The organism is Priestia sp. LL-8, assembly GCF_036227845.1.
GTDB classification, from domain to species: Bacteria; Bacillota; Bacilli; order Bacillales; family Bacillaceae_H; genus Priestia; species Priestia zanthoxyli.
Genome location: NZ_JAZAQH010000001.1, coordinates 3,797,120 through 4,027,805, shown reverse-complemented (window position 1 = coordinate 4,027,805; position 230,686 = coordinate 3,797,120). Strand labels below are relative to the sequence as shown.

227 protein-coding genes, 1 pseudogene and 2 riboswitches (2 of these 230 cut by a window edge) are annotated in these 230,686 nt (G+C 38.9%); of the genes and pseudogenes, 204 read left to right on the top strand and 24 right to left on the bottom strand.

The annotated features are described in order from the left end of the window. The 121 genes and pseudogenes from plsX to spoVK all read left to right on the top strand — a co-directional run. Positions 1 to 593, top strand: partial view of a phosphate acyltransferase PlsX gene (gene plsX / locus U9R83_RS21045; protein ID WP_208732908.1) — the 3' portion only. Its footprint begins 412 nt before the window's first position; the window shows 593 of its 1,005 coding nt (coding positions 413–1,005); the start codon falls outside the window, past its left edge; its stop codon occupies positions 591 to 593. A gap of 3 nt (positions 594 to 596) precedes the next feature. Continuing rightward, positions 597 to 1,541: an ACP S-malonyltransferase gene (gene fabD / locus U9R83_RS21040; RefSeq protein ID WP_328575411.1), complete on the top strand. Its 945-nt coding sequence runs from the start codon at positions 597 to 599 to the stop codon at positions 1,539 to 1,541. Position 1,542: 1 nt separating this feature from the next. Beyond that, entirely contained in the window at positions 1,543 to 2,283 is a 741-nt protein-coding gene (fabG, locus tag U9R83_RS21035; protein WP_013058906.1) for a 3-oxoacyl-[acyl-carrier-protein] reductase, read from the top strand. Between the two features lie 138 nt (positions 2,284 to 2,421). Continuing rightward, the gene (acpP, locus tag U9R83_RS21030; RefSeq protein ID WP_013058905.1) at positions 2,422 to 2,655 is read left to right on the top strand and encodes an acyl carrier protein; all 234 of its coding nucleotides are present in this window, start codon (positions 2,422 to 2,424) and stop codon (positions 2,653 to 2,655) included. Between the two features lie 181 nt (positions 2,656 to 2,836). Next, positions 2,837 to 3,583: a ribonuclease III gene (gene rnc, locus U9R83_RS21025; protein ID WP_014458413.1), complete on the top strand. Its 747-nt coding sequence runs from the start codon at positions 2,837 to 2,839 to the stop codon at positions 3,581 to 3,583. A gap of 77 nt (positions 3,584 to 3,660) precedes the next feature. Further along, complete coding sequence (smc, locus tag U9R83_RS21020; protein WP_328575410.1) at positions 3,661 to 7,221, top strand: chromosome segregation protein SMC; 3,561 nt, start codon at positions 3,661 to 3,663, stop codon at positions 7,219 to 7,221. A gap of 25 nt (positions 7,222 to 7,246) precedes the next feature. Then, complete coding sequence (ftsY, locus tag U9R83_RS21015) at positions 7,247 to 8,245, top strand: signal recognition particle-docking protein FtsY (RefSeq protein ID WP_013058902.1); 999 nt, start codon at positions 7,247 to 7,249, stop codon at positions 8,243 to 8,245. A 273-nt stretch (positions 8,246 to 8,518) separates the two neighbouring features. Further along, positions 8,519 to 8,851, top strand: a complete 333-nt coding sequence (locus tag U9R83_RS21010; RefSeq protein ID WP_013058901.1) for a putative DNA-binding protein — start codon at positions 8,519 to 8,521, stop codon at positions 8,849 to 8,851. A gap of 12 nt (positions 8,852 to 8,863) precedes the next feature. After that, a complete protein-coding gene (gene ffh / locus U9R83_RS21005; protein WP_013058900.1) occupies positions 8,864 to 10,207 on the top strand; it encodes a signal recognition particle protein in 1,344 nt (447 codons plus the stop codon). Positions 10,208 to 10,343: 136 nt separating this feature from the next. Further along, positions 10,344 to 10,616, top strand: coding sequence for a 30S ribosomal protein S16 (gene rpsP / locus U9R83_RS21000; protein WP_013058899.1), 273 nt, complete (start codon positions 10,344 to 10,346; stop codon positions 10,614 to 10,616). A gap of 11 nt (positions 10,617 to 10,627) precedes the next feature. Further along, positions 10,628 to 10,858, top strand: a complete 231-nt coding sequence (locus U9R83_RS20995) for a KH domain-containing protein (protein WP_226701613.1) — start codon at positions 10,628 to 10,630, stop codon at positions 10,856 to 10,858. Between the two features lie 151 nt (positions 10,859 to 11,009). Beyond that, positions 11,010 to 11,393: a YlqD family protein gene (locus U9R83_RS20990; RefSeq protein ID WP_014458417.1), complete on the top strand. Its 384-nt coding sequence runs from the start codon at positions 11,010 to 11,012 to the stop codon at positions 11,391 to 11,393. A 12-nt stretch (positions 11,394 to 11,405) separates the two neighbouring features. Beyond that, on the top strand, positions 11,406 to 11,918 hold the full coding sequence (gene rimM / locus U9R83_RS20985) for a ribosome maturation factor RimM (protein ID WP_014458418.1): 513 nt from the start codon (positions 11,406 to 11,408) through the stop codon (positions 11,916 to 11,918). Next, the gene (gene trmD / locus U9R83_RS20980; RefSeq protein ID WP_014458419.1) at positions 11,918 to 12,658 is read left to right on the top strand and encodes a tRNA (guanosine(37)-N1)-methyltransferase TrmD; all 741 of its coding nucleotides are present in this window, start codon (positions 11,918 to 11,920) and stop codon (positions 12,656 to 12,658) included. The genes rimM and trmD overlap by 1 nt, the downstream gene beginning before the upstream one ends. Before the next feature lie 161 nt (positions 12,659 to 12,819). Further along, positions 12,820 to 13,164: a 50S ribosomal protein L19 gene (rplS, locus tag U9R83_RS20975; protein ID WP_013084808.1), complete on the top strand. Its 345-nt coding sequence runs from the start codon at positions 12,820 to 12,822 to the stop codon at positions 13,162 to 13,164. A 179-nt stretch (positions 13,165 to 13,343) separates the two neighbouring features. After that, positions 13,344 to 13,895, top strand: coding sequence for a signal peptidase I (gene lepB, locus U9R83_RS20970; RefSeq protein ID WP_014458421.1), 552 nt, complete (start codon positions 13,344 to 13,346; stop codon positions 13,893 to 13,895). A gap of 21 nt (positions 13,896 to 13,916) precedes the next feature. Beyond that, on the top strand, positions 13,917 to 14,783 hold the full coding sequence (gene ylqF, locus U9R83_RS20965) for a ribosome biogenesis GTPase YlqF (protein ID WP_014458422.1): 867 nt from the start codon (positions 13,917 to 13,919) through the stop codon (positions 14,781 to 14,783). Between the two features lie 107 nt (positions 14,784 to 14,890). Beyond that, the gene (locus tag U9R83_RS20960) at positions 14,891 to 15,658 is read left to right on the top strand and encodes a ribonuclease HII (RefSeq protein WP_014458423.1); all 768 of its coding nucleotides are present in this window, start codon (positions 14,891 to 14,893) and stop codon (positions 15,656 to 15,658) included. A 369-nt stretch (positions 15,659 to 16,027) separates the two neighbouring features. Beyond that, on the top strand, positions 16,028 to 17,188 hold the full coding sequence (sucC, locus tag U9R83_RS20955; RefSeq protein WP_013058890.1) for an ADP-forming succinate--CoA ligase subunit beta: 1,161 nt from the start codon (positions 16,028 to 16,030) through the stop codon (positions 17,186 to 17,188). Between the two features lie 18 nt (positions 17,189 to 17,206). After that, positions 17,207 to 18,109: a succinate--CoA ligase subunit alpha gene (gene sucD, locus U9R83_RS20950; protein WP_013058889.1), complete on the top strand. Its 903-nt coding sequence runs from the start codon at positions 17,207 to 17,209 to the stop codon at positions 18,107 to 18,109. Between the two features lie 63 nt (positions 18,110 to 18,172). Then, positions 18,173 to 19,054: a DNA-processing protein DprA gene (gene dprA, locus U9R83_RS20945; RefSeq protein WP_014458425.1), complete on the top strand. Its 882-nt coding sequence runs from the start codon at positions 18,173 to 18,175 to the stop codon at positions 19,052 to 19,054. A gap of 154 nt (positions 19,055 to 19,208) precedes the next feature. Beyond that, on the top strand, positions 19,209 to 21,284 hold the full coding sequence (topA, locus tag U9R83_RS20940) for a type I DNA topoisomerase (protein ID WP_328575409.1): 2,076 nt from the start codon (positions 19,209 to 19,211) through the stop codon (positions 21,282 to 21,284). 206 nt (positions 21,285 to 21,490) lie between these two features. Continuing rightward, positions 21,491 to 22,795: an FADH(2)-oxidizing methylenetetrahydrofolate--tRNA-(uracil(54)-C(5))-methyltransferase TrmFO gene (gene trmFO / locus U9R83_RS20935; protein WP_014458426.1), complete on the top strand. Its 1,305-nt coding sequence runs from the start codon at positions 21,491 to 21,493 to the stop codon at positions 22,793 to 22,795. A 65-nt stretch (positions 22,796 to 22,860) separates the two neighbouring features. After that, entirely contained in the window at positions 22,861 to 23,763 is a 903-nt protein-coding gene (gene xerC / locus U9R83_RS20930; RefSeq protein WP_014458427.1) for a tyrosine recombinase XerC, read from the top strand. Positions 23,764 to 23,777: 14 nt separating this feature from the next. Beyond that, positions 23,778 to 24,320 carry an ATP-dependent protease subunit HslV gene (hslV, locus tag U9R83_RS20925; protein ID WP_328575408.1) on the top strand — a complete coding sequence of 181 codons (543 nt, stop codon included), beginning with the start codon at positions 23,778 to 23,780 and terminating at the stop codon, positions 24,318 to 24,320. Positions 24,321 to 24,336: 16 nt separating this feature from the next. Then, complete coding sequence (gene hslU, locus U9R83_RS20920; protein ID WP_013084801.1) at positions 24,337 to 25,737, top strand: HslU--HslV peptidase ATPase subunit; 1,401 nt, start codon at positions 24,337 to 24,339, stop codon at positions 25,735 to 25,737. Positions 25,738 to 25,765: 28 nt separating this feature from the next. Continuing rightward, complete coding sequence (gene codY, locus U9R83_RS20915; protein WP_013058882.1) at positions 25,766 to 26,545, top strand: GTP-sensing pleiotropic transcriptional regulator CodY; 780 nt, start codon at positions 25,766 to 25,768, stop codon at positions 26,543 to 26,545. 432 nt (positions 26,546 to 26,977) lie between these two features. Then, positions 26,978 to 27,367 (top strand): flagellar basal body rod protein FlgB, encoded by a 390-nt coding sequence (gene flgB, locus U9R83_RS20910; protein WP_014458430.1) that lies wholly within the window; start codon positions 26,978 to 26,980, stop codon positions 27,365 to 27,367. Between the two features lie 2 nt (positions 27,368 to 27,369). Continuing rightward, entirely contained in the window at positions 27,370 to 27,819 is a 450-nt protein-coding gene (flgC, locus tag U9R83_RS20905; RefSeq protein ID WP_014458431.1) for a flagellar basal body rod protein FlgC, read from the top strand. Positions 27,820 to 27,831: 12 nt separating this feature from the next. Beyond that, positions 27,832 to 28,122, top strand: coding sequence for a flagellar hook-basal body complex protein FliE (gene fliE / locus U9R83_RS20900; protein WP_328575407.1), 291 nt, complete (start codon positions 27,832 to 27,834; stop codon positions 28,120 to 28,122). Positions 28,123 to 28,171: 49 nt separating this feature from the next. Then, the gene (gene fliF / locus U9R83_RS20895) at positions 28,172 to 29,764 is read left to right on the top strand and encodes a flagellar basal-body MS-ring/collar protein FliF (protein ID WP_115654832.1); all 1,593 of its coding nucleotides are present in this window, start codon (positions 28,172 to 28,174) and stop codon (positions 29,762 to 29,764) included. An 11-nt stretch (positions 29,765 to 29,775) separates the two neighbouring features. Next, positions 29,776 to 30,795 (top strand): flagellar motor switch protein FliG, encoded by a 1,020-nt coding sequence (fliG, locus tag U9R83_RS20890; RefSeq protein WP_057273955.1) that lies wholly within the window; start codon positions 29,776 to 29,778, stop codon positions 30,793 to 30,795. Beyond that, positions 30,788 to 31,576 carry a flagellar assembly protein FliH gene (fliH, locus tag U9R83_RS20885; protein ID WP_115654831.1) on the top strand — a complete coding sequence of 263 codons (789 nt, stop codon included), beginning with the start codon at positions 30,788 to 30,790 and terminating at the stop codon, positions 31,574 to 31,576. The genes fliG and fliH overlap by 8 nt, the downstream gene beginning before the upstream one ends. Then, positions 31,551 to 32,864, top strand: coding sequence for a flagellar protein export ATPase FliI (gene fliI / locus U9R83_RS20880; RefSeq protein ID WP_014458436.1), 1,314 nt, complete (start codon positions 31,551 to 31,553; stop codon positions 32,862 to 32,864). The genes fliH and fliI overlap by 26 nt, the downstream gene beginning before the upstream one ends. Positions 32,865 to 32,866: 2 nt before the next feature. Further along, positions 32,867 to 33,310, top strand: coding sequence for a flagellar export protein FliJ (fliJ, locus tag U9R83_RS20875; RefSeq protein WP_013058874.1), 444 nt, complete (start codon positions 32,867 to 32,869; stop codon positions 33,308 to 33,310). 9 nt (positions 33,311 to 33,319) lie between these two features. Continuing rightward, on the top strand, positions 33,320 to 33,952 hold the full coding sequence (locus tag U9R83_RS20870) for a MotE family protein (protein WP_115654829.1): 633 nt from the start codon (positions 33,320 to 33,322) through the stop codon (positions 33,950 to 33,952). A gap of 17 nt (positions 33,953 to 33,969) precedes the next feature. Continuing rightward, on the top strand, positions 33,970 to 36,588 hold the full coding sequence (locus tag U9R83_RS20865; protein WP_328575406.1) for a flagellar hook-length control protein FliK: 2,619 nt from the start codon (positions 33,970 to 33,972) through the stop codon (positions 36,586 to 36,588). A 9-nt stretch (positions 36,589 to 36,597) separates the two neighbouring features. Then, positions 36,598 to 37,026 (top strand): flagellar hook assembly protein FlgD, encoded by a 429-nt coding sequence (gene flgD / locus U9R83_RS20860; protein WP_115654827.1) that lies wholly within the window; start codon positions 36,598 to 36,600, stop codon positions 37,024 to 37,026. A 25-nt stretch (positions 37,027 to 37,051) separates the two neighbouring features. Further along, positions 37,052 to 37,876: a flagellar basal body rod protein FlgG gene (flgG, locus tag U9R83_RS20855; RefSeq protein ID WP_014458441.1), complete on the top strand. Its 825-nt coding sequence runs from the start codon at positions 37,052 to 37,054 to the stop codon at positions 37,874 to 37,876. 35 nt (positions 37,877 to 37,911) lie between these two features. Further along, positions 37,912 to 38,121 carry a flagellar FlbD family protein gene (locus tag U9R83_RS20850; protein WP_025750317.1) on the top strand — a complete coding sequence of 70 codons (210 nt, stop codon included), beginning with the start codon at positions 37,912 to 37,914 and terminating at the stop codon, positions 38,119 to 38,121. A 3-nt stretch (positions 38,122 to 38,124) separates the two neighbouring features. Then, a complete protein-coding gene (fliL, locus tag U9R83_RS20845; RefSeq protein ID WP_033579784.1) occupies positions 38,125 to 38,556 on the top strand; it encodes a flagellar basal body-associated protein FliL in 432 nt (143 codons plus the stop codon). A gap of 20 nt (positions 38,557 to 38,576) precedes the next feature. Beyond that, complete coding sequence (gene fliM, locus U9R83_RS20840) at positions 38,577 to 39,578, top strand: flagellar motor switch protein FliM (RefSeq protein WP_328575405.1); 1,002 nt, start codon at positions 38,577 to 38,579, stop codon at positions 39,576 to 39,578. Next, on the top strand, positions 39,568 to 40,698 hold the full coding sequence (gene fliY, locus U9R83_RS20835; protein ID WP_328575404.1) for a flagellar motor switch phosphatase FliY: 1,131 nt from the start codon (positions 39,568 to 39,570) through the stop codon (positions 40,696 to 40,698). Before fliM ends, fliY begins: the two co-directional genes overlap by 11 nt. A 21-nt stretch (positions 40,699 to 40,719) precedes the next feature. Continuing rightward, positions 40,720 to 41,082 carry a response regulator gene (locus tag U9R83_RS20830; RefSeq protein WP_033579786.1) on the top strand — a complete coding sequence of 121 codons (363 nt, stop codon included), beginning with the start codon at positions 40,720 to 40,722 and terminating at the stop codon, positions 41,080 to 41,082. 63 nt (positions 41,083 to 41,145) lie between these two features. Next, a complete protein-coding gene (locus U9R83_RS20825) occupies positions 41,146 to 41,787 on the top strand; it encodes a flagellar biosynthetic protein FliO (protein WP_243556046.1) in 642 nt (213 codons plus the stop codon). Next, the gene (gene fliP, locus U9R83_RS20820; protein ID WP_014458448.1) at positions 41,780 to 42,448 is read left to right on the top strand and encodes a flagellar type III secretion system pore protein FliP; all 669 of its coding nucleotides are present in this window, start codon (positions 41,780 to 41,782) and stop codon (positions 42,446 to 42,448) included. The genes U9R83_RS20825 and fliP overlap by 8 nt, the downstream gene beginning before the upstream one ends. Positions 42,449 to 42,458: 10 nt before the next feature. After that, a complete protein-coding gene (gene fliQ, locus U9R83_RS20815; RefSeq protein WP_014458449.1) occupies positions 42,459 to 42,728 on the top strand; it encodes a flagellar biosynthesis protein FliQ in 270 nt (89 codons plus the stop codon). 2 nt (positions 42,729 to 42,730) lie between these two features. After that, positions 42,731 to 43,507 (top strand): flagellar biosynthetic protein FliR, encoded by a 777-nt coding sequence (gene fliR, locus U9R83_RS20810; RefSeq protein WP_014458450.1) that lies wholly within the window; start codon positions 42,731 to 42,733, stop codon positions 43,505 to 43,507. 2 nt (positions 43,508 to 43,509) lie between these two features. Continuing rightward, positions 43,510 to 44,592, top strand: coding sequence for a flagellar biosynthesis protein FlhB (gene flhB / locus U9R83_RS20805; protein ID WP_014458451.1), 1,083 nt, complete (start codon positions 43,510 to 43,512; stop codon positions 44,590 to 44,592). Between the two features lie 30 nt (positions 44,593 to 44,622). Next, a complete protein-coding gene (gene flhA / locus U9R83_RS20800; protein WP_328575403.1) occupies positions 44,623 to 46,659 on the top strand; it encodes a flagellar biosynthesis protein FlhA in 2,037 nt (678 codons plus the stop codon). Beyond that, on the top strand, positions 46,659 to 47,756 hold the full coding sequence (gene flhF, locus U9R83_RS20795) for a flagellar biosynthesis protein FlhF (protein ID WP_328575402.1): 1,098 nt from the start codon (positions 46,659 to 46,661) through the stop codon (positions 47,754 to 47,756). The genes flhA and flhF overlap by 1 nt, the downstream gene beginning before the upstream one ends. Next, positions 47,749 to 48,618, top strand: a complete 870-nt coding sequence (locus U9R83_RS20790; RefSeq protein WP_328575401.1) for a MinD/ParA family protein — start codon at positions 47,749 to 47,751, stop codon at positions 48,616 to 48,618. The genes flhF and U9R83_RS20790 overlap by 8 nt, the downstream gene beginning before the upstream one ends. A gap of 9 nt (positions 48,619 to 48,627) precedes the next feature. After that, positions 48,628 to 49,671 carry a protein-glutamate methylesterase/protein-glutamine glutaminase gene (locus U9R83_RS20785; RefSeq protein WP_014458455.1) on the top strand — a complete coding sequence of 348 codons (1,044 nt, stop codon included), beginning with the start codon at positions 48,628 to 48,630 and terminating at the stop codon, positions 49,669 to 49,671. Positions 49,672 to 49,685: 14 nt separating this feature from the next. Continuing rightward, positions 49,686 to 51,665 carry a chemotaxis protein CheA gene (locus U9R83_RS20780; protein WP_115654822.1) on the top strand — a complete coding sequence of 660 codons (1,980 nt, stop codon included), beginning with the start codon at positions 49,686 to 49,688 and terminating at the stop codon, positions 51,663 to 51,665. Positions 51,666 to 51,695: 30 nt separating this feature from the next. Then, complete coding sequence (locus tag U9R83_RS20775) at positions 51,696 to 52,124, top strand: chemotaxis protein CheW (RefSeq protein ID WP_014458457.1); 429 nt, start codon at positions 51,696 to 51,698, stop codon at positions 52,122 to 52,124. A gap of 50 nt (positions 52,125 to 52,174) precedes the next feature. Continuing rightward, the gene (locus tag U9R83_RS20770) at positions 52,175 to 52,669 is read left to right on the top strand and encodes a chemotaxis protein CheD (RefSeq protein ID WP_042991924.1); all 495 of its coding nucleotides are present in this window, start codon (positions 52,175 to 52,177) and stop codon (positions 52,667 to 52,669) included. Positions 52,670 to 52,724: 55 nt separating this feature from the next. Continuing rightward, positions 52,725 to 53,486, top strand: coding sequence for a FliA/WhiG family RNA polymerase sigma factor (locus tag U9R83_RS20765; protein ID WP_014458459.1), 762 nt, complete (start codon positions 52,725 to 52,727; stop codon positions 53,484 to 53,486). Between the two features lie 15 nt (positions 53,487 to 53,501). Beyond that, positions 53,502 to 54,029, top strand: coding sequence for a hypothetical protein (locus U9R83_RS20760; RefSeq protein WP_014458460.1), 528 nt, complete (start codon positions 53,502 to 53,504; stop codon positions 54,027 to 54,029). 158 nt (positions 54,030 to 54,187) lie between these two features. Further along, a complete protein-coding gene (gene rpsB / locus U9R83_RS20755; protein WP_013058850.1) occupies positions 54,188 to 54,907 on the top strand; it encodes a 30S ribosomal protein S2 in 720 nt (239 codons plus the stop codon). A gap of 107 nt (positions 54,908 to 55,014) precedes the next feature. Further along, on the top strand, positions 55,015 to 55,896 hold the full coding sequence (tsf, locus tag U9R83_RS20750) for a translation elongation factor Ts (RefSeq protein WP_013058849.1): 882 nt from the start codon (positions 55,015 to 55,017) through the stop codon (positions 55,894 to 55,896). A 76-nt stretch (positions 55,897 to 55,972) separates the two neighbouring features. Next, positions 55,973 to 56,695, top strand: coding sequence for a UMP kinase (pyrH, locus tag U9R83_RS20745; protein WP_013058848.1), 723 nt, complete (start codon positions 55,973 to 55,975; stop codon positions 56,693 to 56,695). Between the two features lie 2 nt (positions 56,696 to 56,697). Then, complete coding sequence (gene frr / locus U9R83_RS20740) at positions 56,698 to 57,255, top strand: ribosome recycling factor (protein ID WP_013058847.1); 558 nt, start codon at positions 56,698 to 56,700, stop codon at positions 57,253 to 57,255. 134 nt (positions 57,256 to 57,389) lie between these two features. Further along, positions 57,390 to 58,172, top strand: a complete 783-nt coding sequence (locus U9R83_RS20735; RefSeq protein ID WP_014458462.1) for an isoprenyl transferase — start codon at positions 57,390 to 57,392, stop codon at positions 58,170 to 58,172. Between the two features lie 18 nt (positions 58,173 to 58,190). Beyond that, positions 58,191 to 58,982: a phosphatidate cytidylyltransferase gene (locus U9R83_RS20730; RefSeq protein WP_014458463.1), complete on the top strand. Its 792-nt coding sequence runs from the start codon at positions 58,191 to 58,193 to the stop codon at positions 58,980 to 58,982. Between the two features lie 35 nt (positions 58,983 to 59,017). After that, on the top strand, positions 59,018 to 60,166 hold the full coding sequence (gene dxr, locus U9R83_RS20725) for a 1-deoxy-D-xylulose-5-phosphate reductoisomerase (protein ID WP_014458464.1): 1,149 nt from the start codon (positions 59,018 to 59,020) through the stop codon (positions 60,164 to 60,166). 78 nt (positions 60,167 to 60,244) lie between these two features. Then, positions 60,245 to 61,504 (top strand): RIP metalloprotease RseP, encoded by a 1,260-nt coding sequence (gene rseP, locus U9R83_RS20720; RefSeq protein WP_115654821.1) that lies wholly within the window; start codon positions 60,245 to 60,247, stop codon positions 61,502 to 61,504. 105 nt (positions 61,505 to 61,609) lie between these two features. Next, a complete protein-coding gene (locus tag U9R83_RS20715) occupies positions 61,610 to 63,307 on the top strand; it encodes a proline--tRNA ligase (RefSeq protein WP_014458466.1) in 1,698 nt (565 codons plus the stop codon). Between the two features lie 118 nt (positions 63,308 to 63,425). Continuing rightward, positions 63,426 to 67,736: a PolC-type DNA polymerase III gene (locus U9R83_RS20710; RefSeq protein ID WP_328575400.1), complete on the top strand. Its 4,311-nt coding sequence runs from the start codon at positions 63,426 to 63,428 to the stop codon at positions 67,734 to 67,736. 364 nt (positions 67,737 to 68,100) lie between these two features. Beyond that, positions 68,101 to 68,571 carry a ribosome maturation factor RimP gene (gene rimP, locus U9R83_RS20705; protein WP_013084764.1) on the top strand — a complete coding sequence of 157 codons (471 nt, stop codon included), beginning with the start codon at positions 68,101 to 68,103 and terminating at the stop codon, positions 68,569 to 68,571. A gap of 37 nt (positions 68,572 to 68,608) precedes the next feature. After that, the gene (gene nusA / locus U9R83_RS20700) at positions 68,609 to 69,721 is read left to right on the top strand and encodes a transcription termination factor NusA (RefSeq protein WP_013058839.1); all 1,113 of its coding nucleotides are present in this window, start codon (positions 68,609 to 68,611) and stop codon (positions 69,719 to 69,721) included. 13 nt (positions 69,722 to 69,734) lie between these two features. Continuing rightward, positions 69,735 to 70,016 carry an RNase P modulator RnpM gene (rnpM, locus tag U9R83_RS20695; protein ID WP_013058838.1) on the top strand — a complete coding sequence of 94 codons (282 nt, stop codon included), beginning with the start codon at positions 69,735 to 69,737 and terminating at the stop codon, positions 70,014 to 70,016. Beyond that, entirely contained in the window at positions 70,016 to 70,315 is a 300-nt protein-coding gene (locus U9R83_RS20690; protein WP_115654820.1) for a YlxQ family RNA-binding protein, read from the top strand. The genes rnpM and U9R83_RS20690 overlap by 1 nt, the downstream gene beginning before the upstream one ends. 22 nt (positions 70,316 to 70,337) lie before the next feature. Beyond that, a pseudogene (gene infB, locus U9R83_RS20685) lies at positions 70,338 to 72,206 on the top strand (translation initiation factor IF-2); the annotation flags it as partial. Next, positions 72,203 to 72,481: a DUF503 domain-containing protein gene (locus tag U9R83_RS20680; RefSeq protein ID WP_013058835.1), complete on the top strand. Its 279-nt coding sequence runs from the start codon at positions 72,203 to 72,205 to the stop codon at positions 72,479 to 72,481. The pseudogene infB and the gene U9R83_RS20680, both read left to right, overlap by 4 nt. Positions 72,482 to 72,495: 14 nt before the next feature. Then, the gene (rbfA, locus tag U9R83_RS20675; RefSeq protein WP_013058834.1) at positions 72,496 to 72,861 is read left to right on the top strand and encodes a 30S ribosome-binding factor RbfA; all 366 of its coding nucleotides are present in this window, start codon (positions 72,496 to 72,498) and stop codon (positions 72,859 to 72,861) included. Between the two features lie 92 nt (positions 72,862 to 72,953). Then, positions 72,954 to 73,871, top strand: coding sequence for a tRNA pseudouridine(55) synthase TruB (truB, locus tag U9R83_RS20670; protein WP_243549895.1), 918 nt, complete (start codon positions 72,954 to 72,956; stop codon positions 73,869 to 73,871). A 28-nt stretch (positions 73,872 to 73,899) separates the two neighbouring features. After that, a complete protein-coding gene (ribF, locus tag U9R83_RS20665; protein WP_042991925.1) occupies positions 73,900 to 74,856 on the top strand; it encodes a bifunctional riboflavin kinase/FAD synthetase in 957 nt (318 codons plus the stop codon). Positions 74,857 to 75,005: 149 nt separating this feature from the next. Beyond that, the gene (gene rpsO / locus U9R83_RS20660; RefSeq protein WP_013058831.1) at positions 75,006 to 75,275 is read left to right on the top strand and encodes a 30S ribosomal protein S15; all 270 of its coding nucleotides are present in this window, start codon (positions 75,006 to 75,008) and stop codon (positions 75,273 to 75,275) included. Positions 75,276 to 75,443: 168 nt separating this feature from the next. Beyond that, positions 75,444 to 77,570: a polyribonucleotide nucleotidyltransferase gene (gene pnp / locus U9R83_RS20655; RefSeq protein WP_014458473.1), complete on the top strand. Its 2,127-nt coding sequence runs from the start codon at positions 75,444 to 75,446 to the stop codon at positions 77,568 to 77,570. Between the two features lie 142 nt (positions 77,571 to 77,712). Beyond that, positions 77,713 to 78,693: a polysaccharide deacetylase family protein gene (locus tag U9R83_RS20650; RefSeq protein ID WP_013058829.1), complete on the top strand. Its 981-nt coding sequence runs from the start codon at positions 77,713 to 77,715 to the stop codon at positions 78,691 to 78,693. A gap of 28 nt (positions 78,694 to 78,721) precedes the next feature. After that, the gene (locus tag U9R83_RS20645) at positions 78,722 to 79,966 is read left to right on the top strand and encodes a M16 family metallopeptidase (protein WP_028411394.1); all 1,245 of its coding nucleotides are present in this window, start codon (positions 78,722 to 78,724) and stop codon (positions 79,964 to 79,966) included. Positions 79,967 to 80,064: 98 nt separating this feature from the next. After that, entirely contained in the window at positions 80,065 to 80,331 is a 267-nt protein-coding gene (locus U9R83_RS20640) for a YlmC/YmxH family sporulation protein (RefSeq protein WP_013058827.1), read from the top strand. Positions 80,332 to 80,519: 188 nt separating this feature from the next. Then, positions 80,520 to 81,419 (top strand): dipicolinic acid synthetase subunit A, encoded by a 900-nt coding sequence (gene dpaA / locus U9R83_RS20635; protein ID WP_013058826.1) that lies wholly within the window; start codon positions 80,520 to 80,522, stop codon positions 81,417 to 81,419. Further along, positions 81,419 to 82,024 (top strand): dipicolinate synthase subunit B, encoded by a 606-nt coding sequence (locus tag U9R83_RS20630; protein ID WP_013058825.1) that lies wholly within the window; start codon positions 81,419 to 81,421, stop codon positions 82,022 to 82,024. Before dpaA ends, U9R83_RS20630 begins: the two co-directional genes overlap by 1 nt. Positions 82,025 to 82,204: 180 nt before the next feature. Further along, positions 82,205 to 83,248 (top strand): aspartate-semialdehyde dehydrogenase, encoded by a 1,044-nt coding sequence (gene asd / locus U9R83_RS20625; protein WP_014458475.1) that lies wholly within the window; start codon positions 82,205 to 82,207, stop codon positions 83,246 to 83,248. Between the two features lie 39 nt (positions 83,249 to 83,287). Next, positions 83,288 to 84,520, top strand: coding sequence for an aspartate kinase (dapG, locus tag U9R83_RS20620; protein WP_014458476.1), 1,233 nt, complete (start codon positions 83,288 to 83,290; stop codon positions 84,518 to 84,520). Between the two features lie 75 nt (positions 84,521 to 84,595). Next, positions 84,596 to 85,468: a 4-hydroxy-tetrahydrodipicolinate synthase gene (gene dapA, locus U9R83_RS20615; RefSeq protein WP_014458477.1), complete on the top strand. Its 873-nt coding sequence runs from the start codon at positions 84,596 to 84,598 to the stop codon at positions 85,466 to 85,468. A 194-nt stretch (positions 85,469 to 85,662) separates the two neighbouring features. Beyond that, positions 85,663 to 87,330 carry a ribonuclease J gene (locus U9R83_RS20610; protein ID WP_014458478.1) on the top strand — a complete coding sequence of 556 codons (1,668 nt, stop codon included), beginning with the start codon at positions 85,663 to 85,665 and terminating at the stop codon, positions 87,328 to 87,330. 105 nt (positions 87,331 to 87,435) lie between these two features. After that, positions 87,436 to 88,188 carry a ClpP family protease gene (locus tag U9R83_RS20605; RefSeq protein ID WP_014458479.1) on the top strand — a complete coding sequence of 251 codons (753 nt, stop codon included), beginning with the start codon at positions 87,436 to 87,438 and terminating at the stop codon, positions 88,186 to 88,188. Beyond that, positions 88,185 to 88,394 (top strand): YlzJ-like family protein, encoded by a 210-nt coding sequence (locus U9R83_RS20600; protein ID WP_013058819.1) that lies wholly within the window; start codon positions 88,185 to 88,187, stop codon positions 88,392 to 88,394. Before U9R83_RS20605 ends, U9R83_RS20600 begins: the two co-directional genes overlap by 4 nt. Positions 88,395 to 88,532: 138 nt before the next feature. Continuing rightward, positions 88,533 to 90,890 (top strand): FtsK/SpoIIIE family DNA translocase, encoded by a 2,358-nt coding sequence (locus tag U9R83_RS20595; RefSeq protein WP_182420400.1) that lies wholly within the window; start codon positions 88,533 to 88,535, stop codon positions 90,888 to 90,890. 635 nt (positions 90,891 to 91,525) lie between these two features. Further along, complete coding sequence (locus U9R83_RS20590) at positions 91,526 to 92,251, top strand: GntR family transcriptional regulator (RefSeq protein WP_042991928.1); 726 nt, start codon at positions 91,526 to 91,528, stop codon at positions 92,249 to 92,251. 133 nt (positions 92,252 to 92,384) lie between these two features. Continuing rightward, the gene (locus U9R83_RS20585; RefSeq protein ID WP_013058816.1) at positions 92,385 to 93,473 is read left to right on the top strand and encodes a BMP family lipoprotein; all 1,089 of its coding nucleotides are present in this window, start codon (positions 92,385 to 92,387) and stop codon (positions 93,471 to 93,473) included. Positions 93,474 to 93,592: 119 nt separating this feature from the next. Beyond that, positions 93,593 to 95,122: an ABC transporter ATP-binding protein gene (locus tag U9R83_RS20580; protein WP_042991929.1), complete on the top strand. Its 1,530-nt coding sequence runs from the start codon at positions 93,593 to 93,595 to the stop codon at positions 95,120 to 95,122. After that, complete coding sequence (locus tag U9R83_RS20575) at positions 95,119 to 96,180, top strand: ABC transporter permease (RefSeq protein ID WP_014458483.1); 1,062 nt, start codon at positions 95,119 to 95,121, stop codon at positions 96,178 to 96,180. The genes U9R83_RS20580 and U9R83_RS20575 overlap by 4 nt, the downstream gene beginning before the upstream one ends. Beyond that, positions 96,177 to 97,136: an ABC transporter permease gene (locus U9R83_RS20570; RefSeq protein ID WP_042991931.1), complete on the top strand. Its 960-nt coding sequence runs from the start codon at positions 96,177 to 96,179 to the stop codon at positions 97,134 to 97,136. The genes U9R83_RS20575 and U9R83_RS20570 overlap by 4 nt, the downstream gene beginning before the upstream one ends. Positions 97,137 to 97,393: 257 nt before the next feature. Continuing rightward, positions 97,394 to 98,689, top strand: coding sequence for an EF-P 5-aminopentanol modification-associated protein YfmF (gene yfmF / locus U9R83_RS20565; protein ID WP_115654816.1), 1,296 nt, complete (start codon positions 97,394 to 97,396; stop codon positions 98,687 to 98,689). Next, positions 98,676 to 99,959, top strand: a complete 1,284-nt coding sequence (gene yfmH / locus U9R83_RS20560) for an EF-P 5-aminopentanol modification-associated protein YfmH (protein ID WP_014458484.1) — start codon at positions 98,676 to 98,678, stop codon at positions 99,957 to 99,959. The genes yfmF and yfmH overlap by 14 nt, the downstream gene beginning before the upstream one ends. Positions 99,960 to 100,022: 63 nt before the next feature. Next, positions 100,023 to 100,748, top strand: a complete 726-nt coding sequence (gene ymfI, locus U9R83_RS20555; RefSeq protein ID WP_014458485.1) for an elongation factor P 5-aminopentanone reductase — start codon at positions 100,023 to 100,025, stop codon at positions 100,746 to 100,748. A gap of 65 nt (positions 100,749 to 100,813) precedes the next feature. Next, complete coding sequence (locus U9R83_RS20550) at positions 100,814 to 101,074, top strand: DUF3243 domain-containing protein (protein ID WP_013058809.1); 261 nt, start codon at positions 100,814 to 100,816, stop codon at positions 101,072 to 101,074. Positions 101,075 to 101,287: 213 nt separating this feature from the next. Beyond that, on the top strand, positions 101,288 to 102,079 hold the full coding sequence (locus U9R83_RS20545) for a DUF3388 domain-containing protein (protein WP_013058808.1): 792 nt from the start codon (positions 101,288 to 101,290) through the stop codon (positions 102,077 to 102,079). A gap of 12 nt (positions 102,080 to 102,091) precedes the next feature. After that, a complete protein-coding gene (locus tag U9R83_RS20540) occupies positions 102,092 to 103,075 on the top strand; it encodes a helix-turn-helix domain-containing protein (RefSeq protein WP_226554946.1) in 984 nt (327 codons plus the stop codon). A gap of 144 nt (positions 103,076 to 103,219) precedes the next feature. Then, complete coding sequence (gene pgsA, locus U9R83_RS20535; RefSeq protein ID WP_013058806.1) at positions 103,220 to 103,804, top strand: CDP-diacylglycerol--glycerol-3-phosphate 3-phosphatidyltransferase; 585 nt, start codon at positions 103,220 to 103,222, stop codon at positions 103,802 to 103,804. Between the two features lie 16 nt (positions 103,805 to 103,820). Beyond that, positions 103,821 to 105,062, top strand: a complete 1,242-nt coding sequence (locus tag U9R83_RS20530; RefSeq protein ID WP_014458489.1) for a competence/damage-inducible protein A — start codon at positions 103,821 to 103,823, stop codon at positions 105,060 to 105,062. A 200-nt stretch (positions 105,063 to 105,262) separates the two neighbouring features. Further along, complete coding sequence (gene recA, locus U9R83_RS20525) at positions 105,263 to 106,300, top strand: recombinase RecA (RefSeq protein WP_013058804.1); 1,038 nt, start codon at positions 105,263 to 105,265, stop codon at positions 106,298 to 106,300. Between the two features lie 280 nt (positions 106,301 to 106,580). After that, on the top strand, positions 106,581 to 108,140 hold the full coding sequence (gene rny, locus U9R83_RS20520; protein ID WP_013058803.1) for a ribonuclease Y: 1,560 nt from the start codon (positions 106,581 to 106,583) through the stop codon (positions 108,138 to 108,140). An 81-nt stretch (positions 108,141 to 108,221) separates the two neighbouring features. Next, positions 108,222 to 109,019, top strand: coding sequence for a TIGR00282 family metallophosphoesterase (locus U9R83_RS20515; protein ID WP_042991933.1), 798 nt, complete (start codon positions 108,222 to 108,224; stop codon positions 109,017 to 109,019). 223 nt (positions 109,020 to 109,242) lie between these two features. Further along, positions 109,243 to 109,503, top strand: a complete 261-nt coding sequence (spoVS, locus tag U9R83_RS20510) for a stage V sporulation protein SpoVS (protein WP_003181955.1) — start codon at positions 109,243 to 109,245, stop codon at positions 109,501 to 109,503. 75 nt (positions 109,504 to 109,578) lie between these two features. Further along, positions 109,579 to 110,496 (top strand): dipeptidase, encoded by a 918-nt coding sequence (locus U9R83_RS20505; RefSeq protein WP_042991934.1) that lies wholly within the window; start codon positions 109,579 to 109,581, stop codon positions 110,494 to 110,496. 185 nt (positions 110,497 to 110,681) lie between these two features. Beyond that, the gene (locus U9R83_RS20500; protein ID WP_014458494.1) at positions 110,682 to 110,858 is read left to right on the top strand and encodes a hypothetical protein; all 177 of its coding nucleotides are present in this window, start codon (positions 110,682 to 110,684) and stop codon (positions 110,856 to 110,858) included. A 17-nt stretch (positions 110,859 to 110,875) separates the two neighbouring features. Beyond that, positions 110,876 to 112,633, top strand: coding sequence for a 2-oxoacid:acceptor oxidoreductase subunit alpha (locus tag U9R83_RS20495; RefSeq protein WP_013058800.1), 1,758 nt, complete (start codon positions 110,876 to 110,878; stop codon positions 112,631 to 112,633). Beyond that, entirely contained in the window at positions 112,620 to 113,486 is an 867-nt protein-coding gene (locus U9R83_RS20490; protein ID WP_013058799.1) for a 2-oxoacid:ferredoxin oxidoreductase subunit beta, read from the top strand. Before U9R83_RS20495 ends, U9R83_RS20490 begins: the two co-directional genes overlap by 14 nt. 497 nt (positions 113,487 to 113,983) lie before the next feature. Beyond that, positions 113,984 to 115,513: a tRNA (N6-isopentenyl adenosine(37)-C2)-methylthiotransferase MiaB gene (miaB, locus tag U9R83_RS20485; protein WP_025601388.1), complete on the top strand. Its 1,530-nt coding sequence runs from the start codon at positions 113,984 to 113,986 to the stop codon at positions 115,511 to 115,513. Position 115,514: 1 nt separating this feature from the next. Beyond that, entirely contained in the window at positions 115,515 to 115,946 is a 432-nt protein-coding gene (locus U9R83_RS20480; RefSeq protein WP_014458495.1) for a RicAFT regulatory complex protein RicA family protein, read from the top strand. Positions 115,947 to 116,171: 225 nt separating this feature from the next. Continuing rightward, positions 116,172 to 116,717, top strand: coding sequence for an outer spore coat protein CotE (locus U9R83_RS20475; protein WP_013058796.1), 546 nt, complete (start codon positions 116,172 to 116,174; stop codon positions 116,715 to 116,717). A gap of 176 nt (positions 116,718 to 116,893) precedes the next feature. Next, entirely contained in the window at positions 116,894 to 118,291 is a 1,398-nt protein-coding gene (locus U9R83_RS20470) for an amino acid permease (RefSeq protein WP_014458496.1), read from the top strand. Positions 118,292 to 118,454: 163 nt separating this feature from the next. Continuing rightward, positions 118,455 to 121,112, top strand: a complete 2,658-nt coding sequence (gene mutS / locus U9R83_RS20465; RefSeq protein WP_115654813.1) for a DNA mismatch repair protein MutS — start codon at positions 118,455 to 118,457, stop codon at positions 121,110 to 121,112. Between the two features lie 18 nt (positions 121,113 to 121,130). Beyond that, on the top strand, positions 121,131 to 123,008 hold the full coding sequence (gene mutL, locus U9R83_RS20460; RefSeq protein WP_115654812.1) for a DNA mismatch repair endonuclease MutL: 1,878 nt from the start codon (positions 121,131 to 121,133) through the stop codon (positions 123,006 to 123,008). Positions 123,009 to 123,108: 100 nt separating this feature from the next. Then, positions 123,109 to 124,059 carry a tRNA (adenosine(37)-N6)-dimethylallyltransferase MiaA gene (gene miaA / locus U9R83_RS20455; protein ID WP_014458499.1) on the top strand — a complete coding sequence of 317 codons (951 nt, stop codon included), beginning with the start codon at positions 123,109 to 123,111 and terminating at the stop codon, positions 124,057 to 124,059. Between the two features lie 32 nt (positions 124,060 to 124,091). Further along, positions 124,092 to 124,316, top strand: coding sequence for an RNA chaperone Hfq (gene hfq, locus U9R83_RS20450; protein ID WP_013058791.1), 225 nt, complete (start codon positions 124,092 to 124,094; stop codon positions 124,314 to 124,316). A gap of 188 nt (positions 124,317 to 124,504) precedes the next feature. Next, entirely contained in the window at positions 124,505 to 125,461 is a 957-nt protein-coding gene (gene spoVK, locus U9R83_RS20445; protein WP_016765353.1) for a stage V sporulation protein K, read from the top strand. Between the two features lie 31 nt (positions 125,462 to 125,492). On the opposite strand, the gene U9R83_RS20440 is transcribed toward spoVK, so the two are convergent. Further along, positions 125,493 to 126,104, bottom strand: coding sequence for a trimeric intracellular cation channel family protein (locus U9R83_RS20440; RefSeq protein ID WP_014458501.1), 612 nt, complete (start codon positions 126,102 to 126,104; stop codon positions 125,493 to 125,495). 289 nt (positions 126,105 to 126,393) lie between these two features. Here U9R83_RS20440 and hflX point away from each other — a divergent pair, with 289 nt between their 5' ends. The 7 genes from hflX to U9R83_RS20405 all read left to right on the top strand — a co-directional run bounded on the left by hflX (position 126,394) and on the right by U9R83_RS20405 (position 136,312). Continuing rightward, on the top strand, positions 126,394 to 127,644 hold the full coding sequence (hflX, locus tag U9R83_RS20435) for a GTPase HflX (protein ID WP_042992422.1): 1,251 nt from the start codon (positions 126,394 to 126,396) through the stop codon (positions 127,642 to 127,644). Positions 127,645 to 127,658: 14 nt separating this feature from the next. Continuing rightward, positions 127,659 to 128,921 (top strand): methionine gamma-lyase family protein, encoded by a 1,263-nt coding sequence (locus tag U9R83_RS20430; RefSeq protein ID WP_115655187.1) that lies wholly within the window; start codon positions 127,659 to 127,661, stop codon positions 128,919 to 128,921. 182 nt (positions 128,922 to 129,103) lie between these two features. Continuing rightward, positions 129,104 to 129,511, top strand: coding sequence for a MerR family transcriptional regulator (locus U9R83_RS20425; RefSeq protein ID WP_014458504.1), 408 nt, complete (start codon positions 129,104 to 129,106; stop codon positions 129,509 to 129,511). Positions 129,512 to 129,594: 83 nt separating this feature from the next. Then, positions 129,595 to 130,929: a type I glutamate--ammonia ligase gene (gene glnA, locus U9R83_RS20420; protein ID WP_013084732.1), complete on the top strand. Its 1,335-nt coding sequence runs from the start codon at positions 129,595 to 129,597 to the stop codon at positions 130,927 to 130,929. 933 nt (positions 130,930 to 131,862) lie between these two features. After that, the gene (locus U9R83_RS20415) at positions 131,863 to 132,903 is read left to right on the top strand and encodes an N-acetylmuramoyl-L-alanine amidase (protein WP_182420395.1); all 1,041 of its coding nucleotides are present in this window, start codon (positions 131,863 to 131,865) and stop codon (positions 132,901 to 132,903) included. 191 nt (positions 132,904 to 133,094) lie between these two features. After that, positions 133,095 to 133,236: riboswitch (cyclic di-AMP (ydaO/yuaA leader) on the top strand. 162 nt (positions 133,237 to 133,398) lie between these two features. Then, positions 133,399 to 135,225: an APC family permease gene (locus tag U9R83_RS20410; RefSeq protein ID WP_115654811.1), complete on the top strand. Its 1,827-nt coding sequence runs from the start codon at positions 133,399 to 133,401 to the stop codon at positions 135,223 to 135,225. Between the two features lie 109 nt (positions 135,226 to 135,334). Beyond that, positions 135,335 to 136,312: a cation diffusion facilitator family transporter gene (locus U9R83_RS20405; protein ID WP_014458508.1), complete on the top strand. Its 978-nt coding sequence runs from the start codon at positions 135,335 to 135,337 to the stop codon at positions 136,310 to 136,312. Between the two features lie 38 nt (positions 136,313 to 136,350). Here the strand turns inward: U9R83_RS20405 and U9R83_RS20400 are convergent, their stop codons facing one another. From U9R83_RS20400 to lexA, 5 genes are all read right to left on the bottom strand, one after another. Next, positions 136,351 to 137,328: a glycosyltransferase family 2 protein gene (locus tag U9R83_RS20400; protein ID WP_013084727.1), complete on the bottom strand. Its 978-nt coding sequence runs from the start codon at positions 137,326 to 137,328 to the stop codon at positions 136,351 to 136,353. Further along, positions 137,325 to 137,717 (bottom strand): GtrA family protein, encoded by a 393-nt coding sequence (locus U9R83_RS20395; protein ID WP_226554947.1) that lies wholly within the window; start codon positions 137,715 to 137,717, stop codon positions 137,325 to 137,327. Before U9R83_RS20395 ends, U9R83_RS20400 begins: the two co-directional genes overlap by 4 nt. A 20-nt stretch (positions 137,718 to 137,737) precedes the next feature. Continuing rightward, positions 137,738 to 139,243 (bottom strand): ArnT family glycosyltransferase, encoded by a 1,506-nt coding sequence (locus U9R83_RS20390; RefSeq protein ID WP_243549893.1) that lies wholly within the window; start codon positions 139,241 to 139,243, stop codon positions 137,738 to 137,740. Positions 139,244 to 139,753: 510 nt separating this feature from the next. Continuing rightward, on the bottom strand, positions 139,754 to 141,199 hold the full coding sequence (locus tag U9R83_RS20385) for a hypothetical protein (RefSeq protein ID WP_014458513.1): 1,446 nt from the start codon (positions 141,197 to 141,199) through the stop codon (positions 139,754 to 139,756). A gap of 211 nt (positions 141,200 to 141,410) precedes the next feature. Beyond that, positions 141,411 to 142,028, bottom strand: coding sequence for a transcriptional repressor LexA (lexA, locus tag U9R83_RS20380; RefSeq protein ID WP_013058778.1), 618 nt, complete (start codon positions 142,026 to 142,028; stop codon positions 141,411 to 141,413). Positions 142,029 to 142,174: 146 nt separating this feature from the next. Between lexA and yneA the strand changes: the two genes are divergently transcribed. The 8 genes from yneA to U9R83_RS20340 all read left to right on the top strand — a co-directional run bounded on the left by yneA (position 142,175) and on the right by U9R83_RS20340 (position 150,242). Then, complete coding sequence (gene yneA, locus U9R83_RS20375) at positions 142,175 to 142,504, top strand: cell division suppressor protein YneA (RefSeq protein WP_014458514.1); 330 nt, start codon at positions 142,175 to 142,177, stop codon at positions 142,502 to 142,504. Between the two features lie 53 nt (positions 142,505 to 142,557). Then, a complete protein-coding gene (locus U9R83_RS20370) occupies positions 142,558 to 143,226 on the top strand; it encodes a YneB family resolvase-like protein (protein WP_042991935.1) in 669 nt (222 codons plus the stop codon). A gap of 69 nt (positions 143,227 to 143,295) precedes the next feature. Then, a complete protein-coding gene (locus U9R83_RS20365) occupies positions 143,296 to 143,526 on the top strand; it encodes a DUF896 domain-containing protein (RefSeq protein WP_013058775.1) in 231 nt (76 codons plus the stop codon). Positions 143,527 to 143,693: 167 nt separating this feature from the next. Then, on the top strand, positions 143,694 to 145,700 hold the full coding sequence (gene tkt, locus U9R83_RS20360; protein ID WP_013058774.1) for a transketolase: 2,007 nt from the start codon (positions 143,694 to 143,696) through the stop codon (positions 145,698 to 145,700). A 149-nt stretch (positions 145,701 to 145,849) separates the two neighbouring features. Beyond that, positions 145,850 to 146,290 (top strand): sporulation inhibitor of replication protein SirA, encoded by a 441-nt coding sequence (gene sirA, locus U9R83_RS20355; RefSeq protein WP_013084721.1) that lies wholly within the window; start codon positions 145,850 to 145,852, stop codon positions 146,288 to 146,290. 90 nt (positions 146,291 to 146,380) lie between these two features. Then, positions 146,381 to 146,593 (top strand): YneF family protein, encoded by a 213-nt coding sequence (locus tag U9R83_RS20350; protein WP_013058772.1) that lies wholly within the window; start codon positions 146,381 to 146,383, stop codon positions 146,591 to 146,593. 90 nt (positions 146,594 to 146,683) lie between these two features. Continuing rightward, positions 146,684 to 148,447, top strand: a complete 1,764-nt coding sequence (locus tag U9R83_RS20345; RefSeq protein WP_243549891.1) for an ABC transporter transmembrane domain-containing protein — start codon at positions 146,684 to 146,686, stop codon at positions 148,445 to 148,447. Further along, a complete protein-coding gene (locus U9R83_RS20340; RefSeq protein WP_014458519.1) occupies positions 148,437 to 150,242 on the top strand; it encodes an ABC transporter ATP-binding protein in 1,806 nt (601 codons plus the stop codon). The genes U9R83_RS20345 and U9R83_RS20340 overlap by 11 nt, the downstream gene beginning before the upstream one ends. 22 nt (positions 150,243 to 150,264) lie before the next feature. Here U9R83_RS20340 and U9R83_RS20335 read toward each other — a convergent pair whose 3' ends face one another. Then, the gene (locus U9R83_RS20335; protein ID WP_014458520.1) at positions 150,265 to 150,441 is read right to left on the bottom strand and encodes an aspartyl-phosphate phosphatase Spo0E family protein; all 177 of its coding nucleotides are present in this window, start codon (positions 150,439 to 150,441) and stop codon (positions 150,265 to 150,267) included. A gap of 139 nt (positions 150,442 to 150,580) precedes the next feature. On the opposite strand from U9R83_RS20335, the gene U9R83_RS20330 reads away from it, so the two are divergent. From U9R83_RS20330 to U9R83_RS20320, 3 genes are all read left to right on the top strand, one after another. Further along, a complete protein-coding gene (locus U9R83_RS20330; protein ID WP_028410875.1) occupies positions 150,581 to 151,288 on the top strand; it encodes a cytochrome c biogenesis CcdA family protein in 708 nt (235 codons plus the stop codon). Positions 151,289 to 151,499: 211 nt separating this feature from the next. After that, positions 151,500 to 152,057, top strand: coding sequence for a DUF2179 domain-containing protein (locus U9R83_RS20325; RefSeq protein WP_013058767.1), 558 nt, complete (start codon positions 151,500 to 151,502; stop codon positions 152,055 to 152,057). Between the two features lie 104 nt (positions 152,058 to 152,161). Further along, the gene (locus tag U9R83_RS20320; protein WP_013058766.1) at positions 152,162 to 152,653 is read left to right on the top strand and encodes a CcdC family protein; all 492 of its coding nucleotides are present in this window, start codon (positions 152,162 to 152,164) and stop codon (positions 152,651 to 152,653) included. Between the two features lie 31 nt (positions 152,654 to 152,684). Here U9R83_RS20320 and U9R83_RS20315 read toward each other — a convergent pair whose 3' ends face one another. Continuing rightward, entirely contained in the window at positions 152,685 to 153,110 is a 426-nt protein-coding gene (locus U9R83_RS20315; protein ID WP_013058765.1) for a DUF2621 domain-containing protein, read from the bottom strand. 276 nt (positions 153,111 to 153,386) lie between these two features. On the opposite strand from U9R83_RS20315, the gene gabT reads away from it, so the two are divergent. From gabT to U9R83_RS20295, 4 genes are all read left to right on the top strand, one after another. After that, positions 153,387 to 154,742 (top strand): 4-aminobutyrate--2-oxoglutarate transaminase, encoded by a 1,356-nt coding sequence (gene gabT / locus U9R83_RS20310; protein ID WP_014458523.1) that lies wholly within the window; start codon positions 153,387 to 153,389, stop codon positions 154,740 to 154,742. A 151-nt stretch (positions 154,743 to 154,893) separates the two neighbouring features. Continuing rightward, the gene (locus tag U9R83_RS20305) at positions 154,894 to 155,073 is read left to right on the top strand and encodes a hypothetical protein (protein ID WP_014458524.1); all 180 of its coding nucleotides are present in this window, start codon (positions 154,894 to 154,896) and stop codon (positions 155,071 to 155,073) included. A 139-nt stretch (positions 155,074 to 155,212) separates the two neighbouring features. Then, positions 155,213 to 156,583, top strand: coding sequence for a sigma-54 interaction domain-containing protein (locus U9R83_RS20300; protein WP_028410876.1), 1,371 nt, complete (start codon positions 155,213 to 155,215; stop codon positions 156,581 to 156,583). A 31-nt stretch (positions 156,584 to 156,614) separates the two neighbouring features. Next, positions 156,615 to 158,039, top strand: coding sequence for an NAD-dependent succinate-semialdehyde dehydrogenase (locus U9R83_RS20295; protein WP_115654806.1), 1,425 nt, complete (start codon positions 156,615 to 156,617; stop codon positions 158,037 to 158,039). A gap of 36 nt (positions 158,040 to 158,075) precedes the next feature. Here U9R83_RS20295 and U9R83_RS20290 read toward each other — a convergent pair whose 3' ends face one another. Beyond that, positions 158,076 to 158,318: a hypothetical protein gene (locus U9R83_RS20290; RefSeq protein WP_243549889.1), complete on the bottom strand. Its 243-nt coding sequence runs from the start codon at positions 158,316 to 158,318 to the stop codon at positions 158,076 to 158,078. Positions 158,319 to 158,441: 123 nt separating this feature from the next. Here U9R83_RS20290 and U9R83_RS20285 point away from each other — a divergent pair, with 123 nt between their 5' ends. Both U9R83_RS20285 and U9R83_RS20280 read left to right on the top strand, forming a co-directional pair. After that, on the top strand, positions 158,442 to 158,609 hold the full coding sequence (locus U9R83_RS20285) for a hypothetical protein (RefSeq protein ID WP_014458527.1): 168 nt from the start codon (positions 158,442 to 158,444) through the stop codon (positions 158,607 to 158,609). A gap of 116 nt (positions 158,610 to 158,725) precedes the next feature. Continuing rightward, a complete protein-coding gene (locus tag U9R83_RS20280; protein WP_014458528.1) occupies positions 158,726 to 159,211 on the top strand; it encodes a metal-dependent hydrolase in 486 nt (161 codons plus the stop codon). Between the two features lie 36 nt (positions 159,212 to 159,247). Here U9R83_RS20280 and U9R83_RS20275 read toward each other — a convergent pair whose 3' ends face one another. Together U9R83_RS20275 and U9R83_RS20270 are read right to left on the bottom strand one after the other, a co-directional pair. After that, entirely contained in the window at positions 159,248 to 160,453 is a 1,206-nt protein-coding gene (locus U9R83_RS20275) for an ATP-binding protein (RefSeq protein ID WP_116739540.1), read from the bottom strand. A 239-nt stretch (positions 160,454 to 160,692) separates the two neighbouring features. Beyond that, entirely contained in the window at positions 160,693 to 162,120 is a 1,428-nt protein-coding gene (locus U9R83_RS20270; protein WP_243549887.1) for a cryptochrome/photolyase family protein, read from the bottom strand. A 165-nt stretch (positions 162,121 to 162,285) separates the two neighbouring features. Here U9R83_RS20270 and U9R83_RS20265 point away from each other — a divergent pair, with 165 nt between their 5' ends. The 12 genes from U9R83_RS20265 (at position 162,286) to U9R83_RS20210 (ending at position 176,513) form a co-directional block, all read left to right on the top strand. Next, positions 162,286 to 163,149 carry a hypothetical protein gene (locus U9R83_RS20265; protein WP_243549885.1) on the top strand — a complete coding sequence of 288 codons (864 nt, stop codon included), beginning with the start codon at positions 162,286 to 162,288 and terminating at the stop codon, positions 163,147 to 163,149. Positions 163,150 to 163,400: 251 nt separating this feature from the next. Further along, entirely contained in the window at positions 163,401 to 164,093 is a 693-nt protein-coding gene (locus U9R83_RS20260) for a copper homeostasis protein CutC (RefSeq protein WP_014458532.1), read from the top strand. A 262-nt stretch (positions 164,094 to 164,355) separates the two neighbouring features. After that, positions 164,356 to 165,720, top strand: a complete 1,365-nt coding sequence (locus U9R83_RS20255) for an aspartate aminotransferase family protein (protein WP_115654801.1) — start codon at positions 164,356 to 164,358, stop codon at positions 165,718 to 165,720. Position 165,721: 1 nt separating this feature from the next. Further along, complete coding sequence (locus U9R83_RS20250; protein ID WP_042991938.1) at positions 165,722 to 167,242, top strand: pyridoxal phosphate-dependent decarboxylase family protein; 1,521 nt, start codon at positions 165,722 to 165,724, stop codon at positions 167,240 to 167,242. Then, positions 167,220 to 168,974: an IucA/IucC family protein gene (locus U9R83_RS20245; RefSeq protein ID WP_243549883.1), complete on the top strand. Its 1,755-nt coding sequence runs from the start codon at positions 167,220 to 167,222 to the stop codon at positions 168,972 to 168,974. Before U9R83_RS20250 ends, U9R83_RS20245 begins: the two co-directional genes overlap by 23 nt. Continuing rightward, complete coding sequence (locus U9R83_RS20240) at positions 168,971 to 169,564, top strand: GNAT family N-acetyltransferase (protein WP_042991941.1); 594 nt, start codon at positions 168,971 to 168,973, stop codon at positions 169,562 to 169,564. The genes U9R83_RS20245 and U9R83_RS20240 overlap by 4 nt, the downstream gene beginning before the upstream one ends. After that, complete coding sequence (locus tag U9R83_RS20235; RefSeq protein ID WP_042991942.1) at positions 169,543 to 170,832, top strand: lysine N(6)-hydroxylase/L-ornithine N(5)-oxygenase family protein; 1,290 nt, start codon at positions 169,543 to 169,545, stop codon at positions 170,830 to 170,832. Before U9R83_RS20240 ends, U9R83_RS20235 begins: the two co-directional genes overlap by 22 nt. A gap of 3 nt (positions 170,833 to 170,835) precedes the next feature. Next, positions 170,836 to 171,990 carry an MFS transporter gene (locus tag U9R83_RS20230; protein ID WP_115654799.1) on the top strand — a complete coding sequence of 385 codons (1,155 nt, stop codon included), beginning with the start codon at positions 170,836 to 170,838 and terminating at the stop codon, positions 171,988 to 171,990. Continuing rightward, entirely contained in the window at positions 171,987 to 173,792 is a 1,806-nt protein-coding gene (locus U9R83_RS20225) for an IucA/IucC family protein (protein ID WP_226701602.1), read from the top strand. Before U9R83_RS20230 ends, U9R83_RS20225 begins: the two co-directional genes overlap by 4 nt. Before the next feature lie 285 nt (positions 173,793 to 174,077). Then, positions 174,078 to 174,980 carry a formyltetrahydrofolate deformylase gene (gene purU, locus U9R83_RS20220; protein ID WP_042991947.1) on the top strand — a complete coding sequence of 301 codons (903 nt, stop codon included), beginning with the start codon at positions 174,078 to 174,080 and terminating at the stop codon, positions 174,978 to 174,980. Positions 174,981 to 175,236: 256 nt separating this feature from the next. After that, positions 175,237 to 176,031 (top strand): thymidylate synthase, encoded by a 795-nt coding sequence (locus U9R83_RS20215; RefSeq protein WP_013058746.1) that lies wholly within the window; start codon positions 175,237 to 175,239, stop codon positions 176,029 to 176,031. Further along, positions 176,028 to 176,513 carry a dihydrofolate reductase gene (locus tag U9R83_RS20210; protein ID WP_014458535.1) on the top strand — a complete coding sequence of 162 codons (486 nt, stop codon included), beginning with the start codon at positions 176,028 to 176,030 and terminating at the stop codon, positions 176,511 to 176,513. Before U9R83_RS20215 ends, U9R83_RS20210 begins: the two co-directional genes overlap by 4 nt. Positions 176,514 to 176,660: 147 nt before the next feature. Here the strand turns inward: U9R83_RS20210 and U9R83_RS20205 are convergent, their stop codons facing one another. Then, a complete protein-coding gene (locus tag U9R83_RS20205) occupies positions 176,661 to 176,897 on the bottom strand; it encodes a hypothetical protein (RefSeq protein WP_014458536.1) in 237 nt (78 codons plus the stop codon). Positions 176,898 to 177,128: 231 nt separating this feature from the next. Here U9R83_RS20205 and ilvA point away from each other — a divergent pair, with 231 nt between their 5' ends. The 7 genes from ilvA to U9R83_RS20170 all read left to right on the top strand — a co-directional run bounded on the left by ilvA (position 177,129) and on the right by U9R83_RS20170 (position 183,901). Further along, positions 177,129 to 178,400, top strand: a complete 1,272-nt coding sequence (ilvA, locus tag U9R83_RS20200) for a threonine ammonia-lyase IlvA (RefSeq protein WP_013084697.1) — start codon at positions 177,129 to 177,131, stop codon at positions 178,398 to 178,400. Between the two features lie 161 nt (positions 178,401 to 178,561). Continuing rightward, a complete protein-coding gene (locus U9R83_RS20195) occupies positions 178,562 to 178,813 on the top strand; it encodes a YpmP family protein (RefSeq protein WP_013058743.1) in 252 nt (83 codons plus the stop codon). Positions 178,814 to 178,982: 169 nt separating this feature from the next. Then, positions 178,983 to 179,825 carry a DegV family protein gene (locus tag U9R83_RS20190; RefSeq protein WP_014458538.1) on the top strand — a complete coding sequence of 281 codons (843 nt, stop codon included), beginning with the start codon at positions 178,983 to 178,985 and terminating at the stop codon, positions 179,823 to 179,825. A gap of 150 nt (positions 179,826 to 179,975) precedes the next feature. After that, the gene (locus U9R83_RS20185; RefSeq protein ID WP_014458539.1) at positions 179,976 to 181,592 is read left to right on the top strand and encodes an ATP-binding protein; all 1,617 of its coding nucleotides are present in this window, start codon (positions 179,976 to 179,978) and stop codon (positions 181,590 to 181,592) included. A 24-nt stretch (positions 181,593 to 181,616) separates the two neighbouring features. Beyond that, a complete protein-coding gene (locus U9R83_RS20180) occupies positions 181,617 to 182,195 on the top strand; it encodes an SCO family protein (RefSeq protein WP_140451028.1) in 579 nt (192 codons plus the stop codon). A gap of 236 nt (positions 182,196 to 182,431) precedes the next feature. After that, complete coding sequence (locus tag U9R83_RS20175; protein ID WP_014458541.1) at positions 182,432 to 183,316, top strand: SGNH/GDSL hydrolase family protein; 885 nt, start codon at positions 182,432 to 182,434, stop codon at positions 183,314 to 183,316. 12 nt (positions 183,317 to 183,328) lie between these two features. Then, entirely contained in the window at positions 183,329 to 183,901 is a 573-nt protein-coding gene (locus U9R83_RS20170) for a YpmS family protein (RefSeq protein WP_013058738.1), read from the top strand. Positions 183,902 to 183,931: 30 nt separating this feature from the next. Here U9R83_RS20170 and U9R83_RS20165 read toward each other — a convergent pair whose 3' ends face one another. Beyond that, entirely contained in the window at positions 183,932 to 184,687 is a 756-nt protein-coding gene (locus U9R83_RS20165; protein WP_014458542.1) for a DUF4397 domain-containing protein, read from the bottom strand. 214 nt (positions 184,688 to 184,901) lie between these two features. On the opposite strand from U9R83_RS20165, the gene U9R83_RS20160 reads away from it, so the two are divergent. The 13 genes from U9R83_RS20160 to U9R83_RS20100 all read left to right on the top strand — a co-directional run bounded on the left by U9R83_RS20160 (position 184,902) and on the right by U9R83_RS20100 (position 197,888). Next, entirely contained in the window at positions 184,902 to 185,063 is a 162-nt protein-coding gene (locus tag U9R83_RS20160; protein WP_014458543.1) for a hypothetical protein, read from the top strand. Then, entirely contained in the window at positions 185,053 to 185,478 is a 426-nt protein-coding gene (locus tag U9R83_RS20155) for a hypothetical protein (protein WP_226554957.1), read from the top strand. Before U9R83_RS20160 ends, U9R83_RS20155 begins: the two co-directional genes overlap by 11 nt. Before the next feature lie 86 nt (positions 185,479 to 185,564). Next, entirely contained in the window at positions 185,565 to 185,738 is a 174-nt protein-coding gene (locus tag U9R83_RS20150) for a YjcZ family sporulation protein (protein ID WP_080518349.1), read from the top strand. 153 nt (positions 185,739 to 185,891) lie between these two features. After that, on the top strand, positions 185,892 to 187,292 hold the full coding sequence (locus tag U9R83_RS20145) for an ATP-binding protein (RefSeq protein ID WP_014458545.1): 1,401 nt from the start codon (positions 185,892 to 185,894) through the stop codon (positions 187,290 to 187,292). 216 nt (positions 187,293 to 187,508) lie between these two features. Next, positions 187,509 to 188,978: an NAD(P)/FAD-dependent oxidoreductase gene (locus U9R83_RS20140; RefSeq protein ID WP_013084690.1), complete on the top strand. Its 1,470-nt coding sequence runs from the start codon at positions 187,509 to 187,511 to the stop codon at positions 188,976 to 188,978. Positions 188,979 to 189,583: 605 nt separating this feature from the next. Then, positions 189,584 to 189,738, top strand: a riboswitch (cyclic di-AMP (ydaO/yuaA leader). A 180-nt stretch (positions 189,739 to 189,918) separates the two neighbouring features. Then, positions 189,919 to 191,154, top strand: a complete 1,236-nt coding sequence (locus U9R83_RS20135; RefSeq protein ID WP_014458546.1) for a dicarboxylate/amino acid:cation symporter — start codon at positions 189,919 to 189,921, stop codon at positions 191,152 to 191,154. Between the two features lie 108 nt (positions 191,155 to 191,262). Continuing rightward, positions 191,263 to 192,612, top strand: a complete 1,350-nt coding sequence (locus U9R83_RS20130; protein WP_226701599.1) for an aspartate aminotransferase family protein — start codon at positions 191,263 to 191,265, stop codon at positions 192,610 to 192,612. Next, on the top strand, positions 192,613 to 193,314 hold the full coding sequence (locus U9R83_RS20125) for a CoA transferase subunit A (RefSeq protein ID WP_014458548.1): 702 nt from the start codon (positions 192,613 to 192,615) through the stop codon (positions 193,312 to 193,314). After that, positions 193,299 to 193,961, top strand: a complete 663-nt coding sequence (locus U9R83_RS20120; protein ID WP_016765314.1) for a 3-oxoacid CoA-transferase subunit B — start codon at positions 193,299 to 193,301, stop codon at positions 193,959 to 193,961. Before U9R83_RS20125 ends, U9R83_RS20120 begins: the two co-directional genes overlap by 16 nt. 13 nt (positions 193,962 to 193,974) lie before the next feature. Continuing rightward, on the top strand, positions 193,975 to 195,240 hold the full coding sequence (locus U9R83_RS20115; protein ID WP_182421328.1) for a peptidase: 1,266 nt from the start codon (positions 193,975 to 193,977) through the stop codon (positions 195,238 to 195,240). A gap of 26 nt (positions 195,241 to 195,266) precedes the next feature. Next, positions 195,267 to 196,115, top strand: a complete 849-nt coding sequence (gene ablB / locus U9R83_RS20110) for a putative beta-lysine N-acetyltransferase (RefSeq protein ID WP_014458549.1) — start codon at positions 195,267 to 195,269, stop codon at positions 196,113 to 196,115. Positions 196,116 to 196,182: 67 nt separating this feature from the next. After that, positions 196,183 to 197,595, top strand: a complete 1,413-nt coding sequence (gene ablA, locus U9R83_RS20105) for a lysine 2,3-aminomutase (RefSeq protein WP_116739499.1) — start codon at positions 196,183 to 196,185, stop codon at positions 197,593 to 197,595. A 14-nt stretch (positions 197,596 to 197,609) separates the two neighbouring features. Further along, the gene (locus tag U9R83_RS20100; protein WP_014458551.1) at positions 197,610 to 197,888 is read left to right on the top strand and encodes a YokU family protein; all 279 of its coding nucleotides are present in this window, start codon (positions 197,610 to 197,612) and stop codon (positions 197,886 to 197,888) included. 35 nt (positions 197,889 to 197,923) lie between these two features. Here U9R83_RS20100 and dat read toward each other — a convergent pair whose 3' ends face one another. Beyond that, on the bottom strand, positions 197,924 to 198,769 hold the full coding sequence (dat, locus tag U9R83_RS20095; protein WP_115654792.1) for a D-amino-acid transaminase: 846 nt from the start codon (positions 198,767 to 198,769) through the stop codon (positions 197,924 to 197,926). A 121-nt stretch (positions 198,770 to 198,890) separates the two neighbouring features. Beyond that, positions 198,891 to 199,928, bottom strand: a complete 1,038-nt coding sequence (locus U9R83_RS20090; RefSeq protein ID WP_013058723.1) for an acyltransferase family protein — start codon at positions 199,926 to 199,928, stop codon at positions 198,891 to 198,893. 408 nt (positions 199,929 to 200,336) lie between these two features. Here U9R83_RS20090 and U9R83_RS20085 point away from each other — a divergent pair, with 408 nt between their 5' ends. From U9R83_RS20085 to U9R83_RS20075, 3 genes are all read left to right on the top strand, one after another. Then, positions 200,337 to 200,552, top strand: a complete 216-nt coding sequence (locus U9R83_RS20085; RefSeq protein WP_013058722.1) for a YozE family protein — start codon at positions 200,337 to 200,339, stop codon at positions 200,550 to 200,552. A gap of 202 nt (positions 200,553 to 200,754) precedes the next feature. Next, positions 200,755 to 201,441, top strand: a complete 687-nt coding sequence (locus U9R83_RS20080) for a hypothetical protein (protein ID WP_013058721.1) — start codon at positions 200,755 to 200,757, stop codon at positions 201,439 to 201,441. Between the two features lie 265 nt (positions 201,442 to 201,706). Then, the gene (locus U9R83_RS20075; protein WP_013058720.1) at positions 201,707 to 201,877 is read left to right on the top strand and encodes a YozD family protein; all 171 of its coding nucleotides are present in this window, start codon (positions 201,707 to 201,709) and stop codon (positions 201,875 to 201,877) included. 58 nt (positions 201,878 to 201,935) lie between these two features. Here the strand turns inward: U9R83_RS20075 and U9R83_RS20070 are convergent, their stop codons facing one another. Continuing rightward, positions 201,936 to 202,997, bottom strand: a complete 1,062-nt coding sequence (locus U9R83_RS20070; protein WP_115654790.1) for a DUF2515 family protein — start codon at positions 202,995 to 202,997, stop codon at positions 201,936 to 201,938. A 117-nt stretch (positions 202,998 to 203,114) separates the two neighbouring features. Here U9R83_RS20070 and U9R83_RS20065 point away from each other — a divergent pair, with 117 nt between their 5' ends. The 5 genes from U9R83_RS20065 (at position 203,115) to U9R83_RS20045 (ending at position 206,398) form a co-directional block, all read left to right on the top strand. Next, positions 203,115 to 203,369, top strand: a complete 255-nt coding sequence (locus U9R83_RS20065; RefSeq protein ID WP_243549879.1) for a hypothetical protein — start codon at positions 203,115 to 203,117, stop codon at positions 203,367 to 203,369. A gap of 3 nt (positions 203,370 to 203,372) precedes the next feature. Further along, positions 203,373 to 204,209 carry a serine/threonine protein kinase gene (locus U9R83_RS20060; RefSeq protein WP_014458556.1) on the top strand — a complete coding sequence of 279 codons (837 nt, stop codon included), beginning with the start codon at positions 203,373 to 203,375 and terminating at the stop codon, positions 204,207 to 204,209. Further along, positions 204,196 to 204,966 (top strand): sporulation protein, encoded by a 771-nt coding sequence (locus U9R83_RS20055; protein ID WP_014458557.1) that lies wholly within the window; start codon positions 204,196 to 204,198, stop codon positions 204,964 to 204,966. The genes U9R83_RS20060 and U9R83_RS20055 overlap by 14 nt, the downstream gene beginning before the upstream one ends. 235 nt (positions 204,967 to 205,201) lie before the next feature. Continuing rightward, positions 205,202 to 205,828 (top strand): phosphatase PAP2 family protein, encoded by a 627-nt coding sequence (locus U9R83_RS20050; RefSeq protein ID WP_243549877.1) that lies wholly within the window; start codon positions 205,202 to 205,204, stop codon positions 205,826 to 205,828. A gap of 246 nt (positions 205,829 to 206,074) precedes the next feature. Further along, positions 206,075 to 206,398 (top strand): hypothetical protein, encoded by a 324-nt coding sequence (locus U9R83_RS20045; RefSeq protein ID WP_013058713.1) that lies wholly within the window; start codon positions 206,075 to 206,077, stop codon positions 206,396 to 206,398. Positions 206,399 to 206,449: 51 nt separating this feature from the next. Here U9R83_RS20045 and U9R83_RS20040 read toward each other — a convergent pair whose 3' ends face one another. Further along, complete coding sequence (locus U9R83_RS20040; RefSeq protein ID WP_182421327.1) at positions 206,450 to 206,602, bottom strand: hypothetical protein; 153 nt, start codon at positions 206,600 to 206,602, stop codon at positions 206,450 to 206,452. A gap of 194 nt (positions 206,603 to 206,796) precedes the next feature. On the opposite strand from U9R83_RS20040, the gene deoD reads away from it, so the two are divergent. Together deoD and U9R83_RS20030 are read left to right on the top strand one after the other, a co-directional pair. Then, positions 206,797 to 207,501, top strand: coding sequence for a purine-nucleoside phosphorylase (gene deoD / locus U9R83_RS20035; RefSeq protein WP_013058711.1), 705 nt, complete (start codon positions 206,797 to 206,799; stop codon positions 207,499 to 207,501). 218 nt (positions 207,502 to 207,719) lie between these two features. Further along, positions 207,720 to 209,168, top strand: coding sequence for a SulP family inorganic anion transporter (locus U9R83_RS20030; protein WP_014458559.1), 1,449 nt, complete (start codon positions 207,720 to 207,722; stop codon positions 209,166 to 209,168). Between the two features lie 244 nt (positions 209,169 to 209,412). Here U9R83_RS20030 and U9R83_RS20025 read toward each other — a convergent pair whose 3' ends face one another. After that, positions 209,413 to 210,579, bottom strand: a complete 1,167-nt coding sequence (locus U9R83_RS20025; protein WP_014458560.1) for an FtsW/RodA/SpoVE family cell cycle protein — start codon at positions 210,577 to 210,579, stop codon at positions 209,413 to 209,415. A 688-nt stretch (positions 210,580 to 211,267) separates the two neighbouring features. On the opposite strand from U9R83_RS20025, the gene U9R83_RS20020 reads away from it, so the two are divergent. The 11 genes from U9R83_RS20020 (at position 211,268) to U9R83_RS19970 (ending at position 221,584) form a co-directional block, all read left to right on the top strand. Next, entirely contained in the window at positions 211,268 to 211,813 is a 546-nt protein-coding gene (locus U9R83_RS20020) for a hypothetical protein (RefSeq protein ID WP_014458561.1), read from the top strand. A gap of 194 nt (positions 211,814 to 212,007) precedes the next feature. Further along, positions 212,008 to 212,568: a transporter gene (locus U9R83_RS20015; protein ID WP_442956757.1), complete on the top strand. Its 561-nt coding sequence runs from the start codon at positions 212,008 to 212,010 to the stop codon at positions 212,566 to 212,568. 140 nt (positions 212,569 to 212,708) lie between these two features. Further along, entirely contained in the window at positions 212,709 to 213,335 is a 627-nt protein-coding gene (locus U9R83_RS20010; RefSeq protein WP_014458563.1) for an FMN-dependent NADH-azoreductase, read from the top strand. Positions 213,336 to 213,589: 254 nt separating this feature from the next. Beyond that, the gene (locus U9R83_RS20005; protein WP_013084668.1) at positions 213,590 to 214,087 is read left to right on the top strand and encodes a PTS sugar transporter subunit IIA; all 498 of its coding nucleotides are present in this window, start codon (positions 213,590 to 213,592) and stop codon (positions 214,085 to 214,087) included. A gap of 37 nt (positions 214,088 to 214,124) precedes the next feature. After that, entirely contained in the window at positions 214,125 to 214,952 is an 828-nt protein-coding gene (locus tag U9R83_RS20000; RefSeq protein ID WP_116739481.1) for a PRD domain-containing protein, read from the top strand. Positions 214,953 to 215,130: 178 nt separating this feature from the next. Beyond that, positions 215,131 to 216,510 carry a sucrose-specific PTS transporter subunit IIBC gene (locus tag U9R83_RS19995; RefSeq protein ID WP_028415103.1) on the top strand — a complete coding sequence of 460 codons (1,380 nt, stop codon included), beginning with the start codon at positions 215,131 to 215,133 and terminating at the stop codon, positions 216,508 to 216,510. Positions 216,511 to 217,015: 505 nt separating this feature from the next. Next, the gene (yidC, locus tag U9R83_RS19990) at positions 217,016 to 217,834 is read left to right on the top strand and encodes a membrane protein insertase YidC (RefSeq protein ID WP_014458568.1); all 819 of its coding nucleotides are present in this window, start codon (positions 217,016 to 217,018) and stop codon (positions 217,832 to 217,834) included. A 349-nt stretch (positions 217,835 to 218,183) separates the two neighbouring features. Then, the gene (locus tag U9R83_RS19985) at positions 218,184 to 219,389 is read left to right on the top strand and encodes a TolB family protein (RefSeq protein ID WP_208732930.1); all 1,206 of its coding nucleotides are present in this window, start codon (positions 218,184 to 218,186) and stop codon (positions 219,387 to 219,389) included. Positions 219,390 to 219,424: 35 nt separating this feature from the next. Further along, entirely contained in the window at positions 219,425 to 219,934 is a 510-nt protein-coding gene (locus U9R83_RS19980; RefSeq protein ID WP_014458570.1) for a GNAT family N-acetyltransferase, read from the top strand. 119 nt (positions 219,935 to 220,053) lie between these two features. Continuing rightward, positions 220,054 to 220,896, top strand: coding sequence for an ATP-binding cassette domain-containing protein (locus U9R83_RS19975; RefSeq protein WP_115654787.1), 843 nt, complete (start codon positions 220,054 to 220,056; stop codon positions 220,894 to 220,896). Between the two features lies 1 nt (position 220,897). Further along, positions 220,898 to 221,584: a hypothetical protein gene (locus U9R83_RS19970; RefSeq protein ID WP_014458572.1), complete on the top strand. Its 687-nt coding sequence runs from the start codon at positions 220,898 to 220,900 to the stop codon at positions 221,582 to 221,584. 27 nt (positions 221,585 to 221,611) lie between these two features. Here the strand turns inward: U9R83_RS19970 and U9R83_RS19965 are convergent, their stop codons facing one another. From U9R83_RS19965 to U9R83_RS19955, 3 genes are all read right to left on the bottom strand, one after another. Beyond that, positions 221,612 to 222,430, bottom strand: a complete 819-nt coding sequence (locus U9R83_RS19965; RefSeq protein WP_014458573.1) for a glycerophosphodiester phosphodiesterase family protein — start codon at positions 222,428 to 222,430, stop codon at positions 221,612 to 221,614. A gap of 128 nt (positions 222,431 to 222,558) precedes the next feature. Next, positions 222,559 to 223,182, bottom strand: coding sequence for a class F sortase (locus U9R83_RS19960; RefSeq protein WP_140451033.1), 624 nt, complete (start codon positions 223,180 to 223,182; stop codon positions 222,559 to 222,561). Next, positions 223,179 to 223,988, bottom strand: a complete 810-nt coding sequence (locus U9R83_RS19955) for a DUF4397 domain-containing protein (RefSeq protein WP_014458575.1) — start codon at positions 223,986 to 223,988, stop codon at positions 223,179 to 223,181. Before U9R83_RS19955 ends, U9R83_RS19960 begins: the two co-directional genes overlap by 4 nt. 259 nt (positions 223,989 to 224,247) lie before the next feature. On the opposite strand from U9R83_RS19955, the gene U9R83_RS19950 reads away from it, so the two are divergent. The 5 genes from U9R83_RS19950 to U9R83_RS19930 all read left to right on the top strand — a co-directional run bounded on the left by U9R83_RS19950 (position 224,248) and on the right by U9R83_RS19930 (position 228,153). Beyond that, on the top strand, positions 224,248 to 225,138 hold the full coding sequence (locus U9R83_RS19950) for a YitT family protein (RefSeq protein WP_189645030.1): 891 nt from the start codon (positions 224,248 to 224,250) through the stop codon (positions 225,136 to 225,138). A gap of 224 nt (positions 225,139 to 225,362) precedes the next feature. Beyond that, the gene (locus tag U9R83_RS19945) at positions 225,363 to 226,118 is read left to right on the top strand and encodes an alpha/beta family hydrolase (RefSeq protein ID WP_208732933.1); all 756 of its coding nucleotides are present in this window, start codon (positions 225,363 to 225,365) and stop codon (positions 226,116 to 226,118) included. A gap of 105 nt (positions 226,119 to 226,223) precedes the next feature. After that, positions 226,224 to 226,592 (top strand): GntR family transcriptional regulator, encoded by a 369-nt coding sequence (locus U9R83_RS19940; RefSeq protein ID WP_013058691.1) that lies wholly within the window; start codon positions 226,224 to 226,226, stop codon positions 226,590 to 226,592. Next, positions 226,589 to 227,458, top strand: coding sequence for an ABC transporter ATP-binding protein (locus tag U9R83_RS19935; RefSeq protein ID WP_208732934.1), 870 nt, complete (start codon positions 226,589 to 226,591; stop codon positions 227,456 to 227,458). The genes U9R83_RS19940 and U9R83_RS19935 overlap by 4 nt, the downstream gene beginning before the upstream one ends. Then, positions 227,458 to 228,153: a hypothetical protein gene (locus U9R83_RS19930; RefSeq protein WP_014458580.1), complete on the top strand. Its 696-nt coding sequence runs from the start codon at positions 227,458 to 227,460 to the stop codon at positions 228,151 to 228,153. The genes U9R83_RS19935 and U9R83_RS19930 overlap by 1 nt, the downstream gene beginning before the upstream one ends. A gap of 38 nt (positions 228,154 to 228,191) precedes the next feature. Here U9R83_RS19930 and U9R83_RS19925 read toward each other — a convergent pair whose 3' ends face one another. Then, positions 228,192 to 228,794, bottom strand: coding sequence for a DUF3885 domain-containing protein (locus tag U9R83_RS19925; protein ID WP_013058688.1), 603 nt, complete (start codon positions 228,792 to 228,794; stop codon positions 228,192 to 228,194). Positions 228,795 to 229,024: 230 nt separating this feature from the next. Here U9R83_RS19925 and U9R83_RS19920 point away from each other — a divergent pair, with 230 nt between their 5' ends. Further along, positions 229,025 to 229,393, top strand: coding sequence for a hypothetical protein (locus tag U9R83_RS19920; protein WP_115654784.1), 369 nt, complete (start codon positions 229,025 to 229,027; stop codon positions 229,391 to 229,393). A gap of 6 nt (positions 229,394 to 229,399) precedes the next feature. Here U9R83_RS19920 and U9R83_RS19915 read toward each other — a convergent pair whose 3' ends face one another. Together U9R83_RS19915 and U9R83_RS19910 are read right to left on the bottom strand one after the other, a co-directional pair. Beyond that, positions 229,400 to 230,527 (bottom strand): Ger(x)C family spore germination protein, encoded by a 1,128-nt coding sequence (locus tag U9R83_RS19915; protein WP_208732935.1) that lies wholly within the window; start codon positions 230,525 to 230,527, stop codon positions 229,400 to 229,402. Further along, positions 230,524 to 230,686 carry the 3' end of a GerAB/ArcD/ProY family transporter gene (locus U9R83_RS19910; RefSeq protein WP_014458583.1) on the bottom strand. The gene runs 941 nt beyond the window's last position, so 163 of the gene's 1,104 nt are visible here — the last part of the coding sequence; its start codon lies beyond the right edge, outside the window; its stop codon occupies positions 230,524 to 230,526. The genes U9R83_RS19915 and U9R83_RS19910 overlap by 4 nt, the downstream gene beginning before the upstream one ends.

The window sequence follows — 230,686 nt, the reverse complement described above, 5'->3', positions numbered from 1 at the left end:
ACGTTGGTGCAAACGTTGATGCCAAGCCTGAACATTTGCTCCAGTACGCTGTAATGGGGTCTGTGTATGCCGAAAAAGTACGCGGCATTCAAGCTCCTAGAGTGGGACTGCTGAACATTGGAACTGAGGATAAAAAAGGAAATGACTTAACAAAGCAAGCCTTTCAGCTACTAAAGAATGCTGATCTTAATTTTGTAGGCAACGTGGAATCCCGTGATTTGCTAAACGGCGTAGCAGATGTGGTTGTAACAGATGGTTTTACAGGGAATATGACTCTTAAGAGCATTGAAGGAACGGCGCTTTCCTTGTTTTCTATGATTAAACAAGAATTAATGAGCACGTTAAAAAGCAAGTTAGCCGCAGCGGTGTTAAAGCCTCAGCTGCAGGGGTTAAAAGCGAAAATGGATTACAGTGAATATGGAGGCGCAGGGCTGTTTGGATTGCATGCGCCTGTTATCAAAGCGCACGGTTCGTCGGATGCGAATGCAGTATTTAGCGCGATTAAGCAAGCTGTGAATATGGTGGAAAACAATGTGTGTTCCACTATTCAAAAAGCAATCGAACAAACTGCTAATGAAGAAAAGGAGAGATAAGAAATGGGGAAAATTGCTTTTATCTTTCCAGGCCAAGGGTCACAAACTGTTGGTATGGGAAAAGATTTATATGATGGAACAGAGGAAGCGAAAAAGCTGATTCATACGGCTGACGAAGCTCTAGGGTTCAGTCTTTCAAATATTATTTTTGAAGGGTCTCAAGAAGAATTGACTTTAACTTATCACGCTCAACCTGCTCTTTTAACAACGAGTACAATGCTGCTTGAAGCATTTAAAACGAGCGGAATTACACCCGATTTTGTTGCGGGTCACAGTCTAGGAGAATACAGTGCGCTTGTAGCTGCTGAAGTTTTATCGTTTAAAGATGCCGTTGTTGCTGTTCACAAAAGAGGTCGCTATATGGACGAAGCTGTACCAGCAGGTCAAGGTACAATGGCAGCAGTGCTTGGCATGTCAGCGGAAGATCTAGAAGCTGTTACCGCTCAAATTACAAGTGAAGGCGATGCTGTTCAGCTTGCAAATATTAACTGTCCGGGTCAAATTGTTATTTCAGGTACGGTAAATGGCGTAGAAAAAGCAGGAGCTCTTGCTAAAGAAAAAGGCGCAAAACGAGTGATTCCTCTAGTGGTAAGCGGTCCGTTCCACTCTAGTTTAATGAAGCCAGCTGCTGAAAAATTACGTGATACGCTAGAAACAGTGGGCTTTAACGATGCGAAAGTTCCAGTCATAGCAAATGTAACAGCAAAGCCGGTTACTGACAGTCAAGATATTCAAAACAAGCTAGTGGAACAACTGTATTCTCCGGTGAGATGGGAAGAAACAGTTGAGACACTTCTTGCAGAAGGTGTAGATACATTTGTTGAAATTGGACCAGGAAAAGTATTATCAGGTCTTGTGAAAAAAGTAAATCGCCGTGCGGCTGTTTATGCTGTTAATGATCTTACATCATTAAAATCAACGATTGACGCACTAAAAGGGGGAGAATAACATGTTACAAGGGAAAGTTGCGGTTGTAACAGGCGCTTCTCGCGGAATTGGTCGTGCCGTTGCAATTGAGCTGGGAAAGCTTGGTGCTAAAGTAGTTGTAAACTATTCTGGCAGCGAAGCGAAAGCTCTTGAAGTTGTGGATGAAATTAAAGGATTAGGAACGGATGCAATTGCTGTACAAGCAAATGTGGCGGAAAGTGATTCTGTACAAGCAATGATAAAAGAAGCGATTTCTACATTTGGTTCAGTAGATATTTTAGTAAACAACGCGGGCATCACACGTGATAATCTTCTTATGCGTATGAAAGAAGACGAATGGGATGATGTTATTAATACAAACTTAAAAGGCGTATTTTTGTGTACAAAAGCGGTTACTCGTCAAATGATGAAGCAGCGCGCAGGACGCATCATTAATATTTCATCAATTGTCGGCGTCAGCGGTAATGCTGGACAAGCAAATTATGTAGCAGCAAAATCAGGCGTGATTGGTTTAACAAAAACAACTGCCAAAGAATTAGCAAGCCGCAATATTACAGTGAATGCAGTTGCTCCTGGTTTCATTGCAACAGACATGACGGATAAATTAAATGAAGAAGTGCAGGCGGAAATGTTAAAGCAAATTCCTCTTGCAAGCTTCGGCCAGCCTGAGGATGTTGCGAACGCCGTTGCGTTTTTAGCATCAGATGCAAGCCGCTATATTACGGGTCAAACGATTCACGTTGACGGCGGAATGGTGATGTAAAAAAGGCACTTTACGAAAAGTGTAATTTGGTGATAAAGTACAAAGGGACGTTTACTAGGCGACCGATAAACTTTATTATTCAACCATAGTATTTTAGATGGAAATCATCTATAATGACTTGAGGGGAGGTGAAGAACAATGGCAGAGGTACTAGAACGCGTAACAACAATCATTGTTGATCGTCTTGGTGTAGACAAAAGTGAAGTGAAACTAGAATCTAGTTTCAAAGAAGACTTAGGTGCTGACTCTCTAGACGTAGTTGAATTTGTAATGGAGCTTGAAGAGGAATTCGATATCGAAATTTCTGACGAAGAAGCTGAAAAAATTTCAACTGTAGGAGATGCAGTTAATTACATACAGAGCCAAATTTAATCTGTAGTATATGTATGAAAAGCCCCGTTAAACAGCGGGGCTTTCTCTTCTTTTTAAGAATTTCAAAAAAAGACCTCTTTTTTTTGAAAAGGTAGTGTATCTTTTAGGATACCTCGTTTTATAATGAGAGATGTTAGGGAAAAACTACGAAACAATTGAAGCAGGTAAGCGGAGGTATTTTATGCCTAAACAATATTCAAATCGAGATCGAAAGATAAACGTGAAATTCAAGCAAAATTTTGCAGAGTTTCAAAAGGAAATTGGTATTCAGTTTACAAATGAAGCGCTTCTTTTTCAAGCATTTACACATTCATCCTATGTGAATGAGCATCGCAGAAGACCGTATGAAGACAACGAGCGTCTTGAGTTTTTAGGAGATGCCGTATTAGAACTAACCGTATCGCAATTTTTATTTAAAAAATATCCAACGATGAGTGAAGGTGAGTTAACGAAGCTTCGTGCAGCAGTTGTGTGCGAACCGTCGCTTGTTACTTTTGCAAATGAAATGGATTTTGGTAAACTAGTGTTACTTGGAAAAGGTGAAGAGATGACAGGCGGCCGATCTAGACCGGCTTTACTGGCCGATGTGTTTGAAGCATTTATCGGAGCTCTTTATTTAGACCAAGGGCTTGATACGGTAGTAACGATTCTAAAAAAAGTTGTCTTTCCAAAAATTAATGAAGGTGCTTTTTCTCATGTGATGGATTTCAAAAGCCAGCTTCAAGAAGTGATTCAACGTGATGGAGTTGGACAATTAGAATACAAAGTTTTGCAAGAAAAAGGTCCAGCGCATAATCGCGAGTTCTTATCTCGCGTATCGTTAAATGGTGAAGAGCTCGGCGTTGGTGTAGGGCGTTCGAAAAAAGAAGCAGAGCAAAAAGCAGCTCAAGTAGCTATTACGAAAATTAGAGCAAGTCAAACGAAATAAAATGATCCCCCTCTTAACGTATTCGTTATAAAGGGGGATTTGCTATGAAAAGATTACATGTGTGAGGGGGGATTTCTATGTTCCTCAAACGATTAGATATTGCAGGGTTCAAATCGTTTGCAGAAAAAGTATCAATAGATTTTGTGCCAGGTGTAACGGCGGTAGTAGGACCGAATGGAAGCGGAAAAAGCAACATTACGGATGCCATACGCTGGGTGCTTGGAGAACAGTCAGCCAAATCGCTTCGTGGAGGGAAAATGGAGGACATTATTTTCGCAGGAAGCGAATCGCGCCGTGCGGTAAATGTTGCTGACGTAACGCTTACGTTGGAAAATGATGACCAGTTTCTCCCGCTTGACTATCATGAAGTTAGTATTACAAGGCGCGTGTATCGCTCAGGAGACAGTGAGTTTTTTATTAACAACCAGTCGTGCCGCTTGAAAGATATTGTTGATTTATTTATGGATTCAGGACTTGGAAGAGAAGCTTTTTCGATTATTAGTCAAGGAAAAGTAGAAGAAGTGCTAAGCAGTAAATCTGACGAGCGCCGTAAAATTTTTGAAGAAGCAGCAGGTGTATTAAAATACAAAACGCGTAAACGAAAAGCGGAGCTTCGACTTCTCGAAACGCAAGAAAATTTAAATCGAGTGGTAGATATTCTTCATGAAATTGAAGGTCAGTTAGAGCCTTTACAGATTCAATCGTCTATTGCAAAAGATTATTTGCAGAAAAAAGAAGAATTAGAGCACATTGATGTGGCTGTTACGGTATTTGAAGTTGAAGATCTTCATCAGAAATGGGAAAAATTAAAAGCTGAAATGGCTCAGCACGAGCAGCTTGAAGAATCTCTCGCGACGAATATTCGCACGCGTGAAGGAGAAATCCAGACCCTTCGTTTGCACATTCAGCAAATAGATGAACAACTAGACTCTTTACATAAAAAACTACTATATGTGAGTGAAGAAGTAGAAAAGCTAGAAGGCAAAAAAGAAGTATTAAAAGAGCGTAAGAAAAATGCCTTTCAAAATAAGGAGCAGCTGGAACGTTTAGTAAAAGAGTATACTCATAAGCATCAAGAGCTAAGTAAAGCAAAAGACAGGGAAGGAAAAGATCTTGAGCAATCTCAAAAAGAAGTACAGGAGATACGTCTGAAGCTTACTGAGCAGGAACAGCTGTTCAGGCAGTACAGCGAGAATCTAGAAGAAAAACTTGAACAGATGAAAAGCGAGTATTTTGAATTAGCGAACGCTCAAACATCCGCTCGAAATGAAATTTCATTTTTAGAGCAGCAAAAAATGCAAACGTTTGAAAAAGAGCAGCGTTTAACAAAATCCAACGAGCAATACGTAGAACAGCGCCGTGAATTAACGCAGCGAAAAGAAGCGGCGATCAAAAGGCTTGCTCAGTTTCGTCAAGAGCTTCAGCAGGCTGTAAAAGTGTATAAGCAGCAAGGAGAGAAGCTTGAGTCATTAAGGCAAGCCTATCGTAAACAAGAGTCTACGCTTTATCAAGCTTATCAGTACGTGCAGCAGACAAAATCACGAAAAGAAATGCTTGAAGAGATGCAAGAAGACTATGAAGGTTATTTTCACGGTGTAAAAGAAGTATTAAAAGCGCGTGATGTGAAGCTTGCAGGTATTAAAGGTGCCATTGCTGAGCTAATCAATGTCCCAAAAGAGTATGAAACAGCGCTTGAAATTGCGCTTGGAGGAGCAGCTCAGCATATTGTCGTTCAAGACGAACAAAGTGCACGTCAGGCAATTGGCTTTTTGAAACAAAACGGTTACGGAAGAGCTACATTTTTACCACTGACGTCTGTAAAAGACCGTTATGTTCCGGCTCAAACTATTTCTATGCTAGAGAGTCACGAAGCGTATGTGGGAATCGCTTCGTCTCTTGTTAAATACGAAGCTACCTACGACCGAGTTATTAAAAATTTGCTTGGAACCGTTATTGTTGTCAATGATTTAAAAGATGCAAATGAACTTGCCCGTCTTGTGCAGCATCGCTATCGTTTTGTGACCGTTAAAGGAGATGTCGTCAACCCTGGTGGTTCGATGACAGGCGGTTCAATGAAGCAAAAGTCCAACTCTTTGTTAGGTCGTCAGCGTGAAGTGGAAGCCATTACGGCAAAAATAGAAGAGATGGAACAAAAGACGCTGGTGCTCGAGCAAGATGTGAAAGATAAAAAGTCACAGATTGAAGAGCTTCAACAGGAAATTAATAAACAGCAGGCGTTTGTGGAACGCTTGAAAGACAAAGAGCAGGAATCTGACCGAGAAGTAAAGCAAATTGACATCGAAGAAAAAGCAGTGAATGACCGCTTAACCATGTACGATCATGATATTGCTAGCTTTAGACAAGATCAAACAAGCTTGTCCGCTCGAATTGATGAGCTGCATACGAGTTTGCAAGGAAATCAGCAGCAGGCAAATGTATTAGAGAAAAACATTGAAGAGTTAGCTGCACGCAAGCATACACAGCAAACGTCTAAAGAAACGGTTCAACATGAGCTTACAGAAGTAAAAGTGCTTCTTGCGAAAAAAGAACAGTTCCTCACAAATCAGCAAGAAAAATATGAAAGAGTGTGCTTTGAGCTTGATCAAACTATTCAGCGTTTGTCTGAAGCTACAGATGATCTTTCTCTTTTAACGAGTGAAATCACGAGCAATGACTCGGGTGAACTTCAGCTTGAAGAAGCGGCGCATGAGCGGATAAAAGAAAAGACAGAAACGTTACAATTAATGGATGACTGCAGATCAGAGCGGTTGAAAGCCCAGAATAAACTTGAAGACGAAGAGAGGATTGTAAAAGAGCTGCAGCGTCAGTACAAACAAATTACGGATGCTTTAAAAGATGAAGAAGTCAAAATCAATCGAATTGACGTAGAGCTAGACAGCCGTCTGCAGCAGCTGACAGAAGAGTACGAAATTAGCTTTGAAGCAGCAAAAGAAAAATATCCTTTAACATTAGATATTCAAGAAGCGAGGAAAAAAATCAAGCTCATTAAGCTGGCAATTGATGAATTAGGAACCGTAAACTTAGGTTCGATTGAACAATACGAACGCATTTCAGAGCGCTATGAATTTTTAAATACGCAGCGAGCGGACCTTGACGAAGCGAAAAATATCCTGTATCAAGTGATTGAAGAAATGGACGAGGAAATGAAGAAACGTTTTTCTGATACGTTCTCTCGTATCCGCAATGAATTTGGTACAGTGTTCTCTTCCCTATTCGGAGGAGGAAAGGCGGATTTGAAATTAACAGACCCGAAAGATTTATTAAATACAGGGGTAGAAATTGTTGCCCAGCCTCCTGGGAAAAAACTGCAGAATCTAGGGTTGCTGTCAGGCGGCGAGCGTTCGTTAACAGCCATTGCCCTCCTGTTTTCTATTTTGAAAGTACGTCCGGTGCCGTTTTGTGTGCTAGATGAAGTGGAAGCGGCGCTTGATGAAGCAAACGTTCATCGCTTTGCTACGTATTTACGCAAATTTAGTAATCAAACACAGTTCATTGTTATTACTCACCGAAAAGGTACAATGGAAGAAGCTGATGTACTGTACGGTGTGACAATGCAAGAATCTGGCGTATCGAAATTAGTCTCTGTTCGTTTAGAGGAATCAAAGCAATATGTTTAACTCATAGAATGAAAGGATGGTACGAATGAGCTTTTTTAAGAAACTAAAAGAAAAAATTACAATGCAAACCGATTCTGTTACACAAAAATTTAAAGATGGACTATCAAAAACGCGCAATTCTTTTTCAGAACGCGTGAATGATCTAGTGTCTCGCTATCGTCAAGTAGACGAAGAGTTTTTTGAGGAATTAGAAGAAATTTTAATTAGTGCTGATGTCGGTGTGGCTACCGTGTTGGATTTAATTGATGACTTAAAATCGGAAGTGAAACGCCGTAATATTAAGGACCCTCAAGATGTACAGGCTGTCATCTCTGAGAAATTAATTGATATTTATGAATCTGGTGAAGAGCAGATTGGTGAACTGAATATGCAGCAAAATGATTTAACAGTGATTTTGTTTGTAGGGGTAAACGGCGTTGGGAAAACAACAACAATTGGGAAAATTGCGCATAAATTCAAACAAGAAGGCAAAAAAGTCGTAATGGCAGCAGGAGATACGTTCCGTGCCGGTGCGATTGAGCAGTTAGAAGTATGGGGAGAACGCGTTGGTGTTGATGTTATTAAGCAATCTGCAGGTTCTGACCCTGCCGCTGTCATGTATGACGCTGTTCAGTCAGCCAAGGCTCGAAAAGCAGATGTTTTATTATGTGATACAGCAGGGCGCCTTCAAAACAAAGTGAATTTAATGAAAGAATTAGAGAAAGTAAAGCGTGTTATTGAGCGAGAAATTCCTGGTGCTCCTCATGAAGTACTCCTTGTGCTTGATGCGACGACCGGTCAAAACGCTTTGAGTCAGGCTAAAACATTCTCAGAAGCAACGAACGTGACGGGAATTGTGTTAACAAAACTAGATGGTACCGCTAAAGGCGGAATTGTTCTTGCCATTCGAAACGAACTGAAGCTTCCTGTTAAATTCGTTGGACTTGGAGAAAAAGTAGACGATCTTCAGCCGTTTGACACGGAGCAATATATCTATGGGTTATTTGCCAATGCTGTAGAAGAAGAAACAGAAAAAGAGGCGTAATCTAAAAAGAAGCTGGGATATAAGTATCTTAGTTGAAGGAAGATCTGAACGATCAATCGTTCGGATTTTTTTATTAGTAGGGTGGACGCAGGTTTCATATTTAATCGTCTTTAAATTGAAGTAATTTAGTTATGTCTCCATCTCTTTTAAGTGGGAAAATGTGAGGTGTTAAGGAAAAAACTTGACATTCAAACCTAGCCTAGTTAAACTAATAACATGTAAAGGCTTTTCACTTAACAAGGGGGCGGTCAGATGGTTGAAAAGAGCGTGCATATGCTCGAAAAAACAACAAGAATGAATTACTTATTTGACTTCTATCAGGCGCTGCTGACGCCCAAACAAAGAAGTTATATGTCACTTTATTACTTGGATGATTATTCCCTCGGTGAAATAGCGGAAGAATTTGATGTGAGTCGTCAAGCAGTTTATGATAATATAAAACGTACAGAGCAAATGCTTGAACAATATGAGGAAAAGCTATTGTTATTTCAACGGTTTCAAGAGCGTCAATCAATTGTTCAACAACTGAAAGATGAACTTGCAGCCGACTTAAACAAGAATAGTAAGCTTTCTTCTCTTCTTGATTCGCTCGAGAAATTAGATTAGGGGGCGGCGTATATGGCATTTGAAGGATTAGCCGACCGTTTGCAAAGCACACTGCAAAAGTTAAAAGGAAAAGGAAAAGTTAACGAAGCTGATGTTAAAGAAATGATGCGTGAAGTTAGACTTGCCCTTTTAGAAGCCGATGTAAACTTTAAAGTAGTAAAAGACTTTGTTAAGCGCGTAAGCGAACGTGCTGTAGGTCAAGACGTTCTTAAGAGCTTAACGCCTGGACAACAAGTTATTAAGGTTGTACAAGAAGAATTAACTGCACTTATGGGCGGAGAGCAAAGCAAGATTGCAGTAGCTCCAAAAGCTCCAACTGTAATTATGATGGTTGGACTTCAAGGTGCAGGTAAAACAACAACAACCGGTAAACTTGCCAATTTATTACGTAAAAAATATAACCGTAATCCATTGCTTGTAGCAGCAGATATTTATCGTCCGGCAGCTATTAAACAGCTTGAAACACTAGGGAAACAGCTTAGCATGTCTGTTTTTTCATTAGGTGATCAAGTAAGTCCTGTGGAGATTGCGAAACAAGCTATTGCTCATGCGAAAGAAGAGCATCACGATTATGTATTAATTGATACAGCGGGACGTTTGCATGTTGATGAAAATCTAATGGAGGAGTTAGAACAGATCAAAGAGCTTTCTAACCCCGACGAAATTTTCCTTGTTGTCGATGCGATGACGGGTCAAGATGCAGTAAACGTTGCGGATAGCTTTAATAAGCAATTAGGATTAACTGGAGTTGTATTAACGAAACTAGACGGCGATACGCGCGGTGGTGCAGCGCTTTCTATTCGTGCAGTAACCGATACACCAATTAAGTTTGTCGGTCTTGGAGAAAAAATGGATGCTATTGAAGCATTCCATCCAGAGCGTATGGCTTCCCGTATCTTAGGTATGGGTGATGTGCTGACGCTTATCGAAAAGGCCCAGGCAAATGTAGATGCTGAAAAAGCAAAAGAGCTTGAAGCTAAGCTGCGCACGCAGTCATTTACATTTGATGACTTTTTGGATCAACTTGCTCAGGTGCGTCAAATGGGACCGCTTGATGAGCTAATTGGTATGCTTCCTGGCGCCAATAAAGTAAAGGGGCTCAAAAACCTGCAGGTTGATGAAAAGCAAATTAATCATGTAGAAGCAATTATTCGTTCTATGACGAAAGCGGAAAAAACAAACCCTGAAATCATTAATGCAAGTCGAAGAAAGCGTATTGCAAAAGGAAGCGGACGTTCTGTACAAGAAGTCAACCGTTTGCTTAAACAATTTGAAGACATGAAAAAAATGATGAAACAAATGACAAATATGTCAAAAGGCAAGAAAAAGGGTATGAAACTTCCATTCTTTTCATGATAAAACGCTTGATTTGGACTGAAAAACCAAAGAAAATAAAATATTTTTCTAGTGTTAAGAAAAAAACCTTTACAAACATTTTACCTATTTGATATTATATTATCTTGTTGAAACATATTCGGAGGTGCTTTATAAAATGGCAGTAAAAATTCGTTTAAAACGTATGGGAGCTAAAAAATCTCCTTTCTATCGTATCGTAGCAGCAGACTCTCGTTCACCACGTGATGGACGTTACATCGAAGTAGTTGGAACTTACAATCCTGTAGTTCAACCAGCTGAAGTTAAAATCGATGAAGAGCTAGCTCTTAAATGGTTACAAAATGGTGCTAAACCATCTGATACAGTTCGTAACCTTTTCTCTAACGAAGGCATCATGGAAAAATTCCATAATGCTAAATTAGGAAAATAATTTCACTCGAGATGACATCACTAATCGAAACAATTGTAAAGTCGCTTGTTGATTACCCAGCTGATGTTAAAGTGGAGGAACAAGAAGATGAACGTCAAGTGACGTACATCCTTACTGTTCACCAAGAAGATGTCGGCAAAGTAATCGGCAAACAAGGCCGCGTTGCAAAAGCGATTCGAACTGTTGTGAATGCAGCAGCATCACAGCAAGGTAAAAAAGTGTATGTGAAAATTCAAGAGTAATCAAAAAGGGAGAGGGATAACCTCGCCCTTTTTTTATGTTATGATAAGATGAACGTTTTGATCACAGTAAGTCTTTTGCGAGCAAGAAGCAGCTATTTCAATATGCATGTAAAAAGCACAAGGACACTATCTTGAGGGCGGAGGGAACGTTTTGAACATTATTCAAAAAGTGGTTGTGAAACAAGTGTTAACTGAAGCAAGCAAACAAGATCTTGAAAATCGTTTTGTAAACCGCAAGCAGGCGCTTGAAAAAGAAATGGAACAGCTGAAATTTCAGTTAAAGCACATGGAAAAAGCCAATAAAGGTTCTTCTTTATTACATAGTCAATTTGAAAAAGAAAAATCCGCTCGCCTTGAAAAAATTGAAGTGTTGAACTTTCAGCTGACGCAATTAGAAAAGCTTCCTTTAGGGAGCGAACTCGTTGAAACGGAACTGGATGCCTTAGTAGAGGTAAAAATCGGCGATGATTGGGAAAAGATAAAAGAAAGTAAAACAATTATTATAAAAGATAGCAAAGTTGTTGAGATTAGATAGAGGTGAAGAAGCATGAAATGGTTTAAGGTTGGAAAAATTGTGAATACCCATGGTGTAAAAGGAGAAGTTCGTATTGTATCAACTACGGATTTTGCTGATGAGCGCTATGAAAAAGGAAATAAACTTTATATCTTCAAAGAAAAGCAAAGCGAGCCGGTGGAAGTAACGGTAGCAAGCCATCGCAAGCATAAAAATTTTGATCTGCTTACATTCGAAGGCTATCAAAACGTAAATGATGTCGAGCAGTACAAAAACTGCGAAGTGAAAATTCCTGAGGAGCAGCTAACGGATTTAGAAGACGGTGAATTCTATTTCCACGAAATTATTGGCTGTACAGTAAAAACAGAAGACGGAGTAGAGGTAGGAACGGTCAAAGAAATTTTAACGCCGGGAGCTAATGATGTGTGGGTCGTTAAAAAAGGCGGAAAAGAAGTTCTTATTCCTTACATCGACGACGTTGTACAATCTATTGATATAGAGGAAAAAGAGATTGTTATTACAGTAATGGAAGGGTTATTGGACTAATGAAAATTGATGTACTATCGCTATTTCCTTCTATGTTTGACGGTGTTTTTGGCGAATCAATTTTGAAAAAAGCACAGGAAAAAAATGCGGTTGAACTGAATGTGGTTAATTTCCGAGAATATTCTACGAACAAACATCAAAATGTGGACGATTATCCTTACGGCGGAGGTGCTGGAATGGTATTGACGCCGCAGCCTATTTTTGACGCCGTAGAAAAGCTGACTGAAACAGCTAAGAAGCCTCGGGTAGTTTTGCTTTGTCCGCAGGGCGAACGCTATACACAGGCAAAAGCAGAAGAGCTAGCAGCAGAAGAGCATTTAATTTTTATTTGCGGTCATTACGAAGGGTATGATGAACGAATTCGTGAGCAGCTGGTAACTGATGAAATTTCAATTGGTGACTATGTATTAACTGGAGGAGAGCTTGGTGCAATGGTTGTGATCGATAGCGTTGTTCGCCTGCTTCCCGATGTGCTTGGCAATAATCATTCAGCTGTACAAGACTCACACAGCACCGGTTTACTAGAGCACCCCCACTATACGCGTCCTGCTGATTTTAGAGGCTTAACGGTTCCTGAAGTACTTATGTCAGGAAATCATAAAAAAATTGAACAGTGGCGCCAAAAAGAGTCTTTAAAGCGCACGCTGCTTCGAAGACCGGATATGCTTGAAAAGATGGAGCTAACGGAAGAGCAAAAGAAACTAGTAGCTCAATTAAAAGAGGAAAACAACCTTTCATAAATCCATAAAATTTATGCATAAACTCTGTTGCATACGGTATAAGAGTGTGCTAAGATAGATTTTGTGGCTTGGGCAGATGTCTGGTCACCTATAACGATGTTCCGCTGCAATGATTGAAAAGCATTGGTATGAGCGTCTGTTGGAAGGAGTTGAAACACGCGATGCAAAAATTAATCGAAGAGATTACAAAAGAACAATTAAAAACAGATCTTCCTACGTTCCGTCCTGGTGATACTGTACGTGTACACGTAAATATCGTTGAGGGTACTCGTGAACGTGTTCAGGTATTTGAAGGTGTTGTTATTAAGCGTCGTGGCGGTGGTATCAGCGAAACATTTACAGTACGTAAGATTTCTTACGGTGTAGGTGTAGAGCGTACATTCCCACTTCATACGCCAAAAATTGCAAAAATCGAAGTAATGCGCCGCGGTAAAGTACGCCGTGCGAAACTTTATTACCTACGTGAATTACGTGGTAAAGCTGCGCGTATTAAAGAAATTCGATAATAGTAAAGGGGAGCTTGTTTATACAAGCTCCTTTTTTCAAATGTTTTTTTAGAACGATTCGTTCTCTGACAGTAAAAAATAGACGTACAAGTCATCATTTTTTATTCTATTTATTTATTAGGCGTTTCAAACATTATCGTTTAAAATAAAGGTATGACATAAGAGTTGGAGGACTGAAGATGGCTCGAAAGAAAAATGAACTGTGGGAATGGATAAAAGCAATCGCCATTGCTGTACTGTTAGCTGTTGTAATTCGCTATTTTTTGTTTGCACCGATTGTAGTAGATGGACTTTCTATGATGCCTACGCTGCATGACCAAAATCGAATGATTGTAAATAAGTTCTCCTATAAGATTGGTGATCCTGATCGCTTTGATATTATTGTTTTTCATGCTACGGAGGAAAAAGATTACATAAAACGTATTATCGGACTGCCGGGGGATCATATTGAGTATCGAAATGATACGCTGTATGTAAATGGAAAAGCTTATAAAGAGCCCTATTTAGATCAGTATAAAAAAGAAGTGATTGACGGTAATTTAACCGAAGACTTTAAACTAGAAGACGTAACGGGTAAAAAGACTGTGCCAGAAGGCTATTTGTTCGTGATGGGAGACAATCGACGCTACAGTAAAGACAGCCGTCAGATTGGCTTTGTAAGCATGGACAAGGTGCTTGGTAAAACGAGCGCCGTATACTGGCCGATTAAAGAAGCACGTTTTGCAAAGTAAAATATAAAAGGTGAGTAAAATATGACAATTCAATGGTTTCCTGGCCATATGGCCAAGGCCAGAAGACAAGTAACTGAAAAGCTAAAATTGATTGATATTGTATACGAACTGGTTGATGCACGCATTCCGCAATCATCGCGAAATCCGATGATTGACGAGATTATCGTGAACAAACCGAGAATCGTATTGCTGAATAAAGTGGACAAAGCGGATCCGCGCGTTACTCAGCAGTGGTTAGATTATTATAAAGAACAAGGTATTTATGCCTTAGCTATTGATGCACAAGCAGGTAAAGGAATGAAACAAATTGTTTCGTCTTCCAAAGAACTTCTTCAAGAGAAGTTTGACCGCATGCGCGCAAAAGGAGTTAAAAAACCCCGCGCTATCCGTGCGATGATTGTAGGGATTCCTAACGTCGGTAAATCAACGCTGATTAATCGCCTTGCCAGCAAAAAAATCGCCAAGACCGGAGATCGTCCAGGTGTGACGCAGGCACAGCAGTGGATTAAGGTAGGAAATGAGCTAGAGCTGCTTGATACGCCAGGTATTTTGTGGCCTAAGTTTGAAGATGAAACAGTTGGATATAAGCTTGCGACAACGGGTGCTATCAAAGATACCATTTTAAATATGCAAGATGTCGCTGTTTATGCTCTGCGTTTCTTATCTAGCCATTATCCGGAACAGTTAAAGCAGCGTTACGATTTAAGTGAAATCCCTGAAGATATTGTGGAACTGTTTGATGCAATTGGAGCGCGCCGCGGCTGTTTAATGGGTGGCGGCATGGTGGATTATGATAAAACAGCTGAGCTTGTTCTTCGAGAAATTCGAACGGATAAAATTGGCACCTTTACATTTGATGATCCAAATGAAGCTGAACAACAGCTGTAAGCAACACATTGCGAACTGAAACAAAAAACGCCTCTGCCTTTTCAGCATGAGGCGTTTTTTATGTGAAGATGCCGTGTGAAAAAGTTGATATAAAGAAGGTGGAGCTAATGAAAAAGAGTATTAAGGAAATAAAAGAGGAACTAAAGCAAGTGAGAAGCCCGGAAGATGCTTTATTTAAGGCATATGCGCAAGATGAGCGTAAAGGTGTGCAGCAAGTTATTATTCAAAAACAAAGGCAATTTGAAGCTGCTGAGCGCTTGAAGCAACAGTTTGACGAAATGATGACATATGAAAATGAATTATACAGTCAAGGAGCAACTTATATTGCCGGAGTAGACGAAGTAGGAAGAGGACCGTTAGCAGGACCGGTAGTAGCGGCTGCTGTTATTCTGCCTCCTGATTTTTTTCTCCCTGGTCTGACGGATTCAAAGAAGCTATCAGAAGCAAAGCGAGAAGCGTTTTATGAAGAAATTTGTAAAAGCGCTGTTGCTATCGGTATAGGGATTATAGGCGCAGAGGTCATTGATTCTATTAATATTTATGAAGCAACAAAAAAGGCAATGACTGAAGCCATTGAACTGCTAGCTGTTCAGCCTGATGAACTGCTTATTGATGCAATGAAGCTGCCGGTGCCTATTTCGCAGCAGTCAATCATTAAAGGCGATGCTACAAGCATTTCGATTGCTGCAAGTTCTGTTATTGCAAAAGTGACGCGAGATCGAATGATGAAAGAACTTGGTGAACGCTATCCTGCATACGGATTCGAAAAACATATGGGATATGGAACAAAACAACATTTAGAAGCAATTGAACAATATGGAATTTTGCCAGAACATCGCCGATCTTTTGCACCGATAAAAAACCAAGTAAACTAGAACATGATACCCGAGCATATCTCTGCTTTTTAGCGCATGTTTCACATGCGGGATTTTAGGTTCGAAAAGAATATAGCCTATTTAAGTGGAGATATTGCTGCGGGGAAAGTTCGTAAATTATTTCCCTCTCTGTTCGCTTCAGCTATGAAGGTTGATTTACATAATTAACTACACATTTAACTTCCGCAAAGCCTCATCGACTTCATAAGGTATGGTTAAGTACTATCTCCATAAAAATATCAATTTTCTTATTATTTCAATATTTTTCACTAGAATAGTAGACAATTAGACAATTATTTTTATACAATGAAAGCGCAGTCTATTTTGTGCAGTATAGTTTTGTGGTTGATTATGTTAGGAGGATGGGAAATGAATATCCATGAGTATCAAGGAAAAGAACTACTCAGAAAATATGGGGTTGCAGTACCAAACGGTCGAGTAGCTTTTACTGTTGAAGAAGCGGTTGAAGCAGCAAAGGAATTAGGTTCACAAGTATCAGTGGTGAAAGCACAAATCCATGCTGGTGGACGCGGTAAAGCGGGCGGTGTCAAAGTAGCAAAAAACTTAGATGAAGTTCGTACATATGCACAAGATATTTTAGGAAAGACCCTCGTAACACACCAAACAGGCCCTGAAGGAAAAGAAGTTAAGCGCTTGTTAGTTGAAGAGGGATGCGATATTAAGAAAGAATACTATATCGGTTTAGTTCTTGATCGTGCAACGTCTCAAGTTGTATTGATGGGTTCTGAAGAAGGTGGAACTGAAATTGAAGAAGTGGCGGAAAAAACGCCTGAAAAAATCTTTAAAGAATATGTAGATCCTGCGATTGGTTTACAAGCATTCCAAGCTCGCAGACTTGCATTTAATATTAATATTCCAAAAGAATTAGTTGGAAAAGCAGTTAAATTCATGACAGGTTTATATACAGTATTTGTTGAAAAAGACTGCTCAATCGCAGAGATTAATCCTCTAGTTGTAACAGGTGACGGGGACGTTATGGCATTGGATGCGAAGTTAAACTTTGATTCAAATGCGCTGTATCGTCAAAAAGATATTCTTGAATATCGTGACCTTGAAGAGGAAGATGCTAAAGAAATTGAAGCATCTAAATACGACTTAAGCTATATTTCACTAGACGGTAATATCGGTTGTATGGTAAACGGTGCAGGTTTAGCAATGGCAACGATGGATATTATTAAGCATTACGGAGGCGACCCTGCTAACTTCCTGGATGTTGGGGGCGGCGCAACTGCTGAAAAAGTAACAGAAGCATTCAAAATTATTTTATCTGACCAAAATGTAAAAGGTATTTTTGTTAATATTTTCGGTGGGATTATGAAATGTGATGTTATTGCAACAGGTGTTGTTGAAGCAACGAAACAAGTTGGATTAAGCCTTCCATTAGTTGTTCGCTTAGAAGGAACAAACGTTGAACTTGGAAAAGAAATTTTACAAAAATCAGGCTTAAATATCACAGCTGCTGAATCTATGGCAGACGGTGCACAAAAAATCGTTTCACTAGTGAAATAGAAAGGCTGGGGGATAGGAATGAGCGTATTTATTAATCAAGATACAAAAGTAATTGTACAAGGAATTACAGGCGGAGTTGGCCTTTTTCATACACAGCAAATGTTAGAATATGGAACAAAAATTGTTGGTGGCGTAACGCCAGGTAAAGGCGGCTTAGAAGTAGAAGGTGTTCCGGTATTTAATACGGTTGCCGAGGCAAAAGAAAAAACAGGCGCAACGGCTTCTGTTGTATATGTTCCGCCAGCATTCGCAGCTGACTCCATTATTGAAGCAGTTGACGCAGATTTAGATTTAGTTATTTGTATTACGGAAGGTATTCCAGTATTAGACATGGTAAAAGTAAAGCGTTATATGGAAGGAAAACGTACGCGCCTTGTAGGACCTAACTGCCCAGGTGTTATTACACCGGAAGAATGTAAAATTGGAATTATGCCAGGTTACATTCACAAAAAAGGTCACGTAGGTGTAGTTTCACGTTCTGGTACATTAACATATGAAGCTGTTCATCAACTTTCTGAAGCTGGCATTGGCCAATCGACAGCTGTTGGTATCGGTGGTGACCCAGTGAACGGCACGAACTTTATCGACGTATTAAAAGCGTTTAATGAAGATGAAGATACGTATGCAGTAATTATGATTGGTGAAATCGGCGGTACGGCAGAAGAAGAAGCGGCAGAATGGGTAAAAGCAAATATGACAAAACCTGTTGTCGGCTTCATTGGCGGTCAAACAGCACCTCCAGGAAAACGTATGGGCCATGCTGGTGCGATTATTTCAGGTGGTAAAGGGACAGCGTCTGAAAAAATTAAAACAATGAATGAGTGCGGTATCCAAGTAGCGGAAACACCATCTGTTATGGGAGAAACACTTATTAAAGTGTTAAAAGAACAAGGCATTTACGAGCAGTGTAAGACTCATTAATAGAAGACATATAGCCTCCTTTGACCGGGGGCTATTTTGTCCATTTAAAAAGGAGATTGTAGAATGTCTGATTTACGGGAAAAATTAATTCATTTAGCACATTGTCCATCTGTTAATTGGAAACAAATTTTTACGCTACTTCAACAGAATTCTTCATTACAAAATCTCTACGAGTACTCTCCATCACAGCTTCAAAAACTATTGACTCTCTCGATTGAACGTGCTAATCAAATAAAAAAAGATTTGCAAACTATTCCAATACGAGATATTCTAGATAAATATGACGCTGAGAATATTCAATGTGTCACCATCCTAGACGATGAATATCCTGAACTTTTGCGCCATATTTATGATCCGCCTTGGGTATTATTTGCACGAGGAAAGGTTTCTCTTCTACACGCTCCGGCAAGCTTAAGCGTTGTAGGAACAAGGAATCCCACTTCATATGGAACTGCAGCTCTGAATCATATTGTTAAGCCGATGCTGCATGAAGAATTTGTCGTTGTAAGTGGACTGGCCTTAGGGATTGACCAGGCTGCTCATGAACTGGCTATCGCTGAAAAAGCTAAAACGATTGCAGTTTTAGGCGGAGGGTTTTATAATATTTACCCAAGAGGAAACCAAAATTTAGCAAGAGAAATTGCGCAGCATCATTTGCTGCTTTCTGAATATGCCCCGTTTATGAAGCCGACGAAATGGTTTTTCCCTCGCAGAAACAGAATCATTAGCGGATTAACAGGAGGCACGTTGGTGGTGCAAGCAAAAGAAAGAAGTGGATCTTTTATTACCGCCGACCAGGCGCTTCAGCAAGGAAGAGAAGTATTTGCCATACCGGGTTCTATTTTTGAAGAAACATCATGTGGAACGAATAAGTTAATCCAATTAGGGGCAAAACTTGTGCAAAGCGCTGCTGATATTACAGATGAAATGATGTATATAAGATGAATGTTTCAAAGTAGTCATATTCTTGCATGGTATGAAATACTAGTGAGATACGTAGTAAAATCGTATGACTTATCTTTTTGACATTTGACAAACAAGAACCAAATATTTAATAATAATGAAGATTTTATTCTACCTCTTGAGGAGGAACAAATAGATGTCTGACTACCTAGTAATTGTAGAATCGCCTGCAAAGGCTAAAACAATTGAACGTTATTTAGGAAAGAAATATAAAGTAAAAGCATCGATGGGACATGTTCGCGATTTACCTAAAAGTCAAATGGGAATCGATATTGAACAGGATTACAATCCGAAATATATTACAATTCGCGGGAAAGGCCCGGTTTTAAAAGAACTAAAAACAGCGGCTAAAAAAGCAAAAAAGATTTACCTAGCAGCCGATCCAGACCGTGAAGGAGAAGCGATTGCATGGCACTTGGCGCACAGTTTGGATGTAGACATTGCATCGGACTGTCGTGTAGTATTTAACGAGATTACAAAAGAAGCGATTAAAGAATCTTTTAAACATCCACGAGCAATTAATATGGATTTAGTAGATGCTCAACAAGCACGCCGTATTCTTGACAGGCTGGTTGGCTACAACATCAGTCCATTGCTGTGGAAAAAAGTGAAAAAAGGATTAAGTGCCGGAAGGGTTCAATCAATTGCAGTGCGGTTAATTATTGATCGTGAAAAAGAAATTGCAAAGTTTATCCCAGAAGAATACTGGACGGTAAAAGCAACTTTTCAAAAAGGGAACGACCAATTTGAAGGCCAGTTAATCGAATATCAAGGGAAAAAAGTAGAGCTATCGAATAAAAATGATGTAACCAACATTGTTAAACAATTAGATGGAAATGAATTTTCAATTTCTAAAGTAACAAAGCGTGAGCGAAAGCGTAATGCGGCTCCTTCTTTTACCACGTCTTCATTGCAGCAAGAGGCAGCGCGGAAATTGAACTTCCGAGCGAAAAAAACAATGATGATTGCGCAGCAATTATATGAAGGAATTGATTTAGGAAAAGAAGGTACAGTAGGTCTTATCACGTATATGCGTACCGATTCTACTCGTATTTCAGAAACAGCTCAAACAGAAGCTAGAGATTACATTACGAATGCATACGGAAATCAGTTTGTGGCAACGGAAAAGCGTAAAGAAAAGAAAAATTCGAACGCACAAGATGCCCACGAAGCGATTCGTCCAACTTCAGCTCTTCGTAAGCCAGGAGAGGTAAAAGAGTTCTTATCGCGTGATCAGTATCGACTGTATAAGTTAGTATGGGAGCGCTTCGTTGCTAGTCAAATGGCACCTGCAATTATGGATACAATGGCTGTAGATTTGAAAAATGGAGACGTAACATTTAGAGCAAACGGTTCTAAAGTTAAATTTCCAGGCTTTATGAAAGTGTATGTTGAAGGCAATGATGACCAAGTGGAGGAAAAAGAAAATCTTCTTCCAGACTTAGAAGAAGGAGAAGTAGCTTATTCTAAAGACATCGATGAAAAGCAGCACTTCACACAGCCACCGCCAAGATACACTGAAGCTCGTTTAGTCAAGACATTAGAAGAGCTAGGCATTGGCCGACCGTCTACATATGCTCCAACACTTGACACGATTCAAAAGCGCGGGTACGTAGCGCTCGATAACAAGCGTTTTGTTCCAACAGAACTTGGAGAAATTGTACTAGAGCTTGTATTGGAGTTTTTCCCGGAAATTTTAGATGTAGAGTTTACAGCTAAAATGGAAAACGATTTGGATGAAGTGGAAGATGGTAATGTTCAATGGGTGCGTGTTATTGACGAATTTTACAGTGATTTTGAAAAACGCTTAGAACATGCTGAAAAAGAAATGCGCGAAGTGGAAATTAAAGATGAACCTGCCGGAGAAGATTGTGAAGAATGCGGTTCACCTATGGTATACAAGATGGGACGCTACGGAAAATTTATGGCATGCTCTAATTTCCCTGACTGCCGTAACACAAAGCCAATTGTAAAAGAGATTGGCGTAAAGTGTCCGAAATGTGAAGAAGGAAATATCGTTGAGCGAAAATCGAAGAAAAAGCGTACATTTTATGGCTGCGACCGATTCCCGGGCTGTGACTTCGTATCTTGGGATAAGCCGATTGCAAGAAAGTGTCCGAAATGTGAAAATCTGCTTGTGGAGAAGAAACAGAAAAAAGGAACTCAAGTCGTCTGTACAAGTTGTGATTATAAAGAGGAAGCTCAGCAGTAAAAGAGAATGGGATGAATTCCCACGCTTTAAATTTAAAAATAGCAGTTATATAAGATGCGGCGACATTGCTTCATGTGCTAAAATGGAAACGTTATTAGCGACATTGAGTAATGTCGCATTTTCTTTGTCCCTTTAAAAAAGGGAAAGACAAGTGAATGAATAAGGAAAATGATAGAAAAGATAGAAATGAAGTTGGAGGATTTACAATGAATGAACAAGTAATTAATGTTATCGGAGCAGGTCTTGCTGGAAGTGAAGCAGCTTGGCAAATCGCAAAGCGCGGTTTGAAAGTCCGTCTTTATGAGATGAGACCAGTAAAGCAAACACCTGCTCATCATACGGACAAATTTGCTGAATTAGTATGTAGTAATTCACTGCGTGCGAATACATTAACAAATGCAGTTGGTGTTTTAAAAGAAGAAATGCGATTATTAGACTCTGTCATTATTCGTTCAGCGGACGAGTGTGCGGTTCCAGCAGGTGGAGCACTGGCTGTTGACCGTCACGAATTTGCCGCTCGTGTGACGGAAAGCGTTAAAAACCATCCGAACGTAACGGTTGTTAATGAAGAGATTACGGAAATTCCACAGGGACCAACTGTTATTGCAACAGGTCCGTTAACGTCAAAAGATTTATCAGAAAAACTGCGCGCGTTAACAAGTGAAGATTATTTATATTTTTACGATGCGGCTGCACCTATTATTGAAAAAGACAGCATTGATATGGATAAAGTATATCTTAAATCTCGCTATGACAAAGGGGAAGCTGCCTATTTAAACTGTCCGATGACAAAAGAAGAATTCCAACGTTTTCATGAAGCATTAATCAATGCAGAGACGGTTCCTTTAAAAGAATTTGAAAAAGAAATTTATTTTGAAGGATGTATGCCAATTGAAGTAATGGCTTCACGCGGAGAAAAAACAATGCTCTTTGGACCAATGAAACCAGTTGGGTTAGAAGATCCGAAAACAGGAAAGCGACCTTATGCAGTTGTTCAGCTTCGTCAAGATGATGCAGCAGGTACACTATATAATATCGTAGGTTTCCAAACACATTTAAAATGGGGAGCACAAAAAGAAGTCTTAAGCTTAATTCCAGGTTTAGAAAATGCAGAAGTAGTGCGCTACGGAGTTATGCATAGAAATACGTTTATTAATTCTCCTAAATTGTTAAAGCCTACGTATCAATATCGTGAGCGTGATGACTTATTCTTTGCTGGACAAATGACGGGAGTAGAAGGATATGTAGAATCAGCGGCGAGCGGACTAATGGCAGGAATGAACGCGGCTCGACTTGTACTTGGTGAAGAATTGGTTGTATTGCCGCAGGAAACAGCGATTGGCAGTATGGCTCACTATATCACACATACAAACGCTAAAAACTTCCAGCCGATGAATGCCAACTTTGGCTTATTCAAAGAATTGGAAGTGCGCATTAAAAACAAACAAGAACGAAATGAAACGCTTGCTAAACGAGCATTAGAAACTATTCAGAATTTTACAACAAAATAATCAAAATTGTTTGCAAGGGCTACTTAATTGTGATAATATTTAGTAGCCCTTGTGAGGTGATAACATTGGAATTTGTTAAAGATGTATTAAATTCCTTTCTAGAATATTTACAAATTGAGAAAAACTATTCAAAATATACAGTTGACTGCTATGAAAAAGACATAGGTATCTTCATGTCTTTTATGCAGGAAGAGCAAATACAAAACCTACAAAGTGTTACATATGCTGATGCAAGGCTGTTTTTAACACGCCTATATGAAAAGCAGTATTCAAAAAGATCGATGTCACGCAAAATTTCTTGTTTGAGAACGTTTTATCGTTACTTAAATAGAGAAGAATTAGTAGAAGATAATCCATTTGCGCTCGTTACCCTTCCTAAAAAGGAAGAGAGAAATCCTCGCTTCCTTTATGAAGAGGAGATTGTGAAATTATTTCAAATGAATGACTTAACAACTCCGTTAGGGCAGCGTAATCAGTCTCTATTAGAATTGCTGTATGCCACCGGAATACGAGTAAGTGAATGTGCATCTATTAAGCTTAGCGATATAGATTTTTCACTTCAAACTTTGCTCGTATATGGCAAAGGGAAAAAACAACGGTACGTGCCATTTGGCTGTTATGCCAAGGACGCCCTTAGAGTATATATAGATAATGGAAGAAAGCTGCTTTTAAAAAAGGCTCCTTCTGATACTCATTCACTCTTTTTAAATTATAAGGGGACACCGTTGACAGACCGAGGCATACGCTTAGTCATTGATCAGTTAGTAAAGAAGACCGCTGAGAATATACATATTAGTCCACACGTTTTGCGGCATACCTTTGCGACTCATATGTTAAATGAAGGGGCAGATTTACGTACAGTTCAAGAAATGCTAGGTCATGAACATTTATCAACCACTCAAATATACACACATGTGACGAAGGATCGTTTAAAGGCAGTTTATATGAATCACCATCCTCGCGCATAAAAGGAGGAGTTAATTTGTCTACTTTCCATGCTACTACGATTTTTGCGGTTCAGCACAACGGTCAATGTGCCATGTCTGGGGACGGACAAGTAACGTTTGGTAATGCTGTTGTGATGAAACATACTGCTCGAAAAGTAAGACGTCTATTTCAAGGGCAAGTTCTTGCCGGCTTTGCAGGTTCAGTAGCTGATGCATTCACTCTTTTTGAATTATTTGAAACGAAGCTTGAAGAGTATAACGGAAATCTTCAGCGTGCAGCCGTTGAGCTTGCTAAACAGTGGAGAAGTGACAAAGTATTGCGAAAGTTAGAAGCAATGCTTATTGTTATGAACAAAGATAACTTACTGTTAGTGTCAGGAACGGGTGAAGTTATTGAACCGGACGACGGCATTTTAGCAATTGGATCAGGCGGAAATTATGCTTTATCAGCGGGACGTGCATTAAAACAACATGCAGGCGAATATTTAACAGCTAAAGAAATTGCAAAAGCAGCTTTAGATGTAGCAAGTGAGATATGTGTTTATACAAATGATCATATTATTGTAGAAGAACTGTAGGAAAGGGGATTTTTTTATGAATTCTCATTTAACACCTCGACAAATTGTAGAAAAGCTCGATCAGTATATTATTGGTCAAACGAAGGCAAAGAAAGCGGTCGCTGTTGCGCTGAGAAATCGCTATCGACGCGGTCTGCTAGACGAATCTTTACGTGATGAAGTTGTGCCGAAAAACATTTTAATGATTGGTCCTACAGGTGTGGGTAAAACAGAGATTGCACGCCGCTTAGCTAAGCTTGTCGGTGCACCTTTTATTAAGGTTGAGGCAACAAAATTTACGGAAGTTGGATATGTAGGACGCGATGTAGAATCAATGGTTCGTGATTTAGTGGAAACGTCAGTTCGACTTGTGAAAGAAGAAAAAATGAACGGCGTGCGTGATCGCGCAGAAGAAAATGCAAACAAGCGGATAGTGGAGCTTCTTGTTCCAAGCAAAAAGAAGCAGCAATCGTTTAAAAATCCGTTTGAAATGATTTTTTCAAACGGTACACAGTCAAGTGATGCGGATCCTGATCAAGATGAGGAAACGAATATTGCAACGAAGCGCAAGCAGATTGCTCATCAGCTTGCTTTAGGAGAGCTTGAAAATCATTATGTCACAATTGAAGTAGAAGAGCAACAGCCTTCTATGTTTGATATGTTACAAGGTTCGGGTATGGAACAAATGGGCATGAACATGCAGGATGCCTTAAGTAATTTTATGCCTAAAAAACAAAAAAAGCGCAAACTTACTGTTAAAGATGCACGAAAAGTATTAACAAATGAAGAAGCGCAAAAATTGATTGATATGGATGAAGTGACGCAAGAAGCTGTGAATCGTGCAGAACAATACGGAATTATTTTCATTGACGAAATTGATAAAATTGCTCAGAAAAGTGGTAATTCATCTTCCGCTGATGTTTCACGTGAAGGCGTGCAGCGAGATATTTTACCAATTGTAGAAGGGTCAACGATTGTTACCAAATATGGCGCAGTCAAAACTGATCATGTTTTATTTGTAGCAGCCGGTGCTTTCCATGTATCAAAACCGTCGGATTTAATTCCAGAATTGCAAGGTCGATTCCCAATTCGAGTTGAATTAACGAAGCTAACCGTTGAAGATTTTATAAACATTTTAGTAGAGCCAGATAATGCGTTATTAAAGCAATATGCGGCATTATTGGAAACTGAAGGTATACAAATTGAATTTTCTGACGATGCTATACGTAAGATTGCAGAAATTGCATATCAGGTAAATCAAGATACAGACAATATTGGTGCAAGAAGGCTTCATACGATTTTAGAACGTTTGCTAGAGGATTTATCGTTTGAAGCACCAGAGGTAACATTAGAGAAAATCGTGATTACTCCGCAGTACGTGGAAGAAAAATTAGAAAAAATCGCTAAAAACAAAGATTTGAGTCAATTTATTTTATAGAACTGAAATCGCAGGAGGAAGAGTACTAATGGATTTATTAGGGAAAACTAGAAAGATTAATGCAATGCTACAAAAAGCAGCTGGTAAACCAGTAAACTTTAAAGAAATGGCTGAAACACTTTGCGAAGTGATCGAATCAAACGTATTCGTAGTAAGCCGTCGCGGTAAATTATTAGGAATCGCTGTTAAACAGCAAATTGAGAATGCGCGTATGAAAGATATGTTAGAAGCACGCCAGTTCCCAGAAGAATATACTCAAAGCCTATTTAACATTCAAGAAACATCTTCTAACTTAAACATTGAAAGTCAATATACAGCTTTCCCAGTTGAAAATAAAGACTTATTTGATGCAGGACTAACAACAATCGTTCCAATTATCGGAGGCGGAGAGCGTCTAGGTACGCTTGTACTATCTCGTTTAGACCGTCAGTTCGAAGACGATGATTTAATCCTTGCTGAATACGGTGCAACGGTAGTAGGTATGGAAATTCTTCGTGAAAAAGCAGAAGAGATTGAAGAAGAAGCACGTAGCAAAGCTGTTGTACAAATGGCAATTAGCTCACTATCATACAGTGAGTTAGAAGCTATTGAGCACATCTTTGAAGAGTTAAATGGAAACGAAGGACTATTAGTAGCAAGTAAAATTGCTGACCGCGTTGGAATTACACGTTCAGTAATCGTAAATGCGCTGCGTAAATTAGAAAGTGCTGGCGTTATCGAATCACGTTCTCTAGGAATGAAAGGAACTTACATTAAAGTTCTTAACAACAAATTCTTAGTAGAGCTTGAAAAATTAAAATCTAACTAAGTTTATGAACCAAAAAGCACACGGGCAGAGCCCGTGTGCTTTTTTTGTATGCTCTCAGTACAAAAAGATTAAGGCGATTCGTTCACTATTTTTATAAATCCTTAACAAACTTCATATAAAAATCTAAAAATTATATTATAGAATTTTTAAATAGTAAAAAGATACTAGTTGATTACAAATCGTTACTTTTATTACATATTGTTCAGGACTTATGGTATATATTTTGATTTTAAATTTAAAAAATAGAGCTAAAGTATAGCATTGATGTTAAAATATGCTTGGAAAACGAATGAAAATTTTGGTTTATAGTCCAAAAGTTCTTAAAAAAGGATAGACATTGCATGAAGTTTTTCTTACAATAAGTTCTATGGTACTAAAGTCGAAATTTGTCTCATTTTTGAGGAAAATAGAATAGATAAGCAGGTGTAAGAATTGAGTTTGTTTTCAACTACTTTTCAAACAATTGAAAATGGAATTAGCTACGCGTCACAAAAGCAGCAGACGATTGCACAAAATATCGCAAACGTTGATACGCCAAATTACAAATCGAAAACAGTATCGCGTACGAGTGAATTTCGAGATTTATTACATAACGAGTTAGAAGCATATCAGACTGATTCAAAACATATCCCATTTTCCGGTTCATCCCATCGAGTGATTACCCAGCAAGAAAACACTTCCTATCAAGCAAACGGAAACAATGTGGATATGGATAAAGAGATGGCGGATATGGCTGAAAATCAAATTTACTATGAGGCGCTAGTAGATCGTTTAAATGGAAAATTCAATTCTCTTCAAACAGTCATTAGAGGAGGTAAATAAGTTTGACTATTTTTCAAAATATGAATATTACATCTTCAGCTTTAACTGCCAATCGTTTAAGGATGGACGTTGTTTCATCTAATATGGCGAATGCTGAAACGACAAGAGGGACGTACGTTAATGGTGAGTGGCAGCCTTATAAAAGAAAAATGGTTGTCATGCAGTCTGATCGTTCGCCTTCTTTTTCGTCCCTCTTACACTCCGAAATAAATAAAAGTCAAAACAATGGTGTAAAAGTCACAGATATCGTAGAAGATAATACTCCTTTTAATTTAGTATATAATCCGACGCATCCAGATGCGAATGACCAAGGGTACGTGCAGATGCCGAACGTAGATCCGTTAAAGGAAATGACGGATTTAATTAGTGCTACTCGATCCTATGAAGCAAATGTGACGGTCTTTAATACAAACAAAAGTATATTAACAAAGGCGTTAGAAATTGGGAAATAAAGGAGCAATAAAATGATTAATGGTATCAGCAATCAAATAGCACTAGCAAAAACAGCAGCTTCTACTAGCACTGGACAAACAACTCAACAGTTTTCAACGTTTTTAAAAGACTCAATCAATGAGTTAAACAATACTCAACGCGCTTCGGATATAGCGACTGAAAAGCTTGCTAAAGGAGAAAACGTCGAACTCCAAGATATAATGATTACTGCTCAAAAAGCAAGTATTACGATGCAAACGGCTCTTGAAATACGCAATAAAGCTGTTGAAGCCTATCAGGAAATGATGAGAATGCAAATGTAATTGAGCGGTTATTAAAGAAAATGAAAATAGTAATAACCGGAGGAATACCATGAATGAAAGAATAGCTCTTTATCGAGATAAGATGAAAGTCTTTTGGAATAACCGCAAAAAAGGGCAGAAAATAGCCCTTATCGCTACTCCTCTTGCGGCTATTCTAGTCATTAGTTTAGCATCTGTTTTTTTAAACAAGGATAAATTTGTCCCTCTTTATAGCAATCTATCGGCTCAGGAAACAGGACAAATCAAAGCAGAGCTTGATGCTAGAAGCGTTCCTTCAGAAATCTCTGATAACGGAACAACCATTTCGGTACCTGAACAAAGCGTTGACTCGCTAAAAGTTGATTTAGCTGCACAAGGAATTCCTGATAGCGGAAGTATCGACTATTCGTTTTTTGGGAAAAATGCGAGCTTTGGTATGACAGATAATGAATTTGATGTGTTAAAACTCGATGCGATGCAAACTGAATTGGCTAACTTAATGAAAAACATTCAAGGAGTCAACGATGCAAAAGTGATGATTACCCTTCCCAATGAAAGCGTATGGGCGAATGAAAAGCAGGGAGAAGCATCAGCATCGATTGTGCTTAATACAAAGGCTGGTTATAAATTTGATGATCAGCAAATTAAATCTCTTTATCATTTAGTATCCAAAAGTGTACCAAACCTTCCTACAGATAATATCGTCATCATGAACCAATATTTTGAGTACTTTGATTTAAAAGGTAACGAAACGAATTCAGCCTCTAGCTCATTTGCTTCGCAGAACGAAGCGAAAAAAGAAGTTGAGCGAGATATTCAGCGTCAAGTACAGCAAATGCTAGGAAGACTGGTCGGTCAAGACAAAGTAATGGTCTCTGTTACAGCAGATCTTGATTTTACACAGGAAAACCGCGAAGAAAAGCTAGTAGAGCCTGTTGATAAAGATAATATGCAAGGAATTGCCGTTAGCGCTGAAAAAATTAATGAAACATTTTCTGGTAAAAATGCTCAAGATGGTGGCGTTGCTGGAACAGGAGAAGAAGATACAACAAATTACTCATCTAGTACAGCAAGTGGAGACGGAGACTACGAAAAAAATGAAGAACGAATTAATTATGAAGTGAATCGAATTCATAAAGAAATCGTCGAAAGTCCATACAAAATCCAAGACCTTGGCATTCAAGTAATGATAGATCCGTCCAATGCAAAAGGGAAATCACAAGTTTCCGATACGCTGGAGTCAGACGTTCAAAAAATGTTAGGTACAATTGTACGTACTTCTATTTCAAAAGATGCAAATACGAAAGCTCTCTCGGATAACGCGGTCAGCGATAAGATTACCGTTTCCGTTCAGCCGTTTAATGGACAAGAAACAGCTGACAGCACAGCAAGTTCGATTCCATTGTGGATGTATATAGTCGGAGGAGCACTGCTACTTATTATTGTTGTTCTTATTGTGCTGTTGGTTAGGAAAAGGCGTCAAGACTTAGATGAAGAGGAATATGATGAAGAGTATGATAAAACTTTTGAAGCATATGAAGCGGCACAAAAAGCCCCTGTTTTAAGTGCTGAACAGCAAACAAAAAGCAATCTTGAAACGTTAGCGAAGCAAGACCCGGAAGAGTTTGCAAAGTTGCTGCGAACATGGATTAGTGAGGATTAGGAGGAAAGCTAATGGTAAAGGCTATGCAAAAAAATGAGTTAACTGGAAAGCAAAAAGCAGCAATTTTGTTGATTTCTCTTGGTCCGGATGTATCAGCTTCTATCTATAAACATCTCAGTGAAGATGAAATTGAGCAACTAACGCTTGAAATTTCTTCAGTGAGAAAAATAGAGCCTTCTCTAAAAGAAGCTGTGCTTCATGAGTTTGAACAAATAACGCTTGCTCAAAACTACCTTGAAAAAGGAGGAGTAAGCTATGCGAAACAGGTGTTAGAAAAAGCACTTGGACCAGAGCAGGCTATGATGATTATCAATCGATTAACTTCTTCTTTGCAAGTTCGTCCGTTTGACTTTGCCAGAAAAGCTGATCCTATGCAGCTGTTAAATTTTATTCAGCATGAGCATCCTCAGACGATTGCCCTTATTTTATCTTACTTAGAGCCGCCGCAGGCAGGACAAATCTTATCATCACTGCCTCAGGAAAGGCAAGCGGATATTGCAAGACGGATTGCAACGATGGGAAGTACGTCTCCGGAAGTCATTAATGAAGTGGAGCAAATTTTAGAGAGAAAGCTTTCTGCTACTGTTACCCAAGACTATACCCAAACAGGTGGTTTAGAAGCAGTAGTTGAAGTATTAAATGGAGTAGACCGAGCGACTGAAAAAATTATTATTGATACGCTTGAAATTCAAGATCCGGCATTAGCAGAAGAAATCAAACAGCGAATGTTTGTATTTGAGGATATCGTAACGCTCGATAACCGTTCTATTCAGCGTGTGATACGAGATGTAGAAAATGATGATTTATTGTTGAGCTTAAAAGTAGCAAGTGAAGAAGTGAAATCTATTATTTTTAAAAATATGTCTAGCCGTATGGTGGAAACGTTTAAAGAAGAAATGGAATTTATGGGTCCTGTGCGTTTGAAAGATGTAGAGGAAGCTCAGTCACGTATCGTTGCTGCAATTAGACGCTTAGAAGATGCTGGTGAAATTGTACTAGCTCGAGGTGGAGGAGACGATATTATTGTCTAATATCATTAAATCAACTTATACGAACAAACTTTCAGACGAAAATGCTAAGCACATTCAAGTCATTCCATTTGGTTTTCCGATACAAGATGAGCCCGCAGAAGAACATCTTCAGCAAGAAAACGCACAGCACGTTATTGAACAAGCGCACAGTGAAGCTGAAATAATAAAGGCCAAGGCAGACGCTTACCGCAAACAAGCTCAAAACGAAGTTGAACGTTTGAAAAAGCAGTGGGAAGAAGAGAAGGTGCTGCTGTTTCAACAAGAACAAAAGCGAGGCTATGAAGAAGGATACGAAGAGGGGCTGCTTCAAGGAAAACAAGAGTATGAGCATGTATTAGCCATGTCGCGAAACATTGTTGACGAAACAAAGAATCAGTACTACGAATATATAAATCAATCTGAAGAAGTCATCTTTGAATTAGGTTTCACCCTAGCTGAAACGATTTTAAATGAGCAGCTTCAAAGAGATGAATCATTTTTATCACTTGTTGCAAGGTCTTTAAAAGAAGTTAGAGAACATAAAGAAATCCAGCTTTTTGTTTCTCCGAAAAAATATGCATATGTATGTGAACATAAACGAGAACTGTTCGATTTATTGAATGGAGAAACCGGGTTATTTATTTATGCAGATGAAAACCTCCAGGAAATGGATTGTGTCATTGACTCCTCTTATGGACGCCTTGTTGCTTCTTTTGATAGTCAGTTAACAGAATTGAAGAAAAAATTAAAAGAACGTTTGTTAGAGGAGAGTAAACATGAAAGTCGCACAACTCATTTATGAAATCCCGCGCACATCTTCTTTTAAACGGTACGGGAAAGTCAGCCGAGTAGTAGGAATGATGATTGAATCTAAAGGACCTAGAACGTCAATAGGAGATGTTTGCTTTATTCATCTTAGTGAACGAGGAGATAAAATTCGTGCAGAAGTCGTTGGTTTTAACGGTGAGCACGTCGTTTTAATGCCTTATACGTCTGTTCGATATATCGGACCTGGCTGCCTAGTGGAAACGACAGAAAAACCTCTGCAGGTAAGCGTGGGAAAAGAGTTAATAGGTCAAGTGCTTGATTCGTTAGGGAACCCTTTAGATGGGTCTGAACTTTCTCATTATTTGCCTTTTGTTTTAACCGATCAAGACCCCCCTAATCCCTTAGAGCGTCCGCCTATTGAACAGCCAATTGAAGTAGGGGTACGAACGATTGATAGCTTGTTAACAGTAGGTCAAGGGCAGCGCATAGGTATTTTTGCGGGAAGCGGTGTTGGGAAAAGTACGCTGCTCGGGATGATTGCACGCAATACAAAAGCAGATATCAATGTCATTGCCCTTGTAGGTGAGAGAGGAAGAGAAGTTAGAGAGTTTATTGAACGAGATCTTGGAGATGAAGGGTTAAAGCGCTCCGTTGTAGTAGTTGCTACCTCGGATCAGCCTGCTCTACTTCGAATGAAAGCAGCATATACAGCTACTTCTATTGCTGAATTCTTTCGAGATGAGGGGCTGAGCGTCATGATGATGATGGATTCTGTTACCCGTGTAGCAATGGCTCAAAGAGAAATTGGATTAGCCGTAGGGGAACCTCCGACTACCAAAGGTTATACACCATCTGTTTTTGCTAGCTTGCCAAGGCTGCTTGAACGTACAGGAACTAATCAACATGGATCTATTACTGCTTTTTACACTGTATTAGTAGACGGTGATGATATGAACGAACCTATTTCGGATACGGTGCGAGGCATTATAGACGGACATATTGTACTAGACCGGGAGCTGGCCAATAAAGGTCAATATCCGGCCATCAATGTCTTAAAAAGCGTTAGTCGCGTGATGAACCATATCGTAAATGAACGGCATAAAGAAGCAGCTGAAAAACTGCGTTCATTAATGGCTACCTACGCTAATTCTGAAGACTTAATTAACATAGGTGCCTACAAAAGAGGATCTTCTGCTTACATTGATGAGGCCATCCACTATCATCCTGTCATTGATGAATTTTTAAAGCAAAAAACGAACGAACATCCATCATTTGAAACAAGTGTAACAAAGCTCTGTGAACTGTTTGTGAAAGGTGAGTAAATATGGCATATGAATTTAGGTTATCTAAAATAATGGCAATCAAGTCAAATGAAAAAGATGAACTGCTATCTCAATATAATCAATCCTTGCAGCAGTTTGAAACAGCGGGTGAAAAGCTTTATAAAAAGTTAAAAGAAAAAGAAACGCTGATTGAACAGCATACGGGCAAAATGAAGCAAGGGCTCTCTATTTTAGAAATTACGTCATTTCAGCAATTTTTAACAAGTGCCGAACGAGTGATTGAGAGGTTGCAACAAGAAGTCATGTTTGCAAGACAGCAAATGAACTTAAAGAAACTGAAGCTAGAAGAAAAAAATATAGAAGTAAAGAAGTATGAAAAATTAAAAAAGAGAGACTACGATTCTTATATAACCGCGGAAAAACAGTTAGAAGCGAAGCAAATGGATGAGCTGTCTTTACAGCAGTACATGCTGCATAGAAATTAGGTGAAAAACATGGCTAAACGAAAAGAATTAAGAGAAGAGTACGAAGAAGAAAACTATGAAGATGGGAAATCTTACAGTAAAAGCCAGGTGTTTTTATTTTTAATCTTTATTCCAGCGGTGTTCCTCATCTTGGCAGCTTACATTGTCCTGACACTTTTCGGCGTCAATATAAATGATAAGGTTTCTGCTGTTACACACGCCATTCCATTTGTATCAAGTGAGCAGTCACAAAAAAATGAAAATATTCAAGAAAGCAATGAAGAAATACAAAAGCAGGTTGAGAGCCTTCAAAAGAAGCTGAGCACGAAAGAAAAGCAAATTTCAGCTTATGAGAAAACGATCAGTACAAAAGATCGTCAAATGGATGAACTCAAAATTGAAATGCGCGATATGGAAGAAAAAGTCGATGACGAAGCGAAAAAACAAAAGAACAATCAGCTGGCGAAAAAAGATGTCATTGCTACCTATGAAAACATGTCTCCTAAAAATGCAGCGCTCATTTTTGCCGAATTAAAAGAAGACAAAGCGGTCGCGATGCTTAAGCAGTTCAAAGCAAGTACAAGAACGGCAATCTTAGAAAAAATGGATCCGAAAGTAGCTGCACGCTATACGACATTGTTAACAGATCAGATTGATGAATAAAAGCAGAGGTGAAAACAGTGGAAATTTCACTACGTCCAGCAGCTGCATCAAAGGTAAACTGCGATGAAAAAGCGGCTGTTATTCAGACTCAGGGTTTTTTTGAAGAAATCGTTCAACAGCTTCAGCAGCTAAATGCGCAACCTTTAGCGAACGGGGAGAAATTATCGGATGAACAAGCGATAGATCAAGACGTCTTCAAGGCGGTTGGATTAATTGCGATTCATTTAAGCGAAGCAGAAGATAAAGAGATTGAACCGTCTGTCTTATACGAGCATCTAGCTGAGATGATGAATAAGATTCCAAGTAGTCTAGATTTGGAACAGCCGCTTCTAAAGCTGCAGCACGTGTTAACAGAAATGCAGCGGGCACCTGTTTCATCTGAAACAGACAGTCAAGAACAATATTTGTCCTCTATTTCTATCTTGTTGACCATTTGTAAAAATACATCATCTGCGTTTCAAACAGAGTTCGCTCAGCTGATGGAAGAACTACAAAAACCGCAGCTGCAGTCAGTGAAGCTTTCAGATTCGCAGCTTCAAGGCTTGCGGAAAGCTGCTGTTGAAAAAATAGAGAAAATTCATAAACAACCACGTGTATTAACCGATACCTTACATGAAAAGCGCTCAGCTGGTTTTTTCGCCGTTGTTCATTCAACTTCAAAAAATTCTCTAAAAGATATGAGCGCTGTTCGTAAAGAAGAAAAAGGGCCGCTAGTTAATCAGCTTCCATGGAAAAAAGATGTGGTTTTAGGTAACCCAAGTATAGATAGTGAAAGTTCTTTCACTGCTAAAACAGCCGGGTTGACGTTAAAAAATAACCCATCAGCTTTTGGAGCTGGAGAAATGCTTAAGATCCAAGAGTTTTCTATTGATCTAGGGCAAGCAAACTCTGATCATCAACAGTCTGACGATCTGGTAAATGAGCTGCAAAAAATATGGAGTAAAGCTTCGATCAGTACTGAAGAAGGAGCATCCAAGCTTTCCATTAAATTGTTTCCAGAGCAGCTAGGGACGATTTCAATTGAAGTGCTTCAACAAGACAATGAAACAATTGCGCAGGTTGTGGTAACGTCAGCGAAAACAAAAGAGCTGTTAGATGCCAACCTTTTCAGTTTACGACAAGCTCTTGCGTCTCAACGCGTAGCGGTTGATCAAGTGGATGCGGCGGGCGTTCAAGCAGCTCCAGAAAGTTCTGTAACAGAGAGGAATGCTTTTGGTAAAGAAGAAAAAGAGCCGCAGTTTTCTATTGATTTAAGCCAAGCAAAATCAGACTATCAGCAGTCTAGCAATTTGGTAAACGAGCTGCAAAAGGTATGGAGTAAAGCTTCGATCAGTACTGAAGAAGGAGCATCCAAGCTTTCCATTCAGCTATTTCCAAATCAGCTAGGGACGATTTCAATTGAAGTGTTTCAACAAGACAATGAAACGGTTGCACAAGTAGCTGTATCGTCAGCGAAAACAAAAGAGCTGTTAAATGCCAATCTTTTCAGTTTACGGCAAGCTCTTGCGTCTCAGCACGTATCGGTTGATCAAGTGGATGCGGACGCTGTTCATACAGCTCCAGAAAGTTCTGTAACAGAGATGAACGCTTTTGGTAAAGAAGAAAAAGAGCCGCAGTTTTCTATTGATTTAAGCCAAGCAAAATCAGACTATCAGCAGTCTAGCAATTTGGTAAACGAGCTGCAAAAAATATGGAGTAAAGCTTCAGTTGGATCTGAAGAGGGGGCATCCAAGCTTTCCATTCAGCTATTTCCAAATCAGCTAGGGACAATATCAATTGAAGTGCTTCAACAAGACGATGAAACGATTGCGCAGGTTGTGGTAACGTCGGCAAAAACAAAAGAGCTGTTAAATGCCAACCTTTTCAGTTTACGGCAGGCTCTCGGGTCTCAGCACGTATTGGTTGATCAAGTGGATATGGACGCTGTTCATACAGCTTCAGAAAGTTCTGTGAAAAATATGACTGCTTTTCCTAAAGAAGAAAAAGTACCGTTTTTTAATCAGCTTCCATGGAAAAAAGATGTGGTTGTACCCAGCGGAAGTATAGATACCAATAGCTTTTTGGAAAATAGCGAAAGTCCGGCAGGTACACACACAACCGGGGCCCCAGTAGAGAATCAGGCATCATCCTTTGGAAGTGGAGAAATGCCTAAGCTTCAGCAGTTCTCTATTTATCTAGGGCAAGCAAAATCAGACTATCAGCAGTCTAGCAATTTGGTAAACGAGCTGCAAAAAATATGGAGTAAAGCTTCGTTTAGTACCGAAGAGGGAACATCCAAGCTTCTCATTAAGTTATTTCCCAAACAGCTAGGTGCGATTTCAATTGAAATGCTTCAGAAAGACAGTGAAACGTTTGCGCGAATTGTTGTATCGTCAGCAAAAACAAAAGAGTTATTAGACTCCAACCTTTCAACTTTGCGGCACGGTCTCGCGTCTCAGCAAGTATCAATTGATAAAATCGATGTGCTGCTGTCAGAACAAGCGATGTCGTATAACAATGAAAACGATCAGCAAAAAGAAAGACAGGAAAAAGAGCTGTTTAGAAACGAAGAGGAAGATCAAGATTCACAACACTTGGAAGAAGGGGCTTCATTTTTGTCTTCTTTTGAAGCAGCGCTTATTAACTACAACGTATAGGTGATAACAATGACAAATGAAATTACGTCTGACTTGTATTTAAGTAATAGGGAAACACAAGTGAAGCAAACGGGAAACAGCTCGCTTGGCAAAGATGACTTTTTGAAGCTTTTGATTGCACAGCTTCAAAATCAAGATCCAATGAATCCAATGGAAGACAAAGACTTTATTGCTCAAATGGCTCAGTTTTCATCTCTTGAACAAATGACAAATATGAGCACATCGCTCAATACATTTGTAACGCACTCTCAGGCTTCTCCTATTTTAAAAGGCAGCGAATTAATTGGTAAAACCGCTGCATGGTTAGATGAAGAAGGAAATAAAAAGCAAGGAGTCATTTCAACAGCATCCGTCAAAAACAATGAGGTATCGTTTACGATCAACGATGAAAATCATACGGTACTTTCGCTAAACGATATCTTAGAAGTAAGCAGTTAACCAACCAAATTTAAGGAGTGATTTTATGTTACGTTCGATGTATTCAGGAATCAGCGGCATGAAAAATTTTCAAACTAAATTAGATGTCCTAGGAAATAACATTGCCAATGTTAATACATACGGCTATAAAAAAGGACGTACAACGTTTCAAGATTTAGTAAGTCAGCAGGTAGCAGGAGCGACGGCACCGGGAGCTAACCGTGGAGGTGTTAACGCTAAACAAGTTGGGTTAGGTTCACAAATTGGCACGGTTGATACAGTTCAAACGGCAGGGAGTATTCAGTCAACGGGACGGCCGCTTGATTTAGCTATTTCTGGGGATGGGTATTTTATTGTCGGAAATAGTGGTACACAAAACAATGGAACGGTCACAAACCCCATGTATACGAGGGCGGGAAACTTTTATTTAGATAGAAATGGAGCCTTGGTAACAGGGAGTGGCCTTTATTTGCAAAGTTCGACCAATCAGAAAATCGTTATTCCTCCAAATAGTCAAAGCTATGGAATTGGCTCGGATGGCTCAGTGAATTATATAGACAATACTGGTGTATCGAGAGTTGCAGGTACTATTAAACTTGCGAAGTTTGCTAACAATGAAGGACTTCAAAAAGTAGGAGGAAACTTGTTTGCAGACACTCCAAATGCGGGGCTAGTTACAACTCCTGCAAACATTACTCCTGGAAATAGCGGTACAGGAACGCTCGTCTCAAGCGCCCTTGAAATGTCCAACGTGGATTTATCGGAGGAATTCACGGACATGATTGTTGCTCAGCGCGGATTTCAAGCGAACACAAGAATTATTACAACATCCGATGAAATACTGCAAGAATTAGTGAATCTAAAACGATAGGCGGGAGAAAGGAGTAGGTATTACTCCGGTTGATTATGATCACTTTAACAAGGCTAAACGGCAAAACATTTACGTTAAATGCTCTTTACATCGAGCAGGTTGAGGCATTTCCCGATACAACTATTACGCTAACAAATAACAAAAAGCTAGTGGTAAAGGATTCGGTTGAAGAAGTGAATGAGAAAGTGACGAGTTATTATCAGCGAATTAACGTATTAGGGTTGCAGCAAACGACGGAGGAATAAAGTGTGTTCAAAAATAAGCTAATTAGTAAGATGATTATTATCCTGCTTTCTCTTACTTTAATAGGAAGCATTGCGGTTATTGTGACGTTAAAGTATACGGAGCAGGCAGGTACTGAAAAAGGTCCATCTATCGACGATGTGATTAAAGCTTCTGTAGATGTAACGGATATCAAAACCAATTTAAAAAGCAATAACTACATCAGCATCTCCTTTAAAATTCAAATGGATAGCAAAAAAGCGGCAGCAGAGCTTCAAAAAAGAGACTTTCAAGTAAGAGATATTATTATCAAAAGGCTTTCAGATATGAGTGCTCAAGATTTTGAAGGAACGCAAGGGCTCAGCACGCTAGAAACAGATATTGCAAAGCAAATTGATCAATTAATGGAAAACGGGCATGTTGTTAAAATTTATACAACGTCTAAAGTGTTGCAGTAAAGAAAAAGGGAGGGAAGCTAGTGGCTGGGGATGTATTATCACAAAATGAAATTGATGCCCTATTATCCGCGTTATCAACCGGAGAGATGGATGCGGATGAGCTAAAAAAGGAAAATAAAAAACAGCGCATTCGTACATATGATTTTAAACGCGCGCTGCGTTTTTCAAAAGATCAGATTCGCAGTTTGACGCGAATTCATGAAAATTATGCGCGCATGCTCATCAACGTCTTTTCGGCACAGCTTCGTAACGTTGTACAAGTGTCCGTTGTATCAGTGGATCAAATTCCGTATGAGGAGTTCATTCGCTCTGTTCCGAAAGTAACCATCTTAAATGTGATAGCTGTCCCTCCTTTAGAAGGGCATATCATTATGGAAGTCAATCCGAACATTGCCTATGCGATGCTTGACCGCTTGCTCGGGGGACAAGGCGAGAGCGGTGGGAAAATTAGTAACTTAACGGAAATTGAAACGAGCTTGGTTCGAAACTTGTTAGAGAAAACGTTAGACAGTATGAGAGAAGCTTGGAGTTCTGTTGCGGAAATTGAACCTGAAACATCAGAGTTTGAAGTGAATCCTCAGTTTTTGCAGGTAATTTCACCAAATGAAATTGTCATCGTCATTTCATTAAACGTACAAATTGGAGATGAAACGGGCATGATCAATCTATGTATTCCGCACGTGACGCTTGAGCCGATTGTGTCCAAACTGTCCGTTCATTACTGGATGCAATCTTCGAAAAAAGAACCTAACGTACAAGAGGTTGAGCAGCTAAAGGAACAAATTAATGATGCGGAATTGCAGGTTGTAGCCGAGCTAGGAAAAGCGGATATTTCCATTGAAGATTTCCTAGCATTAGATGCGGGAGATGTTATTCGACTGCAAACAAGCGTTCATAATCCGTTAACTATTTACGTCGGAGAACAACCTAAATTTATTGCACAGCCTGGAAAAGTCAGTCGGAAAGTCGCTGTGCAAATTCTAGATGATGTTAAGAGGAGGAACGAAAGGAATGAACGATGACATGCTTTCGCAAGATGAAATTGATGCGTTGTTAAAAGGAACTTCTTCACTTGACGAGTTTTCAGAGCCGAATAAGTCAAGTCAAGTAGACGATTACTTTACGGAAATGGAAAAAGACGCGCTTGGCGAAATTGGAAATATTTCGTTTGGCAGTTCAGCAACAGCGCTGTCGGCTTTATTGAATCAAAAAGTCGATATTACCACACCGTTTGTATCGCTCGTATATAAAGAAGAGCTGACGGATGAATTTCCAAATCCTCATGTCGCTGTGCAAGTTCAGTATACAGAAGGTTTTTCTGGTACGAATTTGTTAGTTATTAAACATGAAGATGCAGCTGTTATTTCAGATTTGATGCTTGGTGGAACGGGTGAGAATCCAACGGAAATCATGGATGAAATTAAGCTGAGTGCAGTGCAGGAAGCGATGAATCAAATGATGGGTTCTGCAGCGACGTCTATGTCTACGGTATTTCAAAAGAAAATTGATATCTCTCCGCCGAGCTTAGATATTTTAAATATTCAAAAAGGAGAAGGTACAGAGCTGATTCCCCAAGATGACGTCTTTGTAAAAGTCTCTTTTAATTTGAAGGTAGGCACATTAATCGATTCGAATATTATGCAGCTGTTATCGATATCTTTTGCCAAAAGTTTGGTGGAAGAGCTCTTAGTTCCAAGCGCAGAAGGTACGGCAGCTTCTATTGAAAAAGAATCAGGTCTTAATGAAAAGCAAACAGAACAGCCAGCAGCTGAATACATACAGCATGAAGAAACACAGCAGGCAGAACCTGTTCATGTACCAGTTGATGTTCAGCCCGCATCGTTTTCAGAGTTCGAGCACGTGTCTTCTCCTCAAGGGGATTCACGAAATTTAGACATGCTGCTTGATATCCCGCTTCAAGTTACCGTGGAGCTTGGAAGGACTAAGCGAACGGTTCAAGAGATTTTAGCATTATCTTCTGGTGCAATCATTGAACTTGATAAACTAGCAGGCGAACCGGTAGATATCTTGATTAATAGCAAATTAATTGCAAAAGGTGAAGTGGTCGTCATTGACGAGAATTTTGGCGTTCGCGTAACTGATATTATTAGTCAAAGAGACCGTATTAACAAACTAAAGTAATGATTTTTAGGAGGAGTAGAGATGGGAAACCGAATTTTAATTGTAGATGATGCTGCATTCATGCGCATGATGATTAAAGATATTTTAACGAAAAATGGATATGAAGTAGTAGCGGAAGCGGCAGATGGCCAGCAGGCTGTGGAGTTATTTAAAGAGCATGCACCAGATCTTGTCACAATGGATATTACGATGCCTGAAATGGATGGAATTACGGCCTTAAAAGAAATTAAAAACATAAAAAGTGATGCCAAGGTGATCATGTGTTCAGCGATGGGACAGCAGGCAATGGTGATTGATGCCATTCAAGCAGGGGCAAAAGATTTTATCGTTAAGCCGTTTCAAGCAGATCGTGTATTAGAGGCAATTTCAAAAGCAATTGGATAAACAACAGATTGGCGGGGCTTTCCCGCTAATCTTACACTATGTTGAAGTAAGAGGTGGCAGACATTGCTGCGAAAGTTCGTAATTGCTGCGCTGTTAATAAGCGTATTAGCAGGATCAAATCAAATCGTCTATGCAGAAAGTGGATCTGCATCGGTAAAAGAGTGTTTGGAAAAAACGGAGAAGTGTTCAGAGAGTGAGAGTACTGATTCAAAAGAAAAAACTGAACTCCAGGAGACGCCTACGCTTTCAGCTGGAGATATCGTGAAGATGATATTCGCGTTTTTACTTGTAATTGGGCTGCTTTTTGCGCTCTTAAAATTTGTAAATAAAAAAGGAAGGCTGCTGCAAAAAAATAAGGTCGTACAAAACTTGGGCGGTACAAATGTTGGAAGCAGCAAGTCTGTACAAGTAGTCAAAGTTGGAAATCAGCTTTTTGTTATTGGAGTCGGTGACAATGTGCAGCTGCTTTCAGAAATTACAGGTCAGGAGAAACAGCAGCTGCTCACGCAGTATGAAGAACAGCAGAAAAACGAGGGCGAATATAAAGTGGTATTACCGTCGTTTTTAGAAAAATTGACTTCTAAAAAAGAAGAGAAATCTAGTCATTCCTTTCAGCAGATTTTTCAGCGAGAGATGAATGAAATGAAAATAAAAAGGCAAAACGTACTGAAAGAGTTAGAAAGGAACAAAAAGAACGATGAATGAAGTGATGAATCTTTTTAACTCGAGCAGTCCTACAAATATTTCAACGTCTGTCCAGCTTTTATTGCTACTGACGGTGTTTTCGGTGGCTCCCGGAATTTTAATCATGATGACCTGCTTTACACGAATTGTCATTGTGCTTTCATTTGTACGTACATCGCTCGGGACACAGCAAATGCCTCCTAATCAAGTATTAGTTGGTCTATCGCTGTTTTTAACGTTTTTTATTATGGCTCCAACTTTTTCACAGGTGAATGAACAGGCGCTTCAGCCGCTTTTAAAAGAAAAGATCACGCTGAATCAAGCCTATGAAAAAGCAGCTGAACCGATGAAAGAATTTATGAGTGCTCATACAAGACAAAAAGACTTAGCTCTTTTTTTAGAATATGCGGATATAGATAAGCCATCATCTGTTCAAGATATTCCTTTAACTGCGCTCGTTCCAGCCTATGCAATCAGTGAGCTAAAGACGGCATTTCAAATTGGATTTATGATTTTTATTCCTTTTCTCATTATCGATATGATTATAGCAAGCGTGCTGATGTCTATGGGAATGATGATGCTTCCTCCCGTTATGATTTCGCTCCCGTTTAAGATTTTACTGTTTGTACTGGTTGACGGCTGGAATTTAGTTATTAAATCATTATTAATAAGTTTTCAATAGGTGATAGACAATGAATGGAGAATTTGTCATTTCGTTAGCAGAAAAAGGTGTGTATACAATCTTAATTGTATCCGGTCCTTTATTGCTTCTCGCCCTTGTAGTTGGGCTCGTTATTAGTATTTTTCAAGCAACTACCCAAATCCAAGAGCAAACTCTTGCTTTTGTTCCTAAGATTGTAGCGGTCTTAGTAGGGATTGTATTTTTTGGCCCGTGGATGTTATCAAAAATGATTTCATTTACATATGAAATTTTTTCAAATCTGTATCGGTACGTAGGATAGCTATGAGTCAGTTAATTTTATCCTATCCCGCGTTTTTACTAGTGCTAGTGCGGGTAACGTCTTTTTTTATCACGGTTCCGTTATTTTCATATAAAACGATTCCTGCAGTTCATAAGGTAGGTTTGTCTGCCGCGCTATCCGTCATCATTGCGACAACGATTGATTTGCCCGTCGTTTCGTTAGACGCACAGTTTGTACTTTTAGTAGTAAAAGAATGCGCTGTTGGCTTGTTTATTGGTTTGACTGCGTATGTATTTATTATGGCTATTCAAATTGCCGGAGGTCTTATCGATTTTCAAATTGGATTTGCGATTGCCAACGTAATAGATCCGCAGACAGGTGCGCAAAGCCCGATACTAGGTCAATATTTATATGTATTTGCTCTTCTACTTTTATTATCGACCAATGGACATCATTTATTAATAGACGGCATTTATAATAGTTATTTAATTATTCCGTTAGACAAAGTAGCTTTCCCCGTGGGAAGCCAAGCATTTGCTACACACATCATGACTGTTTTTTCATCGATGTTTTTAGTAGCTGTTCAAATGTCTCTGCCTTTGGTTGGCTCACTATTTTTAGTAGATATCGCGCTTGGAATCGTCGCGAGAACGGTTCCGCAGTTAAATATTTTCGTAGTGGGATTTCCGGTGAAAATCATCGTTGCCTTTATTTTACTCATTGTAGTGATGGGAAGCATGTTTTATATGATGCAAATCATATTTGAACAAATGATAGAAGCGATGCGGGCGATGATCCGCATATTAGGAGGGGTGTAGCTTTGTTTTTAGTAAAAGTTGATTTGCAATTTTTTGCAGGAGAAAAAACGGAAAAAGCTACACCTAAAAAAAAGCAAGACTCTCGAAAAAAAGGACAGGTAGCTAAAAGTCAAGACGTTACCACTGCGCTCATTCTTTTAATGGTTTTTCTTTATTTTTTGTTTGGAGCCAAACAGTTTTTACAGCAAATGATGAAGTTGCTAAGAGAGGCTTTTCAAACGTATATGCTTGAGGAAGTGACGGCAGAGCGCGTATTGGCGATGTTTACACATCTTCTTCCTTCAATGGCCCTGGCAGCGGGTCCTGTCATGCTCGCAGCTTTTGTTGCTGCGCTCGGAGCAAATTATATGCAAGTTGGCATTCTTTTTTCCACGGAGTCCCTTCAACCTAAGTTAGAAAAGATTAACCCTATTAGCGGAGCCAAACGAATTTTTGCCATGAGAGCGCTGGTAGAACTAATCAAGTCAACGCTAAAAATTATGTGTATCGGAGCCGTCACGTTTTTTATCTTATGGATTCACATAGAAGATGTATTAAATTTATCTCAAAAAAGTATAGGGGACTCGCTGGTTGTTCTTTCTAAGCTTGTTTTTCAAATGGGACTTGCAGCCTCGCTTATGCTTTTATTTTTATCGCTGCTTGATTATTTGTACCAAAAATTTGATTTCGAGAAAAATATTCGAATGTCAAAGCAAGACATCAAAGATGAGCATAAAAACATTGAAGGAGATCCTCTAATTAAATCAAAAATAAAGCAAAAGCAGCGGGAAATGGCAATGTCTCGCATGATGCAGGAAGTTCCAAAAGCAGATGTCGTCATTACAAACCCTACTCATTATGCCATTGCTTTAAAATATGATGAAGAAAAAATGGATGCTCCCTATGTTGTAGCCAGCGGTGTAGACTTTATTGCTCAGAAGATTAAAGGAATTGCCAAAAGTCATGAAATTATCATGGTAGAGAACCGCCCGCTGGCCAGAGCGCTTTTTGATCAAACCAAAGTAGGAGATGCGGTTCCAGAAGAATTTTTTAAAGCGGTGGCTGAAATATTAGCTTATGTATACCGCATTCAAAACAAAATGTAACGTTACGCTATTGTAAGGAGAGAAAAATTAATGTCTGCAAGAGAACTGCCAGTTGTTATAGGTGTTGTACTCATTATCGTCATGCTTGTGATCCCGTTGCCTTCATGGTTATTAAGTATTTTAATCATGATTAACATTTCTCTTGCACTGCTTGTACTGCTCGTTTCCATGAATATGAAAGAACCTTTAGAGCTATCGGTGTTTCCGTCTTTGCTGCTGGTTCTTACGCTGTTTCGATTAGGCTTGAACGTATCGACGACACGTTCAATTTTAGGAACAGGAGAAGCTGGAGGAGTGGTTGAAACATTTGGACACTTCGTTATTGGAGGAAACCCGTTAGTGGGCTTTGTTGTCTTCATTATTTTAATTATCATTCAGTTTATCGTTATCACAAAAGGAGCAGAGCGTGTCTCTGAAGTAGCCGCACGTTTTACCTTGGATGCGATGCCTGGTAAACAAATGAGCATTGATGCAGATTTAAATGCAGGTATGATTTCAGAAAAACAAGCGATTGACCGCCGTGAAAAAATTCAGCGTGAAGCAGATTTTTATGGAGCAATGGATGGAGCTAGTAAATTCGTTAAAGGTGATGCCATTGCAGGGATTGTCATTACTCTTATTAATATCTTGTTTGGAATTATTATCGGCATGCTGCAAATGGGAATGTCCATCACAGAAGCATCTCAGACCTTTACTCTGTTAACGGTAGGAGATGGGTTAGTGAGTCAAATTCCAGCCCTCATGATTTCAACAGCGACAGGAATTATCGTCACCAGAGCTGCTTCAACAGGCAATTTGAGCGAAGATATTACACGGCAGCTGTTTGCTTTTCCCGTTATGCTTTATGTCACTGGAGGAACGATTGCGGCTCTTGGTTTGATTACGCCAATTAATGATGTCATTACAATGCCTATTGCCATTTTATTAGGAGTGGGAGGCTATTATTTGTCCCGGTCTAAGAATCAGGCAGTTCGTGAGGAAATGGCGCCTACTGAAGAAGAACTGGAAGACAATGAAATGAAAAGTCCAGAGAGTGTTGTCAATTTATTAAGCGTTGATCCGATTGAATTTGAATTTGGTTATGCATTAATTCCGCTTGCTGATACAAATCAAGGAGGCGATTTGCTAGATCGAATTGTCATGATTAGGCGCCAGCTTGCACTTGAGCTAGGATTAGTCATTCCAGTTGTTCGCATCAGGGACAACATCCAGCTTCAGCCAAACGAATACTGTCTTAAAATAAAGGGCAATGAAGTGGCAAGAGGAGAGCTGCTGCTTGATCATTATTTAGCAATCAGTCCGGGAATGGATGATGATTTGATTGAAGGAATTGACACGTTAGAACCAGCTTTTAAAATGCCTGCAAAATGGATTAGCGAGTCGGTGAAGGAGCAGGCTGAGATGTTCGGATATACCGTTGTTGACCCACCGTCGGTTGTGTCTACTCACATAACAGAAGTTATAAAATCGTATGCGCATGAGCTGATTGGAAGACAGGAGACAAAACAGCTAATCGATCACACAAAAGAAACGTATCCTATTTTAATTGAAGAAGTAACGCTTAATCCGCTTTCTGTTGGAGACATTCAACGAGTGCTGGCAAAACTTTTAAAAGAAAGCGTCTCAATTCGAAATTTACCTATTATTTTTGAGGTGCTGGCCGACTACGGAAAAATGACGTCAGACACTGATTTGTTGACTGAATATGTCCGGCAAGGTCTCGCAAGACAAATTACCAGTCAATACACGGTCCAAGAAGGTCTGCTTCGAGTTCTTACCCTTTCAGGAAAAGTTGAAAAAACGATGGCGGAAGCTGTTCAACAAACGGAGCATGGGAATTATTTATCACTAGACCCTAACGTTTCACAAGCTATCGTAGAAAGTATAGCCAAGCAAACAGAAACACTTTCTTTTCAAGAACAGTCTCCAATTGTGTTATGTTCTCCTGCGGTGAGGATGTACGTGCGTCAAATCACTGAGCGGTATTTTCCCCATATGGCGGTTTTATCATATAACGAGCTAGAAACAAATGTTGAAGTTCAAAGTGTTGGAGTGGTGGATATCTGATGAAAGTAAAAAAATACGTAGTAGCATCTATGCCGCAAGCTATGAAAGCCATTCGTTCAGATTTAGGTGAGGAAGCGGTTATTTTACATTCAAAACAAATTCGAACAGGAGGATTTCTGGGCTTATTTACTAAGGCAAAAATAGAAGTATTGGCAGCTGTCGATTCCGTAGAAAAGCTGAGCGTAAAGAAGAACTCATCGCCGCCAGAACCCGGTATGGAAGATAATCAATCTTTTATGAAGCAGCAGCTCAGTGAGTTAAGTACTCTTGTCTCACAAATGAATCAAATGCCAAAGGTTTCCTCAAGTTCATATCCAAAAGCAGTGGAGGGTGTGCTTGCCTATTTGCGTTTGCAAGAAATAGACGAAGCTATTTTAAAAAGCGTAGAGGCTCCTATGCTAGAGTACTACTACTTACATCGCCCTAACTCAAACCAACTGATGGAGTGGACGAAGAGCTGGTTTGTCAATCAGTTTAAAGCAAACGAATGGAGCGGTCCTTTCAAAAAATATGTAAGTGTAGTAGGACCAACAGGTGTCGGTAAAACAACAACTCTCGCTAAATTGGCCGCAAAGTGTGTCCTGGAACACAATCAAAAAATAGCATTTATCACAACTGACACGTATAGAATTTCAGCGATCGAGCAGCTCAAGACGTACGCTTCGATCTTGAATGCTCCTTTAACGATTTGTTATAACGGAGAAGATTTTAAAAAAGCTTTGCTAGAAACAGAAGCGTACGATGTGATTTTTATTGACACAGCAGGCCGTAACTTTTTGGCACAGCAATATGTACATGATTTAAAGAAAATTATTACGTTTCAAGAAAATTTGCAAACGTTTCTTGTGTTAGCACTAACGTCAAAAGTATCAGATATGAAAGCTGTATATGAACGTTTTGCTAGTCTGCCTATTGATCACTTGATTTTTACGAAGCGAGATGAAACAACGCGGAAAGGATCGCTTTTAAATATGCTGTATCATTACGGCCAGAAGGCTGCTTTTACAACAAATGGGCAGGATGTACCGGAAGATATTTCGCCTTTTACAATAGAAATGTTTATTGACGATGTGTTTGGAGATTGGAAAGATGAATGATCAAGCAGCAGTTTTAAGAGAAAAAGTGTTAAAGAAGCATCAAAACTCTTTCAGGAATTGTAAAACACTAGCCGTGTTAAGCGGAAAAGGAGGAGTTGGAAAGTCGAATCTATCATTAAACTTATCTCTTGCACTAACGAAGCAAAAGCAAAGAGTTCTTCTTTTTGACATGGATATAGGGATGGGAAATATTGATATTCTGATTGGTCAAACTGCTTCATATACGATGGTTGATTTGCTGAAAAAAAAGCTTTCCATCCAGCAAATTATTAAAAAAGGCCCTCAAAACTTAGCTTATGTGGCTGGTGGAACAGGAATTTCCTCTGTATTTGAATGGTGTCCATCAGACCTTGCTCATTTAATAAAAGAATTGAATTCGTTAACAAATCAGTATGATTATATGATTTTTGATATGGGAGCAGGCATGTCAGAAAGTGTCCTTAGGTTTTTAAAAGCTGTAGACGAAATGATTGTGGTCACAACACCAGAACCTACAGCTATAACAGATGCCTACGCTGCTATTAAACTAGCAGCTTCCTACTCTGTATCCGCACCGATTCATCTTATTATCAATAAAACGCTTTCCGAAAAAGAAGGAAATCAGACGTATGAACGATTTAATCGAGCTGTTCAGCAGTTTTTGAACGTATCTATTTCTCTATTAGGTATTGTCCCAGATGATCAAGCTGTCCAAAAGGCAGTTAATCGTCAAATCCCTTTTTTGCTTCAAGACCCAAAATCTAAAGCTAGTACATCACTGGTGGATATGGTAAATATTCTTGTTCCACAAGACGATAGGACAGCCACTAACACACAAGGAATGTTTATTCGGCGCCTTAAACGATTTTTTCTTGAAAGGTAGGAAAGTAGAGTGAATGAAATAAAGGTGCTTATTGTAGATGATTCTGCATTTATGCGAAAGCTGATTGGCGATTTTTTAGCAGGCGACAATCGGTTTCACGTTGTGGGTACAGCACGCAACGGTGAAGAAGGATTAAAAAAAGCAATCGAGCTATCCCCAGACATTGTGACACTTGATATTGAAATGCCCAAAATGAATGGCTTAGATATGTTAAAACAGCTCATGCGCGTGAAGCCCCTTCCTGTTGTCATGTTATCGAGTACAACAATAGAAGGTGCTGAAAATACGCTGACCGCTATGCAGTACGGCGCAGTTGATTTTGTTGCTAAACCTTCGGGAGCTATTTCGCTGGACTTACATAAAGTGAAAGATGAGCTTATCTCTAAACTATTGCTTGCTAGTAAAGCCAACATATCTTCAAGCAGTCATCAGCACGCGCAAAACAGCAGTGTATATAACCTCCCAATGGGGACGAAAGTGAACAAAATGATTTGTATTGGCACTTCTACTGGAGGACCGCGTGCACTGCAAGAAGTATTATCAACTGTTTCAAAAGACATAAACGCACCTATTTTTATTGTGCAGCATATGCCGCCAAATTTTACAAAATCATTAGCAGCTAGATTAAATCAGCTGTCTGATATTGAAGTGAAAGAAGCAAAAGACAATGAAATCGTTCGCTCAGGATGTGCGTATATTGCGCCTGGAGGTTTTCATATGACGGTTGTAGAGAAAAAAGGACAGCTCAGCATTTGTTTAGATACTTCTTCACCTGTAAAGGGACATCGCCCCTCAGTGGATCGCTTGTTTCAGTCGATTAGTAAAATTTCAGGTTATCAAAAACTTGCTATTGTATTGACGGGAATGGGAGCGGATGGAACGGAAGGGGTTATTGATTTAAAGAAAAATAAAGACGCGCTTATATTAGCTGAATCTGAGGAAACTGCTGTCATTTATGGGATGCCCAAATCAGTTGTTTCTACAAAACTTGTTGATTATATTGAACCACTGCGAAACGTTGGAAGCTTTATTTCTCGCTACGCACAGAAATAGGAGGGAAACTTATAATGGATATGAATCAATATCTAGAAGTGTTTATTGAGGAAAGCAAAGAACATCTACAAAACGTTAATGATCAGCTAATGCTTTTTGAAAAAAATACCGATGATCTTGGCTATGTAAATGAAATTTTTCGATCTGCTCATACGTTAAAAGGTATGTCTGCAACGATGGGATTTGATGATTTAGCACAATTAACTCACAAAATGGAAAACGTGTTAGATGCCGTTCGAAATCACCAACTCGACGTTCATACGGAAGTTCTTGATGCTTTGTTTGAATCAGTCGATGCGCTAGAAATAATGGTTCAATCTATTTCTGAAGGCGGTGATGGTCGGCTTGATGTCAAATTACTTGTTCAAAAGCTGCAGCGTATTGTAGCAGAGGAACCCGTAGCACAGCATGCAGCTTCTTCCATTGAGTACGATGAATTAGTACAAACGCTGCTCAGCCAAACAGCAGACCAAGGGTTTAATGCGTTTGAAATAACCGTACAGCTTGAACGCACCTGTCTGTTAAAAGCTGCGCGTGCGTATATGATATTTGATGTGTTAGAGCAAGCAGGAGACGTCATTAAGTCAGCGCCAACTGTTCAAGATATCGAACAAGAAAAATTTGAATCATCTTTTATCGTTATATTAGTAACAAACGAGTCGCAAGAAAAGCTGCAGGCGAGCATTATGGAAGTTTCTGAAGTAGAAAGTGTGAAAATTGCTGCGGTCCCCGTAAAAAAGGAAACAAAAATGGAGGAGCTTGTTTTACCAGAAGTAGCAGCAGCCATACAGGAAGTTACTGTGTTAGAACCTTCTAAATCGCCTGTTGAAGAGAAAAGACAGCCCTCAAATAACAAGACGATTCGAGTCAATATTGACCGTTTGGACAGTCTCATGAACTTGTTTGAAGAACTAGTTATTGATAGAGGCAGGTTAGAACAAATATCAAAAGAATTGAATAATAGCGAATTAGACGAAACGGTAGAGCGGATGTCCCGTATTTCTGGAGATTTGCAAACGATTATTTTAAATATGCGTATGGTGCCTGTAGAAACCGTTTTTAATCGTTTTCCCCGTATGGTGAGACAGCTTTCAAAAGATTTAGGGAAACAAATTGAACTTCAAATTGTCGGAGCTGATACAGAGCTGGACCGCACTGTCATTGATGAAATTGGAGATCCGCTTGTTCACTTATTAAGAAATGCCGTTGACCACGGAATTGAAATGCCTCAAGCACGCTTAGAGAGCGGAAAGAATGAAAAGGGAACGATTCGCCTTAAAGCTTATCATAGCGGAAATCATGTCTTTATTGATTTAGAAGATGACGGGGCGGGCATCAATCGTGAAAAGGTACTGCAAAAAGCGTTAGATCGAGGAATTATTGATGAGAAAACAGCCGAAACGCTGACGGATAAACAAGTGTACGAGCTCATTTTCGCTTCGGGCTTTTCGACCGCTGAGCAAATTTCAGATGTTTCCGGACGAGGAGTAGGTTTAGATGTCGTGAAAAACACGATTGAATCGCTAGGGGGTTCTGTAACAATTGATTCTAACGAAGGATACGGTTCGCGTTTTTCTATTCAACTGCCGCTCACTCTGTCTATCATTTCTGCTTTACTCGTGCAAATGAGTGAAGAGCGCTATGCCTTGCCGCTTTCTTCAATTATTGAAACAGCTATTGTTCAGCCGAAAGAGGTCATGCATGTACACGGTCAAAAGGTTATTGATTTTCGAGGAGCCATTATTCCTCTTATTGATTTAAAAGAGCTATTCACTGTGCCTAACTCAGTACAAGGCGATCATTATTCAGTAGTCATCGTGAAAAAAGGAGAAAAAACCGCCGGGCTAATTGTTGATTCTTTTATCGGTCAGCAGGAAATTGTTTTAAAATCTTTAGGGCATTATCTGCCGGGTATATTTGCTATTTCAGGAGCCACAATTTTAGGCGATGGACAAGTAGCACTTATCATTGATTGCAACGCTTTGATTAAATAACAAATGCTGTAAAAAGAAAGGGAGAAAGGCATGAAAATTATTGTGTTTCAATTAGGAGACGAGGAGTACGGAATCTCAGTAGAAGAAGTGCAGTCAATTGAAAAGATTCAGCACATAACACGCGTTCCTGGAGTAAAAGAATATGTAAAAGGTGTTATTAATCTTCGCGGTGTTATTACACCGATTATTGATTTGCGCACTCGTTTTAACTTGCAAGAACAGCTTAACCATGAGCTGACACGTATTATTATGGTTCGTCTTAATGATGTAGAAGCAGGTTTGATTGTCGATGCGGCAAATGATGTAGTGGATATTGATGAAAAAACGATTGCTTCAGTGCCTGAAACCGTTGAAGGAACAGCTGTAGAATACTTAAACGGAGTCGTTAAAGTAGATAGCCGTTTAATTGTCCTTCTAAATTTACCTAAAGTTCTCTCTTTAGAAGACCACCTCCAGTGAGCCAAACGAATAATGGATATCACGCTGAAGGTTCTAGGAGTTGAAGAATCGTGAGAGATGATAAACAAGTGATTAAGGTAGGAATTGCCGAGATGAATGTTACACATGCACCCGCAGTGCTTCGAACAGCGGGATTAGGATCATGTGTAGGAGTTGTCGTTTATGACTCTGTTCACTCGGTAGCTGGGCTCGCTCATGTAATGCTTCCGGATTCAAGCGGGGCCAAATGTCCTTTTAATAGAGCTAAATATGCAGATACAGCCATTTTTGATTTGATAAATATGTTGATTAAACAAGGCGCACATAGAAAATTGTTGAAAGCAAAAATAGCAGGAGGCGCGCAGATGTTTCAATTTGAACCAAGAAATGATGTCATGCGAATTGGCCTTCGAAATGTTCAAGCAGTAGAGAAAGAGCTGCATAGAAACAGTGTAGAAATTGCAGCAAAAGCTATAGGAGGACACAACGGACGCACAATTGAATTTGATCCTCAAACGGCTATTTTAAAGGTTCGCACGATTAACGAAGGGATAAAAACGATATAAAGCGTGCCCTGACCGTTACCGTTTAATAGCGCTATAAAAAGGAGTTGAAAGACCCTTGAAAAGTATACAAGAAGTTGAAGAACATAAAATTTGGCAGGAATGGATAGAGACGAGAGACTCACATGCGGGAAACATGCTTGTGAAAAAGTATATGCCGCTTGTTAACTATCATGTTCAGCGGATTAGTGTAGGGCTGCCTAAAAATATTCATAAAGAAGAGCTTCGTAGTTTAGGGTTAGTCGGCCTTTACGATGCGTTGGAAAAGTTTGATTACGGTAGAGACTTGAAGTTTGATACATATGCGTCTTTTCGAATTCGAGGGGCGATAATAGATGGACTTCGTAAAGAAGATTGGTTATCAAGAAGCGCAAGGGAAAAGACGAAAAGAATTGAGCAAGCAACGGAAGCACTTGAACAAAGATACTTGCGCAGAGTTGCACCAAGTGAAGTTGCAAAAGAAGTAGGCATGACAGAAGCAGATGTCGTTCATACGATGAATGAAGGCTTCTTAGCTAACGTTTTGTCAATGGAAGAACAGCCAAAAGAGTATGAAGATGGAGAACAAAAATATACGATTAAAGATGAAAAAATGCTCTCTCCTGAAGAGGAGCTAATTAACGATGAACGATATCAAGAGCTTGCTGAAGTTATCGAGCAGCTAAATGAGAAAGAACAGCTCGTTGTTTCATTATTCTATAAAGAAGAGCTGACTTTCACAGAGATCGCACAGCTGTTAGGGCTATCTACTTCACGTATTTCTCAAATTCATTCGAAAGCGCTGTTTAAAATGCGTACGAGTTTAAGTAAAATAATTTAGCAAAGAGGTAAAAGAATGGGGTTTTTACTCACAGTTAGTTTTTTAATTCATGGTCTATCACTGTTTTGCATTATTCTTTTATATATGCAAGTGACCAAAGTGAAAAGAATTGAACGCTTGCACCAGCAAAATATCAATAAAATGGAAGCTGCGATGAGCTCCTATCTCGCTGAATTTCAGGAACAAAACGAGCAGTTTTTAAGTCAGCTTCGAGAGCGTTCCACTTCGCTTTCTTCGGAAGTAGAAAAAAGCAGCGTAAAATCACCTTTGGTAGATGAAGAAGACATGCTTGTTCAAAGGGTAGATCTAAAAAGTGAGCCTTCCCAGTCCCTGCATGAACTTCTTTCTATAGAAGAAAATCAGAAACATATACGCACACCTTTTGATGAATTAACTACAGACCAAATTCAAGATTTGTCAGGTGAAGAGATAAAAGAATTTTCCGTTTATTTAAAAAGAAAAGGTTTAACAATTGAAGAAATTGCAAAACATTTACACAGAGGGAAAACTGAAATCGAATTATTATTGAAATTTCATCAATAAACTTAATGAAACGCTTGCTTGTGAAAAAGGAGTGTGCTATATTTGTTTTTGGTGTTATTACACACGCTTGTTGATTCGGTTGATGGTGCTACTTTTTGTAGTTTCGGCTGAAGATGAAATAAGCGGAGGAGACTTAAAACCATTAGGAGGAAAAACACATGTCAGTAATTTCAATGAAACAATTACTAGAAGCTGGTGTACATTTCGGTCACCAAACTCGCCGTTGGAACCCAAAGATGAAGAAATACATCTTCACTGAGCGTAACGGCATCTACATTATCGATCTTCAAAAAACAGTTAAGAAAGTAGAAGAAGCGTACAAATTCGTTAAAGAATTAGCTGCAGACGGCGGTACTGTTTTATTCGTAGGTACGAAAAAACAAGCTCAAGATTCTGTTAAAGAAGAAGCAGCTCGCGCTGGTATGTACTTTGTTAACCAACGTTGGTTAGGTGGTACATTAACTAACTTCTCAACTATCCAAAAACGTATCAAACGTTTAAAAGATATCGAAAAAATGCAAGAAGACGGTACTTTTGAAGTACTACCTAAGAAAGAAGTAGTTCAACTTAAAAAAGAGTTAGAGCGTCTTGAAAAATTCTTAGGCGGCATTAAAGATATGAAACAACTTCCAGATGCATTATTCATCATTGACCCTCGTAAAGAGCGTATTGCAGTAGCGGAAGCTAAAAAATTACACATTCCAATCGTTGGTATCGTAGACACTAACTGTGATCCAGACGAAATTGATTATGTAATCCCTGCAAACGATGATGCAATTCGTGCTGTTAAACTTTTAACTTCTAAAGTTGCTGATGCTATTCTAGAAGCTAAACAAGGTGAAGAAACAGCAGTTGAAACTGAAACAACTACTGCTTAATTCCGTGAAAGGTGATAAGAGGGAATAGCCTTTTATCACCTTTTTTTGAAAAGATTTAACCCATTTATATACATTAATTACATACCCAAACAAGGAGGCTACACATTATGGCAATTACTGCTCAAATGGTAAAAGAATTACGTGAAAAAACTGGCGCTGGTATGATGGATTGTAAAAAAGCGTTAACTGAAACTAACGGTGATATGGAGCAAGCAATCGATTTCTTACGTGAAAAAGGTATTGCAAAAGCTGCTAAAAAATCAGACCGTATTGCTGCTGAAGGTCTAACTTACATCGAAACTCAAGGTAACGAAGCTGTTATCTTAGAAGTTAACTCTGAAACTGATTTCGTTGCGAAAAACGAAGGTTTCCAAAAGTTAACAAAAGAATTAGCTGCTCACATCTTAGCTAACAAACCAGCTGACGCTGCTGAAGCTGCTACTCAAAAAATGGAAAACGGTGCAACTGTTGAAGAACACATCAACTCTGCAATCGCTACAATCGGAGAAAAATTATCTCTACGTCGTTTCGCTGTAGCAACAAAAACTGATGCTGATGCATTCGGTGCTTACCTACATGCTGGCGGACGTATCGGTGTGTTAACAGTATTATCTGGTACAACTGAAGAAGCTGTTGCAAAAGACGTTGCTATGCACATTGCTGCAATCAACCCTAAATACATCTCTCGTGATCAAGTTTCTGCTGAAGAAACTGAGCGCGAGCGCGAAGTATTAACTCAACAAGCATTAAACGAAGGCAAACCAGAAAAAATCGTTGCAAAAATGGTTGAAGGTCGCCTTGGCAAATTCTTCGAAGATATTTGCTTACTAGATCAAACATTTGTTAAAAATCCTGATCAAAAAGTACGTCAGTTCGTTGAGAGCAAAGGCGCTACTGTTGAAAGCTTCGTTCGTTTTGAAGTAGGAGAAGGTATTGAGAAACGTCAAGACAACTTCGCTGAAGAAGTAATGAACCAAGTTAAAAAGTAAGGGTTTGACCGTATAGGGAACACTGTGTGTTCCCTTTTTTACAAAAGAGATCTCACCGTTAACGATGGAGGTAAGCATGAGTCAAGCAAAATATAATCGTATCGTATTAAAGTTAAGTGGAGAAGCATTAGCTGGTGAAGAGGGTTTTGGTATTAACCCATCCATCATCAAATCTGTTGCTGAACAAGTAAAAGCCGTTTATGAATTAGGTGTGGAAATTGCTGTAGTCGTTGGTGGTGGAAACATTTGGCGTGGTAAAATTGGCAGTGAAATGGGTATGGATCGTGCCGCTGCTGATTATATGGGAATGCTAGCAACAGTAATGAACTCTTTGGCTCTTCAAGATAGCTTAGAGAACATTGGTGTGCAAACACGAGTTCAGACTTCTATCGAGATGAGACAAGTAGCAGAGCCTTATATTAGAAGAAAAGCTGTTCGTCATCTTGAGAAAAAACGCGTTGTTATTTTCGCCGCGGGTACAGGAAACCCTTATTTCTCTACAGATACGACAGCAGCTTTGCGTGCAGCTGAAATCGAAGCTGACGTTATCTTAATGGCTAAAAACAACGTAGATGGCGTTTATAATGCAGATCCTAAGCTTGTACCTGATGCTGTAAAATACGAAACATTAACGTATATTGATGTTTTAAAAGATGGACTAGCTGTTATGGATTCTACAGCTTCTTCATTATGTATGGACAATGATATTCCGCTAATTGTTTTTTCAATTACGGAAGAAGGCAATATTAAACGTGCCGTTACAGGCGAAAACATTGGAACAATTGTAAAGGGGAAATAAACATGCCAAAACAAGTGTTGCAAAACGCAAAAGAAAGAATGGAAAAAGCAATTCAATCATTTAGCCGCGAACTAGCATCAATTCGTGCTGGACGTGCAAGCGCGTCACTTCTTGACCGCGTAACGGTAGAATACTACGGTGCACCAACACCAATTAACCAATTGGCGCAAGTAAGCGTGCCTGAAGCTCGTATGCTTGTTATTCAGCCTTATGACAAATCACAAATTGGTGAAGTTGAAAAAGCTATTTTAAAATCTGACTTAGGGTTAACACCTACAAGCGATGGAACTATTATCCGTTTATCGATTCCTGCTTTAACGGAAGAACGTCGTCGTGAGTTAGTGAAAATGGTGAAAAAATATGCTGAAGAAGCAAAAGTTGCGGTTCGTAACGTACGCCGTGATGCAAATGATGATTTCAAAAAGTTAGAGAAAAAAGGTGAAATTACTGAAGACGATTTACGCGGCTACAGTGATGACATTCAAAAACTAACGGATGATCATATCGTAAAAGTGGATAAAGTGGCGAAAGATAAAGAAGAAGAAATTATGGCAGTTTAAGTCATTTCAAGGTAAAATATATTGTAAAAGACCCTCTATTGTTTACAGGGGGTTTTTTTGTTAATAATGTGTAGTAAGAAAAAACTCACATAAGCCACACGTTTATGTGAGAGCGTACAACGGGGGACCTTTGCATGTTAAGAAAATTTCAAGCATGGAAGAAAAGTCAAGATTTAAATACACTGTCTTTGTCAGAACGAAAAGATCAAGTGAAACAGCACCCTGTTCCTGAACATATTGCAATTATTATGGATGGGAACGGTCGTTGGGCGCAAAAACGAGCTCTTCCTCGCATGATGGGCCATCATGAAGGAATGAAGGTAGTGCGTCATGTGACCAGATTGGCCAATGAATTAGGTGTTAAAGTATTAACTTTATATGCATTTTCCACTGAAAATTGGAAGCGCCCCAAAACTGAAGTCGAGTTTTTAATGAAACTGCCAGAGGAATTTTTAACAACCTTTCTGCCTGAGCTAATTGAAAAAAATGTGCAAGTTCGTATTATGGGGGATAAAAGTGAGCTCCCTGCCCATACGATTCGAGCCGTGGATAACGCAATTGAAAAAACAAAGGATAACACAGGGCTGATTTTAAACTTCGCGCTTAATTACGGTAGCCGTCACGAAATCATGGGCGCTATTCAGTCATTGGTAGAAGATGTAGAACAGGGAAAAGTAGCTTCCTCTTCTATTTCAGAAAATTTATTTTCTTCCTATTTAATGAGCAAAAGCCTTCCAGATCCGGATTTGCTTATTCGTACAAGCGGTGAGCTTCGCTTAAGTAATTTTATGCTTTGGCAGCTAGCTTACACAGAGTTTTGGTTTACAGAAGTATTATGGCCAGATTTTAAAGAAAATCATTTAATCGAAGCAGTCGAGGCGTTTCAAAAGCGCGGACGCCGCTTTGGTGGTGTATAAGAAGGTGTGGAAAACAAGATGAAACAGCGCATTATCACCGCGATTGTAGCACTTGCGGTATTTGTGCCGATTGTTTTAATTGGAGGGTTACCTTTTACCCTTATTATGTATGTAATCGGAACAGTTGGTGTAATTGAGCTTTTAAAAATGAAACATTTGAAAGCAATGTCTTTTCCAAGTATCATTAGTTTATTGCTAACTTGGGTGTTTTTACTACCAAATGGAAGAGATGTTGCATTTCAATTCTTAAGTGAACATAAGATAGAAGTAGCGCTTGCTGCTGTCCTTCTTTTATTAATGTACACGGTTGTAGTTAAAAATAAATTTACCTTCGATGACGTTGGGTTTATTTTATTAACGACAGTATATGTTGGCTTTGGCTTTCATTATTTTATCGAGGTTCGTCAAGAGTTCGGGTTAGCTTATTTGTTCTTTGCTTTTCTTATTATTTGGGCGACGGATTCCGGAGCTTATTTTATTGGACGAGCAATGGGGAAACGAAAGCTATGGCCGGAAATCAGTCCCAATAAAACAATTGAAGGTTTTGTTGGTGGCGTCGTATGCGCTATTGTAGTAGCCATTGTATTTAAGCTGTTAGCAAATATTGATCAAACTATGATTGAACTACTTGTAATTGGTATTATCGTATCGTTATTTGGCCAGATGGGTGATCTTGTACAATCAGCGTTCAAACGTCACTATGGCGTAAAAGATTCAGGGAAGATTTTACCCGGTCATGGTGGGATTTTAGACCGTTTTGACAGTTTGATGTTCATCATGCCAATTTTAGCTTTTTTATTATCTCTATAAAAAAGATGTCTTTGTTTTAATAGGAGTGAATATACTTGAAGAAAATTTCCTTGTTAGGAGCTACAGGTTCAATCGGTACTCAAACCGTTGATATTGTTCGAGCGCATCCTGAGTATTTTGAGCTCTCAGCAATCTCTGTAGGTCGAAATATTAATGAAGCAAGAAAGATTATTCAGCAGTGTAAGCCAACCCTTGTTTCTGTGATGAAGAAAGAAGATTGTCTGTCACTGCAAGCAGAATTCCCTTCTATTCGATTTGTTTATGGAGAAGAAGGACTTGTGGAAGTGGCAACTCATCCATCCACAGAAGTTTTAGTAAATGCTGTTCTTGGGAGTGTAGGGTTGACTCCTACGCTAGAAGCAATCAAAATGAGAAAAACGATTGCTATTGCAAATAAGGAGACACTTGTTACTGCTGGTCACCTTGTTATGGAAGCAGCCAAGGAATATGGCGCTGATATTTTACCGGTAGACAGTGAGCACTCAGCTATTTTTCAAAGTTTGCAAGGGCAAGATCAAAAAGCAATAGACCGTTTAATTTTAACGGCTTCTGGAGGGAGCTTTCGAGATAAAACGAGAGCAGAACTACAGGGAGTAACGGTTGAAGATGCATTAAATCATCCAAACTGGTCGATGGGAGCTAAAATTACAATTGATTCGGCAACGATGATGAATAAGGGACTAGAAGTGATTGAAGCACATTGGCTTTTTGATCTTCCCTATGAGAAAATTGATGTATTGTTACATAAGGAAAGCATCATTCATTCTATGGTAGAGTATTCGGATACAAGCGTTATTGCTCAGCTTGGAACGCCTGATATGCGCGTGCCAATTCAATACGCATTAACGTATCCAAAACGCATGTCTTTGCCTAACACCAAGCGTTTAAGCTTGGCGGATATTGGCCAGCTTCACTTCGCTAAAATGGATGAAGAGCGTTTTCGCTGTTTAGCTTTTGCATTTGAGGCTGGCAAAGCGGGTGGAACACTTCCGACTGTTTTAAATGCAGCTAATGAAGAAGCTGTTCAAGCCTTTTTAGATGGTCACATTACATTTTTACAAATTGAAGATGTGATTGAAAAAGCAATGAATGAACATACTGTAATACAGAAACCTTGTTTATCTACTATTAAAGAAGTAGATTTAGAAGCAAGAGAGTTTGTTAGATCCGCCATCTCTCGATAATGTGCGTGCGAGAGAAGCCACTCACTTATTTCTGGTGGGTGGAGATTTGACTCTATTACATGAAGGGGGTAATACCCATTGAACACAGTCATTGCGTTTGTCGTCATTTTTGGAGCTCTTGTATTCTTTCATGAGCTTGGTCATTTAGTTTTTGCAAAGCGTGCAGGCATCTTATGCCGTGAGTTTGCCATTGGGTTTGGTCCCAAAATCTTTTCATTTAAACGAGATGAAACAGTTTATACCATTCGCTTGCTGCCTCTAGGTGGATTTGTTCGAATGGCTGGAGAAGACCCAGAAATGATCGAAGTAAAGCCTGGTCAAATGGTGGGCCTCACGTTCGATAAGGAAGGTAAAGTAAATAAAGTCATTATTAATAACAAGGAACAGCATCCCAATGCAAAAGTTATTGAGGTAGAGCAAGCAGACTTAGAGCATAATCTATTTATTTCAGGTTATGAAGAAGGTGAAGATGAACGTCTGCAAAAATTCGAGGTAGCAGAAGAATCTTACTTCGTTATGGATGGAGAAGAAATTCAAATTGCACCTTATAGCCGTCAGTTTGCCTCTAAAACTCTTGGTCAGCGTGCGCTAGCCATTTTCGCTGGTCCACTAATGAACTTTATATTAGCCTTTGTTATTTTTATCGTTCTTGGGATTTCTCAAGGATATGTTGTTGACAAACCCGTGATGGGCAAATTAACATCAGATGGAGTAGCCGTTGATGCGGGACTCAAACAAGGAGATAAAGTTCAAGCAATTGATGGACAAAGTGTTTCAACGTGGGATGATGTCGTAAAAGTAATTCAAAAACATCCTGAACAGCAAATTACATTCACGGTTCAGCGCGGCGGCAAAACGCTAGATATTCCGATTACACCTGAAAGTCGCAAAGTTGGGGAACAGACAATTGGATTAATTGGCGTATATGCACCGGTTGAAAAGTCATTCATTGGTTCGATCACGCACGGAGCTACTGAAACATATACGTGGATGAAAGAAATCTTGACCGGTCTAGGGAAGCTTGTGACAGGACAGTTCAAACTGGATATGCTTTCTGGTCCTGTAGGTATTTACGCAGCAACCGATCAAGTAGCACAGTCAGGCATTTATTATCTAATGAAATGGGCAGCCGTTTTAAGTATTAACTTAGGGATTGTCAATTTGCTTCCACTTCCTGCTTTAGATGGAGGGCGACTATTGTTCTTCGCTGTAGAAGGAATTCGCGGTAAGCCAATTGATCGTCAAAAAGAAGGCATTGTTCATTTTATCGGTTTTGCTTTATTAATGCTGCTGATGCTCGTTGTAACGTGGAACGATATTCAAAAGTTCTTTTTATAAGACATACGCTCAGCGAGGGATATTCCCTCGCTGATTATATGAAAATTGCGGCATGGTCCGCCTTAAAAAAATAAGATAGAGAAGTAAGCAAAGAGGTGCGAGGTTATGAGACAAAGTTCTACATTGATTCCTACATTAAGAGAAGTGCCAGCTGATGCGGATATAAAAAGCCATCAGCTTCTATTGCGCGCGGGTTTCATGCGCCAAAATGCAAGCGGCGTATACAGCTTTTTACCGCTTGGTAAGCGCGTATTGCAAAAAGTTGAACAAATTGTTCGTGAAGAGATGGACCGTGCAGGTTCTGTCGAATTATTGATGCCAGCTTTACAACAAGCTGAATTGTGGCAAGAGTCTGGCCGCTGGTACTCATATGGACCTGAGTTAATGCGTATGAAAGATCGTCACGGCCGTGAATTTGCTTTGGGAGCAACACACGAAGAAGTTATTACAAGCTTGCTTCGTGACGAAGTGAAGTCATACAAACGTTTACCGCTAAATTTATATCAAATTCAAACGAAGTTCCGCGATGAAAAACGTCCACGCTTTGGCTTATTACGCGGTCGTGAATTTATTATGAAAGATGCATATTCGTTTCATGCTTCTCAAGAAAGTTTAGATGAAGTATATGATAAAATGTTTGCTGCCTACAGCCGCATTTTTGAGCGCTGCGGATTAAATTTCCGTGCGGTTATCGCTGATTCAGGTGCAATGGGCGGAAAAGATACGCATGAATTTATGGTTCTTTCTGAAATTGGGGAAGATACAATTGCTTATTCAGATACATCTTCTTATGCAGCAAATGTTGAAATGGCACCGGTTGTAAATACGTATGAAAAATCAGGTGAAGCTGAAAAAGAATTAACAAAAGTGGAAACACCAAATCAGCATAGCATTGAAGACGTAGCTGCTTTCTTAAATGTTGAAGCGACTTCTTGTATCAAGTCCCTTTTATTTAAAGTAGATGATCGTTTTGTGCTTGTGCTTGTTCGCGGGGATCACGAAGTAAACGATATTAAAGTGAAAAACTATTTTGAAGCTTCCGTTGTTGAACTGGCAACTCCAGAAGAAACAAAAGAAGTATTAAAATGCGCAGTTGGTTCAGTAGGACCGATTGGCGTAAGTGATTCAGTAGAAGTGGTAGCTGATCATGCGGTAAAAGCAATTGTTAACGGTGTATGCGGAGCAAATGAAGAAGGTTATCACTACACAAATGTGAATGAACGTAACTTTAATGCAACTTACGAAGATTTCCGCTTCATCCAAGAAGGGGATCAGTCACCCGATGGACAAGGCTTTATTAAGTTCGCTAAAGGTATTGAAGTCGGACACGTCTTTAAACTAGGAACTCGCTACAGTGAAGCAATGGGAGCAACGTATCTAGATGAGAACGGACGCAGCCAGCCAATGATTATGGGCTGCTATGGTATCGGTGTTTCTCGTACAGTAGCTGCGATTGCAGAACAATTTAATGATGAAAACGGTCTTCTATGGCCAGAAGCTGTTACGCCTTATCAAGTACACGTTATTCCAGTTAACGTAAAAAATGATGAACAGCGTGAACTAGGTGAGAAATTATATAATGAGTTATTAGATAATCGCTTTGAAGTGCTGTTAGATGACCGCCAAGAGCGTGCAGGAGTAAAATTTGCAGATTCAGATTTAATTGGTCTTCCTGTTCGAGTAACAGTTGGTAAACGTGCATCTGAAGGAATTGTAGAAGTAAAAGTACGCAAAACTGGGGAGTCATTAGAAGTGTCAGTTGACAATCTTGTTTCAACAGTGAAAGAACTGCTAGCGAAGTAATGAAGCAGCGGGGATTTGTATCCCTGCTGTTTTTATGTTTATAAACAGAACATATGACAGAATAGAAGTCATTTATGTTAAAATAGATTGCACTCATTTATAAAAGGAGGCAGAAAACTTGGAAGCACAAACGCTAGGAAAAAAAGAGCGTTTTAAGTTGCTGCTGCAGCAGTTAGAGCTGACGAGTGATCAAATTGTTCCTTATTTTGAAAACGCAGCGATTGAAAAGCTCGTCATTCAGAAAGAACAAAAAAAATGGCATTTCCATTTTTCTTTAGAAGGGTTACTACCCTTTGAGATCTATGAGTTATTCCATGCTCGCATGTCTTCAGCTTTTTCTCATATTGCGAGTGTTTCTTTTTCTATTCAAACCGTTAATAAAGAATGTACGGAAGAGCATGTACAGTCATATTGGAAGCATTGTATTGGAGAAATGCAGGGCATATCTCCGCTTTTACAGTCGCTTTTACAAGATCAAATGCCGAGATTGAACGGTGCCAAATTGATTGTAAATGCACGACATGATGCAGAAGGAACGGCTTTACGTAAAAAGTATAGTCAGTTAATTGCTGATCAGTATGCGTCCTATGGGTTTCCGAACCTTCAGCTAATGACGGAAGTTGTGCATTCAGAAGAAGCATTTCAGCAGTTTGTAGAGCAACGAAAACAAGAAGATACAGAAAAAGTATTACAAGCCATCACCGAAATGCAAAATAAAGAAAATGAAAAAAGTGATGGACCAGACCTACCAAAAGGTCCGCTTACAATTGGATATACGATTAAAGACGAGGCGGTTCGCCTGGACTCCATTGTGGATGAAGAAAAGCGAATTGCCGTTGAAGGATACGTATTTGATGCAGAAACTAGGGAATTACGAAGCGGGCGTACGCTTCTTATTTTTAAAGTGACAGACTATACAAATTCTATTATGGTTAAGATGTTTTCACGTGACAAAGAAGATATTCCTTTACTTCAAGCAATTAAAAAAGGAATGTGGGTAAAGGTTCGCGGAAGTGTACAAAACGATACATTTGTCCGTGATCTAGTTATGATTGGAAATGATGTTAACGAGATTACCGGTCCTGCTAGACAAGATACAGCGCCTGAAGATGAAAAACGTGTGGAACTTCACTTGCATACGCCAATGAGTCAAATGGATGCCGTTTCATCTGTTGGAGCTTTAGTCGGACAAGCCAAAAAATGGGGACATCCAGCTGTAGCCATAACCGATCATGCGGTTGCACAGTCGTTTCCTGAAGCGTATGGAGCCGGCAAAAAGAACGGCATTAAAATACTGTACGGAGTGGAAGTCAATTTAGTAGACGACGGTGTGCCGATTGCCTATAATCCGCAGCATGTGGATTTGACAGAAGCAACTTACGTAGTATTTGACGTCGAAACAACCGGTTTGTCAGCCGTATACGATACCATTATTGAACTTGCTGCCGTGAAGATGAAAGAAGGCGAAATCATCGATCGATTTGAACGGTTTGCAAATCCTCATCATCCTCTGTCTGCAACAACAATTGAACTGACGGGTATTACAGATGATATGGTCCAAAATGCGCCTGAAATCTCAGAAGTACTTCGTGATTTTCACGAGTGGATGGGCGACAGTATTTTAGTCGCTCATAATGCAAGCTTTGATATGGGATTTTTAAATATGGGACTGCAAAAAATCGGATTAGAAAAAGCGGCTAACGGCGTTATCGATACGCTTGAACTCGGAAGATTTTTGTATCCGCATATGAAAAACCATCGTTTAAATACTCTTGCTAAAAAGTTTGATATTGAACTTGTGCAGCATCACCGCGCAATTTATGATGCGGAAACAACCGGCTATTTGTTAAATAAAATGCTGAAAGATGCATTTGAACGCGAAATTACGATGCACGATCGCTTAAATGATTATATGGGAGAAGGGAATGCCTATCAGCGGGCCCGTCCGTATCATGCGACGCTTTTAGCACAAAACGACGTAGGTTTAAAAAATCTATTTAAACTCGTTTCGATTTCTCATTTAAATTACTTTTATCGAGTTCCGCGAATTCCAAGATCTCAGCTCGACAAATATCGAGAAGGCATCTTGATTGGAACCGCATGTGACCGGGGCGAAGTATTCGAAGGCATGATGCAAAAAGGAATCGATGAAGTAGAAGGAGCAGCTGAATTTTATGATTATATCGAAGTACAGCCTCCTGACAACTACAAGCACTTAATTGAACTAGATTTAGTGCGAGATGAGAAAGCCTTAAAAGATATTATCAGCAATATTGTGAAGCTAGGTGAAAAGCTTGGAAAGCCGGTTGTAGCAACAGGGAATGTTCACTATCTCAATCCGGAAGACAAAATTTACCGAAAAATATTAATTGGTTCACAAGGCGGGGCTAACCCGTTAAACCGTCACCAGCTGCCGGATGTTCATTTTAGATCAACGGATGAGATGCTGAATTGTTTTTCATTTCTAGATGGAGACAAAGCAAAAGAAATTGTTGTTCATAATACGCAAAAAATAGCGGATATGATTGACGATATTAAACCAATTAAAGATGATTTATATACGCCAAAAATTGAAGGCGCAGACGAAGAAATGCGTGAAATGAGCTATGCGATGGCACGCAGCATCTATGGTGAAGAGCTGCCTGAAGTAGTAGAAGCTCGTCTAGAGAAAGAGTTGAAAAGTATTATCGGCCACGGGTTTGCCGTTATTTACTTGATCTCGCATAAACTTGTTAAAAAATCCTTGAATGATGGTTACTTAGTTGGTTCACGTGGTTCCGTAGGGTCTTCATTCGTTGCGACGATGACGGAAATTACAGAAGTAAACCCACTTCCGCCGCATTATGTTTGTCCAAAATGTAAGAAATCCGAGTTTTTTAATGACGGTTCCGTTGGTTCAGGATTCGACTTGCCCGACAAAAGCTGCGACGATTGTGGCGTACCATTTATTAAAGACGGACACGATATTCCGTTTGAAACGTTCTTAGGATTCAAAGGAGACAAAGTTCCCGATATCGATTTGAACTTCTCCGGAGAGTATCAGCCGCGAGCTCATAACTATACAAAAGTACTGTTTGGAGAAGATAATGTATACCGCGCGGGAACAATCGGTACAGTAGCCGAAAAAACAGCTTATGGCTATGTAAAAGGCTATGCCGGTGACCGTGATTTACATTTACGAAACGCAGAAGTGGATCGTTTAGTAGCAGGATGTACGGGCGTAAAACGTACAACTGGTCAGCATCCAGGGGGGATTATCGTTGTGCCGGACTATATGGATATCTTCGATTTTTCACCGATCCAGTTTCCAGCTGACGACCGTAATTCCGAATGGAGAACAACTCATTTTGACTTCCATTCGATTCATGATAATTTATTAAAACTTGATATACTCGGACACGATGATCCGACCGTGATTCGCATGCTTCAAGATTTAAGTGGAATTGATCCAAAAACGATTCCGACGGATGATCCTGAAGTGATGAAAATTTTTAGCGGAACGGAATCACTTGGCGTAACAGAAGAGCAAATTATGTGTAAAACAGGAACGCTTGGTATACCTGAATTTGGAACGCGCTTTGTGCGTCAAATGTTAGAAGATACGAAGCCAACGACGTTTTCAGAGCTTGTTCAAATTTCGGGACTGTCACATGGGACGGACGTATGGCTTGGTAACGCGCAGGAGTTAATTCGCAATGACATTTGTAACTTAAGCGAAGTAATTGGCTGTCGTGATGATATTATGGTTTATTTAATTTATCAAGGTCTTGAACCGTCACTTGCCTTTAAAATTATGGAGTCTGTGCGTAAAGGGAAAGGGCTAACACCTGAATTTGAAGAAGAAATGATCAAAAATGGTGTACCGGACTGGTATATTGATTCCTGTAAAAAGATCAAGTACATGTTCCCTAAAGCCCATGCCGCCGCTTATGTATTGATGGCCGTGCGTATTGCTTACTTTAAAGTGCATCACGCGCTTCTTTATTACGCAGCGTACTTTACGGTTCGTGCAGATGACTTTGATATTGATACGATGATTAAAGGCTCAACTGCCATTCGAGCGAAGATGGAAGAAATCAACGCTAAAGGTTTAGATGCATCTCCTAAAGAGAAAAACTTATTAACAGTGCTTGAGCTTTCTTTAGAAATGTGCGAACGAGGCTATTCGTTTAAAAAAGTAGATTTATATAAATCAAGCGCAGATGAATTTTTAATTGACGGCACGTCTTTAGTGCCACCGTTTAATGCCATTCCCGGTCTGGGTACAAATGCAGCGCTGAATATTGTAAAAGCTCGTGAAACAGGAGAGTTTTTATCGAAAGAAGACTTGCAGCAGCGAGGCAAAGTATCAAAGACGATTTTAGAGTATCTAGACAACCATGGATGCCTTGAATCATTACCTGATCAGAACCAGCTTTCTCTTTTCTAACATTTGCATAAAATAAGCGGTTATGATATAGTAATTGTGGAAATGCTAAGGATACGGACGAGAAAGAGTGGGGAAACCCGCTCTTTCTTATTGATATGAACTTACTGACATAGTAAGTAGTATGGAGAACGAATCGGCTTCTAGCATGATTCGTTTTTTCTGTAGATTTTCAATCACCATGATTGATTTATTATGTGACGTTTAAAATCCTGCAACATAAATGACAACATTTCCACTCTAGTAGGTTAGACCTCTTATAGAGTGCAAAATAAAAATAGCAAATAAACCACTCTTTTTTGATATAAGAGACATAAAAAACGCGTAACCTAAACATACCATGCAATGTCTCGAAGGGAGGATTAGAATGAGTAAAAATGTAAAACAAACAGTAGAAGAAATGGTTTCCCCTATCTTAGAGGAAATGAATTTAGAGCTTGTTGAAATTGAATACGTAAAAGAAGGAAAAGATTGGTTTTTACGTGTGTTTATCGACTCTGATACCGGCGTGGATATTGAAGACTGCGGAGCAGTAAGTGAAAAATTGAGTGAGAAAATGGATGCAGTAGATCCAATCCCTCATAACTATTTTTTAGAAGTATCATCGCCTGGTGCGGAACGCCCATTAAAAAAAGATAAAGATTTTGAACGTGCAATTGGTAAGCATGTATACATAAAAACATATGAACCAATTGAAGGTGCAAAAGAATTTGAAGGCGAATTACAATCATTTGACGGAGAAACTGTCACGTTATCTATTCGTATCAAAACACGCACAAAAACGGTGGTTTTACCATATGACAAAGTCGCTTTTGCTCGATTAGCGATTGTATTTTAATGTGTAGGGGCCAATATTAAAGGGGGATTATCCAACGATGAGCAGTGAGTTATTTGATGCCTTAGTCATTCTTGAAAAAGAGAAAGGCATTAGCAAAGATGTAATTATTGAAGCAATTGAAGCAGCGCTAATTTCTGCTTACAAACGCAACTTTAACCAAGCGCAAAACGTACGCGTTGATTTAAATTTAGAAAGAGGTTCAATGCGTGTGTTTGCTCGCAAAGATGTGGTTGATGAAGTATATGATCCACGTCTGGAAATTTCGGTTGAAGAAGCACAAACAATCAACCCTAACTTTCAGCTAGACGATGTGGTTGAAATCGAAGTAACGCCAAAAGACTTTGGACGCATCGCGGCTCAAACGGCAAAACAAGTTGTTACACAGCGTGTTCGTGAGGCGGAACGCGGCGTTATCTATTCAGAGTTCAGCGATCGCGAAGAAGATATTATGACAGGTATTGTTCAGCGTCAAGATTCTCGCTTCATCTATGTGAGCCTTGGCAAAATTGAAGCATTGCTTCCTCAAAGCGAGCAAATGCCAAATGAACAGTATAAACCTCATGATCGTATTAAAGTGTATATTACGAAAGTAGAAAAAACAACAAAAGGCCCACAAATCTATGTTTCACGTACGCATCCAGGTCTTTTAAAACGTCTTTTCGAAAAAGAAGTACCGGAAATCTATGACGGTACAGTTGAATTAAAATCAGTAGCTCGCGAAGCTGGAGACCGTTCAAAAATCTCTGTTCATTCTGAGTATGCTGAAGTAGATCCGGTCGGTTCTTGTGTTGGGCCAAAAGGTCAGCGCGTACAGGCTGTTGTGAATGAACTAAAAGGTGAAAAAATTGACATCGTTCGCTGGTCAAATGACCCAGTTGAATTTGTTGCCAATGCCCTAAGTCCATCTAAGGTAGTAGATGTGATTGTAGATGAAAATGAAAAAGCAACAACTGTTATCGTTCCTGACTATCAGCTGTCACTTGCAATTGGTAAACGTGGACAAAATGCACGTCTAGCCGCTAAGCTGACAGGCTGGAAAATTGATATCAAAAGTCAATCAGAAGCTGAACAAGAAGGTATGGTTGTAAAAAACAGCGATGATATGCTAGTAAGTCAACATGCATTTGATTCAGATGAAGATATGGAATAAGAGGTGAGCCAAGGTGAACAATCGTAAAAAAGTCCCGATGCGAAAATGTGTGGCCACTGGAGAAATGAAGCCTAAAAAAGAGCTAGTACGCGTTGTACGCTCAAAAGAAGGCGACGTTTCAGTTGATGTAACGGGTAAAAAGTCCGGGCGCGGAGCTTATGTAAGCAAGGATAAAGAAGCAATTTTATTGGCAAAAAAGAAAAATGTGCTTTCGACACATTTAGGCGCGTCAATAGATGAAGCGGTTTATGAAGAGTTGCTAGCGCTTGTAGAAAAGGAGAAACAGTCACGCTAATGAATGAACAATGGATCTCCTTTTTAGGGCTTGCAAACCGTGCACGCAAATTGATTTCTGGAGAAGAACTTGTGGTTAGAGAAGTTCGGAAACAAAAAGCAAAGTTAGTACTTTTAGCAAACGATGCGTCTGAAAACACAAAGAAGAAAGTAACGGATAAATGTTCTTACTACAACGTTTCGGTTAGAATCGTTCCCGATCGCTACACGCTAGGTCAAGCGATTGGTAAAGATGCTCGAGTTGTGGTGGCCGTTATGGACGAGGGATTTGCTAAAAAGCTAGCAACGATGCTCGGTTAATTTTATGGGGGTGAAAGTATTGAATAAAAATACAAAATCAACAGCTAACAAAGGAAACAATAAAGGTAACAAAAAGCCACAGGCACAAAAGTCACAGGCACCAAAAGGTAGACCAGCTCCAGCAGCTGCAAAAGAGTTACCGGAAAAAGTAACGTTTGTCGGAAGCTTAACGGTTTCTGAGTTAGCAAAAGAATTAGGCAAAGAGCCTTCTGAAATTATTAAAAAACTATTTATGCTTGGTGTAATGGCAACAATTAACCAAGAGTTAGATAAAGATTCTATCGAACTAATTGCCGGAGAATACGGTGTAGAAGTTGAAGAAGAAGTAGTGGTAGATGATACTGCTTTTGAATCATTAGAAATCATCGATGACGAAAAAGACCTTCAAGTGCGTCCTCCAGTTGTTACAATCATGGGTCACGTTGACCACGGTAAAACGACGCTTCTTGACTCTATCCGTAACACAAAAGTAACGGCTGCAGAAGCAGGCGGTATCACGCAGCATATCGGTGCTTATCAAGTTGTGGTTGACGAAAAGAAAATTACATTCCTTGATACACCAGGGCATGCTGCATTTACAACGATGCGTGCTCGCGGTGCGCAAGTAACGGATATTACAATCCTTGTTGTTGCAGCAGATGATGGTGTAATGCCTCAAACAATTGAAGCGATTAACCATGCAAAAGCGGCAGAAGTGCCAATTATTGTTGCGGTTAACAAAATGGATAAAGAAGCAGCAAATCCAGATCGCGTTATGCAAGAACTAATGGAGCACGGACTTGTAGCTGAAGAGTGGGGCGGAGAAACAATCTTCTGTAAGCTTTCAGCTATTTCAGGTGAAGGGATCGATCAGTTGCTTGAAATGATTTTACTTGTAAGTGAAGTAGAAGAGTTAAAAGCAAATCCTAACCGTCGTGCAGCAGGTACAGTTGTAGAAGCACAGCTAGATAAAGGCCGTGGGTCTGTAGCAACGCTTCTTGTTCAAACTGGTACACTACGCGTAGGTGATCCAATTGTAGTCGGAAATACGTTTGGCCGCGTTCGCGCAATGGTAAATGATATCGGCCGCCGTGTGAAGGAAGTAGGACCATCTACTCCGGTTGAGATTACTGGCCTAAACGAAGTTCCGTTAGCTGGAGATCGTTTCTTAGTGTTTGAAGATGAGAAAACAGCTCGTCAAATCGGAGAAGCTCGTGCTCAAAAGCAGCTTGAACAACAGCGCGGTGAAAAATCTCGCGTAAGTTTAGATGATTTATTTGAAAAAATTAAACAAGGTGAAATGAAAGACTTAAACCTTATCGTAAAAGCAGACGTACAAGGTTCTGTAGAAGCATTGGCTGCTGCTCTTCAAAAGATTGATGTAGAGGGTGTAAATGTTCGTATTATCCATACGGGTGTAGGTGCGATTACAGAATCTGATATCATTCTTGCAACTGCTTCTAACGCAATCGTTATCGGCTTTAACGTGCGTCCAGATGCTGGAGCAAAACGTACAGCTGACGTAGAAAACGTAGATATTCGTCTTCACCGCATTATTTATAAAGTAATTGAAGAAATTGAATCTGCGATGAAAGGAATGCTTGATCCTGAGTTTGCTGAAAAAATCATCGGTCAAGTGGAAGTACGTCAAACATTCAAAGTATCAAAAGTTGGTACAATCGCAGGAAGTTACGTAACAGACGGTAAAATTACGCGTAATAGTGGAATTCGTTTAATCCGTGACGGAATTGTTATCTTTGAAGGTGAAGTAGATGTGCTAAAACGCTTTAAAGACGATGCAAAAGAAGTTGCTCAAGGATATGAGTGTGGTATTACAATTAAAAACTTCAATGATATTAAAGAAGGAGATATTATTGAAGCATATGTAATGGAGCAAATTGATCCTAAATGATTGGACTAGTGGAGTGTGAATGCTTAATTTACGATGCTGCTTCTCTTAAAGAAAAACGTGCCGTGCTACAGCGCATCTTGATGCGCTTGAAGCAGCGGTTTAACGTATCAGTTTCAGAAACTGATTTTCAAGATGTGTGGCAACGAACAAAAATTAGCATTGTCGCAGTCTCATCTAGCCGTGTCACAACGGAACAAGAACTGCAAAAAGCGCTAAGCTTGATTGATTCTTTTCCAGAGATTGAACGTACCATTACAACTTTTGATTGGTTATAAAAGGGGTGACACAGATGAACATAAGAGCAACTAGAGTCGGAGAACAAATGAAAAAAGAGATGGGCGAGATTTTAAATCGTAAAATCAAGGATCCGCGCATCGGTTTTGTGACTGTAACAGATGTTCAAGTATCAGGCGATTTACAGCAAGCGAAAGTTTATATCTCTGTTTTAGGAGATGCTGAACAGCGTGAGAATACGTTAAAAGGCCTTGCGAAAGCAAAAGGATTTATCCGCTCAGAAATTGGTCAGCGCATTCGCTTACGTAAAACACCTGAAATTACGTTTGAGTTTGATGAATCAATTGATTATGGTAATCGAATTGAATCATTGCTTCATGAAATTAAAAAAGAAAGCGATGACCATCAAGAGAACGAATAAGATCAGTGAATGTAGAAACAAAAAAGGGTGTCTCAAAAGTGGTTTTTGCTTCTGAGACACCCTTTTTTAAATGAAAAGGAGATGAAGAATGAGTGGACGGTGTTTTAGTTTTACATAAACCAGCTGGCCTGACTTCGCACGACTGTGTGTTTAAAGTCCGAAAGCTGCTTCGCACTAAAAAAGTAGGGCATACAGGCACATTAGACCCAGACGTTACAGGGGTATTGCCTATTTGTATCGGTAGAGCTACCAAAATTGTAGAGTATCTAACAGGAGCTACTAAAACCTATGAAGGAGAAGTGACACTGGGATTTTCTACAACAACAGAAGATTCTTCCGGAGAGGTTGTAGAAGAAAAGAAAGTAGCGGATTCTTTTTCACGTGCTCAAATTGAAGAAGTGCTGTCTTCGATGACGGGAGAACTTCAGCAAGTGCCTCCAATGTACTCCGCGGTAAAAGTCAAAGGTAAAAAGCTATATGAATATGCAAGGCAAGGAATCGAAGTAGAGCGCCCTGTGAGAACCATTCATATTTATAACTTTGAACTGCTGGATGATCGCGCTACATTTGAGGGAGAACAAATTTCTTTCAAATTCCGCGTAACGTGCAGCAAAGGTACATATGTGCGAACGCTTGCTGTGATGATTGGAGAAGCTCTGGGCTATCCGTCTCATATGTCTTATTTGCAGCGAACGGGTTCCGGGCAGTTTTCACTGGAAGATTGTGTGACATTTGAAGATATTGAACGGGCAGTAGAAGAAGAAACGATCAATGAGAAACTGCATTCCATCGAAGAAGCTCTTAATCATTTGCCGAAACTTCAAATTAGTGATACATTAGCAGAGAAAGTGAAAAACGGTGCGGTATTGCCGTGTACGGAAGATGAAGAGTTAAAAAAAGAACCATTCTTTTTAATGATAAATTCTGCAGGCAAGTGCTTAGCGATTTATGCTCAGCACCCAGCAAAAAAACATTTAATGAAGCCGGTTAAAGTGTTGGCAATCGACTAGACCGGTTAGGGAAAAGGTGAACTGTGTTTTGGAAACGATTGAAATTCGACATCCACACCACTTTCAACGAGAAGCTGTTCAACAATCAGTGTTAGCGCTGGGTTATTTTGATGGTGTGCATTTAGGGCATCAGCAAGTGATAAATTCAGCGAAACAGTTAGCGGATGAAAAAGGCATAGCTAGTGCTGTTATGACGTTTACTCCTCACCCTTCTGTGGTGCTCGGGCGCAATGTACAGCACATTGATATGATCACACCACTTGAAGAAAAAAAGAAACTCATTGAGGAAATGGGAATTGACTTTTTATATATCGTTCATTTTGATAAACAGTTTGCAGCACTATTGCCTCAAGAGTTTGTTGATCAGTATATTATTGGCCTGAATGTGCAGCATGTGGTAGCTGGATTTGACTATACGTATGGAAAGTTAGGTAAAGGAACAATGGAAATACTACCATTTCATTCTCGATCAAAATTCACGCAAACAACAATTGATAAGTTAACAAATGGCGAAGAAAAAATTAGTTCAACGCTTATTCGCGAAAGTTTAGCAAATGGAGATATGCATCGAGTAAAAGAGCTGCTCGGCCGCTATTATGAAGTGTCAGGTACAGTAACTCATGGAGAAAAGCGAGGCAGGCAAATAGGTTTTCCTACTGCTAACATCGCTTTAGACGACGAGTATTTACTTCCGCGCATCGGCGTGTATGCTGTTGAGCTTCAGCTCCACGGCAAGTGGTATGCAGGAGTATGCAACGTGGGCTATAAGCCGACTTTTCACGATAATTTAGAAAAGCCAACAATCGAAGTCCACTTATTGTCATTTGATGAGCAAATCTACGATCAGCACGTAACGGTGAAATGGCACCGAATGATTCGGTCAGAAAAAAAGTTCAGCGGCATCGAAGAGCTTGTTGGTCAGATCTCAAAGGATAAGGAAGAAGCCCTTTCCTATTTTGAAGGAATTCAAAAGCATAAGAAATAAAAAAATATATATAAATAGTTGCTACGACTTGCTTTTTGCTTCAATAAGTAGTAACATAACACTTGTATGTAAAACAACCATTGCTTGGCATTACGATTCACCAACGTTTTGCTCGGTAACTGGGGTTTAATAATAAGGAGGTGAATAGGATGGCTATCACACAAGAGCGTAAAAATGAAATCATTAGTGAGTACAAAACTCATGCGAACGACACTGGTTCTCCAGAAGTTCAAATCGCTGTCCTAACAGAGCAAATTAACAATCTAAACGGTCACTTACGTACTCATAAAAAGGATCACCATTCACGTCGTGGTCTTTTAAAAATGGTAGGTCGACGTCGTAACTTACTTAACTACCTACGTAACAAAGACGTTACTCGTTATCGTGAGTTAATCAACAAACTTGGTTTACGTCGATAATAAGAAGAAAGCGGGAGCATTCCCGCTTTTTTAGTATGTACATTTAAGAAACATTAAAGATGCTACATAATGTGAAAAAAGCTATTGTTTTTGGATATTTCGTTTATAATAAAACTATCACATTTGATTACATACATATTTTATATGTAGAGAGGGGTACTCGTCGATATGGAACAAGAAAAACGAGTGTTCTCCGTAGATCTAGCTGGACGAAAGCTAGAAGTTGAAGTTGGCCAGTTGGCAAAACAAGCAAATGGCGCAGCATTAATCCGCTATGGAGACACAGTTGTATTAAGTACAGCAACGGCTTCAAAAGAGCCTAAAAATGTAGATTTCTTCCCGTTAACAGTAAACTATGAAGAGCGTTTATATGCAGTCGGTAAAATCCCAGGTGGATTCATTAAGCGTGAAGGCAGACCAAGTGAAAAGGCAATCTTGGCCAGCCGTTTAATCGACCGTCCGATTCGTCCTTTATTTGCAGATGGTTTCCGAAACGAAGTTCAAGTTGTCAGCGTTGTAATGAGCGTAGATCAAAACTGTTCTTCAGAAATCGCGGCAATGTTCGGTTCTTCATTAGCATTATCAGTATCTGATATTCCATTTGAAGGTCCTATTGCAGGCGTAATCGTAGGCCGTGTAGACAATGAATTTGTGGTAAACCCAACGGTAGATGAGCTTGAAAAAAGCGATATTCATCTGACGGTTGCTGGTACAAAAGACGCGATCAACATGGTTGAAGCAGGCGCTGATGAAGTACCGGAAGAAGTAATGTTAGAAGCAATTATGTTTGGACACGAGCAAATTAAAAAATTAATTGCGTTCCAAGAAGAAATTGTAGCAGCAGTAGGCAAAGAGAAAGTAGAAGTTGAGCTTTATACTGTTGATGCGGACCTTGAGCGTCAAGTTCGCGAAATTGCAGAAGGTGACATGAACCGTGCTGTTCAAGTTCAAGAAAAGCATGCGCGCGAAAATGCCATTAAAGAAGTAAAAAGCGCAGTAGCTGCAAAATTTGAAGAGCAAGATGTAGAAGAAGAAGTACTAAACCAAGTGAATGAAATTTTATCGAAGCTTGTAAAAAGTGAAGTGCGTCGCTTGATCACAGAAGAAAAAGTGCGTCCTGATGGCCGTAGTATTGACGAAATTCGTCCGCTTTCTTCTGAAACAAACTTGCTTCCTCGTACACACGGATCTGGACTATTTACGCGTGGACAAACTCAAGCGCTTAGCATTTGTACATTAGGTGCACTTGGCGATGTGCAAATTTTAGATGGTTTAAGTGTAGAAGAATCTAAACGCTTCATGCATCACTATAACTTCCCTTCATTTAGTGTTGGTGAAACTAGACCGATGCGCGGACCGGGTCGTCGTGAAATTGGACATGGTGCGCTAGGTGAACGTGCACTTGAGCCTGTTATTCCAAATGAAAAAGATTTCCCTTATACAATTCGTCTTGTATCTGAAGTATTAGAGTCAAACGGTTCTACTTCACAAGCAAGTATTTGTGCAAGCACGCTTGCAATGATGGATGCTGGGGTTCCAATTAAAGCACCTGTAGCAGGGATTGCCATGGGTCTGATCAAATCAGGTGAACACTACTCGATTCTAACGGACATTCAAGGAATGGAAGATCACCTAGGAGACATGGACTTTAAAGTAGCAGGTACGGAAAATGGCGTAACTGCGCTTCAAATGGATATTAAAATTGACGGGTTATCTCGTGAAATTTTAGACGAAGCCCTTCAACAAGCAAAAAAAGGCCGTATGCAAATCTTAAATCATATGATGTCAACGATTGCTACGCCTCGTCAAGAGCTTTCTCAATATGCGCCTAAGATCCTTACAATGGCTATTAACCCTGATAAAATTCGTGATGTTATTGGACCAAGCGGCAAGCAAATCAATAAAATCATCGAAGAAACAGGCGTTAAAATTGATATCGAACAAGATGGTACAATCTTCATTTCTTCTATTGATCAGCCGATGAATGAAAAAGCGAAGAAAATTATTGAAGATCTTGTACGCGAAGTTGAAGTCGGCCAAATGTACTTAGGAAAAGTAAAACGAATTGAAAAATTCGGTGCGTTTGTAGAAATCTTCAGCGGAAAAGATGGACTTGTTCACATTTCAGAGCTTGCAGAAGAGCGTATTGGAAAAGTAGAAGACGTTGTAGCGATTGGTGACGAGCTTTTAGTTAAAGTCATGGAAATTGATAAACAAGGCCGCGTTAACTTATCTCGTAAAGCAATTTTAAAAGAACAAAAAGAAAAAGAAGAAAAAGCAAAAGAAACAAAATAATCTTCTTTTACTACTATATAGATATTGTGAAATCGTCCATACATGAAGAAAATCCATGTGTAGGGCGATTTTATCGTTTGTAGATGTTTGTTCTACCTTGTCCTCTTTATACATATTTTAAATGGTAAAGGGGGAAGGATAAGTGAAGAGAACCATTGTGCAATTTACAGCATTTCTATTTTTACTGGCAATTACATATAAATCTATTTATAATCCTTTTGCTGAAGCATATATAGAAGCACTTAAATCCGATGTACAACTTGTATCAGCTCAGCATGATGCGTTATATCAAAAGATTGAAGAAAAAGCAAAAGATTATGAAAAGCCAGCAGCGAATGCACGAATCGATCCCGTTTGGAAACGGGTTCCTGGCTATAACGGCATAAAAGTTGATCTTGCTGCTTCTTATAAAAATATGAAACCTGCGGGTAAATTTGATGAAAAAAAACTAGTGTACAAACAGGTTAGACCAAAGGTTCACTTGAGTGATTTACCACAGGAACCTATCTACCGTGGACACGATGAAAAGCCTATGGTATCGTTTACAGTGAACGTAGCATGGGGGAACGAGTATTTGCCTAAAATGTTAGAAGTGCTAAAAAAGCACCATGCTAAAGCAACCTTCTTTTTAGAAGGAAAGTGGGTTAAAAATAATCCAGATATGGCAAAAATGATTGTAGACGCAGGCCATGAAGTAGGAAACCACTCTTATTCTCATCCTGATATGGCCACTTTATCGGCTAGTCAAATCAATCAGCAGCTTAAAAAAACGAATGATATTATTACATCTACTACGGGACAAAAAGTAAAATGGTTTGCTCCGCCGAGCGGCAGTTTTCGCCCCGAAGTAGTAACGCTTGCTTCTCAGTTAAAAATGAGTACCATCATGTGGACAGTTGATACAATCGATTGGCAAAAACCAAGTTCAGAAGTGTTAATTAATCGAGTAATGAAAAAGATTCACCCAGGGGCTATTGTACTGATGCACCCGACTGAATCAACGGCCGAATCACTTGACCAATTGTTAACCGATATTGAACGCAAAGGCCTGAAAGTTAGCGATGTGTCAACAATGCTAGATGAAGAAAGAATGATGAAAATACCTTCTTCTACTAAGAAGTAAGTGAGATAAGCAAAAGGGAGGCACTAGCTTGATAAAACGATATACGTGCAAAAATGGTGTAAGAATTGTATTGGAAAATATCCCAACTGTTCGATCTGTGGCCATTGGGGTGTGGATCGGAACGGGTTCTCGAAGTGAACACCCTGAAATTAATGGTGTATCACATTTTCTTGAACATATGTTTTTTAAAGGAACAAAAACAAGATCTGCTCGTGAAATTGCAGAAAGCTTCGACCGCATTGGGGGACAAGTAAATGCATTCACTTCTAAAGAATACACGTGCTACTATGCAAAAGTATTAGACGAACACGCAGATCAAGCGCTAGATGTGCTGGCGGATATGTTCTTTAATTCTTCATTTGATGAAGAGGAATTAGCTCGTGAAAAAAATGTTGTATATGAAGAAATTAAAATGTATGAAGATACACCTGATGATATTGTCCACGATTTATTAGGAAAAGCCGTATATGGCAATCATCCATTAGGCTATCCAATTTTAGGAACGGAAGATACGTTAAAAACATTTAATGGTGATTCGCTTCGTCAGTATATGGAGCAAATGTATATTCCCGAAAACATTGTTATTTCAGTAGCTGGAAACATTGATGAAAGCTTTATTCAACAGGTGGAAAACTATTTTGGTACATATACGTCAAGTCATTCCGCTCATCAATATGTTCAGCCAGAGTTCCATACAAATCATATTGCGCGCAAAAAGGAAACAGAACAAGCTCATCTTTGCCTTGGCTTTAAAGGTTTGCCAATCGGCGGAGAAGATGTATATAGCTTAATTGTATTAAATAACGTGCTTGGCGGAAGTATGAGCAGTCGTTTGTTCCAAGAAGTCCGCGAACAGCGCGGCTTGGCTTACTCTGTTTTCTCTTATCATTCTTCTTATCGAGACAGCGGTCTTGTAACGATTTATGGGGGAACGGGAAGCCATCAGCTCGACGTATTATATGATACGGTTCAAGAAACGCTTTATGATTTGAAAGACAAAGGTATTACGGATAAAGAACTTGCTAACAGCAAAGAGCAGTTGAAAGGAAACTTAATGCTGAGTCTTGAAAGTACAAATAGCCGTATGAGCAGAAACGGAAAAAATGAGTTAATGCTGGGCTATCACCGCTCATTAGATGAGATTTTAGACCTTGTTAATGCCGTGACTAAAGATAGTGTAAATGGTCTTGCGCGAGATATTTTCAAAGATGAATTTGCTCTTTCATTAATAAGCCCGAGTGGAGATTTACCTAAAGGTTTTAAAGGAAATTAAACAGTAACAGTAAGGTTGGCTAAAATAATTGAGCCAGCCTTATTTTTTTGTCATTTTTTGTATGGTTGTTCAATAAATTAGATGAAAGGAGGGATTTTATGAGATTAAGCGAACTGAGTGGAAAAGAAATTGTAGATGTTAAGCGAGCGGAGCGTTTGGGTATTTTAGGGCAAACAGATCTTGAAATTAATGAGCATACGGGACAAATTAATGCGCTTATTATTCCATCTGTGAAGTGGTTTGGGTTTCGAAAGCAAGGAGATGAAGTGCGAGTGCCCTGGGGGAATATCGAAAAAATTGGTACAGATATGGTGATTGTAAATGTCCATCAGCTAGAAGACATAAACAATGAGTCAACAAAATAAGAAACGAGATGCTTACTGCATCTCGTTTCTTTTATTTTCAGGGATAAAGATTCACCGATTCCTGTGTGTTTACATAGTATGTTGGAGAAAAGCAATAGGCATTCTAGGGCGTAATGATAGCACTTTACATCTCGATGGTTTAAGCGAAAGATACATCTATTTAATGTTAAAGAAGGTGAAAATGAAACATGTTAACGGATTTGCACATAGCTGTAATTGGCGGTGATGCTAGGCAGCTTGAAGTCATTCGAAAATTAATTCAATTAGATGCAAAAACCTCTCTTATTGGTTTTGATCAGCTAGATCATGGTTTTACAGGTGCGACGAAATATCAGATAGAGGAGCTGGATTTTTCAGATGTTGACGCCATCATCCTTCCAGTGCCTGGAACAAATCACGAAGGGCAAGTAGATACTATTTTTTCAAATGAAAAAGTAGTGCTGACTGAAGAAATACTTAAAAAAACGCCTGAGCACTGCATTATTTATTCTGGTATTAGCAATGGGTATTTAAACGAATTAGTCAAAACGACAAACCGTAAACTCGTTCAGCTATTTGAGCGTGATGATGTAGCAATTTATAACTCTATTCCTACTGTTGAAGGTACCATCATGCTTGTTATTCAACATACAGATTTTACTATTCACGGTTCAAATATTTCTGTACTAGGTTTAGGAAGAGTAGGAATGAGCGTGGCGAGGTCCTTTGCTGCACTTGGTGCCAATGTAAAAGTAGGAGCTAGAAAATCTGAACATTTAGCACGTATTGCTGAAATGGGTTTGCAACCTTTTTATCTTTCTGAACTCGATAAAGAAATTGCTGATAGTGATATATGTATTAACACCATTCCATACCCCATCTTAACGGCTAAGACATTATCTAATGTCCCGACCCATGCGCTCATTATTGATTTAGCTTCAAAGCCTGGAGGAACTGATTTCCGCTATGCAGAAAAACGGGGAATTAAAGCTATTTTAGCACCTGGTCTTCCAGGAATTGTGGCTCCAAAAACAGCAGGTCAGATTGTCGCTAATGTATTAGTGAATTTATTAAAAGACGCTGCGGATGCGAGAGAGGAGAAAAAATAATGTCATTAAAAGGTAAAAGAATAGGGTTTGGCTTGACCGGATCTCACTGTACGTATGATGCGGTTATGCCAGAAATTGAAAAGCTTGTTAATTTGGGAGCAGAAGTGTTACCGGTTGTTTCTTACACTGTACAATCCACCAACACTCGTTTTGGAGATGGAGAAGACTGGGTGAAAAAAATTGAGGAATTAACAGGTCACGCCGTCATCAATACAATTGTAAAAGCAGAGCCTTTAGGACCAAAAATTCCGCTTGATTGTATGGTGGTTGCCCCGATCACTGGGAATACGATGAGTAAGTTTGCAAATGCAATGACTGAATCTCCGGTACTCATGGCAGCTAAAGCAACGCTTCGTAATAATAAGCCGGTGGTACTGGGAATTTCGACTAATGACGCACTAGGGCTAAATGGTGTAAACTTAATGAGGCTAATGGCGACTAAAAATATTTATTTTATTCCATTTGGTCAAGATGACCCGGTGCTTAAGCCAAATTCAATGGTAGCGCGTATGACGATGTTATCAGACACGGTTTATGCAGCCCTTGAAGATAAACAGATTCAGCCTGTTATTGTCGAAAGGTTCCGCGACGGTCAAGAGTCATAGGACGTATTGTTGCATGAATCAATCCAATACTGCGGCTGTAAGAGAACTCTCAATCTCAAAGAAGAGAAGATTTTAAAAATCTTCTCTTCTTTGACGCAATGAAGCATAATAATATGTTAAAATAGTCAGTATATGCAGATAAATGTTGAGTAGTTGAAAATTGTTGGAGGCGGTATTAAAATGACAAGAGAATTACATGTAGCAGTAGTAGGAGCAACAGGTGCAGTAGGACAACAAATGATTAAAACCCTACAGGAGCGTAATTTTCCAGTTGGTAAATTAACGTTATTATCTTCAGCTCGTTCAGCTGGTAAAAAAGTGTTGTTTAACGGGACAGAAGTTGTTGTGCAAGAAGCAACTCCTGATAGCTTTGAAGGCGTAGATATTGCTTTATTCAGTGCAGGAGGCAGCATTTCAAAAGCACTTGCACCAGAGGCAGTAAAACGCGGAGCAATCGTTGTAGACAACACAAGCGCTTATCGAATGGATGAAAATGTTCCGTTAGTTGTGCCGGAAGTGAATGAAGACGCATTACACGGACATAACGGAATTATTGCTAATCCAAACTGCTCTACAATTCAAATGGTAGCAGCATTACAGCCATTACGCGAAACATACGGTTTATCTAAAGTGCTAGTATCAACGTATCAAGCCGTTTCTGGAGCAGGCGCTGCTGCAATTAATGAATTAAAAGAACAAGCTAAAGCAATTTTAGAAGAAAAAGAGTTTACACCGGAAATTTTACCGGTTGGTGGAGATAAAAAACATTATCAAATTGCTTTTAACGCCATTCCGCAAATTGATAAATTTCAAGATAACGGTTTTACATTTGAAGAAATGAAAATGATTAATGAAACGAAGAAAATTATGAGCATGCCTGAATTGCCAGTAGCTGCTACTTGTGTTCGTCTACCGGTTGTAACAGGTCATTCAGAGTCAGTGTACATTGAAATTGAAAAAGACGGTGTAACGGTAGCTGATGTGAAAAATTTATTGGCTGATGCACCTGGTATCGTATTGCAAGATGATCCAGAAAATCAAGTATATCCAATGCCAGCAGATTGTGTAGGTAAACGAGATGTGTTTGTCGGCCGTATTCGTAAAGATTTAGATCGCGATAACGGTTTCCATATGTGGATCGTTTCTGATAACTTGTTAAAAGGTGCAGCTTGGAATTCTGTACAAATTGCAGAATCACTTATTAAGCTTAGCTTAGTAAAATAAGCGCAACCAGAGTGTCTCGGAACATGATGAGGTGTAAGTATGAAAATAATCGTCCAAAAATTTGGAGGAACTTCCGTTCGTAACGAAGAAGGAAGAGCAAGAGCAATCTATCATTTAAACAATGCATTAAGTGAGGGTTACAAAGTAGTCGTTGTTGTATCGGCAATGGGACGAAAAGGTGAACCGTATGCAACGGATACATTGCTTTCACTTGTTGATGGAAATAAAGCGTCTCTTAATAAACGTGAGCTCGATATGCTTATGGCATGCGGAGAATTAATTTCATCGGTTGTGTTTACGAATTTGTTAAACGAAAATGGTATTAAAGCTACGGCATTAAACGGTGCACAGGCTGGATTTGTAACGAATAATGACTTTACCAATGCTAAGATACTAGAAATGAAATGCGACCGTTTGTTAAAAGAATTAGAAGAATATGATGTCGTTGTTGTAACAGGCTTTCAAGGGGCAACCACTGAAGGCGATACAACGACGCTTGGACGCGGAGGTAGCGATACATCTGCCTCGGCTTTAGGTGCGGCGCTTATGGCTGATTACATTGACATTTTCACGGATGTGGAAGGTGTAATGACGGCTGATCCGCGTATTGTAGAAGATGCAAGACCGCTATCGGTTGTCACATATAACGAAATATGCAACATGGCTTATCAAGGTGCAAAAGTAGTTCATCCACGTGCCGTAGAGATTGCCATGCAAGCAAAAGTACCGATGCGCGTCCGTTCCACATATGCTGATTCAGAAGGTACGCTCGTTACATCTCAAGGTGAAGCACAGCAGCGTGGAAGTGATGTACAAGAACGCCTTGTAACAGGGATCGCGCACGTATCAAACGTGACTCAAATTAAAGTGTTTAGTAAAGAAGGCCATTATGATACGCAAGCAGAAGTATTCAAAGCAATGGCGCAAGAAAAAATCAGCGTGGATTTTATCAATATTTCACCAAAGGGCGTTGTATATACAGTAACAGATGAAGCAACTGACAAAGCAATTGATGTGCTTCATGCGCTAGGATATGAGCCGGCTATTATTCGCAACTGCGCCAAAGTGTCAACGGTTGGGGCAGGAATTGCAGGGGTGCCTGGTGTTACATCTAAAATTGTTACAGCCCTTTCTGGCGAAGGTATTCAGATTTTACAATCCGCTGACAGCCATACGACGATTTGGGTGCTTGTAAAAGAAGAAGATTTAAAGAGAGCTGTTAATGCTCTTCATGGTGCCTTTGACTTGTCAAAAGCACCGCAAAAAAGATAAACTACATGTTCCGTTAGCTATAAGCTAACGGTTCATTACATGAATAGGGATAATGCAATTTCAAGGAGTGAAAACATGATTGATTTTGGGAAAGTCGCAACAGCGATGGTAACGCCTTTTGATCATAAAGGAAATATCGATTTTGAAAAAACAACGCAGCTTATTAATTATTTAATCAGCAACGGTTCGGATGCATTGGTTATTGCAGGAACAACGGGTGAATCTCCTACGCTTTCAACAGAAGAAAAGCTGGCGCTGTTCCGCCACTCGGTAAAAGTAGTAGATGGCCGTGTACCAGTTATTGCAGGTACAGGAAGCAACAATACGTATGCATCAATTGAGTTAACAAAAAAAGCAGAAGAAATCGGCGTAGATGCGATTATGATTGTAGCACCTTATTACAACAAGCCAAATCAGGAAGGTCTGTACCAGCACTTTAAAACAATTGCTGAAAGTACAGAGCTTCCTGTCATGTTATACAATATTCCAGGGCGATCTGTGATCAATATGTCTGTTGAGACAATTGTACGCCTAGCTGAACTGCCGAACGTTGTAGCGTTAAAAGATGCAAGCGGAGACCTTGACGCAATGACGGCAATTATCGCACAAACAAGCGATGATTTTGCTTTATACAGCGGTGACGATGGTTTAACACTGCCGGTATTAGCAATTGGAGGAACTGGTATTATTTCTGTTGCCTCTCATGTTATTGGAAATGAAATGCAAGAGATGGTTAAGTTGTATGAGTCAGGAAATCCAAAAGAAGCAGCAAAAATTCATCAGCGTATTGTACCTGTTATGAAATCTCTTTTTGCGGCTCCAAGCCCAACGCCTGTTAAAACAGCTTTACAGCTAAAAGGGTTAGACGTAGGATCCGTGCGATTACCTTTAGTTCCGTTAACGGAAGAAGAACGTCAAACATTAGTCAGCACATTAAATACGCTATAAGCTATAAGTATGTTTTTTAAACGTCTCTTCATTGACCGTATATACGAGTCGATGAAGAGACGTTTTTTTCTTATAAGATAATAGAAGAGCAGATGACGGAAATAGACGAATGAAATTTCTTGTATTCCAATTCTTACTTCAGTTATAATGTAAGCAAATGAAATTGTACGGGTGAAAGTAAGTAGGAGGAACTTATGGTACTAGAAAAGACAGAAAATATTAAAATTTCAGCCTTGGGTGGAGTCGGAGAACTTGGAAAAAACATGTATGTGGTGGAAATCAATGAAAACATATATGTGTTAGATGCAGGGTCAAAGTTTCCGGGAGGGGAAATGTTGGGAATTGATATTGTCATTCCTGACATTACATATTTAGTAGAAAATCAGCACAACGTAAAAGGCATATTTGTTACTCATGGACACGAAGAGCAAATTGGGGCTATTCCTTTTATACTTCAAAAATTGGACGTGCCGGTATATGGTACAGAATTAACGCTAGCACTTATCAAAGAAAAGTTAAAAGAGTATGGAATTAAAAAATATGAAGCTTTACATCCTATCACTTCGTCAACGGTTTTATCGTTTGAAGGAGTGGATATTTCATTTTTTAGAACGCAGCACAGCATACAAGATTCAGTCGGCATTTGTTTACAAACAAACCAAGGTGCGATTGTATATACAGGTGATTTTAAATTTGATCAAAATTCAGTCAGCATTCAAAGCGCTGATATTGGAAAAATGGCTGCCATTGGGGAAAAAGGCGTCCTGTGTTTGCTTTCAGACAGTACAAATGCGGATAAGCCAGGCTATACAGTTTCCGAAGCCGTTATCGGACAAAATATTACCGACGCTTTTTATAAAAGCAAAGGTCGAATCATTGTTGCTGCATACAGTTCCAATCTGCACCGCATTCAGCAAATCATTCATGCCGCATATCAGCACGGCCGTAACCTGATCGTTATGGAAAAAAGTATGCTGAAAATCATTGATATTGCAGCAAAACTTGGACATTTGCAGCTGCCAGAGGATTTAATTGTTCCTGTGCAGAAGCTAAAAGATCTGCCAGAACAAAACACGGTTATTTTAACAACAGGCCATCACGGAGAACCAATTTCAGGTCTTACTCGAATGGCTAAACAGTCCCATAAATTTATTCAAATCAAACAGGACGATACGGTCCTGCTGGCTGCTACACCTGTGGCGGGGCACGAAACGACCTTTTCAAAAACAATTGACGTTATCTATCGTTTGGGAGCAAGCGTAGTGTTTGCACAGAAAAAAGTGCAGGCTTCCGGACACGGAAGTCAAGAAGAATTAAAATTTATGATTAACTTAACAAAGCCGAAATATGTTATGCCTGTGAATGGAGAGTATCGAAAACAAAAAGCTTATGCAAAGCTGGCCGGTCAATTAGGAATATCAGAAGATCATATTTGTTTGCTTGAAAAAGGTGAGCGAATTGAATTTAAAGATGCTCGCATGTACCCTAGCGGTTCTATTCAAGCGGGAAATACGCTCATTGATGGGCTAGGTGTCGGTGATATTGGAAATATCGTTCTGAGAGATCGCAGGCTGCTGTCACAGGACGGAATCTTAACGGTAGTAGTTACGATTAATAAACGCCAAAAAACGGTAGTAGCGGGGCCAGAAATCATCTCTCGCGGATTCGTCTATGTAAGAGAATCAGAAAAGCTTTTAGAAGAAGCAACGAAGATTGTTCAGCAAATTTTAGAAAAGTGTATGGAAGACAAAGTGATCGAGTGGTCTTCATTAAAATTAAAAATGAGAGAAAGTTTAAATCAATTTTTATATGAAAAAACCCGTCGTAAACCGATGATTTTACCGATTATCATGGAAATCTAATGTGAAGCCTTCCCCTTGGGAAGGCTTTTTATTTGCAGGTGATGCGGATGTAATAACTATGAGAAGTTCATACTACTACTATCAATAAGTGAAAGGAGCTAGAATATGTTTGAAAATAACGAAAGATTACATTCTGATGAAGCGCCTCAGCAGCCTAATAAAAATGAAGAAGGCAAGGGCGGAATATTAGATAAAATTCAACAATTAGGACAGACCAATGTGGCTCAGCTTCCTCAGGATTCTAATATTCACTGTTTAACGATTGTAGGACAAATCGAAGGGCACATGCAGCTGCCTCCTCAAAACAAAACGACAAAATATGAGCATGTCATCCCGCAAATTGTGGCGATCGAACAAAATCCAAAAATTGAAGGGTTGCTTATTATCTTGAATACAGTAGGTGGAGATGTAGAAGCGGGTCTTGCAATTGCTGAAATGATTGCTTCATTATCCAAGCCTTCTGTGTCCATTGTGTTAGGAGGCGGACATTCAATCGGTGTTCCAATTGCGGTTTCAACTGATTATTCGTATATTGCCGGTACAGCGACCATGACCATTCATCCTATTCGCTTAACAGGTCTTGTTATTGGTGTACCGCAAACATTTGAATACTTAGATAAAATGCAAGAGCGCGTGATTAACTTTGTGAGAGAACACTCTCATATTTCAGAAGAAAAGTTTAAAGAGCTTATGTTTTCAAAAGGAAACTTAACGCGTGATATCGGGACAAATGTAGTTGGCGGAGATGCTGTTTCATACGGGTTAATTAACGAAGTAGGCGGAGTTGCTCAAGCGATCAAAAAATTGAATGAACTGATTGAGCAAGGACGTCAGAACGAGGAGCAGCTGCTGCAATGATTTTGTATACAATGATGCCTCAAGAACTGATCTTTCAGCAGTCTTATCATCAAGAACAATCTCAGCCAAAGCTTATTAACCATAATGGAATCCCGGTTATTGTTGAAGAAAATGAACAAAAGCAACAGCAAATTGTGAGGATTTTAAGCACGAATCCTCAAGATTATTTGAACGAAAATTATTATCCTGGTCAAATTTTGTCGTAAGGATTTCAGTATAATTATGGTGAATATGGTATAATGAATATGACGAAGAAGGCAGCCGCTGTATTGGCTGCTTTTTTATTCAACTGATAAAAGAAACAAAATCAACATAGGGTGTTGGACGTTGATTGGAGTGGAAAAATGGCAAAGAAAAAACGAAGAGGTCAAATAAAAAAGGATGAATGGAAACGCATATTGCGCTTTGAGCTTATTGGCTTATTTTTATTAGCGTTAACGTTAATTGCCATGGCAGGACTCGGTGCTGTAGGACAGGCTCTTGTACTAGTGGTCCGCTTATTTATTGGCGAATGGTATATGCTGTGTTTAATTGGAATGGTTATTTTATCTGTTTATATTATTTGGAAAAGAGAAATGCCTCCTTTAGTGACGCGGCAGCTTATCGGTACATATCTCATTATTTTATCTATTTTACTGTTTAGTCACGTGACGTTATTTGAAAATTTATCGAAAAACGGAACGTTTACAGATCCATCTGTCATTATGAATACGTGGGATTTGTATATGCTCGAAGCAACGGGCCAATCGAATCACAGTGATTTAGGTGGAGGGATGATAGGAGCTATTATGTTTGCCATGTTCTACTATCTGTTTGATAGCTTAGGAACAGAACTTATCGCTGCCTTGCTTATTGTGATTGGGGTATTGCTTATTACCGGACGTTCGCTTCACGAAACGGTATTAAAACTTCTATCACCTCTAGTGAATTTTTTAACAACGGAGTTAAAAGAAGGCTGGCAAGATATTCAGACGTGGAAACATAAGAAGAAAAAAGCTCCTAAAACAACAAAAAAGAGACGTCAAGAAAAATCTGTGCAAGAACCTGAAGAAAGCATGGACATAGAAGTAGAAGCACCTTCGCCTCCAATTATTGAACACTTTGACTACGGAGAGGAAGAGTCTAGTCAATCTCCTGCTGCTCCTATAGCTCCGGTGCAGCCGGTTATGGAATCGAAGCCTGTAGCTGCTGCACCGCAACAGCCAAGGCCGCAAAAGGAACAGGAAGAAGAAAAAGCTCCTATGATTACATTTACTGAAACAGAAAATAAAGAGTATGAGCTTCCTCCTATCAAGCTATTAACGATGCCAAAGAAAAGCAACCAGGCAAAAGAGCATAAAAACATTTATAAAAATGCCGAAAAACTTGAAAAAACGTTTCAAAGTTTCGGCGTAAAAGCAAAAGTGGCAAAAGTTCACCTTGGACCAGCTGTTACAAAATATGAAGTATATCCTGATGTAGGAGTAAAAGTAAGTAAGATTGTTAATTTAAGTGATGATCTAGCACTTGCATTAGCTGCCAAAGATATTCGGATTGAAGCTCCAATTCCCGGGAAATCAGCGGTAGGAATTGAAGTGCCGAACGAAGAAGTAGCGATGGTTTCACTTAGAGAAGTACTTGAAGCAACTGAAAATAACCGACCGGATAAAAAGCTATTAGTTGGTTTAGGAAGAGATATTTCAGGCGAAGCTGTGCTAGCAGAGCTTAATAAAATGCCTCATATGCTTGTAGCAGGGGCAACAGGAAGCGGAAAAAGTGTGTGTATCAACGGTATTATTATCAGTATTTTAATGAGAACCAAGCCTCATGAAGTAAAATTAATGATGATTGACCCTAAAATGGTCGAGCTGAATATGTACAATGGCATTCCGCATTTATTAGCTCCTGTTGTAACGGATCCGAAAAAAGCTTCTCAAGCATTAAAGAAAGTTGTAAGTGAAATGGAGCGACGTTACGAGCTGTTTTCACACAGCGGAACGAGAAACATTGAAGGATATAACGATTTAGTAAAACGTATGAATGATGATGGAGACGCCGATGCAAAACAGCCGACTCTTCCTTATATTGTGGTGATTGTCGATGAGTTGGCTGACTTGATGATGGTTGCGTCATCTGACGTCGAAGATTCGATCACACGTCTTGCTCAAATGGCTCGTGCTGCCGGCATTCATTTGATTATTGCTACACAGCGACCATCCGTAGATGTCATTACCGGGGTTATTAAAGCAAACATTCCTTCCCGAATCGCTTTTAGTGTATCTTCACAAACTGACTCTCGGACGATCTTAGATATGGGAGGAGCTGAGAAGCTTCTAGGAAGAGGAGATATGCTGTTCATGCCTGTTGGAGCTTCAAAACCTGTGCGTGTGCAAGGTGCCTTTTTATCAGATGAAGAAGTAGAAGAGATTGTTGATTTTGTAATTGCACAGCAAAAAGCGCAGTATCAAGAAGAAATGATTCCAACCGATGCTCCTGAACAAGTTGATGATTTTGCAGATGAGCTATATGACGAAGCTGTACAGCTTGTAGCAGAAATGCAAACAGCTTCTGTTTCTATGCTGCAGCGACGCTTTCGAATTGGCTATAACCGGGCTGCACGCTTAATCGATGCGATGGAAGAGCGTGGAGTGGTGGGACCTTATGAAGGAAGTAAGCCGCGTTCGGTGCTGATTTCTCAGCAAAACGAGGATGTTGGATCTTAATAATGTTACTAGAAAAAATGAGGCTAGGACAAAAATATTGTAGCCCAAGTGAAAAACGAACCATTAATCAAAATGTTTGATTAATGGTTCGTTTTTTTTTGTTATGGTGAACATAGGTTTCATCTGTGTCGTTCCTTCTAGCAGTGGATTGAAGGGCAAGGCGAAGACTCCTGCGGGAAAAGCGCAAGCGACGAGGAGGCTCATCGCCCGCCGAAACCGGAGTCTTGCACGGAAATCAACTGCGGTGTCACAACCTGTTCAGTTCATGTATGCCAGTTGTTCATCTTTAGATTGATTCATTTCGTTATGTCTCAATCTCATTTTTTATGGAAGAAGGGACGGTAAGAATAGTATTATACAAAAATATGTCATGCTAAATAAATGAAATAAAAACGAATATTAAAAAATTTAATGACTAAAATGTTTGGTTTTTATCTAATATTAGAAGAAAAGCAGGTTGTTAGGTATGCTGACATTAAAAAATAACAAAAATTCATTTTTTTAAAAAAATATTAAAAATTTTAACAAAAAATTAATATAACCTATTTATTTATCTGTCGAAAAATGATATATTATTTTCGATTAAGTAGTCGAACATCAGAGGTCTGATGACTTTTTAATATGGAGGAAGAGTGATGTCTATACGTGCGGATAATCGGCACTTGTATTTACAAGTGATCGATGAAATTAAACAAAATATCGAAAAAGGAATTTTTAAAGAAAAGGAAAGACTCCCTTCAGAGTTTGATTTATCAAAGCAGTTAGGGGTTAGCCGCGCAACGTTACGTGAGGCACTTCGCATATTAGAAGAAGAGAATATTATTGTTCGCAGACACGGTGTGGGAACATTTGTCAACACGAAGCCTACTTTTTTATCAGGGATTGAGCAATTAAATAGTATAACACATATGATTGAACAAGCAGGTATGAAGGCAGGAACAATCTTTTTATCTTCTCAAATACAAGAGTTGTCTGAAAATGATTTAACACGTTTTGCTTGCGGGGAAAACGAACAGATTTTATTTGTTGAACGGGTAAGAACAGCAAACGGAGAGCCGGTTGTATATTGCATGGACAAGGTTCCTCAAAAAATATTGCCTGAAAATTTTGAATATAAACAAGAGTCACTGCTAGAAATTCTTGAAAAGCAAGCAGGGAAGCATATTTCATATGCTGTAGCAAACATTGAGCCTCTAGGCTATCATGAAAAAGTTTCTCCTATTTTACAATGCGAGCCTGAAACTGCTTTGCTTGTACTAAAACAAATGCATTATGACCAGTATGATGAACCTATTTTATATTCCATCAATTATTTTAAGGCTGATCAATTTAGTTTCCAAGTACTGCGTAAACGCGTCTAGTTTTTTTGTGGTTAAATGTCAGAAAATTTACAACTGTTTAACATTGTCCTTTTAAGGAGGTGTCAAATGTAGGTCACAAGGACGAAATAGAAAATTGGCTTTATACTTTTAAAACTATTCAGGGGGTTAAAACATGTTAAAACGTAAAACGGGACTTGCATTATCACTAGTATTAGCGGCAGGAACACTTTTAAGCGCGTGTGGCTCAGATGACGCAGGTAAGAGCGGTGGAGATAAAAAAGCGGCGGATTTTAAAGTGGGAATGGTAACAGATACGGGCGGGGTAGATGATAAATCGTTTAACCAATCAGCTTGGGAAGGTCTGACAAAGTTTGGGAAAGACAACGGACTTGATGAAGGGACTGGATATAAGTATTTGCAGTCTACAAAAGCGTCTGAATACGAGAGCAATCTTTCTAAATTTGCTGAGAGTGGCTACAACTTGACGTATGGAATTGGCTTTTTGTTAAAAGAAGATATTAAAAAAGCAGCAAAGCAGTATCCAGATGCTAACTTTGCATTAGTAGACGATACGCTAAAGTCAGAGAACTTAGATAACGTGGCAAGCATTCTATTTAAAGAAGAGCAAGGCTCTTTCTTAGTAGGTGTAGTGGCAGCTAAACAAACGAAAACGAACAAAATCGGCTTTATCGGAGGCGTTGAATCTCCATTAATCAAGAAGTTTGAAAACGGATTTAAAGCAGGTGTTAAATCTGTAAACCCAGATGCTGAAGTTATCTCTCAATACGCAGAAAGTTTTAACTCTCCAGAAAAAGGTTCAGCTATTGCTTCTACCATTTACAGCAAAGGCGCCGATATTATTTATCAAGCGGCAGGCGGTACTGGAAACGGCGTATTTACAGAAGCTAAGAACCGTTCAAAAGGCGGTAAGGACAAAAAGGTTTGGGTAATTGGAGTTGACCGCGATCAGCATGAAGAAGGTATGCCTGAAAACGTAACGTTAACTTCGATGGTTAAACGCGTTGACTTGGCTGTAGAAGATGTTGCAAAAAAAGCAATGGACGACAAATTCCCAGGTGGTAAAGAAGTTGTGTTTGGCTTAAAAGAAGACGGAGTAGGAATTGCTCCATCACAAGATAATGTAAGCAAAGATGCGTTAAAAGCAGTTGATGAGTATAAGCAAAAAATTCTAGACGGTGACATTACAGTGCCTCAAACGGATAAAGAATTTAAAGAATTTGAAAAAACGCTAAAAAAATAAGCTGATATCTGTTAAGCAATGATTATATGAGTATAAAAGGCTAGTGAAAACTAGCCTTTTTCATAGCCAAAAAACGGAAGACAGAATCCTGTAGCAGGCAGGAATAGGGAGTGAAAGCAGTGGAATATGTTATTGAAATGCTAGATATTCGCAAAGAGTTTCCCGGTATTGTCGCTAATGACAATATTACACTCCAAGTGAAAAAGGGAGAAATTCATGCTTTGTTAGGAGAAAATGGTGCAGGTAAGTCAACGCTGATGAACGTTTTATTTGGACTTTATCAGCCTGAAAAAGGGCAGATTCGTGTAAACGGCCAAGAAGTTAAAATCACAGACCCTAATGTAGCGAACGAATTAGGGATTGGGATGGTTCATCAGCATTTTATGCTCGTTCAAAACTTTACAGTAACAGAAAATATTATTCTTGGGAACGAACCGACGCGAACGGGGAAAATTAATATTAAAAAAGCCGCTCAAGATATTCAAGAACTTTCGAATCAATATGGATTATCGGTAGATCCATCTGCAAAGATTCAAGATATCTCGGTTGGCATGCAGCAGCGAGTGGAAATTTTAAAGACGCTTTACAGAGGAGCCGACATTCTTATCTTTGATGAACCTACTGCTGCTTTAACACCTCAGGAAATTACGGAATTAATTCAAATTATGAAAAAGTTAATTCAAGAAGGAAAGTCGATTATTTTAATTACGCATAAATTAAAAGAAATTATGTCAGTGTGCGACCGCTGCACAATTATTCGAAAAGGTGTGGGGGTTGGCACGGTAAATGTAAAAGAGACGAACCCGGATGAACTTGCTGCTTTAATGGTAGGAAGAGAAGTTCACTTTAAAACTGAAAAGAAAACAGCGACTCCAAAAGAAGCTGTGTTAACAATAAAAGAATTAGTAGTAGAAGACAGCCGAGGAGTAGGGGCTGTAAGTTCACTTAATCTAAGCGTTCGAGCTGGCGAAATTGTAGGCATCGCGGGTGTAGATGGAAATGGTCAAACAGAGCTGATTGAGGCAATTACGGGTCTGAGAAAAATAAAGTCGGGCTCGATCACATTAAAAAATCAAGAATTGTCTACGTTATCCACTCGTAAAATTACGGAGTCTGGAGTAGGACATATTCCGCAGGATCGCCATAAGCACGGACTTGTATTAGATTATACAATTGGTGAAAATATCGGTCTTCAAACGTATTATCAAAAGCCGATGTCTAAATCAGGTATTTTGAATTATAAAGAGCTGTATAAAAAAGCAAAAGAACTAATTGCAGAATATGATGTGCGAACGCCTAGTGAATATACGCAAGCGCGATCGCTATCGGGCGGAAATCAGCAAAAAGCCATTATTGCCCGTGAAGTAGACCGCAGTCCAGAACTATTAATTGCAGCTCAGCCAACGAGGGGGCTGGACGTAGGAGCCATTGAATTTATTCATAAGAAACTGATCGAAGAACGAGATAAAGGACGGGCAGTGCTGCTCGTTTCGCTAGAACTAGATGAAGTGATGAATCTAAGCGATCGCATTGCGGTTATTTATGAAGGGAAAATAGTCGACGTTGTAGATCCAAAAGAAACCAATGAACAAGAGTTAGGATTATTAATGGCAGGCGGTACGCGTGAGAAAGCGGGTGGAACAGCATGAATAAACTTGTAAAAAATGAACGTGTAATGATGATTTTGATCCCTGTTGTATCGGCCATATTAGGACTCATTGCCGGAGCGGTTATTATGCTACTAGGCGGCTATGATCCAATGCTTGGCTATCAATCTCTTTTTGACGGGATGTTTGGAACGCCAAAAGCCATTGGAGAAACGATTCGTGCCATGACGCCTCTTGCTCTGGCCGGTATCGCGGTTGCGTTTGCTTATAAAACCGGTCTCTTTAATATCGGAGTAGAAGGACAGCTTTTAGTTGGCTGGTTGGCGTCAGTATGGGTTGGGTATGCGTTTGATTTACCAGCAGTCATTCATATTCCTTTAGCTGTATTAGCAGCAGCAGCAGCTGGAGCAGTTTGGGCGTTTATTCCAGGATTTTTAAAAGCTAAATTTCATGTTCATGAAGTAATTGTTTCCATTATGATGAACTATATTGCTCTTTATACAACGAGCAGCTTAATCCGTACGTATTTATATGCGGGTAATGAAAAATCGTATGACATTAAAGAATCGGCATCTTTAGCATCCAGCTTTTTAGCACAGTTAACCAATAACTCTCGCCTTCATTACGGCATTCTTATTACCATCGCTGCAGCCGTCGTGATGTGGTTTATTTTGAATAAAACAGCTAAGGGCTTCGAGCTAAGAGCTGTTGGTTTTAATCAACATGCTTCACAGTATGCAGGAATGAATGTAGGGCGAAACATTGTGTTATCCATGGCGATTTCAGGCGCTTTTGCTGGGCTTGCGGGGGCGATGGAAGGGCTTGGAACATTTCAGTATATGGGCACATTCACTGCGTTTACAGGTACGGGGTTTGACGGTATCGCCGTAGCCCTTTTAGGAGCTAACAGCGCAATTGGAATTTTATTAGCATCATTCTTTTTCGGAGGACTGCAAACTGCGGCTCCTCAAATGAACTTTATGACAGGCGTACCGTCTGAATTAATTCAAATTGTCATTGCGCTTATTATCTTTTTTGTTGCATCTAGTTATTTAATTCGCTGGGTGCTTGGCCGTGCAGGCAAGGGGGGAGCAAAATGAACTTCTTAGAGGTGTTAGCCATTATTATTCCAGCGGCGCTTTATTCAGCTGCACCGCTTATCTTTACCGCGCTCGGAGGGATATTTAGTGAACGTTCCGGGGTCGTGAACATCGGATTAGAAGGGCTGATGATGTTTGGCGCGTTCACAGGTATTGTTTCAACCCTTTTACTTCAGGATTCATTAGGTGCTTGGGCCCCGTGGGTGGCAATAGTAATAGCGGCTTTTGTTTGCGCTGTTTTCTCGCTCATTCATGCTGTTGCAAGTATTACATTAAAAGCAGATCAAACGGTAAGTGGTGTAGCGCTGAATTTTCTAGCTGCGGGTCTTTCAATCTTTTTAATCAAAAAGATTTTTGGGAAAGGACAAACAGATTTTATTCAATTCCGTATCGATAAAGTAAGTATTCCAGGTCTATCAGACATTCCAGTAATCGGTAAAATTCTGTTTTCGAATGTACCTATTACGTCTTATATTGCCATTGCGCTAGCTTTTGCTGTATGGTACATCATTTATAAAACACCGTTTGGTCTTCGTCTTCGTTCAGTTGGTGAACACCCAATGGCAGCAGACACGATGGGGATCAAAGTTGTGAGAATGCGTTACGTTGGCGTTATGATTTCCGGCATGTTCGCTGGAATCGGCGGAGCGGTGTATGCTACGTCTATCGCTACAAACTTTGCAGCGGGAACAATTGCTGGACAAGGGTTCCTTGCTATTGCAGCCATGATTTTCGGGAAGTGGCATCCTATTGGTGCTTTAGGTGCAGCCATGTTTTTCGGATTAGCACAGTCTTTGAGTATCACGGGGGCTCAGATTCCAGTTATTCAAGATATTCCATCCGTCCTTTTAACCATTGCACCGTACGTATTAACAATCTTAGCACTTACTGGTTTTGTAGGACGTGCTGAGGCTCCTAAAGCGCTAGGCGTTCCTTATGAAAAAGGCCGCCGCTAATAAATCCTCTATACGAGGTCTAACAATGACTAAAGTTGGATAAATATAGAAGGTGGAGACAAAGAAATCATATTCTTTTCTCCGCCTTTTTTCATTGATAGAAAGAATATGAAAAGAAATGAGGAAGCGCGCGGCAAGTTACTTGAAAATGTTTCCTTGAATTCGATATAGTGGTTATAAGACTAAAATTAGCGTTAAAGATTCAAAATAGAAGTATTGTCTAGTTAATACATCAAAATTTAAAAGGAGGTTTATATATGAAATTATTGACTGAACAAAAACATGAACTAGAAGGATTGACTGTTCATACCATTCAAACAGCTAAGTACAAAACAAACACGTTCATTTTAAAACTAAATGCCCCTTTAGATAAAAAAACGGTGACAATGCGTGCCCTTTTACCTTATGTGCTTCAAAGTGCTACCGAGTCGCTGCCGTCTACGACAAAGCTTCGTACATATTTAGATGAGCTTTATGGTGCTACTTTACAAGTAGACTTAACAAAAAAAGGTGATAACCACGATATTACGATTCGCATTGATATAGCGAATGAAAAATATTTGAAAGATTCAACTCCGCTTTTGCAAAAAGCGTTAGCGCTTCTTGGCGATATTTTATTAAAGCCAGCAGTTGAAGGGGACTCTTTTTTAAAGGATATTATGACAAAAGAAAAGCGTTCGCTTCGTCAGCGAATTCAAGCCGTATTTGATGACAAAATGCGCTATGCTAATTTAAGACTAGTCGAAGAAATGTGTAAGGAAGAACCTTACTCTTTACATGTAAACGGTCAAATTGACGACGTGGAAGAAATTACAGGTGAAAGTTTGTACGCCTATTATCAGCAGGTGTTAAAAGAAGATGCCATTCACCTTTATGCTATTGGAGATTTGCAAGTCGAAGAGGTTTTACAAACAGTAAAAGAAACATTTACTTTACCAAAGCGCGAGCAAAAAGACATTGAAGATTCTATTACGTCTAAAGATATCTCAAAAGTAAATGAAGTAGTGGAAAAACAAGAAGTAAAACAAGGGAAATTAAATATTGGCTACCGCACAAATGTTGTATACGGAGATAGACAGTATTTTGCTCTGCAAGTATTTAACGGTATATTCGGAGGTTTCTCACATTCTAAGCTATTTATCAATGTGCGTGAAAAAGCCAGCTTAGCCTATTATGCCGCTTCAAGGGTAGAAAGTCATAAGGGGTTACTAATGGTCATGTCGGGTATTGATGCTAAAAATTACGACCAAGCCGTTACCATTATTAAAGAACAAATGCAGGAGATGAAGCAAGGGTCGTTTACAGACGGGGAAATCGCTCAAACAAAAGCAGTCATTCACAATCAGCTCCTTGAAACGGTGGATACTCCACGAGGACTAGTAGAGGTTATGTATCATAATGAATTAACAGGCAAAGACATTTCAATTGACGAATACTTAAAGCGTATTGATGCGGTATCTAAGCAGGAAATTATTAAAGTGGCTGAGAAAATTGAAATGGATACAATTTATTTCTTAACAGGAACGGGCGGTGAAGAAAATGGAGAAAATTGAATTTTCGCAGCTTCAAGAACAGCTGTATCATGAAAAAATGGATAACGGGCTGCAGGTATATATTTTGCCAAAGCCGGAGTTTAACAAAACGTTCGCTACCTTTACAACGAACTACGGATCGATTGACAATCAATTCGTACCACTAAATGAAAAGGAAATGACAAAAGTTCCGGACGGAATCGCACATTTTTTAGAGCATAAATTATTTGAAAAAGAAGACGGGGATGTCTTTCAGCAGTTTAGTAAACAAGGTGCTTCGGCCAATGCATTTACTTCTTTTACCCGCACAGCTTACTTATTCAGCTGTACGTCAAATTTTGAAGAAAACCTTGAAACATTAGTGGATTTTGTACAAGAGCCGTACTTCTCAGAAAAAACGGTAGAAAAAGAAAAAGGCATTATTGGTCAAGAAATTACAATGTATGACGACAATCCGGACTGGCGCTTGTATTTTGGTACCATTCAAAATATGTACAAAAACCATCCTGTGAAGATTGACATTGCCGGCACAATCGAATCGATTTCACATATTAATAAAGATTTGCTGTATACATGCTATGAAACGTTCTATCACCCGAGCAACATGCTGTTATTTATTGTAGGTCCTGTTGATGCTGAAAAAGTAATGAAGCAAGTTCGAGATAATCAGCAGAAAAAAGATTATAAAGAAATCTCTGATATACAGCGTCATTTTGACGAAGAGCCTGAAACGGTGGATCAAGAAAAGCAAGTGTTAAAAATGCCGGTGCAGTCTTCGAAATGTATGGTAGGATTAAAAGCAAAAAATCCGCAGCGTTCAGGTGGAGAAATGCTTAAATACGAGTTAGCAATGAATATTATTTTAGATTACGCGTTTGGAAAAAGCTCTTCGTATTATGAGGAGTTATATGCAGACGGGCTCATTGATGAAACATTTGCTTATGATTATACGGAGGAAAGAGGATTTGGTTTTGCTCTTATCGGAGGAGATACGGACCAACCGGAACAGCTGTATGATCGAGTTAAACAAATTTTACTTGAAATGAAAACAAAATCACTAACAGAAGAGGAACTTGAGCGTATTCGTAAAAAGAAAATCGGCGGATTTTTACGTTCATTAAACTCACCTGAGTTTATCGCTAATCAGTTTACACGCTATGCGTTTAATGATATGAATTTATTTGATATTGTTGAAACGCTGGAAAAACTGAAGGTGAACGAAATAAAAGATGTGCTAAACGAGATTATTGATGAAAAGAACTTTACGGTTTGTGAAGTAGTACCTAAATAAAGATGATTGTTGCCAAAAAAGCTGATATTCATCAGCTTTTTTGCATGTAAAGGAGAGAAGGTTATGGAGAAATTTGCCCTTGTGACAGGTGCAAGCGGAGGAATCGGCACAGCGATTGCTAAAAAATTGGCTGAGGATGGATATTCGCTTATCTTGCATTACCATCAGCGAAGAGACAAAATAGAGGCGCTTGCACATGAGCTGGCTGAAAAGGTAAAAACCGTGTTTACGGTACAAGCGGATTTATCATGTAAAGAGGGAGTGGAGAAGTTTTTAAAGGAAATTATTGTTCCGGTAGAAGTTATTATTCATAACAGTGGACGAAGCGTTAGCGGGTTAATGACAGATACTCCGGCAAATGAAACCGAAGAAATGATCTATCTTCACATCACGGCTCCCTTTGTTATTACAAAAGCTTTATTGCCTAAAATGATTAGTGCTAAAAGCGGACAAATCCTCATGATTTCTTCTATTTGGGGACTTACAGGAGCTTCGTTTGAAGTCCTTTATTCAATGGTAAAAGGTGCACAAAATACGTTTGTAAAAGCTTTGGCAAAAGAGGTTGCATTAAGTGGAATTCGAGTCAATGGAGTTGCGCCCGGAGCGATTGAAACGGATATGATGGCCAGTTATTCAAAAGAAGAGGTCAAAGAGCTGGCTGAAGAGATCCCTTTAGGAAGAATAGGATATCCAAAAGAAGTGGCAGATGCCGTTTCATATTTAATATCTTCACGAGCTTCCTACATAACGGGACAAATATTATCGGTTAATGGCGGTTGGTACATATAAAGTGTGCATAAAATCAAAAACAAGGTACAAACTATGATATGAATAAACCTTAAGGAGGGCTACTCATGTCAGTATTAGAAAATTGGGATAGCTGGAAAGATTTTTTAGGCGACCGTTTACATCATGCGCAAAACGAAGGAATGCAAGAAGAAGTTATTCATGATCTTGCTTATCAAATTGGTGGATATTTAGCAAACCAAGTTGATGCAAAAAATGATCAAGAGCGAATTTTAGCAGACCTTTGGAGCGTTGCTTCTAAAGAAGAGCAGCATGCGATTGCGAGCAGCATGGTGAAATTAGTTCAAAATAACGGATCAGTAAAATAAGTTATCGTTTCTAAAAAGGAGCTAATTCACCGCGTGTGAGAGCTCCTTTTTTCTTAGAAATAAATAGTACAAATAAATAAGCGCTTACATACATAACAAATGTAGAACTACTTGTCTTTAGGGTTTATAATATAATGGAAATCATTTATAGTTAAACTAGGTGAAAAAAAGGGGGCACCTCTCGAAGGCCAGCCAAGAAATGGGAGGGGTTTGATGGAGAAAATTGAGTGGTATTTAGAATATCAAATACAAAAAAATCGTCCGGGTCTTTTAGGTGATATTTCATCGCTTCTTGGAATGTTGTCAATTAATATTGTCACAATTAATGGAGTGGATGATATTCGCCGTGGATTATTGCTGCGCTGTGATTCACATGAGCAAATAGACAGGCTTGAATCTATTTTGAAAACAATGGATAATATCATTGTGACAAAAATGAGACCGCCTAAATTGCGTGATAAGTTAGCAGTGCGTCACGGTCGCTATATTCAGCGGGACGCAGATGATAAAAAGACGTTCCGTTTCGTAAGAGATGAATTAGGTTTGCTCGTAGATTTTATGGCGGAACTGTTTAAACAAGACGGTCATAAGCTTATCGGCATTCGGGGTATGCCGCGAGTAGGCAAAACCGAATCCATTGTAGCAGCTAGCGTATGTGCCAACAAAAGGTGGCTTTTTGTGTCTTCTACACTCTTAAAACAAACGATTCGCAGTCAGCTTATTGCTGACGAATACAACGCTGATAATATTTTTATTATTGACGGGATTGTATCGACAAAACGAGCGAATGAAAAGCACTGGCAGCTTGTTCGAGAAGTAATGAATGTACCCGCGACAAAAATTGTGGAGCATCCGGATGTATTTGTACAAAATACCGAGTATTCGTTAGATGATTTTGCCTACATTATTGAAATAAGAAACGACCCCAATGAGAAAATTACATATGAAATAATGGAAGGTCCTCAAATGTTTCAAGACGGTGGATTATCGATGTTTGATTTTTAGCATAATTGGTAGGTGTTAGCATTGACAGAGTTAGGACAAAGGTTAAGACAAGAACGAGAAAGCAAAGGATTGTCGTTAGAGGATTTACAAAAACTAACGAAAATTCAAAAACGCTATTTACTTGGCATTGAAGAAGGCAATTATGAGGTTATGCCGGGGAAATTTTACGTACGAGCGTTTATTAAGCAATACTGCGAAGCAATTGGGTTGGACACAGATGCTATTTTTGAAGAATACAAATCAGACATTCCTTCAACTCAAACAGAAGACATGCCGCAGCAGCTTTCGCGCGTTCGCAGCCGCAAAGAAATTCCTCAGCATACAAAAGGAGTTACAAAAGCATATGACTACCTTCCAACTGTGCTAGTGGTGGCGGGAGTTGTAGTTGTTGGGATTATTATTTGGGTAATCGCTCAAAATATCGTTTCGGATAAAAACAAGGAGCAGGCTAACCAAGAAGCTCCAAACAGCGAAGTTCAGCAGTCTAACACGCAGGAAGAAACGAATGAAACTACTGCAAAAAATGACAATAGCAAGTCAGAAGATGAACAAAGTGCTGCTGATAAGAAAGAACAAGAAAAAGAAAAAGCTGAAAAAGAAAAAGCCGCAAAAGAAAAAGCTGAAAAAGAAAAAGCTGAAAAAGAAAAGAAAGACAGCGGTAAACAAGAATACAAGGAAGTTCAAAAAACAGGCAGAAGTGCTACGTATGCTCTTTCCGGTACAGATGCATTTAATCTAGAAGTAACATCCACTCAAGCAGATACTTGGTTAGATGTGAAAAATGGAAAAGGAAATGCCTTCTTTAGCTCTATTCTAAAAAAAGGTGAAACAAAAGAATTTGATTTGACGAAAGAAACTGAAGCTCGTGTCAACATCGGTTATTCACCTGGAGTAGAGTTAAAAATAAATGGAAAAGCGGTTGACTTGCCGTTTGATTCATCCAAGCAAGTTCGACAAGTTGTAACGATTCAGCATCAGCCGGCAGAAGCACAGTAAACACCCTGTTTTAAAAAGTGATCAGGGTGTAAATAAAGATAATATGTGAATTAATCATTCATTCACGCTATAATAAAACCAAAGCCGTGCAAACAACTTCGTTTGCACGCTTTCAGTTTGTAACAGTAATTGGAGGCAGAAGAAGTGAATTTACCAAACAAGATTACCATTTCGCGGATTTTTCTAATTCCCGTATTCCTCATTTTTATGATGGTGCCGCTACCATTTGGCACAGTGGAGGCGGCAGGAAAAGAGATTCCGATCGCTCACCTATTAGGGGCAGCATTATTTATTATTGCATCTACAACAGACTGGATAGACGGATACTATGCTCGAAAGTACGATTTAGTCACGAACTTGGGCAAATTTTTAGATCCACTAGCAGACAAGCTGTTGGTTTCAGCTGCGCTTGTAGCTATTGTTGACTTAGATTTAATTGCAGGTGCAGGATGGGCTGCTATTATCATTATTAGCCGTGAATTTGCTATCACTGGTTTAAGACTTGTACTAGCAGGGGAAGGGGAAGTTGTAGCAGCAAATATGTTAGGGAAAATTAAAACATGGACTCAAATTTTAGCTATTTCAGCTATTCTGCTGTATAACTTGCCTTTTGAATGGGTTTCCATTCCATTTGCTAGCGTAATGCTTTGGATCTCAGTAATTTTTACGGTTATTTCAGGCTGGGACTACTTTGCTAAAAACAAACAGGCTTTTGTTAACTCAAAATAAGTAAGATGGAGATGATATGATGAACGCTGAAATTATTGGAGTCGGCTCTGAGCTGCTGCTTGGACAAATTGCCAATACAAACGCTCAGTATTTATCGAAAAAATTAGCCGAACTTGGAATTAATGTTTACTATCATACGGTAGTAGGAGATAATGCACAGCGCTTAAAAGAAGTGATTGCTACAGCTCAGACGCGTGCGGAGTTAATTATTTTCACAGGCGGGCTTGGTCCTACAAAAGATGATTTAACAAAAGAAACAATTGCGAGTGTGCTAGGAGTAGAGCTGACAACAAATGCAGAAGCACTTGAAAGCATTGAAGCCTATTTCAAACAGTCAAATCGTGTCATGACACCTAACAATAAAAAACAGGCAATTGTGCTAGAAGGTTCAGCAGTGCTCCCTAACGATTACGGAATGGCTCCAGGTATGGGGCTTACGGTAGATGGAAAACACTATATGCTATTTCCCGGGCCACCAAAAGAGCTTTATCCAATGTATGAATCGTACGGTCAAGAATTTTTAGCTCAAAAGCTTGAATTAAAAGAAAGTATTGAATCACGCGTTCTTCGCTTTTTCGGAATAGGAGAATCACAGCTTGAGACGGAAATTGAAGATTTGCTTGATGCGCAAACCAACCCGACGATTGCGCCGCTAGCGGGAGATGGAGAAGTGACGCTTCGCTTAACTGCTAAGCACACTGATACTGCTGAAGCACAGCGCATGTTAGACGAAGTGGAAAAAACCATTTCAGAGCGCGTAGGCGAGTATTTGTATGGATACGAAGCAACTTCTTTACATAATGAATTGGTAAAAGAATTAACGGCACAAGGATTAACGATTGCTTCAGCTGAGAGTTTAACCGGCGGTTTATTTAGCGAACGCTTAACAACTGTTTCAGGTGCTGGAGAAGTTGTAAAAGGCAGCCTGGTCGCCTATCATTATGAAATCAAGCAAAGTATTCTCGGAGTGAGCGAACACACGCTGAATCAGTACGGAGCCGTTAGCGAGCAGTGCGCGGCTGAAATGGCTCAGCGTATTCAACAGTTATGCAAAACGGATATTGGCATCGGGTTTACAGGTGTAGCTGGACCCTCCAAACAAGAAGGACATCCTGTAGGAACAGTATATATAGGAGTAGCCTATAAAGGTCAAGCTCCTCAAGTTTACAGCCTGCAGCTATCTGGAAGTCGCCAGGGGATTCGTTCACGAACAGTTAATTATGGCTGTCATTACGTATTAAAGATGATAAAAAAATAAAGAAAAAAAGGCTGTTTAGTTTTTCCAAAACAGCCTTTTTTTTATAAAATAATAAACGAACATTTATTCGCTTTTTGCTTGTCAAACGACTCAAAAACTAGTATAGTAAGTTATAGAAAGTTGTTAATTCGACATTGCTACTACATCGTAGTAAGTTTGCAGTTTATAGATGATTTCAAAGAGATAGAGGAGGAAATTGAGTGAACGATCGTCAAGCAGCCCTTGATATGGCTTTAAAACAAATTGAAAAGCAATTTGGTAAAGGTTCAATTATGAAATTAGGTGAACAAACGGAAAAAAGAATTTCTACAATTCCAAGTGGTTCATTAGCGTTAGATATAGCTTTAGGTGTAGGTGGATATCCACGTGGACGTGTAGTTGAAGTATATGGTCCAGAAAGCTCAGGTAAAACAACAGTTGCTCTTCATGCGATTGCAGAAGTTCAACAGCAGGGGGGACAAGCTGCATTTATCGATGCGGAGCACGCGTTAGATCCTGTATATGCTCAAAAATTAGGTGTGAATATTGATGAGCTATTATTATCTCAGCCTGATACGGGAGAACAAGCTTTAGAAATTGCTGAAGCCTTAGTTCGAAGCGGCGCAGTAGATATTATCGTTGTCGACTCAGTAGCAGCGTTAGTGCCAAAAGCGGAAATTGAAGGAGAAATGGGAGACTCTCACGTGGGTCTACAAGCTCGTTTAATGTCTCAAGCATTGCGTAAACTATCTGGAGCTATCAACAAGTCTAAAACAATCGCTATCTTTATTAACCAAATTCGTGAAAAAGTCGGCGTCATGTTTGGTAACCCTGAAACAACTCCTGGTGGACGTGCGCTTAAATTCTATTCTTCAGTGCGTCTAGAAGTGCGTCGTGCAGAGCAGTTAAAGCAAGGAAACGATATTGTTGGTAACAAAACAAGAATTAAAGTTGTCAAAAACAAAGTAGCTCCGCCTTTCCGTGCTGCTGAAGTAGATATTATGTACGGAGAAGGTATTTCAAAAGAGGGTGAAATTTTGGATATCGCTTCTGAACTAGATATTGTTCAAAAAAGTGGATCATGGTATTCGTATAATGATGAGCGTCTAGGTCAAGGCCGTGAAAATGCAAAACAATTCTTAAAAGAAAATACTGATATTCGTCAGGAAATTGCGGGACAAGTGCGTGAACATCATGGTTTAGACCAAGATGGAGAGCCAGCTCCTGAGGATGACGATCAAGGCGATTTAAATATTTAACTTGCTGCGAGATAAAAAAAGACTCCTCTATTTCAAAGAAGGGGTCTTTTTTTTGTAAAAATTGTTAATGCTAGAAAAGTAACATACGAAATTTCAATATATACTGTAGAGGCAGGCTTGACAATAAAAATGCACAGATTTACAATTAAGATGTATATTTTCCCTTTTTAAAACATTTTAGCGTTTAAAAGCCTTTGTGTGTATATTGAAAGGTGAATACGATGTACATGCCGACATGAAATTTAAAACTTACAAGTTTATAGCAAGGGGAGGTGAAATGATGGATACTAATACAATCATCTTCGCTTTGCTTGGCCTAATCGTCGGTGCAGTTGTTGGCTTTTTTGTTTGTAAATCGATTGCTGAAGCTAAAATTGCGGGAGCAAAGTCTAGTGCAGAACAAATTATTGATGAAGGAACCCGCGAGGCGGAAGCTTTGAAAAAAGAAGCTTTACTAGAAGCGAAGGATGAAATCCATCAGCTTCGTACAGAGGCAGAACAAGATATTCGTGATCGTCGAGCAGAACTTCAAAAACAAGAAAATCGATTAATGCAAAAAGAGGAAAATCTTGATCGTAAAGACGAATCACTTGATAAACGTGAAGCGTTACTTGAAAAGAAAGATGATTCTCTTACTGTTAAACAACAGCATATTGAAGAGATGGAAAGCAAAGTTGAAGAAGTAGTACGTGCACAGCAAACAGAGCTAGAGCGCATTTCAAGCTTAACAAGAGAAGATGCAAGAGCGATTATTTTAGATCGTGTTGAAAATGAACTTTCCCACGACATTGCAATAATGGTAAAAGAAACAGAAAACCGTGCAAAAGAAGATGCCGATAAAAAGGCGAAAGAAATTCTTTCACTTGCTATTCAGCGTTGCGCAGCAGATCATGTTGCTGAAACGACTGTCTCAGTTGTTAACTTGCCAAATGACGAAATGAAAGGCCGAATTATCGGTCGAGAAGGTCGAAACATCCGTACGCTTGAAACTTTGACAGGAATTGATCTTATTATTGATGATACGCCAGAAGCAGTTATTTTATCAGGATTTGACCCAATTCGTCGTGAGACAGCAAGAATTGCACTTGATAAACTCGTTCAAGATGGTCGTATCCATCCCGCACGTATTGAAGAAATGGTTGAAAAATCTCGCCGTGAAGTGGACGAATATATTCGTGAAGTTGGTGAACAAACGACGTTTGAAGTCGGTGTTCACGGGTTGCACCCAGACTTGATGAAAATTCTTGGTCGCTTAAAATTCAGAACAAGCTATGGTCAAAATGTGCTGAAACATTCAATGGAAGTAGCTCATTTATCAGGACTTATGGCTGCTGAATTAGGTGAAGATGAAACGTTAGCCAAACGAGCAGGATTGTTACATGATATTGGTAAAGCAATTGATCATGAGGTAGAAGGAAGTCACGTAGAAATCGGTGTTGAATTAGCTACCAAGTATAAAGAACATCCGGTTGTTATTAACGCGATTGCTTCTCACCATGGAGATACAGAACCAACATCAATCATTGCTGTACTAGTTGCAGCAGCGGATGCATTATCTGCTGCAAGACCAGGTGCTCGCAGTGAGACGTTAGAAAACTACATTCGTCGTCTTGAAAAGTTAGAAGAAATTTCAGAGTCTTATGAAGGCGTTGAAAAATCATTTGCGATTCAAGCAGGGCGTGAAGTTCGTATTATGGTGAAACCAGATACGATTGGTGATCTAGAAGCGCATCGACTTGCTCGAGATATCCGAAAACGAATTGAAGATGAGCTGGATTATCCTGGCCACATCAAAGTAACCGTTATTCGTGAAACAAGAGCAGTAGAGTATGCAAAATAAAAATGAAGTGGCGTTTCGCCACTTTATTTTTTTTCGTAGAGATGAAGTTGCAGATTAAGAATGAAGTATAGGAGCTTTTACATGAGAATTTTATTTATTGGAGACGTAGTTGGTTCTCCGGGCCGTGAAATGGTTGAAGAATATTTACCAAGATTAAAAAGAAAATATTCTCCGGGACTTACAATTGTGAATGGAGAAAATGCTGCTTCAGGAAAAGGCATTACCGAAAAGATTTATCGTCAGTTCTTACAAGCAGGGGCTAACATTATTACCCTTGGTAACCACGCGTGGGACAAACGTGAAATTTTTGATTTTATTGACGATGCAAAAAATCTTGTTCGTCCAGCTAATTTTCCTGAAGGTACACCGGGCAAGGGAATTACGTATTTTACGTACAATCAGCTTGAGGTAGCCGTGATTAATTTACAAGGGCGCACGTTTATGGCTCCGCTTGATTGTCCATTTCAAAAAGCAGATGAACTGATTGAAGAAGCACGTCAGCGCACTCCGCTTATTTTTATTGATTTTCATGCTGAAACAACAAGTGAAAAGCAAGCGATTAGCTGGTATGTGGACGGTCGTGTCAGCGCTGTTGTCGGCACTCATACGCACGTTCAAACAGCTGACAATCGTATATTGCCAAAAGGAACAGCCTACATCTCTGACGTAGGAATGACGGGACCTTATGACGGTATTTTAGGAATGGAGCGCGAAGCTGTTATTAAGCGTTTTTTAACGTCTCTTCCTGTTCGATTTGAAGTGCCAAAAGAAGGAAGAACGCAGCTTAGTGGAATCATTATTGATATTGATCAAAAGACGGGGAAAGCAACAAAAACAGAGCGAATTTTAATCAACGAAGACCATCCGTTTTTTGAATAAAGGGAAAAAGTCAATGTGTCGAAAGACGATACGTTGGCTTTTTTATTTTGTCAAAAACGTAAAAAGAAAAAAGAAAGGTGTAGAAATATAAGTTTTTGAATATTTAGGAAAAACAAGCAGGAATACGTTTGACATATCGTGAATATAGTAACATTGAAATCAATTAAGTCATTGGTCTAATGATCTCTCATCATACATTGTAAAGAATAAGGAGGAGCTAGATATGGAAATATTAAAAGTTTCAGCAAAGTCTAATCCAAATTCAGTTGCTGGTGCCTTAGCAGGCGTGCTGCGCGAACGCGGCGCAGCAGAAATTCAAGCCATTGGGGCCGGGGCGCTTAATCAAGCAGTAAAAGCTGTAGCAATCGCAAGAGGGTTCGTTGCACCAAGTGGGGTTGATTTAATCTGCATCCCAGCTTTTACAGATATTCAAATTGATGGAGAAGAGCGAACAGCCATTAAATTAATTGTAGAGCCGCGATAATTATAAAAACCACGGACCTGTAAAGCATAGAAGCCAAACAGGTCCTTTTTGTATAGAGCTAAAGGGGTGTGGGTTGTGATATTTGATGCTCATTGTGATGTATTGATGAAGCTCTGGTTAAATAAACGTTTATCTTTTACATATGATTTAGCGCTGCATGTGACGTTAGAAGGAATAAAAAAAGCAAAAGGGAAAGTTCAGCTATTCGCTATTTATATTCCAGAAGCGGTTCCGGCAGCTCAGCGCTTTGATGTTGCGTTAGAAATGATCCAGCTGTTTCAGAGTCATATTTTATCGCTTCCCGGTGTGAAATGGGTTCGTTCAAAGCACGATATAGATAGCTTAAAAAAAGGGGAAATAGGAGCAATGCTGACGCTTGAAGGGTGCGATGCCATTGATACCAGTTTAGTTCGTTTAAAGACACTTTTTTCACTGGGTGTACGTTCAGTAGGTTTGACATGGAATTACAGCAATGCTGTGTGTGACGGTATTTTAGAACCTCGAGGCGCGGGGTTATCTTCTTTTGGAAGAGAAGTTGTTGAATTGAATAATGAACATAAAGTGTGGACGGATGTCTCTCATTTATCGGTAAGAGGTTTTTGGGATGTGATTGAGCTAGCGCAATATGTAGTGGCTACTCATTCCAATTCACACGTATTGTGTTCTCATCCCCGGAATTTAAGAGACGATCAAATTCATGCTTTAATAAAGCGAAACGGCGTGATTGGCATTACGTTTGTCCCTGAATTTTTAACGAGCTCTGCCAAAGCGCAAATAGCGGATGTGATCCGTCACCTTGATTACATGTGTGAAAGAGGAGGCGAATACTCCGTTGGTTTTGGCTCTGACTTTGACGGCATTGACAAAACGGTTCATCGTCTCGGAAGATATGAACAGTATACGAATTTAATCGAAGAACTCCTTAAGCATTACACTGAGGAGCAGGTAAAACGTTTTCTGTTTCAAAACTTTGCTGATCGTGTATGCAGCTAATAAAAAAAGAGCTTTTTCTTCTTGGAAAAGCTCTTTTTTTATGGAAGATATTTATATACTAATGCCTCATTTGAAGACAGAAAAGATCATTAAAAAACTTCATCTTATTCATTAAATATAAATATAATTAAAACGATTGAGAATTCAATGGAAAGGGTTGCATTTTTCTGGCAATCGGAATAAAATTGAAAACGGATTATGGAGCTGCTCAAGCAGAAACGTATCCTGTACAGCGACAAGGTGCTGTGGGAGTTTTGCGAATGATTTTGGTTCGTGAAATGCAGAAGCAAATGAAATCGTTTGCTAATTTACTTTTTTCAGTTTTTATCAATAAAATAGATTTCTATATTAAGAGCAATTAAAGGAGTGGCGTTGATTTATGGTACAGCAACTTTCATGGAAAGTTGGCGGACAGCAGGGTGAGGGAATCGAAAGTACGGGAGAAATCTTTTCAACCGCTTTAAATCGATTAGGTTATTACTTATACGGCTATCGTCATTTTTCTTCTCGTATCAAAGGTGGACATACAAATAATAAGATCCGAGTGAGTACAACTCAGGTTCGATCTGTGTCAGATGATTTGGATATTTTAGTTGCGTTCGATCAGGAAACAATCGATGTAAACGTCCATGAGCTGCGCGTAGGAGGCGTTGTAATTGCAGATGCGAAATTCAACCCAAGTCTGCCCGAAACATGTACAACTGCTACGCTATATGCTGTTCCGTTTACGGAAATTGCAACGGAATTAGGAACGTCGCTAATGAAGAACATGGTTGCTGTGGGCGCTTCAAGTGCTGTGCTTCATATTGACACAGAAGTATTTGAAGAAGTAGTGCTTGAAATCTTCGGCAAAAAAGGCCAAAAAGTTGTACAAAAAAACATGGAGGCTATTAAAAAAGGTGCAGATTACATTCGTGAACAGCTAGGCGAACAATTAGAAACAATGAAACTAGATCCAGCGGATGGTAAAAAACGTATGTTTATGATTGGAAACGATGCAATTGCGTTAGGTGCTTTAGCCGGTGGCGCTCGTTTTATGCCAGCATATCCAATTACTCCTGCTTCAGAAATTATGGAATACTTAATTAAAAAGCTTCCTCAATTTGGTGGAACCGTTATTCAAACAGAAGATGAAATCGCAGCATGTACGATGGCTATCGGAGCTAACTATGCAGGCGTACGTGCGCTGACTGCATCAGCTGGACCTGGTCTATCCTTAATGATGGAGTCGATTGGATTAGCGGGCATCACTGAGCAGCCTGTTGTTATTATAGATACGCAGCGCGGCGGTCCAAGTACAGGGCTTCCAACTAAGCAAGAACAGTCCGATTTAATGGCCATGATTTACGGTACGCACGGTGAAATTCCAAAGATCGTCATGGCGCCAAGTACGGTTGAAGAAGCATTCTACGATACGATTGAAGCGTTTAACTTAGCAGAAGAATATCAGTGTCCAGTTATTATGCTAACGGATTTACAGCTTTCACTTGGGAAGCAATCAGTAGAGCCGCTTGACTATAACCGCGTTGAAATCCGCCGCGGTAAGCTTCAGCAAGGAGAACTAGAAGAGCTAGAAGAAAAACAATACTACAAGCGCTACCGCGTAACAGAAGACGGCGTATCACCACGCGTCATTCCAGGAATGAAGCATGGTATTCATCACGTAACGGGAGTAGAACATGATGAGACAGGAAAGCCATCTGAATCTCCAGTGAACCGCGATGATCAAATGAATAAGCGTCTTCGTAAAACAAAAGGAATTCGTTTTAATACGCCAATTCATGTCCATTCCCATGAAAAAGAGTCTGATATTTTATTTGTTGGATTTAATTCGACGCGAGGAGTCATTGAAGAGGCAATGGAACGTTTGGAACAGGATGGTATAAAAGTCAACCATGCTCACATTCGTTTGATTCATCCTTTCCCAGCTGACGAACTGCTTCCTTACGTGCAAGGAGCTAAAAAAGTAGTCGTCGTTGAAAACAATGCTACTGGACAGCTTGCTAATATTTTAAAAATGAATATTGCAAGTCATGATAAAATTCAAAGCGTATTGAAGTATGATGGAAATCCATTTCTTCCGCAAGAAGTATACGCAAAAAGTAAGGAGATGTTTGTGTTAAATGGCAACGTTTAAAGATTTTCGTAACAGTGTAAAACCTAACTGGTGTCCGGGGTGTGGAGATTTCTCCGTACAAGCAGCCATTCAACGCGCATCTGCTAACGTAGGTTTAGAACCTCATGAGCTTGCTGTTATTTCAGGTATTGGATGTTCTGGACGTATCTCTGGTTATATTAATTCATATGGTTTTCACGGTATTCACGGACGTGCGCTTCCAATCGCTCAAGGTGTAAAAATGGCTAATCGTGACTTAACCGTTATCGCATCTGGTGGTGATGGAGATGGGTTTGCTATCGGTATGGGACACACGGTACATGCGATTCGCCGAAACATCGATGTAACGTATATCGTAATGGATAACCAAATCTATGGTTTAACAAAAGGACAAACATCTCCTCGCAGTGAAGTAGGATTCAAGACAAAAAGTACGCCTGAAGGATCAATCGAGTCGTCTTTATCTGTTATGGAGCTTGCGTTAACTTCTGGGGCAACGTTTGTGGCTCAAAGCTTTTCAACGAATTTAAAAGAGTTAACAAGCTTAATTGAACAAGGTATCCAGCATAAAGGTTTTTCTTTAATTAACGTATTTAGCCCGTGCGTAACGTATAACAAAGTGAACACGTATGATTGGTTTAAAGAAAACCTAACTAGTCTTAGCACAATTGAAGGTTATGATGCAAACAATCGTATGCAAGCTATGCAGACGTTAATGGAGCATAACGGTTTAGTAACAGGGCTTATTTATCAAAATGCGCATCAGCCGTCGTATCAGCAGCTTGTTCACGGTTATAGTGAAGAGCCGCTGTCAAAAGCGGACTTAGGCATGACTGAGGAAAAATTTGATGAGCTAGTAGCTGAATTTATGTAAAAGAGGCTGCAACAAAAGCAGTTTCGTAGAGGGGAAATCCGAACGATGAATTGCGATTCTTAATGGAGAATCCAACTCGTTCGGATTTTTTCATAGTGATAGCGAACGTAGGTTTCATGTACGCAGCTGCTTCTACCTGTTGAGTGGAGAGTAAGGTGGGGGCTCATCGGCCGCTTGCGGAAAGCGAAGTCTTGCACGGAAATCAACAGAGGTGGAATAAGCGATTTACATGAACTCTGTTATCTCATTTGTTCGTCTCTAAAATAGATTAATTTAGTTATATATCAATCTCTTTTTGTAATTTAATAAATGTTTCGAAAGTCGAACGAATTTTTAACGAAACAGGTATAGAAAACAGGTATATGATTGTGTTCGCTACTTGAAAGTTATATACTATGTTAATGTGATGAGTTTTATGCATAAGCATAAGGCTGTCACATTTTTTTGCGATTTACAGGTGCAACGTGACAATTGTCATGGCGAAAGGAGATTTTTTTATGAACGAAAAACAACGTTTAGAAAGCAACCAAGTTAATCCAGCGGACAAAAAATCCGAAAAGGATTACAGCAAATATTTTCAAACAGTATACATGCCGCCTTCTTTAAAAGATGCGAAAAAACGAGGAAAAGAAGAAGTTTCCTATCACAATGATTTTGCAATCGATGAACAGTTTCATGGGATGGGACAGGGACGTAAGTTTTATATTCGTACGTACGGCTGTCAAATGAATGAGCACGATACAGAAGTAATGGCTGGTATTTTTCTAGGCCTTGGCTACGAGCCAACTGACTCTGTTGAAGATGCTCATGTTATTTTATTGAATACGTGTGCGATCCGTGAAAATGCGGAAAATAAAGTGTTTGGTGAATTAGGACACTTGAAGGCCTTAAAGCGAGAGCGCCCTGAATTATTAATCGGCGTCTGCGGATGTATGTCTCAAGAAGAGTCAGTTGTAAATAAAATTTTACAAAAACATCAGCACGTGGATATGATTTTTGGTACACATAACATTCACCGTTTGCCTCACATTTTAAACGAAGCATACTTAGCAAAAGAAATGGTGATTGAAGTATGGTCTAAGGAAGGGGATGTTATTGAAAACCTTCCAAGAGCACGTAAAGGCAGCGTTAAAGCATGGGTTAACATCATGTACGGCTGTGACAAGTTCTGTACGTACTGTATCGTCCCATATACGCGAGGGAAAGAACGAAGCCGTCGTCCAGAAGACATTATCCAAGAAGTCCGTCATTTAGCTGCTCAAGGCTATAAAGAAATTACGCTTTTAGGCCAAAACGTTAATGCATACGGAAAAGATTTTGAAGACATGACGTACGGCTTAGGGGATTTAATGGATGAAATCCGCAAAATTGACGTTGCGCGTATTCGTTTTACAACAAGTCACCCTCGTGACTTTGATGACCGTTTAATTGAAGTTCTTGCTAAAGGCGGAAATCTTGTCGACCACATTCACTTACCTGTTCAATCAGGAAGCAGCGACATCTTAAAAATTATGGCACGAAAATATTCTCGTGAACATTATTTAGAGCTTGTTCGTAAAATTAAAGAAGCTATTCCAACAGCATCATTAACAACTGATATTATTGTTGGTTTCCCAAATGAAACGGATGAGCAGTTTGAAGAAACGATGTCATTATATCGTGAGGTTGAATTTGATAGTGCGTACACGTTTATTTACTCACCTCGTGAAGGTACTCCGGCTGCTAAGATGCAAGACAATGTACCAATGGAAGTGAAAAAAGAGCGTCTTCAGCGCTTAAATGCTCTTGTAAATGAAATTTCTGCAAAGAAATTGAAGGAATATGAAGGTAAAGTTGTCGAAGTATTAGTAGAAGGTGAAAGTAAAAATAACCCTGAAGTACTAGCAGGCTATACTGAAAAAAGTAAGCTTGTAAACTTCAAAGCACCTAAGTCAGTGATTGGTCAACTTGTAAAAGTAAAAGTTACAAAAGCCAAAACATGGACATTAAATGGGGAAATGGTAGAAGAAACAGCAGAGGTGAAGTAATATGGCGCAGTATAATAAGAGTGACGTAATTGAACGTGCTCAAGAGCTGGCAAAAATGATTGCTGAAACGGAAGAAGTAGATTTCTTCAAGCGTGCCGAAGCTCAGCTTAACGAAAACCAAAAAGTGCGTGAAACCATTGCAAGCATTAAAAGCTTGCAAAAACAAGCTGTCAATTTCCAACACTACGGTAAAGCAGAAGCGTTAAAACAAGTCGAGGCGAAAATCGATCGCTTGCAGCAAGAGCTCGATGAACTGCCGATTATTCAGCAGTTTCAAGAGTCTCAAATGAACGTGAATGATTTGCTTCAACTTGTTGCTAACACTATTTCAACCACAGTAACCGATGAGATTATTGTGTCAACAGATGGTGATTTACTGCGCGGTGAAACGGGTTCACAGGTGCGAAACAGCCCTGGGTCTAGCTGCTCATAAAGAAAAAATGCCTCAGCAATTTGCTGAGGCATTTTTTTGTGCATCACGCGGCATGAAAATTGGGCAGATTTTCTCTCTAATAATTGTCACGTTTTTCTATATCCTTGCATACAATGGAACATAGGTTTTTTATGCCTTAAACCTAGTTTCTTAAAAATAATGTGCAAACAAGTGAATGAGCCTGCATAGGATGAAATGAAGATAGTTTGAGGAGGGTATGCTCACATGTCACAACACTATAGAGAAATTATTACAAAAGCAGTCGTAGGTAAAGGTCGCAAGTTTACACAATCGTCTCATACGCTTGCACCGAAAAATCGACCAACAAGCATCTTGGGGTGCTGGGTGATTAACCATGAGTACAAAGCAAAAAAAAGCGGCAGCAATGTAGAAGTTGACGGCAGATATGATATTAACATCTGGTATTCGTACAATAATAATACAAAAACCGAAGTTTGGACGGAAACCGTATCATACAAAGATAATATTAAGCTGCGCTATAAAGATGAAGATTCGATTGGAGACGATTATGAAGTAATTGTTCGAGTGCTGCAACAGCCAAATTGCTTAGAGTGCACAATTTCACCAAATGGTAATAAAACAATTGTTCAAGTAGAGAGAGAATTATTGGCAGAAGTGATTGGCGAAACTAAGGTTTGCGTTGCGGTGAACCCGAAAGGCTGCGATGATGAAGACGAGTTTGATTTAGACGTAGATGACGACGAATTTGAAGATTTAGATCCTGATTTTATATTAGGAGACGATGAGTAACTAGGAAGAAGTTCTTCCTAGTTTTTTTATTTTTACTATTTTAAGAAAATTCTATAAAAACAAAAAAATATATTGCTTTTTGTCGAATGGGCAGTGTATAGTAAATCTAAAGAAAATAATGCATTAATTTTCAGAAAATTTAGTTATATCAGATAAGTATTTTTTGGGGGTTTACTATGAGCTTATTTCGTAAAAAATCAATTCAAACGTTAATTAGTGAAACCAACTCTAAAGGTGTTAAATTAAAAAAGGATTTAGGTGCTTTTGATTTAACGATGTTAGGAATTGGAGCCATTATCGGAACGGGGATTTTTGTATTAACAGGCGTAGCAGCAGCTGAACATGCCGGTCCAGCTTTAGTTATTTCCTTTATTATGTCAGGACTTGCGTGTGTGTTTGCAGCTCTTTGTTATGCAGAGTTTGCTTCAACAGTCCCCGTTTCAGGAAGTGCATACACTTACAGTTATGCAACATTCGGTGAATTAATCGCTTGGATTTTAGGGTGGGACCTGATCTTGGAATACGGTCTTGCTTCATCAGCTGTAGCCAGCGGATGGTCGGGTTATTTTCAAGGATTGTTAGCAGGATTTGGCATACATTTTCCAAAAGCTTTAACAAGTGCATACAATCCTGCAAACGGCACATATATTGATGTTCCAGCAATTATGATTGTTTTCTTAATCACATTACTTTTAACGCAAGGTGTAAAAAAATCTTCACGTTTTAATGCTATCATGGTTATTATAAAACTGGCTGTCGTGCTTCTATTTATCGTAGTAGGAGTCAGCTATGTTAAACCAGAAAACTGGACGCCGTTTATGCCGTTTGGTTTCTCAGGAGTAGCAACAGGAGCAGCAACTGTATTCTTCGCCTATATTGGGTTTGATGCTGTAGCAACAGCGGCCGAGGAAGTACGCAAGCCTCAGCGAGATATGCCGATCGGAATCATTGCATCTCTTGCGATTTGTACAGTCCTTTATATCGTCGTATCGCTTATCTTAACAGGGATCGTACCTTATACAGAATTAAATGTCAAAAACCCTGTAGCATTTGCTTTAAGCTACATTAACCAAGACTGGGTAGCAGGATTCATTTCATTAGGAGCAATTGTTGGTATTACAACGGTGTTACTCGTTATGATGTATGGACAAACTCGTTTATTCTATGCAATCAGTCGAGATGGTCTATTGCCAAAGCCTTTTTCAAAAATCAGTGAGAAAAAACAAACGCCGGTAGTAAATACGTGGATTACATGTTTACTAGTATCTATCTTCTCTGGTTTAGTACCATTAGGAAGATTGGCAGAGTTAACAAACATCGGTACTCTTTTTGCTTTCATGACCGTATCAATTGGAATTTTATATTTACGTAAATCAAAACAGACTTCAGAATCGACTGGTTTCCGCGTACCGTTTGTGCCGGTGATTCCAATTTTAGCTTTTGTGTTCTGTTTATACTTAGCACTTCAGCTTCCAAAGTTAACATGGATTAGTTTCGCAATTTGGCTTGTACTAGGGCTAGCGGTTTACTTCTTATACGGACGTAAGCACAGTCATTTAAACAGCAGTAAATAATGAAAAGCTTCGGACAAGCTTCTTCCTTTGTCCGAAGCTTTTTTATTTATGTGATGAAAAGAAATTGAAGATTGTTCTATTTGAATAAATTAAGTTTAAGAAAGACTTATGTTATAATACGTGTAGCAAAAACGCACAACTAGATGTGGTATGGAGGAATAGTATGGCAGCGTATACGCCAATGATACAGCAATATTTGAGAATTAAGGCAGAGTATCAAGATGCCTTTTTATTTTTTAGATTAGGTGATTTTTATGAAATGTTCTTTGAAGATGCTACGACAGCTTCTCAAGAACTTGAAATAACATTAACAAGTCGAGACGGAGGAGGACAAGAGAGAATTCCGATGTGCGGGGTTCCGTATCACTCTGCTCCTACGTATATCGAGCGTTTAATTGAAAAGGGATTTAAAGTAGCTATTTGTGAGCAAGTAGAAGACCCTAAGCATGCAAAAGGGGTTGTAAAGCGAGAAGTGGTGCAGGTGATTTCACCCGGAACACTGATGAACGAACGCGGACTGCATGAAAAGGAAAATAACTATATTTGTTCTGTTACTGCGTTCGAGGATCAAACGTTTGGTCTTGCTCTTTCTGATTTGTCTACGGGAGAAAACAGCGTAACGCTTGTTAGTTCGTTTCACGATATCGTCTCAGAGATTTATGCAAAAGAAGCAAAAGAAGTCGTTGTAAGCTCTGAGTTTCCTGCTGACTTATTACAAACACTAAAAGAGCGCATGACGATTACAATTTCTTATGAGAATAGTACAGAGCAAGTAGAAGGGCTAGATTATTTAGTAGAGTCGCTTCAGCAGCAAAAGCTTATTACAACGTTTGCGCGTATTCTTCAGTATTTAACTCGCACGCAGAAGCGTTCGCTTGAACATTTACAGCCCGTGCAGTTTTATCAAATCAATGAATATATGAAAATTGATTTGTTCTCTAAGCGAAACTTAGAGTTAACCGAAACAATTCGTTCAAAAGGAAAGAAAGGCTCGCTTCTATGGTTATTAGATCAGACCGTTACGGCAATGGGCGGCCGTTTATTAAAAAATTGGATTGACCGTCCACTTTTAAAACAAGCGGATATTGATAATCGTTTGAATATGGTAGATGTCTTAATGAAACAGTTTTTTGAACGAGAAGAACTGCGTGAGTTGTTAAAAGACGTATATGATTTAGAACGCTTAGCTGGTCGAGTAGCTTTTGGTAATGTAAATGCTCGTGATTTAATTCAATTAAAAAAATCATTGCAAAATGTGCCTCATATTCAAGAGGTTGTGAATCGTTTGAATCATCCTTATGCCACAAAGCTTGTTGAAGACATTGATCCTTGTGAGCGATTAGCTAATCTTCTTGAAAGAGGATTAAAAGAGCACCCTCCTTTGTCAATTAAAGAAGGAGACATTATTAATGACGGCTATCATGAACAGCTTGATCAATACCGAGATGCAAGCCGAAACGGAAAAACGTGGATTGCGTCACTTGAACAGCAAGAGCGTGAGAAAACTGGGATTCGCTCACTGAAAATTGGTTATAATCGCGTGTTCGGCTATTATATAGAAGTAACACGGGCAAATCTGCATCTTTTGCCTGAAGGAATGTATGAACGAAAACAGACGTTAACCAATGCAGAGCGTTTTATTACGCCTGAGCTGAAAGAAAAAGAAGCGCTGATTTTAGAAGCGGAAGAGAAAATTGTAGAGCTGGAATATGAATTGTTTTTACAAATTCGTGAAGAAGTAAAAGCATATATTCCAAGGCTGCAAGAACTCGCTAAAAAAGTAAGTGAGCTTGACGTACTGCAGTGCTTTGCAAAAATCAGTGAAGAACGTCATTACACGAAGCCTATTTTTTCAAGTGAAGATATTTCGATTCAAAATGGACGCCATCCAGTGGTAGAAAAAGTAATGAATTCGCAGGAATATGTGCCAAACGACTGTCAAATGACGGATGATAGTTCAATTTTACTGATTACAGGACCCAATATGTCTGGTAAAAGTACGTACATGCGTCAGGTCGCTTTAACGGCGATATTAGCTCAAATTGGCTGTTTTGTGCCAGCAGACGAAGCGGTTCTGCCGATTTTTGATCAAGTGTTTACACGTATCGGAGCAGCCGATGACTTAATTTCAGGTCAAAGTACGTTTATGGTCGAGATGCTAGAAACGAAAAATGCAGTGACAAATGCCACTCAGTCGAGTCTAATTCTGTTAGATGAAATTGGACGCGGCACGTCTACGTATGACGGAATGGCTCTTGCTCAAGCAATTATTGAATACGTTCATGAACATATTGGCTGTAAGACACTATTTTCTACTCATTATCATGAATTAACCGTACTCGATGAGTCGCTTCCTGCGCTTAAAAATGTTCATGTAAGCGCGGTTGAAAAAAATGGGAAAGTCGTCTTTTTACACAAAATCAAAGATGGTGCCGCAGATAAAAGTTATGGTATTCACGTAGCGGAACTAGCGGAACTTCCAGATCCGCTTCTAGAGCGAGCTCGCGTCATCTTACACGATTTAGAACAATCTTCTGAGCGTGAACCTGTACATCAGGCTCCAAAAAGAGAAGAGATGACACAACAAGTTCCACAAGAAGGTGCTTCTTTGGTTCAAGAAGAACGTGCAGATAATAAAAAAGCAGATGAAGCCAATCAGCTTTCGTTCTTTGAAATAGAAGAGAAAAAAGAAAAGCCTGCGCTTTCGAAACGGGAAAAAGCAATTATAGATCGTTTAAAAGAGCTGGATATTTTAGAAATGACGCCTTTAGACGCAATGAATGCGATGTATGAACTGCAAAAATCATTAAAGAAGAAATAGATTGAGAGGAGTGAGTCTGTGGGTAAAATTGTGCAGCTTTCAGACGAACTTTCAAATAAAATTGCTGCCGGAGAGGTTGTTGAACGACCTGCTTCGGTGGTGAAAGAACTAGTCGAAAATGCTATTGATGCAAACAGTACAGTTATTGAAATTGAGCTAGAAGAAGCTGGACTTTCAAAAATTCGGATATTGGATAATGGAGACGGCATTGCTTCGGAAGACTGCTTGACCGCTTTTAAAAGACATGCGACAAGTAAAATCAAAACAGAACAAGATTTATTTCGAATTCGAACGTTAGGATTTCGCGGTGAAGCTTTGCCAAGTATTGCTTCGGTTTCAATGCTTGAACTTAAAACGAGTACGGGAGAAGAAGCCGGCACTCATCTTAAACTCAGAGGCGGAGAAATCGTTCATCACGAATTAACGTCAAGCCGAAAAGGTACCGAACTTGTTATTGAAAACTTATTTTTCAACACACCTGCACGTTTAAAATATATGAAGACGGTAAACACGGAGCTTGGTAACGTAACGGATGTCGTCAATCGTCTTGCGATGTCTCATCCTGAAGTTTCAATTAGGTTGATGCATCAAGGAAGACAGCTTCTGTATACAAACGGGAGCGGAGATGTGCGCCAAGTGCTTGCCGCTATTTATGGAATGGCAGTAGCCAAAAAAATGATTCCGATTAATGTTCAGTCACTTGATTATGAAGTGAATGGTTACGTTGCTCTTCCTGAAATTACAAGAGCTTCTCGTAACTATATGTCCACCATTATTAACGGTCGGTTTGTTAAAAACTACGGGCTGTTAAAAGCGGTACAGCAGGGCTATCATACCCTTTTACCAATCGGCCGTTTTCCAATCGTGTTTTTAACCATTACAATGGACCCTTTATTAGTGGACGTGAATGTTCATCCAGCGAAACTAGAAGTGCGTTTAAGTAAAGAAGCGGAGCTGTTTGAGCTTATTGAACAAGGAGTGAAAGCTGCTTTTAAAAAGCAGCAGTTAATTCCGGATGCTGTAGTGCCAACTAAGTCAAAATCAGCTGTTCAGCCAACTGAGCAGCAGATCTTTACATTTGATCATCAGTCTAAACCATCTGGCTATCAGCCGTCTGATACGGTTCGCGAGCCTAGCTTTAAGGAGGCTCCTGCTCGTGTAGACGAGATCATGCCGCCTGTTAAAACAGAGGTCATACGCCAAGATGAAGAACTTGAACCAACGTTTCGAGAAATAGAACACTATGAAGAATCAGTGGAAGAAAATGTCCCTATTCTAGAACCAACCCGTTCAGCCAAAGAGCAGCCAGAACCGCGTGTTCCTGCGATGTACCCAATTGGCCAAATGCACGGAACGTATATTTTGGCACAAAATGAAAAAGGATTATTTATTATTGATCAGCACGCGGCGCAGGAGAGAATTAAGTACGAATATTTTAAGCGAAAGCTTGGAGAAGTAGATTCAGAAGTTCAAGAACTGCTTATGCCGCTTACGCTAGAGTTCTCGGGAAATGAAGCCTTGATTTTAGAAGAATACAAAGACATGCTTGCTGAAGTAGGAGTCTTTTTAGAACCGTTTGGACAAAACTCCTATATAGTTCGTTCACATCCGCAGTGGTTTCCAAAAGGAGAGGAACAGGAAACCATTGAAGAAATGATTCAGCAAATCTTTACGATGAAAAGAGTCAATATCGAAAAGTTACGAGAAGAAGCGGCTATTATGATGAGCTGTAAAGGATCGATTAAAGCGAATCATCATTTGCGAAACGATGAGATTTTTGCTTTACTTGAAACGTTGAGAAAAACAACAGATCCATTTACGTGTCCGCACGGACGACCAATTATTATTCATCACTCGACGTATGAAATGGAAAAAATGTTTAAGCGAGTGATGTAGGCAATGCGGCTAGCTGCAGCTAGCCGTTTTGTTGAATAAATCATGGCCATTTGGATAAAATGGAATGATGTGAATGCCTATAGATGAAAGTAGTGTTGTTATGACGGGAGAGAAACCAAAACTTATTGTCATTATTGGACCAACTGCGGTTGGTAAAACAAAATTGAGCATTGAACTTGCCAAACAGTTAGACGGAGAAATTATTTCAGGTGATTCCATGCAAATTTATAAAGGGATGGATATCGGAACAGCAAAGGTGTCAGAAGAAGAGATGCAGGGTGTTCCCCATTACCTGATCGATATTAAGGAACCAGATGAATCGTTTTCTGTGGCAGAATTTCAAGAGATTGTAAGAAAACAAATCGATGATATTCACGCTAGAGGAAAAATGCCGATGATTGTTGGAGGGACGGGTCTTTATATTCAATCCGTTATTTATGATTATCAGTTCACAGAAACTCCTAGTGATGAAAAAGTTCGTGAACGAATGGAAGTATTCATTAAAGCTCATGGCATTGACCCCCTGTATGAAAAGCTAAAAGAGATTGACCCAGACAGTGCAGCTGCTATCCATAAAAACAATCATCGCCGTGTAATCAGAGCCCTTGAAGTTTATGAAGTAACCGGCAAGAAATTCAGTGACTATACAAAAGAACAGTCGCAAGAGTTATTATATGACGTAAGCATTATTGGACTTACAATGGATAGAGACGTATTATATGAGAGAATTAATCACCGAGTCGATATGATGATGCAGGCTGGACTGCTTGAGGAAGTCAAATCATTGTACGAAAGTGGTCTTCATGATGTACAATCAATTCAAGCTATCGGCTACAAAGAGCTCTATGCTTATTTTGAGGGACGCTGTACGCTCGAAGAAGCCGTTGAACAGTTGAAACAAAATTCACGCAGATATGCAAAGCGTCAGTTAACGTGGTTTCGAAATAAAATGCCTGTAAAATGGATAGAGATGGAAGTTGACAAATTTCCCGAAAAGTTTGCTGAAATTTTTACATATATTGCAGGAAAGCTGAAGAAAGAAGCGAATTAAGTAAACAGATAGAGAAACGAGGAGGCCGAATAATGAAACAATCAGTTAATATTCAAGACCAATTTTTAAATCAATTACGTAAAGAAAATATCTATGTGACGGTATTTCTTTTAAATGGTTTTCAGTTAAGAGGACTAATTAAAGGATTTGATAATTTTACTGTGCTAATTGAATCTGAAGGAAAACAACAGCTGATTTATAAACATGCTATTTCGACATTTGTACCAAATAAAAATATTACAGTAGAACTTGAATAGAGATTAAAGAGAAGCATCCGCATATTCGGATGCTTTTTTTTATGCAAATAAAGGCTTAGAAAAGTTTCTTAACATTGTTTTTACTCATTGAACATAAACCTTATAATAGACGATTATTTCTTCGGTAATAAGAGATCATTGTCTTCGTATCGTTCATCGCATGCAGCTATGCGATACAGAGAAGTGGGATGAAACGAGAGGTGAACATGGTGGAACAGCCGATAACTCTTAAAAATAATGGGCAAATTAATATCATTTTAAATAATGAAACAAAAAAGGAAAAATCGTATACGACATCAATTCCGCGTCCTGCCAAAAAAGCTGTGATAAATCATGAGCCGCTTCGGGAAATTGAACGAGAAATGAGCGGACTGGTTGGAATGGAAGAATTGAAAAAAATGATAAAAGAAATATATGCGTGGTTATATATTAACAAAAAAAGAGAGGAACAGGGCTTAAAAGCGGGAAAGCAGGCGCTGCATATGATGTTTAAAGGAAATCCAGGAACAGGGAAAACGACGGTAGCCCGCCTGCTAGGTAAATTATTTTTGAATATGAACATCTTGTCTAAAGGACATTTAATTGAAGCAGAGCGGGCAGATTTAGTTGGAGAATACATTGGTCATACCGCTCAGAAAACGAGAGATCTTGTAAAAAAAGCGCTTGGAGGTATTCTATTTATCGATGAGGCTTATTCTCTTGCAAGAGGGGGAGAAAAAGATTTTGGAAAAGAAGCGATTGATACATTGGTCAAACATATGGAAGATTCAAATGATAAGTTTGTATTGATTTTAGCTGGTTATCCAAGAGAAATGGAAAATTTCTTAAGTCTTAATCCAGGGCTGCGCTCTAGGTTTCCGTTTATTTTTGATTTTCCGGATTATGATGTCAATGAACTGATGGACATTGCGGGTCACATGATGAATGACAGGCAGTATCAGTTTAGTACAGAGGCCTATAAAAAGCTAAAAGATCATTTCATGGACGTAAAGTATAATCAGACGCCTAGGGATTTTAGTAACGGTAGATATGTGCGAAACATTATTGAACGTTCCATACGCACTCAATCCATGAGGCTTTTAGAAGAAGAAAGCTTTGAGCGCAACGAGCTTCTAACTTTAACGTCAAGTGATATTCAGCTGTGAAAAAAAGCCTTTCGTCATGAAAGGCTTTTTTCTATATATTTGGTTGTCGAATCGTTTTAATCGGCAGGCGCCATTTGTAAATATATGAACACATCCGAAGACCTACAAGTAAGATAAATAGCGTATAAAGTTCTACAGGCGTGTTTGTAATATGCAGCCCTACGCTAAATCCTGCGATAATCGCCCATACCGCATAAATTTCATCTTTAAGAACAGTAGGCTTTCGGCGTGCTAATAAATCTCGGATAATCCCCCCGCCGCTTCCTGTTAAGACCGCAGCTACAATAACCGCGCTAAGCGGATGGTTCATATGAGTGGCATAAAGCGCTCCTTGAATCGCGAATGCTGCAAGGCCAATGGCGTCCGAAAAGTTTCCCCATCGTTTCCAATGTTTTAAGATATTGTTTGGAAATAAAAAAGTGGCAGTGATAGATAATAAAGCAATCTGAAAAAAGAGTCCTTGTTCCCAAAGGGCAGACACCGGTACACCGATAAGCAGGTTTCGAATGGCTCCTCCGCCAAAAGCCGTTACGATTCCCAGTATGTAAACGCCTAAAATATCATACTCCTCTTCCATGGCGATGAAAGCTCCGCTGATTGCAAAGGCAATCGTTCCAATAATGCTAAGTACGTCCCAAGTCATGATGCTATCCCCTTTATTCTGTTTTCACCAAGTAGCGACTATTATTTTAAAATCAGGCAGCCTGATTCAAATTTCGATAAGTAAACCAATTCAAATTGTATACAGAATTTCGTGATATTTCAATGTTTTTTTAATCATCGTTTTATAGATTTTAAAAAGGGTGTTAAACTAGTAAAAGACAATGTATTCTGTCTCTTTTGCAAAGATGGAGAAATGGACATTTTTTTGATATGATATGAATGATTTGTCAATTTAATAGTAAGGGAAGGAAAAATCTTTGACAGCAGAAATGAATACTGAACTTGAACGCGTAATTTTAGTCGGATGTCAGCTTCATGACGATGACGAACGTTTTGAATATTCAATGGATGAGCTAGCATCTTTAACTGAGACTGCAAAAGGCGAAGTGCTGGTAAGGTTAACGCAAAAGCGCGATCGCATTCATCCAGCTACTTATATTGGAAAAGGGAAAGTAGAAGAACTTGTGGCTCTTGAAGAAGAGTTAGAGCCTGATTTAATTGTATTTAATGATGAATTGTCACCGAGTCAAATCCGCAATTTGTCAGCAGGGTTATCTGCGCGTGTTATTGACCGCACGCAGCTGATTTTGGATATCTTCGCACAGCGTGCTCAAACGCGAGAAGGAAAAATGCAGGTGGAACTTGCTCAATTAAATTATCTGCTGCCTAGGTTAGTAGGACAAGGTACCGCTTTGTCGCGTCTTGGAGGCGGAATTGGAACAAGAGGTCCTGGTGAAACGAAACTTGAAAGTGACCGCAGACATATTCGCCGTAAAATTGATGAAATTAAGCGTCAGTTAAAGACAGTGGTAAGTCACCGCGAACGTTATCGAGAAAGACGTAAGCGTAATCATGTCTATCAAATTGCAATTGTGGGCTATACGAACGCTGGTAAATCGACGATCTTTAACCGCTTAACAGAAGCTGGTATTTTTGAAGAAAATCAGCTGTTTGCAACTCTTGATCCAACGACAAGACAGTATACGCTTCCGTCAGGATTAACGGCTCTGTTAACGGATACGGTTGGATTTATTCAAGATCTTCCAACAACGTTAGTAGCCGCGTTCCGTTCAACACTTGAAGAAGTAACCGAAGCTGACCTTGTTCTGCACGTGGTAGATTCATCTAATCCAGATTACAACAACCACGAAAAAACAGTGCATCGCTTACTAGAAGAGCTGAACGTAACGGACATTCCGATGCTGACAGTTTATAATAAAGAAGATATGCAACATGAACTATTTGTCCCATCCGCTTCAACATCGTTATCAATGAGCGCTTTTAAAGCCGCTGATTTAGTGAAGCTTGGGGAAAGAATTCAAGAAGAAATGAAAAAAGAAATGGCGTTTTTTCATGTGCTGTTGCCGGCTTATGAAGGGAAAATGCTCGCTGAACTCAAAACAGTCTCTATTGTTGAGTCGTTAAAATTCAATGAAGAAACTGAGAAGTATCAGTGCAAAGGGTATATTGCAAAAGAACACCCCCTTTACAAAAAGCTACAAACGCTTGAAGAAAGTTGAGGAACAAAGAAATGATGTTTGATCAGTTAAAAAACGGGGCACGCATTCGAGAACTTGCTGAAAAAGTAGAAAAGCAGATTAAGCCCGTGCATGAGAAAATTGACGAGCGTATTGAAGCAAATCAGTTTCGGGTGCTGCAAAGCTTTCAGCAAAATCGAGTGAGTGATTCACATTTTAATCCGACAACGGGGTATGGATACGACGATCTAGGCCGCGATACGTTGGAGAAAGTATACGCGGACGTTTTTGGAACAGAAGCTTGCCTGGTGCGTCCGCAAATTATTTCAGGTACGCACGCAATTGGCATATCGCTGTTTGGTGTACTGCGTCCTGGAGATGAACTATTATATATAACGGGAAAGCCTTATGACACCCTTGAAGAAATTGTTGGTATACGAGGAAGCGGCGTAGGCTCTTTAAAAGAATATAATATTAGCTATAAATCAGTAGATTTAACAGCGCAAGGTCAAGTGGATTTTGAAGAAGTGAAAGCGTCTATTCATGAGCATACAAAGATGATAGGTATTCAGCGTTCAAAAGGTTACGGCATTCGTCCTTCTTTTACAGTCGCGCAAATAAAAGAAATGATTTCGTTTGTAAAGAGCATTAAGCCTGACGTTGTTGTATTTGTTGACAACTGCTACGGTGAATTTGTAGAAACAATCGAGCCAACGCATGTAGGAGCAGATTTGATGGCGGGGTCGCTTATTAAGAACCCTGGCGGAGGTCTTGCTAAAATCGGTGGCTATATTGCAGGACGAAAAGACCTAGTGGAAGCTTGTTCATACCGAATGACAACTCCTGGAATCGGTGCAGAAGCTGGAGCGACGCTGTATAGCTTGCAAGAAATGTATCAAGGGTTCTTCTTGGCGCCGCACGTAGTAGGTCAAGCATTAAAAGGAGCGGTTTTCTCATCCGCTATGTTTGAAGAGCTTGGTATGCAAAGTGAACCGAAGTGGGACAGTGAACGAACAGATTTAATTCAATCCGTTCAGTTTGATGACCGCGATAAAATGGTTGCTTTTTGTCAGGCAATTCAATTCGCTTCGCCAATTAATTCACACGTAACGGCGTATCCTGCTTATATGCCAGGGTATGAAGATGATGTGATTATGGCAGCTGGAACGTTTATACAAGGAGCAAGCCTCGAGCTTACGGCAGATGGTCCTATCAGGCCGCCTTATGTCGCTTACGTGCAGGGCGGGTTAACGTATGCTCACGTAAAAGTAGCAATATGCATGGCGGTAGATCAATTGCTGACAAAAGAACTTTTATAAGATAGAAAGATTATTTCTCCCCGTTAAGAAGGAAAAAAATAAGCTATAAAAATAAACGAAGTGCTATTTATTTGTATAGAAAAAATGTTCAGAAAAATTTATGTTAGAATTACTAACATTCGGTTGACAGGTGAACTAACATAGCATACAATGTAAATAGTTAATCCAAAGGAGGAACTGAAATGAGTGACAACATTCGAAGAAATACGCCACTTTTCCCGATTGGAATTGTGATGCAGTTAACTGAGTTGTCTGCTCGCCAAATTCGCTACTATGAAGAACATGAATTAGTTGCACCGGTAAGAACAGAGGGAAATCGACGACTATTCTCATTTAACGATGTTGATAAGCTGCTTGAAATCCGCGATCTAATCGAACAAGGTGTAAACTTAGCAGGTGTAAAACAGCTGTTTCATCTTCAAAAGGAGCAAAAAGGGCATAAGCAAGAAGAAAAAGTTGTGGCAGAAACAGCAAAGCCAGAATTAACGGACGATGAGTTGCGAAAAATGCTTCGTGCAGAACTTATGCAAGCAGGCCGTTTTAATCGAGCAACTTTAAATCAAGGAGATATGTCCAGGTTCTTTCATTAATAAAGTTATCAATATTTATGCCGTTCGTATATGAGGGGTATAGATTATAAATATTATATAGAGATTTAGGGGAGGATCACACGATGGCAAAGTACACAAAAGAAGATATTTTCCGCAAAGTTCAAGAAGAGAATGTAAAATATATTCGTCTTCAGTTCACTGACATTTTAGGAACAATTAAAAACGTTGAAATTCCAGTAAGTCAATTAGAAAAAGCGTTAGACAACAAAATGATGTTTGACGGTTCTTCTATTGAAGGGTTTGTACGTATTGAAGAATCAGATATGTACCTATTCCCGGATATTGATACATTTGTTATTTTCCCTTGGACATCTGAAAAAGGTAAAGTAGCACGTTTTATTTGTGACATCTACAATGCAGATAGAACTCCGTTTGATGGCGATCCACGTAATAACTTAAAACGTGTGTTAAAAGAGATGGAAGAGTTAGGATTTACTGATTTTAACCTTGGACCTGAGCCAGAGTTCTTCTTATTCAAATTAGACGAAAAAGGCGAACCTACATTAGAATTAAATGATAAAGGTGGCTACTTCGACTTAGCGCCAACTGACCTTGGTGAAAACTGCCGTCGTGACATCGTATTAGAGCTTGAAGAAATGGGCTTTGAAATTGAAGCATCTCACCATGAGGTAGCTCCTGGACAACACGAGATCGACTTCAAATATGCTGCTGCATTAAAAGCTTGTGATGATATCCAAACGTTCAAACTTGTTGTAAAAACAATTGCACGTAAACATGGCTTACATGCTACATTTATGCCAAAACCATTATTTGGTGTGAATGGTTCAGGTATGCACTGTAACGTTTCATTATTTAAAGATGGTCAAAACGCATTTTATGATGAAAACGGTAATCTAGAGCTAAGTGATACTGCTCGTCAATTTATCGCAGGTATCATCAAGCACGCACACAGCTTTACAGCAGTAACAAATCCTACTGTAAACTCTTATAAGCGTCTAGTGCCTGGATATGAGGCTCCTTGTTATGTTGCTTGGTCTGCTCGCAACCGTAGCCCATTAATCCGTATCCCAGCTTCTCGCGGCGTAGGAACTCGTGTTGAAGTACGTAGCGTAGACCCAGCTGCTAACCCATATTTAGCAATGGCTGTTCTATTAAAAGCTGGTTTAGATGGAATCAAGAACAACCTTGAAGCTCCAAAACCTATCGATCGCAATATCTATGTAATGACAAAAGAAGAGCGTGTTGAAGAAGGTATCGTAGATTTACCTGCAACATTAGCTCAAGCTTTAGATAGCTTCCAATCAAACGAAGTTATGGTTTCTGCATTAGGTGAACACTTAGCAGAGCACTTCGTTGAAGCGAAAGAAATCGAATGGGATATGTTCCGTACACAAGTTCATCCTTGGGAACGTGACCAATACATGAGCCAATATTAATTCCTAAAAGGCCGAGAGATCGTTTATACGTTCTCTCGGCCTTTTTTGTTTTTCAAAATAAATAATATTCTGCACGCGTATATTAGATATTGAACTAATCTATTCTATTCATAAAACAAGTATAGCTACCTGTCGTACAATTTACGGGAGGCTTTTTTATTGTTTTGTTAGATACAGGAAAGAATTTGGTTATATAAATTAAAAAGGATAAGCTTTTTGTCTCATTGAATCTATATGTAAAAGTAGTGTATAACAGATAGAGAGATTGTTTATGTGTTCACTCTGCACTTCAGTATAACTTCAGAGAATTTTCAGCCAGGCGTAGTGTCATTAGAAAATACTGTTGGAGAGGAATGGAATGAAAATGCAAGAAGGAAATTTTTTTAAAGGTTTAGTAATAGGCATATTAATAAGCATTCCAATTTGGATTATTCTCATTGTTATAGGCGTTCTGCTTTTTAAATAGGTCCTAACGTTATAAATAATAGAACCTCCTGATCTATACTTTAATCAACCAGAATAGAAGCTGGACCAAAAGTATGTTAGGGGGAGGGAAGATCCGCACGATGAATTGTGCGGATTTTTTTATTGGTAGGGTGAACGTAGATTTCATCTATTTAGTTGCTTCTAGCAGTTGATTGGAGGGCAGGCGAAGACTCCTGCGGGAAAAGCGGAATAGGTGAAGACCCCGCAGGAGCGCAAGCGACGAGGAGGCTCACCAGCCGCCCGCGGAAAGCGAAGCCTTGCACGGAAATCAACAGCGATGTAACAAGCCATCCATACTAGCACATTTATCCCATTTGTTCGTTTTTAGGTTGAAGTGATTTCGTTATGTCGCAATCTCCTTTTTTAGTAATTTCTCACTAAGTAGGCTAGTATACGTAGCACTTTTTTCCCTCATGCATATGTTAACAATAAGGAGGGACAAGTAATATGAAAAAAATCTATCTTGATGCAGGACATGGTGGGGCAGATGCAGGAGCAGTTGGAGCAAACGGACTGTATGAAAAAAACTTAGTTTTGAAAATTCAACAATATTTAATAAGCTATTTAAATAGCACGTACAGTGATTTTACGATTAAAACTACCCGTACCACAGATACTTTTTTATCGTTATCTCAGCGCGCTTCTCAAGCTAATTCGTGGGGTGCAGATGCATTTATGTCTATTCACGTAAATGCCGGTGGAGGGACAGGATACGAAGATTATGTTTATAGAAGCGCTAGCAATGCTAGTAAAACGTTTCAATCGATTGTGCACGGCCAAGTACAGGCAACGCTGCTGTCGTATAATCATCCGAATCGCGGACGAAAATCAGCCAATTATGCGGTGCTTCGCTTAACAAATATGCCTGCAGTACTAACTGAAATAGCTTTTATTGATAGGAGCGCCGATGCAGCACTTCTTCAAAATGAAGCTTTTTTAAAAAGCATGGGTGAATCGTATGCAAAAGGAATTGCCGTATATTTAAATTTACCTCGTCGTGCAGTTCCAAATCCATCGCCATCTCCAACACCGACACCAAATCCATCACCTTCTGAACCAGGTGAAAAAACGTATACAATTAAGCAAGGAGATACGCTGTACAGTATTGCACAGAAGTACGGCATAACAGTACAGGAGCTTCAAGAAGCGAATACAGGGCTTTCTGATCCTTTAACACTACAGGTTGGAAAAACAATTGTTATTCCTTCAGGAACTTCACCAACACCTACTCCAACACCACCTTCTGAACAATATCCACTTCCCAATGGAATTTTAAAACAAGGCGATTCTGGAGAAGCTGTGAAACAGCTTCAAAGAGCATTAAACGCGGTTAATTTTAAAGTAGGGTCAGTAGACGGAATATATGGAGTACAAACGAAAGATGCAGTCAGACGTTTTCAGCTTGTGTATCTTCCTTATGATGTAGATGGCATTTATGGTCCTCAAACGAAAAACAAGCTAGCAGCCGTTTTAAAAGCAAAAAGTTAACGTAAGAAGGTCTTCTGTAAGCAGACAGAAGGCCTTTTGTTTTCCCCTTAAAAGCGCCTTAAGCACTATTTTATGGTTTACGTAAAATAATGCTTTACAAACCATTTGTACGGGAGTATATTATCTAAGAACAAAGGATAGTTATGAACGAAACTTGTTATCAATCATACCCTTTAACCGAAAATTATATTGACCTGTTATCGCTTAATTCGTCAGAAGTGGGGGACCCAAATTTGTGCATTGTCACTTGGGGTGAATCCTTTTTTAAAAGGTAGGGCTACTCTCATAGCCCGAATCCGACAGCTAACCCCATAAGCGTTTTAGAGAGGAGGTTTAAGCTGTGTAAAAACGCTGAGAACCCTTAGTGTTTTTTTTGTGCGCTTTTTTAACATAAAAAGGCATTTTTTAGGAATAATATCACTTATTCATGAACTTGTAACTGAGCTTAGCAACGAAAAGCAAATAGTAGCTAAGCAATCATCGGAGGGAAATTACGTGAACTATTCAGTTCTCAAAAGATTATTGATTGGAAAGCCGCTTAAAACAAAAGAGTTAGGTGATCAAAAGCTTAGTAAGCTTAAAGCACTTGCTATTTTATCATCAGATGCCTTATCTTCAGTGGCTTATGGAACAGAACAAATTTTAATTGTACTTGCGACAGTCGGTGTCCTCGCTTATTGGTATTCAATTCCAATTGCGATTGGTGTATTGGTGCTGCTGACGGCTTTAATTCTTTCATATCGTCAAATTATTTATGCGTATCCGCAAGGCGGAGGAGCTTATATTGTTTCCAAAACCAATTTAGGAGAAAATCCTGGGCTTATCGCTGGAGGATCACTGCTGGTAGATTATATATTAACAGTTGCCGTGAGTGTTTCAGCAGGAACCGATGCTTTAACTTCGGCTTTTCCAACGCTGCATCATTACAATGTAGTAATTGCGTGCTTGCTGGTTATTTTGATTACTGTCTTAAACTTACGAGGCGTAACGGAATCCGCTTCTGTATTAGCTTATCCGGTTTATTTATTTGTTATTGCTCTTATCTTGTTAATAGCGGTAGGCTTGTTTAAAATAGCGACAGGTCAAGTTTCACCTGAGCTTCATACGTCTCTTGGTACAGTAGTGCCAGGTATTAGTTTGTTTTTATTATTAAAAGCTTTTTCGTCAGGCTGTTCAGCATTGACAGGTGTAGAAGCTATTTCAAATGCAGTGCCTAACTTTAAAGAGCCAGGTGCAAAAAATGCTGTTCATACATTAATGCTGATGGGCGGTATTCTAGCTGTTTTATTTTCTGGGATCACGTTTTTAGCTTATTGGCTTGGCATTTCTCCAAAAGCAGATGAAACTGTTGTATCACAAATTGCATCGAGTGTGTTTGGACGCAATGGATTTTATTACTTTATTCAAGGAACAACAGCTCTAATTCTAGTGCTAGCAGCCAATACAGGGTTTTCAGCTTTTCCTTTGCTTGCTGTCAACTTATCGTCTGATAAATACATGCCGAGAATGTTTCAAATTCGGGGTGATAGACTAGGGTATTCAAATGGAATTGTGACCCTTGGAATTGCTTCTATTGTCTTAATTGTAGCTTTTAAAGGAGCGACAGAGCAATTAATTCCTCTTTATGCAGTCGGGGTGTTCATTCCATTTACACTTTCTCAAACAGGAATGATTGTCAAGTGGCTTAGAGAAAAGCCGGCCGGCTGGCAAGGGAAGCTAACCATTAACTTAATTGGTGCGCTTATTACATTAACTGTGTTAATCATTTTGTTTACAACGAAGTTTTCACAAGTATGGTCTGTGCTAGTTTTCTTACCGGTTATCGTTTATATTTTTCATCGCATTCATACGCATTATGAAGCGGTAGGAGAGCAGCTTCGTATTAAGCAAGGAGAAAAGATTGGAAAGCTTGAAGGAAGTGTAGTCATTGTTCCTGTAGCAGGAATGACAAAGGTAGTAGAAAATTCATTAAATTATGCACGAACGATTGGCGATACCGTTATTGCAGTGCATGTGGCCTTTGATCGAGAAAGTGAAAAGAAAATGGAAGAGAAGTGGGAGAAGTGGCAGCCTGATATTCGTATTGTTACGTTTCATTCTCAATACCGCAGCTTAGTGCGGCCGCTGTTTCGATTCATCGATATGGCTGAGGAAAAAGCGCGAGAAAATAACATGGCCATTACGGTCGTTATTCCGCAATTCATTACGAAAAAAAGTTGGCAAAATATTCTTCACAATCAGTCCAGTCTGCTGTTAAAAGCACATTTGCTTTACCGCAAAAATGTAATTGTTACAACTGTACCGTACCGTTTTAAAAAATAATGAAACATGACTAAAAACCTCCAACTTATATGTTGGAGGTTTTTAATTTTTAAATTCACATACACTAACCGTAATCGAATCTCATCAAAGGCGCAAACGGAGGGATTGTATGAGTGAATTAATTAAATTATTGCGAAAAGGAAATAAATCGGCCATGATGGCCGCTATAGTGAATACCATTATTTCCATTATTAAAGGGATTGCTTTCGCTTTAACAGGAAATGTAGCGATGTTTGCTGAAACGATGCACAGCTTAGGAGATGCAGCTAATCAGTTTTTTGTTTTTATAGGTTCGGCATTAAGTAAAAAAGCCCCGACTAAACGATTTCCAAACGGTTTCGGCCGATTGGTTAATCTTGTTCTATTAGGAGCCGTTCTTGTAGTAGGGATTATGGCGTTTGAAACGATTAAAGAAGGATATCACCACATTCTTCATCCGACGAAGTCTTCAGGCTTTATTTTAAATATTGCAGTACTTGGCATCTCGGTGTTACTTGAGATGTTTGTCCTATTTAAGGCAATGAAAGAAATTTTGCACGATGTCGGAATGAATACCGCAGAGGTCAATGTTTTTACGCAAAGCTTTATTCATTTAAAGAAAGCAAAGCCAGCAACCAAGCTGGTTTTTATGGAAGATCTGGTAGCTACTGGAGGAGGCGTATTGGCATTAATAGCTGTTTTCATTTCACGGTTTACACCTTTTCACCAAGCTGAAGGAATTGCTTCTATTTTAATTGGGCTTATGATGTTTTTTGTAGTAGGACGAGTATTTTTAGACAACGCTGCGGGAGCCCTTGGTGAAGCAGATAAAGAAATGGAAATAAAAATTGGCGCGATTGTCATGCAAGATGTACAAGTGCGTGATATTCAAACATTAATGGTGATGAAAGAAGGAGAAGAGCTTCACGTTGAATTAAAAGTAGAAATTGATCCTTCTTTAACAGTGGCCGAAGCTGATGATATTAAAGATCGTCTGGAAAATCGTATTTTACAGGAGAAAGGAGTAACGGATGTCATTATTGAATTTGATGAAGATGATGGAATTCCGGACTGGGCGCCAAGTGATTTACAGCTTCAAAAAGAATAAAAACAAGGAAGAAAACAACTGTTTTCTTCCTTGTTTTTTTAGCTATATACTTTTTCACGTACGTTTGGAGAATCTGTTGAAGCTTTCGAGAAGTTAATGGTTTCACGTACAACGTAAATAGGTCTATTTTTACTTTCATCGTAAATTCTTGCGATGTATTGTCCGACTAGACCTAAACCAAGTAGCTGAATACCGCTAAAGAAGGTGATAGCTACCATAATGGAAGTCCAGCCAGGCTGAATGTTTTTACCTATCAGCCAAACAACAATCGAATAACTTAAAACTAAAAGTGATACAAAAACCGATAATAAGCCAATAACCATTACTAAACGCAAAGGCTTCGTTGAAAACCCAATAATTCCATCTGAAGCAAACTTGATCATCTTTTTTAAAGGATATTTTGTTTCACCAGCAAAGCGTTCATCGCGCTCATATTCTACATATGTTTGCCTGAAACCAATCCAAGACATCATTCCTCGTACAAAACGATTACGTTCAGTCATTTTTTTGAATACATCCGCTACTTTTCGGTCGATAATACGAAAATCTCCCGTGTCTTTAGGGATTTCGATATCGGACATATAATTTAAAAAGCGATAAAAATACTTAGCCGTGGCTAATTTAAAAAAGGTCTCTCCGCTTCGTTTCTTGCGCTTTGCATATACAATTTCATAACCTTGCTGCCATTTAGCAATTAATTCGGGAATCATTTCTGGCGGATCTTGTAAGTCTGCATCAATAATAACGATAGCATCACCTTGAGCATAATCAATGCCTGCTGTTACGGCAGTTTGGTGCCCAAAATTACGAGCAAAATCAATAACTTTTACGTTAGAATCCATAGCAGCTACGTCTTTTAAGATTTCAATTGTTCGATCTGTGCTGCCATCATTGACGAAAATGAATTCATAGTTAATATGATTTTTATGCATGACGGAAAGCAAGCGATTGTAGCATTCATTAGCTACTTCTTCTTCAAAATACATAGGTACTACGATTGAAATTAGTTCTTTCATGCTTTACCTCCTATCGAGTGATTGTTTGTATGCTTAAACGTCCATATTTTATTAAGGAAAAAATTGATAAACATTCCTATACAAGTAGACAACAGCTGTCCGATTATTGGATTAGCAGGTGTGTAATGTACAAGAACAAATAAGCAAGTTGTATTAACTGCTAAAGTAATAAGGTTTACGATGAAAAATTGAGCTAACATCCATTTATGTACGGTTGCTTGAAACACCCACGATTTGTTCCAATAGTAGCTGTTTATGACGCCAATAAAATAAGATAGTACGTTAGCCAATATATAATTCATATCAAAATGAATGAGTACTAAGTAACTGATAATAGTGAGCAGGGTATTCATTATACCTACAAATCCGAATTTCAGGAATTTTATCACGGTTGCATAATCCCTTCCATTTAATTTATCTCTTCACATTTTGTCTGGGGCTTATTTTTAGTAAATCGTACTATTAAATAGGATAGAATCACTGAAATACCAAACCCTTCGAGCAGCATAAAGCTTGGAAAAATAAAGAATCGATAGCGAGTTTGAATTTCAATAAGCAAGTGAATAAGAACGTATCCTATAATTAGTAATAAAAACAGTGTATACGGATATTTATCCTGCTTCTTCAGGAATAAACATATAAGTCCAATAATGGAAATAATAGTAGTTGAAACATAAATAATTCTTTCATAACTTTGAGCAGCACTAATTAATTTTTCTTTATTAAAAGGTACATCTTCTTGAGGAGTTAATGAAATGCTCCAAAATGTAGATGCATCCGTTCCTCCCCACATATTTAGGAATTTAATGTGAAAGAGATCTAAAAGTTGCGCTTTATCTGCTACACGCTCTTTAATTACTTCTTTTTCTGCTTCAGCTCGTTTTTCTCCAATTGGCATACCCATAAAACGACTAGCATCCTCTGAAGAATAAGAACCGCTTGTTTCGTAATTAAAGCCAATGACGAATTTCCATAAAGGATCTCTGTTACTTAAAGGATATTTAGAAATACCGCTAGCTACAAAAGAATAGTTGATCAGCGCATTTGCAATAAAAAAAGTAGCCAGTATGCCTACGAGGTTTTTTCCTATTTGTTTTCGGCGAGTTTTTAACTCAGCAGCATCCTTCGTTTTGATGTAAGGTTGAAGAATTTGCGAGATGAAATAAATGAGAACAGCAACGATAATAATGGGTCCTAGAGGGCGCATTAAATTTCCTAACGACAATAGAAGGCCAATATAAAGCCAGCTAAACTTGTTATGAGCAAATCTTTTTATAATAAGGTAAAAAGCTGCATAAAATAAAAAAGTAGCCAAATGCTGGTTAGTTAACACTGAGCTATAGAGAATGTTCGGAATGTAGAACGCATATAGAAAAGCTGCCATTCTCCCAGCAAGTTCATTAAATACTTTAGCGCCAATTAAATAAATAAAAATAACGGTTCCAGTGGAATAAAAAATATTTAACAATTTTAATATAAAAATGTTATCTCCAAAACAGCGAATAATAACAGATTCATAGAATGAAAAGCCTAGCTGATATACCCATGTAGTGAAATAAACGCTTTGGTTAAATTCATAATTTCCTTTTGCGATATTACGCGCGGCATCTAACATGACAAGAAAATCAGATTTTACAGGCGTTTGAACAGAAAGCATCCATGCTAGTCGAATACCTAAGGTCAAAACAATCAGTGAAATAAAAAAAACAGTTTTGTTCATGTATCTACTTGCAATAGCTATTAGAAAAATGACAAGGAAAGTGATAAATATTCCTTCAATAATAAATGAATTACTTAAAGCCAAACCTTTTAATTCCAATGAATTTGTCATCGCACTATAACTGCCCCATAGAGACCATGTAAGAATCATGACACATAAAAGAATCAGGCTTTTGGATAAAAATGAGTTAAGCATATTACCTCCTGCAAATTATTTCATAGATAAGGTACAAAATTCCTACCCTATGATACCATATTTTATTATTTTGTATATATTTTTCTTGTAGAGTATAATATTAGATTGTTCTGAAATTACAACAGCGGCACAACGTTTGATAAAAGGTTCAGCGGAGTAGGCATTGATTTAGTAATAGATAAAAGAGGTTGGGAAAAAAGGATTTTAATCGAAGTGAAAAACGAACTATTGATCACCATGTTTGATTAGTGGTTCGTTTTTTATGGTGAACATAGGTTTCATTTGTTTAATTCCTTCCAGCAGTTGATTGGAGGGCAAGGCGAAGACTCCTGCGGAGAAAGCGGAAGGGATGAAACTCCGCAGGAGCACAAGCAACGAGGAGGCTCATCGGCTGCCCGCGGAAAGAGAAGTCTTGCATGGAAATGAACTGCGGCGTCATAAGCGGTTCAGCTCATGTATTTCGCTTGTTCGTATTTAGGTTGAATTCATTTAGTTATGTCTCAACTTCTTTTATGTTTTAAATCGATCTTTTAATAAGTTCCATAGTGAGCTCACTCCTAGGCTAATGCTGATTAATATTCCTGATAGAGCTACTATTAAAGCGATATATTCAAAGATAGAAAACTGCTTCATACTATCCCAATTGATGTTTCCCTGTAGCTTGCTAATAACTAAATTCATTCCGTAAATACCGGAAAGAACGGTATAAATCGTTAAAATTAATAATAAGTAATTGTGACGCTTGGCCGCGATTTTCTCTTGATTTTGATACAAAGTACCAAGGGTTTCTTTGACTTCTTGATAAAGAGAATTGATGTGGAAAATTTTTTTAAAGAGCTCAGAAAACTCTTGACCTTCTGTGCGAGAGCTAATTTCTAAAAATAAATATTTGCCTGAAAACACGGTAATAGAGCGGATTAGTCGCTCAATGCCCTCTGAATTTTTATGAAACGTGAGCTGAGAATACTCATAAGATAGTTTTAGCAACACGATTTTATAGAAAAAATGTAAAAATAAATTATAGTAATGCTGGCCAAATAGATGATTCATCAAAAGCTGATCCGTTTTAGAGTCTGTCGATTTAGAAATACATGAAAACACATGGTCTGTGATGACGTAATAAGTTTCAGGAGCCCACCTTTCATACACGTGTTTAGTATTATACGTTTTAATATACTCATGATTGTGTGCAGAAATAAACGCTTTCCCGTCAGGCGTATAGCTATTTAGCTGCCCAGTACGAAATAAAGTTGTGGAATTAATTTCTTGCTCTTGATTTACCGTTACATAACTTAACACAAACATCCGTTCATCGATAAAATAAGGAAGGCTCCCAACGTGCTGTTCACGCGTGGCTTCTTTCTTGATGTGTTCGTTCAAAAATGGCGCAAGCTGTGAAAAAATATAATCTTGTACTTTGCTATAGCGATGATGTTCATAGGTAATGGTGGATCCATGCTCTTCAGCAAGCTTCGGTTCTAATACACGAAAATGATTCATGAATTCTAAAATGTCATCATAGGTGTAATGGTTATGGCTCATTTCAGTGCGAATGGTCATGACGCCAATTTCAAAAGGACATAAAAAAACATCCACAGACAGCACGTTGCTAGACACGGTGGTGGAAGAAGTATGTAACGTAATGGTATGGTCTATTTTTTTTGAAAATCGAAGCAACCCTTCTTTTTCGCACGAATCAGGGAATAGAATACATTCAATGTAAGGAAGAAAATATTGATCCAGGCTATCATGAGATACGTAATATTGTTCTCCGTAGTATTCTTTTTCTAAATCTTTGTTTTGAATGGAAAAAAACTCGAACAAATTTGCTTTCAGTGCATGAACAAGCTGCTCTTTATTTTTTCGGTCAAAGGAAAAAGGAAAAAGAAACATGTTCATTGCTTTGGTAGGTACAATGGTTTGAAATGGTTCTGTTTTCCTAGGTGTATTAGTCATAAACTACATCCTTCTTATAGTCGATGGTATTTCCTTGTAAGATTCGAGGAAATGCAGATAGAAAGTAAAAGGTAAAACAAGCTTTATAAAAACTGTTCTACCTGCCTGCAATGATTCAACGTATCATTTATAATATGCCAATTTTTTTAGAAAACAAACGTAAAAAAACCAACTAACATCATGATTAGTTGGTTTTACATACAGTGTCTGATTAGTGAATCGTGCGATATACACCAGTTACTTTTCCTAAAATCGTTACGTGGCGAAGAATAATAGGCGCCATCGTTGAATTTTCAGGCTGTAAACGAACGAAATTTTCTTCTTTAAAGAAACGTTTTACCGTTGCTTCGTTGTCTTCGGTCATAGCAACCACAATATCTCCATTATTAGCCGTTTGCTGCTGACGTACGATTACCATATCGCCATCTAGAATACCTGCTTCAATCATACTTTCTCCCATAATTTCAAGCATGAATACATGATCATCTGGAGAAACGAATTTATCTGGAAGAGGGAAATATTCTTCCACATTTTCAACGGCTGTTATAGGAAGACCCGCTGTTACTTTACCGATAACAGGAACATTAATGACATTGCTTTTAGGAATGTTTACTTCATCTAGTTGAAGAACTTCGATTGCTCTTGGTTTTGTTGGATCTCTTCGAATTAACCCTTTACTTTCTAAACGAGCTAAATGCCCGTGTACAGTGGAGCTAGAGGCTAATCCTACTGCTTCCCCAATCTCACGAACAGAAGGCGGATAACCTTTTAATTTTACTTCGTGCTTAATAAAATCTAGTATGTCTTGTTGACGTTTTGATAGCTTCATATTTTTCACCTCGATTTTAGCTATTCTTTAGGTGAATTATACCACGTGATGTGTCAATATACAAACATAAGTTCGAAGAATTCCATTGACAGAAACAAATGTTCTCAATAAAATAAGAACATATATTCTGATAGGGGGATCATAATATGCAACAATTCTTACATTCTATGAAACATTACGCTATTTTTTTTGCAGTTATCGCTGCACTTACATATGTATTGACGCTGGTTTTAGGAGCGGATAAAGTAGATTTAGACAAATATTCAACGGTTACTATTACAAAAGGAGATACGCTTTGGGACTTGTCCAACAAGTATCATAATCACCATCATTTGACCACCAATGAATTTGTCAAATGGGTTGAAGACGTCAATGATTTAAACTCAGATACTGCCCAGTCTTTATCTCCTGGAGATAAATTATATATTCCTGTTTTAAAAAAAGAGTTACATAATCAAGTGGCAATTGAACAGTAGTGTGTAACGGCCGTTCCTGAATATTGTTAGAAGCCGAAAAGGTCGTGATAAAAGTGGACGCCATTATTTATTGCCGTGTCAGTACGGATAAAAAAACCCAAGAAACATCTTTGCAGCGCCAGCAAGAAGAATTAAAAAAGCTTGCTGATCTTCATCATCTAGAGGTGAAAAAAGTCGTGATGGAAAAAGCAAGCGGATATGATGTAGACAGAGAGGGTATTTTGGATGTTCTTCATACAATGAAAGAAGAGAAAATATCCGTGCTGCTCATTCAAGACGAAACACGATTAGGCAGAGGAAATGCCCGAATTGCGCTGCTTCATGCTTTTCATAAAGAAAATGCTACCATCTATACGATTAGTCATCAAGGTCAGCTTCAGCTTTCAGAATCTGATTCAATGGTGTTAGATATTATTAGTTTAGTGGAAGAGCATCAGCGGAAATTACATAATGCTAAAATTAAAAGAGGAATGAAAAGAGCCGTAGAAAACGGTTATCGTCCGCAGCAAAATTTAAAAAACCAGGGAGTTAACTCGGGAAGAGAAAAAAAAGAAGCGCCGATTGAAGAAATTGTCCGCCTTCGTCATAACGGCTTAACCTTTGCTGAAATTTCAGTTACGCTAAAAGGTTTTGGTTATAATATTTCAAAAGCGACCGTACATCGTCGCTATCAAGAGTATCAAGAGAGTGCTCAATCTCTTGATAAAACGAAAGAGATTTAGTAAGATGACTACATGTTGCCGGAACGGTTCGGTAATTTTAATTATTGATTATAAGGAGATAGGTTTTATATGCTATCAAAAGATAAACTTGCTCGTATTAATGCTCTTTCAAAAAAGGCAAAGGCTGAAGGTCTGACAGAATCTGAAGCGAAAGAACAGCAAGAGCTACGTCAGGAATATTTAAAAGTTTTCCGACAATCTATGACAAATCACCTTCATACGATTAAAGTTGTGGACGAAGAAGGTAAAGATGTTACGCCTAAGAAGTTAAAAGAGAGTAAAAAGAAGCGTCTTCACTAAGACGTTCTAGTAAAACTAGAGGGAGTGTTCCCTCTAGTTTTTTGTATATTTTTAATAAGGCGTACAAAAACTGTAAAAGTGGAAAATTTTTTGGTTCAAGTATTGTACAAATAAGCAAATCATTAGTATGATAACATATGTACATAGTTTTGAAAGGAATGAAGAGTATGACACAACGTATTGAAGATCTTTCGATTGCAACAATTCGTACTTTATCAATCGATGCGATTGAAAAAGCAAATTCAGGTCACCCAGGTATGCCGATGGGAGCTGCTCCAATGGCATATACATTGTGGACAAAATTCATGAACATCAATCCAAAGAATCCAAACTGGTTTAACCGTGACCGCTTTGTATTATCAGCAGGACACGGATCAGCACTATTATACAGCTTGCTTCATTTAGCTGGATATGACTTATCAATTGAAGACCTTAAAAACTTCCGTCAATGGGGAAGCAAAACACCAGGTCATCCAGAGTTCGGTCATACAGCAGGTGTTGATGCAACTACTGGCCCACTAGGACAAGGTATTGCAATGGCTGTTGGTAAAGCAATGGCAGAACGTCATTTAGCTGAAACATACAACAAAGAAGGTTTAGAAATTGTAGACCACTTTACGTATGGTATTTGTGGTGACGGAGACTTAATGGAAGGTGTATCTGCTGAAGCAGCTTCATTAGCGGCACACTTAAAATTAGGACGTTTAGTTGTTTTATACGATTCAAATGATATTTCTTTAGACGGAGATTTAGATCGCTCGTTCTCTGAGAACGTAGAAGATCGTTTCAAAGCTTACGGATGGCAAGTAATCCGCGTTGAAGACGGCAATGACTTGACAGCGATTGCAAACGCAATTGAAGAAGCAAAAGGCGATTTAACACGCCCAACGCTAATTGAAGTAAAAACAACAATCGGATTTGGTTCTCCAAACCACGCGGGTACTTCTGGCGTGCACGGTTCTCCATTAGGTTCCGATGAAACAAAATTAACAAAAGAAGCTTATGCATGGACATTTGAAGAAGATTTCTATGTGCCAGAAGAAGTGTATGCTCACTTCAAAGCTACAATTGCTGAAGATGGCCAAAAGAAAGAAAACGAATGGAACGATGTATTTGCACAGTATAAAGAAAAATATCCTGAACTAGGTCGTCAATTTGAACTAGCAGTAGAAGGAAAGTTACCGGAAGGCTGGGAAGAAACGCTTCCAGCATACGAAACGGGTTCAAGCTTAGCTAGCCGTGCTTCTTCTGGAGAAGTATTAAACGCAGTAGCACAAGCTGTACCTCAATTCTTCGGCGGTTCAGCTGACTTAGCTGGCTCAAATAAAACAATGATTAAAGGTTCAGAAGACTTCACTGCAGCTGATTACAGCGGACGTAATATCTGGTTCGGTGTACGTGAATTTGCAATGGGAGCTGCATTAAACGGTATGGCTCTACACGGCGGTGTAAAAGTATTCGGAGGAACATTCTTTGTATTCTCTGATTATCTTCGCCCAGCAATTCGCTTAGCAGCTTTAATGAAGCTTCCTGTAACATATGTATTCACACATGACAGTATCGCAGTTGGAGAAGACGGCCCAACACATGAGCCAATTGAACAATTGCCATCACTTCGTGCAATGCCAGGTCTTTCAGTGGTTCGTCCTGCAGATGCAAATGAAACAGCTGCTGCATGGCGCTTAGCATTAGAGTCAACTGACCGCCCAACGGCGCTTGTATTGACTCGTCAAAACTTGCCAACGCTTGAAGGTACAAAAGAAAATGCATACGAAGGCGTGTCTAAAGGTGCATATGTTGTATCTAAAGCTGGTAAAGACCAAGCGGATGCATTAATACTTGCAACAGGCTCTGAAGTAAGCCTAGCAGTAGAAGCACAAAAAGCATTAGCTGCAGAAGGCATTGACGTATCTGTAGTAAGCATGCCTGCATGGGATCGTTTTGAAGAGCAATCTGCTGAGTACAAAGAAAGTGTTATCCCTAAATCAGTGAAAAAACGTTTAGGTATTGAAATGGCTTCTACACTTGGCTGGGAACGCTATGTTGGAGACGAAGGACAAGTTCTTGGTATTAATCACTTTGGTGCATCTGCTCCTGGTGAAACAATCATGAAAGAATTTGGTTTTACAGTTGAAAATGTAGTAGCAAAAGTGAAAAGCTTGCTTAATGCATAATTCTTTTTCATAAGAAAGAGCAGACTCCTGTGGTCTGCTCTTTTTTTTCGACAAAAAAACAAAGGAATTTTTTCATCGATAGACAAGCATTGCGTACACCATTCGGTATAATGGTACAAAAAAGAACGAGCCGAAAGGGAGGATGAATCGTGAGAACGTATGAAGTATATTTAATGGAGGAAGAAGTTGCATCATCCTATTTTCGAAGAGAAAAGCTCATTTATCAGCTGCTGATTGAATATAGAATGAAACGTCACTTGCAGGAAACGCACTTACAAAAACAAGTTCATTACATTACTCGCCAACTGCCCATTTCATTTATTCAACGAGAATTGCTTCAGGCGTTTTCTCATTATCCTCATTTTTTCACTCATCAAGAGACGTTTGTGCTGGAATATCCTCATAAAAAAAGTCGAGCATCTATAAAATTAACGAATCGCTGTATAACAATTGAAGGAGATGGCAATGTTGATGCTGAGACAGCTTTTTTTGAAGTATTACGCAAGCTAGATCCTTGTTTTTTAGCAGTGAATTATGGAACGGATGAATACGGCTGGCTGAGGCCTGTGAAAACAAGAAAATTTGTGTAATTATTTAAGGAAATTGGAACGGAAATATTGTATAATAGCGTATGGTCTAGTACACTGTAAGTTAGACAACACGAAGGAGGAAGTAATACCATGGGAATGTATATTCTAGTTGGTGTTCTAGCATTAATTGTTGGGATAGCGCTAGGATTTTTCATTGCTCGTAAGTATATGATGAGCTATCTGAAGAAAAATCCACCAATTAATGAACAAATGTTAAAAATGATGATGATGCAAATGGGCATGAAACCATCGCAGAAAAAAATTAACCAAATGATGAAAGCAATGAACGGCCAAATTAAATAATGGTTAATTGGACAGACACTCTCTATTCAGAAGGGTGTCTTTTGTTTTATGATAGAGATAAGAAAATGGTTGTGGGGCTAGGGGGATACGATGAAAATTTTTCGAGAGTTATGGTGGTTTTTCAAACAGGAAAAAAAGTCTTACATAACGGGGATAGCGCTGCTCATTATTGTGGCAGCATTAGAACTTCTCCCGCCTAAAATTATTGGTTTAACGGTAGATGGTATTAAAGAAGGGACGCTGAATGGAAAGCGCTTAATGCAGATGGTTGGCATTTTGCTAGGAGCTGCTGTTGTGGCCTATTTCACAAGATACATATGGCGTATTATGATATTTGGATCATCTGTTAAACTAGCCAAGCAGCTGAGAAATACCCTCTACACTCATTTTACCAAGATGAATCAGGCCTTTTATCAGCGGCGGCGAATTGGGGATTTGATGGCCCATGCAACAAACGATATTCAAGCTATTCAACAAACTGCAGGTTCGGGCGTTTTGACACTCGTGGATTCCATTGTCACAGGAGGGCTTGTTCTATGCACAATGGCCCTCACAATCAGCTGGAAATTAACGCTTATTTGCCTTATTCCTATGCCGCTTATGGCCGTTTTAACAAGTTATTATGGTACATTGCTTCATGCGCGGTTTCACCACGCACAAGCCGCATTTTCTACTTTAAATGATAAGGTTCAAGAAAGCATTAGCGGAATTAAAGTCATTAAGACGTTTGGGGAAGAAGCAGCTGATGTCGAAGAATTTCGCATTAAGTCTGCAGATGTTGTCCAAAAGAACATGAAAGTAGCCAGAGTAGATGCATTGTTTGATCCGACCATTTCGATTATTGTAGCACTTTCTTTTTTACTTGCTCTTATTTTTGGCAGCAAGATGGTTATTAATGAAGAGTTAACACTAGGGCAGCTTGTTACCTTTACAACTTATTTAGGCCTTCTTATTTGGCCGATGCTCGCGTTTGGCTGGCTATTTAACATTGTGGAACGAGGAAGAGCATCCTATGAAAGGGTATTTTCTTTATTAAAAGAAGAAAATTCGATTGAAGAAGCAGCGCATCCTAGTGTTGAAGTGCCAACAGGAAATATTGAAGCTGTTATTCATAGGTTTTCGTATGGTAAAGCAGATGAATATACGTTAAACGACATTTATTTTACACTTTCTCGAGGTCAAACGTTAGGGATTGTGGGAAAGACGGGGGCCGGGAAAACCACGCTTTTAAAGCTACTGCTTCGTGAATTTGATGTAAGTGACGGAGCTGTTTTATGGGGAGGAAAAGACATTAAAGACTATGCGTTTGATTCATTGTACAAAAGCATTGGATATGTTCCTCAAGATCACTTTTTGTTTTCAACCACAGTCGCTGCTAATATCGCGTTTGGAAAAAGAGAAGCAAGCAATCAAGAAATCCAAGAAGCGGCTAAAGTTGCCAATGTACATAGAGACATCCTCGATTTTACAGATGGCTATCAAACAATAGTAGGTGAAAAAGGCGTTTCGTTATCTGGTGGACAAAAACAGCGTATCTCGATTGCAAGAGCTCTTCTATTAGATCCTGAGCTTTTAATTTTAGACGATTCGCTATCGGCGGTAGATGGAAAAACGGAAGCGGGTATTTTACAAGCGCTAAAGCAAAAACGTCAAAATCGAACAACGATTATCACAGCGCATCGGCTGAGCTCGGTTACTCATGCAGACCTGATTCTTGTACTTGATAAAGGGAAAATTATTCAGCGAGGAACTCATGAGGAGCTGCTTAGCGTGCGCGGCTGGTACCAGGATATGTACGATAGACAGCAGCTTGAACGTGCGGTAGAAGAAGGAGAGACGAAAAATGAAAATTGAGCATTCTTCGGTACATACACGTCTGTTTCGCTATACAATTCCGCATAAAAAATCATTTTTTTTAGCGTTCACACTATTATTAATTGCTACGGCTGCGGATTTATTAGGGCCCATTTTGATTAAAATTTTCATTGACGATTATTTAACTCCCAAGTACTTGCCTCTTCAGCCTCTTGTGTGGCTTGCAAGCAGTTATTTGCTTTTACAGCTTTTAAAAATTGTCGTTCAATACTTTCAGCTTCTGCAGTTCCAAAAAATTGCGCTTCAAATTATCCAGCAGATTCGAATTGACGTTTTTTCTCATGTTCATCGCCTGGCTCTTCGCTTTTTTGACAACACGCCAACAGGAAGCCTGGTATCTCGAATTACAAATGACACGGAAGCCATGAAAGAAATGTTTGTGGAAGTCATCGCGGTTTTTATTCAAAATGGGGTATTTTTGGTCGGTATTTTTATAGCCATGTTTATGCTAGATGTGAAGCTGGCTTTTTATTGTTTAGTTCTTCTCCCGTTCATTTGGGGACTTATGAAGCTTTATCAGCATTACAGCGCTATTTACTACGGGCAGCTTCGAGAAAAGCTAAGCCAGTTAAATGCCAAGCTTCATGAGTCTTTGCAAGGCATGTCTATTATTCAGTTATTTCGTCAAGAAAAGCGGCTGCGCTCGGAATTTGAAGAAATCAATGATGAGCATTACAAAGCGGGGATGCGTAATATTAAGTTGGATGGTTTGCTGCTAAGACCGGCAGTCGAAATTCTTTACATTTTAGCCGTTATTCTTGTGCTCAGTTATTTTGGTATTTCCGTAGCTGACAGTCCTGTTAAAATTGGTGTTCTTTACGCGTTTATCAACTACTTGGATCGTTTTTTTGAGCCTGTTAATGAAATGATGCAGCGTCTTTCTATGTATCAGCAAGCGATGGTATCAGCCTCTCGGGTATTTGACTTGATGGATGAAAAAGAAAAAAATCCAGTGATGACAGGAGAACAAAAGCAGGGGATTCAAAAAGGAACGGTAGAATTCAGAAACGTCACGTTTTCCTATGACGGTGTTCGAGACGTGCTGTCTGATATATCATTTACGGTAAACGAAGGAGAAACAGTCGCTTTAGTAGGACATACTGGAAGCGGGAAAAGCTCCATCATTAACTTATTAATGCGTTTTTATGAACAGCAAAAAGGAGACATTTTGATCGATAATAAGCCGCTGTCGTCTTTTACAAATAAACAGCTTCGAGATGAGGTAGGGCTGGTGCTTCAAGATGCCTTTTTATTTGCAGATACCGTAAAACGGAATATTACGCTGCACGAAGACCATTTTTCTGATGAACAAGTAAAAGCAGCGGCGGAATTTGTGCAAGCTCACGCATTTATTGAAGCTCTTCCTAATAAGTATAATGAAGTGCTAGTCGAAAGAGGTTCCACTTTATCAAGCGGCCAGCGTCAGCTCTTAGCATTTGCAAGAACGGTCATCCGGACTCCTAAAATCCTTATTCTTGATGAAGCAACAGCACACATTGATACAGAAACAGAAGAAGCGATTCAAGAAGTGTTAAGAGATATGGGAAAAGGCCGCACAACCATTGCTATTGCTCATCGTTTATCGACTATTCAACACGCCGACTGTATTTTAGTACTGCATAAAGGAAAAATCGTTGAAAAAGGCACTCATACTGAACTGCTAAACAAAGGCGGTTTGTACTATAATATGTATCAGCTTCAGCACAGTGAAAAAGAGGAGAATTTCAGCAAAGAAACAGGAGTAAAAGAGACTTATACAGAATTGATAGAGTGAAGGCAAAAAAAAGAAACAACCTTCATGGAGAGGTTGTTTCTGTCGTTTGAGCAGGGAATTCATTGTAAACGTTTAATAAATGATCTAATTCTTGACTATGTTTAATAGCAGGTGGAGAGTTTAATCCACTTACTCGGACTATGCGGATGAGTTCTTCTCGTTTCTTTTCAATCGCTAATAGAATATCTTTTTTGGCCAATGCTATGTATCCCTTCTAACAAGTCGTTTACCTAATTATACAAGATAATGGTACTATTTGAAAGAAGTGAGATAAGACAATTTGGTTACAAAATGGTAACGAAAAAGAACAAAAAGAACAAAAAAGGGAAGTGGGAAATGTGGGAGATTTAAATTTGTTTTTGGCATTTGGCGCAGGTTTTTTATCGTTTATTTCACCTTGCTGTTTGCCCTTGTACCCAGCTTTTTTATCGTACATAACGGGAGTATCAGTTAGCGAGCTAAAGGAAGGCGCAAAGTCACATCAGCGAAAAGCTTTTATTCACACAGCTTTCTTTTTGCTTGGGTTTTCTGTCATTTTTATTATGATTGGTTTTGCAACGTCCTTTATTGGTCAGTGGTTTTTTAACTATAAGGATTTAATTCGGCAGATTGGCGCTATTCTTATTATTTTCTTTGGTCTAGTTGTACTAGGGATTTTTAAGCCTCGAATTCTTATGCAAGAACATAAGCTTAGATTCGCAAATAAGCCGGCTGGTCTCTTAGGTTCTTCTTTCATAGGCATGGCTTTTGCTGCGGGCTGGACTCCTTGCACGGGCCCTATTTTAGTATCGGTTATGGCGCTTGCAGCGACAAACCCAGGCTCTGGCCTTTTGTATATGATAGCTTATTCACTTGGATTTTCTATTCCATTTTTTATTATGACGTTTTTTATTGGGAAAATGAACTGGTTAAAAAAACATATGAATTCCATGATGAAAGTTGGCGGATATGCAATGATTGGCATGGGATTTATTTTGTATTTTGACTGGATGACAAAAATTATTATTTATACAACGAGCGTATTTGGAGGGTTTACGGGCTTTTAAAAAGGGAAAATGATACAAAAAAGAATCTGAGAATTGGCAGATTCTTTTTATTTTTCAAAAGGCAAAATAGTTACTTTCGCTTTTAGGAAATATACAAGAATATGGTGTGAAAAAATATATAGAAAAAATTTATTTTTACTATATCTTCTATAAATACGGAGTGATACAATGAAATCGTCATATTTTTAATTGTTAAAAAGAGGTGTATAAATTGAAAGATATTTTGTTAATCTTGCTTTTGCAACTGATCTATGTACCGATCTTGACGCTGCGCACAATTTTTTTAGTCAAAGGTATGAGTATGTATGCCTCGGTTTTTGGATTTGTTGAAGCGTTAATTTATGTATTCGGCTTATCCCTTGTATTTTCAGGAGATCAAAGCACGCTTGCTATGGTTGTATATGCAGTTGGGTTTGGAGTGGGAATTATCCTCGGAAGTTATATCGAATCTAGGCTTGCTATCGGATATACAACATTCTTAGTTAACCTTATGACCAAAAATGAAGAGTTAATTAACCGCCTTCGGCAGGAAGGTTTTGGTGTTACTGTTTACCAAGGAGAAGGAAGAGACAGTGCACGCTATAGATTAGACATTTTAACAAAAAGAAGTAGAGAAGAAGAGCTATTAGCATTCATTGAAGAATATGAGCCTCGTGCTTTCATTATTTCATACGAGCCGCGTAAATTTAAAGGTGGGTTCTTACTAAAAGCAATGAAAAAGCAAAAACAAAAGCAAAAAGCAAAAGCAGATATCACCTCTACTAAATAAAAACAGAAGAGATCCTCTTCTGTTTTTTTGTTGCACTTTTACTTCTGATGTTTTTTGGATTATAATATAAGTAAACACTAAACTATAGTAAAGGAAGGATTTCATTGGTTATTGCTTCAACACTTGTCGCAATTTTTATGGCTTCTTTCATATTAGTTGTTCGAATGAAAGCTGCTGATAAACCAACGAATGCAAAAAAAATTATACTTCCGCCTTTTTTTATGAGTACGGGAGCGTTAATGTTTATTTTTCCAATGTTTCGAGTAACGGGTGCAGAACTGCTTGAGGCGTTAATAGCAGGCATGATTTTCTCAATCCTGTTAATTAAAACGTCTAAATTTGAAATTCGTGACGATCATATTTACTTGAAGCGTTCAAAAGCTTTTGCATTCATTATTATTGGTTTGCTTATTATTCGAATTGCAATGAAAATATATTTAAGTTCTTCAATTGATGTTGGCCAGCTTGGCGGTATGTTCTGGATTTTAGCATTTGGTATGATTGTACCTTGGCGCATTGCGATGTACACATCGTACAAAAAGCTCGAACGAAAGCTGCATAATGACCGACTCGCTAATACAACGATATTAAACTAAAAAAGGTGGCTACGCAGCCACCTTTTTTGATTTAAAATAAATGCTGATAGGGGACGGCATCTATTTTTTGCTTTTTTAATGTTTTTAATAAAAATTTATGATCACGTTTAGGTGTAGCTAAAATGTATCCACGTACGATTAAGTCTTCCGTTATAGAGGCTGCTTGTTCCTCAATTGCGAGTTCCCCAATTTTCCCCGCGATTTTTTGTTTGGCTACATCGCGAAATAGTTCAGGTACGGGTTCAACAAGAACGTTTAATAGCTGCTTTTGATCTGCTGACCAAAGGTGGACGGTTTTGGAAAGATAGTGATCTTGCCAATCAAGCTCAGACATGCCGTCTTCTTTTGGTAAGCGCTTTAAAAATTTCCTGAACATAAAAAATCCGCCGATAGCAAACATGCTCATTAAAAAGACCACCCAAAATAAAATAACCCATAAAAACCAGCCCTCTAGCATATTTTTCACTCCTTTATAAAGAGGTCAATCATAACATTACTATATTTATACATTTATTATAAAAGCCTTGTTCCTTTTATGGCAATATAAAATTCCTGTACTTTATGCGAGAGATGAGTCCTTTTTGACTCATAAGTAAGTTTTTATAGACTTACTTATGAGTGAATTATCGTTAGAATTATCTAAAAATCCTTATTTTTCAGCTTTTTAAAAGTTGGCACGTTTTTTGCATATAAACTAATTGAAGAATTATTTAATATGAGAGGAAGATAAAAAATGAGTCAAACTTTTAGCAAAGTAGCAACAAATTTACCGGGAGAAAATGCAAAGCAATTATTAGATAGAAGACACCGTGCCATTCCGAAAGGTGTAAGTTATGGCATTCCGACATTTGCTGATACGGCTGAAGGGGCGATCGTTAAAGATGTCGATGGCAATACGTTTATTGATTTCGTAGGCGCAATTGGCACAATCAATGTAGGACACAGTCATCCAAAAGTAAAAGAAGCGCTTCACAAACAAGTAGACCGTTTTATTCACACAGGATTTAACGTAATGATGTATGAGTCATATGTAGAGCTTGCAGAAAGATTAGCAGCAATTGCACCTGGTGAATTTGACAAGAAAGTATTACTTTTAAATAGCGGAGCAGAAGCTGTAGAAAACGCAGTGAAAATTGCTCGTAAATATACAAAGCGTCAAGGAATTATTTCCTTTAACCGCGGTTTCCATGGTCGTACATTAATGACAATGACAATGACAAGTAAAGTAAAACCATATAAATATGAATTTGGACCGTTTGCTCCTGAAGTATACAAAGCTCCATATCCTTATGAGTATCGCCGTCCACAAGGTTTATCAGTTGAAGCATACGAAGATTTCATGATTACAGAATTCAAAAACTTCTTAAATACAGAAGTAGCACCAGAGACGATTGCAGCTGTTGTAATGGAGCCGATTCAAGGTGAAGGTGGCTTCATCGTTCCAGGTAAACGTTTTGTGCAAGAAGTGTATCAATTATGTAAAGAGCACGGAATTTTATTTGTATCAGATGAAATTCAAGCAGGATTTGCACGTACGGGCCGCTACTTCGGTATTGAACATTTTGACGTTGAGCCTGATTTAATTACTGTATCAAAATCACTAGGAGCTGGCGTACCGATCAGCGGTGTCATTGGTCGTGCTGAAATCATGGATGAATCTAATCCTGGTGAGCTTGGCGGAACGTACTGCGGAAGTCCTCTTGGATGTGAAGCAGCTTTAGCTGTACTTGATATCATTGAAGAAGAAAAGCTAAACGAACGCGGTGAGTACCTTGGAAAAGTAGTAACATCACGATTTGAAAAACTAGCAGAAAAATATGACTGTATCGGTGATATTCGCGGATTAGGTGCTATGTCTGCTATCGAGCTTGTAAAAGATCGTGAAACAAAAGAAGCGGACAAGGAGCTTACACAGCGTATCGTAAAAGAAGCAAACAAGCGTGGATTATTACTGCTTAGCGCAGGAGTATTTGGAAACGTTCTTCGTATCTTAATGCCAATTGTTATTACGGATGAGCAGCTAGAAGAAGGCTTAGCTATTTTTGAAGCAGCGCTAGAAGCAAGCGTACAGCAAACTGTTGAAGTATAAGTGAGATTGAGACATGAGGTTGAGACAAACATATTTTAGTTGAAAAAAGATCCGAACGATGAAACGAGATTTTTGATAAAGAATCCAATTCGTTCGGACTTTTCATGGTGATGGTGAACGTAGGTTTCATGTATGTGGCTCTTTCTAGCTGGTGATTGGAGGACAAGCCGAAGACTCCTGCGGGAAAAGCGGAACAGGTGAGACCCCGCAGGAGCGCAAGCGACGAGGAGGCTCACCGGCCGCCCGCGGAAAGCGAAGGCTTGCACGAAAATCAAAAGCGGCGTCACAAGCGATTCACATGAGCTCCTTTATCCCGTTTGTTCGTCTTTAGATGGGACGGGTTTAGTTATGTCTCAACCTCATTCTTCATGAGTCACAAAGAATGGGTATGTTTGGACACTCTATTTATAGATTTTTCATTTTCTGATAAAATAAAATAATAATTATTTTTTGACGAAAAGGTGATTCAAATGACCATTCATAAAAAGCATATTCAGCAAATTAACGACGAACTTTACGATATATTTGAGTCATCATTTGATGAAATCTTTGTAACTGATGCGAATGGATATGTGTTAGTTGTAAATTCAGAGTGTGAAAAAAATTATGCTTTGAAAGTGGAAGATTTTATTGGAAAGCACGTAAAAGAACTGCAGGAAATGGGTATTTTTTATCCTTCGGCCACGTTAAAAGTGATTGAATCTAATCAAGCAATTGAATTGGTTCAAAAAACAAACTCCGGCCGGTATCTTCATGTACGGACAAGGCCGGTATTTACAAACGACGGTCATTTAAAAAGCGTTATTAGCTATTCTCGAGATCTCACAGACTTAATGGAATTAAAACGAAAAGTAGAAGAGATGGAAGAACAGCTTGAAAACTATAAAAAAGAGTTAAACGAAGCCGTCGATTTAGAAGGCATTGTGACAAAAAGCGAAGCGATGAAAAAGGTTTTTTCAACCATTCAACGAGTTGCTTCTGTAAATACAACCGTTCTTTTACTTGGAGAAACAGGGGTAGGAAAAAGCAGAGTAGCAAAACTGCTTCACCAGCTTAGTACAAGAAAACAGCAGCCGTATCATGAGCTTAATTGTGCAGCGCTTCCTGAACAGCTTATTGAATCAGAGCTATTTGGCTATGAAGGCGGTACGTTCACTGGAGCATTTCGAGAAGGAAAAAAAGGGATCATCGAGCTTTCGAACGAAGGCACGCTTTTTCTAGATGAGATTGGTGAACTTTCTCTTTCAGCACAAAGTAAGTTGCTCCACGTGCTGCAAGACCGTACAATTCGTCCCGTGGGCTCAACAAGAGCAGTATCAATAGACGTGCGAATTATTGCTGCTACGAATCAAAATCTAGAACAAATGGTCGAAGAAGGAAAGTTTAGACGTGATTTGTACTATCGACTTAACGTGGTGCCAATTACAATTCCACCTTTACGAGAGCGAAAAGAAGATATTCTGCCTCTTGTCTATCAGTTTCTTCATCATTTTAATACGGTATACGAACGTAATGTGCGTTTATCACCAAAGGCGTTAGATGCGTTTTTAGGACAAGAATGGAAAGGAAACGTTCGTGAAGTGGAAAATATCATTGAACGTCTGGTTGTTACAGGGGAAGAAATGATTACGCTTAAAGATTTGCCTTTTGCAAAAGAGTTTGCTATCGATCCACCTGTCCATACGCTTCCTGAAATGATTGAACATGTGGAAAAAGAGATGGTCATAAAGGCGTTTGAACAGCATAGGTCGTCTTACAAAGTAGCAGAACAGCTTGGTATTAGCCAATCACAAGCGAGTCGTAAAATTCGAAAGTACGTTTCGGACAGCACCGAACAGTGAGTAGATAAATTTAAGCAGGGAGTGAAGAAATATGAAGCAAGCAAACTTATATATTAACGGAGAATTTGTTTCAGCAAATGATACATACGAAGTGGTAAATCCAGCAACAAATGAAGTAGTGGCTACCGTTGCAAAAGGTGGAGAAAAAGAAGCGACGCTAGCAGCAGATGCTGCCTATGAAGCATTTCAAACATGGTCTAAAAAAACAGCAGAAGAGCGCGGTAAATTATTATTTAAATGGCATCAGCTGATCGAAGAACACACCGATGAACTTGCTGAAATAATGACAGTTGAGCAAGGTAAGCCTCTTAAAGAAGCAAAAGGTGAAATTGGCTATGCCAACGGATTCGTTTCATGGTACGCAGAAGAAGGAAAACGCATTTACGGAGAAACAATTCCAGCTTCTTCTCCTAATAAACGATTATTTGCTCATAAGCAGCCTGTGGGAGTCATGGCAGCTATTACACCTTGGAACTTCCCGGCAGCTATGATTACGCGTAAAGTAGCGCCAGCTTTAGCAGCTGGATGTACAGCGGTTATTAAACCTGCAGAACAAACGCCACTAACGGCTCTTCGACTAGCAGAGCTGGCACAAGAAGCGGGTATTCCAAAAGGCGTAATTAATGTAGTTACGGGAGATGCAAAAGCCATTGGAGAAGCGTGGCTTCAAGATGGACGCGTACGTAAACTATCGTTTACGGGCTCTACAGAAGTAGGTAAACTGTTAATGCGCGGAGCAGCTGATACGGTTAAAAAAGTGTCTTTAGAATTAGGCGGACACGCTCCGTTTATCGTAACAGCAAATGCTGATTTAGATAAAGCAGTAACAAATGCAATTGCTTCTAAATTCCGTAATGCTGGTCAAACATGCGTATGTACAAACCGCATCTACGTGCACGAGTCTATTGCTAAACCGTTCGCAGAGCAGTTTGCAGCGGCTGTTAGTCAGCTAAAAGTCGGAAACGGCTTAGAAGAAGGTACGGATATCGGTCCTCTAATCGATGAAAAAGCGTTAGAAAAAGTAAAGCGCCACTTAGATGATGTTGTAGCAAAAGGTGGAAACGTCTTAACTGGAGGGGCTGTACGCGAAGAGGGAAGCGGACTGTTTGTTGAACCTACGGTTGTAGATGGTGCAACGGACGATATGCTTTGTATGTACGAGGAAACATTTGGACCAATTGCTCCAATTGCGACGTATCAAACAGAAGAAGAAGTTATTCGCCGTGCAAATAACTCGCCTTACGGATTAGCAGCTTATGTGTTCACTGAAAATATTTCAGAAGCTATTCGTATTGCTGAAGCTCTAGAATATGGTATTGTAGGACTAAATGATGGACTACCTTCTACCCCACAAGCGCCGTTTGGCGGCTTTAAAGAAAGTGGACTTGGACGTGAAGGCGGACATTACGGAATTGAAGAATATTTAGAAGTAAAATATATTTCTTTAGGCTTTTAACAAAAAGTGATTTCGCTTTCCTGCGAAATCACTTTTTTAGTAATAGTACACGTCGGGAATTTGTGCATGGATTGATTGAAAATTCATGAATAAAAAACAAAATTCTTCTAGAGTACAGCATTCAAGATCTTCGCAATCGTAAGAGTTAAAAAAATCTTCAAGTATAGTTGCCTCCACGTCTTTAAATAACCAGTGGTGTTCAACATCTGCAAATTTGCCTCGATAAACCTCACTTAACCCATAGAAGTCGAATATATCTTCCAACTGCTTCTGTTGCATAGCCATCCCTCCTCTTCCTAGTATAAGAAAAAGAAAGAGATATTAAACAAGCCGTCATACTACTTTGTTTTTTTTATAAAATCTCGTATAGTTAATAGTAATGACAAGCAAAGGAGTTTCGGTATGTTTACATATATCACGTTATTTGGTTTTCTTGGATTCGCTGTGTATTCGAGTACGTGGATTTATTCTATTGTCAAAAAAGATGGAAGAGCCAAGAAAAATGGAAAGGGTACTCTTATTAGTTTTCTTGTGATGCTTATCGGGTTAGTCGGTTTGCAGCTTACGTAATCATAGATTATTTTGACATTTTTACCACCTTCACTTATAGTTAACGTTGGGCGAACGTATGTGTGATTTTGTTCACAGTGCTTGCCTTAAGTTGAAAAAGAAAGAAGGTGGCATATTTGAGATATCACACACATATTGCAACATCGATTGCTGCCGGTGCCGGCGTGGCTATAACAGGAGACGCTTCGTTTACATTTCCTTATGTTGTAGGCATCGCGATTGGAGCACTGCTTCCTGATATTGATGAACCAAATTCATATATTGGTAGAAGATCTCTTGGTCTCGCAAAAATAATTAAATCTATTTTTGGACACCGAGGTATTACGCATTCTATTCTTGCAAGCGGACTTATTTTTTATTTACATACGATGTATGACAATGACTTTACATTAGGAATAGCCTATGGATACGCTTTTCATATTCTTGGAGATTTCTTTTCTAAACGAGGGGTACCTTTTTTCTCACCTCTTAGCAAGAAGAAGTTTAAGCCTCCTTTAACATATGAAACAGGTGGTGGAGCAGAGACTCTCATCTTTTACCTGGCAGTGATAGGAAGTTTCTATATGCTTTATAAGTATCAGCTGTACACCCAGCTGTTTTAAAGAAAGAAGCCATCTGAGTAAATTAGATGGCTTCTTTTACACTTCCACCACGTAAAGTTCAGGCGTTTTCATAGGCAGGGTAATGGTAATGCTTGTGCCGTCATTTTCTTCACTTGATACGTGGAAAAAACCATTATGCTCGTTAATAATTTTGTTGCAAATGGTTAGTCCCAGGCCTATTCCTCGTTCTTTTGTTGTATAAAAAGGCTCTCCTATATGAGGGATACGCTTTGAGTCAATTCCACATCCGCTATCTTTTATCACAATGCATAGCGTTTCTCTAGCTGATTTTTCAATCGATACAGCCAGCTTGCCGCCGCTTTCCATAGAATCAATGGCATTTTGTATAATATGAATAAATACTTGGGTTAGCTGTGTTTTTTGCCCACTAATGAGCAGGGGATATTCTTTTGGATAATGGCGAATGATGTGGATGTTTTTGACTTCGGTAACCGGTTCAAATTGCTTTAATACCTCATCTAGCAAGTCTGTCATAACAAGGCTTTCTGTATATGCGTACTCTCGTTTAGCTAAACTCATAAATTCTGCGATAATATGTTCAATTTGTGAGAGTTCGTGCTGAATGAGATCTCGATAAATCATTGTTTTTTTCGGCTGCTGTGTCTCACTGAACAGTTGTATAAACCCTTTAATGGTTGTCAAAGGATTTCTAACTTCGTGTGCGATACTTGCAGCAAGGTGACCAATGACAGAGAGTTTTTCTGAATTCTGGATCTTTTTCTCTGCTTGTCTTTTCTCTGTTACGTCTCGTGAGATAAATACAAACCCTTCGATTTCTCCCGTAGCTGTGATAATTGGAGCTCCTTTACATTCTAATAAAACGATGGTGCCATTCACGTGAAACTTTCGGTATTCAAATGTGGAGGCATCTTTTGTTTTGCTCATGTTAGCTAAAATAGTCGAGATTAGGTGCTTGTCTTCAGGATACGCATTGATAAGCACATGTTGTCCAATAAGTTCATCAGGATAAACTCCTAATGTTTTAGCGTAAGAAGGAGAAGCGTATTCATAAATGCCATCTTCAGTAATAGCACATACTAAATCATGGGTATGAGATAAAATAGCTTGATGCTTTAATTCATTGTCATCCGTAATGATTCGATCTTTTAATGGATAAAAAAGCTGATCTTCTTGGTTGGTGAAGGTGTGCCGAACTTGAGTGCCGCACATTCTACAAAAATTATAATCTTCCTTATAGTTACAAGAAGGACAAACGGGCATCGAATCACTCCAATCAGATCTATGCAGTGAGAGAGTTCTCAAGCATATATAATCATTATTATATATTCAAATTATAGGAAAAAATATGAAAAATCAAATGTGCTATAGAGAGGGGAATTGGGCTTGAAAACCCTATAAATAGATTTCAAATACATGTTTTTAGTTGCAAATAGATGCGAAATGGGAATTTTTACACATTTAAAAAATTAAGACATCAAATAAGAGGTGAATAATACCTCTTATTTGATGTCTTGATAATGCTCTAGCGCACGCTCTCTAGCTGCTTTATGATCGACAATTGGAGTCGGATATGTTTTATCAAGCGTAACGTTTGCTTTTTCTAATACGTCTGCTGGAGCCTCCCAAGGTTTATGAATGTGGGAGGAAGGCAGATCTCTAAGCTCTGGAAGCCACTTTTTAATATATTCTCCTTCTTTATCAAATTTTTCTGATTGAGCAGTTGGATTAAAGATACGAAAATATGGAGCGGCGTCTGCTCCCGAGCCTGCAACCCACTGCCAGCCCATTGTGTTGTTAGCTAAATCTGCGTCTACTAAGGTATCAAAAAACCAATTCGCTCCGTGTTTCCAATGAATTAAAAGGTGCTTTACTAAAAAGGAAGCAGCTACCATTCGAACTCGATTGTGCATAAACCCTGTTTCCCACAGCTCCCGCATTCCGGCATCGACAAGGGGATAGCCGGTTTTTCCATTCTTCCAAGCTTGAAGCTCTTCATTGCCGTCCGCCCACTGAAATTGCTTGAATTTTTCATTCAGCGGTTCACTTGTAGTGTGTGGGAAATGATAAAGCAGCTGATAAGCAAAATCTCTCCATACAAGTTGACGAATAAACATTTCAGTTTGATGTTCAAAAGCATTAGAGCTTACTTTTTCTGCTTTATTTCTTAAATAATGATAAAGAACGCGAGCTGAGAGCTGTCCTGAAGCGAAATAAGGAGAAAGGAATGAATTGAATGCTTCAGCAGGAAAATCTCGTCCTTTTTCATAATGCAGCAGCTTATTCTTTAAAAACGTTTTGAAGCTATTAATAGCGCCTTGTTCCGTAGCGTCCCACGTAGACTTAATCGTTTCATCCCACGGTATGCTTGGAAGCAAATCCAGATCTGAGACTGAAAGAGATTCAATCGATGAAGAAAAGGCGTGGATGGAAGTAACTTTTTTTACAGTAGAAGATACGGCATGTTTTTGAGAAGCTTTATAGTAAGCTGTAAATACTTTATAAGGATCTCCATTTTCTTTTGTGATTTTCCAAGGTTCATGAAGGAGAAATCCCTCAAATGTGCGAATATTTATTTGTTGCTCTGAAAAAAAAGCTTGAAGCTCTTTATCTCTTTTTAGCGCATGTGGTTCATAGCGTCTGTTCCAATAAATATCTTGCGCATTCGTTTCATGGATTAACTTTTGCAACACATCTTTAGGGTTTCCTTTTTTTATAATCAGCGTTCCTTCTATTTTTTCGATCGAAGTTTTGAAGTCATTTAGCGCATGGTGAAGCCACCATTTACTTGCGCTTCCCATTGAGCTTTCTTCATCGTCATCATGAATATAAACAGGTACAACCATTCCTTCTTTCGCTGCGTGAAATAGAGCTGGGTTATCTACTAACCGAAAATCTTTTCGAATCCATACGATAATGGTTTTCTTCATCATGTGCCACCTTTCTATTTGCAATTTGCCTCGATTATAGCTTTTTTCTTATACGTTCTACAATTTTGAATGTGTAGAAAGCCTATTTTCGTATGGACGAATTTCAGATTGATTGTAAAAAGAATAACGTAAACAGAGTAAGAGAATGGGAAGGAGCCCTTAAAAATGAGAAATTCGTATGGAATGAAACAAACCGGACAACCGATATCCAATCCATATATGCAAGCAGCACCTAAACCTGCTAAAATGCCGCCAATGCCTTCTGCAAAGGAAATGCAGGCAATGCCGATACAAGAAGGCACAAGTCAAATGCCGATGCACGGAGAAATGCCGCCGATGCATGGCGGAATGAGTCAAATGCCAACTATGCAAAAAGACATGAATCAAATGCCAATGTACGGAGAACTACCGCCAATGCATGGAGGGATGGATCAAATGCCGATGAAAGACGGAATGCCGCCAATGCATGGAGGGATGGGTCAAATGCCGATGCAGGGTGGAATGCCGCCAATGCATGGAGGGATGGGTCAAATGCCGATGCAGGGTGGAATGCCGCCAATGCACGGAGGGATGGGTCAAATGCCGATGCAGGGTGGAATGCCGCCAATGCACGAAGGAATGGGCCAAATGCCGATGCAGGGTGGAATGCCGCCAATGCACGGAGGAATGGGCCAAATGCCGATGCAAGGTGGAATGCCGCCAATGCACGGAGGAATGGGTCAAATGCCGATGCAAGGTGGAATGCCGCCAATGCACGGAGGAATGGGTCAAATGCCGATGCAAGGTGGAATGCCGCCAATGCACGGAGGAATGGGTCAAATGCCGATGCAAGGTGGAATGCCACCAATGCACGGAGGAATGGGTCAAATGCCGATGCAAGGTGGAATGCCACCAATGCACGGAGGAATGGGTCAAATGCCAATGCATGATTGCGGATGCCGCGATTTCTCAGCACCCGTTGGTCATCAGCAGCCTCATTCTTTAAATGAGTGGATGTTCATGCAACAAACAAATCCACGCTCTTTTTAATAAATCCTTTACCCTAGATAAAAGGGATGTATTTTTGGATCTTTAGTATAAATATAGAATTTTATTAATTGAAACGTCATGAGAAAAAGAATAGTTCTTACTCTTTTTCCATGACATTCAATTTTTTGCAAATATTAATCACATCTTTTGGGTGTTTTCTTACATAAGAGAGTTTGGTAGAGTTTTTTAAGTATAAATACAGGGAAAAGAAGGCAAAGGCTCTATATTAAAGGGGAAAGGGTGTTTTTAGAATGATATTAGAAGTCACAGCTGCAACCTTACATGATGCTAAAGTTGCCCAGGAACATGGTGCCGATCGTATAAGTCTTGTAACTGGAATCGGTGAAGGCGGCTTAACCCCAAGCTACGGTTTGATGAAAAAAGTAAAAGAAACGATACATATCCCAATATTTGTAATGATTCGTCCGCATAATCAATCTTTTCAATATGATGAAGATGATTTGCAAACAATGATTGAAGATATTCACTATGCAAGAGAAATCGGCATTGATGGAATTGAAATTGGCTGTTTAACAGAAGACAAAATTATCGATGAGCAAGCTTTAAAGCGACTGCTGGATGCGGCAGGAGAAATGAATGTAACGTTCCACTTAGCATTTGATGAAATCAGTGATCAAGAAAAGGCGCTTGAAACGCTTTTAAGCTATAAGCAAATTCAGCGTGTTATGACTTCAGGAGCGGATAAAAGTGCACTAAACGGTATTCCTCATATTAAAAAACTGTTAAGAAGAATGAAAGATAAAGATATTATTTTAATCGGGACAAAAGGGCTGAAACCTGAAAATCTTCAAGCGTTCTTATCCGTTACTCCGGTGAAAGAAATTCGTATTGGTTCAGGGGTTCGAGTGAATTGTCAATATACGAAACCGCTTGACCCAAGGAGTGTAAAAGCTGCAAAAGAAACGATGAATAAGCAAAAGTAACAGAAGTGCTACAAGAAATTGTAGCACTTTTTTATTTGGAAATAGAAAGGGACTTATTACATAGTTTTCCCTAATTGGAAAACATCATAAAACTCTTTTAATCCTTGATACATAAGAGAAATGCTGAGTTTTTTCGACTTTAGAGTGAAATAGGAATAATTTCATATTTTCAGAATAATTATTGACAGTGATAATCATTATCATTTATTGTTGTAATTGTTAATGAAAATCATTATCAATTGAACAAACAGGAGGATATGATATGTCAACGTCAACGAAACAACTTACATCAAACGAAATGCTGCTTGCTATGCAAAATGAACGAGAATCCAATGCAAGATCTTATCCGAGGCGCCTTCCTATTGCGATTAAGCAAGCAAAGGGCGTCGTGATCACGGATATGGATGGAAAAGAGTATATTGATTGTTTAGCCGGAGCCGGCACGCTTGCTCTAGGTCATAACCATCCCGTAGTTCATGAAGCAATACAAGACGTTTTAACAAAATCTATTCCTTTACATACATTAGATTTAACAACGCCTGTAAAAGAAGCTTTTATCGATGAAGTATTTGCTAGTTTACCAGAAGAATTTGCAAACAAAGCGAAAATACAGTTTTGCGGTCCAACTGGAGGAGACGCAATTGAAGCGGCTTTGAAGCTTGTAAAAACAGCAACAGGCAACCGAACGATTTTATCTTTTCAAGGAGGATATCACGGCTCCACGCACGGAACGTTAAGCATTAGCGGTACAACGAGTCCCAAAAAGCACATTCATGCGCTAGTGCCCGACACACATTTTTTACCTTATCCATATGAATACCGCTGCCCGTTTGGCGTAGGCGCTGAAGGTCACACTTACATTAGTACATACATTGAAAATATGCTGGATGATCCTGAAAGCGGAATTGTTACTCCGGCGGGTGTTGTAGTAGAAATTGTACAAGGAGAAGGAGGCTCTGTTCCAGCGCCGATTCCATGGTTAAAAGAGCTTCGCAGAATCACAAAAGAACGAAACATTCCGCTTATTGTAGATGAAGTTCAAACTGGAATTGGACGAACAGGAAAGCTGTATGCATTCGAGCACGCTGGTATTGAACCGGATGTATTAGTGCTATCTAAAGCAATTGGAGGAAGCCTTCCTTTATCAGTTGTGCTTTATGATAAAAGGCTTGATCAATGGGAAGCCGGTGCACATATCGGTACGTTTAGAGGAAATCAGCTTGCGATGTCTACAGGACGAGCTACTCTGCAATTTATAAAACAAGAAAACTTACCTGCACATGCTCACGAGTTGGGAGCTTATATTCAAAACCAGCTAAAACATATCCAAAAGCAAGTATTGTCGATTGGCGATGTACGCGGAAGAGGTTTGATGCTGGGCGTTGAAATCATAGACGCAACAAAGCCGGCTAATAAAATCGGTAGTCATCCTGCAAACGGTGAGCTAGCTAAGCTGATTCAAAAAGAATGTTTTGACAGAGGAGTCATTTTAGAAGTTGGTGGAAGGCATGGTGCAGTTATTCGTTTTCTTCCGCCGTTAATTTTAACAAAACAACAAACGGATGAAATATTAACGAGATTTGAAGAAGCCGTAAAAGCAGCAGAAGAGAAGTGGGTGAATAAATAGAATGGCACCGTTTGAAAAGTGGTTTTTATCATCATCCAAAGAAAGCCTCGAGAATTATGAAGCGATGATAGGCGGAATGACAGAGATGATTAAACGTCACTACCATACACTAAAAGCCCCTTATACTCACATAGACATTCACGAACTATCGAACTTAGTCAATCGCTCGGTCTATTTTAGCGAACACGAACAGCCGCTAGAAGACTTGTTTAATGACGTACAAGCCGTAGTGATGGATCATTCGCTTCATATTTCGCATCCCGGGGCAATGGCACACTTGCATTGTCCTCCGATTATACCGGCCCTTGCTGCGGAAGTGATGATTTCTGCTTTGAATCAATCTATGGACTCGTGGGATCAAAGTCCGGCAGCTACGTATATAGAAGATCAAGTGATTGATGAGTTAACAAAACAAATTGGTTATCCAAGCTCTTCTTCCGGCGTTTTTACAAGCGGAGGGACTCAGTCGAATTATATGGGACTTCTGCTTGCTCGTAATGAATATTGTCATGCTGCCTTTTCAATTAATGTTAGTGAAGAAGGCTTACCGATCCAAGCTAAAAAACTGCGGATTTTATGCTCCGAAAAAGCCCATTTTACGGTGCAGCAATCTGCAGCTCAGCTTGGACTGGGCATGAATGCAGTGGTGAGTGTAAAGTGCAATGAAAGGCACGAGATGGATATAGAAAATTTAGAAGAAGCAATACGGGAAGTCAAAGCACAGGGAAACCTTCCTTTTGCTGTTGTAGCAACGGCAGGTACGACGGATTTTGGAAGCGTAGATCCTCTTTTTCAAATAAGTGAGCTAGCTAAAAAAGAAGGGCTTTGGCTTCATGCTGACGCCGCTTATGGAGGAGCGCTGCTATTTTCACATAAATATCGTGAACGCTTAAAAGCTCTTGAACGAGCAGATTCTATTACGATGGATTTTCATAAGTGGTTTTATCAGCCGGTAAGCTGCGGGGCATTTTTGCTGAAGAATTCAGCTATGTTCAAACACATTCAGCTTCATGCAGATTATTTAAATCCTGAAGAAGATGAGCATGTACATTTGGTAGATCGCAGTATTCAAACGACCAAACGATTTGACGCCTTGAAGCTATGGCTGACTTTCCATGCAGTAGGTACAAATGAGTATGGAAAAATGGTTGATCATACGATCGAAACGGCTAAGCAAACAGCTGAACATTTACGAAAGCAAAGGAATATTGCGGTGTTAAATGACCCTTATCTGAACGCGGTTGTATTTCGCTATGTGCCAGATACTTTATATGGTGATTGTCGAAAACAGCAGCATTATGAAAATAAGTTGAATCAGCGTATTCAGAAGCACTTATATGAAAAAGGCACGTTTATCATGGCAAAAACAAAGCATAAAGAGCAGGCATATTTAAAGCTAACGATGTTAAATCCTATGATTACAGTTGATTCTGTTGCCACTCAGTTAGAGGAAGTCGTGGCTTTAGGAAAAGAGTTGGAGAAAAAGGAGGAGCGATTACGTGAACGCTCAGTTATCGGCTAATTTTATTACGATGCAAAATATTATTAATTGCTATGTTCGAGAAACAGGTAAGGGAGTATGGCAGTCCGTTTCAGGAATGAAAAGCGAGGAAACGCTCGTTCTTAGGCTAGAAAAACAGCCGGTAACTCTTTACTTTCCAGTAAAGTACCGCTCAGCTACCGGACGTCACTTGTTCTTTCCGGTCTTTTATTATCGCATTCAGAAAGAGGAGCTCAAGGAGTTAGATGTCGTCACTCTTTTAGCCTTTCTTTTAAAAGAAGTAACAGAGCATTTACTACAGGTGAATGAGTTAATTGTACGTGTGCTATTAAGCTACGAAAATATGAAATTGTTCATTGAAAAAAGACAGAAAGAGTTAGAAGCGTGCTATAAATGGGACAAAACGTTCTTAGAATCTGAGCAGTCACTGCTTATTGGCCACCAGCTTCATCCAACACCTAAAAGCCGTCAAGGGATATTACCTGAAGAAGAAGAGGTATTTGGGCCTGAAGTGAACGGCAAATTTCAGCTTCATTATTTTAAAGCACATAAATCTCTTGTTGAAGAACAGTCCGCCGGGAGTCAAACCGCTTCAAACCTTATTAAAGAGCAGTTGAAAAAAGATAAGAAGGTTTCTGAAGAATTCATACAGTCGTATTGCCAAGCGGACGATTATTCACTTATACCTATGCATCCGCTGCAAGCTCGTTATCTTTTAGGAAAAGAAGAAGTGTGTGAATGGATTCAAAAAGGCAGGCTTGCTTATCTAGGGCCACACGGTCAGCCGTTTTACCCGACTTCGTCTGTTCGAACCGTATACAGTGAAGATGCAGATGTGATGTACAAATTTTCTATTCCAGTAAAAATTACTAATTCACTGAGAGTGAATAAACGCAAAGAATTAAGCAGAGGTGTAGAAGTGAGTCGTTTATTACAAGAAGGATTGCAGGCGGAGCTTCAAGAAAAGCATCCGGCTTTTCGAGTAATTGAAGATCCTGCTTACATCACGGTTGGAAAGAAGGAGCTTGGGTTTGAAGTCATGATTCGAAGCAACCCTTTTCAAGGTAACCAAGGAGATCGTACAACACTCCTAGCAAGTTTGTGTCAAGATCATGTGTTTGGAGAAGCTTCTCAAATTGAAAATATTATTAGTTATATTGCTGCAAGTGAAAATAGCACGAATGAAGACATAAGCAAGAGTTGGTTTAAACGCTATTTAGATGTCTCTTTTCACCCGATGATGTGGCTTTACACTCAAAAAGGAATTGCGTTAGAAGCTCATCAGCAAAATTCCGTTATTAAACTTGATGAAAACGGATATCCATCGGTGTTTTACTACCGCGACAACCAAGGCTATTACTTTATGAAATCAAAGGAACAAGAGCTTCGCAAGCTGCTTCCTTCCTTAAACGGAGAAAGCGATACGGTATGTGATGACGCTGTAGCAGAAGAAAGATTTCGTTATTACGTATTTTTTAATCATATTTTAGGATTAGTTAATGCTTTTGGTGCAGCTGGCCTCGTTCAAGAGTCAGATCTGCTATTGACTCTGCGACAAGAAATAGAGATGTACAAAGAAAAAGATCATACGGGGCTTGTTTCATCGATGTTAGAGGAGAAAGTGCTTCCTTGCAAAGCCAATTTCTTAACGCGCGTTCATGATATGGATGAGCTGGTAGGCTCTCTTGAAACGCAGTCTGTTTATGTGAATGTTGAAAATCCTCTGTACGAATTTGCAGGTGTACGTGTATGAAATCAGCATTACAAACGCAGTATCCCTTTATGATTCAGCAGAAGGAGCAGAGCATCACCTTTCGCTCTGTTTCTTTTGCAAAAGATTATGAACGGCTGTACAAGTGGATGCATGAACCGCATGTTATTCCGTATTGGAATTTAAATATTTCAAAACAGGCGTATGAGCAGCATTTAAAAACATTTCTAGCAGATTCCCATCAAAAACTGCTAATTGGAGAAATTGACGGTGTACCTATGAGCTACTGGGAATCTTATACGGTTGAAGGTGACATAATCAGTAACTATTACCCTTATGAAAAAGGGGATCAAGGGATTCATTTATTAATTGGAGAACCTGCTTTTTTAGGAAAAGGCTATATTTATCCCCTCCTTCTTAGTTTACTAAAGCACAAGTTCGAGGTAGCAGATACTGCTAAAGTAATAGCGGAACCAGATATACGAAATGAAAAGATGATTGCAGTATTTAAAAAATGCGGCTTTCAATTTATGAAAGAAGTGTCGCTGCCTGATAAAACAGGCGTACTGCTGAAATGTGAAAGAAAAGTATTTGAAAGAAGGTGGAGCGAATGGAACAACGGGACATTTTAGACGTAATTGGAGTAGGAGTTGGTCCATTTAATTTAGGATTAGCAGCTTTAATTGATAAAACAGATTGTACATATAAATGTTTTGAACAAAAAAATGAGTTTAACTGGCATCCAGGAATGCTTTTAGAAGGGACCACTCTTCAAGTTCCGTTCATGGCAGACGTGGTCACGATGGTGGATCCGAAAAGTCCATACACGTTCTTAAATTATTTGCATGAGCATGAGCGCTTGTATCAGTTTTATTTCTTTGAGAAGTTCCATATTCCGAGAAATGAATACAATCATTATTGCCGCTGGGTAGCGAGCCGGCTGAGCGGACTTGAATTTAACAGCAGAGTAATAGAAGTGAAAATGCATGAAGACGCTAAACCTTTTTATGAAGTAACGGTTGAAAAAGAAGGAAAGCTTCATACCTATTACAGCTATCATCTTGTAACCGGAGTAGGTACGCAGCCCGTGATGCCAAGAGACTTTCAAACAGTGGCAAGCGATACATTTTATCACTCCGCTCATTATAAAATGAATCGTGAGCAAACGCTGAAGGCTAAAAGTATAACCGTAATTGGCTCTGGTCAAAGCGCAGCTGAAATTGTCTATGATTTACTTCAACAGCAGCCTGAATTTGACTATAAGCTGAATTGGTATACGCGCTCAAAAGGGTTTTATCCGATGGAGTATTCAAAGCTTGGTCTTGAACATTTTTCACCGGATTATACCCGCTATTTTTACAGATTGCCCCAAGAGAAAAAAGAGAGCGTTTTACGAAATCAAGCTCTTTTATACAAAGGAATAAGCTTTGAAACGATCGGTGATATTTATGATTTAATTTATGAGCGAACGATTGGCGGAAAAGAAGTGCCGCTAACGATGCGGGCGCTTACGGAACTTGCAGGCGTTGAAAAGACAAACGATACACATCTTCTTACTCTTCACCAATACGAGGAGGACTCGTTTGAAAAAGAAGAAAGTGAAATTGTCATTATGTCTACGGGCTATCATGCAAAAGAGCCTGCTTTTATGGAAGGTTTAAAAGAACATTTGCTGTTTGATGAAAAAGGACAGCTGGAAATTAGCGAACTTTATCAAGTTGAGATGAAGAAAAAAGGCGCTCCGCTATTTGTTCAAAACGGAGAGCTTCATACACACGGGGTTGGAGCCCCAGACTTAGGTTTAGGCGCTTATCGAAATGCTGTTTTGATTAATCAAATTGCAGGTAAAAACGTGTACAAAATATATGAAAATACTGTCTTCCAAAAGTTTGGATTTTAAGAAATGATTTCTCCGCGCTTTGTTTTTATCTGTTTGTTTATGACCATGACGTCAGAGGTATTGTTATCACCATTTTATCCACAGTATTTTACAAATGCTTTCCATGTAGATGGAGTCGCAATGACGTCTTTTTTTATTATTTGCTGCCGGATTGTGGTCATTGTTATGACTCCTTTATGGGGAATGCTGCTTAAGAAGTGGAAAGTACAACATATAATCGCAGCGTCCCTTCTAATGACAGCCTTAATTAAAGTCATTCTGAGCGAAGTTTCTACTTTTTATGGATTTTTAGTCACTTCGCTAGTATTACTTGTGTTTCAAAGCAGTTTATATCTTTTGTACCCATATTTAGTAGGCGGCATGAAAAATGGACAGAAAAAGGCAAGTGCCGCAACAACCTATGTATTTATTGTTCATACGGCTATTATTGTGGCTAGCTTGTTTGGAAGTACGATTATTGCATGGGAAATGCCGCTTAAAGTATATCAATACTTTGCTTTAGCTGATATGGTACTGGCCGTATGGCTCATAACAAGAAAAGCATCACCTTTAAAAACAGAGAAAACACTATCCATTCAAAGCATAAACGAGCCTATTTTTTTCTATTTGCTGGCTATTTTCTTTTTTCACCTTGGACACAATGTCATTCGCCCTTATTTTACATTGTTTACAAGTGACACATATGGCATAAGCAGTCAAGGCAGCGCTTTGTTGTATGTGATGCCGAGCATTATGGCAATCGTCTTAAAGCTTACGGTACCTACAAAGCTATTTAATGGCAAAGTTATACCGCTTTTTTATGGCGTAACGGGTGCTAGTGCTTTACTGCTATGTTTGCAAGCATACGCCGATCATCTCAGCATGTTTATTATAAGCCGAATTTTATATGGAGCTGGGTTTTATCTCAGCATGGTTATACTTGATATCTATTTATTTCAAAAAAGCAAAGAAGGAGCTGCTTACTATTACAGCTGGCTTATTGCTGTTCAAAATATTGCCCTGCTGCTAGCGCCGCTTTTAGCACTAGAAATCAGCAAAGTAAATTTAGCGCTTCCTTTAGCAGCTGGTGCCGCTGCTTTGCTAGCTGCTAGCCTTGTAATGCCGCTGCGTAATAAAACAATCCCTATTCTAAGACAAGTAAAGGAGAATGAAGGATGAAAATCAAAGAAACGAATCTTTCCGTATTTAATAAGCAATCATGGGAAAAAGCAAATCGACAGCTTTTAGCTAAAATGCTGCAGGAATTCATGTATGAAAATATTATTGAGCCAAAACAGCTGCAAAAGCAGGGTGCGCTTGCCACATATCGATGGGAAGATCACCGGGGCGTTACGTATACATATCAAGCGAAACAGCGATTGTTTGACAGTTTTTCTGTACTGCCAGAAAGTATTAAGTTGACATCTAAAACGTCAACCCCTACATTTTCGGAGGCCTTGCAGCTGTTAATCAGCCTATCTGAAGACAAAGGAATGTCTAGCTCAACCGCAGGTCACTTAGCAAAAGAATATTTTCATACATTAATAGCAGACATGCATTTGCAAAATCGAAAATCAGCTGATGAATTAGCAGATATGGATTATGCGGAGCTAGAAGGTGAAATGACGGGACACCCTTGGATTACATACAACAAAGGGCGCATCGGGTTTGGCTATGATGATTATCTGCGGTTTGCACCTGAGCAAAAACAAGAAATTCAGCTTTCATGGATTGCTGTAGCGAAGCAAATTGCTTCGTTTCATTCATTAGATACCCTCGGCTTTGATGATGTTATGAAGCAGGAGCTAAGCGGTGAGAGGCTAGGTGAATTTGAAAAAGAATTAACAAGCCAAGACCTTTTAGCAGCGGACTATTATTATATTCCCGTTCATGAATGGCAGTGGATGAACGTAATTGTTCCTTTATTCGCTGAATACATTGCAAATGATTTAATTGTTCCGTTAGGAGAAGGTGAAGATCAATACTTTCCTCAGCAGTCGATTCGGACATTTGTGAATACAACAAATCGAGATAAATATCATGTAAAGCTTCCCATGAGTATATTAAATACCCTTGTATACAGAGGGCTTCCAAGTGAGCGGACGGTCATTGCACCTCAGGTAACTCAGCACATTAAAGGCATACGAGATCGCGATGCGTTTTTAAAAGATACGTGCAAAGTAGGACTTTTAGGTGAAGTGGCTACGTTAAACGTAACTCAGCCGACGTTTGCTTCTATAAAAAACGCACCGTATCAGTATTTAGAGATGCTTGGAGTAGTGTGGCGTGAAAGCATCTATCAAGAGTTAGAAGAAGGAGAGCATGCGATTACGCTAGCTGCGCTTTTACATGTTGACAGTAAAGGGAAAGCTTTAGTTTCTTCGTATATAGAAAAGTCGGGTTTAACTCCTAACCAGTGGATTGATGCGTTAACCAGCGCTGTGTTGCCGCCGCTTCTTCATTACTTGTATCAATACGGTACTGTATTTTCCCCGCACGGTCAAAATACGGTATTAGTGCTCAAACATAACAAGCCCGTTCGAATTATTATGAAGGATTTTGTAGACGACGTGAATATTAGCGATCAGCCGTTTGAAGAACTGCAGCAGCTATCTTTTGAATTAAAAGAAGTGCTGCGCAGCGAAGAGCCGGAAGGACTGACGCAGTTTATTTTAACAGGATTATTTGTTTGTCACTTCCGCTATTTAGCAACTATTTTAGAAGAGCATGAAGGCGTAGAAGAAGCGGACTTTTGGAAAAGTGTACGAGCAGAAATTTTACATTATCAAGCATCATTTCCACATTTGAAAAAACGATTTGAACTGTTTGATTTATTACGTCCAACTATTACGAAATTAACGTTAAATCGAAATCGAATGTTTGATTACGGATACGAAGATGACGCAGATCGTCCTCACGCAAGTGAATATGGTATGGTGAGAAATGCCTTGCATGAAGTGAGTGAAAAAGCCGTGCAATAATAAGGAAAAGCCGCAAGTGTTGTACTAGCGGCTTTTTTATGGTTAATTCTAAAGCAGGAAGCGAAGGGGATGAGCGGCAGCACTTTAGGAAATACTCATTTTATGTATGTGTAGAACGTAAAGATCAGTGAATGAACGATTTGATGGAGTAGATGGTAGAACAACAAATACGCAAGCTGAAGCAAACGTTTCGGCTTTCTTTTGTCAAAGCCTTATTTCAATGTCGCATCGCTACAAGGATAATGGTACAATTGTCTGTATATTTAAAAAAAGAGAGGGAATTACATGAAATCGCATATTCAAAAACATTTAACTTCATATAAAGAGAAATATAAAAACCGAGGTCGGCTGCTAATTAGCTGTCCGGACAAACCCGGTATTGTAGCTGCTGTGTCTACGTTTTTACATGAGCACGGTGCAAATATTGTAGAATCAAGTCAACATTCAACGAACCATGAAGGGGGTATGTTTTTTATCCGTTTCGAATTTGAATGTGAGGATTTATTAGCTAAAGAAGCAAAACTAGAAGAAAGCTTCAAAAAAATTGCCGATACATTTTCAATGAACTGGCAGTTTACATATGCTCATAATTTGAAAAAAACAGCTATTTTTGTGTCAAAAGAGCCTCATTGTCTACTAGAGCTGCTGTGGGCATGGGAAAGCGGAGATTTGATGACAGACATCGCTGTCGTTGTGAGCAATCACGAAGATGCGCGCGAAGTGGTTGAATCATTCGGTATACCGTTTAAGCATATACCGGCGACAAAGGACATTCGCCAAGAAGCAGAAGCCAAACAGCTGCAGGTATTAAAAGATTATAATATTGACGTGATTATCTTGGCACGTTATATGCAAATTTTAACGCCGACTTTTGTGGCTGAAAATCCTTATCGTATCATTAATATTCACCATTCATTCTTACCGGCATTCATTGGGGCACGTCCATATGAACGCGCATATCAACGAGGTGTAAAATTAATTGGTGCTACGTCTCACTATGTAACGGACGACTTGGATGAAGGACCAATTATTGAACAAGATATTGAACGCGTGAACCACCGTGATGATGCGGATGACTTAAAGAAAAAAGGCCGCTTAATTGAACGTACGGTGCTCGCACGTGCTGTGAAATGGCATTTAGAAGACCGCATTTTAGTGCATGAAAACCGCACAATTGTATTTAATTAACAAAGACTAAGCTATTAAAGAGTAGTTTAGCCGAAGGAAGATCCGAACGATGAATCGAAATTCTTGAGAGAGAATGAAATTCGTTCGGATTTTTTTTATGGTCATGGTAAACGTAGGTCTCATTCTCGTTTTTTCGGGGAAATCGCGTATCTAAATGATAAAAAACTTTTCTAAATGCGCTGAGATTTAGTTGTTTACTTAGCTCGTGAACACTTATACAATAGAAAAGGACTTTTTAATAAAGGAAGTGTCGGAAGTGAAACAATATCTTGAACTTTGCGAGCATGTGTTAGCAAATGGAACAAAAAAAGAAGATCGGACAGGAACAGGTACAATTAGCACATTTGGCTATCAAATGCGTTTTAATTTACAAGAAGGTTTCCCCGTATTAACGACAAAAAAACTTCATTTGAAATCAATTATTCATGAACTGCTTTGGTTTTTACAAGGAGATACAAACGTTAAGTATTTACAAGATAACGGCGTGCGCATTTGGAATGAATGGGCGGATGAAAACGGCGAGCTTGGCCCTGTGTATGGTCATCAGTGGCGTTCATGGCCAACGCCTGACGGCGAAAAAATTGATCAAATTACAAATGTTATCAATCAAATTAAAAACAACCCTGATTCTCGCCGCTTAATGGTAAGCGCCTGGAATGTGTCTGATGTAGACAATATGGCTTTACCGCCGTGTCACTGCTTATTTCAGTTTTATGTAGCGGACGGCAAATTGTCTTGTCAATTGTATCAGCGCTCAGCTGATATTTTCCTAGGCGTACCGTTTAATATTGCTTCATATGCGCTGCTTACAATGATGGTGGCACAAGTCTGTGATTTAGAGCCAGGTGATTTTGTTCATACGTTTGGCGATGCGCATATTTACAGCAATCACATTGAACAAGTAAACCTGCAGTTAACGCGTGAGCCTCATGCTTTGCCAAAAATGAAAATCAATCCAGACGTAAAGTCAATTTTTGACTTTAAATTTGAAGACTTTGAGTTAGTAGACTATAATGCGCATCCTCACATCAAAGGAGCTGTGAGCGTATGATTTCCCTCATTGTCGCAATGGATCAAAATAGGCTGATCGGTAAAGAGAATGATTTGCCATGGCGTCTTCCCGAAGATTTAAAGTATTTCAAGCGCATCACAACGAGTCATACGATTGTAATGGGAAGAAAAACATTTGAATCAATTGGACGACCGCTTCCTAATCGCGAAAATGTGGTTCTTACGCGTCAAAAAGATTATCAACAAGAAGGAGCAACCGTTATTCATTCAGTTGAGGAACTAGAAGCATTAGATGCTGAAAAAGAAGACGAGCTGTTTGTGATTGGTGGAGCTACTCTGTATGAGCAAACATTAGACGTTGCAAACCGACTTTATATTACGCATATTGAAGAATCGTTTGAAGGAGATACACATTTTCCTGCGGTTAACCTGAGCGAATGGAGAGTTATTTCGAAGCAACAAGGAATTAAAGATGAAAAAAATCCCTACACGTATTATTTTACAGTATACGAGCGAAGCTAATTTCTCTTATTAATAAAAAAATGCGAGTCTGGGACAAAAGTATTTTAGTTGATGAAAGATCCGAACCATGAATCGTTCGGATCTTTTCTTTGTGATGATGAACCTAGGTTTCATGTATTCCATTTGTTCGTCTTTAGATTGATTTCGTTATGTCTCCATCTCTTTTTGTATTGATTTTAACTGCTTCATCATTTCGTGAAAAGCGGCTGTGCTCACAAACTGTTCAGCGCTCCAGTTTGCTTCAATCCATTGAATCAGCTCGCTTGGTGTATTAAAAACTTCTCCGCTTGTATCTGCTTTGCGGAGCATATATCTTCCGTTTTCTTCGTCTGCCGTTACTTCGCAGGGAACGGCACTTTCATGACTTTGAAGCGAAAACTCCATTTATTCCACAACCTTTCTTAATTTATACCTATTATTGCATCAGCTGCATGTAGAAAGTATGGGCAATTTTGTAAGTCTATTTAGCGTTTGCTAAACATATGTAAAGTATGTGGACACTAAAATAGTCAGAAAAGTTTTTTTAGTTATTATTAATGAAAAATAATGATTTTTCTAAATTTTATGTGATATAATGTACAAATTAATAATGGTAGAAGAGGAAGGAAGTTGGTTATGAAACAACAAGTAGATAATCGAACAAAACACGTACATTTAGAGGACATCATGATTGCAAATCAATTGATTAAAGATGTTGTTGTGCATACACCACTACAGCGTAATGACGTTTTGTCTGAACGATATGAATGTAATATCTATTTAAAGCGTGAGGATTTACAGGTGGTGCGCTCATTTAAAATTCGCGGTGCGTACAACCGAATTAAAAAATTATCCCCAGAAGAATTAGAGAATGGAATTGCCTGTGCAAGTGCAGGAAACCACGCCCAAGGTGTAGCATATGCGTGTCGTCATTTAAATATTGACGGTAAAATCTTTATGCCGAGCACAACACCACGTCAAAAAATTAATCAAGTGAAATTTTTAGGCAAAGATAACGTGAAAGTTGTCCTAATCGGAGACACGTTTGATGACTCTTATGAACAAGCTATTGCATGCAGTGAAGAGGAACATCGAACATTTATCCATCCTTTTAATGATGTAGACGTTATTGCAGGACAGGGTACAGTAGCCGTTGAAATGTTCAATGACTGTGAAGATGAAATTGACTACGTATTTGCGGGTATCGGCGGGGGCGGATTAATTTCCGGTGTCGGCACATACGTAAAAAGCATCTCGCCTCAAACAGCTGTGATTGGGGTAGAACCAGCAGGCGCACCTGGCATGCAGACATCTTTAGCAAATGGAAATGTAGTGACGCTACCGGCAATCGATCCATTTGTAGACGGAGCGGCTGTTAAAACAGTTGGAACGCTTCCATATGATATCAGTAAAGAGCTGGTGGACGATATTGTAGTTGTTCCTGAAGGGAAGGTTTGTACAACCATTTTATCTCTATACAATGAAAATGCGATTGTAGCAGAACCAGCAGGAGCTCTTTCAATTGCTGCTCTTGACTCATACCGTGAGCAAATTAAAGGAAAAACGGTTGTTTGCGTCATCAGTGGAGGAAACAATGACATTGGACGTATGCAAGAAATCAAAGAACGTTCGATGATTTATGAAGGATTACAGCATTATTTTATCGTTAATTTCCCTCAGCGCGCAGGAGCTCTTCGTGAATTTCTAGACGAAGTGCTTGGACCAACAGACGATATTTCGCGCTTTGAGTATACAAAAAAGAATAACAAAGACAGCGGACCAGCACTTGTGGGAATCGAGCTCAAGCATAAAGAAGATTACTATCCACTGATTAATCGTATGGATAAAAAAGGATTTCCTTACACAGAAATTAACAAAGAAAGCAACTTGTTTCACTTATTTATTTAAATAGAAGTTCATTTTAAAAAGGAATGCTTCATCAACTGTCGAATAAGTTGGTGAAGCATTTTTATTTTAAAAAATATTTGTGTTTTCTTTTTATTTTATCAAGACAGAAAGTGCCTTAAGCATTATAATAAAATAAACGGGTAAAAAGAGGGTTGATCGCCTTGCTATTAAAAAGCCTTGAATTTAAACATGTCAGTGGTCAAAAAGTAAAAATTACTGAAATTCCAGTTTTAGAGGAAAATAGCACGTTTCGGTTCATGTTATCTGCAAAACTTGATTTATTTATTAGACAAATCACGAACGAATCAGTTCCGAAGCAAACCTACTCGTTTCAAGAATATTTAAAACGCGTGTTGAAATGGAAAGATTACGAACAGCTCTTTAAGTCTCATGTATTAAAGCATAATGCATAAACGTAAAAGTTGACTTTTCTGAATATTTCAGCAGAGTCAACTTTTTTTGTTAATCTAAAAGGTTGAACATGCGTTTTACGAATTAGCAAAACTTGCATTCTATTATAACTATATTGTTGTAAGTGTTCATGTTATACTAGTCTGCAATGCATCTTATAGGGGTGAACACATGGCGAAAATTAAAGTGGTAACGGATTCAACAATTGATTTAACGTTGGAAGAAGCTGAAAAGTATGGTATTGAGATGATACCTTTATGTATTAACATTGATAATGAAACGTATTTAGATCGCGTGGAATTAACGCCAACAGATTTTATTGAAAAAATGAAAAATTCAAAAGAATTACCAAAAAGCTCTCAGCCAGCTATTGGTTCTTTTGTTGAAGTATATGAGAGATTAGTGAGTGAAGGGTATGACGTCATTTCTATTCATATGACTGGCGGAATGAGCGGAACTGTTCGAGCAGCTGAAAGCGCGGCTCAAATGGTAGAAGGAAATATCACTGTTGTTGATTCTATGTACATTACAAAAGCTCTTTCATTTCAAGTCTTTGAAGCAGTGAAAATGATTGAAGAGGGGCATACAGTAGAAGAAATTATCACGCGCTTGGAAGAGGTGCGTCAAAATACGAATCTTTTTGTCGTAGTTGATACGCTTGAAAATTTGGTTAAAGGTGGACGTATTGGGCGAGGAAAAGGGTTGATCGGTTCTCTTCTAAATATTAAGCCGATTGCTTCTCTAGCTGACGGAGTATATACTCCTGTTGCTAAAGTACGCAGCCATTCTCAAATTGTTAAGTTTTTAACGAAACAGTTCGAAGAACATACAGAAGGAAAAAGTATTAAAGGAGTAGGGCTTGTGCATGCAGATGGACTTGGACTCGCCTCTAAGTTAAAAGAATCAATCGTGAAGGCAAGGGGCTATACGCAATTTTCGATTGAAGACACGACGCCTATTATCTCGACGCATACGGGTATTGGTGCAATTGGTTTTATGTATTTTGCTGAATAAAGTGGGTTGCTTTTTGCAAGTCACTTTTTTGGCTTTCTCTTTTTTGGAAAAAGGAGAAAGAGAAGTGGACGAACGTGTGATATAATAGAATCAACTTTCTACCAGCGAATGCTGTGCTGGTTACTATTCTTTTGAATCCGGAGTATACCGATGAAAAAATATATTCGAAATTTGAGTGTGTTTAACAAAACGGTTTTATTTTCTACTTTAATTGTAGTTGCCCTTGGAGTCATTTCTTTAGCCATTAGCTATCAAGTTCAAAAAAAGATGGCAAAAGAGACACTAACGCAGCACGCGTTAATTATGACCGATTTATGGAGGGAGTCTTTATCTAAACAAGACGTAATAGCAGCAGTGGATTCAAGGAACGGGACGCTTCCTGAAAAAGACGAGCTAGAAAAGCAGTTTAGAAAGATTTATGAATTGCATCCGTCGTACTTGCAGGGATATATTATGACGACCGAAAAATTTAAGTCGCATGGAAATAAGATTATCGTAACAGCGAATAAGAAAATTAAGCAATCACTAGAGCCTTCCATGATTTATTATGGGGGAGAAGAATTTTACAAATCATTTAAGCAAGCAGAACAAGAAAAGAAGAATATTGTAACATCTACATACAAAGACGAATTCGGGACGTGGATAACCGTTTTATCGCCTATTACAAACAGCTCTGGAAAAGTTGTGGCTATTCTTGGTGTAGATATAGATGCAAGCGCTATCTATATCTACCAAAAACGTTTAATTGTAGCATTGGTCGTTGCGTTTACGCTTCTGTTTACTTTCATTATTATTATTCAAGACTGGGGACTAAGACGATTAATGTCACCCCTAGGGGAATTAATAGAAGGAATTCAAGCAGTAAGCCAAGGGAAGTTTGATGTGAAGCTGACACACGAAAATGATTCTGAGTTAGGGAATGTACACACAAGATTTAATGAAATGACCGAGCGGCTTCAGCAGCTTTTTCAACAAGTGTCAGCAACAAAAGAACAGCTGAACGTAGAAACAAATTTCAGTCATTCAAAAGATGGAATTGCTAAAGCGATTGATGAGTTAGAAGTTATTATGGAAAAAACGAGGATGCAAAAGGAATTGCAGCGAGCAGAGAAAATGAATGCAATTGGTCAATTAGCTGCTTCTGTAGCGCATGAAATTCGAAATCCTATGACGGTGGTAAAAGGGTTTTTGCAGCTGTTTCAAGATAATACAAAGCTTTCAAACACTGAATTAAGTTACATTCATCTTATGATTAACGAAATGGACAGAGCGGAAGCGATTATTCATGACTATTTATCTTTAGCCAAGCCGGATGTTCATCAGCATCGTTTTATTAACTGCTTAGAGTGTGTTACAAGCTTAGTAGACTTATTATCTTCTTATGCTTTGTTAACAAACAATATACTCATAGAATTAGACGCAAAAGAAGAGATGTATGTTCGCGGCAGTCGAAACGAATTGAATCAAGTTCTGCTTAATATTATGAAAAATGGAATTGAAGCCATGAGAACTGGAGGAACGCTTCGAGTAGGACTTTACAAGCGAGAAGGATATGTACATATTCAAATTGAAGATACTGGTATAGGCATGACCAGTGAACAAGTGAACCGGCTGGGAACAGCGTTTTATTCTTTAAAAGAAAAAGGAACAGGGATTGGTCTGATGGTTTCTTATCAACTGGTTGAACAAATGAATGGAAGAATTGAAGTGGAAAGCATACCAGGAAAAGGTTCAACGTTTACCTTGATTTTCCCTAGCTATGACTAAACTTTAACCGTGCAGGAGGAACATATGAAAAGCTGGTCTTATAAATTGTTTTTTTTACTGCTCATTAGTTGTATGATGTTAACAGCCTGTGGTTCCAAAATAGAAAATCCGCTTAATTGGAAGATGGACTCTTTTTCTTATGTTAACCAAGATCAAAAGAAAGTAGGGCTAAGTCAGCTGAAAGGGAACGTTTGGATAGCTAACTTCATATTCACAAGCTGCGAAACCGTATGTCCCCCAATGACGGCTCATATGGCTAAATTACAAAAAATGGCCAAGGATGAAGGGCTGGACGTTCGCTTTGTTTCATTTAGCGTAGATCCTGAAGTGGATACTCCACCAAAAATGAAGGACTATGCGACTAAATTTGGCGCTGATTTTTCGAATTGGGATTTCTTAACGGGTTATAAACAAGCAGAAATTGAAAAGTTTGCGCTGGACCAATTTAAAACGATTGTGAAAAAGCCGCAAGAAAATCCGCAGGTTATTCACGGTACGGATTTTTTTCTAATTGACAAAGATGGAGTCGTTCAAAAATCTTATCAGGGAGTGACTGATCCTCCTTATGAAGATATGTTAAAAGATATCAAAATCCTTCAGTAAGAGCTATAAATCCGTCAAATCTATCCGCCAAACACAGCTATCTTTACAGTGATGTGTTAGCGGATATTTTTATGAAAGAAACATGCTTATCCTTTTTTTTACATATACTATATATAAGAAACGTAGTAAAATATCAACTTGACATAGTATGATAAGATATAAAGATATAGTTATTCAGAGCGGTAAGCAGTATTGCTTGTGACAGCGAGAATACAGCATAGTTAGTAGGTGTTATGATGAGAAAATGGAAAAGTATAGTGATAAGCAGTATGAGTGCGGTGGTGTTAGCGAGCTGTTCGACGACGACTTTTTTGCCAACGGACAATAAAGAAGAAGCCGTTCAGAAAGAAGTGGATTTAACACCTAAAAAGCATATTCCGAAAGGCTTTTTTCCTGTAGATTTAGATATTGTAGCCATTGGCGACTCATTAACAGAAGGAGTAGGAGATGAGTCTAAAAAAGGCGGTTATGTACCATACTTAACTAAATACCTTTCTAAACAAAATGAAGTGCAAAATGTACGAACAGAGAATCTAGGTAAAAGAGGAAACCGGACGGATCAGCTATTAGCGAGGTTAAATCAGCCGGGAGTAGCAGCTGAAGTATCCAGAGCAGACATCGTTTTCTTGACGATTGGCGGCAATGACGTGATGAAAGTGGTAAGGGATTACTTTTACAATATCTCAATTAAGACGTTTGAATCACAGCAGTCTAAATATGAAAAACGTCTAAATGACGTATTTTCACGTATACGTAAGCTCAATCCTAATGCTCATATTTATTTAATCGGTTTTTATAATCCATTCTTTAAATCGTTAAGTGATGTGAAAGAAATTAATGTCGTTATTAATGAATGGAATGCGGCAAGCGAGAAAATTGCTTCTCAATATGATAATGTAAGTTATGTAAAAATTGATGATATTTTTTATGATTCTGACGTAAATTTATTAGGGAAAGACGAGTTTCACCCTAATAAAAAAGGGTACAAACTAATGGCTGAGCGCATTAGTAAATCAATGGAGGAAGAAGATCCTCTCGTTGGAGACCAGAAAAAGGAAACAGCAGAAGAAGTTACATCTGATGAAAAAGAGAAAAACACGAAAGAGAGTGGGAACGAGTAAGGAGATTGTTATATGAAGAAGTGGAAAACCCTATTTATCGCGTTATTAGGGATTAATGTTCTAGGGGCTATCCTTATTATTGCGTTTATTTTTCAACCGGTTGACAAGGCCAATCCAACTCCCTCTGAAAAAGTAGAAGGAGACGCAGAATTAACTATTTTGGCTAAAAAAGCGGACTTAAATGTACTGATTGATAAATATTTAAAAAAAGAATTTAAGAATCAGCCGCTTAACTACAAAATTACTCTTACCGATGTAGTAAGAGTAGACGGTACGATTCAAGTATTCGGCGATGATATTAATATTCGAATGACATTTGATCCAATCGTACAAAAAAATGGAGATATTGTGCTTGAACAGCAGTCACTTTCTGTTGGAAAGCTGCAGCTTCCTGTCCGCACAGTGCTTCGATACGTAAATAATAACTTTGCGCTACCAGAATGGGTAACGATTGATCCAAAGAATGAATCAGTATACGTAGCTTTACAGCAGATGAAGTTAGAGAGTGATTTTGCTGTAAAAGTACAAAAGTTTGATTTGAAAAATGATGATATTCGCGTACGTTTAATTTCGCGCAGTGAATAAAAAAACCTTCCAAATTGGAAGGTTTTTTTGTTAACGATCTTGAGAAATCAGCGCTTCTAATGCAGGACGGTTTTTAGCAAATCCGACGGCATATACCGTATATGTTCGATTCGGACGAAGGTTCAGTGCCGGGATTTCGAGTACTACATTTTTGGTTCCTGCTATGCGCACACTAAGTTGAACATGCATGGGGGACAAAGGCAAATATTTTGTGACTTCTTTAAACTGCACTCCAGAAAAAATGACGTCTCCGCCTCTAGCCGCAATATCCACAGCAGGAGCATCAGGAGAAAGGTGCACAAACCGAAGCTTTGTTTCTCCACTTGGTACATCCGTATTGTCATAGATAAATAGTAAATCAAGTTTGTTTAGCTCATCTACCGCCGCTACCGTGTAATTTTGGTTTCCTTCAAATGTAAATGATTCCGTTAAAACAGGTCTTCCCGTTTCTCCAGCGGGATAAATAGAAATTGTATATCTTCCAGGTTCTTGTAATTCAATATAATCTGTTTCTTGTTTATAAGTTAAATTGCGAATCACTCGTTTGTTATTAATATAAATATCTACAGATGGAGAATCTGGAGAAGCGTGAAGTATACGAATTTGCGGCGGATTTACGCGCAAATTCGTATTTTCAGAAGAAGTTAAGATGGCCTGCTGAATATAGTACAAATGCTTTTGATAATAATGAATATGCTTAGATGGATCACTATACTTATAGTAGTTAGCTAGAAAATCGTATTTCATTGCTTTTTTAATATATTGATCAAAGGAATAATTAGCCATATGTTCAGCTCCCTTATTGTCGGAGTATAAAAACATTTCCATACGTAACCAAACATATGCTAAAACTCATAATTTATGCCGATCACTGATCACTCCCGAGACCTCCCAGAAGAAACAATGAGCCAAATGCCCTCTATGTGCATATACTGAATCAAATTATTGACTGAAGGCTTATTGTACGACCGAATTTAGTATAGGAAAAAGGAGTGAGAGCATGCGCGATTTTTATGCTCGGATGCTACGGTTAATGATGTTAAGTTTTTTACTGCTGCTACTTTTAATTCAATTTACAGAGCGCTCTACTTCATTTATTCACATTACTCCCGCGCTAAATAAAGTAACCGAGCGAATTGAGCTGATTACTTATGATCAATAAATGTATGTTTTCTGCGTTTCGATATGTACTTGTTCTTTATGCTATCTGCTTTACATTTTTATTTGTTAGTACAGTTCCAAGCCTATTTGGTTTCACCGTTACCGTTCAAGAAACGGATTATCACCAACTGCATCGCGGAGATATAGTTGTCTTTAGAGACGAATCATCTTCTTCAAAGAATGAACTTGTACTGGCCCATAATCAAGAGCTTGATGTACTGGTTACAGCTCAAAGAGATTCTTTGCCTGCTTCTTTTAAAGTGATTGGAAGCTACGCATACCATCTCCCGTATATAGGGGTCATTATTGAGTTTATGAAAGATTTTACTACGTTACTGGTGATGGGAAGCATTTTACTTTTATTGTTTTCGTATACGTTGCAGCCCAAAAGGCGAATATGGCGTAAGAGAAAGTAAAAAATGGGCGAATGCACATACAGGACAATCAACTAACGCATATAAAGTACAGTGTACGAAATAAAAAAACAAGAGGAGAGATTGCTATGTATAACTACGATTGTTACGACCCATGCCATCACGGAGGCTATCACCACCTATATGATACTTGCCACTATCCAATTGGCGGCTATCATCATTGCGGAACGGGCCAGTCATTTGCATTAATTGTTGTGCTATTTATTTTATTAATCATCATTGGCTGCACCTGTTTTTGTTGATTACGCCTCTTTTGCTCGCATGTGCGAGCTTTTTATAACAGTTGGTAAAGGACAAACTTACATATAAATTGTTTAAATAATAAAAAAATTTTGCCAAATCAACATTTACCATATTATACTATAGCTAGTAACTCAATAAGCGAAGGTGAATATATGGAAAAGGAAAAAGTATTTCAACAGCTATTTTCAATGTCATTTACACCAATGCTCGTAATGAATATGGATGGAGATATTCAAATTTTAAATGAAGCGTGCTGCCACCTTTTTAAGACGAAAGAGGAACGACTTCTTTCCTGTAATGTATTTGAAGAGCCAAATCGCTTTTTTATTGAAAAGCATGAAGTGGAACCGTTAAGAAAGCAAGAGGAAGAAGTTGTTTTACTGAAGAAAAAAGTAGATCAGCAGTTTCCGATGCACATCCATATTCAGCGCACGGAAGGGGATATTCCGCTCTTAGTTGTTCAGTGGAAAGAGTTTTCCTCAAGTATTGAAAAGCAAGAGGAAGTCATTCGGAAAATGAAGCAATATAAGCAGTTTGTCCAGCAAAGCCAAGATGCATTTATTGTAACAAGAGAAGGCAGAATTCAATATTTGAATCCCGCTGGTGTTAAACTTCTTGGGGGCGAGAAAAAAGAAGAGTATATCGGGCGTCCTTGGCTTCATTTTATTCACCCCGAACATTTAGAAATCGTAAAAGAACGAATGGTTCAGCTGATGAATGGAATGTCCGTGAGACCGCGTGTTGATGTGAAACTATTGACTAAAAAAGGAGTCGTCATTATTGAATCTTCGGCAACCAAAATTAAGTTTGAAGGACAGGATGCCATTCAGTATATTATTCGCGACGTAACCGATCGAAAAAAATATGATGAAATGGCAAGTAAATCTGAAAAACTTACAATGGTGAGCAAGTTAGCGGCAGGAGTAGCACATGAAATTCGTAATCCAATGACGGCGATTAAAGGGTTTATTCAGCTGTTAAAAGCATCGAAACAGTATAACGAAGAATACAATGATATTATGCTTGAAGAATTGAATCGCGTCGAATCCATTATTCAAGAATTTTTAACGCTGGCCAAGCCTAAAATTGAAAATTCATACCACCCCAAAAGTCTCAATCAAATCATCCGTCACGTGACATTACTATTAGATACACACGCCAATTATAAAAACTGTCGTATTATTAATGAAATTAGTGATGAGATTACAATCTTTTGTGAAGAAAATGCGCTTAAACAAGTTTTTATTAATTTAATTCAAAATGCGCTTGAGTCAATGAGTAAGGGCACAGTTAAAGTCACCGTTGAGAAAAGAAATGGATACGGCATGGTCATTATCGAGGATGAAGGCTGTGGAATTGATGAGCAATCTTTAGCCCGGCTAGGTGAACCGTTTTATTCTACTAAACAAACAGGAACGGGGCTAGGGTTAATGATTAGCTACCGAATAATCGAACAGCATCAAGGGCATATTTCATTTGCGAGTAAAGTAGGAGTAGGAACAAAAGTAGAAATTGCTCTTCCGTATATTAAAGAACCAGTGAACATTTCATAGCGCTTGCTATTCGTTCACTGGTTTTTATTTGATTAGAATAAAAACGAATGTTTTTTTATTTTTTTATTTTAATGTTCGTATATATTGTTGACTAAAGGGTTTGTTTTTGATATATTATCAAATGGCTAGAAAATAACCGAATGATAATAAAAAAGAAAATTCGGTCAATAACTTTTATCTTTTACCCAAAGAAAAAAGATGATGGGAGAATGTACAATGAACTCAAATTATGATGTTATTGTGGTAGGGGCAGGACCCGCTGGGATTTTTACTTGTTATGAGCTAACGTTAAAATTACCGGAAGCAACTATTTTATTAATCGATAAAGGACACGATATCTATCGACGTAATTGTCCGATTCTTCAGAAAAAAATTGAAAAATGTCCGCCTGCGGTTGGCAAAAAAGAGTTTGCTGGCTGTTTGCCTGCTTGTTCTATCACAAATGGTTTCGGTGGAGCCGGCGCATATTCAGACGGGAAATTTAATATCACAAGTGAATTTGGAGGCTGGATGACGGATTATCTGTCTGAATCACAGGTGGTAGATTTAATTAAATATGTGGATGAAATTAATTTAAAACACGGAGCAACCGATACGATTACGGATCCGTTAACTGATAAAGTTCGTGAAATTGAAAAACGCGGATACGCAGCAGGATTAAAGCTATTGCGTGCCCAGGTGCGTCATTTAGGAACAGAGCAAAATTTAGAAATTTTAAAAAGCATTTATGAATACTTAAAAGAAAAAATTGATATGCAGTATAAAACGGAAGTAGCCGATTTAATAACAGAAAAAGAAGATGGTCAGCATATCGTGCGCGGTATTGAATTGAAAAATGGTGAAAGAATTACGGCTGATAAAGTGGTTGTTTCACCAGGTCGAGACGGCTCGAAGTGGATGAGCGACTTACTAAAAAAACGCCGTTTAAAAATGATTAACAATCAAGTGGACATCGGCGTTCGAGTAGAAACATCCAACGTTGTTATGGAAGAAATCAACAAGCACTTGTACGAAGGGAAATTCATTTACAATACGTCTGTAGGTACAAGAGTCAGAACGTTCTGCAGCAATCCTTCAGGACATGTGGTAGTAGAGAATCATTCAGGTATTATGTTAGCAAATGGACACGCATACAAAGATCCGAAGCTTGGAAGTCAAAATACGAACTTTGCGCTGCTTGTTTCTCATAAATTTTCGGATCCATTTGATCAGCCGAACGAATATGCGCACGAAGTATCAAGATTAGCTAATATGCTGTCAAACGGGGGCTTAGTTGTTCAAAAGTATGGAGATATTTTAAAGGGCCGTCGTTCAACAGCAACTCGAATTAAAGAAGGCTTTTTAGAACCAACGTTAAAAGAAGCTGTGCCTGGTGACTTGGGCTTAGTGCTTCCTTACAACACGATGAAAAGCTTAATTGAAATGACAGAAGCGCTGGATCATGTAACGCCTGGGTTAGCATCTGAACATACGCTGTTTTACGGTGTGGAAGCGAAATTTTACTCAGCCCGTCCGAAGTTAAACGATAAGTTTGAAACTGAAATTTCCGGTTTATACGTCGGAGGAGACGGAGCTGGTATTACGCGAGGACTCGCGCAGGCAAGTGCGTGTGGTGTGTGGGTAGCGCGTGACATTGTTGAAAAATTAAAGAATCGCAAAGCAAGTTCTGAACCTGTTACTGTATAAAAAAAAGAGGCCGTCACCGCCTCTTTTTTTTATGTGTTAAATAACAAAAGCGAATAACTAAAAAGTAAAGAACTTGTACCGCTCCAACTCCGATAGTTTTATATGATCATTACCCGCTCTTTTTTTAAAAATATTACGGAATCCATACTCCTATCGTGAGTAGAATTAAGTAGAATAAGGCGAATTGATAATGTCCATTTCTTTGCGCCAATAAAGTCAGTGAAATTTTAGGGAGTTTATATCAAGCAGCACGATAAGGATAAAATCAACAGTTGAAAAGAGTTGTTTTTTGATGAGTAAAATATTTGTGAAAGCAGTAAAGTACGCGGACGTTAGAATAATTATGCGAATTTATGAATGTAATTTAATAAGAAGAAAGTTCACTTTACAAACTATTTTTTGAATTAATTTTTTATCAATTAGATTATAAGTCTTGTTAAATAAGTGTTTTTTATTTATTGAAATATGATGTAAATATTTTGAAATCTAACAATTCTCAACTTTTTATGATAAAATCATGCATTATTTTTGAATAAAAACTTGACAGAAACATATGAAATGAATTTTAATTAAAGTAACAATTATTATCATGAAAAAATATTAAAGAAAATTATTTGCTTAATCTCTTTTGTTTTATAAGAGAACGGGGGACCCATATTTGTGCGTAATGTACTTGGGGTGAATCTTGAATGAATCAAGTAGGGTAACTCACGTACCCGAATCCGACAGCTAACTCCGTAAGCATTCAGTGAGGGAATAACAGGTCTATGAAACCATGATATTCTCATGGTTTTTTGTATAGCTAAAAATATTCCTAAACTATTAATCTGAAAATTTTTAATATATTGTATATTTTGAGTGTTATCGTTATCAATGCATGGTAAAATAAGTATGGTAGTTAGAATCATTCTAATATAATTTATTTATGGGAGGTAAATCTATGAAGCTATCGACAAAGATCATTATCGCGCTAATTGCTGGTGCTGTTGTAGGAGTGTTGATTAACGCTTTTGCTCCAAGTGCTTTTGCTCCGCTGGACAAGTACTTGTTTACACCGCTTGGCCAAATTTTCTTAAGCTTAATTAAAATGCTTGTTGTACCAATTGTGTTTTTCTCTATCACGTTAGGGGTAGCTGGTTTAGGAGATCCTAAAAAACTAGGAAGAATCGGGGCTAAAACAGTTTCCTACTTCCTAGTTACAACAACCGTTGCGATTATTATTGGTTTAATTTTAGCGTATGCAATTAAACCAGGTACGTTTGGATCTTTTGATACAAAAAACGCTTCTTTTGAAGCCGAAAAAGCACCGCCGGTTGGAGAGACATTCTTAAATATGATTCCAGTCAATCCAATTCAAGCGATGGCTGAAGGGAATATGCTTCAACTTATCGTTTTCTCTATCTTTATCGGTTTTGGTATTACGATGCTTGGAAGTAAAACAAAAGGGCTTTACAATTTACTCGAGCAAGGCAATGAATTGATGATGTATCTTGTAAATCTGGTGATGAAGTTTGCTCCTTACGGAACATTTGGGCTTCTTGCAACCGCGGTTGGAAGTCAAGGCTGGGAGGCAATTAAAGCAATGGGGCTGTACATGATTGTAGTCGTGCTCGCGCTGTTCATCCATTCAATCGTAACATATGGGGGATCGGTCGCTCTTATGGCCAGACGTAATCCTATTGAATTTTTTAAAGGTTTTGCTCCTGCGATGACGGTTGGATTCAGTACATCAAGCAGTAATGCAACGCTTCCGATTTCAATGAATGTAGCTCAAAAAAATCTTCGTGTCCCTGAGTCCATCAGCAGTTTTGTTCAGCCGTTAGGTGCTACCATTAACATGGATGGAACGGCAATTATGCAAGGTGTAGCGACTATTTTTATTGCGCAAGTATACGGCGTTGACCTGTCGCTGGGCGCTCTTGTGACGGTTGTATTGACAGCGGTGCTTGCTAGTATTGGTACAGCAGGCGTGCCGGGAGTTGGCCTTATTATGCTAGCAATGGTACTAAGTTCGGTTGGCCTGCCTGTAGCAGGTATCGGATTAATTATTGGAATTGATCGCTTGCTTGATATGCTTCGTACATCTGTAAATATTACAGGAGACGCTGCGTGTGCCGTTATTGTGGCTGAGTCAGAAGCAAAGCGTATCGATAAATCTGTAACGCAATCAGCTTAATACGTGTAAAAGCTCTAGCTATATGCTAGGGCTTTTTTTATTGGCAAGAAACTCTTCTTTTCAGCATACAGTTTAATAAGAGTATGTGTTTGAAAGGAGAGTGCGGAAATGAATAAGACCCATGTGATAAAGCCGCTGCTCGACGATGACTATCCAGTTATTTCATATGGAAAAGGAATTTATTTGTACGACCAAGATGGAAAAAGATACATAGATGCTTCGTCGGGGGCAGTTACAGCAAGTATCGGACACGGCGTAAAAGAAATTATTGATGCAATGACCGATCAGGCACAGAAAGTTGCGTTTGTATATCGGTCGCAGTTCACAAGTGATCCAACAGAAGCGTTAGCTAAGAAACTATGTGAATTAAGTAGCAATCATTTCCAGTGGAGTTTTTTTGTTAACAGCGGGACCGAAGCGACTGAAACGGCTATGAAAACGGCAATTCAGCATTTTCAAGAGCAAGGAAAGCCAACCAAAACAAAGGTTTTGTCACGCTGGATGAGCTATCACGGTATTACAATAGGAGCTCTGTCTATGTCAGGGCACGTTGGAAGGCGAAAACGCTTCTCGTCTCTGCTTGAAGATTATCCTTCGGTTTCACCTCCTTATTGCTATCGATGTCCGTTTCAGCAAACCTATCCATCCTGTAATCTTGCTTGTGCACACGAATTGGAAACAGTTATCAAACGAACCGGCCCTGAACATATTGCTGCTTTTATTACAGAGCCCATTGTAGGAGCAGCCGGAGCAGCCCTTACACCTCCTCCCGGCTATTATGAAGTGATAAGAGAAATTTGTGATAAATATGATGTGTTATGGATAGCCGATGAAGTCATGACTGGAGTTGGGCGTACAGGCGTGATGTTTGCGTATGAGCACTGGGGAGTTAAACCAGACATCATGACGCTTGGAAAAGGAGTGGGAGCAGGATATACACCAATAGCCGTTACGTTGGCTAGCAGCAAAACGATTGAACCTATCATGAACGGATCCAAATTAATTATGAGCGGACATACGCTAAGCGCTAATCCGCTGTCATCCGCTGTAGGGATCGCTGTTTTAACCTATATTGAAAAGCATGATCTTGTTCAAGAAGCAGCACTGAAAGGAGACTACTTAGTAGGGAAATTGAAGAAGCTTCAACTTCTTTACCCTATCATTGGTGATATACGTGGCAAAGGCTTATTAGTTGGTCTTGAGCTTGTGCAAAATCCAAAAACGAAGGAGCCTTTTTCATCTTCGGAAAATATGACGGCGCGCGTAATAAGTAAAGCCCAAAAAAATGGTCTTCTCCTTTATCCTTCACAAGCAGGAACAGACGGAGTCGAAGGAGACGGTATTATTATTGCGCCACCATTTACGATTACTCGTCGTCAACTTGATGAAGCGGTCGATCTGCTTTCGAAAACATTACATGAAGTGCAAAATGAAAAACAGGGAAATGAGGTGAAATGAGTGACAAAGGTCGAAAACTCATTTCAAAAGATTACAACTGTGGAACAAGCGATTGAGTACGTGGATCATGCTGCTACGCTGATGATAGGAGGATTTGGCGGAGTAGGCAGCCCGCCTTCTCTCATTGACGGTCTTATTGAAAGCGGAAAATCAAATTTTACATTGATATGTAATGATTCAGGCTTTCCTCATATTGGTGCGGGAAAATTGGTAAGCCAAGGAAGAATTCAAAAGCTAATCGCTTCTCATATTGGATCGAATCCAGTGGCTGGAACGCTGATGACAGAAGAAAAGCTGAAAGTTGAGTTTTCTCCTCAAGGAACGCTTGCTGAACGGATTCGAGCGGGAGGAGTTGGACTCGGAGGAGTACTGATTGATGTAGGAATTGAAAATGACATTATTCAATTTGGAAAAGAAAAAGTGGAAGTAGACGGCAAGACATTTTTAGTTGAAAAACCACTCACAGCCGATGTGGCTTTTGTATATGCAAAAAAAGCAGACCCATTCGGCAACTTGCTTTACGATAAAAGCGCTCGAAACACTAATCCATTAATGGCTATGGCAGGTCGTATAACTATTGCTGAAGTGGATGAAATTGTTCCTCTTGGCGACATTGACCCAGAGAATGTGATGACGTCAGGTGTATTTGTGGATTATATTGTCCCTTCAAAAGGAGTGAATTGGAAATGGGTTTGGGAATAGATATTCGTCATCGTATTGCAAAACGTGCTGCGGCTGAAATCAAAAACGGCATGATTGTTAATTTAGGGATCGGCATTCCTTCTCTTATTCCTAACTATGTACCAAGCGCTGTTCATGTGATGTTTCATGCTGAAAACGGAATTTTAGGGTTAGGATCTTCGCCTCCTTTAGGTGAAGAAGATGAGAATGTCTGCAATGCAGCAGGCTATCCAACAACTACCGTTCAAGGGGCTTCATACTGTGACAGTGCTACTGCCTTCGCGATGATTCGAAAAGGATACGTCGATATGACCATTCTTGGTGCGTTAGAAGTGAGTGAAAAAGGGGATCTAGCTAATTGGATTGTGCCAGGTAAGCGAGTTCCTGGGATGGGAGGAGCGATGGAATTAGCTCAAAAAGCAAAAAAAGTCATTGTGCTAATGAATCATACGAGCAAGACAGGAGAACCAAAACTGGTTAAGACGTGCTCTTTACCTCTTACTGCCTCGGGGTGCGTGGGATTAGTTATTACGGATCGGGCAGTTTTTAAAGTAGAAAAAGATGCGCTTCTTCTAACCGAGCTAATGTCTCCTTATACCGTAGAGGATATTTTGAGTTCAACAGAAGCGACAGTTCGCCTGAGTGATCAATTGATTACGATACCATAAGGAGGACCATTACATGAACATACAGCAATCTATTCATAACTGGATGACAGAACATCGTCAAAGTGCAGTGCGTTTACTCAAGCGTTTCGTAGAAGAAGCAAGCGTACAGGGTTCTGAAAAGCATGCGCAGGCAATTGTCATTGAACGCCTTCGACAGCTGCAGTTAGATATTGATATATGGGAACCGGACGAAAAAATACTTCGTACCCATGAAGCTTTTGCCTCCAACCGTTCTACTTTTCGAGACAGTCCGAATGTGGTAGGCGTGTTAAAAGGGAAAGGCGGAGGGAAATCCATCATTTTGAATGGGCATATTGATGTCGTGCCACCCGGAGATCTTTCACAGTGGACGGAAGACCCTTATACGGCCGTTGTAAAAGATGGAAACTTATATGGACGCGGAGCAACGGATATGAAAGGAGGGAATGTGTCGTTACTTTTGGCTATTCAAGCGTTGAAAGAGCTAGATATTTCACTAAAAGGAGATGTTATTTTTCAAAGCGTAGTAGAAGAGGAAAGCGGAGGTGCAGGGACACTTTCCTGCGTGCTTAGAGGGTATAAAGCAGATGGTGCCATTATTCCAGAACCAACCAACATGAAGATCTTCCCTAAACAGCAAGGCTCGATGTGGTTTCGCGTGACCGTACATGGAGTAGCAGCACATGGAGGGACTCGGTATGAAGGCGTGAGTGCGATTGAAAAAGCAGCTGTTGTGCTTAAACATATTGAGGGGCTTGAAAAAGAGAGAAACAGCCGAATTACCGATCCGCTCTATAATAAAATTCCCATTCCCGTGCCAATTAATATCGGAAATATACAGGGAGGAACGTGGCCTTCTTCAGTCGCTGATCAAGTAATATTAGAAGGCAGGATAGGAGTGGCTCCGCATGAAAAAATGAAAAATGTTAGAGCGGAAATGAAATCGTGGCTTGAACTTTTGCCTCAGTGTGATGAGTGGTTTGCTGAGCATCCTGTCGACTTGGAATGGTTTGGGGCTCACTGGCTTCCCGGTGAAATTGAATTGGAGCATCCGCTTATGACCTCTCTTTCGTCCTCTTTTTATCAAGTGAAACAGAAACAGCCGATCATTGAAGCATCTCCTTGGGGAACGGACGGAGGGATATTGTCACAAGTAGGGGATATTCCAACAGTTGTGTTTGGACCAGGAGTAACAGAAGTAGCCCACTTTCCAAATGAGTATATTTGTATTCAAACGATGCTTGACGCAGCAGAAATTATTGCTCTCACTGTAGCAGACTGGTGCAGTATTGCGGACTAAGCTAAAAAGGGAGAGGATACAAACAAATGGCGAAACAAGAAAATATTTGTCAACCAACTTTTGCTATGACTCTTTTTTTAGATGAAGGCAACAAGCGTCTAAGAATAGATGATTACCGGGGAAAGGTGAACGATATTTACAGCTATATGTGTAAAGAAATTGATAAGGCAATGTACGAAAAGTGGATTATAAAAGCACGCGCAGAACATCTTTTAGACTGGATGAGCTTGGGATTTTCTTTAGAAGCAACCGTTCCCTACTATTTTAATGGAAGCGACGCGTATCTTTTATGCTACTATACGTCTCAATCCCGCCGAGACAGCGGGGAGACGCTAAAAGAAACAGAGCTGCTTCAAGACGTTTTGAATTTGCCGACATCTGGTTATTCTCCTTTATCGAATCAGCTGATCATGCGCCGAGCCATTTCATCTGATGCTAAACAACTTTCTCAGCTCTACCGTCAAATCTTCACAGTGTATCCTACGCCCCTCTACGAAGAAGAGTATCTCTCGAGTTTGCTTCAAGACGATAATTTGTTTTATATCATAGTTGACAAGAACGATATTGTTAGCGCCGCTTCTGCTGAAATTGACTATGTCTATCACAATGCTGAACTAACGGATTGTGCAACTCTTCCTGCTTATCGAAAGTATGGATTTATGAAGCATTTATTAAGCGCACTAGAAGCGGAGCTAAAACAACGGCATATTTTTTGTGCATACACAATAGCGAGAGCGCTTTCATTTGGGATGAATGCCGCTTTTCATCAGCTTGGGTATATCTATACGGGACGATTAACGAATAATTGTTACATTTATAAATCGTTAGAAGATATGAACGTATGGGTGAAGGATCTGTCAAAAAGTAAAGGGTGAGAAATAATTAACCAATTTATGGGCTGTAACATATAACAATAGTAAATCTTCATAAAGGAGCGATTGTATGTTATATGATTTATATAAGCCATCCCGACATTGGAAAGATATTGAGTTATGGAAAGATGTTCCTGAAGAAAAATGGAATGATTGGATTTGGCAATTAACAAACACAATTCGAACGTTAGATGATTTAAAAAAGGTCATTAACTTAACTCCTGAAGAAGAAGAAGGAGTACGCATTTCAACCAAAACAATTCCTCTCAATATTACGCCTTACTATGCATCTTTGATGAATCCAGATGATCCTCGCTGCCCTGTCCGTATGCAGTCTGTTCCGGTTGGCAAAGAACTTCATAAAACAAAATACGATCTAGAAGATCCTCTAGATGAAGACGAAGATTCTCCAGTGCCAGGATTGACTCATCGCTATCCTGATCGCGTTTTGTTCTTAGTTACCAATCAATGCTCCATGTACTGCAGATACTGCACTCGAAGAAGGTTTTCAGGACAAATCGGAATGGGCGTTCCAAAAAAGCAGTTAGATGCTGCGATTGCTTATATCGCCAAAACACCTGAAGTACGAGATGTACTCATTTCAGGCGGTGATGGCTTGCTGATTAATGACAACATTTTAGAATATATTTTGAAGAATTTAAGAGCTATTCCCCATGTGGAAATTATTCGAATTGGCACAAGAGCACCCGTTGTGTTTCCGCAGCGAATAACGGAAAATTTATGTACCATTTTAAGAAAATATCATCCAGTGTGGTTAAATACTCACTTTAATACATCTATTGAAATTACGGAAGAGACAAAAAAAGCATGTGAAATGCTTGTCGATGCAGGCGTTCCAGTTGGCAATCAAGCGGTTATTTTAGCTGGGATTAATGACAGCGTAGCTATCATGAAAAAGCTTATGCACGATTTAGTGAAAATACGCGTTCGTCCTTACTATATTTATCAATGTGATTTATCAGAAGGAATTGGGCATTTCCGGGCACCTGTTTCCAAAGGGCTTGAAATTATGGAAGGGCTGCGAGGTCATACGTCTGGCTATGCTGTTCCAACGTTTGTTATTGATGCGCCGGGAGGTGGAGGAAAGATTGCGGTTCAGCCAAACTATATTATTAGTCAAAGCGCAAGTAAAGTTGTTCTGCGAAACTTTGAAGGCGTGATTACGACGTATCCGGAGCCAGAAAGCTATGTGCCTGGGCGTGCAGATGATTATTTTCGAGCTGTTTATCCAGCATCGGATGCTAAAGATTCTTCCATCGGCATCTCGGGTCTTATGAATGATGCTCAATTCAATCTTGTACCGGAAGGATTAGGGAGGGTAAAAAGACGTAAAACGTATGAAAGTGACAGTGCTCACGAAAGTCTAAAAGATAAACGTGAAAAAAGAGATGAATTAAAAGATAAAAAGTTTAAAGCTCAATTGAAAAAAGACGGTAAAAGCGACGATGCTCCATCATCTTAAGGAGGTCCTGTAATATGACTGTTCAATGCGCATGGTGCGAAGAAGAAAAAGCGGTAGAAACAACCAATACCGCATACTGGGAATTGCCAGACGGAACGGGAAGTATCGAAATTACTCATATGCCATGTATCAGCTGTTCAGGTTGCGGGATGTCATATCAAGAAGAAGAGATCATAGAAGAAGTGGAAACACAGCTGCTTCTTGTCGATACAAAAAAACTTGATGAATCCATTCGGTATGATGAGCTATTAAAAGTGCCAAGATTATTAAAGCGCAACTACTTTAAATTCTAAAAATCCGCCCCTTGTTTTGTAAGGGGCGGATTTTCTTATTGATAAGCCTTTGTTCCAGCAGTACGCAGGCTGTACGCATGTTTTAAAGCCACTGTAACAGGACGAACAGTTGGAAGTTCGACTTCGTCTATTTTCGAAACGGGCAAAAGACCAACAGACGTGCTCGTAATAAAAACTTCATCAGCGTCTTTTAAAAAGGAAGGAGTCATATTTTGTTCTCGGATTTGAATGGCTTGTTCCTGCGCACATTCCAGTACGTTAGCTCGCGTAATACCGGATAGAATTTTTCTTGTGGCAGGAGTCGTGAATAAGACGTTGTCTTTTATCGCAAATACATTGCTGCTCGACCCTTCGGTTATGTAACCGTCTTTTACTAAAATAGCTTCTTTACATCCTTTAGAAGCTGCAGCTTGTTTGGCCAGAAGGTTAGGAAGTAAGTTCAATGATTTGATATAGCAATTAGCCCATCGTTCGTCTTCCAAAAGAAGCGTGGAAATGCCTTTTTCATAGGCTTCTTCAGGTGTTTGGCGAGGATGACGTATTGTGAGGGCTAATTGTGCAGGTACATCGGGAAATAAATGATTGCGAGGAGCAATCCCGCGCGTAACTTGAATATAAATATCAGCGTCTTTTAATGTTGATTTTTCCATTGCTTGACGAATGATGTCCTTTAGCTCTTGTCTTGAAACCGGCAGTTCGATAAAGATTGCCTTTGCACTTCTTTCTAAGCGGTCTAGGTGACGTTCAATCGAAAACGGAACTCCTTTGTATACACGAATAAATTCATAAACACCGTCTCCAAACTGGTGACCGCGTTCATCAATTGGAATAACAGCCTCATTAATATCTCTAAACTCTCCAGCATAATATGCTAATTCCATCTTGAAAAACTCCCTTCCTTTAGATATTAAAACGTTAACATAAAATTCAGCAAAATGAAATTATTTACTTGGTTTCTCTAAAGAAAATGAAAAAAGTCATACTCCTTTAGGAGTATGACTTTTATGAAAACGTACGTTTGAATGCTAACGAAAATTTCTGAATGGCTTTTTTAGGTGTAACAAACTGAACGATGAGCTTGGTACCGGTGATGAACCAATCGACAATACGGCTACCGAGAAGCATCGTTACTAAAATGGACAGTGCGATTAAGACGATAATACCCCATGACGTTGGCTCTAGACTTTTTGAGAAGTCAGTTGTAAAGAACCATTTTAAAATGAAGCCGTGCAATAAATACACGTATAGAGAGCGCTGTCCAATGCTTGTTAAAGCAAAACCGCGCGTTGGAATTAAAGCCATAAAGGCAAAAGATACAAGAAAAGCAATTCCATAGTGAGAAACGCGCATTAAAAATTCGGCCACATTGTCGTACGTGTTCGTTCCATACAGCATATCTGTGTAAGCCGTGTCGTCTAAGAAAGAATAGCTTCCAATTAATGTAACTAGTAATACGATGGATGCGATGATTCGATTTCGCGCCGTCAAAAGATTTGTAAAAGGCTCTTGTCGCTGTGACAAATAGTAGCCTAAAAGGAAAAACGGGAAGAAAACAAACATTCGGCTAATGCTTAGAATTTTATCAAATCCGTCAATATCAATGAAGCCCATTGCCAGTCCAAGCGAAATAGAGACAGTTAAGCTAATCCACATCGGGAATTTCGCAAAGAAAGGAAGCATTAATTTCCAAAAAATTAAGCTCAGTAGAAACCACATTGCCCATCTAGGAACCAAATATTGAAGCGTGTACGTTTCATCTGTATAAAGCACACTGTAATAAAGGGTATAGATAGTTTGGAAAGCTAAGTAAGGAAGAGCCACCTTTGTAAATATTTTTTTGTAATAGCCTTTTTTATGAAAATTTTTTGAGAAATAACCTGCTAGTAAAATAAAGACAGGCATATGAAAAATAAAGATAAAGTGATAAATGGACAGCATTCCGCTGCTATCTGTTCGGTACGGAGAAATCATGTGTCCAAATACAACTAAAAAAATTAATACGAATTTAGCATTATCAAAGTAAGCATTTCGAGTATTCATAGTATTATTTTTCCTCAACATATGCTGATGTAAACCTCCCACCAACAAGATTTATTTAAAGGGCGATTATTGTTAGAATAACCTTTCACTACGGAATTAAAACATGAATTCTTCTTTTTTGCAATTACATAAAGGCTTGAGGAACCTGTCGAATCAACGCTTTTGTTATAAAAACGATGTGTTTTTGTTACAAATGTCTTTTTGAAAAAAGAAAAATATTGATATAACAATATTTATTCGTTACGCTAATAGTGAAATTTGTTTTGCAACTGTAACATGAATTTAATATTTTTTGTCGGGTAAACCACTTATATTGCAGTGTTCGACATCTACATATCACAGAAGAAAGTTGTAGATTTCTTGAAAAAATGATAGAAAAGATACACATACCGCTGGAGGGGGAGTACGATGAAATCCTTTTATCACTATATAATGAAATTCCGGTCAAATAAAAAACATGATCGAATGGGAGAGTTTGCGCGAAGTGCTTATGATGATCACAGCTTCCCGAAATCTTCAACAGATTATGACGAACTGAGTTCTTATTTAGAGCTCAACGGACATTATTTATCAAGCATGACCGTATTTGATGAAGCATGGGAGCTTTATCAAAATAATGCGTGAGAAATAAAAAAGCAGGCTGATGGATATCCATCAGCCTGCTTTTTTATTTTCTTAAGCTCATGCAATAAGCAGGGGTAAAAATGATAGAGGGCAATAGATAATAAAGGCTTGGTTCTAAAGATGTTATACTTCCCCTTTTTTAGTTACTGCATATAATATTGTAACTTTTCAGTAGGTGTATGTTTACTAAGGAGGTGCGACGATGGCAGGGAAGAAAAAACCTAAATACGGAATTGGTGAAACAGTCGTTGTAACAATATACGGGACCGTTGGCACTATTACCGATATAAAAGTGATGGATGGAATTTTTGTATACGAAATCAACCATAGTGAAGGTCTTTTTTTAGAAGATACAATTGAGCTTCTAGAAGAATATGAAGGTCAAATATTAGTACAGGAAAGAGTAGAGCTTGAATATAAATTTTTCTTCGGCGATATCGTCCAGGTTTTTAATTATGGAAAAGAGTTATTTAAAATCATTGGTATTCGAACAGAAATATGGCGTTATAAAGAGGATTCATGGGAAGATATTGTCTATGAATTGTCACGTGTAACAGATGGAGAATGGCTTGAGGCTAGTGAAGAAGAACTCATTCTCGTAACTCCTCATGAGGAAACAGAAAATTACGCTCAAAGTGTTGATATGTTGTATTTAGGTAAAGAAATTAAAAAGACGGAGTTGCTACCAAAGATGAAAAAACAAAACGGTTCTGAAAAAGAAGAAGTGAGGTTAACTAAAGAAAAGCATGAGATTATAAACGGTCTTTTAGATGTGTACAATGATTATAAATTTTTGTATGAGCTTTTTGAAGATGAAGAATATGCTGAAGTCATGAACTTAGTGCTGAAACATTTAAAAAAGATAGCAAAATCCGAACAAGGAAAATAGCAGGTAGATGCCTAATAAATAAAAGATAGCCGAGATAGATCATCACATCTCTCTTAGCTATCTTTTATTGTGTATACGGCGATGGTAATGAAAAAAGAATGGGTATAATTACCTTTCTATTTAAACTGCTGAAATTTTAGACATACTATTGCCGAATTGTTCATAAATGTGTATAAGGTAAAACTTCAAGAAGAAGATGGAGTGAACCTATTTTCAAGAAAAATAAGGTACGCTAATCCGTTCAAACGGGATAAGGAGTGATATTGTGAAAGAAATCGAAGTGGTCATTGATACGGAAGAAATTGCGGAGTTCTTTTACAATGAACTAGTCAAGCGAGGCTATGTTCCCGCTGAAGAAGAGCTAGGCGAATTAGCGGATATAACTTTTGATTATCTCATTGATAAATGTATTATTGATGAGCAAGATGAAGAATAAAAAGATAGATACATCTGTAACGACGGGGAAACTCGTCGTTTTGTTTGTGAGACAGCGGTTATGAAAAAGGGTTAGCAGCTTTAATAGCGGATTGCACTTTTAGATGATGCTGAAGGGGAATTTTTTTAACTGAAGAAGCGGGAATAGACTCAAGGAGAGAAAATATGCTTGCGTCTTCAAACCACTCATCTTTTCTTAAAAAAAGGTGTACGCGGTCTCCCCAGCTCATATTTAAAGTCGGGCTATACAGCTTTTTGGAATGATTTCGATTCTTTGTAAATATATCCGAATTATAATCGCTTCGAGACCCTGTGTGGGGGTGTTTAAGGCTAAATGTATAGATAGAATCATGCAAGTTTGAATAAAAAAGAAGAACGTATAAAGTTTTTCCCACTTCAATCCGTCTTAAGACAGACTCGAAATGATACACTTTTGTTCCACTTAAATCAATTTTATTACCTGAATAATAGGGAAAGACGATTTGAGTCATACCGAGAAAGTTTTGAGTGTGAAACTGCCAAGAGTGAAGAACGTCCCGCTGAAACTCTTTTTTAAAGAGAACATTTTTTTCGATATGATACTGTTCGTTCACAATCAGGGCTATTGACAAGAGCGTTTTGTTTCTATGCTGCCAAAAGTCATTCCACACAGCTTTCATAAAAGAAGATATGTGAAAAGCGGAGAGTAAATGAAACAGATTACTGTTTTGCTCTTTGCTTTTTTCATAGAGTAACAGCTGAGCGTAAGCATCATGAAAAATGGCTGAGTTGGAATGTTCTAAAAACAAGAAGTATGCGTGCTGTTTTTCTGATGAAAGCAGGGATTTTATTAAGGTAGTGGAGAGATCTGTCATATAATAGCCGCCGTTTCGTGAAACTAAGTGTGCTAAAAAAGCCCAGTGAATTTCGGGGTGTTTTTGATAATAGTCTAAATAAGCCTGGGTACGTGTAACATTGTTTTGATTAGCTGTTTTTACTTTTTTTCGAATCTCTTTAATCAATTTTACGTCTTCTCCGATAAAAGAGAGAGGGAGGGTAGCAGGAGGTTTGAGCTGCATCATCTGCTGCAGGCGAAGAACATCCTCCAATCTAATGAGGGGATTTGTGTTAGTAGAAGTCATGTTAAGCCTCCTTTGAAACGTTTAACTATATAAAAAAAGGGTAAGGGATTTTTTGAAACCTTTATAACATTTCGTACGTATAAAGGGTAACAAATGTTAAGAAAAGAGGTTTTCTTTATGTTCAGAAAAATTTTTGAATCATTAACTGGATCTAAACATCGACGCTACAGCAGCAGCGATCGACAATATCGACGTCCTCGTCACTACAGCAGCAGTGATCATCATTACAGACGTCCACGCCATCATAGCAGCAGTAGCGATTATAAGCGAAGCAAATATTATGACAGCCACAGTCATTCAAAATATGGCCACCACCACTATAAGCGCAAACGCAAAAGCGGAAGTTTCTTTTCAAGCTTTTTCTCAAGTTGATTTATGATGAAAAATCGAATGTTCAAACACCTTCATCGCTGGCTAGTTGACCGTCCTTTCAAAAAAGGAAAAGTCATTTGCGGGCGATATGAAATCATAGATGTACTGGGAATGGGAAGCTATGGTATAACATATGTCGCTAACGACATTGTGCAACAAAAAAAGGTAGTAGTAAAACAGCTCCGTAAAACGAAGCAGCGCACGCCCCAGGGGCTGAAGTCTTATCATTATGAAGCGAAATTGCTGTCTCAATTAAATCACCCTCAAATTCCTTCACTGTATGAAGCTATCGAAACAGATGAAGGCTGTTTCTTAGTGATGGAGTTGATTCAAGGGAAAACGTTTGAAGATTTAATTTTTGAAGAGAAGTGCGTGTATACGGAAGAACAAGCGCTTGATATTTTACTTGATATTCTAAAAGTAGTTTCCGTTATTCATGAGCAAGGAATCGTTCACCGTGATCTTCGTATTCCAAATATTATTGATGTTAACGGGACCATCTATGTTATTGACTTTGGTCTTGCTAGATTTTTAGGAGACCATGAAGAAACAAGCACCCTTATAGAAGAACAACAGTTTATGAGACAAACATCTGCTGCAAGCGATATCTATGCGCTTGGTCATTTTCTTTTATTCTTATTATACTCTGGTTATGAGCCGACGGAAAAACAAGAAAGAAGCTGGGAACAAGAGCTAAGTTTGTCGACACCTATTAAGACCATTATTCAAAAAATGCTGAGAGCAGATGAATCGTATGAAAGCATTAAAAGTTTACAAAAAGATATTTATGACTATATAAATAGTAAGAACTCAGGGAGGGGAAAGTATGGCGCTATTTAATAAAGCGTTAGCCCGCATTGGAATTGGCGCAGCGCGAGTGGACGCTAAGCTTGTCAATGATGAATTTCGTGCTGGTGAAAAGATTGAAGGGATTGTTGAAGTGTACGGGGGCAATGTTGAGCAGAAAATTGACAGCATCTATCTGCGTCTATTCACAACCTATGTAAAAGAAAGAGACGATAAAAAATACAAGCAGGATATTGAGCTTAATACGTTTAAGATTAACGACCCGTTCACGATTCAACCATCTGAAACGAAGTCTATTCCTTTTACCTTTCAGCTGCCTGATGATACACCTGTTACATTAGGGAGAACCCGGGTGTGGGTGGCGACGAGCCTCGACATTAAAGATGCGGTTGATCCGTCGGATATTGATCATGTAAAAGTGCTTCCTAATCAGATGGTAACAAGCACAATTGAAGCTATGGAACAGCTTGGCTTTCGCCTGCGCCAAGTCGAGTGCGAAGAAGCTCCTCGCAGGATGAGAAAAAGACTTCCTTTTGTTCAAGAATTTGAATTTGTTCCAAGCGGTGGATTGTACGCTGGGAAAGTAGATGAGATTGAAATCATCGTGCAGCCAAGCGGCTTACATGACTACGATGTATTTATAGAAGTAGATCGACGTGCCAGAGGGTTTGGCGGCTTTCTATCTGAAATGCTGGATGCAGATGAGTCGCTCGTTCATGTTCATGTTTCTGAAAAAGAAATTCCTCAGTTAAAAAATATATTAACCAATATTATTTCACGCTATAGCTAACGTGCATAGCTCTCCTTTATTTTTCGTATATTAAAGACAGTAAAAAGAAAGGAGAGAGGTATATGCCGCAATCAAAGCAAACGAAAAAAATAAATGCAAAAGAGGAATTTTCGGCTGAATTTGTCGTTCATCAAGCTCCTAAGCCAGAAGACTATATTCAGCCAAAACGTGTGAATAAGTAAAGCATGTAGAACGCTACATGCTTTTTCTTTTAATAGGTTGGAGGAAATAAAAAATGGTAAATCGCACTACAAAATATTCTCTATTTATTGTATCGCTTTTAGCTTTCTTTTTACTCATTTTATTTACGTTTAATACACCTTGGGTGAAACAGCTTGACTTTAATGTACTTCATACCATTGAAGGATGGAGGACGGACACGTTAACACCTATCATCATATTTATAACAACCGTAGGATCTTGGTATGTCACTGCGCCAATATGGTTTGCAATTATAGTATTTCTTCTTTATAAACGAAAAGGATTGCTCGCTTTATATATCACGCTCGTTTTTTGGGGAGTTCGCGCTTTAAACTGGGGATTGAAGGAGATTTTTGCAAGACCAAGACCTGATTGGAGTCAAGTCGTTCCCGCCTCTCACTATAGTTTTCCGAGTGGACATGCCATGAACTCAATGGCGTTTTACAGCGGAATACTTTTGTTAATATGGATGTATACAAGAAGCAGGGCTGTTAAAACGGCAGCTGTATGCGTAATAGCTATTGTTATTTTATTAATTGGATTTAGCCGTTTGTATTTAGGGGTACACTTTTTAACGGATATACTAGCAGGATATTGTTTAGGACTTGTTTGGTCCTTAGGAGTCTATCTCCTTTCTAAGCGCTTATATAACCAAAAATAGGAGCAATGGTTACATTTTTTTCGTTAATATTTCATTTTGTTTAAGTAGGCCTATTGATTCATCCATTCAAAAACAACTAATGATAAAATGGGAAACAAATATTTTATGTACATGTTTAATGAGGAAAAACTAGTAATTTCGACAAAAAACGTTTTGATTCGATAAAGGATTTTCGGATTTTATCACTAATTATATAAGAATACATGACGTAAAAGAGTAAATACTTGCTTTTGGGTGGAGGGAAGAATGTTGAGTGTGTGGACCACAATAAAAAAACAATTTAATATTAGCACAGAATATGATGTAACCATTATGCAAACAGAAGAAAAAGGCGAAAAGCGCGGATATAAGCCTGTCCATCGTCTAACGATTACAGCATTCGATCATCAAGACGCTGCAACACAAGTATTTCAGATGTTTAACATTGCTGATAATTTGCCAAAAGATTGTGATGCGAGGTTTATTAGCACAGGCGATATTTTGTTAATTGATGAAGGTACTCGAGGAAAGTATTACTACAAGCTATGGACAGATGGCTGGCAAAAAGTGAACCGCCTGCACGTACGTTAAACATAAGGTAAAAGCGACCTATCTGGCCGCTTTTTATTTATATGTTGACCCTTAGTAATCACGAGTATGATGGCCAGGGCCATTTTTTCGGTTTCTTGCTGAATATTCATCTCCATGGGCTTCATGTTCTGCTATAATTGCTTCTTTTGGAATGTGATTATTCTTTTTAGGCGAATTAATTCGGTTGCGATGTTTTTTCCCCATACGTATCACCTCAGCTAACATTAGTAAATCCCTTGCGCTATTAGCGTACCCTTATATAAAAAGACATACTAAGCCATTTTTTGGGCAGTATGTCTTTTTATTTTTGACGCATAATGTTAGAAGTAAATAGACATGTAAGGTATACAATATGGTATAGTGAAAGCGTAAGATTTTTTACATATAGGAGGTACGAAATGAGCGTACATATTGGGGCAAAACAAGGTGATATTGCAGAAACGATTTTACTTCCAGGTGATCCACTTCGTGCAAAATACATTGCAGAAACGTTTTTAGAAGATGTAACTTGCTATAACGAAGTGCGCGGTATGCTTGGATTTACAGGAACATATAAAGGAAAGCGCGTTTCTGTTCAAGGAACAGGAATGGGTGTACCATCAATTGCTATTTATGTAAATGAATTAATGAATGAATATGGTGTTCAAAATCTAATTCGCGTTGGTACATGCGGAGCAATTCAAAAAGATGTAAAAGTACGTGACGTTATTTTAGCCATGTCTTCGTCAAGTGATTCACAAATGAACCGCGTTAAATTTGGTCCTATTGACTATGCACCGACAGCTAACTTTGATTTATTAAAGCGCGCTTACGATGCAGGTGTTGAAAAAGGCCTTCAGTTAAAAGTAGGAAGTGTATTTACATCTGATCAATTTTACAATGAAGACGGCCAGCTAGAAAAATTAGCAGCTCACGGCGTATTGGCAGTTGAAATGGAAACGACGGCTCTGTATACGCTAGCCGCTAAATACGGCCGTAATGCTCTATCGGTTTTAACAGTAAGTGATCACATCTTCACTGGTGAAGAAACAACGTCAGAAGAACGTCAAACGACGTTTAACGATATGATTGTTGTTGCGCTTGAAGCAGCAATTAATGAATGAACATAATTTCATTTTGTTTATTTGCTGAATGGCAGCGAAATGCTGCGGCGTAACAAATAAAAAGACGAGAAGCAAGCAAGCTTCTCGTCTTTTTATTTGTGAAAATTAATTGTTTCCAAATAGGAAATTGTATGGTACGATTTGATACGTTAAAAACGGCTTTGATTTTCGTGAAAGTCGAAAATCGTATAAAAATTCATAAGAGGTGATAAACCATCATGATGGCAAGTATTAAACAGCAGTGGTTTTCAAACGTTCGAGCAGACATTTTGTCTGGGATGACAGTTGCTCTTGCGCTTATTCCAGAAGCCCTTGCTTTTTCCATTATCGCCGGTGTCGATCCTATGGTTGGCCTGTATGCATCTTTTTGTATGGCAATTGTGATTGCTTTTACAGGCGGAAGACCAGCTATGATTTCAGCTGCAACAGGAGCAATGTCTTTATTGATGATCAATTTAGTCAAAGATCACGGTATTGAGTATTTATTTGCAGCTACTGTTTTAACCGGAATCATTCAAATTTTACTCGGTGTTTTGAAAGTGGGAAGGTTTTTATCGTTTCTTCCTCAAACAGTGATGATTGGCTTTGTAAATGCGCTCGGTATTTTAATTTTTACCGCACAGCTTCCGCATTTTGAAGGAGCAAATTGGATGATGTACGCAATGGTAGCCGGAACGCTGCTCATCGTCTATTTATTTCCGCTCATGACCAAGGCAATACCATCTCCGCTTATAGCGATTGTCTTGATGACGATTGTAGCGATTGTCTTTCATTTAGATTTAAAAACGGTAGGAGATATGGGGAATATTACGCGTTCATTGCCGGTTCTTCACTTTCCAAAGGTTGATTTATCAGTGGAGACACTGCTCATCATTTTACCTTATTCGCTTCCTTTGGCGATTGTAGGCCTACTTGAATCTATGCTAACGGCAACGGTACTGGACGAAATTACAGATACGCCTTCGAATAAAAATAAAGAAGCGCGCGGTCAAGGCATTGCTAATATTGTAACAGGTTTCTTTGGAGGAATGGCTGGCTGTGCCATGATTGGACAATCTATGATTAATGTAAAATCAGGGGGACGTGGAAGGTTATCTACCTTAGTGGCCGGAGTCTTTTTATTGTTCTTAATTATGGTGCTTGGCGATGTTGTTAAACAAATTCCAATGGCTGCTCTTGTAGGGGTCATGTTTATGGTAGCTGCCGGTACATTTGATTGGCAGTCCCTGAAAGACTTAACAAAATATCCGCTGTCGGATGCTATTGTAATGATTGTTACGGTCGTTGTTGTCTTGTTTACACATAACTTAGCACTAGGGGTAATGGTCGGTATTGTTTTAAGTGCTATTGCATTTGGCTGGAAGATGGCTAAAATTAAAACAACTTCACAAGTAGAAGGCAATACAAAACAATACAGGGTTTCAGGGCAATTATTTTTTGCTACCATCAGCTTCTTTATGGATGAATTTGAGTATGAAACAGATCCGGATACGATCATTATTGATTTTAGCTCTTCTCATATATGGGATCAATCAGCCGTAATTGGGATTTCAAAAATTGTGGATAAATACGAGAGATTAAATAAAAAGGTTGTTGTAAAAGGGCTAAATGAAGACAGTAAAAAAATCGTAAAGCAAATTGGATTAACATCGCTGTCGAGCAAATAAAAGGTGTGCAGTCGCACACCTTTTATTATACATTTCGTTTTAGTAGCTGTATAAGCCGGGTGAAAAAAGAAGATGTAGATGAAGGTACAGATGTCTGTTTTAACAAAATAGCATAGGCTTTGCGCCGATATTGGTAATCAAGCATGCATATCTACTCCTTTTAAAACAGAATCAGAAAGCGTTTTCTTTATTGTAACATGCTTAATAGGTAGGCAAAAGAAAAAAGAGAGACCCTCGTCTCCCTTTAATCATTTCCAAACATATAGCGTTTGTGATGCCATGAGATTCCAAACATCAGACCCATTGCAAACATGTTCCCCATCAGTGAACTTCCTCCATATGAAATAAAAGGAAGTGGAATTCCGGTAATAGGCAAGACTTGAATGGTCATACCGATATTTTGGAATACGTGGAACGTAAGCATTGAAATAACGCCTACACATAAATAAGAATTAAATTCATTTTTTGTTTCAAGACCTAGCTTGATCAAGTAATAAACGAGTACGAAGAAAAGACTGATTACAATGCTGGCGCCGATAAAGCCAAACTCTTCTCCAATAACCGCAAAAATAAAGTCCGTCTGTCCCTCTGGCAAATAGACAACTCCATTTCCGATTCCTTTACCGTTTACCATTCCTGAGCCAATCGCATCTAACGATTTCTTTAAATGATAACCCTCTCCGGAACTGTACGACTCAGGATCCAGCCAAGAGTAAATACGTCCAAATTGGTATTGCTTAACCCCTAGATACTTTTCCAATAAGTTAGGTGCATAAACAACAAGTCCCAAAATGACAGAGCCAACTGCTGTAATGCCTAAAAATGCAGGTGCAATGATTTTCCAGCTTACGCCTGAAACAAATACGAGTCCAACGGTGATTGCTAAGAAAACAAGAGCGGTCCCTAAGTCAGGCTGCTGCATGATTAGCAATAAAGGTAAAGCAAGTACAGCGCCCAGTTTACCAAGCAGTAAAAAGTCTTCTCTTACTGTTCGGATACGATATTTTTCATTGTGCTTCACAATGACCGTACTCAGTGTGATAATCAAAAACACTTTCATAAACTCTGATGGCTGTAATGAGAAGCCGGGAAGTGTGAACCAACTTTTTGCCCCGTTAATTTCTCTGGCAATACTTGACGGAGCCACTAGTAAAAGAAGCAATAAAAAGTTCCCAAATCCATAAAAAACCCACGTTAGCTTTTGAAGCTGATCGGAGTCAAAACGCATGACAAATCCTATAATCACCATTCCAATAATATAAAAAACAACTTGTTGCGCTACGAAGTTTTTATCATACTGCCCAATTTTTTCAGCACTATGAATTGCCACGACGCTTACGCAAAACAATAGGAAGATTAGGAAAGCCAAATTCCAGTCAAATCTACTAACATTTCTTTGATTTTCACCCATATTATTCACCTGTCACTATTAAATCTCATTCTTTCTTTATGATAAAAGAAAAATGCTGTTTTTAGTGCAAAGTTGATTAATGAAGAGTCGCACTAACCTCACTTTGCAGTTTTTACTTTGAATATAGACTTGCTAAAAGTAAGAAAAGATATGTCGCAAGCTGCGTTACCATACAGCCTTTTATTATACATGAATTATTCTATAACATAAATAGGAGAAATGATAACAATTTCTTTTTTCTAAAAACTCTATTGGCAGAGATTTATTCAATTCATCTTCTTTATCTCCTTAAAGGTTAATATGAAAACATACTATAGGAATTTATCTTTTTTTGCACGTGAAAAGATAAAGAAACGTGTATATATATAACGAAAGAAAGGGGCAAATAGTTTCATATGAACGACTGAAAAATTCTAAACTGCGAGGACTAAATCTAGCAAGCTATACATATGAATAATAGTAAAGGTAAGAGAAAGTGTTCTACACTATCTTTTTCTACATGCAGACATTCAACTTCTTAGCACCCCTACGAGTAAACAGTTGAGATAAGAATACAATTATATTCTACTTTCTTGCTGATGAACGAACGTATGGAAGATATACGGATAGATTATCGAATAAAAGACACAGGATATTAGGAAAATAATAGATAGAGATTAATAGAATCATAACGTAGAGAGGTGTGTTTATGATTATAGGGGCAAGTTTGACAGCATTTTTATTATTATGGTGGACAATTTTTTATAGCGGGCGCTACCATCATTATGTTTCAGAGCCTGTTGGCAAAAGAATTTCCCTTCACGTAGGAATACATGTTACCTTAGTGGTTGGAGTGAATGCATGTCTCTGGCTTGAGCAGCCGCTGCTTTTTTCTAGCATTTTAGCAGGGTGTGCAGGACTAGGAGCCGGATGGTTTGTGGGGATTCCTTTTTCGGTAAAAAGTATTTTAAGCGGAATAATGGGGGGCATAGGAACCGGTGTTAGTTTTTATATCTCTATGAGTATGTGGATAGATCAATTTAACTCGCTGTCTTTTTTATTGATAGGAACGAGCGTTATTTTTAGCGGAAGCTCGTTATTTCAAGTGTTAAAATCGATTCCGTCATTTGAAAAGGTACTGGTGAAAATGTGGGTTCAACATCCTTTTCTGATAGCGCCTATTTTGATTACCGTATTTTGGCTGTATAATTTTATTGAAAAATATTTTCCGCAAGCAGATCCAACACGCAAGTAGTTTCCGTGTTGGATTTATTATTTCTTCGGGTAAGCCTCCTTTAAGCTCACCAAGTTTGACATCGTTCCATTAGTCTATAGAAGGTAAAAGTAGACATTCACCTATCTTCATTATGATGCATACTGTAACGTAGCAAGCATTATAAAGGGGGAGTGCGTATGTATCCATATCAATACGATCCACGTTTTCAAAATTTGTTTCCACCTGGAGGAGGTCAAGGCTTTCCATCGTTTCCACCTGGAGGAGGAGGCCAAGGCTTTCCATCGTTTCCACCTGGAGGAGGAGGCCAAGGCTTTCCATCGTTTCCACCTGGAGGAGGAGGCCAAGGCTTTCCATCGTTTCCACCTGGAGGAGGTCAAGGCTTTCCATCGTTTCCACCTGGAGGAGGAGGTCAGGGCTTTCCGCCGCCGCCACCTGGAGGAGGAGGTCAAGGCTTTCCACCGCCACCACCTGGAGGAGGGGGCCAAGGGTTTCCGCCGCAGGGAGGGGCGCAGCCACCTTCAAGTCCGCCGCCAGCTTTTACACCTACACCAAAGCTAGGTTCAGGAGGTCCATCGCTTTATGCTGTTGATCCAGGCGCTATTTCAGGATGCTTATACCGATACACCTATATATGGCCGAGAAATGGTCGACCTTACTGGTTTTACCCAACCTTTGTAGGCAGACGCTCAGTTGCAGGATATCGCTGGACAGGATCTTTCTGGGTGTATGCAGGGGTAGATGTAAATCAAATTCGAGAATTTCAATGTATATAAAACTCCGCTTGCGGAGTTTTTTTGTGCGAAAAGGTTGACGCATAAAAAATGGCGTTATATAATAAATCTCGAATTAAAGATAATTTGTTTAGTAATATCTCGAACTGATGATAATAGACACTTTTTAGGAGATGACATTTATGGCAAATGTATTATATGTAAAAGTAAATCCGCAGGTTGATGAAGCATCATTTTCAACTCGTTTAGCACAGGTTTTCTTAGATGAGTATAAAACAGCAAACCCGACTGATACAGTGACAACGCTTGATCTGTATAAAGAAACAGTTCCATTCATTGATGGAGATGTTTTAGCAGCATGGGGAAAAGCTGGAGCTGGTGAAGAATTATCAGCTGTTGAGTTAGAAAAAGTAACGCGTATGGGTGAATTAGTAGAGCAGTTTTTACAAGCTGACAAAGTTATTTTCTCAGCTCCAATGTGGAACTTAAGCTTCCCTCCACTAATGAAAGCATATATTGATAACATTTTAATTGCAGGAAAAACGTTTAAATATACTGAAAATGGTCCAGTAGGATTAGCTTCAGATAAAAAGGTAGTATTACTAGAAGCTCGTGGAGGCGTGTATTCAGAAGGCCCTGCGGCAGAGCTAGAATTTACTCAAAGCTATTTACGTACAGTAATGGGATTCATTGGTGTTCAAGATTTCCAACTGGTTGTTGCAGAAGGCATGGCTTACACGCCAGCAGAAGCAGACAATATTCTAGCAAAAGCATCTGAAAAAGCAAAAGAAGTTGCTTCAACGTTCTAATGTCAAAAGCCCTTTAAAAGGGCTTTTTTTTAGGTTTAAAATTCAATATCCTTCCTTCAGAAAATGTGTAAAGGGTTACATAAAGTGCAGCATAGGGAACGTGCTTCTCATAAAAGCGCTCATACATTTTTATTTACAAGACAAAAAAAGCATGGTTAAATAATGACCATGTTAACGTAACACGGGATAGGGGAAGTTTTTCTGCAGAATCATTGGGGTATGCTACAAGTACAATCTAAAAAAGGGTGATTGAGATGTTTAAAAAATTATTTGGTAATAAGACAAAATCAAAAGAAACAACCGTTCTAGCTCCGCTTTCAGGTAATATCCTGCCAATCAGCGAAGTGCCAGATCCGGTGTTTGCACAGAAGATGATGGGAGACGGTTTTGCAATCGAACCTTCAGAGGGACAAGTTGTTTCACCTGTTGCTGGGGAAGTCGTTCAGCTTTTCCATACGAAACACGCGGTAGGCTTAAAAACAGAAGCCGGTACAGAAGTATTAATACATATCGGCCTTGAAACAGTGGCAATGGAAGGCGAAGGATTCGAAGCTCACGTGGCACAAGGTGACAAAGTAAGTGTAGGAACACCTCTTATCACATTTGATTTAGCGCTTATTCAAGAAAAAGCGAAAAGCATTATCACACCAATTGTTATTACAAATAGTGATGCAAGTGAAAGTTTCGAGATTTTGGCTCAAGGGACGGTTCAAAAAGGCGAAACGGCTTGTGCAAAAGTAACGATGAAGTAATAAGCAAGGCCTTTTCCTTTAAGAAAGGAGAGCGCATTTGAAGATTTTAAAAGTGTTAAATAACAACGCCGTTGTCTTTAAGGAAGGCGGAGTTGAAAAGATTGCGATGGGTCCCGGCATCGCTTTTCAAAAAGGTAAAAATGATCTTATTAATGCTGCGAAAGTGGAGAAAGTTTTTGTCATGAAAGAAGAACAGGAAAAGTTTCAAGAACTATTAACAAACCTTCCTGAAGAGCATATTCAAGTGGCTGAAGAAATCATTTCGTATGCTGAGCAGCAGCTCTCTGCTACGCTAAGTCATCATGTGCATATTGCTTTGAGCGATCATTTATCCTTTGCTGTCGAAAGGATAGCTCGCGGCATTTCCATCCAAAATAAATTGCTAAATGAAATTAAGTCTCTCTATCAGCCTGAGTATGCAATAGGAGTATGGGCTCTTCAGCATATCAAAAAGAGACTAGATATCACGATGCCGATTGATGAAGCTGGATATATTGCGCTTCATATTCATACAGCGAAACTGAATTCGCCGGGAATGCAGCAGCTCATGATGAATACAACGATTATTAATGAAATGGTTACGATTATAAAAAAAGAGCTGAATATGGAGATTGATGAAAACAGCATGTCCTATCAGCGTCTGCTGACTCACTTGCGCTTTGCGTTAAATCGTTTAGCGCAAAATGAACCTTTTCATGAGATGGATGAAGAGATGCTCGACGTATTAAAAGTCAAATATAAAAAATCGTATCAATGTGCTGAAACGATAAAGCAATTTGTCAAAGATGAGTACGACATTAATTTTCCAGAAGCGGAGTTAGGCTACATCACGCTTCACATTTGCCGAATAGAGCAAAGAATATAGAAAAAAACATTGACGAATATTGCTGCTTTGAGTACAATGAAAGCGTATTAATTGAATAATCGGGATTGTGACTGGTAAAGCAGGCAAGACCTAGAATGCGCATGCAGGACAACTATGTCTTTTATAAGCGTATTTTAGGTCTTGCTTTTTTTATGACATACAAAAAGGAGGAAGTAAGATGGATGTAAAAGAAATTGCTAAAAAACTTGTTCCGCTTTTAGGAGGAAAAGAAAATATTGCTAGTGCGCAGCACTGTGCTACGCGTTTACGCCTCGTTATTCGAGATGAAAGCAAAATCGATCAAAAAGGTTTAGATGAAATAGAAGATGTAAAAGGGGCTTTTTCAAATTCAGGACAGTTTCAAATCATTTTTGGAACCGGTCTCGTTAATAAAATTCACGCTGCTTTTGTTAAAGAATTAGGCGCTGAAGAGGCTGCTGCTCCAGTGGATCATCAAGAAGAAATGAAGAAGAAAATGAACCCATTTGCTCGCTTTGCCCGCATGCTTTCCAATATTTTTGTTCCGATTATTCCAGCCATTGTAGCCAGTGGTTTACTAATGGGGCTGCTCGGAATGATGAAAGCGTTCCACTGGGTCTCAGAAGATAGCGCGTTGTTTGTGTTGTTGGATATGTTCTCAGGCGCAGCATTTATCATTTTACCGATTTTAATTGGGTTTTCAGCTGCAAAAGAATTTGGTTCGAACCCTTATCTTGGAGCGGTTATCGGAGGGATCTTAACGCATCCGATGCTATTAAATCCGTGGACACTAGCAGATGCTAAGCCAGAATATATGGATTTGTTTGGCTTAAGTATTCCACTGATTGGCTATCAAGGTACGGTCGTTCCGATTTTATTGGCTATCTACGTCATGAGCAAAATTGAAAAGGGACTCCGGAAAATTGTGCCGAATTCGGTTGATTTACTTGTTACGCCTTTTTTAACTGTTATTATTACAGGCTTTGTGTCACTTGTGTTTATTGGTCCTTTCGGTCGCTATATTGGAGATTTAATTTCGATCAGCCTTCAGTCTCTATACGATGTAGCCGGAGTGTTTGCAGGAATTTTGTTTGGTGGCTTATATTCAACCATTGTATTAACAGGCTTGCAGCATAGTTTTCATGCTATTGAAGCAGGACTGCTTGCTAATCCGAAGATTGGCGTTAACTTCTTACTTCCTATTTGGGCCTGTGCGAATGTGGCGCAGGGAGGAGCAGGGCTGGCTGTTTATTTTAAAACGAAAAATGCCAAAACGAAAAAAATTGCGATTCCAGCTGCTATTTCTTCCTTCTTAGGAATTACAGAACCGATTATTTTTGGGGTCAACTTAAGACTTCGCAAGCCATTTATTGCTGCAGCTATAGGCGGAGCAGCGGGGGGAGGCTACGTGGTACTTATGCACGTAGTAGCTAACGCCTACGGACTCACAGGTATTCCAATGATGGCCATTGCTGCACCGCTTGGTATGAGCAATTTAATTCACTATATCATCGGTATGATTATTTCTGTAGGTGTAGCATTTGGCGTTACGTGGTTCATGAAACTAAAAGAAGACTGAGAACCAGCGGTAAGCATACGAGAATAGAGAAGGGTATTAGATTTGCTCATCATATTTTATGGTGAGCAAATTTTGTGTCTTAAATATGAAACTTTTTAAAAAGTAATACGTAGAACAGCCAAAGAGATAAGTTGATGTTGTGTAACAGGAACGTAAATGCTACACTACATATATTGGATTGTACTATTATAGTCAGAAAGAGAGCTGGCACATGGAATTTTATCACGATCTTTTTCTATATGCGCCGTATTTATCTGCTTTCGTTTTATACATCCTCTGTTATTATATGCTTCGTGAAGCTAGGTTTACGGCTTTTCATGCGGAACCTGTCACCGACCATGTGAATGCAGGGATTGATCCTTCAGTATTAACAATATGGAAAAGACGAAATGTATTTATACATGTGTATAGAAAAACACCAGTTAAAGAGAAGAACAATGATGAAGAAGATCCTTTCCTTCTGAAAAACACTTCATACATTTAGTCATTATTAGGAGGAAAGAATATGAAAAGAAATAAAAAATTATTATTGCTTGGTTTAATGGGAGCGCTTCTTTTAGCTCTAGCCGGCTGTAGCAGTACAAAAACACCGGTCACGGCTACAAGCGGCGGATTCTGGGATCACTATTTTGTTTACCCTTTATCTATGGCATTAACGAAAATTGCTGAGTGGGCAGGCGGAAGCTATGGTCTGTCTATTATTATTGCGACGGTTATCATTCGTTTAGTTCTATTGCCGCTTATTTTAAAACAGCAAAAGAGCACGATGGCTATGCAAGCACTTCGTCCAGAGATGGAAAAGATTCAAAAGAAATATGCTGGTAAAAAAGATCCTGAAACACAGCAAAAGCAGCAAAAAGAAATGATGCAGCTTTACCAAACGCATAAAATTAATCCGGTTGGCGGATGTTTGCCAATCTTTATTCAAATGCCTATTATTATCGCATTTTATAATGCTATTGCAAGAACGCATGAAATTGCGCAGCATTCATTCTTATGGGTAAGTTTAGGAAAGCCAGATCCTTACTTCATTTTACCGGTAGTTGCAGCGATTACGACATTCTTACAAATTCGTGTAAGTATGACGGATGAAATTCAACCTCCAATGAAAATGATGATGAACATTATGCCAATCTTCATCTTAGTAGCGGGAATTTCACTTCCATCTGCTCTTGCATTATATTGGGTAATCGGTAACTTATTCGGAATTGGACAAGGCTACTACTTGAAAAAACGTATGAGTTTATTAAAAGAAAAAGATGCGGCTAACAATGCAGCACAGGCTAAAACAAAACCGTCACCAAAATCTAAATCAAAATCATAATAGACCAAAAGCGCAGCGAATAGCTGCGCTTTTTTATTTTTTTTAAAGAGGCTGGGACAAAAGTAGTTTAGCTCAAGTAAAAAACAAACCATTGATCAAAATATTTGATTAGTGGTTTATTTTTTTTGTTATGGTGAACGGAGATTTCAGCTATTTCGCTGCTTCTAGCAGTTGATTGGAGTCTTGCATGGAAGTCAACTGCGGTGTTACAAGAGGTTCAGCTCATGTATCCCATTTGTTCGTTTTTCGATTAAATTCATGTCGTTATGTCTCAACTTCTTTTATTTTTTCAAAAATGTGATGAGATGAGGAGATTTGTGTAACGCTATAAAAAAAGACAGGAGTGAACATGGTGAAAAAAATAGCGTTATGTCTGCTTTTCCTTATGTTGTTCCCTATGCAAATAAATGCTGCCAATACAGTGAAAGTCAGTTTTATACGGCAAGGAAACCTATGGGTATATGATAACGGTACCGAAAGGCAGTTATCTTATGCCCGTCATGCCTCCATGCCTCAATGGTCATCGCATGGAGATACGGTTGCTTATGCAGAAAATGATTCTTTAATGATTGCACCGTTAAAAGGAAAACCGCTACTTATTGAACATGATGTGACTCATTATCAATGGTCACCGGTTGCTGAGGAACTTGCGTATATTTCGAATGGAATCTTAGTATATTACAACGTTAAAACACATGAAAAGAAGCGTGTAGCCGTAGGAGTTGATCAGTTTTCATGGTTTCCAGAAGGAGATCGATTTTTAATTACGTCAGCTGCTGCGCTAGCGCCCACGGGATGGGGACCGGTAAAGCTATATACAGTGAGCAAATATGCAGGGTTAGACGTAAAAAAAGTGGAGGCTTTTACGACGCTGCCAGCAGAAAATGATTCATTTTTTGCGTATACAACAAGCAGCTTCAAATGGTCTCCTAACGGTCAATGGATTAGTTTTATTGCTATTCCAACGGCTTCGATGTCTGCAGATGCAAATAAGCTGTGCATCATTACAAAAGAAGGGAAAGCTTTTCAAGTAGTGGGAGATATGCTTAATGTACCTAATTGGTTTAAGTGGAGTAATGAGGAGCAAGTACTGGCATTTATTAATGGGGAAGGAAGGTTCGCCACTGAAAATAAAAAGTTCACTTTAAAAGAGATGCCGGTTTTTAAAGAACATGTGTTTACTCCAAAAGGCTTCGCAGATTGGGATTTTACTTGGACAGAAAAAGATAACATCATCATTTCGCGTGTGCCCGAAGCAGGGTGGTCGAATGATGAAAAAAAGAGGCCACTGCCTTTTTTGTATAGCATGAACGTAAAGACCAATAAGCAAAGTCAGTTCACATTTCCACAAAAAGGCTTAGGAGATTATGCGCCTGTTTATCATAAAGCAACGAATCAAACGATGTGGATTCGTACAAATCGAAAACAAGCAAATCTTTTAACGCGCTTAAAAGATACGAAAAATGATAAGGTACTTATTTCAGGCTTAGACCTGCCGGGAAATTATTATGAGCTGTATCGGTGGAATGAAGTATTTAGCGTGTACAGCCCTTAATAGCTAATTAAAACATAAGAAACTAAGGTGAAAAAATGAATATACGATTGTTGGTAAAAGAAGACGCTGACGTGTACTTTGAACTCCGTCTTCGTGCTTTAAAAGATCATCCCGAAAGTTTTATTTTAAGTTATGAAGAAGAATATGAAAAAGAAATTGCTGATATCCGAAATTATTTTCCAACCAGCCAATCAGGATTTGTAGTAGGAGCTTTTATGGAAAAACAGCTTGTGGGGATCGTGGGGTTTCAGCAGCAAAAGCCTTTAAAAGTTCAGCATAAAGGAGATATTTGGGGGATGTACGTAGCCCCTGAAGCAAGGGGGAAAGGTCTTGGAAAGAAGCTGTTAAAAACGGCTGTTGAACAAGCTTTTTCCAAAACGAATGTTCTGCAAATCTACCTGGCCGTCGCTGCCAAAAATGAAGGAGCAAAAGCCCTATACAAAAGCCTCGGTTTTACTTCTTATGCGTACGAAAAAAGAGCTCTTCAAGTAGATGGTGAATTTATCGATGAAGAGCATATGGTATTGTCTATGAAAAGCCTTTGATCATATCAAAGGCTTTTTTGTGCGGGAAAAATTTAGCTGAAACGTATAGAGATGGAAGCACATTCCCCATAAATATGCTATGATTTAACATATAGGATTATGGAGAGGCGAGGCAGCGGATGGAAAAACTGATTGAATTAAAAAATGTTGCAAAAGTATACAAAAAACATACCGTATTAGAAAACATTCATACGACCCTTTATAAAGGAGAGACTGTCGCGATTGTTGGAAAAAACGGTGCGGGAAAAAGTACGTTTTTAAAGCTAATTGGTGGATTATCCAAACCCACTAAAGGGACAATTCACCTTCATAAAGAAACCGGTACGCCTGGATTTGTGGTGGAACAATTTCCTCAAGAGCTGCGTTTTACGCTAGCAGGTTATTTGCAGCACATGGGACGAATTCAAGGATTGTCTAAGAAAAAGCGCAGCGCTAGAATTGAAGAGCTGCTCGAAACTTTCGAAATGGTGGAGTTTAGACATGAAGAAATCATTTCTTTTTCAAAAGGAATGAAGCAAAAAGTCAACATGATGCAAGCACTGCTGAGTTCTTCTAAGCTGCTATTGCTTGATGAACCTCTATCAGGATTAGATGCTCGTGCTCAGCTAGAAGTAGAACGGATTTTTACAAAGCTAAAAGAACGAGGAATGACCATTGTATTTACGTGTCATGAAGAAAGGCTCATACATGCTGTAGCGGATCGTGTTATCACCATTGGCTCACAGCGCATTTTAAAAAATGAGCGCGTTCAACTCATTGAGCATTTAACGGTTATTGAAGCAAATGTCATTCTTAATAAGCCACTTCGTTTATTAAAAGAAAAGTGCACGAAAATTGAACAGCACGGAAACTACTGGATTTTTTATATAGATAAAAAATATGTAAACGAGTTTCTTGCAGAATTACTTGCTGTTCAAGGTGAAGTTGTAAAGCTATATCATATGGAAAGGGAAGAAATTTAAGATGGGTGCATTGATTCGCTATCATTTTATTACATATATTAAATCGTATCGATATATTCCGCCGCTTGCACTTTATATTATTTCGCTGTGTATGAACTATACATATAGACCGAACCCGGTGCTTGATAGCTTTTTTAATACGGCGCTTTTCCTCTTTTTTCTAACCACTTGGTTTACAATGTCGCTGTTTCACGCGGAAGATTCCAGTCAAGAAGTTATTACAAAACTTCATGTAGGGAAAAAGAACAAGTACTTTATAAGCAAGCTTATTAGCTGTATGCTGCTGTTTACGTTTTTATCAGCGGTTTCCATTGCTTATCCCGTGCTGCTTGATATGTTTGAAGTGGATATATCCACTAAGCAAATGGTGTTTGGGTTTATTATTCACTGGACGTTTAGTTTGCTTGGTATGAGCATAGGCCTTGTTTTCACAAGAGATGTTGTAAGAGAAGGCAGCTTATCGTGGTTTGGACCTCTATTTATTTTAATCGTTACGCTTGCAGCGGCAGGCGTTTCATTTCCGTATCAAGGAGGGGGACTGCTGCTGTATGTATTGCCACCCGTATCTGCAATCATTCAATTTATTAACGAAGGATTAAACAAATTTTTGGTGTTTGGCTGGGCTTTGCTTTATGCCATAGCATTAATTAGCCTGTACTTGTGGAGAGCTAATAGAAGAGATGTATAAAGAATAAACACTTGCCGCGGCAAGTGTTTATTTATTATGAAGCACGTTATAAAGACGATCCGGGTAATTAGTAAACATGCCGGTTACGCCCCACTCGATAAGCATTCTCATTTGTTTTTCATCATTTACTGTATAAGGATGAACGTCTAAATCATATGAGCGAGCTTTTTGTACATATGACTTTGTCAGCGTGTTTGCATTAGGACCGATGCCGTTTGCGTACTTTTTGATTTGTCTGAACTGCTGATCTGTTAACATATTGGTTTGCTTAGAACGAATCAGTTGAATTAGTTTCATAGTAGGTCGGTATCGATGGATGGTTTTTAAGCTTTCAGGACTAAATGATTGTACAATGACGTGATCGGTGTGAATATTGTACTTAGCCATCAACGTCAACAACTCCTTTTCCATACCTGGATATTCATGAGGAGATTTGGTTTCAATATAATAGTTTGTTCGGTTGCCAAACGTACGAAATATTTCTTCTAAAGTTGGAATGACGGCTTTTTTATCACCTTTTCCTGCGTTCAACTGCTGAAGCTGCCTCACCGTGTACTGCTTTACATATCCTGTTCCATTTGTCGTGCGGTCAACTCTGTAGTCATGAATTGCTACAAGCTGTTGATCTTTCGACATGTGAAGATCAAGTTCAATGTAATCCGCTTTTTGCTGTACGGCCGTGAGATAAGATTGCATTGTATGCTCTGGCTCATATCCGGATGCGCCTCGGTGAGCAATAATGGCTACTTTTTCTGCTTGAGTAGAAGCTGCCTGCGTATGTATAAACATAAAAATGCCGCATAAACAAAGAGTGAGTGAGCTTACAAACCACCATTTTCGTCTCATATCAAAACTCCTTTTTATTGAGGGGTCGTGCATTAGTTTACTAGTGAGATGTTGTGTTCATATTAAGACTGTGTAAATATTTAAATAAAACGAACCAGTATGTAATTAAAAGTAATAAACGCCGATGTTTAGTGAGAAACATCGGCTGTTTTTTCCGGGCGGAGGCTTGTATAAATAACGAGCCTCCGCTCATGAGTTTTCTGTTTATGATCAAACGTTCCCGTACAGGTGATTAAATTAAGCTGGTGTTGAAAAGTTGGACCGAAAATCTCTCTGATAGGAGCAGAATCTCGAGGATAAGAAGCTTTATTGGTAACAACGAAGGTCAGCTGATCCCCTTGCTGATCGGTTACAAAAATTTCATCTCCTTTTGTGAGCTTGTCGAGATCATAGAAGATAGCGGGTCCTTTTTGATCATCAACATGTCCTGCAATGACCGCATTTCCTTCCTCTCCGGGTCTTGCTCCAAGCTTAAACCAAGCTACATCATGACCATTATCAGGAACGCTCATTTCACCTTGGTTAGTAAGACCCATTCCTTTTATAAAAGCCTTAATATGAAGCTTCGGAATAATAAGCTGAGATGGAAGAGGCGTAGAAGCAGTTCCTGAAGATTTCAAGGATTGAGCCGATTTTGTTTCAGCCATCTTCACAACAAAATCCGTCGAGCCGTTTGCAATTGCTGATTGGGCAAACCAGCTGCTCATGAATAGTATAAAAGAAAAGGTGAAAACCCCTCCTATCCATTTCATTCGCTTTCGTATCCTCTGTGACGACGAACAACAAATATAGCGACCGCTCCAATTCCTAATAAAGTAAGAACCGGCACAATTGAATTATAATTATCCTGTGAAGCACCGCCCATACCTGTTTTTGGCATTTCAGAAGGCATAGCCGTATTATCTTTTAATAAAAGCGTTTCAAGACTGTCGGCTTTGTTAATAGCGAGCACTGTGTAGACCGTGTTGGCTTCTAAATTAAGGTTTGGAATGTCCAGTACTTTTTTATTGTCTTGACTAGTTGCGATGGTTAAATCATAGGTTCCGGCATCTACTTCAGAATAATTTGTCATTTGTTTAAAAGCAGTGTCTTTAAACAAAGTAGGGCCGTGATTAATACCTACATTAACAGCGGGAGCATCTGGAGAAAAGTGAGCAATTCGGATTTTACTCTTTCCTTTAGCTACGTTCATATCGTCTTGAGCTACTTTTAATTCTAAGTGTGCAACTTGGTTAATAGCAGCAAGGGTATAGGCTTTGTTTGCTTCGACGGTTATATTAGTGGAAATGACAGGTTTTTCTTTTCCTTTTGTACCTATGGCATATACCTCTACTTTATGAGACCCCGCAGGTACTTTAAGATAATCTGTCACATCTTTAAATGATGCGCCGACTACGATGCTTTGATTGTCCACATATATATCTACTTCAGGTGCATCAGGTGACGCATGCACAACTCGTATCATTGCCTCCTGCACAGCTGCAGAAGTGAAATTATCTGAAAAAGCTAGCAATAAAACTGCGAGTAAAGAAGCAGCAATAATCTTTACACGGTTCATAACGTTTTACTCTCCTTTTGATCTAAGTTTGTCCTGTTAGTCCCGTATGAAAAGTGTTGGGTATGCATTCACTTTTGAACGTATTCGGGCATTTATTCACTTGTTATCATCTACAATTTTATCCAATATATGCATAATTTATTTCATTAGATGAAATTTTTGTAAAAGAGCAGGTAAATAGTTTGAATTTTGTGATAATATTAAAATAGAGCGTTTGATTAGTAGTTGATGTCTCTATCACAAAAGGAGGGGAAGTTATGTGCTGCAAACGAATCATGAAATAAAAAAGGTTGTTCATCGTTCGCTATCAGCTAAAATGATTGTAAAGCGCATGCTGTTTATTTTAGTGGGAGCCCTTTTAATGGCCGTCGGGCTAGAATTTTTTCTTGTCCCTAATGAGGTTATTGACGGTGGAATTGTAGGTATATCTATTATTTTATCCCATTTAACGGATATTCAAATCGGCTTTTATATCTTCGTATTAAATCTTCCATTCTTCTTTATTGGATACAAGCAAATTGGAAAAACATTTGCGCTATCTACGCTTTTGGGTGTTATTATTCTATCCATTGCTACCTCTATTTTTCACGACTTGCCGGTCTTAACAGATGACCCTCTATTAGCCACTGTGTTTGGCGGAATTGTTCTCGGTGTGGGAGTAGGAATTGTTATTCGGTACGGAGGTTCGCTAGACGGCACCGAGATATTAGCTATTTTATTTAATAAGCGTACGCCTTTCTCCGTAGGTGAGACGATTATGTTTTTTAATTTATTTATTTTGGGAAGTGCCGGTTTTGTATTTGGCTGGGATCGCGCTATGTATTCTTTAATGGCTTACTTCATTGCTTTTAAAACGATTGATATTGTGATTCAAGGGTTAGATGAGTCTAAGTCAGCTTGGATTATCAGCGAACAATATGAACAAATTGGCGAAGCAATTCTTGCTCGTTTAGGGAGAGGTGTTACGTATTTAAATGGGGAAGGAGCGTATACGGGAGATGATAAAAAAGTCATTTTTTGTGTGATTACCAGGCTTGAAGAAGCAAAGCTAAAAGCGATTATCGATGAGATAGATCCATCTGCTTTTTTTGCTGTAGCGGCTATTGCTGAAGTCAGAGGAGGAAGGTTTAAGAAACGAGATATTCATTAATGAAAGTTGTCTGCTAATGAGGCTGTCCCGTTATTACATGCAGCAGCCTTTTTAATTTTCTCTCTTTGTTTCGAGTATATGGAATGGTTTATGTCACTTCTGCTGCATCCTGCTTTGGGCATATCGAACCTCTCTTTTTTCTTGTATATTTTTAAAACAAACATGTAAAATGTCTAAAAGATATAAAAAGAGTACATAGTAAAAAAACAGAAAGAGGGAGTGACATGAAAAAAACGTTAAAAATAGTAGGAGTCGGTCTTGCCGTTCTTGTTGCAGTAACCGTGGCTTTTTTTGTCATATGGTCAGGTTTTGATTATGAACCTTCAAAGCAGCTTCACTCACTAGTAGATGAGAAAAAAGTAGTGAAGAAAGACGATTATTACATATTCAAGCCTCAAGCGAACAAAGAGATAAAAGCCGGCTATATTATTTATCAAGGTGCTAAAGTAGAGCCGTTAGCATATGGCTATTATGCTCAGCAAATTGCAAATGAAGGATATCTTGTTGCTGTTGTAGATTCTCCGTTTAATATGAGTTTTTTTAGTCAAAACAAAGCGACGGATATTGTGAAGAGCTACCCGAAGATTTCCGCATGGTTTATCGGAGGGCATTCCCTTGGAGGAGTGAGTGCAGCCTCTTATGCGTATGATCATCAAAACTCAATAAAAGGCTTAGTTCTTTTAGCATCGTATCCGATGAATAAAAATGATTTTTCAACCTCCACTTATCCTATTTTGTCTTTAACAGGTGAGAAAGATGGTTTGTCGACGCCTGAAAAGATTAAAGAAACCAAGCATTTACTTTCACAAAACACAGAACTGGTTCAAATAAAAGGAGCTAACCACGCTCAGTTTGGAATGTATGGGAAACAAAAAGGCGATAACAAAGCCAGTATTTCTCCTAAACAGCAGCAGGATGAGCTAGTAAAAAGAACAGTGAAGTGGTTAAATAGTCAAATGAAAAAGTCCGTCAGTAACTAACTGACGGACTTTTTTTCTTTTTTTGGAAATAAAGCTTGAAAAAATACCCAGTTAGTTATATAGTTAGTTACATGAGTAATGAACCACTTAAGTGAGGTAGTCAAAATGAAACAATCATTAGATCATCAGCGACCAATTTTTCAACAAATTAAAGAAACCATCGAAGAAAATATTTTAAATGATGCTTTCCCAGAAGAAGAAAGAGTACCGTCTACGAATGAATTTGCCAAAATGTATCGCATTAACCCTGCAACAGCAGCTAAAGGAATTAATCAGCTAGTTGACCACGGAATATTGTATAAAAAGAGAGGGATCGGGATGTTTGTATGTGCGGGCGCCAAAGAAGTATTGCTTACACAAAGAAAAGAAGAATTTTATAACCGTTTTATCGTTCCCCTGAAAAAAGAAGCACAGCATTTGGGAATTACGGTAAACGAGTTAAAAGAGCTGTTAGACAAGGGGGAAATAAAATGAATATAGAAGCGCAGCTGTTAAATAAATGCTATGGGTCCAAACAAGTGTTAAAAGACATTTCACTTACGCTATCACAAAATAAAATATACGGGTTGCTAGGTAGAAATGGAGCGGGCAAAACGACTCTTATGCAAATTGTAGCCGGACATACTCCAGCTACGACAGGAGAGGTAAAGGTGGGAAATCAGTCTCCGTTTGAAAATCGCTCTGTTTTGCAAAACATTTGCTTAATTAACGAAAGCGGAAATTTCAAAAAAACATTAAAAGTCAAAGACGTACTAAAAATTGCTTCACTTTTTTATCCTTATTGGAGCCAAGAAGCTGCTGAGAGGCTGATGGAAGAGTTCGATTTGGATTCCAATACGAAAGTTAAGGCATTATCTAAAGGGATGGAATCAGCATTAGGAATTATTGTTGGGCTATCTTCTCGAACGAGCATCACAATTTTTGATGAACCTTATATCGGACTTGATGCTGCGATGCGAGCGCGTTTTTATGAGCTTCTATTAGATGAATATGAAGAATATCCACGCACGTTCATTATTTCAACGCATTTAATTGATGAGGTAAGTAATTTATTTGAAGAAGTCCTGATCATGCAAAAAGGAAAGCTGATTCTTCAGGATACGGCAGAAAATTTGCAGCAGCGCTGTGTCAGTGTAAAAGGACCTAAAAGTCAAATTGAAGAATATGAAAAAGGAAAGCAAGTAATCCATGAACAAGTATTCGGAGGAGAGAAAAAAATAGTGCTCTTTAATGAAGATATTTATGCTGAGGAGCTTGTCGACAGTTCATTTCATGTAGAAGCTGTTCACATACAGGATATTATGATTTATCTTACAGCAAATCGTGGAGGTGTAGCGTAATGAAAGGACAGTTTGCCGCCATTAGTTATTCGCTCTACGTTGAACTAAAGTATTTAATGATTCGCTTTTGGACGATTCTCTTAGCTTTTGTTGTAGTAGATATTTTAGTGTTCAGTCAGGTGAATGAGCATCTTCTATTAGTAACAAGTATGCCGCAGTACATCTTTTCAGGTATTGTAAGTTTTATTATCATTCGAAAAAGTTTCTCCTTTTGCTTAAAGTTAGGAGCTACTCGTAAAGCATATCTTTTAACGATGACCTGTGTTTTTGCTTTATTTGCAATTGTAATGTCCTTTATCAATGTTGTCATCATGAGCATTTCAATAAAGGTGATTAATAGTTTGAATTTAATGAATGTTCAGCTTTATTATGCGAGTGATTTTATCTTTCATGACCCTACTGTTGCTGTTCACTTTTTAACGGACGCTGTATTTATCTTTTTTATTACAGCGGCAGCGTGTTTGCTCGGCAGCATCGTTTACAAATTCGGGCAAACAGGAGGGATGATCACCGGTGCTGTTTTAATTTTACTGTTTACCATTCCCGTGACAAAAGAACCGGTTATTCATTTTATAAAAAGCTTTTCGAACGGATCGTTGTTACTTACATTCGGAACAATGGTTATCGTAAGTTTTCTACTCTTTCTTATCAACTGGCTGTTTTTAAAAAAAGCGTCGCCTGCTCATCAAGCTTAGTAAAAAAGCAATCATTCCTTTGCTGAATGATTGCTTTTTTACTGTACTTTTTTTGAACAAGCTGCATCAATATCTAGAATCCAGTCGTGGAACTTTTGCTGAAGCAGCTGAAGAGAAGACTGATTGTTCGATACAATGTCCAGTCCACGCTCGTCATAAAGATGGAAAATTGTTTCTTTGTTCAAATTCACAATGTAACACTCTTCTTCAATAGCGGGATGGATATGAAGATCGCGGTTAGCAATTGATTGCAAAAGAAGCTTTTCTTTCACATCATTTGTTTTACAGGCAATAATATACTCAGCGTTATTTAATAATGCTACTGATTGAACTTCTTGTTTCTTCAGGCGAGAGCGAATGAATTTTTTAATAGCTGTTTCTTTTTTCTTTTTTAAAAGTAAATCATCTTGTGCAGCATTCGCTTTGAAAACAAGTAACAGCTCATCATTTTTTTCATGGAGTGTCTCAAAAATTTCGTAAGCGCGTGCGTACACATTTTTCATGTATTCTCGTTCCCATACGCCTTTTTGATTGGTAAGCGTAAAGCGAATACCTGCGGGCGCGTTGTAAAAAAGAGGTCTTTTCATTTGAACATTTGGAAACATTGTTGTTAAGTATGATTGAAGTCGCATTGTGGTCATACGCAACACCTCATTTAGTTTAGTCCTGACTTAATATGTTGAATTTAGTCTATCACGTGATTAGCTAAATTTGTAAAGAAGTAATGTTATTTAATCAAAAGGTAACCAAACTGTTATATTTTGTTGATTTTGCATTATTTCTTTACACAACCTTTGCGGATGAACAGGTTTTTTCATACGCCTGTCGTATTACTTAACGTAGTAACGACGTGAAGAAAGGGTGATGGACGGTGAAAAAACAGCTTATTCTTATTTCAATTATTACAGCTGCTTTCTTTGTGCTTATTTTTCACAAAACAATTTTTCAAGAGGGTAATCCTCTTCCCATTGCATGGAGTATTGTAAAATTAAAGTCTTCAGGTGAAGATGTTGTTCAAATATCCGATAAGCCTAAAAGGTATCTCATTCATTCAGATGACTACTTAACGTTTATTAAACAAATGAAAAAGAAGAAAGTGAATTTTCAATATCAAGATGATAAAAAATTTTATTTTAATAACGACAATGAACGCCAGCTGTTCGTCAGCAAAAACTACACCGATAAGTTCACGATTATGGAACTAAAGAAAAAAGAGCTGACTGAAGCTGGCGTTGAGTAATAAGAGCTAATCTCTGCCCTGTGTTCCAAAATCTTTAATTTGAACATGAACATGATAGTCGATGGTCGACTGGCTAAATATTTCATCCCATTCATGCTGATGTTTTTTCCAAAAATGAGGATGATGAATTCGTACGTAATTATGCAGGTCAATCACATCGGCTTTGTAATTATTTTGTAATAAGCGAAGTGTTTTTTCTGCGTCTTTTCGAATGATTTTTTCTATTTTTTTTTCGGTGTTCTTTACATTAGAGGCGGCAAGAGCCTGTTTTGAAGTCTCCCAATCTTCCGATAGCCTGCCGCTCGTTTGAACGTTGATGTCAAAATGAACGGAGTGATTTGAATCAATGCGGGCCTTCACATCTTGCTGAACATCTCCAATTTCATAGGAAAAGGGGTATGGACCGTGTTTGCCGTAAATAATTCCGCCTTTAATATTCCCCGTTAGCCACGTTAAAGCCTCCACTTGGTGCTGAGTTAAGGTGAATTTTGCTTTTTTATCTTTTATGATTGCCGCGCCGTCTATTTCAACGCTATTTTTTATTTTAGAAAGCCGCTGTATTAAAAAGCTTTGATCTGTTTTTAACTTAGCCGATAGCTCTCCCATTGTTAGGGGATTTAGAATTTTGTTCGTTTTGAATTTATTATAAACAAGCTCGTAAATTAAGTTGACTGGCGGTACAGACATTCCTTGAATCGTTAAAACGTTTTTAGCATCGCCTTTTGTAACAAACGCAAGGCTGCTGCGCCGTATTTCATTATCACGTACAAACTGATTGATAAGCGCATCAAGAGGGATGGTCTTGCTCGCTTTTTCTCCTATTAAAAGTGCTCGCTGATGCTGGCTATATATAGGGTCAGATTTCAGCGAAATATTTCGTGTGATTTCATGAATGGTAGGGCCAGCTGTTGTAATGTTCTTGTATGGAATGGAAGAAGACATATTTCCGGATTCCGTCTCGGTTAACGTTTGATGAGTCAGCACAAGCTGGTTTTTTCCTGTTTTTGGTTCGATTTTCGGTGTAATATCCATTGCCACTCCTATAACAAGAGCAAGTTGTTCAATGTTTCGATGATTTGTACAGCCGCACAATAAAAAAATGGTCATTATGACAGGAAGACATTTTTTCGTCATTGGAACACAACCTTTTTTATTTTCATTAACAGGCTGAAAAAAAGAGGAATAACTAAAAATGTCACTAAAAATGCCCAGCCTAGTACCGTTGAAAAATTTGACACATCGCTTGCTGTTTTGGGTGCTAAAGCGCTCATAAATAAAACAGGTACAAGAAAG

What these genes read in the sequence shown, in the direction of transcription:
- fabD (WP_328575411.1), top strand. Translation starts at nt 597, where the DNA reads ATGGGGAAAATTGCTTTTATCTTTCCAGGCCAAGGGTCACAAACTGTT.
- fabG (WP_013058906.1), top strand. Translation starts at nt 1,543, where the DNA reads ATGTTACAAGGGAAAGTTGCGGTTGTAACAGGCGCTTCTCGCGGAATT.
- acpP (WP_013058905.1), top strand. Translation starts at nt 2,422, where the DNA reads ATGGCAGAGGTACTAGAACGCGTAACAACAATCATTGTTGATCGTCTT.
- rnc (WP_014458413.1), top strand. Translation starts at nt 2,837, where the DNA reads ATGCCTAAACAATATTCAAATCGAGATCGAAAGATAAACGTGAAATTC.
- smc (WP_328575410.1), top strand. Translation starts at nt 3,661, where the DNA reads ATGTTCCTCAAACGATTAGATATTGCAGGGTTCAAATCGTTTGCAGAA.
- ftsY (WP_013058902.1), top strand. Translation starts at nt 7,247, where the DNA reads ATGAGCTTTTTTAAGAAACTAAAAGAAAAAATTACAATGCAAACCGAT.
- U9R83_RS21010 (WP_013058901.1), top strand. Translation starts at nt 8,519, where the DNA reads ATGCTCGAAAAAACAACAAGAATGAATTACTTATTTGACTTCTATCAG.
- ffh (WP_013058900.1), top strand. Translation starts at nt 8,864, where the DNA reads ATGGCATTTGAAGGATTAGCCGACCGTTTGCAAAGCACACTGCAAAAG.
- rpsP (WP_013058899.1), top strand. Translation starts at nt 10,344, where the DNA reads ATGGCAGTAAAAATTCGTTTAAAACGTATGGGAGCTAAAAAATCTCCT.
- U9R83_RS20995 (WP_226701613.1), top strand. Translation starts at nt 10,628, where the DNA reads ATGACATCACTAATCGAAACAATTGTAAAGTCGCTTGTTGATTACCCA.
- rimM (WP_014458418.1), top strand. Translation starts at nt 11,406, where the DNA reads ATGAAATGGTTTAAGGTTGGAAAAATTGTGAATACCCATGGTGTAAAA.
- trmD (WP_014458419.1), top strand. Translation starts at nt 11,918, where the DNA reads ATGAAAATTGATGTACTATCGCTATTTCCTTCTATGTTTGACGGTGTT.
- rplS (WP_013084808.1), top strand. Translation starts at nt 12,820, where the DNA reads ATGCAAAAATTAATCGAAGAGATTACAAAAGAACAATTAAAAACAGAT.
- lepB (WP_014458421.1), top strand. Translation starts at nt 13,344, where the DNA reads ATGGCTCGAAAGAAAAATGAACTGTGGGAATGGATAAAAGCAATCGCC.
- ylqF (WP_014458422.1), top strand. Translation starts at nt 13,917, where the DNA reads ATGACAATTCAATGGTTTCCTGGCCATATGGCCAAGGCCAGAAGACAA.
- U9R83_RS20960 (WP_014458423.1), top strand. Translation starts at nt 14,891, where the DNA reads ATGAAAAAGAGTATTAAGGAAATAAAAGAGGAACTAAAGCAAGTGAGA.
- sucC (WP_013058890.1), top strand. Translation starts at nt 16,028, where the DNA reads ATGAATATCCATGAGTATCAAGGAAAAGAACTACTCAGAAAATATGGG.
- sucD (WP_013058889.1), top strand. Translation starts at nt 17,207, where the DNA reads ATGAGCGTATTTATTAATCAAGATACAAAAGTAATTGTACAAGGAATT.
- dprA (WP_014458425.1), top strand. Translation starts at nt 18,173, where the DNA reads ATGTCTGATTTACGGGAAAAATTAATTCATTTAGCACATTGTCCATCT.
- topA (WP_328575409.1), top strand. Translation starts at nt 19,209, where the DNA reads ATGTCTGACTACCTAGTAATTGTAGAATCGCCTGCAAAGGCTAAAACA.
- trmFO (WP_014458426.1), top strand. Translation starts at nt 21,491, where the DNA reads ATGAATGAACAAGTAATTAATGTTATCGGAGCAGGTCTTGCTGGAAGT.
- hslU (WP_013084801.1), top strand. Translation starts at nt 24,337, where the DNA reads ATGAATTCTCATTTAACACCTCGACAAATTGTAGAAAAGCTCGATCAG.
- codY (WP_013058882.1), top strand. Translation starts at nt 25,766, where the DNA reads ATGGATTTATTAGGGAAAACTAGAAAGATTAATGCAATGCTACAAAAA.
- fliE (WP_328575407.1), top strand. Translation starts at nt 27,832, where the DNA reads ATGATTAATGGTATCAGCAATCAAATAGCACTAGCAAAAACAGCAGCT.
- fliF (WP_115654832.1), top strand. Translation starts at nt 28,172, where the DNA reads ATGAATGAAAGAATAGCTCTTTATCGAGATAAGATGAAAGTCTTTTGG.
- fliG (WP_057273955.1), top strand. Translation starts at nt 29,776, where the DNA reads ATGGTAAAGGCTATGCAAAAAAATGAGTTAACTGGAAAGCAAAAAGCA.
- fliI (WP_014458436.1), top strand. Translation starts at nt 31,551, where the DNA reads ATGAAAGTCGCACAACTCATTTATGAAATCCCGCGCACATCTTCTTTT.
- fliJ (WP_013058874.1), top strand. Translation starts at nt 32,867, where the DNA reads ATGGCATATGAATTTAGGTTATCTAAAATAATGGCAATCAAGTCAAAT.
- U9R83_RS20870 (WP_115654829.1), top strand. Translation starts at nt 33,320, where the DNA reads ATGGCTAAACGAAAAGAATTAAGAGAAGAGTACGAAGAAGAAAACTAT.
- flgD (WP_115654827.1), top strand. Translation starts at nt 36,598, where the DNA reads ATGACAAATGAAATTACGTCTGACTTGTATTTAAGTAATAGGGAAACA.
- flgG (WP_014458441.1), top strand. Translation starts at nt 37,052, where the DNA reads ATGTTACGTTCGATGTATTCAGGAATCAGCGGCATGAAAAATTTTCAA.
- U9R83_RS20850 (WP_025750317.1), top strand. Translation starts at nt 37,912, where the DNA reads ATGATCACTTTAACAAGGCTAAACGGCAAAACATTTACGTTAAATGCT.
- fliY (WP_328575404.1), top strand. Translation starts at nt 39,568, where the DNA reads ATGAACGATGACATGCTTTCGCAAGATGAAATTGATGCGTTGTTAAAA.
- U9R83_RS20830 (WP_033579786.1), top strand. Translation starts at nt 40,720, where the DNA reads ATGGGAAACCGAATTTTAATTGTAGATGATGCTGCATTCATGCGCATG.
- fliP (WP_014458448.1), top strand. Translation starts at nt 41,780, where the DNA reads ATGAATGAAGTGATGAATCTTTTTAACTCGAGCAGTCCTACAAATATT.
- fliQ (WP_014458449.1), top strand. Translation starts at nt 42,459, where the DNA reads ATGAATGGAGAATTTGTCATTTCGTTAGCAGAAAAAGGTGTGTATACA.
- fliR (WP_014458450.1), top strand. Translation starts at nt 42,731, where the DNA reads ATGAGTCAGTTAATTTTATCCTATCCCGCGTTTTTACTAGTGCTAGTG.
- flhA (WP_328575403.1), top strand. Translation starts at nt 44,623, where the DNA reads ATGTCTGCAAGAGAACTGCCAGTTGTTATAGGTGTTGTACTCATTATC.
- flhF (WP_328575402.1), top strand. Translation starts at nt 46,659, where the DNA reads ATGAAAGTAAAAAAATACGTAGTAGCATCTATGCCGCAAGCTATGAAA.
- U9R83_RS20790 (WP_328575401.1), top strand. Translation starts at nt 47,749, where the DNA reads ATGAATGATCAAGCAGCAGTTTTAAGAGAAAAAGTGTTAAAGAAGCAT.
- U9R83_RS20780 (WP_115654822.1), top strand. Translation starts at nt 49,686, where the DNA reads ATGGATATGAATCAATATCTAGAAGTGTTTATTGAGGAAAGCAAAGAA.
- U9R83_RS20775 (WP_014458457.1), top strand. Translation starts at nt 51,696, where the DNA reads ATGAAAATTATTGTGTTTCAATTAGGAGACGAGGAGTACGGAATCTCA.
- U9R83_RS20760 (WP_014458460.1), top strand. Translation starts at nt 53,502, where the DNA reads ATGGGGTTTTTACTCACAGTTAGTTTTTTAATTCATGGTCTATCACTG.
- rpsB (WP_013058850.1), top strand. Translation starts at nt 54,188, where the DNA reads ATGTCAGTAATTTCAATGAAACAATTACTAGAAGCTGGTGTACATTTC.
- tsf (WP_013058849.1), top strand. Translation starts at nt 55,015, where the DNA reads ATGGCAATTACTGCTCAAATGGTAAAAGAATTACGTGAAAAAACTGGC.
- pyrH (WP_013058848.1), top strand. Translation starts at nt 55,973, where the DNA reads ATGAGTCAAGCAAAATATAATCGTATCGTATTAAAGTTAAGTGGAGAA.
- frr (WP_013058847.1), top strand. Translation starts at nt 56,698, where the DNA reads ATGCCAAAACAAGTGTTGCAAAACGCAAAAGAAAGAATGGAAAAAGCA.
- U9R83_RS20735 (WP_014458462.1), top strand. Translation starts at nt 57,390, where the DNA reads ATGTTAAGAAAATTTCAAGCATGGAAGAAAAGTCAAGATTTAAATACA.
- U9R83_RS20730 (WP_014458463.1), top strand. Translation starts at nt 58,191, where the DNA reads ATGAAACAGCGCATTATCACCGCGATTGTAGCACTTGCGGTATTTGTG.
- U9R83_RS20715 (WP_014458466.1), top strand. Translation starts at nt 61,610, where the DNA reads ATGAGACAAAGTTCTACATTGATTCCTACATTAAGAGAAGTGCCAGCT.
- rimP (WP_013084764.1), top strand. Translation starts at nt 68,101, where the DNA reads ATGAGTAAAAATGTAAAACAAACAGTAGAAGAAATGGTTTCCCCTATC.
- nusA (WP_013058839.1), top strand. Translation starts at nt 68,609, where the DNA reads ATGAGCAGTGAGTTATTTGATGCCTTAGTCATTCTTGAAAAAGAGAAA.
- U9R83_RS20690 (WP_115654820.1), top strand. Translation starts at nt 70,016, where the DNA reads ATGAATGAACAATGGATCTCCTTTTTAGGGCTTGCAAACCGTGCACGC.
- U9R83_RS20680 (WP_013058835.1), top strand. Translation starts at nt 72,203, where the DNA reads ATGATTGGACTAGTGGAGTGTGAATGCTTAATTTACGATGCTGCTTCT.
- rbfA (WP_013058834.1), top strand. Translation starts at nt 72,496, where the DNA reads ATGAACATAAGAGCAACTAGAGTCGGAGAACAAATGAAAAAAGAGATG.
- rpsO (WP_013058831.1), top strand. Translation starts at nt 75,006, where the DNA reads ATGGCTATCACACAAGAGCGTAAAAATGAAATCATTAGTGAGTACAAA.
- pnp (WP_014458473.1), top strand. Translation starts at nt 75,444, where the DNA reads ATGGAACAAGAAAAACGAGTGTTCTCCGTAGATCTAGCTGGACGAAAG.
- U9R83_RS20640 (WP_013058827.1), top strand. Translation starts at nt 80,065, where the DNA reads ATGAGATTAAGCGAACTGAGTGGAAAAGAAATTGTAGATGTTAAGCGA.
- dpaA (WP_013058826.1), top strand. Translation starts at nt 80,520, where the DNA reads ATGTTAACGGATTTGCACATAGCTGTAATTGGCGGTGATGCTAGGCAG.
- U9R83_RS20630 (WP_013058825.1), top strand. Translation starts at nt 81,419, where the DNA reads ATGTCATTAAAAGGTAAAAGAATAGGGTTTGGCTTGACCGGATCTCAC.
- asd (WP_014458475.1), top strand. Translation starts at nt 82,205, where the DNA reads ATGACAAGAGAATTACATGTAGCAGTAGTAGGAGCAACAGGTGCAGTA.
- dapG (WP_014458476.1), top strand. Translation starts at nt 83,288, where the DNA reads ATGAAAATAATCGTCCAAAAATTTGGAGGAACTTCCGTTCGTAACGAA.
- dapA (WP_014458477.1), top strand. Translation starts at nt 84,596, where the DNA reads ATGATTGATTTTGGGAAAGTCGCAACAGCGATGGTAACGCCTTTTGAT.
- U9R83_RS20610 (WP_014458478.1), top strand. Translation starts at nt 85,663, where the DNA reads ATGGTACTAGAAAAGACAGAAAATATTAAAATTTCAGCCTTGGGTGGA.
- U9R83_RS20605 (WP_014458479.1), top strand. Translation starts at nt 87,436, where the DNA reads ATGTTTGAAAATAACGAAAGATTACATTCTGATGAAGCGCCTCAGCAG.
- U9R83_RS20600 (WP_013058819.1), top strand. Translation starts at nt 88,185, where the DNA reads ATGATTTTGTATACAATGATGCCTCAAGAACTGATCTTTCAGCAGTCT.
- U9R83_RS20595 (WP_182420400.1), top strand. Translation starts at nt 88,533, where the DNA reads ATGGCAAAGAAAAAACGAAGAGGTCAAATAAAAAAGGATGAATGGAAA.
- U9R83_RS20590 (WP_042991928.1), top strand. Translation starts at nt 91,526, where the DNA reads ATGTCTATACGTGCGGATAATCGGCACTTGTATTTACAAGTGATCGAT.
- U9R83_RS20585 (WP_013058816.1), top strand. Translation starts at nt 92,385, where the DNA reads ATGTTAAAACGTAAAACGGGACTTGCATTATCACTAGTATTAGCGGCA.
- U9R83_RS20575 (WP_014458483.1), top strand. Translation starts at nt 95,119, where the DNA reads ATGAATAAACTTGTAAAAAATGAACGTGTAATGATGATTTTGATCCCT.
- U9R83_RS20570 (WP_042991931.1), top strand. Translation starts at nt 96,177, where the DNA reads ATGAACTTCTTAGAGGTGTTAGCCATTATTATTCCAGCGGCGCTTTAT.
- yfmF (WP_115654816.1), top strand. Translation starts at nt 97,394, where the DNA reads ATGAAATTATTGACTGAACAAAAACATGAACTAGAAGGATTGACTGTT.
- yfmH (WP_014458484.1), top strand. Translation starts at nt 98,676, where the DNA reads ATGGAGAAAATTGAATTTTCGCAGCTTCAAGAACAGCTGTATCATGAA.
- ymfI (WP_014458485.1), top strand. Translation starts at nt 100,023, where the DNA reads ATGGAGAAATTTGCCCTTGTGACAGGTGCAAGCGGAGGAATCGGCACA.
- U9R83_RS20550 (WP_013058809.1), top strand. Translation starts at nt 100,814, where the DNA reads ATGTCAGTATTAGAAAATTGGGATAGCTGGAAAGATTTTTTAGGCGAC.
- U9R83_RS20545 (WP_013058808.1), top strand. Translation starts at nt 101,288, where the DNA reads ATGGAGAAAATTGAGTGGTATTTAGAATATCAAATACAAAAAAATCGT.
- U9R83_RS20530 (WP_014458489.1), top strand. Translation starts at nt 103,821, where the DNA reads ATGATGAACGCTGAAATTATTGGAGTCGGCTCTGAGCTGCTGCTTGGA.
- rny (WP_013058803.1), top strand. Translation starts at nt 106,581, where the DNA reads ATGGATACTAATACAATCATCTTCGCTTTGCTTGGCCTAATCGTCGGT.
- U9R83_RS20515 (WP_042991933.1), top strand. Translation starts at nt 108,222, where the DNA reads ATGAGAATTTTATTTATTGGAGACGTAGTTGGTTCTCCGGGCCGTGAA.
- spoVS (WP_003181955.1), top strand. Translation starts at nt 109,243, where the DNA reads ATGGAAATATTAAAAGTTTCAGCAAAGTCTAATCCAAATTCAGTTGCT.
- U9R83_RS20495 (WP_013058800.1), top strand. Translation starts at nt 110,876, where the DNA reads ATGGTACAGCAACTTTCATGGAAAGTTGGCGGACAGCAGGGTGAGGGA.
- U9R83_RS20490 (WP_013058799.1), top strand. Translation starts at nt 112,620, where the DNA reads ATGGCAACGTTTAAAGATTTTCGTAACAGTGTAAAACCTAACTGGTGT.
- miaB (WP_025601388.1), top strand. Translation starts at nt 113,984, where the DNA reads ATGAACGAAAAACAACGTTTAGAAAGCAACCAAGTTAATCCAGCGGAC.
- U9R83_RS20480 (WP_014458495.1), top strand. Translation starts at nt 115,515, where the DNA reads ATGGCGCAGTATAATAAGAGTGACGTAATTGAACGTGCTCAAGAGCTG.
- U9R83_RS20475 (WP_013058796.1), top strand. Translation starts at nt 116,172, where the DNA reads ATGTCACAACACTATAGAGAAATTATTACAAAAGCAGTCGTAGGTAAA.
- U9R83_RS20470 (WP_014458496.1), top strand. Translation starts at nt 116,894, where the DNA reads ATGAGCTTATTTCGTAAAAAATCAATTCAAACGTTAATTAGTGAAACC.
- mutS (WP_115654813.1), top strand. Translation starts at nt 118,455, where the DNA reads ATGGCAGCGTATACGCCAATGATACAGCAATATTTGAGAATTAAGGCA.
- miaA (WP_014458499.1), top strand. Translation starts at nt 123,109, where the DNA reads ATGACGGGAGAGAAACCAAAACTTATTGTCATTATTGGACCAACTGCG.
- hfq (WP_013058791.1), top strand. Translation starts at nt 124,092, where the DNA reads ATGAAACAATCAGTTAATATTCAAGACCAATTTTTAAATCAATTACGT.
- spoVK (WP_016765353.1), top strand. Translation starts at nt 124,505, where the DNA reads ATGAAACGAGAGGTGAACATGGTGGAACAGCCGATAACTCTTAAAAAT.
- U9R83_RS20440 (WP_014458501.1), bottom strand. Translation starts at nt 126,104, where the DNA reads ATGACTTGGGACGTACTTAGCATTATTGGAACGATTGCCTTTGCAATC.
- hflX (WP_042992422.1), top strand. Translation starts at nt 126,394, where the DNA reads ATGAATACTGAACTTGAACGCGTAATTTTAGTCGGATGTCAGCTTCAT.
- U9R83_RS20430 (WP_115655187.1), top strand. Translation starts at nt 127,659, where the DNA reads ATGTTTGATCAGTTAAAAAACGGGGCACGCATTCGAGAACTTGCTGAA.
- U9R83_RS20425 (WP_014458504.1), top strand. Translation starts at nt 129,104, where the DNA reads ATGAGTGACAACATTCGAAGAAATACGCCACTTTTCCCGATTGGAATT.
- glnA (WP_013084732.1), top strand. Translation starts at nt 129,595, where the DNA reads ATGGCAAAGTACACAAAAGAAGATATTTTCCGCAAAGTTCAAGAAGAG.
- U9R83_RS20415 (WP_182420395.1), top strand. Translation starts at nt 131,863, where the DNA reads ATGAAAAAAATCTATCTTGATGCAGGACATGGTGGGGCAGATGCAGGA.
- U9R83_RS20405 (WP_014458508.1), top strand. Translation starts at nt 135,335, where the DNA reads ATGAGTGAATTAATTAAATTATTGCGAAAAGGAAATAAATCGGCCATG.
- U9R83_RS20400 (WP_013084727.1), bottom strand. Translation starts at nt 137,328, where the DNA reads ATGAAAGAACTAATTTCAATCGTAGTACCTATGTATTTTGAAGAAGAA.
- U9R83_RS20390 (WP_243549893.1), bottom strand. Translation starts at nt 139,243, where the DNA reads ATGCTTAACTCATTTTTATCCAAAAGCCTGATTCTTTTATGTGTCATG.
- U9R83_RS20385 (WP_014458513.1), bottom strand. Translation starts at nt 141,199, where the DNA reads ATGACTAATACACCTAGGAAAACAGAACCATTTCAAACCATTGTACCT.
- lexA (WP_013058778.1), bottom strand. Translation starts at nt 142,028, where the DNA reads ATGAAGCTATCAAAACGTCAACAAGACATACTAGATTTTATTAAGCAC.
- yneA (WP_014458514.1), top strand. Translation starts at nt 142,175, where the DNA reads ATGCAACAATTCTTACATTCTATGAAACATTACGCTATTTTTTTTGCA.
- U9R83_RS20365 (WP_013058775.1), top strand. Translation starts at nt 143,296, where the DNA reads ATGCTATCAAAAGATAAACTTGCTCGTATTAATGCTCTTTCAAAAAAG.
- tkt (WP_013058774.1), top strand. Translation starts at nt 143,694, where the DNA reads ATGACACAACGTATTGAAGATCTTTCGATTGCAACAATTCGTACTTTA.
- U9R83_RS20350 (WP_013058772.1), top strand. Translation starts at nt 146,381, where the DNA reads ATGGGAATGTATATTCTAGTTGGTGTTCTAGCATTAATTGTTGGGATA.
- U9R83_RS20345 (WP_243549891.1), top strand. Translation starts at nt 146,684, where the DNA reads ATGAAAATTTTTCGAGAGTTATGGTGGTTTTTCAAACAGGAAAAAAAG.
- U9R83_RS20340 (WP_014458519.1), top strand. Translation starts at nt 148,437, where the DNA reads ATGAAAATTGAGCATTCTTCGGTACATACACGTCTGTTTCGCTATACA.
- U9R83_RS20315 (WP_013058765.1), bottom strand. Translation starts at nt 153,110, where the DNA reads ATGCTAGAGGGCTGGTTTTTATGGGTTATTTTATTTTGGGTGGTCTTT.
- gabT (WP_014458523.1), top strand. Translation starts at nt 153,387, where the DNA reads ATGAGTCAAACTTTTAGCAAAGTAGCAACAAATTTACCGGGAGAAAAT.
- U9R83_RS20300 (WP_028410876.1), top strand. Translation starts at nt 155,213, where the DNA reads ATGACCATTCATAAAAAGCATATTCAGCAAATTAACGACGAACTTTAC.
- U9R83_RS20295 (WP_115654806.1), top strand. Translation starts at nt 156,615, where the DNA reads ATGAAGCAAGCAAACTTATATATTAACGGAGAATTTGTTTCAGCAAAT.
- U9R83_RS20290 (WP_243549889.1), bottom strand. Translation starts at nt 158,318, where the DNA reads ATGCAACAGAAGCAGTTGGAAGATATATTCGACTTCTATGGGTTAAGT.
- U9R83_RS20285 (WP_014458527.1), top strand. Translation starts at nt 158,442, where the DNA reads ATGTTTACATATATCACGTTATTTGGTTTTCTTGGATTCGCTGTGTAT.
- U9R83_RS20275 (WP_116739540.1), bottom strand. Translation starts at nt 160,453, where the DNA reads ATGCCCGTTTGTCCTTCTTGTAACTATAAGGAAGATTATAATTTTTGT.
- U9R83_RS20270 (WP_243549887.1), bottom strand. Translation starts at nt 162,120, where the DNA reads ATGAAGAAAACCATTATCGTATGGATTCGAAAAGATTTTCGGTTAGTA.
- U9R83_RS20265 (WP_243549885.1), top strand. Translation starts at nt 162,286, where the DNA reads ATGAGAAATTCGTATGGAATGAAACAAACCGGACAACCGATATCCAAT.
- U9R83_RS20260 (WP_014458532.1), top strand. Translation starts at nt 163,401, where the DNA reads ATGATATTAGAAGTCACAGCTGCAACCTTACATGATGCTAAAGTTGCC.
- U9R83_RS20255 (WP_115654801.1), top strand. Translation starts at nt 164,356, where the DNA reads ATGTCAACGTCAACGAAACAACTTACATCAAACGAAATGCTGCTTGCT.
- U9R83_RS20250 (WP_042991938.1), top strand. Translation starts at nt 165,722, where the DNA reads ATGGCACCGTTTGAAAAGTGGTTTTTATCATCATCCAAAGAAAGCCTC.
- U9R83_RS20240 (WP_042991941.1), top strand. Translation starts at nt 168,971, where the DNA reads ATGAAATCAGCATTACAAACGCAGTATCCCTTTATGATTCAGCAGAAG.
- U9R83_RS20235 (WP_042991942.1), top strand. Translation starts at nt 169,543, where the DNA reads ATGGAACAACGGGACATTTTAGACGTAATTGGAGTAGGAGTTGGTCCA.
- U9R83_RS20230 (WP_115654799.1), top strand. Translation starts at nt 170,836, where the DNA reads ATGATTTCTCCGCGCTTTGTTTTTATCTGTTTGTTTATGACCATGACG.
- U9R83_RS20225 (WP_226701602.1), top strand. Translation starts at nt 171,987, where the DNA reads ATGAAAATCAAAGAAACGAATCTTTCCGTATTTAATAAGCAATCATGG.
- purU (WP_042991947.1), top strand. Translation starts at nt 174,078, where the DNA reads ATGAAATCGCATATTCAAAAACATTTAACTTCATATAAAGAGAAATAT.
- U9R83_RS20210 (WP_014458535.1), top strand. Translation starts at nt 176,028, where the DNA reads ATGATTTCCCTCATTGTCGCAATGGATCAAAATAGGCTGATCGGTAAA.
- U9R83_RS20205 (WP_014458536.1), bottom strand. Translation starts at nt 176,897, where the DNA reads ATGGAGTTTTCGCTTCAAAGTCATGAAAGTGCCGTTCCCTGCGAAGTA.
- ilvA (WP_013084697.1), top strand. Translation starts at nt 177,129, where the DNA reads ATGAAACAACAAGTAGATAATCGAACAAAACACGTACATTTAGAGGAC.
- U9R83_RS20190 (WP_014458538.1), top strand. Translation starts at nt 178,983, where the DNA reads ATGGCGAAAATTAAAGTGGTAACGGATTCAACAATTGATTTAACGTTG.
- U9R83_RS20185 (WP_014458539.1), top strand. Translation starts at nt 179,976, where the DNA reads ATGAAAAAATATATTCGAAATTTGAGTGTGTTTAACAAAACGGTTTTA.
- U9R83_RS20180 (WP_140451028.1), top strand. Translation starts at nt 181,617, where the DNA reads ATGAAAAGCTGGTCTTATAAATTGTTTTTTTTACTGCTCATTAGTTGT.
- U9R83_RS20175 (WP_014458541.1), top strand. Translation starts at nt 182,432, where the DNA reads ATGAGAAAATGGAAAAGTATAGTGATAAGCAGTATGAGTGCGGTGGTG.
- U9R83_RS20170 (WP_013058738.1), top strand. Translation starts at nt 183,329, where the DNA reads ATGAAGAAGTGGAAAACCCTATTTATCGCGTTATTAGGGATTAATGTT.
- U9R83_RS20165 (WP_014458542.1), bottom strand. Translation starts at nt 184,687, where the DNA reads ATGGCTAATTATTCCTTTGATCAATATATTAAAAAAGCAATGAAATAC.
- U9R83_RS20160 (WP_014458543.1), top strand. Translation starts at nt 184,902, where the DNA reads ATGCGCGATTTTTATGCTCGGATGCTACGGTTAATGATGTTAAGTTTT.
- U9R83_RS20155 (WP_226554957.1), top strand. Translation starts at nt 185,053, where the DNA reads ATGATCAATAAATGTATGTTTTCTGCGTTTCGATATGTACTTGTTCTT.
- U9R83_RS20150 (WP_080518349.1), top strand. Translation starts at nt 185,565, where the DNA reads ATGTATAACTACGATTGTTACGACCCATGCCATCACGGAGGCTATCAC.
- U9R83_RS20145 (WP_014458545.1), top strand. Translation starts at nt 185,892, where the DNA reads ATGGAAAAGGAAAAAGTATTTCAACAGCTATTTTCAATGTCATTTACA.
- U9R83_RS20140 (WP_013084690.1), top strand. Translation starts at nt 187,509, where the DNA reads ATGAACTCAAATTATGATGTTATTGTGGTAGGGGCAGGACCCGCTGGG.
- U9R83_RS20135 (WP_014458546.1), top strand. Translation starts at nt 189,919, where the DNA reads ATGAAGCTATCGACAAAGATCATTATCGCGCTAATTGCTGGTGCTGTT.
- U9R83_RS20130 (WP_226701599.1), top strand. Translation starts at nt 191,263, where the DNA reads ATGAATAAGACCCATGTGATAAAGCCGCTGCTCGACGATGACTATCCA.
- U9R83_RS20120 (WP_016765314.1), top strand. Translation starts at nt 193,299, where the DNA reads ATGGGTTTGGGAATAGATATTCGTCATCGTATTGCAAAACGTGCTGCG.
- U9R83_RS20115 (WP_182421328.1), top strand. Translation starts at nt 193,975, where the DNA reads ATGAACATACAGCAATCTATTCATAACTGGATGACAGAACATCGTCAA.
- ablB (WP_014458549.1), top strand. Translation starts at nt 195,267, where the DNA reads ATGGCGAAACAAGAAAATATTTGTCAACCAACTTTTGCTATGACTCTT.
- ablA (WP_116739499.1), top strand. Translation starts at nt 196,183, where the DNA reads ATGTTATATGATTTATATAAGCCATCCCGACATTGGAAAGATATTGAG.
- U9R83_RS20100 (WP_014458551.1), top strand. Translation starts at nt 197,610, where the DNA reads ATGACTGTTCAATGCGCATGGTGCGAAGAAGAAAAAGCGGTAGAAACA.
- dat (WP_115654792.1), bottom strand. Translation starts at nt 198,769, where the DNA reads ATGGAATTAGCATATTATGCTGGAGAGTTTAGAGATATTAATGAGGCT.
- U9R83_RS20090 (WP_013058723.1), bottom strand. Translation starts at nt 199,928, where the DNA reads ATGAATACTCGAAATGCTTACTTTGATAATGCTAAATTCGTATTAATT.
- U9R83_RS20085 (WP_013058722.1), top strand. Translation starts at nt 200,337, where the DNA reads ATGAAATCCTTTTATCACTATATAATGAAATTCCGGTCAAATAAAAAA.
- U9R83_RS20080 (WP_013058721.1), top strand. Translation starts at nt 200,755, where the DNA reads ATGGCAGGGAAGAAAAAACCTAAATACGGAATTGGTGAAACAGTCGTT.
- U9R83_RS20070 (WP_115654790.1), bottom strand. Translation starts at nt 202,997, where the DNA reads ATGACTTCTACTAACACAAATCCCCTCATTAGATTGGAGGATGTTCTT.
- U9R83_RS20065 (WP_243549879.1), top strand. Translation starts at nt 203,115, where the DNA reads ATGTTCAGAAAAATTTTTGAATCATTAACTGGATCTAAACATCGACGC.
- U9R83_RS20060 (WP_014458556.1), top strand. Translation starts at nt 203,373, where the DNA reads ATGATGAAAAATCGAATGTTCAAACACCTTCATCGCTGGCTAGTTGAC.
- U9R83_RS20055 (WP_014458557.1), top strand. Translation starts at nt 204,196, where the DNA reads ATGGCGCTATTTAATAAAGCGTTAGCCCGCATTGGAATTGGCGCAGCG.
- U9R83_RS20050 (WP_243549877.1), top strand. Translation starts at nt 205,202, where the DNA reads ATGGTAAATCGCACTACAAAATATTCTCTATTTATTGTATCGCTTTTA.
- U9R83_RS20045 (WP_013058713.1), top strand. Translation starts at nt 206,075, where the DNA reads ATGTTGAGTGTGTGGACCACAATAAAAAAACAATTTAATATTAGCACA.
- U9R83_RS20040 (WP_182421327.1), bottom strand. Translation starts at nt 206,602, where the DNA reads ATGGGGAAAAAACATCGCAACCGAATTAATTCGCCTAAAAAGAATAAT.
- deoD (WP_013058711.1), top strand. Translation starts at nt 206,797, where the DNA reads ATGAGCGTACATATTGGGGCAAAACAAGGTGATATTGCAGAAACGATT.
- U9R83_RS20030 (WP_014458559.1), top strand. Translation starts at nt 207,720, where the DNA reads ATGATGGCAAGTATTAAACAGCAGTGGTTTTCAAACGTTCGAGCAGAC.
- U9R83_RS20025 (WP_014458560.1), bottom strand. Translation starts at nt 210,579, where the DNA reads ATGGGTGAAAATCAAAGAAATGTTAGTAGATTTGACTGGAATTTGGCT.
- U9R83_RS20020 (WP_014458561.1), top strand. Translation starts at nt 211,268, where the DNA reads ATGATTATAGGGGCAAGTTTGACAGCATTTTTATTATTATGGTGGACA.
- U9R83_RS20010 (WP_014458563.1), top strand. Translation starts at nt 212,709, where the DNA reads ATGGCAAATGTATTATATGTAAAAGTAAATCCGCAGGTTGATGAAGCA.
- U9R83_RS20005 (WP_013084668.1), top strand. Translation starts at nt 213,590, where the DNA reads ATGTTTAAAAAATTATTTGGTAATAAGACAAAATCAAAAGAAACAACC.
- U9R83_RS19995 (WP_028415103.1), top strand. Translation starts at nt 215,131, where the DNA reads ATGGATGTAAAAGAAATTGCTAAAAAACTTGTTCCGCTTTTAGGAGGA.
- yidC (WP_014458568.1), top strand. Translation starts at nt 217,016, where the DNA reads ATGAAAAGAAATAAAAAATTATTATTGCTTGGTTTAATGGGAGCGCTT.
- U9R83_RS19985 (WP_208732930.1), top strand. Translation starts at nt 218,184, where the DNA reads ATGGTGAAAAAAATAGCGTTATGTCTGCTTTTCCTTATGTTGTTCCCT.
- U9R83_RS19980 (WP_014458570.1), top strand. Translation starts at nt 219,425, where the DNA reads ATGAATATACGATTGTTGGTAAAAGAAGACGCTGACGTGTACTTTGAA.
- U9R83_RS19975 (WP_115654787.1), top strand. Translation starts at nt 220,054, where the DNA reads ATGGAAAAACTGATTGAATTAAAAAATGTTGCAAAAGTATACAAAAAA.
- U9R83_RS19970 (WP_014458572.1), top strand. Translation starts at nt 220,898, where the DNA reads ATGGGTGCATTGATTCGCTATCATTTTATTACATATATTAAATCGTAT.
- U9R83_RS19965 (WP_014458573.1), bottom strand. Translation starts at nt 222,430, where the DNA reads ATGAGACGAAAATGGTGGTTTGTAAGCTCACTCACTCTTTGTTTATGC.
- U9R83_RS19960 (WP_140451033.1), bottom strand. Translation starts at nt 223,182, where the DNA reads ATGAAATGGATAGGAGGGGTTTTCACCTTTTCTTTTATACTATTCATG.
- U9R83_RS19955 (WP_014458575.1), bottom strand. Translation starts at nt 223,988, where the DNA reads ATGAACCGTGTAAAGATTATTGCTGCTTCTTTACTCGCAGTTTTATTG.
- U9R83_RS19945 (WP_208732933.1), top strand. Translation starts at nt 225,363, where the DNA reads ATGAAAAAAACGTTAAAAATAGTAGGAGTCGGTCTTGCCGTTCTTGTT.
- U9R83_RS19940 (WP_013058691.1), top strand. Translation starts at nt 226,224, where the DNA reads ATGAAACAATCATTAGATCATCAGCGACCAATTTTTCAACAAATTAAA.
- U9R83_RS19935 (WP_208732934.1), top strand. Translation starts at nt 226,589, where the DNA reads ATGAATATAGAAGCGCAGCTGTTAAATAAATGCTATGGGTCCAAACAA.
- U9R83_RS19930 (WP_014458580.1), top strand. Translation starts at nt 227,458, where the DNA reads ATGAAAGGACAGTTTGCCGCCATTAGTTATTCGCTCTACGTTGAACTA.
- U9R83_RS19925 (WP_013058688.1), bottom strand. Translation starts at nt 228,794, where the DNA reads ATGACCACAATGCGACTTCAATCATACTTAACAACAATGTTTCCAAAT.
- U9R83_RS19915 (WP_208732935.1), bottom strand. Translation starts at nt 230,527, where the DNA reads ATGACGAAAAAATGTCTTCCTGTCATAATGACCATTTTTTTATTGTGC.